Origin of the sequence: Ramlibacter sp. PS4R-6, assembly GCF_037572775.1 — a bacterium.
GTDB lineage: Bacteria > Pseudomonadota > Gammaproteobacteria > Burkholderiales > Burkholderiaceae_C > Ramlibacter.
Genome location: NZ_JBBHKA010000001.1, coordinates 1277576 through 1505202, shown reverse-complemented (window position 1 = coordinate 1505202; position 227627 = coordinate 1277576). Strand labels below are relative to the sequence as shown.

Genomic DNA, 227627 nt, shown 5'->3' with positions numbered 1-227627 from the left:
TTGCGGCGGATGGCTCTGTCATGTGCGCTGCAAATGTTCCGGAAGGCACCATCGTGCACTTCATGAAGACCAGCAACGCCTCGGCCGTCCAGGCTGCGAGGCACGCAACGCAGGCTGCCATCGATGCGCTCGCCGGCGAGACTCCGGCCGCCGCGCTTGTCTTCGACTGCGTTGCCACGCGCCTGCGCATGGGCCGCGAGTTCGAGGACGAATTGCAGGCGTGCGCGAACCTGCTTGCCCCGGCGGGATTCGTGGGTTGCAACACCTATGGCCAGATCGCCCGCGCCGAAGGCCAGTTCAGCGGCTTTCACAATTGCACTGCGGTGGTCTGCGTACTGCCTTCGTGATCGATGCGCCGCCGCTCCAATCGCTGATTGCCGCCCTTGCCGAACCGGGCACTCGCGGCGAGGCGGCGCGCGCACTCGCGCACGCCGCCGGCGCAATGGAGCTGCTGCTGTTCGTCAAGGATCCCGAGCTCGATGTCTTCCTGCCTGCCCCGGGCATGCCGCAGACGCTGCCCTGCGCGAGCCAATGGCAGGCGGCCCTGCGTGACCGATGCTCCGATAGCGTCCACGCGAAGATCGAAGCCGGCGGCCAGGTGCTGGATGCAACTGTCGTGGTCGTCGGCCTGGCGGCCTTCGCGCTGCTGGGCAACCGGCGCTGCGAGTTTCCGTCCGCCCTGCTCGATTCCTTCCCCCTGCTGGCGAGCGCGCTGCGCGCGCAGCAGGACTTGCGCCTGGAAATCGCGTCGGCAGCCGAAGCCCGCGAAGCGGCGACGCAAGCGCGCGAACTTGCGCGGGCCCTCGATGCGGCACGCGCGGGTGCCGCGGAAGCCAATCGGCAACTGCAAGCGGAGCACGAGCACAAGGACCAGTTCCTCGCCATGTTGGCCCACGAGTTGCGCAACCCCCTGGCGCCGATCATGAGTGCGCTGGAAGTCCTCAGGCGGCTGGCGCCGGCAGGCGAAGCGCGCGCTGCGCGGTGCATGGAAATCATCGGCCGCCAGCTCCAGCAATTGACCCACCTGGTGGACGACCTCCTGGATGTGTCGCGGGTGAGCCGGGGCCTGATCGAGTTGCGCCGTGAGCCGATGACGTTGCATCGGGTCCTCGCTGCCGCGGTTGACTCGAGCCGGCCCGTCATCGAAAGCCGCCGCCATGCGTTCACGTTCGGGTCCGTGCCCGGGGGCGTGCGCGTCGACGCCGACGAGGTTCGTCTGACGCAGGTGTTCGCCAACCTCCTCAACAATGCCGCCAAGTACACGCCACCGGGTGGCGCGATCCGCCTCGAGGCCTTCGACCGCGGCGCGCATGTCGAGGTCCGCGTGTCGGATACCGGGGTCGGGATCCCGCGCGAGATGCTCACCAGCATCTTCGACCTGTTCAAGCAGGTCCCCGGCTCCCTCGACCGCGCGCCCGGTGGACTCGGCATCGGCCTGACGCTGGTGCGCACGCTCGTCGAACTCCATGGCGGAACGGTGCGGGCGGAAAGCGGCGGGCCCGGCATGGGCAGCACGTTCGTGGTGGTCCTTCCCGTCGCGCGCACGGCCGAGCGCGAAACAAGTCCCACCTCGGTCGCACCGGCCGGTCTGTCGCCGAGCCATGTGCTGATCGTCGACGACAACGAGGATGCGGCGCAGACACTGGCCGAAGCGCTGCGGCTTCAGGGCATGCAGGTGGCGGTGGCGCACAACGGGGCCGAAGCTTTGGACTGCATGTCATCGGGCGCGCTGCCCGACGTGGTGCTGCTCGACATCGGATTGCCGGACATGGATGGCTTTGAAGTCGCGCGCGAATGGCGCAGGCGTTTCGGCTCGGCGGCGCGCCTGATTGCGCTCACCGGCTATGGCTCCCCCGAAGATCGCTTGCGCACAGCGAGGGCGGGCTTCGATGCACACCTGGTCAAGCCTGTGGCGTTGGAAGAGCTGAACCGGTTGCTTCGAGCGGCGCACTGAACCGGAAGCCTCCCCATCCCGTTTGCTCAGTGGCGACCCGTGTCCCAGTTCGACAGATAAGTCGCCGCGGAGACCGTCACGCCCATCGCAACCAACCCCAGCGCGATGACAGCGTAAAGCGCCTCGGGTCCTGCGTGCACCACGTGAACCGCGATCCAGCCACCGACTGCGACGACGAGGAGTCGCGACGTGCTGGCCAGCAGCGGCCAGCGCATGCGCCCGGCGCCTTGCGACGCGAAAAACAGCGCCAGCCCCAACCCGAAGAATCCATAGGTTCCACCGACGATGCGCAGGTAGGTGCTGCCTGCGGCCGCTACGGCGGGGTCGGTGGTGAACATGTTCATCCATAGCGACGGCTGCACTGCGGCAACAAGGCCGATGGATCCGGTCACGAGCAAGACCACGCCCGCGCCCGCCCACGTGGCGCTCTTCGCACGTTCCGGCTGATGCGCACCGAGGTTTGTCGCCACCATCGCGGTCAGTGCGCCGCCGATGCCGAAAGCGATGGGCACGAGGATGTATTCGAGCCGGGCGGCAATGCCGTAGGCCGCGATCGTCAAGGTGCCGAACACGCCGACATAGGCAGTGGCTGCGAGGATGGCACCGTTGCTCAGGATGGGCCCGAGCGCCGAAGGCAGTGCCACACCGAGCACGCTGCGGAACGCGGCGCGGTGAATCTGCCACGAACCTCCGACGAGTCGAACTTGCGCATCGCGGCGCGACAGCCAAGCGAATAGCGCGATCGCCGTGACGGCATTGACAGTCACCGTGCTGGTGGCAGCGCCCGCAACCCCCAGCGCCGGGATGGGTCCGGCGCCGAACACGAGCACCGGGCAGAGCACCAGGTGCATCGCCGTCGTCGCCACCAACGCGACAGCGGCTGCCACCATGCCCCCTGTCCCGCGCACGATCCCCGTCAGCACGTTGACCGACCAGACCGCCGATGCGCCGGCAAAGAGCACCGCCGCGTACGACGATGCCTGGGCAAGGACGCCGTCCCGCGCGCCCATCGCCACGTACACCGCCGGGCCCGATGCCACCAGCGTGAAGAGCAACGACGCCGCGAGGCCGAGCAGCAAGGCATGCTGCGCCAGCCGGGTCGCATGCCGTGCATCACCCGCGCCTAGCGCCCTGGCCACCACGGCGGTCGTGCTGCCACCCAGCGCGCCAGCGGACATCTGCAGCATGAGCATCGCCAGCGGCAGCACGAGCGCAACGCCCGCCAGCGCGTCGGAACCCAGACGGCCGACGATGTACCCGTCGAAGCCGATCACGATCGTGTTGGCGAACAGGCCCAGGACATTGGGCGTCGCCAGGCGCAGTAGTGTCGGCAGCACGGGGCCATGCAACATGCGCTGTTTGGGCGTGGGCGTGGGCATCTTCGGGGCGGTGCCGGTGTTCGCGACGGCAGCGGGCGCGACGGCGCTCATGCGGCCGCCAGGTAAGCCGGGGTGGGCGTGGACAGCGACAGCTTCACGCCGCGCGTGCCGTCATCGGCCAACACTTCGTCCTGGCCCGCTTCGAGGCCGTCGAGCGCGATCCTCACGATTTCGTCGGGCGTGGCCTTCGGCATGTCGATGCCCTTGGTGAGGTCGGTGTCGACGAATCCCATGTGCAGCGCCGTGACCTGCGTGCCTTGTGCACGCAGCTCGTGGCGCAGGCCGTTCGTCAGCGCCCATGCCGCGGACTTGGTTGCGCCGTACGTGCCCAGCAGCGGACGGTTGATCCAGCTGGCGATGGACAGGACGTTCAGCATCGCGCCGCCCCCATGCGCGGCCAGCACGGGCGCGAAGGCCTGCGCCATGCGCTGCATGCCGAAGAAGTTCACCTCGAACTGCCGGCGGGTTGCATCGAGCGACGCATCCTGAAGGAAGCAGCCGAGTTCGGCGACGCCGGCATTGTTGATAACGATCTCCACGTCGCCGCAATCGCGCGCCGCGCGAGCCACCTGGCCGGCATCGGTGACGTCCAGCTGGATGGGCACCACACCCGCGAGCTTCACGGTCGACGGGTCGCGCGCGGCGGCGTACACGCGCTTCGCGCCGCGTGCCAGGGCTTCACGGGCGAAGGCGAGGCCGATGCCCCGGTTGGCGCCGGTGACGAGGACGGTGGCATTGGCGATGTTCATGGAGCGCTCCTTCTGAATATGATGATCGTCATATTGACGGCCGAAAAAAAAGCCTCAGCGGCCGCGCCGCTGGGGCGAATCGAACTGTTCGACGACGAACTGCCGCGACCGCGCCAGGTGGCGCCGGCCGGCGGCGTTGTCGCCCAGGGCGCGGGCGACCTGCAGCGCGCCGACGAGCTGCGCGGCCACGATGGCGGCGTCTTCCTTCGAGCGGCCTGCGGGCAGGACGGATTCAACTCCTGCGACGAGCGCCTGCACGCGGGTGGACGCCTGTTCGCGAACGGCCGGCGCCTGCCGGGGCATTTCGGAAGACAGTGCGGCCACGGGGCAGCCGGTTTCGGGTGACTTCAGGTGCGAATCCGCCAGGTACGTCTCCACCATGGCGCGAAAGGGGCTGACCCCCTTGGCGTGCGCGGCCTCGATGGACTGGCGCAGGCGCGTGCGGCTGTCCTCGCCGGCGCGCTGCAGCGCTTCGGCGAGCAAGGCGTCGCGCGACTCGAAGTGCGCATAGAACCCGCCGTGCGTGAGCCCCGCGCGTTTCATGATGTCCGCGACGCCCACACCGGCGAAACCCGTTTCGCGAAGCACACGGGCCGCGGTGTCCACGATGCGGTCGTGCGTCAGCTGCTTGCGGGAGCCGGTGGCTGGGGATTGCCGATGTTCCATGGCCGGGAAGATACCAAAATATGATGACCATCATATTAGCAGGGCCATGCGACGAGGGGGACGGATCAAGGACGTGGCACGGTGGGAAGCGCGTACTCGCGTATCAGGGCCCCGGTCCTTGCGGCGGCCTCGCGCGACTCCTGCGCGGTCAGCGCGACGACAACCAGCTGGAGACGGGGGACGACCGCGATGAACTGTCCGCCAAAGCCCACTGCGGCAAACAGCGGACGGCGCTCGCCGGGCGTTGTTTCCGAAGTCCACCACAGGTAGCCGTAGCCGCGGCGCGTGCCATCGCTGTTGTTGTCGAGTGCGATCTTCGGCGATGTCGATTCCTGCACCCAGGCTGCCGGCACCACCTGCCGCCCTTCCCAAAGGCCGCCCGCCAGCATCATCCGGCCGATCCTCATCATCTCGGCCGGCGTGAGCATGAGGTCGGAGGCGCCATTGGGCACGCCGTCATGGCCGGCGAGCCACTGGGAGCCGTCGATCCCCAAGGGGCCGAACAGCGCTGCGCTGGCAAATTCCTTCAACGGCCCGTCGATCCGGCGCGCGATGGCGCAGGCGACGAGGTGGGCGTCGAGGTCGCTGTAGCGGAACTTCGCTCCGGGTGCCTGGACCAGTTTGCGGGACAGGGCGTGCGCCAGCAGGCCGGGTGCGAACAGCCGTGTGACGAAGCCGAAGTAATCGCTGTCCTCGGTGGTCCGCCCGGGGTCGAAACCGGCCGTCATGCCCATGACGTGACCCAGTTTCACGCGCGCGAGCGTTGCCCCCTGCGCGCCCTTCGCGTGCTCGGGAAAGATCGACGCCAACGATTCGTCGGCGCCGCTGAAAGCCCCGCGCTCGATCGCGATGCCCGCGAGCAGGCTCACGATCGACTTCGTCACGGAGGCCACGGGTGTGCGGCTCGACGCGGCGACACCTGGTTGGAAGTACGCGAACGGCTCCGCGCCGTCGGCTTCCATCATGAAAGCGCGAATGCGCGAGTTGCTGCGCAATTGCTCGTTCAATGCGTCAAGCCGGTCGGGCACCCAGCCCGATTGCGCTTTCACGTCCCGGGCAAGCGCAGCACCGGCCAGCCAGCCCAGCATTGCGCGGCGGGGCAAGTCGGATGTCATGAGGCCGCCTCGGCTTCCATGGCCGGCACGATACTCCGTCTGGGCCTCAAATCAACGGCCAGCAAAAAGGCCCGACGCTACAGATTGAATAGCATCGAGCCTACGTGACTGGCGGAGCAGGAGGGATTCGAACCCTCGATACGGTATAACCGTATACCGGATTTCGAGTCCGGCGCATTCGACCACTCTGCCACCGCTCCTGAATTCGGTTCGCGTGGTGCGAAGCCTGCGATTCTAAACGATTGCCGGCGGCCCACTTTGCAACAAAGGCGGGCACCGCCCTTGCATTCACCCCGGATGGTTCAACCTACGCTCGACGGGCTGCTGTTTGCCCGCACCTACACCATCCATCCATGAACGCAGAATTCCAGCGCCTGATGCAGGACGCGACCCGCCTGACCCAATCGGGCGACCTCGCGGCGGCCACCGCGGCCATCCAGGCGGCGCTTGCGCGCGAGCCCGACGGCAGCGCCGGCGATGCAGCGGGCGACGTCATCGATGTCGAGGCCCGCGAGGTGCCCGACGAGCTTCTCGCCATCGCATCCGATGTTCCCGTGCCCGTTGTTGCTCCTGATGAGCAACCGGTCCCGCACCGTGATGAGGCGTTCGTCGCGGGCAGCTTCGGCACCGGCGCCATCGCGCGCGACTACAAGCTCTACGTTCCGCCGGCTTCGGGCACGCAGCCGCTGCCGCTCATCGTGATGCTGCACGGCTGCACGCAAAACCCCGACGACTTCGCCGCGGGCACGGCCATGAACGAAGCCGCGCGCGATGCCGGCTTCTTCGTGCTGTACCCGGCGCAGTCGCAAAAGGCCAACCCGCAGCGCTGCTGGAACTGGTTCAAGCACAACCACCAGGTGCGCGGCCGCGGCGAGCCCGCGATCCTCGCGTCACTCACGCTCGAAGTGATCGCGCGTTACGGCATCGACCCCGCGCGCGTGTACGTGGCAGGCCTGTCGGCCGGCGGCGCGATGGCGGCGATCCTGGCGCAGGCCTATCCGGACATCTTCGCCGCGGCCGGCGTGCACTCGGGCTTGCCGCATGGCGCGGCGCGCGACCTGCCTTCGGCCCTGCAGGCGATGAAGAACGGGCGTGGGGCGGCAGCTTCTTCCGGCGCCACGCCCATCATCGTCTTCCACGGCGACGCCGACCCCACCGTTCACCCGCGCAATGGCGAGACCGTCTTCGCGATGGCCGGCGGCGGCGGCACGACGGTTCGCACCGAGACCGGTGGCGTACCTGGCGGGCGCGCGTGGACGCGGCACGTCAAGACCGCTGCCGACGGCACGGTGCGCGCTGAGCACTGGCAGGTGCACGGCGCCGCGCACGCGTGGTGTGGTGGCAGCGCACGCGGCTCGTACACCGACCCGCAGGGGCCGGACGCGACCAGGGAAATGATCCGCTTCTTCCGCAGCCACACGCTGCGCCGCTGATCAGGCGCGCAGCGTGTCGGTGCCGCCCATGTAGGGGCGCAGCACTTCCGGAACGGTGACGGAGCCGTCGGCGTTCTGGTAGTTCTCCAGCACGGCGACGAGCGTGCGGCCCACCGCCAGGCCGGAGCCGTTGAGCGTGTGCACCAGCTCGTTCTTGCCCTGCGCGTTCTTGAAGCGCGCCTGCATGCGGCGGGCCTGGTAGGCCTCGCAGTTTGAGACCGAGCTGATCTCGCGGTACGTGTCCTGCGCGGGCAGCCACACCTCGAGGTCGTGCGTCTTGGTGGCGCCCGCGCCCATGTCGCCCGTGCACAGCAGCAGCACGCGGTACGGCAGCTTCAGCTTCTGCAGGATGTTCTCGGCGTGGCGCGTCATCTCCTCGTGCGCCTCGTAACTCTTGTCCGGGTGGGCGATCTGCACCATCTCCACCTTGTCGAACTGGTGCTGGCGGATCATGCCGCGCGTGTCCTTGCCGGCGCTGCCCGCCTCGGAGCGGAAGCACGGCGTGTGCGCGGTGAGCTTCAGCGGCAGCTGCGCCTCCTGCAGGATCTCGTCGCGCACGAAGTTGGTCAGCGACACCTCACTGGTGGGGATCAGGTACAGCGCCTGCCGCTCGCCGTCGCCCAGGCCTTCCTGGCCGCCCTTGGAGACGGCGAAGAGGTCTTCCTCGAACTTGGGCAATTGCCCCGTGCCGCGCAGCGTGGCCGCGTTGACGATGTAGGGCGTGTAGCACTCGGTGTAGCCGTGCTCGCGCGTGTGCGTGTCCAGCATGAACTGCGCAAGCGCGCGGTGCAGTTGCGCGATCGGCCCACGCATCGCAGTGAAGCGCGCGCCCGCGAGCTTCACGCCGGTGGCGAAGTCCAGCCCCAGCTTCTCGCCGATGTCCACGTGGTCCTTCTCCGCGAAGTCGAACTTGCGCGGCTGGCCCCAGCGGCGCAGCTCCACGTTGTCCTTCTCGTCGACGCCCACGGGCACGTCGGGGTGCGGCAGGTTGGGCAGGCCCAGCAGCAGCTCCTCGATCTCGGGCTGGATCGCCTCCAGGCGCGCGGCCGACTGCTCCAGCTCGGCCTTGATCTGCGCCACCTGCGCCATCACGGCGTCGGCACTCTCGCCCTTGGATTTGAGCTGGCCGATCTGCTTGGACAGCTGGTTGCGCTGCGCCTGCAGCTCCTCCGTGCGCACCTGGATCTGCTTGCGTTCGGCCTCCAGCGCGGAGAACGCCGCGACGTCGAGGTATTTCTGGGGCTTCTGGCGCGTTTCCAGGCGCGCAACGACCGAAGCGAGGTCCTTGCGAAGGAGGGCGATATCGAGCATCGCCCGATTTTAAGTGCCCGGCACGATCAGCCCGGTATCGTCAGCTGCGTCTGGGTGACCACGGCACAGAGCTTGCCGTCCTCGCGGCGGATGGTCGTCTGCCACACCTGGGTGGTGCGGCCCAGGTGCAGCGCCACGCATTCGCCGGTGACGGTGGAGCCTTCCTTGGCGCCGGAAATGAACTTGGTGCTGGAGTCGGTCGTCGTCGTGCGCGCGTTGGGCGGCAGCGAAACGAAGGTGCCCACCGCGCCCAGCGTGTCGGCGAAAGCCATGTACGCGCCGCCGTGCATGATGCCGCCGGTGGTGCACAGGTCGGGGCGCACCTTCAGTTCGGCCACCACCTTGTCGGGCGCGGCCGAAACGAGCTTCACGCCCAGCAGGCCGGGCAGCAGCGGGTCGAGGATGGCTTGCAGCGCTTTCAGGTCGATGGCGGGCATGGTCTAGAGCTTCGCGAGCATGTGGTGGAAGGTGTTGCGCAGGCCGATCTTGCGGAAGCCGCAGCGCTCGTACACGCGGATGGCCGGGTTCTGCGGGTGCACGGTCAGCGCCACCTGCTGGTAGCCGTGTTCGCGCGCACGCTCCAGCGCGGCCTGCATCAGCGGCGTGCCGAAGCCGCGGTGCTGGTACGGCGGGTCCAGCGCGATGCCCAGCTGCGGCGTGTGCGCATCGACGTACGCAAGGCCCACGCCTTCGGGCAGCAGGCGCATCCAGCAGGCGCCGGCATCGTTGCCCTCCACCTGCGCCACCACGCCCACGTCCGTGGGCTTGCCCCAGGTCTCGGCGTAGATGCGCACCTGCGGCAGCTGCAGCACTTCGGCGGGGCGGTAGGGTGCGGGCGGCGGGTCCCACAGCGAGACGTGCAGCCAGTGCCAGAGCGTGTCCTGGTCGGCGGGGGTGAGGGTGCGAAACGTGAGCATCAGTCCTGCGGCAGCATCTGCGGGTTCCACGCGACTTCCCACAGGTGGCCGTCGGGGTCGGCGAAGTAGCCGGCGTAGCCGCCCCAGAAGGTCTCCTGCGCGGGCTTGACGATGCGCGCACCGGCCTTCTTTGCCAGCGCCATCACCGCATCGGCTTCATCGCGCGAGGCCACATTGTGCGCAAGCGCAATGTCCGTCGCACTGCGCGGGTCTTGGGGCACGCCCGCGTCCTGGGCCAGGCTCGCGCGCGGCCACAGCGCCATTCGCAGGCCGTGCGCCAGGTCGAAGAAAGCGACGGCGCCGTTTTCGAACTCGGTGCCCACGATGCCTTGCGTGGGCCAGCCCAGGCCGTCGCGGTAGAAGCGCACGGCGCGCTCGAGGTCGTCGACGCCGACGGTGATGAGGGTGATGCGGGGCTTCATGTCTGCGGGCCTAGCCTTTACAGGTAGCGTCCCGCTCGAGCGGCAGCAGGGGAAGGATGCGATCCCAAAGGCCACGCCACGTGGGCCAGTCGTGGCCGCCCCCCGTGTCCACCACGTGCGACGGCGGCATGGCCGCCCCGAGCGTGCGGTGGTTGAAGACATACAGATCCGAATTGCCGTAGCCCAGATAGAGCTCCGGCACGGTGGGCCGCGGCGCTGCGTCCGCATCGCCAGCGTGTTGTTTCAGCCATCGCCACATCACCTGGTCACCGTCGCCGCGATCGAAGGGTATGGCCGGCTCCCATTGCCGCAGGCCGCCCTTGCTGCGGATCTGTTGGGCGATGCTGCGGCCACCGAGATAGGGCGCGAGCAGCACGATCCCTTCCGCCGCCCGGGGAACACGCTCGACCGTGAGGATGGCGGCGGCGCCGCCGTTGGAGATGCCCACGAGCCAGATCTTCGCGTAGCCGTAGGCACGCGCGGGCTGCAGGACGTCCTCGGACAGTCGCTCCACGATCGAGCGGTTCTCGAAATAGCCGACGTGGGCATCGACGAGCAGGATGTCCGCTGCAATGCGCTCGCGACGCACCGCGGCCACAAAGCCTTCGGACTCGAACCGCTCGGGCGCCGTGTATGCGCCGGGCAGCATGATGAGCAGCGTTGCCGCGGGCCGGGAGCACTTGGCCAGGTCTGCCACCGCGCGCATGCGGCCTGGGACGGAAGGGGGCGAAGAGCATGCGGCCGTTAGCAAGGCGAGTGCGACTATGGCCGCAGCGGCCATACCTCCAGAACGCGATGCGCTCTTCACCTGTTCTTATCCCTTCGCGCTGCCAAGCGCTCGCGGGCCGGAACTATCTCTGCGGGGCAGCGCTGACGGAACAACCAATACGGGCCGGCGCAAACGAGGACCACTAGGAGGAGAACCAGAGCGATCCACATACGGCATAGTTAACCCGGAAGCTCAGGCACCAGGTACTTGCCGTTTGGTCCAGGGGGACGTGCGATAAGCCTATTCTTCTTAAGTAAGGAAAGCATTCTGCTAAGTCGACATGCGGAACCGCGCAAAGTTCGCTGAATCTGCTGTTCTGACTGAGGGCCACTATCACGAATGGACTGAAGAATTCTGAGCCCGTATTGCTGATACTTCTCCGCGGCGTTCGTATTTTCGCAATCGACCCAGAACTCCCGCGTGCCTTCGGCAAATGGAATCTGGGTGAGCTGATCGCGCATGAAGGACTCGAGTTGCATCATGCTGATGTACTCGTGCCTGTTGAGATGACCGATGTCAGAGAGTAGCCACGCAGGCGCGCGTCCTTTCGTCTTGCGCTTACGGAATGTGATGAAAATTTGATCTTCGGCCTTGATGGAGAGAGCGTACCCCAGCTCAAGAACGACGTTTGGACGAAACCCAGTTAGATCGAAGAAGCAGGCCGCCGACTCCTCGATGTGCTTCTTGATGTCCTGCCACAAATCGCGGGCTGGCTTTTTGCTTCTTTTGTCGATCACTATGCACGACAGCGGGGTATCTGCTTCGATCCGCTTCTTTAAGTTATCGAACTGACCCTTGATCTTCTTGTCGTTGTAGTTACACCCAAGAAATACGATATTCGCTCTTGCCACCGCGACCTCCTCCCAGTTTCCGATTCTGAACAGATCTGCGTTTATGCCGGCTAACGTAGACGTAACCGGCGACCTCGGAGAGCAGCGACCGACGGGAGCGGACGCCCGCGGGCGTCTGTGTTGACGGCCTTGTTAGCCCGGTCCAAGTTATCTTGACTCAGTTGTCCCATCTTTGCGCGTAACGATTAGGGTGGCTGGGTGCCCCGTGAGCTCGATGTGCCCAGGAGGAACACTCATGATGATGTCACGCAGCTTCTTCTCTCTCGCTGCGTCGTAACGGTAGAAGGTCATGTTGAACCCGGGAGGCGTCGATGCTTCGTCGAGCGCCACTACTTGGATACCGCTGAAATCGCCCACGCGTACCGCACCTAGCTGATGCCCGCTCTTTCCAAAGTAGATGCCCGATACCGGCGTCCCAAGATATTCGCGAAGGCGCTCGACCTTCCAGGCGAACTCCGCCACAGCACCCTGTTTCACCGCGCTCTCGTGCCGCTTGCATTCGGCGACTACGGCACTCCCATCAGGTGCTCGCAGGGCGACATCAAAGGTCCAGTCCGTATCTTCGAGTTTGAAGAGTACGTCGACCCCATCACCTGACCAAGGGAACAGTGTCCCGTCGCGAAAAGTCAGTACATCTCGGCAGTCAAGCTGATACTGCCTGTCCACGCCGGTAGCGGATCCTTTCGGCATCGAGCCTCCTAAGGTCTAGCGTGAAGATGACCGGCACTCACCTGCGCGCCGAAGACGTAGCAGGTGTGTGTCCGAGTCGATTGACCTGTTAGCCATCACCCACGTCACCTTTGCATCAAGTTCGCCTTGCGCGGCAAGGAGTACGGCAGCTCGTGAAGCCCGCCCTCTGTGTGGGCTAACCTGAGAACCGTTCCCAATTGATACTCCTCAATGCGCTTGCTTGTGGGATCGAACAGGAAAACACTTGTCGAACTCCGCAGCAATAGGTAGCTTTCCAGAATGCGCGGCGGCTTGTTTTCGTTTTCTATCACCTCCACTGTAACTTTTACTCCGCCGCCAAAACCTGTCATTCGGAGCAGCCTACCGTAGCCATCAGCTGGGAGCACATTCGCGCCGATCCATGCGTAATAGATAGCCACGAGTCCTAAGGTCGCGAGCCATACCAAAGCAGGTCGCCACAGCATGATTAGGATGAAAAATCCGACAGCAAAAGAGATCGCAAACCACTCAGGGCCCCGAAATTCCTCGTGAGTGCAAAGAAGCAGCGGCCAAGCGCAAGTGGCATCAAGTTGAGCAAAGCGCGGGAGAACCGCGGTCTCCGTCAAAACGAGAAGGACGTTCAACGGCAGCAGAACTGCCATGGCCGGCCAAAAGCGTAGCCCCCGCAACCAGGGGATCGGACTCCACGTCTGCGGCTGAAACCGCTGTGTTCTGGCCTCCAACCAGTCAATGAAGTTGAGCAAGAAGTACTTCCCTGCCACCGTCACAACCAGCGAGACAAGTGCCGCAATCACGAGCAATGAGACACTAGAAAATGTGACGAGTGCGCTCAGGTATGGGATGCCCTCCACCGCGGGGCGAAAGCCGAATGTCAAGGAGAAGTTATAGGCTGCGTTTTGAAGCAGGAATGCCAGAACTCCTCCTCCTGCGAATGCACTTACAGATGCGCCAACCGCGAACTTGACCGGCCAGCTCCACGCAGCCAAGCGGTCTATGAGTGCGGTGATTCGATCGAGCATATGGCGCTAACGTAGAGTTGACCGCGACCAAGGAACTCGGAGCGCCGCAGGCGCGGACGCCCTTGGGCGCCCGTGTCGAATGCCTTGTTAGAGCGCATAGTCCTAATCTAGAAATCTGGCTAGCAGTCGCCCGAAGAAGCTGGCGTCCTTGACCTCTGGATACTTCAATCGGTCAGATCGAAAGTAATTGCGCACCGCAAAGAAAGCACAAATCAATGCGAGAGCGATTGCGACGTATTGCGACCAGTGTATGCGCCTCCCGAGCATTGCTTCAATTGCCGGGCGCAGGGCGGAATTCCCCGCCATCTCAATTCGACTGTTGATCCACCACGGCAGCAGCCAATAGAACAGCGCAAACGAGAACACGCCGAACAAGGCGGCGCCCCACCACGGGAGCTTGTTCGCGATGAACGCCGTGTCTTCGGCGACCTGGGCGGCGTCTGATCTTCTGCGGCGTGCCATGCGCTCTAACGTGATAGAGCCCGCAAACCAGTCGGATAACAAATCTCACTGCGGCTCATCGCGCCTCCCCTTTTCTCTCGCAAGTGCCTGATTTATATCAGCGAGCCGCGCTACGCGGCACTGCGGCTCTACACGAAATTGGGGGCAAAGGCGACTTGGGCGTCGGGTTTGACCGCGTCGAGTCGTCTAACTTGGCGGCTCAGCGCTCGCCAGGGGCGCGCCACCATTGGCTTTTTTTTCCAAATTCAGGCGGATAACAACTTCCTAACGGCCGGCAAAGGCGACTCCTCCGCCCTCTTTTCCGCCCGTCACCCCGCCACGATCGCCCACCGCTCGTGATCACACCACCGCCCGCCAATCTTCAAATACTTCGGCGAAAACCCTTCCTTGCGAAACCCACACGCGCGCGCCAGCGCAAGCGAAGCCGCATTCCCAGGCTGGATGTTGGCCTCCAGCCGATGCAACTTCATCTTCGTGAACGCATGCCGCACCACGGCGCGCATGCCTTCGGCCATCAGCCCCTGACGCTCGTGGCCGGCGAAGGCGTAGTAGCCCAGGTAGGCGCTGCGGAAGTTGCCGCGCACGATCTCCGACATGTTGATCACGCCGGCGAGCGCGCCGTCGTCCTTGCGGCAGACGAGGAAAGCCTGCTTGCGCGGCGTCGACACGCTCTTGAACCACTCGCGGAACTTCTGCGGCGTGGCCGGCGCCGCCACCCACGGCCGGTGCAGCTTGGCACTCGCCTTCGCCGCGGCGACGAAGGCGGGCAGGTCGGCGGGCACCGGCGCGCGGATGACGACCCGCGCCTTCACCGCGTGAGGATCTGCCAGGCGATGACCACGCAGGACAGCCAGCCGGCAGTGAACGCGAGGGTGCGCACCCACGGCCACGCGGCGGTGTAGGCCACGGCGTGCACCACGCGCGCCCAGAAATACACCATGGCGGCGGTGGCGATGGCGCCGCCGGTGATGCCCATTGCGTTGGCCACCAGCACCAGCGGCGCGAAGATCACCAGGTTTTCCACGGCGTTGGCGTGCGCGCGTTTCAGGCGCTCGGCCCAGGCGTCCAGGGGTTTGGGGTTGGCCGGATAGCCCACGGTGTCGGTAAGGCCCCACACTTTCGTGCGGTCCAATACGTAGGGAAACCACAGGAGGCCCGTGAACGCGGTGACGAGGGCCAGGTACCACAGCTCGGTCTTCATTGTTTGTCTCCGTCTGTCTTGCATGGAGGCGGTGGACTGCATGCGCCGGGGCCCGCCCTCCTCCCGGCTGCGCGGACTATAGGCGTAAGCGCGATTTGGCGCATCTCGCGTTAGCATCGGGCGATGGCGCACATCGGATTGTTGTTGTTGTTGCTCCTGAGCGCCGTGGCGCTGGGCTGGGTGGCACGCCGCTTCAAGTTCCCCTACCCGATCGCCCTCGTGGCGGGCGGCGTGGTCATCGGGCTCATCCCGAACATGCCGCGCCCCGAGTTCGACCCCGAATTCGTGCTGGTCACGGTGCTGCCGCCCATCCTGTACCAGGCGGCCCTGCTCACCTCGTGGACGGACTTCAAGGCGCACCTGAAGCCCATTGGCCTGCTCGCGATCGGCCTCGTGGCGGCCACCACGCTCGCCGTCGGCTGCACGCTCAAGCTGCTGGTGCCCGACGTGCCGTGGGCGGCGGCTTTCGCGCTGGGCGCGATCGTGTCGCCCCCCGATGCCGTGGCGGCCACCGCGATCCTCTCGCGCCTGAGCATCCCGCGCCGCATCGTCACCATCCTCGAAGGCGAAAGCCTGGTCAACGACGCATCGGGCCTGGTGCTGTACAAGTTCGCGACGGCCGCCGTCCTCACGGGCACTTTCTCCTGGGCCGACGCGACGGTGCAGTTCGTCGGCGTGTCGGCCGGCGGCGTCGCCATCGGCATGGCCCTGGCCTTCATCTACATCGAAGTGCACAAGCGCCTGGGCGACCCTTTCATCGAGGTGCTCACCGTGCTGACCATTCCCTACGCGGCGTACCTCGCCGCCGAGGCGGTGCACACCTCGGGCGTGCTCGCCGTCGTCGCGGCGGGGCTGGTGCGCGGCCGCTACGCGCCGATGATCGTGTCGGCGGAGACGCGCATCATGGCGCGGTCGGTCTGGAACATCCTCGTGTTCCTGATGAACACCCTGGTGTTCATGCTGATCGGCCTGCAGATCCACGGCGTGGTCCAGAGCCTGGACCGCTACCCGCCCTTCCTGCTGGCCGCGATCGCGTTTTCGGTCACGGGGGTTTCCGTGGCGGTGCGTTTCGCGTGGATCTACTTCATCGGCTGGCTGCCGGGCGTCTTCCAGGACCGCGGCCTGGGCAGCAAGGGCCGCCCGAAGACGAGCCAGCTCACCATCATGGGCTGGTGCGGCATGCGCGGCATCGTGTCGCTGGCGGCGGCGCTGGCGTTGCCGCTCATGCTGCCCAGCTGGCACCCCTTCCCGTACCGCGACCTGATCATCTTCACGACCTTCGTGGTGGTCGTGTCCACACTTGTGGGCCAGGGCCTGACGCTCCCGCCCGTGATCCGGCGGCTGAAGGTGGGTTCGCGCTGGAGCCTGCACGACGAGCAGGTGCGCGTGCGGGCGGCGATGAGCACCGTGGCGCTCGCCGCCATCGACCGCAAGATCGTCGCCGACGGCGTGCCGCCGCAGTGGGCCGACGGCCTGAAGGCCGAAATGGGCGAGCGCATTTCGCTGGTGGCCACGAGCGATTCGGACCTCACGCCCAAGCTCGAATGGGTGACGCGCGTGCGCCACGACGTGATCCAGGCCGAAAGGCTGGAGCTGCTGCGCCTGTGGCGCGAGAACCTCATCAGCGACGAGGTGATGCACCACCTGATGGAGACGCTGGACTACGAGCAGGCCAAGCTGCCCGCCGCGAATTCGCCCGTGCGCGTGGCCGCCCGCGAGATCGGCGAACAGACGATGGGCTAGGGCTATAGCCCGATCACGTCGGTGAACTTCTCGGCTTCGTCGCTCGACTGCTGCTGCAGCGACCACATCTCGGCGTAGCGGCCGCCCTTGGCCAGCAGCTGCTGGTGCGTGCCGCGCTCGACGATGCGGCCGGCGTCCATCACCAGGATCTCGTGCGCGTCGACGATGGTGGACAGGCGGTGCGCGATGACCAGCGCCGTCTTGTTCTGCGCCACGCCTTTCAGTTCGGCCTGAATGGCGCGTTCGTTGGCCGAGTCCAGCGCCGAGGTGGCCTCGTCGAAGATCATCACCGGCGGGTTCTTCAGCAGCGTGCGCGCGATGGCCACGCGCTGCTTCTCGCCGCCCGACAGCTTCAGGCCGCGCTCGCCGACCATCGTGGCGTAGCCCTTGGGCGTGGAGGCGACGAAATCGTGGATGCGGGCCTGGCGGGCGGCTTCCTCCACCTCCTCGCGCGAGGCGCCGGTGCGGCCGTAGGCGATGTTGTATTCCACGGTGTCGTTGAACAGCACCGTGTCCTGCGGCACGATGCCGATCGAGCGGCGCAGGCTGAACTGCGTCACCTCGCGGATGTCGTGGCCGGCGATGGTGATGCGCCCGCCCTTCACGTCGTAGAAGCGGTACAGCAGGCGCGCGAGTGTCGACTTGCCCGAGCCCGAGGGCCCGACCACCGCCACCGTCTTGCCGGCGGGGATCTCGAACGACACGTCGTGCAGGATGGGCCGCGCCGGCTCGTACGCGAAGTCCACGTGCTCGAAGCGCACCGTCCAGTCGCCCTGGTCCGCCACCAGCGGCTGCGCGCCCGGCTTGTCGGCCACCTCGCGCTCGCGGTCCATCAGCACGAACATCTTGTCCAGGTCGGTCATGCTCTGCTTGATCTCGCGGTACAGCACGCCCAGGAAGTTGAGCGGGATGTACAGCTGGATCATGAAAGCGTTGACCATCACCAGGTCGCCCAGCGTCATGTGCCCGGCGACCACGCCTTCGGTGGCGCGCCACAGCATCAGCACCAGGCCCGTGGCGATGATCACCTGCTGCCCGGTGTTCAAGAGCGACAGCGTCGTCTGGCTTTTCAGGCGCGCCTTGCGCAGCTGTTGCAGGCTCTGGTCGTAGCGGTTCGATTCGAACCCTTCGTTGTTGAAGTACTTGACCGTCTCGTAGTTGAGGAGCGAGTCCACCGCCTTGGTGTGCGCGGCCGAATCGAACTCGTTGGCCTCGCGGCGGAACTGCGTGCGCCATTCGGTGACGGACACGGTGAAGGTCACGTACACCACCAGCGCCGCGATGGTGATCCAGGCGAACCACGCGTCGAAGCGCACGGCCAGGATCGTCAGCACCAGCGCCACCTCGATGATCGTGGGCACGATGCTGTAGAGCGAATAGGAGATCAGCGACTCGATGCCGCGCACGCCGCGCTCGATGTCGCGCGTCATGCCGCCGGTCTGGCGCTCCAGGTGGAAGCGCAGCGACAGCGCATGCAGGTGCTCGAACGTCTGCAGCGCGATCTTGCGCGCCGCGCCCTGCGTGGCCTTGGAGAACACCAGCTCGCGCAGTTCGGTGAAGAGCGTGGTGGACAGGCGCAGCAGGCCATAGGCCAGCAGCAGCCCGATGGGCACCACCAGCACGGCCGTTGCGTCGCCCGGCTTGAGGCTCATCGCATCGACCAGCTGCTTGAGCAGCAGCGGCACCCCCACGTTGGCCAGCTTCGCGCCGATCATGAAGAGCAGCGCGGCCACCACGCGCACCTTGTATTCCCACAGGTAGGGCGCCAGGCGCCCCAGCGTGGCCCAGTCCGAGTGGCCCGGCACGCGCACCGCTTCCGCGGCGGTGGCCATTACCCGGGGGGACATTTCTCGTTGGGCTCGCATGCAACAATCCTTCTTGAGGAGATTGTGCCCATGTCGACGAACTCAAGTGCCCCGGTGCCGCTGCCCAAGGACAAGGAGCTGGTGCTCAAGGTGATCCCGCTGCCCGCGGACACCAACGGCAACGGCGACATCTTCGGCGGCTGGGTCATGGCCCAGGTCGACTTGGCCGGCTCCGTGCTGCCCGCGCGCTACACCAAGGGCCGCATGGCCACGGTGGCCGTGAACGAATTCATCTTCAAGCAGCCGGTGCGCGTGGGCGACATCCTGTCGTTCTTTTCCGAGGTGACGCGCGTGGGCCGCACGTCGGTGTCGGTGAAGGTGGAGGTGTACGCCGAACGCCACCTGGCGCAAGGCCAGTACGTGAAGGTGACGGAGGCCAACCTCACCTACGTCGCCATCGACGACATGGGCCGGCCGCGCGAGATCCCGAAGCCCTAGAACTTGCCGTGCCGGCCTTCGCCCGAGGCGAAGCGGCCCGCGCCCTCGATGCCGTCGGCGATGCGCTGCTTGCTGCGCTCCCATTCGGCGTGCAGTGCTTCAGGTAGCAACTTGCCCCACTGCTCGTAGGCGTTCATGCGGTCGGCGAGCATCGTCGCCTGCGGGAATTTCGCCAGCTGCTGCGCCAGTTCGATCGCTGCTTCGCGTGACTTGCCCTTCGGCACCACGCGGTTGGCCAGCCCCATCTGCAGCGCTTCCGCCGCTTCCACCTTGCGCCCCGTGAGGATCAGGTCCATCGCATGGCCCATGCCGACCAGGCGTGGCAGGCGCACGGTGCCGCCGTCGATCAGCGGCACGCCGAAGCGGCGGCAGTAGACGCCGAAGTACGCGTCCTCTTCCATCACGCGCATGTCGCACCACAGCGCGAGCTCCATGCCGCCCGCCACGGCCGCACCGCTGACGGCGGCGATCACCGGCTTGGACAGCAGCAGGCGCGAAGGGCCCATCGGGCCCAGCGCTTTCGCATCGGCGGGATCGAAGTCGAGGTGATCGAAGACGGCGCCGCCGAGCTTCGCGCCGGCCTGCAGGTCCCAGCCCGCGCAGAAGTGGCCGTGCTCGCCGTGGAACACCGCCACGCGCGCGGAATCGTCGGCGTCGAACGCGAGAAAGGCTTCGTGAAGCGCGCGCGCCGTCGCATCGTCGACGGCGTTGCGCACCTCACGGCGATCGAGCGCGACGACCGTGACCGGGCCGTCGCGCTCGACGTGGATGGGTGCTGCCATGCGCGGATTACACAGCATCCGCGCCGGCGGCGCATCAGGACTTCGTCGCGGGCTTCTTGCCGTTGGTGGTGGACTTCGTCGCGGTCGCCGCGGCGGGCGGCGCCTTGGCTTGCATCGCGGCTTCCGTGCCGAAGTAGTCGGACACGACCTTCCAGCGGCCGTCGGTGATCTGCGACAGGCGCGACGCGTCGCTGCCCAGGCGGCGGCCGGGGGCGAAGTACATCTTGGGCGAGCCGAAGCTGTCGCTCGGGAAGGACGTGAGGTCCATGGCCTTGAGGAACCCCTCGGTGGTCAGCTGCGGGCCGGTCTTGCGCGCGCCCTTGATGAACATGTCGACGATGGTGTAGCCGTACACCGAGAAGATCGTCGGGTCCTCGTTGAAACGCGTCTTGTACTTGTTGGCCCAGAAGCGGATCGCCAGGTCGGTCTCGTCCGTGTAAGGCATCTGCGAGGTCATGGTGGCGTACATGCCGTCCACCGCCTTGCCGCCCAGCTTGTGGATCAGGTCGCTGTAGGCGGCCACGGTGCCCAGGAAGGTGGGGTTGAAGCCGTTCTTGCGCGATTCGGCGATGGTGCCCACCGTCTCGCGGATGATGGTGCCCAGCACCACGAAGTCGCAGCCGGCGGACTTCATCTTCTGCACCTGCGAGGAGAAGTCGGTGGCGCCGCGCTTGAAGGTGGTCTTCTCCACCAGGTCCTTGCCCATGGACTTGAGGCCCGCCTCGGCGCCCTTGAGCACCTCGTTCCCGAAGTCGTCGTCCTGGTAGATGATGCAGACCTTCTCGGCCTTCTTCTCCGCCACCAGCTTGGGCAGGGCCAGGCGCATCTGCTCGTAGTAGGGCGACAGCAGCGCGTACTTCAGCTTGTGGGGCGGGTTCTCGTACATCTCGCGCGCGCCCGTCAGCGGCAGGAAGTTGATGACGCCCTTGTCGAACAGCACCGGCATGGCGGCGATGTTGGGCGCCGTGCCGATGTGGCCCAGCAGCGCGAAGATCTTCTCCTGCTCGACCAGCTTCTGCGCGGCCAGCACGGCCTTCTTGGGGTCGTAGCCCGAGTCCTCGACGGCCAGCTTCAGCTTGCGCTCGTACACGCCGCCCTGCTCGTTGGCTTCGTCGATGCGCAGCTGCATGCCGTTGCGCGCCTGCTTGCCGTAGGCGGCCAGCGGGCCGGACAGGTCCTGGATCGTGCCGAGCACGATCTCGTTCTTGCTCACGCCCTGCGACTGAGCGCAGGCCATGGAGGCCGCGAGCGCGATGACGGCGGCGGTGAGGACGGTGCGGATGGCCATGGATGTCTCCTGAGTTGGGGTGGCGCGATGGTGGTGCGTGGCGCACGCGCGTCCAACTCGTGTCGGGCCCGCGACAACGACCGTCGCCGTGACGACAGGACTTAGTGGAGAACCCGCTAACGGGCACACTGCCCCCAAGCTATAACGAAATCGCCCCTTTCGCGAGGGGCCCCAACGACGGAGACCCAATTGCAGATCGTCCAACTCGTGGTCAGCGGCATTGCGCAGGGGTGCATCTACGGCCTCATCGCGCTGGGCTTCGTGCTGATCTACAAGGCCACCGAAACCGTGAGCTTCGTGCAGGGCGACCTGATGATGCTGGGCGCGTTCGGCGGGCTTGCCGCGCTCACGCTCATGGGCGTGCCCTTCTGGGCCGCCGTGCCCGCGGCCATCGCCGGCATGGCGCTGTTCGGGCTGCTGCTCGAGCGCATCGTGATCCGGCCCATCCTCGGCCAGCCGGCGTTCTCCATCGTCATGCTCACCATCGGCATCGGCTACGTGGCGCGCGGGCTCATCACCATGATCCCCGGCATCGGCACCGATACGCATTCGCTGCCGGTGCCCTACAAGGACGGCATCATCAACGCCGGCACGCTGGTGCTCAATGTGGAGCAGCTGGTGGTGATCGGCGCCACGGCCACGCTGTGCCTGGTGCTGTTCGCCGTCTTCAAGTACAGCAAGATCGGCATCGCCATGCAGGCGTCGTCGCAGAACCAGCTGGCGGCCTACTACATGGGCATCCCGGTCAAGACGCTCAACGGGCTGGTCTGGGCGCTGGCCGCGGCGGTCGCCGCCATCGCGGGCCTGCTGCTCGCGCCCATCACCTTCGTCCATTCCAACATGGGCTTCGTCGGCCTGAAGGCCTTCCCGGCCGCGGTGGTCGGCGGCTTCGGCAGCCTGCCCGGCGCCATCGTGGGCGGCCTCGTCATCGGCGTCGTCGAATCGCTCGCGGGCTTCTACCTGCCCGACGGCTTCAAGGACACCGCCCCCTACATCGTCGTGCTGCTCATGCTGATGATCAAGCCCAACGGGCTGTTCGGCGAGAAGCTGCGCAAGAAAGTCTGAGATGAGATTCCTGTTCAAGACCGACTACGCGCAGGACATCGCGCTGGCCAAGCACGGCGGCCATGTGTTCTGGTACGGGCTGCTGCTGGCGTTCCTCTTCGGCGCGCCGTGGATCGTGCCGGACTACTGGCTGGCGCAGCTGACCTTCACGCTGATCTACGGCATCGTCGGCGTGGGCCTGATGCTGCTGGCGGGTTTCACCGGCCTGTTCTCCATCGGCCACGCGGCTTTCCTGGGCGTGGGCGCGTACACCGAGGCCTACCTCGTCAACCACGGCGTGCCCTTCCCGCTGGCGCTGGTCACCTCGGCGGCGCTGTCGGCGGCCGTGGGTGTCATCGTCGGCCTGCCGGCGCTGCGCGTGAAAGGCATCTACCTGGGCATCGCCACCATCGCCATGGCCTTCATCGTCGAGGAAGTGCTGGCCCGCTGGGAGCACGTGACCGGCGGCAACGCGGGCCTGGCGGTGAAGAAGCCGGCCATCGGCGACTGGGCCATCGACACGCCCACCAGCTTCTACTTCCTGTGCCTGGTGGTCACCATCATCACGACGCTGGCCATCCTGAACCTGCTGCGCTCGCCCACCGGCCGCGCCTTCGTCGCCATCCGCGACTCGGAGGTGTCGGCGCAGAGCATGGGCATCCACCTGGCGCGCTACAAGACGCTGTCGTTCGCGATCTCCGCGGCGCTGGCGGGCCTGGGCGGCGCGTTGTACGCGCACAAGCTCACGTTCATCTCGCCGGACCAGTTCAACATCCTCGAGTCGATCAACCTGCTGCTGATCGTGGTGATCGGCGGGCTGGGTTCGGTGCACGGGGCGTTCCTGGGCGCGATCTTCTTCATCTCCATGCCGCAGCTGATCGCACTGGGCAAGGACTGGCTGCCCGCCGCCATCGGCCAGGCGCCGGGCCTGCAGGGCGTGGTGTACGGCGCCGTGCTGATCGCCTTCGTGCTGTTCGAGCCGCTGGGCCTGTACGGCCGCTGGCTGAAGGTGCGCACGTACCTGCAGCTCTTCCCCTTCTACCGCCAGGGCCTGTTCAAGCGGCAGAAGAGCTTCCAGAAATCCGACCGCCTGCGCTGAAACGACCGACATGAGCAACGACTTCCTCCTCTCGGCCAAGAACATCAGCGTGCGCTTCGGCGGCGTGCTGGCCGTCAACAACGTCAGCTTCGACGTGCGGCGCGGCGAGGTGTTCACCTTGATTGGCCCCAACGGCGCCGGCAAGACCACCGTGTTCAACCTGATCAGCCGCATCTACAACCCGACCGAAGGCTCCATCCTGTTCGAGGGCCGGGAGCTCACGCGGCTGCCGCCCCACAGCGTCGCCTCGCTGGGCATCGCGCGCACCTTCCAGAACATCGAGCTCTTCGAGCACGCCACCGTGCTGCAGAACCTGCTGATCGGCCGCCACACGCACCGCAGCACCGGCTTCTGGAGCGACATGTTCTTCACGCCGGCCGCGCGCCGTGGCGAGATCGAGGCGCGCGAAAGGGTCGAGCGCGTGATCGACCTGCTGGACCTGCAGCACCACCGCGAGTCCATGGTGGCCGGCCTGCCCTACGGCGTGCGCAAGGTGGTGGAGCTGGCGCGCGCGCTGTGCACGGAGCCCAAACTGCTGCTGCTCGACGAACCCTCGTCGGGCCTGAACGTGGAAGAGACGGAGGACATGGCCTTCTGGATCCAGGACATCCAGCACGAGCTGGGCATCACCGTGCTGATGGTGGAGCACGACATGACGCTGGTCTCGCGCGTGTCCGACCGCGTGCTGGCCATGAACCAGGGCGAGGTGCTGGCCATGGGCAGCCCGCGCGAAGTGCAGACGCATCCCGGTGTGATCGAGGCCTACCTCGGCACCATCGACGAAGTGGCCGACCTGCGGAGGGCCGCGGCATGAGCATGAACCCACCCGCCGTCAGCGACCTGCCGGTCCTGAAGCTGCTGAACGTCGAATCGGCGTACGGGCCCATCAAGGCCATCCGCGGCGTGAGCCTGCAGGTGCGCCGCGGCGAGATCGCCACCGTGCTCGGCTCCAACGGCGCCGGCAAGACCACCATCCTCAAGACCATCTCGGGGATCATCGACCCGCGCAAGGGCTCGATCGAGTTCAAGGGCGAGGACATCACCGCGAAGGACCCCGCGCACATCGTGCAGGAAGGCCTGTCGCACGTGCCCGAGGGCCGCGAGGTGTTCCCGCTGCTGTCGGTGCACGACAACCTGGTGATGGGCGCCTACACGCGCAAGGACAAGGACGGGATCGCGCGCGACATGGAAGCCGTGTACGGCTACTTCCCGATCCTCAAGGAGCGTTCGGCGCAGGACGCCGGCCTGCTCTCCGGCGGCCAGCAGCAGATGCTGGCCATCTCGCGCGCCATCATGGCGTCGCCCGACCTCATCCTGCTGGACGAGCCGAGCCTGGGCCTGTCGCCCAAGCTCACCAAGGAGATCTTCGAGATCGTCGTGCGCATCAACCGCGAGCGCGGCACGACCATCCTTCTCGTGGAGCAGAACGCCAACATGGCCCTGAACGCGTCCGACTACGGCTACGTGCTGGAGAACGGCCGCATCGTGATGGAGGACTCCTGCGCCAAGCTGCGCGAGAAGGACGACATCAAGGAGTTCTACCTGGGCATGAAGGAAGCCGGCGTGCGCGGCGAGCGGCGCTGGAAGAAGAAGAAGACGTGGAGATGATGCGATGAACCTGTGGGAAGCAGCGACGGTCGAGACGGCCAGGGATTTCCTCGAGGGACCGACCATCCCCGTGATGTTCTGGCAGGGTGTGCAGGCGCGCGCCACGCGCACCTGCATGCGCCAGAAGGAGCTGGGCATCTGGCAGCCGTGGACCTGGGCGCAGGTGGGCGACATCGTGCGAGAGGTGGCCGGCGGGCTGATGGCGCTGGGCTTCCAGCCGCGCGAGACGGCGTCGATCCTGTCCAACACGCGCGCCGAGTGGACGTGGGCGGATCTGGCGATCCTCTCGTGCAACGGCGTGGCCAACGGCATCTACCCCACCGACGCCGCCTCGCAGGTGGAATACCTGTGCGCCGACTCGGGCACCAGCCTGCTCTTCGTCGAGGACGAGGAGCAACTGGACAAGGTGCTGGAGACGCGCCCTCAGCTGCCGAAGCTGCGCATGATCATCGTCTTCGACATGAAGGGCCTGCGCGAGCTGAAGGACCCCAACGTGATCAGCATGGACGCGCTGCGCGAGCTGGGGCGGCAGTACAACGCCCAGCACCCGGATGAACTGATGGCGCGCGTGAACGCGACCAAGCCGGAAGAACTGGCGCTGCTGGTCTATACGTCCGGCACCACGGGCAAGCCCAAGGGCGCGATGCACAGCCACGGCGCGCTGGTGTACCAGCTGCACTCCTATCCCGAGCTGATCCCGGCCGAGGAGAACGGCGAGCGCATGTGCTTCCTGCCCCTGTGCCACATCGCCGAGCGCATCTTCGGCGAGTTCCTGCCGCTGTACGTGGGCGTGGTGATCAACTTCGTCGAGAACCCCGAGACCGTGCCCGAGAACGTGCGCGAGATCCAGCCCACGGTTCTGTTCGCGGTGCCGCGCGTGTGGGAGAAGTTCTACTCGGGCGTGATGATCGGCCTGAAGGAAGCCACGAAGTCGCAGCAGGCCGCCTACCGCTGGTCCATCGGCGTGGGCATGCAGATCGCGGAGCTGGTGCTCGCGGGCCAGCCGGTGCCCGAGGGGCTGAAGGTCAAGTTCCGCGTCGCGCGCATCCTGGCGCTGGACAACGTGCGCAAGCTGATCGGCATCCACCGCGCCAAGCTGCTCCTGACGGGCGCGGCGCCGATCTCGCCCGAGCTGGTCAAGTGGTACATGGCGCTGGGCGTGCCCATGCTGGAAGCCTGGGGCATGACCGAAACCTGCGGCGCATCCACCTGCATTCCGCTGAGCCGCCTGAAGACCGGCAGCATCGGCCCGGCCGGCAAGCACAACCAGATGCGGCTGGATCCCGAGACGGGCGAGATCCAGGTGAAGGGCCCCAACATCTTCATGGGCTACCTGAACCAGCCGGAGAAGACGCGCGAGACCTTCACCGACGACGGGTGGCTGAAAACCGGCGACGTCGGCGTGGTCGACGAGGACGGCTTCTACAAGATCACCGACCGCATGAAGGACATCATCATCACCGCGGGCGGCAAGAACATCACGCCCAGCGAGTTCGAGAACGAGCTGAAGTTCTCGCCCTACATCACCGACGCGGTGGTGATCGGCGACCGCCGCCCGTTCCTCACGGTGATCATCATGATCGACCAGGAGAACGTGGAGAAGTACGCGCAGGACAACGACGTGCCCTTCTCCAACTACGCCAGCCTCACGCGCGCGCCGGAGGTGCAGGCGCTGATCCAGGCCGAGATCGACCGCGCCAACAAGAAGTTCGCGCGCGTCGAGCAGGTCAAGAAGTTCTTCCTGCTGGACACGCAGCTGTCGGCCGAGGACGAGGAGCTGACGCCGACGATGAAGCTGAAGCGCGCGCTGGTGCAGAAGAAGTATTCGCCGCAGATCGAGGCGATGTACGGCTAGCGCCCACGCGGCCGCCTTCCGCAGGCGCCGAAGTCCCTACTTCCGGGAGATGGGCCCGTGCGCCGCGGTGCGGACGTAAGCCATCGCCACCTCGAGCGCTGAATTTGCCCGGTCGCGCAGCCTCTCCACCTGCTGCCGCTCCGACTCGGGGGGTTCGGCGCCTTCGCCGTTCAGGAAGGCGTGGAACTTCTCGTTGAGCGCGCGCTGGGCGTCGTTGGCCTCGCGCTCGAGACCCTTCCACTCCGCCAGGAGCGAGCGAAACCTGTCGCTCATGACCGTGCTTCGCGGGGAGCAGTAGCGGACTTCAATGCCGGTGGCCCGGGCTTGCCGTCGACTCCGCGGGCCGGCGCAGGGCCAGCTTGCTCAGGTACGTGACGGGATCGACGTAGTACGGGTTCGTGTGCACCTTGCCGTTGATGATCACGTGCGAGTGCGTGGCCAGCACGTCGGCGATCACGCGGCCGCTGAACCGGTTGACGTCGTAGGCGCACAGCAGCGTGCAGTCGTGGTGGGACGCCAGCAGATTGACCCGCGCCTCGTACATCATGAGCTCGTCCGTGCCCGGCAGGTTCTTCAGGGCCCACTCCATGTCGCCCATCGTCCGCACGGACCCGTACGGTCCGTTCGTGGCATTGCACAGGACCTCCTCGAGCATGGCGTACATCCGGTCCGCGACGAAGACCTTGTCCTTGATGTACGACGCTTCCGAGGCCACCACCTTCAGCTGCCCCGACTCGAGGCCCTTGCCGACATGCACGCCGCCCTGGGACATCCGGCGCACGTGTTCCTCGTGGAAGGCGGACTCCACGATGGTCACGACTTCGTCGCCGGTTTCCAGGCCCTCGCTGAAATAGGGGTTGAGCACTTCGTACTGCTCCTCGCGGGAGTCGAAGAACGCGCAGACGTGCTGGAGGCCCTGGAGCGACTCGCCGCACAGGTTGATGTTCCGGGTCCGGTCGCGCATGGTGCTCACCTCGTGCAGTTAACACGGACGTTTATGGCTCAACGGTTCGCGCTCGTCTGTAGGACGGGGCCTTGCCCCGGCGGGGTAATCCAGCTTGACACCCCGGGGACCGTGGCAAGAATCGTGGCAAACCAACGTAACCGAGGAGACCAGGCATGAAGATGAAATTCGCCGCGGCGGCCGCGCTCGCGCTCGCCGCTTCGTGGGCGGGCGCCCAGCAGGGCGTGAGCAAGAACGAGATCCTGATCGGCACCATCCAGGACCTGTCGGGCCCGCTCGCCGGCTTCGGCAAGCAGGCGCGCAACGGCATGCAGCTGCGCGTCGATGAGATCAATGAGCAGGGCGGCATCCATGGCCGCAAGCTGAAGCTGCTGGTCGAGGACGACGGCTACGACCCCAAGAAGGCCGTCCTCGCCGCGCAGAAGCTGGTCAACCAGGACAAGATCTTCATCATGGCCGGCCACCTGGGCACGGCGCAGAACATGGCCGCGATGCCGGTGCAGTTCGAGAAGAACGTCGTCAACTTCATGCCGATCACGGCGGCGCGCGAGATGTACGAGCCGCTGCACAAGCTGAAGTACTCGTTCGCCGCCACCTACTACGACCAGATGCGCATCACCCTGCCCAAGCTGGTGAAGGAAAAGGGCGCCAAGAAGGTCTGCATCAACTACCAGGACGACGACTTCGGCCTGGAGGTGCTGCGCGGCGCCGAGGCGGGCCTGAAGTCCATGAACATGGAGCTGGCCGAGAAGACCAGCTACAAGCGCGGCGCCACCGACTTCAGCTCGCAGGTCGCGCGCATGAAGGCGGCCAACTGCGACCTGGTGGTGCTGGGCACCATCATCCGCGAGACCATCGGCACGATCGGCGAGGCGCGCAAGACCGGCTTCAACCCGATCTTCCTCGGCTCCAGCGCGGTGTACACGGACCTCATCCACAAGCTGGGCGGCAAGGCGATGGACGGCCTGTACGGCACGCACACGGTGCAGAACCCGTACCTGGACGAAGCCTCGCAGCCGATCCGCTTCTGGGCCAACAAGTACAAGACCAAGTTCAACGAGGACCCGACGGTGTTCTCGGTGTACGGCTACTCGATCATCGACCAGTTCGCGACCGCGGCGCAGAAGGCGGGCCCGAACCTCACGACCGACAGCTTCGTGAAGACCATGGACTCGATCAAGTTCGACACCGACATCTTCGGCGCGCCGCCCAGCAGCTACTCCGCGAGCAAGCGCCTGGGCAACGACCTGTCGCGCCTGTCGCAGATCCAGGACGGCAAGTGGAAGGTCGTGTCGGACTACGTCAAGCCCTGAGCGCCCATAATCGGCCGCTAGACATGGCGGCCGATCCCCTCAACTCCCCCTCCCTCCAAGGCAAGGCCCTCCTGGGCCTTGTCCTCGTCGTCACCGTCCTCTTCGCGGTCGTGCTGTCGCCGATGAGCGGCGCGATCTCGTGGGCCCTGTTCATGGCGATCGTGTTCTCGTCGCTGCAGGAGCGCTCGGTGCGTGCGCTCAACGGCAGGCGCGGCTGGGCCGCCCTCGCCACGCTGCTCGTGATCGTCGTGAGCGTGCTGCTGCCGCTGGCGCTGCTCGCGGTCTCGGTCACCAACGAGGCATCGGCCTTCTACCAGCGCTTCAAGTCCGGCGACATCCAGCTGGCCGAATACTTCCAGCGCATGGTGGGCGCGCTGCCCGAGTGGCTGCGCGGCTGGCTGGTGCGCTTCGGCGTGGACGACCTGCCGGCCGTGCAGCACAAGCTGGCCGACGCGCTGGGGCGCAGCAGCGACGCCGTGACGCAGCGCGTGTTCCAGATCGGCCAGGGCACTCTGGACTTCGTGGTGAGCTTCTTCGTGATGCTCTACCTGCTGTATTTCTTCCTGCGCGACGGGCCGGCGCTCGCGCGCGAGACCGCCAAGGCGATGCCGCTGGCCCCCGAGCACACGCGCCGCATCCTGCAGCAGTTCGCCACCGTCGTGCGCGCCACCGTCAAGGGCAACGTCGTCGTCGCGCTGGTGCAAGGCGCGCTCGGCTGGCTGGCCTTCTGGTTCCTCGACATCACGGGCGCGCTGCTGTGGGGCGCCGTGATGGCGATCCTCTCGCTGCTGCCCGCCGTGGGCGCGGCGCTGGTGTGGGGGCCGGTGGCGCTGTACCTGCTGACGACCGGGTCGCTGTTCGGCGGCTTCGGGCTGGTGGCCTGGGGTGTGCTGGTCATCGGCCTGGTGGACAACGTGCTGCGGCCCATCCTGGTCGGCAAGGACACGCGCCTTCCCGACTGGCTGGTGCTGATCGCCACGCTCGGTGGCCTGGCGGTGTTCGGCCTGAACGGCTTCGTCATCGGCCCGGCCATCGCGGCCGTGTTCATCGTGACGTGGGAGATCTTCTCCGAGGCCCGGCAGGAAGAGAAAGCGCCGCCTTCTAGGAAATGATGTAGGCGCCGGCGCCGGTGGCGAGCAGCTTGCCGTCGGAGCCCAGGAACTCCATGCGCGCGGACGCCACGCGCGACCCCAGCCGCAGCACCTCGGCTTTCATCCCGAACCACTCGCCGATGGCGGGCCGCAGGTAGTCGATGCGCAGGTCGATGGTGCCCAGCTTCATGAAGCGGTGCAGCCTTTGCATCGGCTCCTCGTCCATGTGGCGAGCGCCGATCGCGGCCATCACCGCCAGCCCGCCCATCGCGTCCAGCGTGGCGCTGATCACGCCGCCGTGCAGGCGCTGGTGCGCGAAGTGCCCGATCAGCTCCGGCTTCATCGCGATGCGGCCTTCGACGAACTCGGGCTTGAGCTGCGTGATCTGCAGGCCCAGCACCGTGTTGAAGACGACGCGCTTTTCGAACAGCTCGCGCAGGGCCGCGACGAACTGCGGCTCGAATTCCAGCGGCGGCGGGTTCTTCATAGCTGCCATTGTCGCGCGGCCAGGTCCTTCATGATCTCCTCCGCCCCGCCGCCGATCATCATCACCTTCACCTCGCGGTAGATGCGCTCGCACTTCGTCCCGCGCATGAAGCCCATGCCGCCGAGGATCTGCACGGCGGCATCGGCGCAGAACTGCATGGCCTGCGTCGCGTGGTTCTTCAGCACGCACACCTGCGCCACGCAATCGGGGTCGGATTCCAATTTCCCCGCGTCCGCCATTTCCGTGACGGCGTCCAGCCAGGCCTTCGTCGATTCGATGCGCATGCGCATGTCGACCAGCTTGTGGCGGATGGCCTGCTTCTCCACCAGCGCCGAGCCGAAGGCCTGGCGCTGGCGCGCCCAGTCCAGCGCCTCGTCGTAGCAGGCCTGCGCGAAGCCCAGCGCCATCGCCGACATCGCCAGCCGCTCGCCGTTGAAGTTGCTCATGATCATCTTGAAGCCCGCGCCCTCGTCGCCCACGAGATAGCGCGCCGGCACGCGCACGCCCTCCAGCCGCAGGTGCCCGGTGTCGGAGCACAGCCAGCCCATCTTGTCGAGCGCGGAACGTTGCAGGCCCTTCGCCTTGCCCGGCACCAGGATCATCGAGATGCCCGAGGGGCCCTTGGCTTCGCCGGTGCGCACGGCCATCGTGATCCAGTCGGCACGCACGCCCGAGGTGATGAAGGTCTTTTCGCCCTCGATGACGTATTCGTCGCCCTGCCGGTGCGCCCGCGTGCGGATCGCGGCCACGTCGGAACCGCCGCCGGGCTCGGTGATCGCCAGCGCCGCGATGGCGTCGCCACGCAGCACCGCCGGGACCACCAGCTTCTGCAGCTCGCGCGAACCGTGGCGCAGGATCGGCGGCAGGCCGATGTTGTGCGAGAACAGCGCCGCCATCGCGCCGCCGCTCGCGCCGTAGCGCGCCATCGCCACCGACATGGCATTGCGCAACGCGAAGGGCGCAGGCGTGCCGCCGTAGTCCTCCGGGTAGCCCAGGCCGAGCAGCCCCAGCGCCGCCGCCTCGCGGTACAGCTCACGCGGGACCATGCCCGCCTTGTCCCACGCATCGACATGGGGGGCGATGCGCTCCAGCGCGAAGCGGCGCACGGAGTCCGTCAGCGCTTCGACGTCGGCGCGAAGTTCGGCGTTCATGTGGCGGCCTCGAAGGTCACGAGCACCTGGGACGTGGCGGCCTGCTGGCCCGGCTGCACATGGATGGTCTTGATCACGGCATCGCGCGTGGCGGCCAGCGCGTGTTCCAGCTTCATCGATTCGATCACCAGGAGCGTGTCGCCGCGCGCGACCTTGGCGCCGGGTTGCGCCTTCACCGCGATCACCTTGCCGTTGAAGGGGGCGCGCAGCTCGCCCGCATGGGCCGCGTCGCCGCCGCGGGTGGCAGGCTCGAAGGACAGGTCGTCGACGAAGCAATCGATGGCGCCGGCTTGCAGGTGCCAGGTGGTGCCGGCGACGGGGACGCACTCGATGTTCATGGCAGCGCCTTTACCCATGGTGACGACAGCGTCGCGGTGCCGGATGCGCAACGGGCGATCGAACGGGCAGGCCAGCGCGGTTGCGTGCGGTGCGAACGCCTGGCGGACCGCCGCTGCAACGACCCTGCTCTCCTCGTCGGCCAGTTGCTCGCGAATCGCCTGCGCGTGTTCCGCCAGGAACGGGATCAAGGCCTGGCCCTCGCGGAACAGCGGGTGACGCAGGCACGCGGCGAGGAAACGGCGGTTGGTCGGCAGGCCGAGCACGGTGGTCGCATCCAGCGCCGCCGCCAGCCGGTCGATGGCCCCGCCGCGCGTGGGTGCGTGCACGACCAGCTTGCCCAGCATGGAGTCGTAGTACGGCGGGACCCGCAGCCCTTCGTAGATCGCATGGTCGAAGCGCACACCGGCGGGTTCGGCGAAGCGCCGCACAGTGCCCGCATGCGGCGCGAAGTTCTCGTCTTCCGCGCACAACCGCACCTCGATGGCATGGCCGTCGAAGCGCACCTGCTCCTGCGCCAGCGGCAAGGGCTCACCCTGCGCGACGCGCAACTGCCACTCGACGAGGTCAAGCCCCGTGACGGCCTCCGTCACCGGGTGTTCCACCTGCAGCCGCGTGTTCATCTCCATCAGGAAGAAGGCGTCGCCCTCGACCAGGAACTCGACGGTGCCGGCACCGACGTAGCCCGCCGCCTTCGCGAGCTCCACTGCGCACGCGCCCATGCGCTCGCGCAGCGCGGCGCCCACGGCCGGGCTCGGCGTTTCCTCGACGAGCTTCTGGTGGCGGCGCTGCACCGAGCAGTCGCGCTCGCCCAGGTGGATGCAGTGGCCGTGCGAATCGGCAAACACCTGCACCTCGACGTGGCGCGGCGCGATGAGCGCGCGCTCCAGGAGCAGTTCGCCGGACCCGAAGGACGATTGCGCCTCGGACCGCGCGCTTTGCACGGCCGCTCGCAACTGCGAGGCCTCGGTGACCAGCCGCATGCCGCGCCCGCCGCCACCGGCCGCGGCCTTCACCATCACCGGGAAGCCGATGCGCTGCGCCTCGCGCGCCAGGCGTTCGTCCGTCTGGTCCTCACCGAAGTAACCGGGCAGGCACGGCACGCCGCGCTGCTGCGCGATCGCCTTTGCCGAGGACTTGCTGCCCAGCGCGCGAATCGCCGCGGCAGGAGGCCCGACCCACACCAGGCCCGCACCCGCCACCGCCTGCGCGAAATCGGCGTTCTCGCTGAGGAAGCCGTAGCCGGGATGGATCGCGTCGGCCTGCGTCGCGCGCGCCGCTTCCAGCAGGCGCTCGATGCGCAGGTACGACTCGGCCGACGTGTTGCCGCCGAGCGCGAACGACAGCGTGGCCTCGCGCACGTGCAGCGCATTGCGGTCGGCATCGGAATACACCGCCACCGTCTCGATCCCGAGCCGCTTGCAGGTGCGGATCACCCGGCGCGCGATCTCGCCGCGGTTCGCGATGAGCAGCCGGCGAAGGGTCATGCGGCGTTGGGCTTCTTGGCGATGCCCATGATCTTCGACAGGATCTGCAGCATCACTTCGTCCGCGCCGCCGCCAATGGACACCAGGCGCCCGTCGCGGTACATGCGCGAAACCTTGTTCTCCCAGGTGAAGCCCATGCCGCCCCAGAACTGCAGGCAGGTGTCGGGAACGATGCGATTCAGGCGGCCCGCCTTGAGCTTGGCCATCGATGCCAGCTCCAGCACGTCCTGGCCCTGCACGTAGAGCTCGCAGGCGCGGTAGGTCAACGCGCGCAGCGCCTCCACCTCGGTCTTCAGCTCCGCCAGCTTGAACTGCACCCACTGCTGGTCGGCGAGCGTCGCGCCAAAGAGCTTGCGCTCCTGCGCCCACTCGATCGTCCACCCGATGCAGTTGGACAGCGACACCAAGCAGCTTGCCGCGCCCCACAGGCGCTCTTCCTGGAACTGCTGCATCTGGTAGACGAAGCCCGCGCCCTCGTTGCCGATGCGAAAGCGCTGCGGCACGCGCACCTCGTCGAAGTAGATCAGGCCCGTGTCGGACGAGTTCATCCCGATCTTCCTGATCTTCTGCGCGACCTCGATGCCCTTGGTGAGCTTGCCGTTGGACCCGTCGCGCATGGGCACGATCACCAGCGACTTGTTCTTGTGCACCGGGCCCTCGCCGGTGTTGACCAGCATGCACATCCAGTCGGCCTGCAGGCTGTTGGTGATCCACATCTTCTGGCCGGTGATGACGTAGTCGTCGCCGTCCTTCACCGCGCGGCTCTTGATGTTGGCGACGTCGCTGCCCGCGCCGGGTTCGGAGACGCCGATGCACGCCACCATGTCGCCCGCGATCGCCGGCGCGAGGAACTGGCTCCGCAGCTCGTCGCTGCCGTAGCGCGCCAGGGCCGGCGTGGCCATGTCGGTCTGCACGCCGATGGCCATGGGCACGCCGCCGCACTCGATCCAGCCGAGCGCTTCGGTCATCGCCATCGAGTAGGAATAGTCCAGCGCCGCGCCGCCGTATGCCTCGGGCTTGGTCAGCCCCAGCAAGCCCAGCTGCCCCAGCCGCTTGAACACCTGGTGCGCCGGGAACATCTCGGCGGCTTCCCATTCGTCGACGTGCGGGTTGATCTCCTCGTCAATGAAGCGCTTGAGCGTCTTCTGGATCTCGAGGTGTTCGTGCGTGTATTGCATAGTGTCCCCTACATGCGCGCCACGCCGAATTGCATGGGGCGCGGATGGCGTTGATCGGCTTCGCGGATCGTGTCCAGGCAGAAGGCCAGCACGTCGCGGGTGTCGCGCGGGTCGATCACGCCGTCGTCCAGCATCAGGCCCGAGGTGTAGAACGCATCGGCCTGGGCCTCGAACATGCCGACGATGCGGTCGAACTGCTTCTGCGACTCCGCGGGGTCGGGCGTGATGCCTTTGCGCGCCAGCGCGGCCTCGGTGACGATCTGCATGGTGCGCGCCGCCTGCTCGCCGCCCATCACCGCGGTCTTGGCGCTGGGCCACGAGAACAGGAAGCGCGGCGCATAGGCACGGCCGCACATGCCGTAGTTGCCGGCGCCGAACGACGCGCCGCACTGGATCGTGATCTGCGGCACGGTGGCGTTGGTCACGGCCTGGATCATCTTGCTGCCGTGCTTGATCATCCCGTCCTGCTCGCTTTGCTTGCCGACGATGTAGCCGGTGGTGTTCTGCAGGTAGATGATCGGGTGGCCCAGCTGGCACATCCACTGGATGAAGTGCGTCGCCTTGTTGGCGCCGGCCACGTCGATGGGGCCGTTGTTGGTGATGAAGCCCACCGCATGGCCGCCGATGCGGCCTTGCGCGCAGACGGTCGCGGCGCCGTAGAGCGGCTTGAATTCGAGAACCTCGCCGCCGTCGACGAGGCGGACGATGACTTCGCGCATATCGAGGGGTTCGCGCAGGCTGGTGGGGATCAGCGTCAAGATGTCATCCCGGCGGAGGCCGGGATCCAGTGTCTTTGTGGCGCCGTCGAAGCCACTGGATTCCGGCCTGCGCCGGAATGACAGGTTGGCGACCACCTCGCGGCAGATGCCCAGCGCATGACGGTCGTCTTCGGCCAGGTACTCCCCCAGCCCCGACACCGCCGTGTGCATCTCCGCACCGCCGAGTTCTTCCTCGGTCGCGATCTCGCCGGTAGCAGCTTTGAGCAGCGGCGGCCCGGCAAGGAAAGCGCGCGAACGCCCCCGCACCATGATCACGATGTCCGACAGCCCCGGCATGTAGGCGCCGCCCGCCGTGCCGGAGCCATGTTGCACGGTGATCACCGGCAGGCCCGCCGCCGACAGCTGCGCCAGGTTGCGGAACAGCGCGCCGCCGTGCACGAAACCTTCGACGCGGTACTTCATCAGGTTGGCGCCGGCGCTCTCGACCAGGTGCAGGAAGGGCAATTTGTTCTGCAGCGCGATCTCCTGCGCCCGCAGCACCTTGTCCAGCCCCATTGCCTGGATCGCGCCGGCGTCGATGCCCGAGTCGCTCGCCACGATCATGCAGCGCGTGCCCGAGACGAAACCGATTCCCGCGATGACGCCGCCGCCGGGCACCGACTCGGCCGCATCCTTCGTGTCCTGCAGGAAGCCGGCGATGGACGACAGCGGCAGGTAGGGCGCGCCCGCATCGAGCAACAACGCCACGCGCTCGCGCGGCAAGAGCTGCCCGCGCTTGTCGAACACGGGTTTCGATTTCGCCGATGCAGCGGCCGAGCGCCCTTCCAGCGCCCGCAGCTGCGCGATGCGCTCCAGCATCGCCGCGCGCCGCGCCTGCGCGACCTCGCCTTCCACGTTCCAGCCCGATTCGAAGCGGCTCATGGCATCAGCACCGGATGAACAGGGCGAGCGCCGCATCGGTCAGCTCGTCCAGCGACGCACCCTTGCGCCGGTCGTACCACTGCGCCGACCAGTTCAGCGCGCCGAAGATCAGCAGCCGCGCCAGCTTGACGTCGCCCTTGAGCTTGCCCACCGTCACCAGCTGCTGCAGGACCGGGACCCAAGCGGCCTCGTACTCGCTTTGCAGGTCGGTGATGACGCGCCGTTGCTTGGGCGTGAGCGAACGCGCCTCGTACAGCATCACCGGGATGAAGTCGCTGCCGGGGCCGAGCAACACGTCGAAGTGGTTGCGCACCAGCACGCGCAGCCGCTGCGACGCCGGGATGCGGTCGCCGGCCGCCTCGAGCGCGGTGCGCTGGCGCTCGATCGCCGTGCGCATGCCCTCCTCCATCACCGCCGCCAGCAGCGCCCCCTTGCTCTCGAAGTGGTAGAAGGGCGAGCCGCTGTGCATGCCCACGGCCGCCGCGATGTCGCGCGTGGTCGTCGCATCGAAACCCTTGCGGCGGAACAGCCGGGCGGCCGAGTTGAGCAGGTCGCGGCGGCGGTTGCCGTCGTCGATCTCCGCGTGCGTCTTGCGCGGGCGTCCGCGCGGGCGTTTCGGCGCGGCCAGGGGCAGGGCGGGCATGTCCATGGCGGGCAATCATGGCAGAGCCGGCTATTTTCAGCAAGCGCGTGCTTGGTATAAATCGACCTCCTCTGCCGGGTACGCATAACCCACCACGAGCACGCGGGGCCCGCTTGGCCGAAAATAGCCCCTTCCCCTCCCCGCTTCCACAGGACAGCCATGACTTACCCCAACACCCAGCTCTTCATCAACGGCGAATGGCAGGACGCCCAGGACGGCAAGTCGCTGGCCGTCTTCAACCCGGCCACCGGCAAGGAGATCGGCCGCGTGGCGCATGCGTCCATCCCCGACCTCGACCGCGCGCTGGCCGCCGTCCAGAAGGGCTTCGAGGTGTGGCGCGACATGGCGCCCATCGAGCGCAACAAGATCATGCGCAAGGCCGCCGCGCTCATGCGTGAGCGCGCCGCCGAGATCGGCGCCGTGCTGACGCAGGAACAAGGCAAGCCGCTGGTGGAAGCCAAGGGCGAGGCGATGGCCGCCGGCGACATCATCGAGTGGTTCGCCGACGAAGGCCTGCGCGTGTACGGCCGCATCGTGCCCTCGCGCTTTGCGCTGACCACGCGCCAGATGGTGCTGAAGGACCCGGTGGGCCCGGTGGCGGCCTTCACGCCGTGGAACTTCCCGATCAACCAGGTGGTGCGCAAGCTCGGCGCCGCGCTGGCGAGCGGCTGCTCGATGATCATCAAGGCCCCGGAAGAAACGCCGGCGGCGCCCGCCGCGCTGGTGCGCGCCTTCCAGGACGCGGGCATCCCGCCCGGCGTGCTGAACCTCGTCTACGGCAACCCGGCGCAGATCTCCGAATACCTGATTCCGCACCCGGTGATCCGCAAGATCACGTTCACGGGCTCCACGCCGATCGGCAAGCAGCTGGCGGCCATCGCGGGCAAGCACATGAAGCGCGTGACGATGGAACTCGGCGGCCACGCGCCGGTGATCGTGTGCGAGGACGCCGACATCGCGCTGGCGGTGAAGGCCTCGGGCGCGGCCAAGTTCCGCAACGCCGGCCAGGTGTGCATCTCGCCGACGCGCTTCCTGGTGCACGAGAGCGTGAAGAAGGAATTCGCGGACCTGATGGTCAAGACCGCCGCGGCGCTGAAGGTCGGCGATGGCCTGGCCGAAGGCACGACGATGGGCCCGCTCGCGAACCCGCGCCGCCTCACGGCGATGGCCGAGTTCACGAAGGACGCCGTGGAGCGCGGCGCCACGGTGCTGGCCGGCGGCGAGCGCATCGGCGACGCGGGCAACTTCTTCCAGCCCACCATCCTGGCCGACGTGCCCACCGAAGCCAAGGTGTTCAACGACGAGCCCTTTGGCCCGATGGCCGCGATCCGCGGCTTCAAGACGCTCGACGAGGCGATCGCGGAAGCGAACCGCCTGTCGTTCGGCCTGGCGGGCTACGGCTTCACGAAGTCGCTGAAGAACGCCGACCTGCTGGCGCGCCGCGTCGAAGTCGGCATGATGTGGATCAACATGCCCGCGCTGCCCTCGGCCGAGATGCCGTTCGGCGGCGTGAAGGATTCGGGCTACGGCTCCGAAGGCGGGCCCGAGGCGATGGAGGCTTACCTCAACTCGCGCTCGGTCGCGATCGCCAACGTCTGACGGCCCTTGCTCCGGCGAAACGGCCCCTGCGGGGGCCGTTTCCCTTTATGTGCGTTGGGTTGCAATTGATGTGCAGGTCCGGGCACGGTAGAGTCGGCGCCTCCATGACCAGCCAGAACAACAAGAACGAGCCCGAACAGCCCCGTCCCGAGCCCCTGCCGTCGACGGGGGAAGGCGCCGACAGCGCGCTCGACGTGCTGAAGAAAAAGCGCGGGGAGATTCCGCCGGCGGACCCGGCCCTGCCGGGCAGCCCGCCGGGCCAGGACCCGTCCTAGGCGGCAGCCGCCGCCACGCGGCGCGAACGCAGGCGCATCAGGCCGCGGTAAGCCGCCCGCACGCCCAGCAGCGTCAGCACCGCTTCGACGAACGTCAGGCCGAACGCGATCGCGGCGTTGCGCTCGCCCTGGCGGCGACGGAACTTCGCGAGCATGCGGTCGTGCGACACCTCGATGCTGTCGTAGAACGACGGCACCACGAGCAGCGTGAGCACCGTCGACGTGATCGTGCCGCCGATGATGGAGATCGCGAGCGGCCGGTAGAAGTCGCCACCCTCGCCGATGCCGATGGCCACCGGCAGCATGCCGGCGATCAGCGCGAAGGTCGTCATCAGGATGGGGCGCAGGCGCGCGCGGCCCGCGGCCATCAGCGCCTCTTCGCGGTCCACGCCGTCCGACTCGAGCTTGCGCGCCGCGTCGAGCAGCAGGATGGCGTTCTTCGCCACCAGGCCCATCAGCATGATGATGCCGATGAAGCTCATGAGGTTGAGCGTCGCGCGCGTGAGCAGGAGCGCCACCACCACGCCGATCAGCGACAGCGGCAGCGAGATCATCACCGCCAGCGGCGCGGTGAACGAGCCGAACTGCATCACCAGGATCAGGTACATCAGGCCCACGCCCATGATCAGCGCCGTGAACATGGCCGAGAAGACCTCCTGCTGGTCCTTGCCCGCGCCGCCGATCTCCACGCCGTAGCCGACGGGGTAGTCGAGCGACTGCGCGAGCTTGAGCGCGTCCTTGGTGACGTCGCCCGATGCGCGGCCTTCCGCGTTGGCCGAGACGGCGATCATGCGGCGGCCGTTCAGGTGCTGGATCTGCGCCGGGCCCACGCCCATGGTCACGGTGGCGATCTGGTTCAGCGGCACGACCATGTTGGTGCCGGCCACCGCGATCGGCAGGCGCTCGATGTTCTCGGCGTCGACGCGGTCGGCCGGGTCGAGGCGCACGGCGACGTCGCGCGCCTGGCCCGACGGGTCGATCCAGTCGCCGACTTCCACGCCCGCGAACGCGACGCGCAAGGCCTGCGCGGCGTCGTTCACCGAAATGCCCAGCGCATTGGCCAGGCCGCGGTTCATCTCGATGCGCAGTTCGTCCTTCGGGCTCAGCTCCGACAGGCCCACGTCCACCGCGCCCGGGATCTTGCGCATGCGCTCCATGTAGGCATTGGTGATGTCCAGCAGCGTGCGCGTGTCCTGGCCGTAGAAGCGGATCTCCACCGGCTTGCGCGCGCCGTTGTTCAGGTCGTCGAGCACGACGTATTCCGCACCCACCAGCTGCGCCATGAGCTTGCGCATCTCCACGGCGATCTCCTGGGCCGTGCGCTTGCGCTGCGTGGTCTTGCCGATGTCCACGTACACGCGGCCGCCGCCGATGTTCACGCGGCTGTTGGTCGCCACGGTTTCGGGCAGCGTGCGTGCGAGCTCCGCCGCCTTCTCGATCTTGAGCTTGGTGTATTCCAGGCTCGCCGACGACGGCGTGCGGACCTCGATCGCGATCATGGGGCTGTCGGCCACCGGCAGGAAGCTCGAGCCGCCCAGCCACGCGTGCAGCGCGATGGCGCCCACGAAGCTGCCGACCGCCGCCGCGGCCATCCACTTGCGGTGGTGCAGCGCCCACGCGATCACGTTGCCGTAGCGGTCGGCCTGGTGGTCGAACCACGCATTGAACTTCTTGAGCCACACCGACACCTTGCTGCGCGGCGCATCGTGCTGGTAGCCCGGGGGGTCGCCCCAGTAGGCGGACAGCATCGGGTCGAGCGTGAAGGAGATCAGCAAGCTGACCATCACCGAGAAGGCCACGGTGAGCGCGAAGGGTCGGAACCACTCGCCGGCCACGCCCGGCATGAAGGCCACGGGGATGAAGATCGCGATGATCGAGAACGTGGTGGCCGCCACCGCCATGCCGATCTCGGCCGTGCCCAGGCGTGCGGCGGTCATCCGGTCGGCGCCGCGCTCCATGTGGCGCACGATGTTTTCGCGCACGACGATCGCGTCGTCGATCAGCACGCCGATGGCCAGCGACAGGCCCAGCAGCGTCATGAAGTTCAGCGTGAAGCCGCAGGCCCACACGGCGATGAACGCGGCCAGCGCCGACGTCGGCAGGCTGGTGGCCGTGATCAGCGTCGAGCGCCATGAGTTCAGGAACAGGTACACGACGAACACGGTGAGCCCCGCGCCAAGCATGAGCGCGTGGATCACGTTGTTCAGGTTGTCCTGCGCGCCTTCGCCGCCGTCGTAGGTCACGTCGATGCGCGTGCCCTCGGGCAGGTCCTTGTTGATCTTCGCGATCTCCTTCTTGACGCGGTTGGCCACCGTCACCGTGCTGCCGTCGCGCGCACGGGTGATGTACATGCTCACGTTCGGGTGGGCGCTGCGCAGGCTGAAGCTGTCGCGCTCGGCGAAGCCGTCCACCGTGCTCGCCACCTGCCCCAGGCGCACGATCTCGTCGCCGCGGCGCTTGACGATGATCTGCGCGAACTCGGCGGGCGATTCGATGCGGCCGATCAGGCGGATGCTCTGGTCCTTCAGCGGGCCGATGATGCGGCCCACCGGCGCGTTGGTGTTGGCGCCCTGCAGCGAGGCGATCACCTCGGCCACCGACACGTTGTATTCGCGCAGGCGGTCGGCCTTCAATAGCACCGACAGCTCGCGCTTGAGCGACCCGTTGATCTCCACCGTGGCCACGCCGTCGACGCCACGCAGGCGGTCGGCGACGGTGTCTTCGGCCAGGCGCGAAATCTCGGCCTGCGTCTGCTTCGTGGACGACAGCGACAGGTTCAGGATCGGCTGCGCGCTGGGGTCGATGCGCACCAGCACGGGTTCGCGCATCTCGATCGGCAGCTTGTAGCGGACGGTGGCGATGGCGTTGCGCACCTCGTCGCTCGCCTCGATCATGTTCTTGTTGAAGTTGAACACCATCACCAGCTGCGCGCTGCTGTCCTTGGCGGTGGAGCGCACCTCGTACACGCCCGTCACGCTCTGCAGCGACTTCTCGATGCGGTTGATGATCTCGCGCTCGACCGTCTCGGGCGAAGCGCCGGGGTAGGCGATGTTCACGACCAGCACCGGCTGCTGCACGTCGGGAATCTCGTTGACGCGCAGCTTGGACAGCGCCAGCGCGCCCATGGCCATCAGGGCGATGATGAGGACCACCGTCGCCACCGGGCGGCGGATGGAAAAGTCGGACAGGAACATGGCGCCTCCTTAAGGCGTCTTGGGCGCTTCGGCCGTGGCGGGCGCCGACGGGGCGGCCACCGCGGACGCGGTGTCCTTGACGGCCTGGCCGTCCTTCAGCGTGGCCACCGGGTGGCGCAGCAGCCTGTCGCCGTCCGCCAGCCCCGACTTCACGACGCGGTCGCCGCGGCGCGTGTCGCGGTCGCCCACGGTGACGGCCACCTTGTGCAGCGCGTTGTCCTTGATGCGCCAGGCGAAGGCGCGTTCGCCGTCGCGCACGATCGCCGACTCGGGGATCATCAGCGCCATCGAGGACGATGCTTCGATGCGGCCTTCGGCATACAGGCCCGCCAGGCGCGCGGGCGCGTCGCCGGCGATCTCAACGATCACCTCGACCTGCCGCGTCATCGGGTTGGCGGTGGGGCTGACGAACTTGACCTTGCCGCCGAACTCCTGCTTGCCGTAGCCGTTCACGCGGAAGGCGACGGCCTGGCCGACCTTGACCGACTGGATCGCGTCCGAGGACACGAGCCCGTCGAAGCGCAGGCTGCGCGGGTCGATGACCTTGAGCAGTTCCTTGCCGACCTGCGCCGTGTCGCCGGCGGAGACCTTCTTCTCGGCGACGATGCCGTCGAAGGGCGCGCGCACCTCGGTGCGCTGCAGCTGCTGGCGCGCGGCCACCAGGCGCGTGCGCGCGGCCGACAGGTCGCTCTGCGTGGTGTTGCGGCGGATCTCGGCGTCCTCGAGCTGCTGCGCCGAGGCCATGCCCTGCTCGCGCAGCGTCTTCATGCGCTGCGACTGGCGCTGGGCCTGGTCGAAGGCCTGCGAGGCGGCGCGCTCGGCTTCCTGTGCGGAAACGAGGCCGTCGCGGATGGAGGTGTCGTCCAGGCGCACGAGCAGGTCGCCCTTCTGCACGCTCTGGCCGTTTTCCTTGTGCACGGCCATGACGACGGCGGGCACTTCGGCGCGCAGGTCGGCCTTGCGCTCGGGCTGGATGCTGCCGGTCACCAGCGGGCCGGCGGCCAGCGCGGACGGCTTGACGGTGAACACGTCTTCGGGGGCGACGAGCACCGCGGGCGCGGCGGCGGCTTGCGACTTGGCATCGGCGCCCCGGTTGCACGCGGATAGCGTGGACGCCAGGCCGATGACCAGCAAGGTCAGGGTAAAACGCATGAATCTCCTCCGGGAAGCGGGGCTTGTGGCCCCGCGAAGACCTCAAGCATAGTTCGCCGCGCGAAAGGCTCCCACCCACGATGCGACGAAACGCCGTATGGCGCGATGAAATGCAGGATGACGGCGGCTTTCCGCCCCCGCCGACGCAGGCCGGCGCAGGCCGCCGACAGGCCGCGGCCCGCGGCGATTCCATAGTGCGGGCATGGACGAGCCGACGCACGCCAACGAGAGCCGCTTCTGGGACGATGTCGCAGACTGGCTGCTGGATTCGCGCGAGTACGACGCGGCCGACCTGACCGACGCCGGCATCGAGGCCCTGCTGCCCGACGACGACTTCGACTCCCACTGAACGCCGCCCGGAATCCCCCTTCTGCCGCCGCTGGCTGGCGAATGGGAATGATTTGCATTAAGATCGTGCAAATCCTCAACCGGAGCCCGATCCATGACATCCCGCCGCCTTTTCGGCCTGGCCCTTGCCGGCTGCCTTCTCGCCACGGGCGCACTCGCAGCCGACCCGGAAGTCCTGCTCGTCATCAAGAACCACCGCTTCGAACCCGCCGAGGTCAAGGTCAAGGCCGGCCAGAAGATCAAGCTGGTCGTCCATAACCAGGACAGCACGCCGGAAGAGTTCGAGAGCCACAGCCTCAAGCGCGAGAAGGTGATCCCCGGCGGGCAGAAGGCCACCATCCTCATCGGCCCGCTCAAGCCCGGCCGCTACACCTTCTTCGGCGAGTTCCACGAGAAAACGGCGCAAGGCGTCGTGATCGCGGAATAAGAAAGCCATGTTCGCCGCCGCCCTCATCGTCTTTCGCGAATCGCTGGAAGCGGCGCTGTTCATCGGCATCGTCGCCGCCGCCACCCGCGGCCTGCCCGGCCGCGGCGGCTGGCTGGGCGCCGGCGTGGCTATCGGCGTGGTGGGCGCGCTGATCCTCGCGGCCCTTGCGCCGTACGTGAGCGAGATGGCGGGCGGCATGGGCCAGGACATGGTCAACATCGTCGTGCTGTCGGTGGCGCTGGCCATGCTGCTGTGGCATTGCATCTGGGTCACGACGCACACGCGCGAGATGGCGCTGGAGGCGCAGCGCCTGGGCGCGTCGGTGCAAGGCGGCGAACGCAAGCCCTGGGCGCTGCTCGTGGCCGTCGCATTGGCGGTGCTGCGCGAAGGCGCGGAGACGGTGCTGTTCATCGCGGGCTCCGCCACCGGCGGCAGCACGTCGTTCACCGACATCGTCCTCGCGGTAATCATCGGCGTGAGCCTGGGCGGCGGCATCGGCGCGGTGATCTACGCGGGCCTGGCCCGCGTGCCCACGCGCCACATCTTCACGGTCACGAACGTGCTGATCGCGATCCTGGCCGGCTCCATCGCCAGCCAGCTGGTGAAGTCGCTGGCGCAGGCCGGTTTCCTGGAGGCCTGGACCTCGCCGGTGTGGGACACGTCCGAACTGCTCGCGCCCGATTCGGCGCTGGGCACCTTCCTGAAGGCCCTCATGGGCTATGACGCGACGCCGTCGGGCGCGCAGCTGCTTTCCTACGCCGCGGTGCTCGCGTTCATCTACGCCGGCACGAAGTTCATGCGGCGGCACACGCACACCCCGGCGCGCTAGCCCGCGCCGCCCCCAAGGCGCGAAATACTGGGCATTCACGGCGTTGTCCTTGCGGCCACGCGACGGCGTCCTACATGGCTGAGCCAGCGCGGCTCTTAGATTGGCCCGGTGCGTGTGACCGAAACCTTGCAGCGGGGGTGGAGCGCCATCCGCCGCCATCCGTGGTGGCTGCTGGCGGCGCTCGCGGCCGTCCCGCTGGCGGGCGTCGCGTACGTCGCGGCAATGATTCCTGACGCGCCGAGCAAGGCCGACATCCAGGGCCGGCGCTCGCAGTCGCCGAGCGTGCTCGTGACGGCCGACGGCCAGGAGCTCGCCGCGTTCAAGCGCACCAACCGCGAATGGATCAAGCTGGCCGACGTGTCGCCGCACGTGCGCGACGCGCTCCTGGCCACCGAGGACCACCGCTTCTTCGAGCACGGCGGCCTGGACCTGCGCCGCACGCTGGCGGCGGCGTGGCGCACGATGCGCGGCGACCTGCAGGGCGGCTCGACGCTGTCGCAGCAGCTCGCGCGCAACATGTTCCCCGAGGAGATCGGCCGCGCACCGACGCTGGAGCGCAAGGTGAAGGAAGCCGTCACCGCGCTGCGCCTGGAGTCGCTGTACGGCAAGGACGAGATCCTCGAGATCTACCTGAACACCGTGCCGTTCCTCTACAACGCGTACGGCATCGAGATGGCCGCGCGCACCTATTTCGACAAGTCGGCGCGCGAGCTGGACGTGCTGGAGTCGGCGACGCTGATCGGCATGCTCAAGGGCACGACCTACTACAACCCGGTGCTCAACCCCGAGCGCGCCGCGCAGCGCCGCAACATCGTGCTGGCGCAGCTGGTCAAGCACGGCAAGCTCTTGGCCGAGGAATGCGCGCGCCTGAAGAAGCAGCCGCTGGCGCTGGACTTCGAACGCCAGGAGGAAGACCTGGGCGCGTCGCCGCACCTCGCGCAGCAGCTCAAGCGCTGGTTGATCGCGTGGGCCGACAAGCGCGGCTACAACATCTATGCCGACGGGCTGGTCGTGCGCACCACCATCGACTCGCGGCTGCAGCAGATGGCGGTGACCGCGCTGACCGCGGAGGCCGACAAGCTCCAGGCCATCGCCGACAAGGCGTACGCGAAACCCACGCGCAACAAGCCGCTGCTCGATGCGCTGGTGCGCGACACCGCGCAATTCCGCGCCGAAGTGGAGGCCGGCACGCCCGATGCCCAGGCGCTGAAGAAGCTGGAAGGCGACAGCGCTTTCCTGCAGGCCCTGTGGAAGGACAAGACGCACCTGCAGGCGGCCTTCCTGGCGCAGGACCCCGCCAACGGCCACGTGAAAGCGTGGGTGGGCAGCCGCGACTTCCGCCAGGACCAGTTCGACCACGTGCAGCAGGCGCGGCGCCAGCCCGGCTCCACCTTCAAGCCCTTCGTGTACGGCGCGGCCTTCGAGATGGGCCTGAGCCCCAACGAACTGTTCATCGACCAGCCGGTGGAGATCCGCATCGACGCGAAGACGGTGTGGAAGCCCACCGACGTGCACGAATCGACCAACGAGCCGACGACGCTGCGCGACGGCCTCGTGTTCTCGAAGAACACCATCACCGCGCAGCTGGTGCAGCGCGTCGGCGCGCAGCGCGTCGCGAGCACCGCCAAGGCCATGGGCGTGCGCCAGAGCAAGCTGGAGGAGGTGCCTTCGCTCGCGCTGGGCACCAGCCCCGTCACGCTCAAGGAGATGGTGTCGGCGTACAGCACCATCGCCGCGTCGGGCCGCTACGTCGAGCCCGTGCTGGTGCTGCGCATCGAGAAGCGCAACGGCGAGGTGATCGAGGACTTCCATCCGCGCGCGGCCGAGCAGGCGCTGCCCGAAGTGGCGGCGAACACCCTGCTCGACGTGATGCGCGGCGTGGTCGACCGCGGCACCGGCGCCGGCATCCGCAGCCGCTACGGGCTGCAGGGCGACCTGGCCGGCAAGACCGGTACCACGCAGGACAACACCGACGGCTGGTTCATGCTGATGCATCCGAAGCTGGTCGCCGGCGCGTGGGTGGGATTCAACGACGCGCGCATCACCATGGGCGACGCCTGGGGCCAAGGCGCGCGCAACGCGCTGCTGGTGGTGGGCAACTTCTTCCAGCAGGCCTCCAAGGCGAAACTGGTCGACGCCAAGGCGAAGTTCAATGCGCCGCGCGACACCAGCCAGCCCGATGCCGACGCGATCGAGCGCATGAAGGAGTGGTGGGCCAGCACGAACCAGGCGGCGCAGGAGCAGCAGCAGCTTCCGACCGTCGTCGCCGCGCCGCAACGCGCGCCGGTCATCGTGCCGGTCTCGCCGCCGCCGGAAGCGCCGGCCGTCGTGGGCCGCACGCCCGACTTCACGTGGACGCCGAAGAGCCAGCGCAGCACGGAATTCCAGGACTCGCCCGGCTTTTCCGGCGGGCCGCCGCCGCGCAGCGGCACCGCCGAACTGGGCGGCCCGCCGTACCGCCCTTCCCTCGAGCCACGCGACGAGCGTCCCTACCTGCCGCCGCCCCCTGCGCCACCGGCGGCGAACGCGCAAGGCGGCATCCCGATCCTGCGCTCCTACTAGCGCTGCGGATATAACGTAGTCTGGGCGGGACGGAAGTTTCCCGCTGGACACCCTTCATGAGCAGACACCTCAGGATCGCGGCCGCGCAGCTCGGGCCGCTGCACCGCTCCGACACACGCGTCGACGCCACCCAGCGCCTCGTCAACCTGCTGCGCGAAGCGCACACGGCGGGTGCGAAGTTCGTGGTGTTTCCCGAGCTCGCGTTCACCACGTTCTTCCCGCGCTGGTGGATCGAGGACCAGGCCGAAGTCGACCGGCTGTACTTCGAGGAGACCATGCCGTCGGCGCAGACGCAGCCGCTCTTCGACGAGGCGAAGAAGCTGGGCATCGGCTTCTACATCGGCTACGCCGAGAAGACGCTGGAGGCCGGCCAGGTGCGCCGCTTCAACACCGCGATCCTCGTCGGCCCCGACGGCAGCATCGTCGGCAAGTACCGCAAGATCCACCTGCCCGGCCACTCGGACCACAAGCCGCAGGCCGCCTTCCAGCACCTGGAGAAGAAGTACTTCGAGGTGGGTGACCTGGGCTTTCGCGTGTGGAAGTACATGAACACCATCGCCGGCATGCTGATCTGCAACGACCGGCGCTGGCCCGAGGCCTTCCGCGTGCTGGCGCTGCAGGGCGCCGAGCTGGTGGCGCTGGGCTTCAACACGCCGAGCGAGAACCTGCACTACCCCGAGCCGCCCGCGCTGCGCGTGCACCACCACCTGATCATGGCGCAGGCCATGGCGTTCCAGAACGCGACCTGGCTGGTGGAGACGGCCAAGTGCGGCTTCGAGGACGGCTTCCGCATGTTCGGCAACTCGCTGATCGTCGCGCCCACGGGCGAGATCGTGGCGAAGAGCGTCACCGAGCAGGACGAGGTGATCGCGTTCAATTGCGACCTGGACCTGGCCGCGGACCTCAAGCGCACGATGTTCGATTTCGCGCGCCACCGCCGGCCCGAGCACTACAAGCTGATCGTCGAGCGGACCGGGGCGGAAGTGACGCCCGCCAATGGCTGACTTCGACCTGGTGGTGCGCGGCGGCACGGTGGTGACCGCCGAGCGCACGCTGCAAGCCGACGTCGGCGTGCGGGGCGGCAAGGTCGCGGAAGTGCGTGCGGGTCTTCCCGCCGGTGCGACGGAAATCGACGCGCGCGGCAAGCTCGTGATGCCCGGCGGCATCGACAGCCATTGCCACGTGGAGCAGCGCTCCTCCTCGGGCGTGATGTGCGCGGACGACTTCTACAGCGCCAGCGTCGCCGCTGCGTTCGGCGGCACGACCACCATCATGCCCTTCGCCGCGCAGCACCGCGGCGACTCGATCCCCGCAGTCGTCGACGACTATGCGAAGCGCGCCGCGGAGAAGGCGGTGGTCGACTACGCCTTCCACCTGATCGTCTCGGACCCGACGCCCCAGGCGCTGCAAGAGGACTTGCCGGCGATGGTGAAGCGCGGCATCACCTCGCTGAAGATCTACACCACGTACGAGCTGCTGCGCCTGAAGGACGACGAGGTGCTGGACGTGCTGCTCGCCGCCGACCGCGAGCGGGCGCTGGTCATGGTGCACGCCGAGAACCACGAGGTGATCCAGTGGATCGCGCGGCGGCTGCTCGAGCGCGGCCACAAGGCGCCGAAGTTCCACGCCACCAGCCACCACCCGATCGCCGAAGCCGAGGCCACGCACCGCGTCATCTCGCTCACGCGCCTGCTCGACGTGCCGGCGCTGATCGTTCACGTGTCGGGGATCGAGGCCATCGAGGCGATCCGCGCGGGACAGAAGCTGGGCGCATCCATCCACGCCGAAAGCTGCCCGCAGTATCTGTTCCTCACCGCCGACGACGCCGACAAGCCCGGGCTGGAAGGCGCCAAGTGGTGCTGCAGCCCGCCGCCGCGCGACGCACGCTCGCAGGAAGCGGTGTGGCAGGCGTTGAAGGACGGCACCATCGGCATCTATTCGTCCGACCACGCGCCCTACCGCTTCGACGCGACCGGCAAGCTGCCCCACGGCGAGGCGACCACCTTCAAGGAAATGGCCAACGGCGTGCCCGGCATCCAGGCACGCATGCCGCTCCTGTTCTCCGAGGGCGTCGGCAAGGGCCGCATCACGCCCAACGAATTCGTGGCGCTCACGGCCACCAACCATGCGCGCATGTACGGCATCGCGCCGCGCAAGGGCACGCTCGATCCCGGCGCCGACGCCGACATCGCGGTCTGGGACCCGCAGCGCGAGGTGACGCTGTCCGCCTCGATGATGAAGGACAACGCCGGCTACACCCCCTACGAAGGCCGCACGGTCAAGGGCTGGCCGGTGCAGGTGCTGGTGCGCGGCCAGCTCGTGGTGGACGACGGCCGCCTGCTGGCGGCGCGGGGCAGCGGCCGCTTCATCCCCTGCGGAACACCCGCGCCCGTCGCAAGGGCAGGCGAAAGGCGGGACAATGCGGCTGGCGCCTTCCGCCGGCTCATCGATTCGTAACGACCATGGCCCAGCCCCGCATCCTCGTCATCAACCCGAATTCCACCGAGGCGGTGACGCGCGCCGTGGACGAGGCGCTGTCCTGCTACGCCGACGACGCGCAGATCCGCTGCGTCACGCTCAAGGAAGGCCCGCCCGGCATCGAGCTGCAGCAGCACGCCGACAGCGTGATCGTGCCGCTCGGCCAGCTGCTCAAGCGCGAGGAAGGCAACCACGACGCCTTCGTGCTGGCCTGCTACTCCGACCCGGGCCTGCACTCGCTGCGGGAGCAGACGAAAAAGCCGGTGCTGGGCATCGGCGAATGCGGCCTGCTCACCGCGATGACCATGGGCCACCGCGTCGGCGTCATCGCCATCCTGCGCAAGTCCATCCCGCGCCACCTGCGCTACATCGGCGCCATGGGCATCGGCTCGCGGCTGGCCGGCGAACGCGCGCTGGAGATCGGCGTGGTGGGATTGCAGGATGCGCAGCGCACCGCGCAGCGCATGGTGGAAATCGGCCGGCAACTGCGCGACGACGACGGCGCGGACGTGGTGGTGCTGGGTTGCGCCGGCATGGCCGCCTACCGCGAAGGCCTGCAGCAGGAACTCGGCGTGCCCGTGGTCGACCCGACGCAGGCCGCCGTCGGCATGGCGATCGCGCGCGTGCGCCTCGGCTGGTAAAGCCGCCTAGTGCTGGCGGCCCATGGCGGCCGCGCGCTCCAGCAGAAGCTCGCGTTCGCGCTCGTTGGCCGCGAGCATGGCGGCGCGCTCGAACTCCTCTTTCGCCTCGTCCTTGCGACCCAGCTTGGACAGCAGGTCGCCACGCACGCTGGGGAGCCACTGGTAGTTGCGCAGCTGCTTGTCGCCGGCGATGCGGTCGACGATGGCCAGGCCCGCAGCGGGCCCTTCGGCCATGCCCACCGCCACCGCGCGATTGAGCTCGATCACGGGCGAAGGCGCGGCCTTCGCGAGCCGGCCGTACACGGCGGCGATGCGCTGCCAGTCCGTCGCATCGGAAGTCGCGGCGCGCGCGTGGCACGCAGCGATCTCGGCCTGCAACTGGTACGGCCCCGCGTCGCCCCCGGCCGCGTGCGCGCGCTCCAGTGCGGCGAGCCCGCGCCGGATCAGGAGGCGGTCCCAGCGCATGCGGTCCTGCTCCAGCAGCAGCACGGGCTTGCCCTTTGCATCGACACGCGCCGCGGCGCGCGACGATTGCAGTTCCATCAGCGCGACAAGGCCATGCACCTCGGGCTCGGCCGGTGCGAGTTCCGCCAGCATGCGGCCCAGGCGCAGCGCCTCGTCGCACAGTGCGGGCCGCAGCCAGTCCTCGCCCGAGGTGGCCGTGTAGCCCTCGTTGTAGATCAGGTAGATGGCCTCCAGCACCGACGCGAGCCGCGCGCCGAGCGCTGGCGCCGGCGGCAGCTCGAACGGCACCTTCGCTTCCGCGAGCGTCTTCTTGGCGCGCACGATGCGCTGCGCGATGGTCGGCTCGGGCACCAGGTAGGCGCGCGCGATCTCGTGCGTCGTCAGTCCCGCCAGCAGCTTGAGCGTGAGCGCCACGCGTGCTTCGGTCGGCAGCACCGGGTGGCACGCGGTGAACACCAGGCGCAGCATGTCGTCGCCGATCGGGTCTTCCTGCGCGGCGGCCAGGGCGTCGACGAAGTCCGGCACGATCAGCGCCTCCTGCGCTTCGAGGTCGTGGCCGATCTCCTCGTGCTTCTGCGCGGCGAGCCTGGCGTGGCGCAGGTGGTCGAGCGCGCGGTTCTTCGCCGCGGCCATGAGCCAGGCGGCGGGCTTGTCCGGCACGCCGTCGGCGGGCCAGCGTTCGAGCGCGGCGACGAGCGCATCCTGCGAGAGCTCCTCGGCGACGCCCACGTCGCGCACCATGCGCGCCACGACGGCGACGATCTTCGCGGACTCCATCCGCCAGACCGCCGCGATCGTGCCGTGGGTCGCCGAATGCATCAGGCCTGCGGCGGCGCGGCGTTGGGGTCCATGTACACCAGCTCCCACACGTGGCCGTCGGGATCGACGAAACCGTGGCCGTACATGAAACCGTGGTCCTGCGGCTTGCGGTGCGCGCGGCCGCCCGCGGCCACCGCCTTCTTCACCAGCTCGTCGATTTCCGCGCGGCTGGCGCACGACAGGCACGTGAGCACCTCGGTCGTCTTCGTCGCATCGGCGATGTCGGTGTCGATGAAGGTCTGGAAGAAGGGCTTGACGAGCAGCATCGCGTGGATGCTGCCTTCGGCGATCACCATGCAGGCGCCCTGCTCGTTGGTGAACTGCGGGTTGAACGTGAAGCCCAGCGCCTCGAAGAAGGCGCGGCTGCGCTTCATGTCGGCGATGGGCAGGTTGACGAAGATCTGGCGCGCCATGTCCATCCCCTTCACTCGAAGCCGATCTTCTTGAAGCGCTCCTCGGTCTCGCTGCTCAGGAGCCCTTCGAAGTCCTCGAACTCGTACAGCTGCCGCACCTCGATCTCCGCCGGCTGGTTCGGGCCGACCGGGTTGGGGAAGCGGCGCGACCACTCCAGCGCCTCTTCGCGGCTGCGGCACTGGATGAGCGTGTAGCCGGCGATCAGCTCCTTCGTTTCCGCGAAAGGGCCGTCGATGACGCGGCGCTTGTCGCCGGCCTCGTAGCGGATGCGCCAGCCCTTGCTGCTCGGCTGCAGGCCCGAGCCATCCAGCAACACGCCGGCCTTGGCCAGGTCCTCGTGGTAGGCCGCCATCTGCTGAAACAGCTGGTCGGAATCGGGCGGGAAGCGGCCGGCCTCGGAGTCGGGCGTGGCCTTCACGATGATCATGAATTTCATGGGTGCTCCTGGTGGTTACATCCCCACGACGATCCGCGCCGCGCCCTTTCGACAGGCGCGGCTACCTAGGCGTCTACGTATAGCAGGGGCCCGTCTCGCGCACCTCCACCGTGGCCCACTCGGCCGCCGGGCATTCGCGCGCGATGGCCACCGCCTGTTCGCGCGTGGGCACGTCGATCAGGAAGAAGCCGCCCACCATCTCCTTGGTTTCGGCGAACGGGCCGTCGACCACGTGCGCCTTGCCGCTGCGCACCTGCAGGCGCGACGCGCCGTCCAGCGAGGTGAGCGACTCGACGCCGCGCAGGATGCCGCGCGACTTGAGCGAATCGGCGAACTGCAGCATGCGGCCGTACACCGCTTCGCCTTCGGCCGGCGTGCGCTGCTGGCGCTGGCCGACCGGTTCGTGGATGAGGAGCATGTAGGGCATCCGGGCCTCCTTGTGCCGCGATGATACGGACGGCTCAGTCCGGCTGCTTCAGCCAGTCGCGTGCCTCGCCCATGTCGGTGAAGGTGCGGATCTGCAGCCCCGACTTCTGCGCGGCACGCTCGCTGTTGCCGCTGCGCATCTGCTCGGGGACCACTGAGGCCATCTTGGTGAGGAAGTGCAGGCGCTCGGCGAGGTACACGCCCAGCTGCAGGTGCTCGGTGAAGGTGAGCTGTTGCTGGACGTCCAGCAGGTCCACCAGCACGTGCGTGAGCTGCTCTTCGCGGCAGACGGTGGCCATCATGTCCGCGAAGCCCTTGAGGTCGGCGAGGTTCGCCGGCCCGCTGCCCTTCACGGCGAGGACCGGCCCCTGGCGGGCTAGGGAGACTTGCAGCGACATGCCGTCAATCTAGCGCAAGTGCTGCCTCGGCGGTACGCGTGCCGATGAGGAACACCTCCATCGACCCCTTGCCGCGCACCTCCACCCGGCCGCGCGATTCCAGGGCCACGCCGTCGAGCAGCCGCGCCGTCGAGGCGCTGCACTGGATGCGGCCGGGCTCGCCGCACGACTCCATGCGGCTCGCGGTGTTCACCGTGTCGCCCCACAGGTCGAAGATGAACTTGCTGCGCCCGATGACGCCGGCGACCACGGGGCCGGAGCTCAGCCCGATGCGCATCTGCAGCGGCTCGCCGGTCTCGCGTGCGATGCGCTCGCATTCGGCGAGCATCTCGCGGGCCATCGCGAGCGCGGCCTGCGCATGGTCCTCGCGCGCTTTGGGCAGGCCCGCGGCCGCCATGTAGCAGTCGCCGATCGTCTTGATCTTTTCCAGCCCGTGCCGCGCGGCGAGCGCGTCGAACGCGGTGAACACGCGGTCCAGCATCTGCACCACGCTGGCGGCATTGCGCGTGGCGCACCAGGTCGTGAACCCCGCGATGTCGGCGAACAGCACGGTGACCGACGGGTGCGCTTCGGCAATCGTTCCGGGAGAGTTCTTGAGCCTTTCGGCGATCGGCGCCGGCAGGATGTTCAGCAGCAGGGCCTCCGAACGGGCGCGCTCGTGCTCGACCGCGCGCCGCCCGAGGAACGCGCGCCGCGTCGCGGCCTCGAGCTGCCAGCCGGCGAGCATGCCCACGAGGTTCACGAGCACCAGTGCGAGGACCTGGCGCGCGAGCGCGGGGCCCGCGAGGCCGTGCACGACATGCGCGATGGCTGCGTAGCCGGCGAGCATGGCCCAGCCAAGCGCCACGGCGAGCGGGAACCGCAGCCCGACGAGCGCATAGATGCAGAACGTCTGTACCGCCGGCAGGAAGAAGCCGGATGCGAGGAACCTCTCCGTCGGGTACTGCACGGCCATGTTCAAGGTGGCCAGGACGGCCAGCGTGATGACGCTGCCGACCACGGCCTGCTGCCGCGCGATGAAGACGGGATGCCAGGTGACCGCCAGCGAGGCTGCCGAGAGCACGAGCGAAGGCAGGAGCGTGCGGTTCAGGAGCGCTGTCGACTCGGGTGCGATCACCGTGATCGCAACACCGACGAGCAACGACAGCGCCGCGAGGATGGCCACGACCCAACGGAACGGGCGGACCAGCCGCAGCGCCCTTTCCGCAGCGAAGGCGGCTTCCGCCTGCCGGTCGTGGAAGCGCAGGGTCAGGAGCCGGTAGGGATACGCGGCCTCCATCGCGCGCCGTCAGTCGACGAAGAAATCCGGGATGAACTTCCTGGTACCGGGCTTGACCGAGTACTGCTCCAGGTCGGTCACGCCGTGCTTCGCGAGCAGTTCGTCGTCGATGAAGAAGTTGCCCGTGGTCGTCTTCGCGTCGCTCGTGAGGATGAAGTACGCGGCGTCGGCCAGGATCTCCGGCTTGCGGCACAGGTTGAGATCCACACCGGGGATCATCTGCAGCGCCGCGGTGGCGATCGCCGTGCGCGGCCACAGGCTGTTCACCGCGATGCCGTACTTCGCGAATTCGCCCGAGTGGCCCAGCGTGCACATGCTCATGCCGTACTTGGCCATGGTGTAGGCGGTGTGCGGCGCGAACCAGTGCTGCTTCATGGACAGCGGCGGCGACATGTTCAGCACGTGCGCGTTGCGCCCCGCCCCGGCTGCCTTCTGCAGCTGCGGCAGGCAGGCCTGCGTGCACAAGTAGGTGCCGCGCGCGTTGATCCCGTTCATCAGGTCGTAGCGCTTCATCGGCGTGTGCTCGGTGTCCGTCAGGCTGATCGCGCTGGCGTTGTTCACCAGCACGTCGATGCCGCCGAACTCCTGCACGGCCTTCGCCACGGCGGCGAGCACGCCCTCCTCGTCGCGGATGTCCACCGCCAGCGGCAAGGCCTGCCCGCCCGCGGCGCGGATCTCCTCGGCCGCCGAGTAGATGGTGCCGGGCAGCTTCGGGTTGGGGTCGGTGGTCTTGGCGGCGATGACGATGTTGGCGCCGTCGGCCGCCGCGCGCTTGCCGATCGCCAGGCCGATGCCGCGCGACGCGCCGGTGATGAAGAGCGTGCGGCCCTTGAGCGTCATCGCGTCAATGGCCTTCGAGCGTGAGGCTGGACGACTGCAGCTTGCTCAGCGACTCGGTCGTGCGCATCAGGCGCTGCAGCAGCAGCTCGATGAAGGCCTTGTCGAAGCAGATCTGCAGCTCTTCCGACGCCCGGTGCAGGGCCTCGTTCTTGATCTCGAGCACCAGCACCGCGGTGTCCGCCTTGACGGTGGCCGTGCGCTTGGGCTCATCGCGCCGCAGGTAGGCCATCTCGCCCAGGGTGACGCCCGGGTCCAGCGTGGCGACCTTGTTGTTGTCGCGCATGACGGCGGCCGTGCCTTGCAACAGCAGCAGGAAGGACTCGCCCATCGAGCCCTCTTCCATCAGCACCGTGTCGGCCGGGCGCAGCGACAGCGTGCCCAGGCGCAGCGCCTCCCACAGCACCGCGTCGGGGAAGCCCTGGAAGAACGGCAGGTCGCGCATGCGCGCGAAGGCGTCGCCCTCGCGGTGGCGCGCGGTCTTGGCCGACATGCCGCGGTTGATCTGCAGCAGCGAGTCGGCGAAGTCCATCCACTGCTTGAACCGCGCCTCGGGGTGCTTGGCCAGGGCGCGCATCAGAACCTTGTCCACCTGCTCGGGCAGCCCGGGCCGCAGGGTGCTGGGCTGGGTGGGCTCCTCGTTGGTGATCTTGTAGATGGTGGTGAAGTCCGATTCGCTCTCGAAGGGCCGGCGGCCCGTGAGCATCTCGTAGCAGACCACGCCGAGGGACCACATGTCGCTGCGCCAGGTGCAGCCCTCTTCGCGCACGTGCTCGGGCGACATGTACTGGGGCGAGCCGACGAAGCCGCTGATCTGCGTGATCTCGCCGCCGGTGGCCAGTGCCGTGCCGAAGTCCATCACCTTCACGTCGCCGCTGGTCTGCAGCATCAGGTTGGCCGGCTTGATGTCGCGGTGCACGAGGCCGCGCGTGTGCGCGTAGTCCAGGGCGCTACAAACCTTGTAGCAGATGTCCAGCACCTGCTCCACGGGCAGCAGGCGGTCGGGGCGCGTGAACCGGGACAGCGCAGCGCCCTCCACGTATTCGAGCACCAGGTAGGGCGGGTTGGCCTCGCCGTCGGCGTCGTGGACGGTGACGATGTGCGGGTGCTTCAGCTGGCCGGCCAGGAGCGCCTCGTTGCGCAGCGCCTTGCGGTAGCGCGCGGCCTGGCGTTCGTCCGTGAGCAGGTGCGCATGGATGCGCTTGACCGCCACCTTGCGCGCGTGGAACGGGTCCTCCGCGAGGTAGACGGTGCTGCTGGCCCCCCGCCCGAGTTCGCGAAGGACGTTGTACTTGCCGATGAAGGTCGGCGTATCGGTCGCGGCCATGGAAACGCGATGGTCGCTCATCCCCGCCCCCGGCACAAGGGGCCCGCCGGGGCCCTTACAGGTTCGAGAAATCGGGCTTGCGCTTGGCCATGAAGGCGCCGAAAGCCTCCTTCGCGGCCGGCTCGCCCAGCATCTTCGAGAAGAGGGCGCCTTCCTCTTCCATCTGCGCCAGGACCGCATCCTGGCGGCCCTTCTTCATCAGCCGCTTGGTGGCGACCAGCGACGACAGCGGCTTGGCCGCCAGCTTGCGCGCCACCTGCTGCGCGTACTGGTTGGCCTCGGTGGGCGGCAGCACGCGGTTGACCAGCCCCACTTCGAGCGCCGCTTCGGCCATGAAGGGCTCGCCCAGCATCAGCGCTTCGGCGGCGCGGTGGTAGCCCAGCATCTGCGGCACCAGCAGGCTCGACGCGGCTTCGGGCACCAGCCCCAGGTTCACGAACGGCATGGAGAACGCCGCGTTGTCGCCGGCATAGACCAGGTCGCAATGGAACAGCATCGTGGTGCCCACGCCGACGGCGGGCCCGCACACCGCCGCCACGAGCGGCTTGCTGAAGGTGGCGATGCCGCGCAGGAAGCGGAAGACGGGCGAGTCGCGCCCGGCCGGCGGCTTGTTCAGGAAGTCGCCGATGTCGTTGCCCGCGGAGAACACGGTTTCGTGCCCCTGGATGACGACCACACGCGTGGCGGCGTCGGCTTCGGCCGTGGCCAGCGCATCGGCGATGGCGCCGTACATGTCGGCGGTGATGGAGTTCTTGCGGTCCAGGCGGTTGAGCGTGATGGTGGTGACGCCGCCTTCGGCGTTGACGAGGATCTCTTGCATGGTCATGCCTTCTTGAGTGCTTCTTCGACGAAATCGAGCCGGTCCTGGCCCCAGTACATGGCGCCGTCGACGAAGAAGGTGGGCGCGCCGAACACGCCGCGCTCCACCGCTTCGGCCGTGACGGCCTTGAGTTTTTCCTTCACCTGCGGGTCGGCCGTGAGCGCCAGCACCGCCTGCGGCTCGAAGCCCGCGGCGTCGAGCACGCCGGCGACGACGCCCGGGTCGTTCATGTTCAGCCCTTCGGCCCAGATCGCGCGGTACACCGTGTCGACGTACGGCACGAACCGCCCGGGATCGCGCATCTGCAGGCCGAGGGCACCGCGCATCAGCACCAGCGTGTTGATCGGGAAATGCGGGTTGTGGCGGTAGGGCGTGCCGTCGCGCGCGGCGAAGCGCTCGAGGTCGCCCTGCATCCACTTGCCCTTGGCCGCGACCATCATCGGCGACTGGTTGCCGGTGGACTGGAAGACGCCGCCGAGCAGCATGGGGCGGTAGTCGATCGTGGCGCCGGCCTCCTGCGCGACGCGCGGCAGGCGGTGCCACGCCAAGTACGACGCCGGGCTGCCGACGTCGAACCAGAACTCCACGCGCTTGCCCATGCCGCTACTCCTTGAAGTAATAGACCTGGCTGGTCGTGGCCAGCAGCGTACCCGCTTCGTTCCACAGCTGCGCGCTGTGGTCGAAGTAGCCCGCGCCGAAGCCCTGGCCTTGCGTCTGGCCCAGCAGGTAGCCGGTGCCCGTTTCCGCGAGCTGCGCCTGCGTCGCGTGGAAATGGGTCGTCATCGTGATCGTGCCCAGCGGCGTGAAGGTCGCGCGGCGCAGCCAGATGCGCGGGAAGAACACGTCGCTCATCGCCGTGAGCGAGAGCCAGTCCAGCGGCCGCGGCGGGTTGTCGCGCACCCACAGGCGCGTGCGGCTCGCGCCGGTGTCGCCGCCGTCCCACGCGCCGGGAAAGCCGCCTTCGATGAAGCGCAGCTCGTAGCGCTTGACCCACTCGACGCGCGTGGGCCCTTCGGGCAGCGGCACGTCGGAGGGACGCGGCACCTGCGGCACGGGCGCTTCCTTCGCGCCCCAGGTGTCGCGGCGGATCGCCGTGAGCGCGGTGGCCGTCGCGACCACCTCGCCCTTTTGCTGCAGCGTCACGATCCAGTGCTGCGTCGAGCGGTTGGTGCGCGCCGGGGTGGCGATGGCGTCGAACTCGCCATCCTCGATGGCGGCGGCGAAGTTCACGGTGAGAGAAACGGGATCACCGAGCCGCTGGCGGTGCAGCAGCACGGCATTCATGGCCTGCGCGGCGATCAACCCACCGAACGGGCCGATGAAGTTCTTCCACTCGGGCCGCGTGCGGCCGCGCAGGACGTCGCCCGCCGGCTCGAGTGCGACGCCCGCGTCGAACAGGTGGGGGCCGCTCATGCGGTGCGCGCCGTCCCCAGGCCGGCGAGCCATTCGCCGATGCGCGGCCACAGGCGCTGCTCGTTCTCGGGGCGGAAGGCGCCGAAGTGGCCCAGGCGCCGCGCGCCGATGTCGGCGGGCGCGAGCTTGCGCACCTCGCGCGGCGCGTTCTCGTACAGGTCGATGAGGCTGTGCGTGCCCTTCCAGGTCATGAGCTCGTCGTCGGTGATGGACAGCGCGTGCACCGGGAATCGGGCGTTGGCGTAGCTGGCCCGCACGGCCTCGCCTTCGGCGCTGACGCTGTAGCGCGGCGACAGGCACCACTTGCGCCATTGCAGCACCACGCCGGCGGGCAGGTCGCCGACCTTGCGCAGCTTGCGGCCCGGGAAGTAGCCGAAGAGGCGCGTGGCGATCGGCACCAGCACGAACCAGAAGTAGGGAACGATGCGCTTGAGTTGCGGCGCGTTCTCGCGCCAGTAGCCGCTGCCGGCGGCGACGCTGAGCAGGCCGCTCACCTTGTGCTGGTTGGTGAACAGGCCCGGCAACTGCGCGCCGAGGCTGTGCCCGAGGAGGTACAGCGGCTGGCCCGGCAACGCGGCATGCGCTGCATCGACGACCGCTTCGTAGTCGCGCGTCCAGTCGAACAGGTCGGCGCGGAAGCCGCGCAACGACGCCGGCGCGGAGTCGCCGCTGCCGCGGTAGTCGAAGGTGGTCACGCGCCAGCCCTGCTGCGCGGCCCATTGCGCGAACGGCTGGTAGTAGTCCTGGCGCACGCCCATGGCGCCGCCGATGACGACGCTGCCGCGTGCGGGGCCCGGTGTCTCGAACACCCGGGCTGCGATCTTCGTTCCGTCCTTCGACTCGATGACTTCAGCCCTCATGCCCGTTCTCCTAGACCCGTTCGAAGATGCCCGCTGCGCCTTGTCCCATGCCCACGCACATGGTGACCATGCCGTACTTCAGATTCTTGCGGCGAAGCGCGTGCACGACTGTCGCCGAGCGGATAGCCCCGGTGGCCCCCAGGGGATGACCCAGAGCGATGGCGCCGCCCATCGGGTTGACCTTCTTCGCGTCCAGCCCGATCGTGTTGATCACGGCCAGCGACTGCGCGGCGAAGGCTTCGTTCAATTCGATCCAGTCGATGGCGTCCTGCTTCAGGCCCGCGGCCTTCAGCGCCGCCGGGATCGCCTCGATCGGCCCGATGCCCATGATGTGCGGCGGCACGCCGCGGCTCGCGTAGCTGACGAAGCGCGCCAGCGGCGTCAGGCCGAAGCGCTTGACCGCCGCTTCGCTGGCGAGGATCAGCGCGCCGGCGCCATCGGAGGTCTGCGAGCTGTTGCCCGCCGTCACGCTGCCGCGCGCTGCGAACACCGTCCGCAGCTTCGACAGGCCTTCGACCGTCGTGTCGGGTCGCGCGCCTTCGTCCAGGCTGACCTTGCGCTTGCTCACGCTCACTTCCGCTGAGGCGAGGTCGACGCTGCGCTCCTCGACCTCGACTTCCGTCATCTCGTTGGCGAATTCGCCGGCCTTCATCGCCGCCAGCGCCTTCATGTGCGACTGGTAGGCGAACTCGTCCTGCGCCTCGCGCGAGACCTTCCATTGCTGCGCGACCTTCTCGGCGGTCAGGCCCATGCCGTACGCGATGCCGTAGCTCTCGATGTCGTCGGGGTTGGAGAAGATGGTGGGCGACAGCGAGGGCGAATTGCCCATCATCGGCACCATCGACATGCTCTCCGTGCCGGCGGCGATCATCACGTCGGCCTCGCCGACGCGGATGCGGTCCGCGGCCATCTGCACCGCCGACAGGCCGGAGGCGCAGAAGCGGTTCACCGTGATGCCGCCCACGCTCTTGGGCAGGCCGGCCAGCACGGCGCCGATGCGCGCGACGTTCAGGCCCTGCTGCGCCTCGGGAATCGCGCAGCCGCACACCACGTCCTCGATGGCCTTCGGGTCGAGCCCGGGCACTTGCGACAGGGCCGACCGCAGCGCGATCGCCAGCAGGTCGTCGGGGCGCGTGTTGCGGAAGTAGCCGCGGTGCGAGCGGCCGATGGGCGTGCGCGTGGCGGCGACGATGTAGGCGTCTTGAACTTGTCTGCTCATGGTCAGTTCCTCACCGGCTTGCCGGTGTTCAGCATGCCGAGGATGCGTTCATGGGTCTTGGGGTTCTGCACGAGTTCGCAGAAGGCCTGGCGCTCCAGCGTCATCAGGTATTCCTCGCTGACGAGCGTGCCGGTCTCCACGTCGCCGCCGGTCACCACGTTGGCGATCAGCGAGGCGATGCGGAAGTCGTGCGCGCTGATGAAGCCGCCGTCGCGCATGTTCACGAGCTGGCCCGTGATGGTCGCCTTGCCGCTGCGCCCCGCCACCGGGAACAAGCGCTTGTGCGGCGGCCGGTAGCCGGTGTCGAACATGGCCTTGGCTTCGCGGATCGCGACGTACAGCAGTTCGTCCCTGTTCGGCACGACGATGTCGTCCTCGAGCAGGTAGCCGAGCTGGCGCGACTCCAGCGCGCTGGTGCCGACCTTGGCCATCGCCGCGGCCGTGAAGCCGTCGGTGAGGAAGGGCAGGATGTCCTTGTGCGTGGACTTCGCCTGGTTCTCGGCGGCGCGGCGCGCAATGTACGTGAGGCCGCCGGCGCCGGGCACGAGGCCCACGCCGACTTCGACGAGGCCGATGTAGCTTTCCATCGCGGCCACGCGCTTGCTCGAATACACCGCCAGCTCGCAGCCGCCGCCCAGCGCCATGCCGCGGATCGCGGAGATGACGGGCACGGTGGCGTAGCGCAGCTTGAGCATCGTCTGCTGCATGTAGCCCTCGGCGTCGTCGACGGCGGAAACGCCCACGGCCATGAATGCAGGCATCAGCCCCTGCAGGTCGGCGCCGACGGAGAACGGTTCGTCGCCGGACCAGACCACGAGGCCCTGGTAGGACTTCTCGGCGAGTTCGACGGCTTGCGTCAGGCCTTCGCAGACGTCGGGGCTGATCGCATGCATCTTGGTCTTGATGCTGGCGATGAGCACCTCGTCGTCCAGCGTCCACAGGCGCACCGCATCGGTCTCTTCGATCGTCTTGCCGGCCGTCTCGAAACCGGGCGCCTTGCTGCCAAGGACCGTTTCGGGGAACAGCTGGCGCGAGTACACGGGCAGCACGCGCTTGGGCTGGAACTTCTTCGCCGTCGGGTTCCACGAGCCCTCGGGCGTGTGCACGCCACCCGCGTCGGCCACGGGGCCCTTGAACACCCACTCCGGCAGCGGCGCCTTCGACAGCGCCTTGCCCGCAGCGATGTCTTCCTGGATCCACTTCGCCACCTGCGACCAGCCGGCTTCCTGCCACAGCTCGAAGGGGCCTTGCTTCAGGCCGAAGCCCCAGCGCATGGCCAGGTCGACGTCGCGCGCGGTTTCCGCAATCGTCGCGAGGTGCACGGCGGCGTAGTGGAAGCCATTGCGCAGGATCGACCACAGGAACTGGCCTTGCGGGCCTTCGGACTCGCGCAACAGCTTCAGGCGCTCGCCCGCGGGCTTCTTGAGCATGCGCGCGTAGACCTCGTCGGACTTCTCGCCGCCGGGCACATAGTCCTTCTTCTCCAGGTCGAAGCGCAGGATGTCGCGGCCGACCTTCTTGTAGAAGCCCGCCTTGGCCTTCTGGCCGAGGTTGCCCATCTCGAGCAGCGTCGCCAGCACCTTCGGCGTCGCGAAGCTGTCGTAGAAGGGGTCGGTGTCGGCGTTCAGGTTGTCCTGCAGCGTCTTGATGACGTGCGCCATCGTGTCCAGGCCGACCACGTCCGCGGTGCGGAAGGTGCCGGAGCTCGCGCGCCCCAGCTTCTTGCCGGTGAGGTCGTCGACCACGTCGTAGCTCAGGCCGAACTTCTCGACCTCCTTCATCGTCGCCAGCATGCCGGCGATGCCGACGCGGTTGGCGATGAAGTTGGGCGTGTCCTTGGCGCGCACCACGCCTTTGCCGAGGGCGGTCGTCACGAAAGTCTCGAGGTCGTCGAGGATTTTCGGCTGCGTCGTCGGCGTCGAGATCAGCTCGACGAGGTACATGTAGCGCGGCGGGTTGAAGAAGTGGATGCCGCAGAAGCGCGGCTTGATCTCTGCCGGCAGCGCTTCGGACAGCTTCGTGATCGAGAGGCCCGAGGTGTTGGACGCGACGATCGCGTGCTCCGCCACGAAGGGCGCGATCTTCTTGTACAGGTCCAGCTTCCAGTCCATGCGCTCGGCGATGGCCTCGATGACGAGGTCGCACTCGCGCAGCAGCTCCATGTTCTCTTCGTAGTTGGCCTGCTGGATCAGGTCGGCGTCGGCCGTGACGCCCAGCGGCGACGGCTTGAGTTTCTTCAGCCCGTCGATCGCCTTCGTGACGACGCCGTTCTTCGGGCCTTCCTTGGCCGGCAGGTCGAACAGGACCACCGGCACCTTGACGTTGACCAGGTGCGCCGCGATCTGCGCGCCCATCACGCCCGCGCCGAGCACGGCGACTTTCTTCACGTTGAATCGGTTCATCTTGTTCTCCCGGTCACTGGGCACGCACCCAGACCTGGTTTCTGTAGAAGGGGCCGAGGTAGCCGCGCACTTCGAGCTTGCGGCCCTCTTCCAGCGGCGTCAGGCGCAGGCGGTACTCGCTGCCGTTCTCGGGGTCGAGGATCTTGTTGCCGCGAATGATCTCGAGGCCCACCATCGGCTTGTCCTTGCGGTCGTCCTCGCACTTGTCGCACTTGGCGTCCGGCTTCGACGTCCTGGACAGCACCTTCTCGATGCGGCCGGAAACGACGCCGTTCGATTCGGCGATGCGAATCTCCGCCTTTACCTCGCCGGTCTTGTCGTCGACGTTGCGCCACAGGCCGACGGGCGTCGGCTGCGCGAACACCGGCAGGGCGGCGAGCGCCGCGCACACGATCAGCGAACGCCTCATGCCAGCGCGAGGTCCGTGTCCATCAGCGGCTTCAGGCCCGCGCGCGCGGTGCGCATCAGCGTCGCCGTCTCGGGGAACAGCTTGGCGAAGTAGAAGCGCGCCGTCTGCAGCTTGGCCTGGTAGAACGGGTCGGTGTTGCCGGCCGCGATCTCGCGCAGCGCCACCTGCGCCATGCGCGCCCAGAAGTAGCCGAACACGAGGTGGCCGGCCACGCGCAGGTAGTCGACCGCGGCGGCGCCCACTTCATCGGGGTTCTGGAAAGCCTTGAAGCCGATCTCGGTGGTGAACTTGGTCATCTGGTCGCCCAGGTAGGCGATCGGGTTGATGAACTCGGCCATCTTCTCGTTGACGCCCTCTTCCTCGACCAGCTGCGCCACCATCTTGCCGAACTTCTTCAGCGTTGCGCCGTTGTTGCCCAGCACCTTGCGGCCGAGCAGGTCCAGCGACTGCACGGTGTTCGTGCCTTCGTAGATCATGTTGATGCGGGCGTCGCGCACGAACTGCTCCATGCCCGACTCCTTGATGTAGCCGTGGCCGCCGAACACCTGCATGCAGGCCGACGTGGCGATCCAGCCGTTGTCGGTGATGAAGGCCTTGACGATCGGCGTGAGCAGCGCGACGAGTTCCTCGGCTTCCTTGCGGACCTTCTCGTCGGGGTGGTGCAGTTCCTTGTCGATCAGGAACGCGCAGTACAGCGACAGCGCGCGGCCGCCCTCGGCATAGGCCTTCGCGGTCAGCAGCATCTTGCGCACGTCGGGGTGCACGATGATCGGGTCGGCCGGCTTGTCCTTGGCCTTCGGGCCCGACAGCGAGCGCATCTGGATGCGGTCCTTCGCATAGGCCAGCGCGTTCTGGAAGGCGACTTCGGTCAGCCCCAGCGACTGCATGCCGACGCCGATGCGCGCGGCGTTCATCATCACGAACATGGCCTGCAGGCCCTTGTTGGGCTCGCCCACCAGCGTGCCCACCGCGTCTTCGAGCTGCAGCTGCGCGGTCGAATTGCCGTGGATGCCCATCTTGTGCTCCAGGCCCGTGCAGTAGATGCCGTTGCGCGAGCCGAGCGAGCCGTCCTTGTTCACGTTGAACTTGGGCACGATGAAGAGCGAAATGCCCTTGCTGCCCTTCGGTGCGTCCGGCAGGCGCGCGAGCACGAGGTGGATGATGTTGGACACCATGTCGTGCTCGCCGGCGCTGATGAAGATCTTGTTGCCGGTGATCTTGTAGGTGCCGTCGGGCTGCGGCTCGGCCTTCGTGCGCAGCATGCCCAGGTCGGTGCCGCAGTGCGGCTCGGTCAGGCACATCGTGCCCGTCCACTCGCCGCTCGTGAGCTTGGGCAGGTAGGTTTTCTTCTGCTCGTCGGTGCCATGCGCATGCAGCGCTTCATAGGCGCCGTGCGTCAGGCCCGGATACATCGTCCACGCCTGGTTGGCGGAGTTGAGCATCTCATAGAAGCACTGGTTCACCACGATCGGCAGGCCCTGGCCGCCGTACTCGGGGTCGCACGACAGCGCCGGCCAGCCGCCTTCGACGTACTTGTGGTACGCCTCCTTGAAGCCGGTGGGGGTCTTCACTTCGTGCGTCTTCTGGTCGAGCTTGCAGCCCTCCTCGTCGCCCGTGCGGTTCAGCGGGAAGGTCACTTCGCTGGCGAACTTGCCGCCTTCCTCGAGGATGGCATTGATGGTGTCCACGTCCGTTTCGGCGTGGCGCGGCATCGCCTTGTATTCGTCGGCGACCTTGAACACTTCGTGCATGACGAACTGCATGTCGCGGATGGGCGGGGTGTAGGCGGGCATGGTGTTACTCCTTCGGAGACTTCGTGGGTTTCTTGCTGGCGCGCGCGGGCGGCGCTTCCTTGCCCGCGCCGTAGCGGCGCAGGATGTTCTCGAAGCCGCGGTTGGCGCGCGCGTACGCGCCGGCGTCCTTGAGGAAGCGCGCTTCGTAGTGCAGCGCGAGGATGAGGCCGTGGATCTCGAAGAGCATCTGCTCTTCCTCCACGTCGGTGTCGAGGTGCCCTTCGGCCATGGCCGACTGGATGGCGCGCTTCATGGCCGAGTGCCAGGTGCGCACCGAGCTGGCGAGCGCGTCGCGCACCGGGCCCGGCCGGTCGTCGAACTCGACGGCGCCGGAGATGTAGATGCAGCCCGAGTCGATCTCCACCGAGGTGCGCTTCATCCAGTTGGCGAAGAGCTGGCGCAGGCGGGGCAGGCCGCGGCCCTCGCGCATGGCCGGGTAGAACACCTCTTCCTCGAAGCGGCGGTGGTACTCGCGGATGACGGAGATCTGCAGCTCTTCGCGCGAGCCGAAGTGGGCGAACACGCCCGACTTGCTCATTTGCGTGACCTCGGCCAGCGCGCCGATGGACAGGCCCTCCAGGCCGATCTGGGTGGCCAGGCCGAGCGCCGCGTCGACGATCGCCGCCTTGGTCTGCTGGCCTTTCTGCAAGGCCCGGCCCTCGCGCTGGGCGCGGCCGCGGGCCGGCAATTCGGTGACGGACATGGTTGTCAAATAAAACGAACGGTCGTTCTATTTTGCATGAATCCGTGAATTGCGTGCGTCTTTGTGGCGCTCTAGAGGGGCGTTCCTAGGCTGGTGTCGGGGAAACCCTGATGGCTCAGCCGTATCCCGCCTGCACGCCGGTCGGAGCCGTCCTATGCACGCAGGCTGTGCGCCCACGTCACGAATCGCTACAGACCGAGACCCGGCGTGGTCGTCCGCTTATGGGGAAGGCGCGTTGGAACAACCATAGTGAAGGCGTTACTTAGGAAGGCATGAGGCCCGCAATGAACCAACCGTGCAACGATTTCCAGCTGCGCTTCCAGTCGCTGTTCGATCCTGGCCGCGGTTTCGCCTTCCCGTGCGACGAGCAGGGCCACGTGGACCTCGACGCGCTGAGCGAGAAGGCGCGCAACAACTACCTGTACGCGCGCGCCATGATCGGCCGCGAAGTCGCGACGCCGGCCGTGTGCCCGGCGCTGCACTGATCGTTCAGGCCTGCGGCGGATCCCAGGAACCCACGACGGTCACCACGACGTCCTGGTAAGTCACCCCACCGAATGCATCGCGGATCGCGACGGTGATCGTGTCGGTCGCCGTCTCGCCTTCGTCCAGCGCCGCTGCGCGCTGGCTGTCCACGGTGTACGTCCAGTAGCCGTACTGCGGCGACATCAGCTTGAAATCCCCGTAAGCGCCTTCGTTCACCGCGGTGAACTGCAACGGCTGCCAGCCGCCGCCGAAAGGGTCGGGGTCGTGCGCTTCGATGATGCCGGTGACGGTCTGCTCGATCCCCACGCCGAAGGTCGCGTCCAGCTGCCCGTCCGCCGTGTACCGAGCGGCAGCCGGGTCCCACCCATACGTCGATTCGCTGGTGGCGCCCGCGAGCAGGATGGTGCCGTCGGCGCCCAGCGTCAGTTGCATCACGAAGTCGTCGCGGCCCGCGCCCGAAATGTCGGTGACGGTGGCGCCATTGGTGCCGAAAGACGTGTCGACGCTGCCGTCCGCCAGGTAGCGGGCCACCATGAAGTCGTTGGTGTTGCCCAGGTAGCCGGCCGGCTGGCCGGCGACCAGGATGCGGCCCTGCGCGTCGAGCTGCACGGCCTGCAGGCCCGGCCACACCTGCGTATGCAAGGTGCCGCCGGCGCCGAACGACTCGTCGAGGCTGCCGTCCGCGTTCAGCGCGGTGAGCATGGCGTGCGCGTGCTGCAGGCCATCGCCGGGCACGGTCGACGACAGGATGATCCGGCCGTCGCTGCCCACCGTGAGGCTGGTGCCCCAGATGGAAGAAGCCGGGAGCGCGACGTCGGCGGCCCCGGCGTCGCCGAACGAGGCGTCGGCCGTGCCGTCCGAAAGGAAGCGCTGCACGTGCAGTTCGTAAGCGTACGTCCCTTCATTCCACTGCGCGGCCGACAGGTAGATGCGGCCATTGACGTCGACCGAGACCTGCTGTTCGAAGGAACCGCGCGGCACCTGAAGGACCCCGCCCGTGCCGAACGACGTGTCGAGGCTGCCGTTCTCGTTCAGCCGCGCGACCACGGGCGCCATGTCGGAACCGCCGCCCGACAGCGTCACCAGCAGCTTGCCGTCGGCCGCGAAGTACGCCCTGTACCCGTAGTCGTACGAACCGCCGAAGTCCAGTGCGACCACGCCACCCGTGCCGAACGAGTTGTCGAGGCTGCCGTCCGCCAGCACGCGCATCACGGCTGCGTCGGTGCGTGCATTGCCGTAGTCGGTGAGGGTGTAACCCACGGCCACCGCCCGCCCCTGCGCGTCGACCTGCAGGGAGCTGGCCGAGATCGGGGAGTTGAAGATGGCCTGCCCGCCCTGCCCGTAGTCGGTGTCCAGGCTGCCATCCGGGTTGAAGTGGGACAGCGTGCGGATCGTGTAGCCGGGGAACTGCTCCACGTCGCTGAGCACGACCAGGCCGCCTGCCGGATCGGCAGCGATCAGGCCGGCGTAGCCGCTGCCGTCGCTGCGGTCGATGACGAGCGTGCCGTTGGGCGCGGGCAGTTCGTGCACCGTCGCCGTCAGCGTGCTCGACGGGTCGATCACCGGCGTCTCGTTGCCGCCGTACACGGTGATGGCAATGGCCTGCGTCGCGCTGCCGCCATGGCCGTCCGACACGGTGGCGTACACGGTGTCGACGGCGCTCTGGCCCATCGCCAGCGGGTCGGACTTGACCGCGTCCACCACGTAGGTCCAGTGGCCCGTGGCGTCGACCGTGAAGCTGCCGTACTGGCCGTCGCCCTGCGACGACCACGTCAGGGTGTCGCCGTTGTCCTTGTCCCAGGCCATCAGCGAGCCCGTGGCCGTCGTGGGAGGCGGCGGCATCTCCGGCGGGAACCCGCCGGGCTCGATCACCTGGCCGGTCGTGTCGCCCATCGCGATGATGGGGTCGTCGTTGCGGCCCGCGACCACGACCTGCAGCAGCGAGAACGTGCCGTCGGTGGTGAAGGCGCCGAACATGTCCGTGAGCGTCTGCCCTTCGGCTAGCGATTCGATCGTCCAGGGGTTGGCCTGTGACGACCACGTCCAGTGGCCCGCGGCGTCCACGTTGAACTGGCCGAATTGGCCGCTGCCGGTCCCGCTGTTGGGCTGCACGGCGTTCTCGCCGGCATCGGCGTCGTGCAGGCCCATGTCCGCATCGAGCACGAGGTGGCCGGCGGCGTCGAAGCTGTCTTCGTCGGCGATGAGCGTGGTGGTGCCGGTGAACTGCGCGGCGTCGTTGACGCCATGCAAGGTGACGGACAGCACCTGCTCGGCGGTGCCGTCGATGCTGGTGACCGTGAGCGTGTCCACCAGGGTGTCGCCTTCGCCCAGCGACTGCACCACGGCGGCGGCGTTGTCGATCGCATACGACCACGTGCCATCCGCCGCGACGTCGAACACGCCGCCCGCGGAACCGGCCGCGCCGCTGCGCGCCACCAGCTGCGACTGGCCGGCGTCGGGGTCGCTCACCGTGAGCACGCCGCCCGCATGCAGCGTCGCGCCCATGTCTTCCAGCACGTGGCCTTCGGACGCGCCGCCGATGACGGCGGCATCGTTGGTGCCTTGCACGTCGAAGGACAAGGTGCGCGTACCGCTCGCGCCGTGCGAATCCCGCACTTGCACCGTGAAGGTGTCGCCGACACGCTGGCCTTGCGTGAGCGGGTCGGTGCGGCCGTCGTCCAGGTCGTAGTGCCAGTTGCCCGCCGCGTCGAGCGTCAGCGCGCCCCACTGCCCTTGCTGCGTGCCCGCGACCCACGTCAGCGCGTCGCCTTCCGGGTCGCTCGCCGAAGCCGCGACGCTGCCCGCGCTGGTGCGCACGCCAGCGACGCCCGCGCCCGCTTCGACCAGCGGCGCCAACGCCACCTGCGAGCCGGAGACGACCGGCGCGTCGTTCGCGCCCCAGATCATCACGCGCACCTGGTGCGGCGTGACAGCGCCTTGCGGGTCGCGCACGTCCACCGCGATCGTGTCCTGCAGCGAGCCGAAATCGCCCAGCGCCTGAACCGCGGCGTTGGCGTTGTCCAGGACGTAGGTCCAGTGGCCGTCGCTCGTGAGCTGCAGCGAGCCGTACGTTCCCTGGCCGGCGAGCGAGAACGTCACCGCTTCCCCGTCGACGTCGAAGGCGGCGATGGTGTCCGCGAAGACGGCCGTGCCCGCCCCCGCCGCGCCCGCCTCGGTGACGATGCCGAAGGGGCTGACCGCGATCGGCGCATCGTTGGCGCCTTGGACCGTCACCGTCACCGTGCGGTTGACCGCGTGGCCCGCCGCGTCGGTCACCGTGTACTTGAATGTGTCCTGCGCGGAGGCGCCGGCCTTCAGCATCTCGAAACGCCCCGTGGGGTCGTAGCGGAAGGAAGCGCCCTCCAGCGTGACGTTGCCGCGGGTTCCCGCGGCGTCGATCGCGTACGTCAGCGTGTCGCCCGGTGTGGGGTCCGTCGCGTTGGCAGCGATGAGCACTGAGGGACCGTCTTCGGACACCGTGGCCTGCAGGTTCGACGCGACCGGTTCGTTGTTTACGTCGCGCACGGTGACCGCCAGCACCTGGTCCGTCGCGCCGCCGTTGCCGTCGCTCGCGCGCACGCGCACGCTGTAGCTGGGCGCATGCGCGCCTTCGAAATCCGGCGCGGTGACGAAGCGCAGTGCGCCCGTCGCCGCATCGATGCTGAAGAGCGCGTTGTCCGCGCTCCCCGCGCCGCTCACGAGGCTGTAGGTGATGCCCTGCGGGGCACCGGCTTCGCGGTCGGGATCGTAGGCCGCGACGGTGCCCACCGCCGCCTGGTCTTCGTCGATGGCGAAGGCGGCCGGGCTGGTGATCACCGGCGCGTCGGCTTCGCCTTCGATGTGGATCGACGTCACGCGCTGCGCCGATTCGCCCGTGGGATCGGTGATGCGCAGCGTGACGAGCCGGTTGTCGGTGGGGCTGTCGTCCGTGTTGGTCACCTGCAGGTTGTCGATCAGCTTGTCGACCACCGCCTGCGTGGCGTTGGCGTTGAACGTGACTTTCAGGTCCGTGCCATTGCCGTCGAGGGCGGCGTCGAGGGTGCCGATGGTCGTCGCCACGCCGGCGGTGAACGCGTACTTCACCTCGCGCGTGGCGGCGTTGTAGCTGAATTGGCCGAGGCCCGTACCCGCGAAACGGATCGCGAGCAGGTCGTGGCCGTCGCCGCCGTAAACGGTGGAGGTGCTGTCCTGCAGCAGCAGCGAGCCGCCGCCGTAGTTGCCCTTGTCGGCATCGCTGAAAGTGAGCCCGCCGAAGACGCCGATCGGACCGGCGCCTTCCGTGGCGAGGACCGACAGGGAAGTGCCCGACAGCACGGGCGCGCTCGCCTTCTTCGAGTCGGCCGCGGCTACTGAGCCCGTGATCGGGCTGTAGACCGTGCCTTCCGGGCCGGTCCCCGCCACGCGGTAGGCGCGGCCGACGGCATTGGCCGGGATGGTGAACGTGGCGCTGCCAGCCGCGCCCACGTTGGTCCAGACCCCATTTGCCAGGACCTGCCACTGCAGCCCCGTGACGCCGCCCACTGCCCATGCCTGCAGGGTCGCGCCCGCGACCAGGCGCCCGTCGATGCTCAAGCCAACACCAGCCATTGTTTTCTCCTCCCCTTGGGAGGACCGATTCTGTTAAACGAATGGTTTCAAGTCAATGACAATGTATAGGCCTAAACAGCCAACGGTTGTATCCGTCACGAATGCACCTTAAGCCGATCCCCTAGGGGCCCGGCGCGGATTCCCTAGGGGTGGCGCGGGACGCGAACTTACCTTTGCGCCATGCGAATCAAGAACCTCACCGTCGGCGCCCAGCTCGCCCTGGGCTTCGGGATCATCGTGGCGCTGGTGGTGGCGAGCAGCGCGGTGCTGTGGCTGGAGGGCTCGCGCTTCGAACGCCGGGCCCTCGACGTGCACCAGAACCTGCTGGGCTCCGTCGCGATTGCCGAGGCCGAGAGCGCGCTGTGGGAGCTTCGCTACGGCTTTCCGCAATACATGGTCGGCGATGCGCAGGTGCGCGAGAAGATCGTGGCGGACGACCGGCGGTTGCGGGCCCTGATCGCGCAGAAACTGGACGAATTCGAGCGCACGGCGTCGACGCAGGAAGAGCGCGAGGCGCTGGGCGCACTGCGGGGCGTGTACGCCCAATACGTCGCGGCGCGGCCGCGCTGGTTCGAACTGCAGTCGCAGGGCCGTACCGAAGAAGCGCGCGAATGGCGTGCCGCGACGACCTTGCCGCTGGGCGCCCGCGCGGTGGACGCCTTGCTGCACCTGGCACGGGTGCAGAAGGCCATGAGCGTGCGCGAACACGAAGCCGCCATGCGCGAGCTGCACGTCATCCAGAACACGATGGCGGCGCTGGCGCTGGTGGCCGTCCTCGCCGGGATCGCGATCGCCCTCGCCATCGTGCGCAACCTGCACCGCCAGCTCGGCGGCGAGCCCGGTTACGCGAAGTCGGTCGCGCGCCGCATCGCGGGCGGCGACCTCACGACCGACGTGAACACACGCCCCGGCGACGACAGCAGCCTGCTCGCCGAGATGAAGACCATGCGCGACGGCTTGCGCCGCGTGGCCGAACTGGAGCGCGCGAAGGCGGTCGCCGAAGCGGCGACGGAAGCCAAGACGCGCTTTCTCTCGAACATGAGCCACGAGATCCGCACGCCGATGAACGCCATCATCGGCCTGTCGCACCTGGCGCTGAAGGGCGAGCTGGCGCCGCGGCAGCGCGACTACATCCAGAAGGTGCACAGCGCCGGCTCGCACCTGCTGGGCATCGTGAACGACATCCTGGACTTCTCGAAGGTGGAAGCCGGCGCGCTGGAACTCGTCGACGCCGACTTCGACCTGGCCGAACTCGTCGCCTCGACCACCGACCTGCTCAACGCCGAGTGCGAGCGCAAGCAGCTGGACCTGGAGGTCGACGTGGGCCCGAGCCTGCCCACGCGCTACTTCGGCGATTCGCTGCGCCTGGCGCAGGTGCTCCTGAATTTCGCGAACAACGCGGTGAAGTTCACCGAGCGCGGCAGCGTCGTCATCGGCGTGCGCGGGCGCGAGCTGGCCACGGGCGACTGGCAGCTGGAGTTCCGCGTGCGCGACAGCGGCATCGGCCTGTCGCCCGAGCAGGTCGGGCGCCTGTTCCAGAGCTTCTCGCAGGCCGACAGCTCGACGACGCGCAAGTACGGCGGCACCGGCCTGGGCCTGGCGATCAGCAAGAAGCTGGTGGAGCTGATGGGCGGCGAAGTCGGCGTGGAAAGCAGCGCGGGCGCGGGCAGCACGTTCTGGTTCAAGGTCACGCTGCCGGTGGCGAAGACGCGCGCGGACACACGCGACGAAGCCTTCGCCGACCTGCCCGACCTGTCGGCCCAGCGCGGCGCGCGCGTGCTGCTGGTGGAAGACAACGACATCAACCAGATCGTCGCGCGCGAACTGCTGGAGGAAGCCGGCATGCGCGTGGAAGTCGCCGACAACGGCCAGCTGGCGCTCGAAGCGCTCGAACGCGGCCGCTTCGACCTGGTGTTCATGGACATGCAGATGCCGGTGATGGACGGCCTGGCCGCCACGCGCGCCATCCGCAAGATCGCGCGCCATGCCGCGCTGCCCATCGTGGCCATGACGGCCAACGCGATGGGTGCCGACCGCGCCGCCTGCCTCGCAGCGGGGATGGACGACGTGGTCACCAAGCCCATCGACCCGCACGTGCTGTGGGACGCGCTGGGCCGCTGGATCGAGGCGCGCCCGGCCGCCACGCGCTCGACGCGCCCGGCGTCGCTCACCAGCATCTGATCAGGGGCCCCAGCGCTTCAGCGCTTCCTCGAAGGCCGGCAGGTCCGAGCCGACGTGGTCGGCCGAGAACGACACGAACTGCAGGTCGAGCCCCGCGTAGTGGTGGCCGGCCATCTGGGTGTAGAGCGAATTCACGAATGCGCCGTTGGTGTTGGTGCCCGGCGTGGCCGCGGCCAGGAACAGCACCAGCGGCACGTTGGCGCCTTGCACCTGCGCCGCCAGCGCGGCCTCCGCCGGCGCGAGTGCGCCATCGGGGCCATTGGCCTCCGTCGACCAGAACTGCTTGAACGTCGCGTTGCCCGTCGCCTCGTAGGTGAAGCAAAGGAAGGTGATCGTGCCGCCGTACGACAGCCCGTTGAGGATGCGATTGCCCGCCTGTGTGCGGTACTGCGAATCGATGCGCGGCACGAGCTCCTTCGTGAGGAACTCGTGGTACGCCACCGAGCCCGGCGGCAGGAAGTCGGTGTTGCGGCGCGCGGTGCCGCCGATGCCGACGAGGATGGCCGCGGTGCCGCGCCGCTGCAGCACCTCCTTGAGCGCCGTGAAGCGCGTGACGCTGGGGTTGCTCGCGGCGAGGTAGCCGAAGCGCGCGTCGCCGTCGACCGCGTAGATCACCGGCAGCCGCGCCGAGGCACTGGCGTCGTACTGCGGCGGCACGTAGACGTCGATCGGGTAGAGCGCGCCGGTGTTCGACGACGTGATGTTGAACGACTCGAGGCGGCCCACCTGCGGCACGCCCTCGCCGCCGCTGCCGCTTCCTCCCCCGCCGCAAGCCGCGAGTGCGAGGCCTGCGGCGATGAGGAGGATGCGGCGCAGCGCGTTCACGCCTTGAAGGCGACCACCTGCTGGCGCTGCTCGCCCAGCCCCTCGATCCCGAGCGTCATCACGTCGCCGCGCTTCAGGTAGGTCGGCGGCTTCATGCCCAGGCCCACGCCGGGCGGCGTGCCGGTGGTGATCACGTCGCCGGGCATCAGCGTCATGAAGTGGCTGACGTAGCTCACGAGCTTGGCCACGTCGAAGATCATGGTGCGCGTGTTGCCCTTCTGCATGCGCTTGCCGTTGACGTCCAGCCACATGTCCAGGCGCTGCACGTTTTCGATCTCGTCGGGCGTGACCAGCCACGGGCCGATGGGGCCGAAGGTGTCGCAGCCCTTGCCCTTGTCCCACTGCGGGCCGCGCTCGAGCTGGTACTCGCGCTCGCTCACGTCGTTCACCACGCAATAGCCGGCGACGTATGCCAGCGCGTCCTTCTTGGCGACGTAGCGTGCGCGCGCGCCGATGACGACGCCCAGCTCCACTTCCCAGTCGGTTTTGACCGAACCGCGCGGCAGCATCACGGCGTCGTTGGGGCCCTGGATGCAGCTCGTGGCCTTCATGAATACCACCGGCTCCTTCGGGATCGGCACGCCCGACTCGGCGGCATGGTCCGCGTAGTTGAGGCCGATGGCGATGAACTTGCCCACGCCGTTCACGCACGCGCCGATGCGCGGGTTGCCGCGCACCAGCGGCAGCTTGGCCGGGTTGGCCTTGCGCAGCTTGGCCATCGCCACCGCGCCCAGTTGCGCGGGCCCGATGTCGGGCACGATGCCCGAGAGGTCACGGATCTTGCCCTCGGCGTCGAGCAGGCCCGGCTTTTCCTTGCCGGGGGCGCCATAGCGAAGCAGCTTCATTTCTTCTTTCCTTCTTGGGGGTTCAGTAGGTGGCGCGGCCGCCGGACAGGTCGAACGTCGCGCCCGTGGAGAACGAGCAATCCTCGGTGCACAGCCACGCCACCATCGCGGCGATCTCCTCGGGCGTGCCGAAGCGGCCCATCGGGATCTTCGACAGCATGAACTGAATGTGCTGCTCGGTCATCTGGTCGAAGATCGCGGTCTTCACCGCCGCGGGCGTCACGCAGTTCACGCGGATCTGCGTGTCGGCCAGCTCCTTGCCGAGCGACTTCGTCAGGCCGATCACCGCCGCCTTGCTCGCGCTGTACGCGCTGGCGTTGGGGTTGCCGTCCTTGCCCGCAACCGAAGCGATGTTGACGATGCGGCCGTAGCCGGCGTCGCGCATCACCGGCACGATTTCGCGGCAGCACATGAACAGGCCCGTGAGGTTCACGTCCATCACCTGCCGCCACGCATCGACCGGGTACTCCCACAATTTGGTGTTGGGCCCCGTGATGCCCGCGCTGTTCACCAATGCGTCGATGCGGGGCGAGACCTTCAGCGTCGCTTTCACCGCGCCTTGCACCGAAGCGTGGTCCGCCACGTCCACGAGCGCAAAGGAAGCGCCCTTCCCCAGTCGCGCGGTAGCCTCCGATGCGCCCTTCTCGTCGCGATCCCACACGGTGACGGTACCGCCCGAAGCGAGCAGCCGCTGCGCAATCGCAAACCCGAGGCCGGTGGCCCCGCCCGTGACGACCGCATGCCGTCCCTTGAAATCCAGCTGGTTCATATCGTGATGCCTCCATCGATGGCGTAGGTCTGTCCCGTGACGAAGGTCGATTCGTCGCTGGCGAGGAAGACCACCAGCGGCGCGATCTCCTCGGCCTTGGCGAGCCGCCCCATCGGCTGGCGCGCGATGAAGGCCTTGCGCGCCGCCTCGGGGTCGGGGTTCGCGTTGATGCGCTCGCCGAGCGACGGCGTATCCACCGTGCCGGGGCAGATCGCATTGCAGCGGATGCCGTCGGCGACGTAGTCGGCCGCCACGCTCTTCGTCAGGCCGATCACCGCCGCCTTGGTCGTGCCGTAGATGAAGCGGTTGGGCAGGCCCTTGATGCTGGAGCACACGCTGGCCATGTTGATGATGCTGCCGCGGCCGGCGGCGACCATGCGCGGCAGCGCCGACTGGATCGCCCAGAACTGCGCGCGCACGTTCAGGTTGAGCGCGAAATTCCATTCATCGTCGGTGGCCTGCAGCGCGGTGCCGCTGTGCACGAAGCCCGCGCAGTTGAAGAGCACGTCCAGCGCCGGCATCGACGTCACAGCCTTTGCGATGGCCGCCTTGTCCAGGACGTCGAGCTTCAGCGTGCGCACGCGCTGCACGCCTTCGTACGAGGCCAGCAACTGCTCGTTGATGTCGGTGGCCAGCACCGTGGCGCCTTCGGCGGCGAGCGCCAGCACGCTGGCTCTGCCGATACCTTGGCCCGCGGCCGTGACGAGGATGTGTTTTCCTTGCAATCGCATGGAGCGCCTTCGGGTTTTGCCGGATGCCCGGCCCTGGGTTTGGCTCGATATTAATTGGTCTGACCACTTGGCCAATCAGCATAAGCCCGTAGCTTTCCCGTACGCGCCTTCCAGCATGCCCCTCCAGACCCTCGAGCCCCAGCGCCTGTACCGGCAAATCGCCGAGCAGTTGCGCGCACTGATGACGCAGGGCGAATTCAAGCCCGGCGCGCGGCTGCCGGCCGAACGCGACCTGGCCAAGCAGATGGGCGTGAGCCGCCCTTCCGTGCGCGAGGCGCTGATCGCGCTGGAAGTCGAAGGCTGGGTCGAGGTGCGCACCGGCTCGGGCGTGTTCGTGCTCGACCGCGCGCAGCAGAAGATCGAAACGCGCAAGGTCGCCGACGACGAATGGGGGCCGCTGGAGATCATCCGCGCGCGGCGCTTGATCGAAGGCGAGATCGCCGCGCTGGCCGCCGCGCATGCGAAACGCAAGGACATCCAGGCCATCCGCGAAGCGATCGACCTGATGCACGAGGACACCGAGCGCGGCATCGCGCCGACGGCCGGCGACCGCGCCTTCCACACCGCCATCGCCGAGGCCGCGGGCAACGCCGTGCTTGTGGACACCGTGCGCACCTTCTGGGACGCGCGCCGCGGCCCGCTGTTCGAGCGCCTGGGCGACTACTTCGAGAACGTGCCGTCGTGGCGCACGGCCATCGGCGAGCACGAGGCGATCCTCGAGGCGATCCGCGCGCACGACGCCGAAGCCGCGCGCGAGGCGATGCACGCCCACATGGACAAGTCGCACGCCCGCTTCTCGGCGAGTTGGTCCAAGGCCAACCCGCACTGATTCCTTCCCCCCAAGCAAGACACCCTAGGAGACAGACGATGGACAAGCGTTCCACTTTGAAACTGGCGGCCTGTGCCGTCGCGATCGCCGCCGCCTTCGGCATGCCCACGCTGGCGCAGGCGCAGACCAAGCTGAAGTTCGCGCACGTGTACGAGACGTCCGAGGCGTACCACAAGTACGCGCTGTGGGCGGCCGACGAGATCAAGAAGCGCACCAACGGCCGCTACGAGATGCAGGTGTTCCCGGCCTCCACGCTGGGCAAGGAATCGGACATCAACCAGGGCCTGACGCTGGGCACGGTGGACGTGATCCTCACCGGCGCCAGCTTCGCGGCGCGCAGCTACACGCCGCTGGCGATCAGCTACTTCCCCTTCATCTTCCGCGACGCCGAGCACCAGTTGAAGTACGCCTCGAGCGACACCTTCAAGGAACTCGCCGCCGGCTACGACAAGGTCAGCGGCAACCACATCGTTGCGCTCACGTACTACGGCGCGCGCCACGTCACCTCGAACAAGCCGGTGTCCAAGCCCGAGGACATGAAGGGCCTGAAGATCCGCGTGCCGGACGCGCCGGCCTACCTGGCGTTCCCGAAGGCCCTGGGCGCGAACCCGACGCCGATCGCCTTCGCCGAGGTCTACCTCGCGCTGCAGAACGGCACCGTGGATGCACAGGAGAACCCGCTGCCCACCATCGAGGCCAAGAAGTTCTACGAAGTGCAGAAGAACATCTCGCTGACGGGCCACATCGTCGATTCGCTGCTGACGGTGGTGTCGGGCTCCACTTGGGCCAAGTTGTCGGACGCCGACAAGAAGATCTTCGCCGACACGCTGCATGAGGCGGCCGAGAAGTGCAGCCGCGAGATCGCCGCGACCGAGGCGAAGCTGGCCGACGACTTCAAGAAGCGCGGCATCAACGTGATCAGCGTGGACAAGAACGCGTTCCGCGACGCCGTGCTCAAGACCACCAAGCCCGCCGACCTGGGCTACCGCCAGGCGGACTACGACAAGATCGTCAATCTCAAGTGAGCGCTGCCGTCCCCGAGCGCAGCGTGATCGACGACCTCCCCCGGGTGATGGGGGAGGACGGCGAGTTCCACGCCACCGACGAAGCCGTCGACTTCTCCGGCGTGCCGAGGGAGGCGTGGGTGGCCCTGGGCTTCTTCTGGATCCTGGGGCTGACGGTCTTCTACCAGTTCTTCACGCGCTACGTGATGAACGACTCCGCGTCGTGGACGGAGGAGATCGCGCGCTACCTGCTCATCGCCACGGTGTTCACGGGCGCCGTGATCGGCGTGGCCAAGAACAACCACATCCAGGTGGACTTCTTCTACCGCCACATGCCGCGCGCGATGGGTTTCTGGCTGTCGCGCCTGGTCGACGCGCTTCGCATCCTGTTCTTCGCCACCGCGGTGGTGCTCACCATCCAGATGATGATGCGCCTGGGTTCGACGACGCGCATGACCATCGTCGACCTTCCGATGAACCTGGTCTACGGCGTGTGCCTGTTCGGCTTCGCGCTGATGCTGGTTCGCTCCGTCTGGGTCGCGCGCGTGCATTGGAAGCGTGGCTACAGCGTGCTCGAACGCGTCGAATCCACGATGGAAGACCGCTAAGGACCCCATGCTCAAGATCGTCTTCCTGTTCCTGATGTCGGGCGGACTGCCGGTGGCGATTGCCATGGCCGGCGCGTCGCTGATCTACCTGTTCTGGGCGCAGACCACGCCGCCTTTCGTGGTGATCCACCGCATGGTGAGCGGCATCGACAGCTTCCCGCTGCTGGCGGTGCCCTTCTTCATCCTGGCCGGCAACCTGATGAACAACGCCGGCATCACCAACCGCATCTACAACTTCGCGCTGGCGCTGGTGGGCTGGCTCAAGGGCGGCCTCGGTCACGTCAACGTGCTGGGCTCGGTGATCTTCGCCGGCATGAGCGGCACGGCGATCGCCGACGCCGCGGGCCTGGGCACGATCGAAATCAAGGCGATGAAGGACCACGGCTACGACACGGAGTTCGCCGTGGGCGTCACGGCCGCATCGGCCACGCTGGGCCCGATCATCCCGCCGTCGCTGCCCTTCGTGATCTACGGGATGATGGCCAACGTCAGCGTGGGCGCCCTGTTCCTCGCCGGCATCCTGCCGGGCATCCTGATGGCCGTGCTGATGATGATCACGGTGGCGTACTACGCGCACAAGAACGGCTGGGGCGCGGACGTCAAGTTCGACTGGCATCGCCTGGGCAAGGCGCTGGGCGAAACCGCGGTGGTCATCGTCTGGCCGCTGGCGCTGTGGCTGCTGATCGTGAAGGTGGGCCTGCCCGCGCAGCCCACGGTGCTCACGGGCATCGTGCTGCTGTTCGCTGCGGACAAGGCGTTCAAGTTCCAGGCGGTGCTGCCCATCATGACGCCGGTGCTGCTGATCGGCGGCATGACCACGGGCGTGTTCACACCGACCGAGGGCGCGATCGCCGCCTGCGTGTGGGCGATGGCGCTGGGCCTGTTCTGGTACCGCACGCTCACGTGGAAGATGTTCGTGAAGGTATGCCTCGACACGGTCGAGACGACGTCCACGGTGCTCTTCATCGTCGCCGCCGCCAGCATCTTCGGCTGGATGCTCACGGCCACCGGTGTGACGACCGCGATCTCGCAGTGGGTGCTGGGCTTCACCAAGGAAGCCTGGGTGTTCCTGCTGCTGGCCAACCTGCTGATGCTGTTCGTCGGCTGCTTCCTGGAGCCGACGGCGGCCATCACGATCCTGGTGCCCATCCTCGCGCCCATCTGCCAGCAGCTGGGCATCGACCTCGTGCACTTCGGCCTGGTGATGGTGCTGAACCTGATGATCGGCCTACTGCACCCGCCGATGGGCATGGTGCTGTTCGTGCTGGCCCGCGTGGCCAAGCTGTCGGTGGAGCGCACGACCATGGCGATCCTGCCGTGGCTGGTGCCGCTGCTCGGCTCGCTGGTGATCATCACGTACTTCCCGAAGCTGGTGCTCTGGCTGCCCAAGCAATTCTTCTGAACATCATGACCCCCTTCATCCGCCTGCATCCCGACGACGACGTCATCATCGCGCGCAGCCAGCTCGTGGGCGGCGCCACCGTGGAGAACGTCGCCGTCAAGGGCCTCATCCCGCCCGGCCACAAGGTCGCGATGCGCGACATCGCCACCGGCCAGCCGGTGCGCCGCTACAACCAGATCATCGGCTTCGCCAGCAAGCCGATCGCCGCCGGCGAGCACGTGCACACGCACAACCTCGTGATGGGCGAGTTCACGCGCGACTACGCCTTTGGCGCGGACGTGAAGCCCGAGCCGCCGCGCAAGCAGGCGACCTTCCTGGGCATCAAGCGCGCCGACGGCCGCGTGGCCACGCGCAACTACATCGGCATCCTGTCCAGCGTGAACTGCTCGGCGACGGCGGCGCGCGCCATCGCCGACCACTTCTCGCGCTTGACGAACCCCGAGGCGATGGCGGCGTACCCGAACGTCGACGGCGTGGTCGCGTTGACGCACGGCACCGGCTGCGGCATGGACACCGAAGGCTTCGGCATGAAGATCCTCGAGCGCGTGCTCGCGGGCTATGCGACACACGCCAACTTCTGGGGCGTGCTGGTCGTGGGCCTGGGGTGCGAGGCCAACCAGATCAACGCCTGGCTGGCCCATTCGTCCTTGCGCGAAGGCGAGACGCTGAAGGTCTTCAACATCCAGGATACGGGCGGCACGCGCAAGACGGTGGAGCGCGGCATCGCCCTGATCGAGGAGATGCTGCCGCAGGCCAACCGCGTGCGGCGCGAGCCCTGCTCGGCCGAGCACATCACCATCGGCCTGCAGTGCGGCGGCAGCGACGGCTATTCGGGCATCAGCGCCAACCCGGCGCTGGGCGCGGCGGTGGACCTGCTGGTGGCGCACGGCGGCACGGCCATCCTGTCGGAGACGCCGGAGATCTATGGCGCGGAACACCTGCTGACCAAGCGCGCCGTGTCGCGCGAAGTGGGCGAGAAGCTGATCGAGCGCATCCACTGGTGGGAGCACTACACCAAGGTGAACGAAGGCGAGATGAACAACAACCCCTCGCCGGGCAACAAGGCGGGCGGCCTCACGACCATCCTCGAGAAGTCGCTGGGCGCCGTCGCCAAGGGCGGCACGACCAACCTCAAGGCGGTGTACGAGTACGCGGAGCCCGTCACCGCGCACGGCTTCGTCTACATGGACACGCCCGGCTACGACCCCGTGAGCGCCACGGGCCAGGTGGCCGGCGGCGCCAACATGATCTGCTTCACCACCGGCCGCGGCTCCGCCTACGGCTGCGCGCCTTCGCCTTCGCTCAAGCTCGCCACCAACACCACGCTGTGGCAGCGGCAGGAGGAGGACATGGACATCAACTGCGGCGAGATCATCGACGGCAAGGCGTCCATCCAGGAGATGGGCGAGCGCATCTTCCGCCTGGTGCTGGCCACCGCGTCGGGCGAGCGCAGCAAGAGCGAGGTGCACGGCTACGGGCAGAACGAGTTCGTGCCCTGGCAGGTCGGCGCGGTGATGTGAGATGACGAAGGTCGTATCGGCAGAGGCGCTCACCGCCGACTGCACGAAGATCCTGCGGGCCGCCGGCAGCCACGAAGACGAGGCGCGGCGTGTCGCCGAGAACCTGGTCCTCGCCAACCTGAGCGGGCACGACTCGCACGGCGTGGGCATGCTTCCGCGCTACGTCGACTCGATCCTGGAAGGCGGGCTGCAACCCAACGCGCACGCGAAGGTGAACGTCGACGCCGCGAGCCTGATCGCCATGGACGGCCAGCGCGGCTACGGGCAGATCGTCGGCGAAGAGGCGATGGTGCTGGGCATGCAGCGCGCCAAGCAGACGGGCAGCTGCATCCTGACGCTGGCCAACGCGCACCACCTGGGGCGCATCGGCCACTTCGCCGAGATGGCGGTGGCGCAGGGCTTCGTCTCCATCCATTTCGTCAACGTGCTGTCGCGGCCGGTGGTGGCCGCGTGGAACGGCGCGGATGGGCGCTACGGCACCAACCCGTGCTGCATCGGTATCCCGCTCAAAGGCCGCGATCCCTTCGTGCTGGACTTCGCGACCAGCCGCGTGGCGCAAGGCAAGATGCGCGTGGCGCACAACGAGGGGCGCAAGGTGGATGCGGGACTGCTGATCGACGAGCATGGGCGGCCGACCATCGACCCGGGTGTCGTCGTCGTGCCGCAGACGAACGGGCTGTTCGGCGCGCTGATGCCGTTCGGCGAGCACAAGGGCTTCGGGCTGGCGGTGGCCTGTGAATTGCTCGGCGGGGCGCTGACAGGTGGCGGCACGTGGCACGTGCCTGCGAACACGAAACGCGCGGTCTTCAACGGCATGCTCACGATCCTCATCGACCCGCAGAAGCTGGGCACGCGCGAGAAGTTCGAGAGCGATGCGCTCGCCTTCGTCGACTGGCTCCGGCAAAGCCCGCCGGCGCCGGGGACGGAAGGCGTGATGGTTGCGGGTGAGCCGGAGCGCATTGCGCGCGAGGAGCGCAGGCGTTCGGGGATTGCGGTGGACGACACGACCTGGGGCGAGATCGCGGCGTCGGCACGCAAGGTCGGCATCCAGCAGCTAGCTGCGCCGCATTGATTCAGACGCCTACTCGAGACGGTGCCGTTGGCTTTCCAGCCACTGCCGGACATCCGGCCTGAGTGACGGAACAGCTTCGTGGAACTTCCGGAGCGTCGCTTCACTCCATGACGGGCGTGCTTCGGCAAACCGCGGATCAGCGTCGTGGTACTCGGCGCCTAGCGTCGTGCGCAGCCACTCGTTTTCGTCGTGCAGCATCGGCAGCAAGGGCGCGGCTTCATCTCTGGTGAGTGCAAACTTGGGGCCCGGCAAAGCCCGCAGCGCGCGCATCCCGGCGTCTTGCCGGTGTTCTCGCAATTCGCGCGGCGATGCATGGCTTCGCCCGAACCGCTCGAAAATCAATGAAAGCGTCCGAGTAGCGGCGTCGCTTGCTCCTTCGTTCGCGCGTACGGTCCGTACGGATGCTGCGCCCGGGAAGCCGATGGCTTCGAGAAAGAAGGCCGCCGGGCCGGCGCCATGCCGCACTGCGCGCTCGTGGCTGTAGAACTCCACACCCGGAAAGACGCGCCGGATGACTTCGATCCTGGGCCGCACGATCCCACCGACGTCGACGAACTCCTGGACCGCTTGTGCGATGGTCATCATCATCTGACCGGCGACGCGCTGTGCGACCATGGATTGCAGCCATGTGGAAATGTGGCGAACGTGGCACATCACCCGCAAGGAGCAACCTTGCGATGCGAACCAGTCACTCATGGTGCGAAGCTCGTCTTCGGCGAAGACAGAAACACTCTCGGCGACGAACAGCACCGACCGCGTGTCCCGCGCCAGCGCTGCGGCAAATTCCTTTCGTTGCCGCTCCTGAACTTCGGGCGAGAACTCGCCATCCAGCGCAAACTGCCCTGCCAATCCGAGACGGCCCGGATCGGCGCGAAACAGCTCCTTGAGAAAGAGCGAGTGGTTGCTGTCCCGTCGTGTTTTCATGTTCACGACGGGATACTCGAACCCGGCCGCGCGCAGCGCTTCGCGGTTTGCGAAGCAAGTCTCCTGGATGGACGTTGTCGCGGTCTTGTGGAGCCCGGCAAGGAGGATGACCGCCTTTGTCATGGCTCCATTTTGCTGAGTCCAGCTACCATCCAGCAAGCACGCGATGTTGACATGCCCCGAGGATGAGCCACCCATCACTCTGACAAGCACGCGGGGACTGCTGGAATACGAAAATCGATCAACTCCAGTTTGCGGCAATCGCCTGCGCCACACTTTCGTAGCCCGGTGGCAGCGTAGTCTGGCCCCCCGCAGGCGGATTGAAACCAGCCATTGCATTTACCAGGTTTTGCACTTGGCTATCAAGCAGCATCTTGCTATCGCCGGTGCGGAATTGCTCGACATGGAATTGGTTGCCCCCGTACCAGTTCGTGATGAGGAACCGGTCGTTGGTCCCAATGACCATAACTTCGAGATCCATGTTCCTCTGACGGAACCACAACTGACTGCTGGCGATGTCAGGACCGAAAACAGCGACATCGGTATTCCCCGCGGTCGAGTCGTTCTCGATGATGTTGTCATTCCCGTATCCCCGAGCCATGACGTAAGTGTCATTGCCCGTTCCCCCCGTCAGATCGTCGCTCCCCGCACCTCCGTTGAGCGTGTCGTTCCCGGCGAGTCCGCTGAATTTGTTGTTCTGGGACGATCCTGTCAACGCATTGTCGGAGGCGTTGCCCGTTCCATTGGCGCCGGAACTGCTTTCCAGGATCAACAGGTTTTCGACATTTGCCGCAAGCGTGAAGGTGAACTTGGTTTGGACCGAGTCCACTCCCTCGTCCGCATTCTCGGTGATGGTATCCGTCGTCGTATCGACAAGGTAGACGTCGTTGCCCGTGCCCCCCGCGAGAGTGTCCACTCCACCTTCACCGTCGAGAGTATCGTCCCCTCCGGCTCCTTGAAGAGTGTCATTGCCGGAGTGTCCACTGAGCAGATTGTTCAATTGGTTCCCGCCCACCCATGCGCCCGATCCAGATCGGGAGTCCAGGTTTTCGAGGTTCGCACCCAACGTGTAGTTGATGTAGCTGGTAACCGTGTCGATACCTTCCCCAGCGAATTCGGTCACCACATCCGTTGCGTCTTTCACCTCGTAGGTGTCGTCGCCCTGGCCGCCGAGCATTGCATCGCTGCCCGCTTCACCGCGCAAGTCGTCGTTCCCTGCCCCGCCGTAGAGAGTGTCGTCGCCATCACCCCCTTTCAAGACGTTCGCCCCGGCATTGCCCGTAATCACATTGACGAGGGCATTGCCGGTGCCATCGACATCGCCGGTTCCCGTCAACAGCAGGTTCTCGAAATTCAGGCCTAGGCTCCAGGAGTTGAAGCTCGCCACCGTGTCTACACCCTCGCCTGCTTGCTCGGTTATTGTCCCCGCCCCACCGTAGACGTAGTAGAGATCATCGCCCGCACCGCCTTTGAGCGTATCCGCGCCTCCCCCGCCGTCCAGCGTGTCGTTGCCCGCGCCCCCTTGAAGCGAGTTTCCGCCCGAGTTGCCGATGAGAACGTTGTTCAACTCGTTCCCGGTTCCGTTGCGATTGTTCGAACCCGTCAACACGAGTTTCTCGACGTTCGCACCGAGCACATAGGTCAGGGATGTATTGACGGTGTCGAAGCCTTCGTTCGCGTTTTCCGTAACGACATCGCCGGCATTGTCGACGTAATACGTGTCGTCACCCGCTCCACCACGCATGGTGTCGGCCCCCGCCATGCCGTCGAGTGTGTCGTTGCCTCCTGCGCCTACCAGGCTATCGTTGCCGGCCGTCCCGACGAGGTTCTGGCTTGTGTCAACGTGGAGCTGCAATGCCTGCGACGCTGAAAGACCGCTCTTGTCGGTTGCCGTGATCTTCAGACCGAAATCGCCGCCGTCACCCAAGCCAGGTGTACCGGTGAACGTGCGAGTGGCGGCGTTGAATGTGATCCATGACGGAATAGGCGATCCGTCTGTCCTCGTCGCCGTATAGGTAAGAGAGTCGCCCACGTCGACATCCTTGAAAGCCGTGGCAGCGAACATGTAGCTTGCGGAGCTTCCGGCGAGTGCCGACCAGTTGGCGAGAGTGCCCACCGCAGTGGGCGCGTCGTTGACGTTGTTCACCGTGACGGAGAAAACCGTGCTCGCGGACCCTCCCCTGCCGTCGTCGGCGGTAACTTTCAGGGACAAGGGTCCGACATAGGCATTTGTAGGCGTACCGACCAACTTGTGCTCGTTCGACACGAACGTCAACCATCCGGGCAACGACGCACCCGACTCCTGCTTGACCGTGTAGCTCAACTGGCTGCCTTGGTCCACGTCCTTGAAGGCAGGGATGTAGAACGTCCACGGCGAATCCTCGTCGACGGACTGTGGCAGGATGGTCACCGCCTCGGGTGCATCGTTCGTGTTCTCGACGGTGATGTTGAAGCTGGTATGGGTGCTGGCCCCGGCCAAGTCGGTAGCCGTCACCTTGATACCCACGACTCCGACGTCATCGTTAACCGGCGTGCCGCTGAACGTGCGACTCGCGGCATTGAAGGACAGCCAACTGGGCAGGGCGCTCCCATCGGAACGCTTCGCACTGTAAGAAAGCACGTCGTTCGGGTCCGGATCTGTGAAGGCACCTGCCGCAAAGGTGTAGTTGAACGCCTGATCTTCCTTCGTGTTCACGCTCGAAATGCCTTGCAAGGGGTGCGGCGCGTCATTGGTGTTTTGGACAGCCACCGTGAAGGTCGCGGCGGCCCACGCCCCGCTCGTGTCGTAGGCCCGCACCGTGACCGTGAGGTCGCCCACATCAGCCTGCGCGGGAGTCCCACTGAAAGTCCGCGTTTGTGGATCGAACGAGAGCCACGAGGGCAGGAACAGCCCCGCGCCTGTTCCGCGCGATGCTCCGTAAACCAATGTGTCACCCGGATCGACGTCGGAGAAAGTCGACGCCGGAACGGTGAAAGTCCACAAGGCGTCTTCGTAGGCGGTCTGCGTTGAAATGCCAGCCGACACGGGTGCGTCGTTGACGTTGCGCACCGTCAGGTCGAAGCTGGTGCCGACGCTCTCCCCAGCGGTATCTGTCGCTGTCACGGTGATACCCAGAGTGCCAACGTTTTCGTTGGCGGGTGTACCGCTGAACGTATGAGTGGCCACGTTGAACGCCAGCCATGAAGGCAGCGCGGAACCGTCCACCATCGTTGCTACATACGTCAGCGTGTCACCGACATCCGCATCGCTGAAAGTCGAAGACGGCACGGCGAATGTCCATGCGCCATCCTCGTCGATCTGGACGTCGTCGATGGTGTTGGCCACCACGGGCGCCACATTGAGCAATGTGACCGACAAGTCGAAAGTTGTCGCTGCCACGGCGCCGGCCGAATCCGTTGCCTTGACGGTGATCGTTCGGGGGCCGCCTTGCACATGGCCCGGCGTACCGCTGAACGTGCGTGTCGTGGGGTCGAACGACAGCCAGGACGCATCCTCCGCGGGGATCACGGCCGAGTACGTCAGCACGTCGTTCGCGTCCACATCAGCAAACGCTGAAGCATCCACTGAATACGTCCAGGCTTGCCCTTCGGTTGCCGCCTGCGCCTCGATCGAGCCGACGGCAAAAGGCGCATCGTTCACATTGCGAACCGTGACCGCAAAAGTCGTGCTCACGCTCGCGCCCACTGCATCGGTGGCCGTAATGCGCACCGAAAGGCTTCCGACGTCGCCATTGGCCGGCACACCGCTGAACGTACGCGTGCTGGCATTGAACGACAACCAAGAGGGCAGCGCCTGGCCGTCCGCGAGCGAAGCGGACAGGGTGAGCGTGTCGCCGGCATCGACATCGCCGAAGGTCGATGCGGGAACTGCGAAGGTCCAGTTGCTGTCCTCGTCCACGGTCTTGTCGCCGATGGTCGCGACGACGGTAGGTGCGTCGTTCACATCGGCCACGGTAAGCAAGAAGTCGATTGCTGCGACCGCACCGGCCGCATCGGTCGCCATGACGGTGACGCTCTGCGCCCCGACCTGTGCGTTGGCAGGCGTCCCACTGAACGTGCGTGTGGCCGCGTCGAAGGCCAACCAGCCAGGCAGGGCCGAACCATTGGCCAGCCGCGCGGAGTACGTCAGCGAGTCACCAACATCCACGTCGGCGAACGCACCCGCTGCGACCGTGTACGTCCATGGCTGGTCCTCGGTTGCGGACTGCGCCGGAATGGACTGGATGACCGTGGGCGCGTCGTTCGTATTCGACACGAGCAGGTTGAATGTCGTGCTGACGCTCGCTCCTGCCGCATCCGTTGCCGCTACCTTGATCACAAGGCTTCCGACGTCGCCATTGCCAGGCGTACCGGAAAGCACACCCGTGGACGCGTTGAACGACAGCCAGGACGGAAGCGCAGAACCGTCCTGCAGCGTCGCGGCGAACGTCAGAGAGTCACCGGTATCGACGTCGCTGAACGCACCGGCGGTCGGGAACGTCCACAGCGAGTCTTCCGCCGCGCCTTGGTCGGGGATCGGCTGGACAAGCACAGGCGCGTCGTTCGTGTTCTGGACCACGAGCGCGAACGTGGTGCTCGCTGAGGCTCCAGCCGCATCCGTGCCAGTCAACCGCACATTGAGCGCGCCCACATTACCGTTCACGGGAGTTCCGGAGAACGTGCGGGCGGCGGCGTCGAAAGTGAGCCACGATGGAAGGGCGGTACCGTCCGCAAGCAAGGCGCCGAAGACGAGCGTCTCGCCGTCTGCATCCGAGAAAGTGGAGGCCGGGACGACCAGGCTCCACGCCGAATCCTCGGTCGCCATTTGGGCGCCGATGGGCTGCGTCACGACAGGTGCGTGGTTGACGTGGTTGACCGACAGCGTGAACGCGGTGCTTACCGCCGCTCCCGCTGCGTCGGTCGCCGTCACCTTGATGCTGAGCGAACCGATGTCGCCAGCGCCGGGCGTGCCGCTGAAAGTGCGAGAGGTGCTATCGAAAGAAATCCACGACGGCAAGGCGCTGCCATCCGCCAGGCTTGCGCCATAGGTCAGCACATCACTGGCGTCGACATCGTTGAACGTGCCGGTGGGAACCGCAAAACTCCAGGTCGAGTCTTCCGTTGCGCTTTGAATGGCTATTGCCTGGGCCACCGTCGGAGCGTCGTTCGCGTTGGGAACGGCAAGCGAGAAGGTCGTGCTACCGCTTGCGCCCACACTGTCTGTCGCGATGAGTTTGACGCTCAGCGTGCCGACATCGCCATTGGCGGGTGTGCCGCTAAAGGTGCATGTGGCGGCGTCGAAGGACAGCCAGGCGGGCAAGGGCACGCCGTTGGCAAGCTGCGCGGAATACGTCATCGTGTCGCCCGTGTCGACATCGGTGAATGTGTCCGCGGCAACGGCGAACGTCCACGGTTGGTCTTCCGTAGCGTTCTGGGCCTGGATCGTTTGCGCCGCGACGGGTGCGCTGTTGCCATCGGTGATCGCGAGCACGAAGACATCGCTCGCGGTCTGGTTGGCACCGTTCGTGACGGAAACCTTGATCGCCAGATTGTCATGGCTTCCCGTCGGCGGCGTACCGCTGAACGTGTGCGAGCGCGCGTCGAATGTCAGCCAACCCGGCAAGGCGCTGCCATTGGCGAGCGTGGCCGTGTAGACGAACATGTCGCCTGGATCCGCTTCGAAGAACGTATCGGCCGATACGGTGTACGACCAGTTTGCCCTTTCGTGGGCGGCCTGGTCCGCGATTGGGGCGGCAACCGATACTGCATGCGACTGGTTGGTGTAGTTGGTGACCGTGCCGTCGGCCGCCACCCGGGTGCCGGAAATCGTGCCGTCGGCATTGAAGGTCGTGGTGCCGTGCGAGCCATCCGCGCGCACCCAGCTGTCGCCCGTGGCCACGCCGCTCGCGTTGAGGGAGGTTGTCGTTCGGTCACCCAGGCCGTCGTCGATGTAGCGGGTGCCCGTGCCGTCATTGCCGTTCGTCGCCGTGCCGGAGCTCGATCCATCTGCGTAGAACACGTCAGTGCCCGACGTCGCGCCGTCCTGCCACGTGGCGGATAGCTTGGCGCCGTCGGCGGCGAACTGCGTGCGGGCCCATCTGCCTTCGCCAGCGCTGAAGAAATAGGTCTCGTAGGAGCCGTCGGCGCGGAACGTCGTTTCGGTGCTCGACGTTGCCGTCCACGACTTGGTTCCGTGGGTGCCATCCGACTTTTCCCAGGCTTCGCTGTGCTCGTCGCCCGAGTATTTACGCCAGTAATCCGGCCCGTGGTCCTCGCCGTAATACGAGCCGTCGGGGTTGTACACGTCGAACCACCAATAGCCGTCGCTGTCGGAATAGGTGTCGCCGGTCATGAAGCCGGTGCTGTCGAACGTTCCTTCCCAGCGCCACCAGCTGCCGTCGGGGCCCTGGTATTCGTCGAGCGTGTTGTCGCCCGCGGCGCTGTACTTGTAAGTCCTGAAGTCGCCAGGCCCGTAATACGTGATGTCCGTGTACGACCCATCGAGGAAGTGCCCCTCACCCGAGCCCGAGCCGTCGGCGTTGAAGGTGTCGCTGCCATAACTGCCGTCGGATAGCGTCCACGTGTCGCTCACCACATGGCCCGATGCATCAATTTCGCTCGTCGTTACCTTCTGCAGATTGCCTTCAGTCGTCGTGGCGATCCCTGTGCGGCCGCCGTCGGGGTGGTAGGTGTCGGAACCGAAGCTGCCATCCGTGTTCGTCCATGAACCGGTTTGCTTCCGGCCCGCAGCGTCGTAGGAGGTCGTGACTGTGTTCCCGCGACGTTCGTTGCTGACCGTATAGGAGCCGTCGGGGGCGTGCTCTTCAGTGACGATGTCGTCAGCGTTGGTCCAGTTGGTGAAGCCCCACGAACCGTCGTTAGCCCACCATCGGTCGCTTAGCAACTTGCCGGCTGCGTCGTAGCGCGCGGTCTCGGTGCGGTCCGTGAGTTTGAACGTGGTGCCCGTGCCCACGATGTCGCCGTCCGCATCACGATAAGTGGCGGTTTGCTTCCCCGTAGTGTCAGTGGCAAACGTTCCGGTCGAGCCGTCGGCATAAGTTGCTTCGCCGGTTGCGGAACCATCGAGGGCAAAGGTATCGCTGCCATGGGAACCGTCAGTCCGTGTCCAGGAGTCGGACCTTTTGACGCCCAGGTCAGAAAACTGCGTTGTGATCGTGTTGCCTTGCGCGTCGACAGCCGCAACGCTCCAGCTCCCATCGACAGCCCACGTCGTCGCGGAATTCGAGCCGTCGCCCGTGAACTCCGTAAGGACTTGCGTCCCATCGGCGATGTGCCGATCTTCGCGAAGCTTGATTCCCTGACCATCAAACGTCGTAAGGATAATCGTGCGTTGCGCATCCGTATGAAGCGTCACGTAGTCGACGATCTTTCCTGTCGCGTCGTAGTTGACGGTCTCGATGTCGCCGTCCTCACGCGGCGTGGCGACGACCGAACCCTTCAGGTGCCCTTGGGCGTCGTACATGTCGGTCTGGACGACCCCATCCGCATCACTCGACGTGATGTTCGTGCCCATGACGGAGCCAACGGCGTCGTATGTGGTGGCCGTGATAACGCGCCCACTTTGCGAAACGACCGTCGCGGTGTAGCCGAGAAGGCTGTCCTCCGCGTCGTAACGGGTGCCCATCGCATTGCCGTCGCCGTCGCCAATCGACTCGTCATAGCCGCTGTAGCGCCCCGCTGCATCGAAGTGGTCGACCCGTCTCGAGCCGGCGGCACGGGTGTCGTAGCCCAAAAGAGCTCCGCTGGCGGAGTAACGACTTGTCGTGATGCCGCCATCGACGGTAGTCAACACCACTTCGCGCTGGCTGATGTGCCCTTGCGCATCCAGCTGGAGCGTGGTGACCGTGCCTTGACCATCGTCTGTGAATCGGCTTGTCACGCGCCCCCGCACGTCGTAGGCGGAGCCAACGCGCGTGCTGCCCACATTTACACTCACCTCGTAACCTGGGTCGGTGTGAATCTTGGTCCTGGAGAGAATGGTCCCGTCGCTGTTGTACAGGATGTGCTCCTGGTCGCACGGATTTTCCGTAGGCCGATGCGTGATTTCGAAGTACCAATCATCGGGGGTGTAGGTATGGCTGGTGTGCTGCGCAGTGCCACCGGAAGGAACGAGACCCGGGACCGGGGCGGGGGGAGCGGGCGGGAGCGCGACTGGTGGCGGTTTGTAGGTTTCTACGACCAAGTGGCCCGTGGCATCCGGGTAGTTCGCTACCGTCAGGACACCTTGCGCATTTCGTGAGAATTTGACGTAGTGCCCCTCCGGGTTGGCGCTAACGCCGGTCATGCTGCCATCGGCATTGTAGGTGTCGCTGCCATAGCTTCCATCGTTGTGGAACCACACATCGGCTATCTTCGTTTTGACGGCGTTGTAGGTGACGAGGCGCATGTTGCCCGCGCCGTCGTCTTCGAAGACGTCGTAGTTCCCCGAGCCATTGAAAGCGGAGATGAGCCTGCTATACGCGGTCGACGCGCCACCGACAATCGTGAGCCGGCCGGGATCGTATTGAGTTCCGACGCGTCTTATGTCGATGTCTTTTTGCCCCGAACTACGGAGTGTCACGGTGATAGAAGCATCAAGGTAGTAGTCACGAATGTAGTAGTCGCCAACCTCCGGGGAAGAGCCATCACGCTCCGACGGAGCGTCCCAGTACGAGAGCACGTAGTACTGAGTATCGAAAAAGGACGCCGTCTTTCCAGCCCAGAGTTGCCACCAAGCATTCAGCAATGCACCCTGTACTCCGTTGTCCATCGTGTGAAATTCACCGTCGTAGTCACCCATGCCGAGCTGACCACTCGGAACGTAGTTGATGAACCATGACGTGGCGATGAATTCGCGCTCGTGTTCTTCGCGGAGACCGGCGCTGCCGTCTGCGGCGTCCCAAGCCTGGTAGTAAGGCAGATTTCTTGCTTCCGTCGCCTCGAGGTAGTTAACGACACCGTTAAAGTCTTCGGGGTCGACGGTAAGGCTGCCCGTCCCTCCGCCGGGATGCGCCCACTCCTGATTCACCGTGCTGCCATCCGGACCGTAGAAGGTCGTAATCCGGTTGAGGCCATCGGTCTGCTGCACGCTACTGCCGAGCACCTCACCGGCGCTGCCGAATTGGATGACGCGAAGCTTGCCGACGCCGTTGTTCTCGCGCATTTCGTAGCTTCCGTCGGCGCGCCAGGCGGTGGTCGTGCTCGAACCGTCTAGCAAGTAGGTTTCGCTGCCGTGCGTGCCATCAGCCTTCGACCAGCTCACGCTGGTTTTCTTCCCGTCGGTTCCGTAGATCGTCGAAGTCATCTCGCCCGGCGCGTTCCACATCACCACGCGGTGGCCGCCGTCCGGATAGTCGGTCTCTTCCGTACTTGGATACGTACGCCCGTCAATCTCCGTGCCGAGAAGCTTTCCGTGGGAATCGAAGGAGAGCACGGTGACGTGCCCGCGCCCGTCATCCGTGTAGGTCTCGTACGTCTCGTTGGCGTGATACGTGACGCCGGTACTCGATCCGTCCAAAGAAAACCTGTCGTTGCCACGCGATCCGTCCGCATGGTTCCAGGTGACAGTCGTCTTGAAGCCGCCGGCATCAAACGTTTCGTCCGTCCTGTCGCCCTGGCCGCTATCCGTGTAAGACGTATGCGTGCCGTCCAGGTTGTACGCGATGCCCGAGCTGGATCCGTCGGTGTTGTAGGTGTTGCTGCCGTGGCCACCGGCAGCAGTCGTCCACGTGTCGCTGAGCTTCGCGCCGGTGCCGTTGGGTCCCGAGAAGATCGTGGTGGTCGTTTGCGTGGGCGTGGCCACTGTCACTGACGACCCCGCGGGATTCCCGTTGGAGTCCGTCAGGTTGGTCGTGGTGGTGGTCGTGCCACTCGGCGGCGGAGCCGGCGCGGGCGGCGGCGGCGCAGGCGGATGGGCCTGGAGATACGCGGCCATCGCCGCAGCGCTCATCGTGGAGTTGTCCGCAAACTGGAACGCCCCCACGTTCGCGCCTACCGTCACCGTCTGCCCGGTGCCAACCTGGATTTGCATCGTGTCGCCTTCGACGACGCCGGTGATGGAGCCGGCCACGATGCCGTCCTGGAACACCACCGCATCCAGCTCGCTCTCGCTTTCGATGGTGATGTTGCCTGCTGCCTTCTTGTCGATCACGAAGACGTTCGCGCCGTCCCCGCCAATCAGCGTGTCGCTCCCGCCGCCGGCTTGCAAGGTGTCGTCGCCATCGCCGCCTTCGATCCAGTCGTCGCCCTCGTCGCCTTGCAGCACATCGTTGCCGACACCCCCGATGACCGTGTCGTTACCGCCGCCGGCTGCGATCTGGTCGTCGCCGCCCTCGCCGTCCAGATAATCGCTGCCCTCGCGGCTTCCCGTCGCACCGTTGGCATCGCCGAAAATCGTGTCGTTGCCGGCACCGCCGTACACCGTGTCGGCCGAGCCGCCGGCAACCACATAGTCTTCACCGTCTTCGGCGTCGATGTAATCGGCACCATAAAACTGCGCCGCGAAGTCTGCTTGGCCAGACGTGCCGCCGTCCCCAGACAACCGGTCGTTGCCCGCACCGCCATAGATCGTGTCGGCACCGCCGCCGCCAACCACCGTATCCGCACCGTCTTCGGCATCGATGTAGTCCGCACCGTGGAATTTGGCCTCGAGCGCGTTGTCGTCGCCTCGCATCAGGTCGTTGCCTGCGCCGCCATACAGCGTGTCTGCCGCACCGCCGCCAAAGAGCGTGTCATCGCCGTCCTCGCCGTCCATCAAGTCGTTGCCTTGCTTGTCGCCGGGCACGCGCGCGGTCGAGTTGTCGTCGCCTTGCAGCATGTCGTTGCCAATGCCGCCATAGAGGGTGTCGGCGCCACCTTGGCCGATCAGGCTGTCGTCACCGTCTTCGCCGTCGAGATAGTCGTTGCCGTGGAACGCAGCATCGAGGTACTCCCAGTCCGAACTCATGAACGACCCACTGTCACCCCACAGCTGGTCGCTGCCCACGCCGCCATACAGGACATCGTTGTTGCCCTGACCCACCAAGGTGTCGTCACCTTCGCCGCCATCAAGGAAATCCTGGCCATGCTGCGCAGCCGGCGCGTAGTCGACAGAGATATTCGCGCGCTTCGACTGACCGTCCCCAAAAAGGTAGTCGTTGCCTTCCTGGCCCAACACCAAGTCGTTGCCAATCGATCCGTAGACGATGTCCTTCCCATCGCCCGCCTCGACCCGGTCGTCCGCAACGCCGGCGTAGACGTGATCGTTGCCCGCCCCGGACTCGATGACGTTGCCCACGTCGTCGAACTGCTCGTCGCGGGCGACCGTGTTCTCCAACCGGCCACTTGGCTCACCCGTCAGATTCGTGGAACCGTTAGTCGTTAGGCTCCAGCCGAAGCCCGCCCACAAGAGCGACTCACCCGATGGCACGTACGGTGCCTCGCGTCCAGGCGTGTCGGTAGTCCACAGCCATCCGGTGGACGAGCCGTAGATGATGTCGTTGCCCTCGCCGCCAATGAGGGTGTCTGCGCCCAGACCGCCTTGCAGGATGTCGTTGCCGTCACCGCCGTCTATCGAGTCGGCACCGCCTCGCCCGAGCAGAGCGTCATTGCCACCGAGGCCGAGAATCTTCTCGGCTTCGTCGAACCCGCTGATGAGGTCTGCTGCGTTCGGTGAGTTAGGGTTGTCTTCGTCGACAGCATAGTTGTATTGGCCTTCGGCTGGCTGCTCGGGCTGGAAGACGAATTTGTTGTTGACGATCTTCTTGGTGAAGTCGCCGGTGATTATGCTGGCGGGATCGGGAGCATCATGAAGCGACAGGCCCCACGAATTGCTGGTTGCGAGCTTGCCACCTGCGCCCATGTAGTCGACACTGAGGGAACCAACCACATCTGCATCGAGGCCACCATCTTGAATCAACGCGAATGAGACCTGCGTCTGGCCTTCGGCTAGTGCGATGGTCGCGCCGTCCGCATCGATTACACGGTCGCCGACGACTACTTTGACGCTTTTGTCTTCCAGCCCGAAGAGGTGAAACACAAATGACTCGGCGGCCTTCGCGGCAGTCTTGAGATTCAGCATGAAGGTGGTCGCGGCACCTTCGATAATGTCCGTGGCCCGACCTACCAGCGCCTGGAGATTTGCATTCACGTCGCCCCAGAAACTCGGACCTGAGCCTTGCACAAGGGCGACTTTAGGGGTGTCATCCAGGTGGATGCCCAGATACGTTCCGCTCTTAGCCGCGGCGAAGTCGAAGTTGTTGATCGTGATGCTGTTCGCAGCATCGCCTTGGACGGTGATCTGCAGTTGCTTGCCGGTGGTCGACGCCTTTGATTCAAGCAGGAGATAACGCACCTTCTGATCGTCCGGCAACTCTTCTTGCCATTCGGCACCGGGGGCACCTATGCCAGTGCCACCAATTAGCCTCCAGCCATTGAGCATGATCCGGCCTGAGCCATCGGAGTCAATGAGGCTGTCTTTACCCCACGAGCCTGACATGACGTAGGTGTCATTGTCGGCCCCGCCCATGAGCGAGTCGTCGTTCTCGCCGCCTTCGAGCGAGTCGTCGCCAGCTCCACCCGCCATGGTGTCGTTGCCGACGCCGCCAAGCAATGAGTCATTGCCTCCGTCGCCCTGCAAATAGTCTCCCCCCATCTGACCGGACAGGTGATCGTTGCCTTCGCCACCGTACAGGTGGTCGTCGAGCGACTCGCCCAAGAGCGGGTCGTTGCCGGAGCCGCCGAATTTAACAAATCGAGAAGGAAGACTGCCGTTGCTCGTTTCGGTCAGAGTACGACCTGTGGTGAGATCAATGTATATGTTCTTCGCAGTCTGCGTAGCGCCGCCGGCGCTGATCAGGTTACCTGTGGCGTCGGCGACGTTGTATCGCATCAACGCCGTCAGCATCGCAGCGCGATCAGCAATCCATTCGTCCGTGAAACGCGCGGGCGTGCCACCCCTTTCTGCAAGCCACGTTGTATAGTCAACGGTCCGTGATGATTGCCAAAAGTCGTTGATATCCAATTCGAGCGCGGGGTTCTTAGCCGCGATCACAATTGGAGATAGGTCTTGCAGCGCTACGAGCGCGCCGAAGTCATTATGGGCTCGCGTACGCAAGCCCTGACTCGCGACCCCAATGGTCACCTTTCCAATGAGCGCCTGGAAGGCGCTGCCCTTCAAGAGCATTTCGATGTTCGCATGAAAATTGACGCGCGCATCCGGCTGCCCGAAGTTGGAACCATTCGCATCGCCCATTTGCGACAATTCAGTTCCCCGGCCCAGCAGAGCCATTCGAAGTCCGTCGAGCACGCCTTCATATGACGCGATCATCCGATTGCTGCCGGCCCGCACGATGGCGGACAACCTTTCAAAATCCAACGTAGGGTCCAACTGTGCGAGTACGTTGCCCAGCGAAAGAAGGTCCGTGAGCTTGTACATGTAGTGGTTGTTGATGACCTCCGACGTTAAGTCTTCTTGGAACAAGCCGACACGGACGCCGTACTGTTGGAAACCTACCGGGTCCCACGTGTTTGTAGTGACGTTAATCCCGTTCAGTGCAAAGTAGTTATTTTGCGAATGCGAGAATGTCTCCAGACTGAACTCTGGACCGATCGCCGATGCGATACGCGAAAATGCAAGATCAATATTTGACGTCGCGAGCTTGCTAAACCCTGCGCTGTTGAAGGTGTTGACAGTCTCAATGGGCCACTTGGCGCCGAATATCCGTGCGAAGGAGGTGGCGAGGTAGCCTCCTAAGCTGTGACCGTTGACGGATTTAGCCGAGGTAAGACCAGCCAAACTTCCGGCTGCCGGAACAAGATCCCCCAAAACAAAATCATTGTCTGTGGTCAACTTCACCTGTCTAACGAATACTGGATCGCCATCGGGATATCGCGCTGGAGTCGTTTCGCGGAGCCACCAATTCACCATGTCCGCCAACTGCCGATGAGCAAGTCCCGAGCTGGCCAAGTCGGGATCGGCATCCGTAAAATCGGGCCCTTCTTGAGTCCCTCGAAAAGAAATGAATGTCTGCCCCGCAAAAGAAGTCCCAACGTTCCCGCGCCAAACAACGGCTTCGAAGCTTGAAGACAGTCCGGCCGCAACGTCAAGGACCGTAAAGTTAGAGCCAATGTACCGTGCAAGCGCCGGCGTCATGCGCCCCGAAATCTGGTTGGCAAGCAGTGCCCCTGTCATGTCGATCGCTAACCCGTCGACATAGCTCGCGTCTGCGAGAAGGGCATTTATGTAAGCGTCATTGAGTGTTGCCGTCATTCACATCCTCCGCGCAGGCGGCTCCACGTAGTTGATCCCAAGTGACTTGAACGATGAAATCGATTTGGGAGGATTGGCGGGCCCACAATACCCCTTGAAAAGCAATGGGACGCGCCCCTCAGAAAGTCCGAGATGGCGCGCGAGCCAGCCTCCTTCGGCGAACAACTCGTCGTAGGTAACGACAGGTTTGCCGCTGGTCAGCTCCACAAATCTGAACGGCCTGCGCATGACGCGAATCCACGTTCCTTGGATCTGGATATTCGGTTGACTCGCGAAATACACTGACTTTCCAGCTGCAGATGAGATGTCGATATGAATCTGGGAATACTGAGAACACAGCTCTTGGAACTGCTCTCGTCCGACGATTTCATCAATGAAGGGAAGTGTGAGCGCAGCTGCGAATGATGGTGCTCCTACGAGAATTCGGAGGAAAAGAAGGTCGAGTTTCTTTGTGAGTAAGACGGTAAGCCAGGCGACGAGAGCGGCCCACAGTAAGATCACGAGCAGAAGGTAGATGCCTGTCATTTAGAAAATCCCCATCTGACCGCAGTAAGGACGCATATATATAGCCAATATTTCATACATAGGTTTCCTTCACCTCTCCCTCAAACTCTCCCGACCAGCCGCCTGAATCGGACCCAGCAAGAACTCAATCACCCTTCGCTCCCCTGTCCTGATCTCCGCCGTCAAGTTCATTCCCGGCGTCAGCCGTACAGCCTTCCCATCCACATCGATCTGCGCGCTCTGCAGCGCCAGCGTCACCGGGAACAGCGCCCCGCGCTTCTCGTCGTTCACCGCATCTGCGCTCACTCGCGCCACAGTTGCAGCAACCGTGCCATAGCGCGTGTACGGGAACGTCTCCAGCTTGATCTCCCCCGTCTGTCCCACGTTCACAAAGCCGACGTCCTTGTTCTCCAGCATCACTTCAGCCGTCACCTGCGCTTCGTCCGGCACGATAACCATGAGCGCCTGCGCTTCTGTCACCACGCCGCCGTTGGTGTGCACGGCCAGCTGCTGCACAACGCCGTCCACTGGCGCGCGCAGGGCAGTGAGCCGCTCGCGCTGAACGGCCTTGGTTTCGTCTTGCTTCGCCTGTTGGAATTTGAGTTCGGCTTGTGCTTCGCGTTCGCTCAAGGTACGGCGCGTCTCGGCGATGTACGCGAATCGCGCGCTTTCGCTTTCGCGCAGCGACGCGGCCGCCTCGGACAACCTGGCGCGCTGCGTCGCGAGGTCGCGTTCCGTCTCGATCCGTTCGCGCGCCTTGTCCTGCGCCGTGTGGCTAGGCGCGAAGCCGTCGCGGGCAAGGCCTGCCAGGTCCACCTCGCGCTGCTTGGCCAGAGGCAAGGTGGCTTCAAGCTTCGCGATCATCTCTCGCGTGGTGGCGATCTCCGCCTGCCGCCGGCCGATCTCGGCCCCGAACTTGGCTAGCTTGGCCGAGATGTCGCTCCAGTTCGCGTCAAGCTGCGCCTGCGCCGCGCTGATCTCGGCCGCCGGCCACTCGGCCGGGAACACGGTGCGTGGCCGGCCTTGGCCGGATACCATGGCGTTTAGGATGGCGCGCGCGCGAATCGCATCGGACTTCGCGGCCTTCACCAGCTCCTGCACAGCGGCCTTGTCCGCATTGGCGACCGTCGGGTCCAGCTCGATCAACGTTTGGCCGGCCCTCACGCGATCGCCGTCGTTCACCAACACGCGCTTCACCACGCTGCGCTCCAGCGGCTGCACGACCTTCGTCCGGTCGCTCACCACGACCCGGCCGCTCGCGACGGCGACGATATCGACCTTGCCGAAAATCGCCCACAGCAGCGCGATTACGAACAGCGCCATTACCACGTACGCCGCGCGGCGCGGCGCGGGATGCACAGGCGATTCCTGCAGGCTCAACGCCGCGGGCAGGAAGGCCGCTTCTTCAGCGAGCCGCGCGGGGCCAGCGAGCTGGTGACGCGCGGCCCATGCCGCACCGAAGACGGCGCGGTAACGGGCCAGCAAGTCGGCGACGGGATGGCGCACGGGTGCGGTCGAATTCATGCGGTCGCTCCTTCTGCCGGGCAGGTGCCGTCCTGCATCCGCCACAGGTACGCGTACAGGCCGCGCGGCTTGACCACCAGTTCCTGGTGCGAGCCCGTCTCCACGATCTTTCCCTTCTCCAGCACGATGATCCGGTCGGTGTGACGCACAGCCGACAGCCGATGCGCGATGACGAACACGGTGCGCCCATTGCAGATCTGCGCCATGTTCCGCTGGATGACGGCTTCGCTCTCGTAGTCGAGTGCGCTGGTTGCTTCGTCAAAAATCAGGATGCGCGGGTTGGTGAACAGGGCCCGCGCAATCGCGATGCGTTGGCGCTGCCCTCCCGAGAGCGAACAGCCCTGTTCACCGACGATTGTTTCGTAACCTTCCGGCAGCTCGCCGATGAAGTCGTGCGCGCCTGCAAGTTGGGCGACGCGGATCACGGATTGGAGCGGCGCCGCGGGGTCCGCGATGGCGATGTTCTCGCGCACGCTACGGTTGAACAGCAGGTTCTCCTGCAGCACCACGCCCACCTGCCGTCGCAATTGCGCCGCGTCGATCAGGCTGATGTCGATGCCGTCGACCAGGATGCGTCCGGCTTCGGGCACATACAGGCGTTGCACGAGTTTGGTGAGCGTGCTCTTACCCGACCCCGAGCGGCCCACGATGCCGATCACCTCGCCGGGTTTCACGTCGAGCGAGATTCCTTCGAGCACAGGCGCCGCTTCGGGGCGGTAACGGAACGAGACACCGTCAAGCGTGACGCGGCCCTTCACCGGCGGCAACTGCGCGGCGTTTGTGGGCGGAATCTCCGTGCGCGTGTTGAGGATGTCCCCCAGCCGCGCCATCGAGATCCCCGTCTGCTGGAAGTCCGTCCACAACTGCGCCATGCGCATGATGGGATTGGCAACGCGCTGCGCGAACATGGTGAAGGCCACGAACTGCCCCACCGTCAGGTCGTTCGACATCACAAGATGCGCGCCCCACCAGAGCATGGCGGCATTCACGAGCTTGCCAATCAGGTTCACGCCCTCGTGCGCCCAGCTCGCTAGGTTCTGCGTGCGGAAGCTCGCGCTGACGTAGGCGGCCAACTGGTTGTCCCAGCGGCGTGCGAAGCTGGGTTCCAGCGCGCTAGCCTTCACGGTCTGGATGCCGGTCACTGTCTCGACCAGCATGGCCTGATTCTCGGCGCCGCGCGCGAATTTCACGTCGAGCCGCCGACGCAGGATGGGCACCACCATCAGGCTGAGCCCAAAATACAGCGGCAGGCTCACCATCACGATCAGCGTGAGCGACACGCTGTAGAACAGCATCACGCCTATGAAGAGGACGGAGAAGATCACGTCCAGCACCACCGTGAGCGCCTGCCCGGTAAGGAAGCTTCGGATGTTCTCCAGCTCGCGTACGCGCGCCACGGAGTCCCCGACGCGCCGTGCCTGGAAGTAAGCCAGCGGCAGTTGCACCAGATGCCGGAAAAGCCTCGCGCCCAGTTCCACGTCGATGCGGCTCGTGGTGTGGCTGAAGACGTATGAGCGCAAGGCGCTCAGCACGCTCTCAAAGATCACGACCGCGACGAGCCCGATCACGAGCACATCGAGAGTGGTCAATCCCTTGTGCACCAGCACCTTGTCCATCACTACCTGGAAGAACAAGGGGCTGACCAGCGCGAAGAGCTGCAAGAAGAGCGAAATGAGCAGCACTTCGCCCAGCAGTCGGCGGTACTTGACGATCGCGGGGATGAACCACGAGAAGTCGAACTTCGCCAAGTCGCCGACCAGGCTCGCGCGGCTCGTGATCAGGATCAGGTCACCCGTCCACTTCGCGGCGAACGCTTCCAGCGGCTCGATCATGGGGCGCGGTGTTTGCGAGCCCGGGTCCTGGACCAGCACGCGTTGGCCATCGCATTGGGCAAGGATGACCGCGCCGACTTGATCGTCAGCCCTCGAAACCAGCGCCAACGCCGGCAAGGGGTTCAGGGGCAGCCGCTCCAGAGTCGTCGCGGAGCGCTTGGCCTTCAGGCCAAGATGCTTGGCAGCACGCAGGATGTCGTCGACTGCGACGCGATCGCTCGGACGAATCCCCAGTTGGTGCGCCAGTGCCGCTGGATCCGCTGCAACCTGGTGAAAGCGCGCGATGGCGCACAGCGCATAGAGGCCCGACCAGCCCCCCCCCTGACGACGCATCGCGCACTTCTTCAACCGGCTCTGCGGCCGGCTGGACCTCCCCCACCATGTCTTGCCCCTCTTCGCTTTGCGCGAAAGAATAATTCTAGGGGCCGACATGAAACTTACGTCCTATATCTTGACTACGAGAGACGTTGCTTCGATCAAGAAAAATCGATGCAATGGGTGCCTGCGGAATGGCTCGTACGAGTTTCGTCGCGAAGGGAAAGCCCGTGCATCGGTAGGCTAGTGAGCCCGCTTTGTCGCAAATTCTGGGTGCGCCCTCCTGCGATTGTCGCGTTCTGTCATTGGCCGCCTCACGTTTGTCGCAAAAGTTGATTGTTCGAAGATTTCACGACATACTCACGGCTTGTGAGTACAATTGACGACAGTCGGTCAACCAACGATGGACAAATCGCGACAAGAGATCTTCATCAACGCTGAGCTCAGTGCGGCGAAAATTCGCGATGTCCAGCGCCGCGTGGCTCGTGGTGAACTCAAACGGGTCGCCCGAGGCATCGCCTCACCACTGGCCGAGGATCAGTGGCCGTCGCTCTTGCGCCGGCACAAGCTGCGGGTTGCAGCAGCACTGTTTCCCAATGCAGTCGTCACCTTCAAGTCCGCGTTCGATGGAGGAGTGTCCGACCCTCTCGTTCTTGCCTACACACATTCAAGACGAGTGGAGCTGCCCGGCCTGAACATCGTCTCCTTTACAGCGGCCGGGCCTGCGCCGGGGGATCAGCGCTGGGGGAAGACAGATCTGTTTTGGGCAAGCCAGGCGCGAGTGTTCCTGGACAACCTCAGCCGAAACGAATCCCACCGAAATGCCCCCTTGGCAGAAGTCGAGCAACGTCTTGCCGAAATCTGTGATGTGGCGGGCGAGGACCGGCTGAAGCGGCTTCGCAAGGAAGCAGAAGCGATCGCGCCGCAAATTTCCCGCGAGCGTGAACTGGCAAGCCTCTCCGGAAAAATCGGGGCCATCCTGGGGACGCGTGAGGCTACCGCCCTCAAGACTGGCGCGGTCGCGGCCGCGCTCGACGAAGAGCGCTTGCACCGCTTCGACCAACTCATTCGCGCACTCAAGACTCACACCTTGCCTGTCGTGAAAGACCCCGCTCGAGCAGGAGACGCCTTGGCCAACTTCGGGTTCCTGGAGTCCTACTTCAGCAACTTCATCGAAGGGACGGAGTTTGAGATCGAAGAGGCGGCCGACATTGCGCTCCATGGCAAGATCGTCGAGAAGCGCCCGAAAGATTCGCACGACATCTTGGGGGTGTTCCGTCAGATCGTCGCGCCGGCGTGGCGCCTGCAGACGATGCTCACGACGCCGGCCGTGGTCCAGCAGCTGTGCGAGCGTCACAAGGACATGATGAGCGCTCGCCCCGAAGTCAGTCCTGGCGAAATCAAGGTTCTTCCGAACAGGGCGGGCAACACGACGTTTGTGGCGCCACGCCTCGTGAGGGCAACACTTGCAGCAGGAGCGGCGCGATTGCACGAATTGGAACCGGGCCTGCCCCGGGCGCTCTACGCGATGTTTGTCGTCTCGGAAGTGCACCCCTTCAACGACGGCAACGGCAGATTGGCCAGACTTGTCATGAACGCAGAACTGTCTGCCGCCGAACAATGTCGAATCATCGTGCCCACTTTGTATCGAGAGACCTATCTGGACAACCTCAAGGCCTTGACGCGCGAGGGCCAGACGGACGGGTATATCAAAGCGATGTGCGACATCCAGAGGTGGTCTTCTGAATTCGACTATGACGAAGTTCAAGCGCTTATCGAGCAGGTCAAACGCACCAACGCACTCGAGCGATCGCTGACGGATTTCAGGCTGCTGTTTCCAGGCGACCTTGCGGCCTTGCCGAACGATCCGGGGAAAATCGAAGCTCGTCCAGGAAACTGAATCCGGACACGGTTGTGTCCTTAGCTCACGCAATCGGCAATTGCGGAATCGCCCGCACCACATCCTCCGCCACCGGAAAGATCCGATCCCCCGCCCGCGGCTCGATGCGATGCATCCCCGTGAAGCTGCCGAACGCGGGTAGCACACCGACTGCATTGTCCGGCAGCGCCCCCGAATCATCCCCAAACCAGAAACACGGCAGCCGCAGCCGCTCGAACGCGCGCCCGCCGACGCTGATGCACGGATGCCAGTGCCCCGCCATCACGTACGCGCCCTCGCGCGGTTTCGGGTGATGGCACAGGGCGAACGGCCCCAGCGCCAGCGGCTCGTCGACGACGCGGATGCCCAGCTCCGCCGGCGGGTCGCCGGCGCGGTCGTCGTGGTTGCCGCGCACCAGCGTGATCTCCAGCCGCATGTTGCGCTCGCGCCATTCGGTGATGGTCGCGAGCGTGCCCTTCGCATGCGAGCGCCGCGAATGCAGGAAGTCGCCCAGGAACACGATGCGCTCCGCGCCCGTGTCCGCCAGCGCCTTGTCGAGCGTTGCGAGCGTCTCGCTCGTCGTCCCGCTGGGCACGGGCACGCCCAGCTTGCGAAAGCTCACCGCCTTGCCGAAATGCGCGTCGGCGATGAGCAGGGTCTTGTGGGTGGCCAGCAGCGCGGCGCCGCTGGGATGCAGGACGACGTCGTCGCCTGCGACTGCGATGCGGAGCATCCTTCTAGAGCATGCGCGACAGGCAGGCGTCCAGGTGCTCGGACGGCGGGCGCTTGAAGCCCGACCGCGCAAAGCGCTGCAGCCGGCCGACGACGAAGGCGGTGAGCAGCGACGCGCGCACCTGCGCGTCGGCGCTGGGCGTGGCCGAGCCTTCGCCGCCTTCGCGCAGGCTTTGCTTCAGCGACGACTCGACCTTGTCGAAGAAGAGGTTCATGCGCTGCTGCAGGCGCTCGTTCTCGAAGACCAGGGCGTCGCCCACCATCACGCGCGTCATGCCGGGGTTCTTCTCGGCGAACTGCAGCAGCATCGCCACCGTCTTGGCGGCCTGGCCGGCGCCTGCGGGCTCGCGCTCGCCGATCTGGTTGATCAGCGAGAACACGCTCTGCTCGATGAACTCGATGAGGCCCTCGAACATCTGGGCCTTGCTCGCGAAGTGGCGGTACAGGGCCGCTTCGCTCACGTCCAGCCGCGCGGCCAGCGCGGCGGTGGTGATGCGCTCTGCGCCGGGCTGCTCCAGCATGGTGGCCAGGGCCTCGAGGATCTGCACGCGCCGCTCGCCCGGCTTGGGGCGTTTGCGGGCCGGTGCGGCGTCGGGGCTGGCGGGGGAATCGGGGCTGTCGAATTGCGCGTCGGGCATAGATGCGTTCGGGCGTTCGGCGGTCACTGTTGAGCCATTCTCGCACAGCCCCAAGTCAGGGTTTTCGCCAGCAGACGCGCATGCTTGCATGCATACACGCCAAGTGCGCGCTTACCCCGGCAGGGCCAGCGTGGCCTTCAGGCCGCGCCCGCCGTTGCCGCTTTCCAGCGTGAGGTGGCCGTGGTGCACGCGCGCGATTTCGTCGGCGATGGCCAGGCCCAGTCCATTGCCCTCGCCCGGCGTGCCCTTCACGCGGTAGAAGCGCTCCAGCACGCGCGAGCGTTCGGCCGGCGCGATGCCGGGGCCGTCGTCTTCCACCGATAGAAACGGCACGCCGCCGCGCAGGCCGCAGTGGATGGTGACCGTGCCGCCCGGCGGCGTGTACTTCACCGCGTTGTCGACCAGGTTCTCCAGGGCCTCGCGCAGCAGCCACTCGTGCGCATGGGCCGACGCCGGTTGCGCGTCCAGGCCCAGGTCGATGTGCTTGGCCGTGGCGTCGTCCAGGTGGTGCTGCAGGATGTCCTCGCACAGCGCCTTCAGGTCGACGCGCTGCATGGGCTGGGCGTGCATGGTGCGGGCATCGGCGCGCGACAGCGCCAGCAGCTGGCTCGCGAGCTGCGAGGTGCGCCGCGTCGCGTCGCGCAGCTTGGCCACCTCGTGCGCGGGCAGGCGCACCATCGCGTCGGCGGCCGGCGTGGCGTGCGCCCACGCTTCCACCTGCGCCTGCAGGCCCGCCAGAGGCGTGCGCAGCTGGTGCGCCGCATCGGCGATGAAGCGGCGCTGGCTTTCGGCCTGCGCGTTGACCAGCTCGAACAGGCGGTTGAGCGAGTGCACGAGCGGGCGCACCTCCTCGGGCGAGGCGCTCTCGTCCAGCGACGACAGGTCGCGCGGCGAGCGCGATTCCACCGCCACGCGCAGGTCCAGCAGCGGCTTCAGCGCGCGCGCCACCGCCCAGCGCACCGCGAAGGCAGCGAGCGTGAGCAACACCAGGTTGGGCAGCAGCACCTTGAACAGGATGGCGCGCGCCCATTGCTGGCGCGGGTCCGAGCCGTCGGCCAGCACCACGACCACCTCCCCCAGCACCGACTGCTGGCGCTGGCGCACGATGCGCCACGTGGTGCCCTCGTATTCCTCGCTGTGGAACTCGGCCTCGCGCGAGGTCGGCGCCAGGTCGCACATCCAGGCTTCGCCGCGCAGGGCCTTGCCGTCGGGGTCGCACAGCGAATAGGCCGATGCGGGCGACGAGAGGAATTCGTCCACGGCCGGCGCCAGCAGCAGCACCGGCGGGTCCCCGGGCTTCTGGCCCTCGGCGATGATCGAATCGGCCAGCAGCGGCAGCAACGCCGCGAGGCGCTGGTCCTGCTGGCCCGCGACGTTGCTGGCCGAGCGGTAATCGAACCACGCGTTGATCAGCGCTAGCAGCAGCAGGGGCACCAGCAGCAGCACCAGCAGCCGCCGGCGCAGGCCGGAGGTCATGCCCAGCGCCGCGCTCGCGCGCCGCCGCTTCGGCATGAAGGGCAGGTTCACGCCTGGGCCGTGAGCTCGAGGCGGTAGCCGAAGCCGCGGATAGACCGCAACCCCACGCCGTGCGGCTCCAGCTTGCCGCGCAGGCGCGAGATGTAGACCTCCACCGCGTTGGGCGTGATCTCGCGGTCCCAGCCGGTCAGCACCTGCAGCAGTTTTTCCTTGCTGGCGGGCTTGGGCGCGTTGATCAGGAGGTACTCCAGCACCGTCCATTCGCGCGGGCCCAGTTCGAGCGGCGTCTCCTGCCCGTCGTGCCGGGCCGACGCGCGGCGGTTGGCCGTGTCCAGCTCGATCGGCCCGAAGGCCAGCACCGCGCTGGTGGCCGCCTGCGAGCGCCGCAGCAGTGCGCGCAGCCGCGCCAGCAGCTCGGGCAGCTCGTAGGGCTTGATCATGTAGTCGTCGGCGCCCAGGTCCAGGCCATGCACGCGGTCGTGCAGTGCGTCGCGCGCGGTGAGGATCAGCACCGGCATCGCATGGCTGGCCATCTCGGGGCGGCGCAGGCGCTTGGTCAGCTCCAGCCCGTCCATGCGCGGCAGGCCGATGTCGATGATCGCGGCGTCGAACACCTCGGTGCGCAGGACCTCCTCGGCGCGCTCGCCGCTGCCGACCCAGTCCACCGTGTAGCCGGCGTCGGTCAGCCCCAGCTTGATGCCGCTGGCGACCATCACATCGTCTTCGACGAGGAGCAGGCGCATGGAAGAAGTTTCAGTGGGATCGGATCATGGTGCCGTAGGCCTGGTCGGTCAGGACTTCCAGCAGCATGGCGTGGGGCACGCGCCCGTCGATGATGTGCACGGTGTTGACGCCGCTGCGCGCGGCGTCGAGCGCGCCGCTGATCTTGGGCAGCATGCCGCCGGAGATGGTGCCGTCGGCGAAGAGCTCGTCGATCTCGCGCGCCGACAGGTTGGTGAGCAGCTTGCCCTGCTTGTCCAGCACGCCGGGCGTGTTGGTCAGCAGCATGAGCTTCTCGGCCTGCAGCACGGTGGCGAGCTTGGCCGCGACGACGTCGGCGTTGATGTTGTAGCTCTCGTTCTCCTCGCCGAAGCCGATGGGCGAGATGACGGGAATGAACTGGTCGTCCTGCAGCGCCTTCACCACCGAAGGGTCGACGGCGGTGATGTCGCCCACCTGGCCCACGTCGTGTTCCTTGTTCGGGTCCTTGTTGTCGACCATCTTGAGCTTGCGCGCGCGGATCAGGCCGCCGTCGCGGCCCGTCAGGCCCACGGCCTTGCCGCCGGCCTGGTTGATCAGGCCCACGATGTCCTGCTGCACCTCGCCGGCCAGCACCCACTCGACCACTTCCATGGTCTCGGCGTCGGTCACGCGCATGCCCTGGATGAACTCGCCCTTCTTGCCCAGGCGGTTCAGCGCCTGCTCGATCTGCGGGCCGCCGCCGTGCACCACCACCGGGTTCATGCCCACCAGCTTGAGCAGCACGATGTCCTCGGCGAAGTCGGCCTGCAGCTCCGGGTCGGTCATGGCGTTGCCGCCGTACTTGATGACGATGGTCTTGCCGTGGAAGCGGCGGATGTACGGCAGCGCCTGCGCAAGGATCTCGGCCTTCTCGCGGGGCGAAATGTGTTTCAGGTCGGTCATGGGCGGCGGCGGGGGATTCCCCTGATTTTGCCAGCCTCAGCGCCTGAGCCAGTTGGGCACCTTGAAGCGCACGATGCTCACGTAGGCCCACACGTAACTCACCACGAACAGGGCCGTGAAGAACATGAGCACCGGCGTGTTGCCCCAGAACAGCACGGCGGGGATGACGGTGAGCACCGTGAAGCCCCACAGGTAGGGCGACGTGCGGTTGTTGCGCAGGAGCATGGCGCGCGCCTCGTCGTCGTCGAACACGTGGCGCACGATGCGGCGGTAGATCAACTGGTGGAAGTGCAGCGCGTCGGCCACGCCGGGCGACTGCCCGCGCATCACCTTGCGCCAGATCGAGAACACCGTCTCCCACACCGGGTAGATCAAGAGCAGCACCGGGAACCAGGGCGAGACGTCCGGATAGCGCTGCACGAGCTGGATGCTGGCGATGGCGATGACCACGCCCCACAGGTAGGCGCCGCCGTCGCCGGCGAAGAGCAGGCCGCGCGGGTAGTTCCATACCAGGAAGCCGGCGGTGGCCCCGGCGAGCGCGAGCACGACGCCGGCCAGCTGGCGGTCGCCGTGGGCGAGGCACACATAGGCGAGCGCGAAGCAGCAGATCACGGCGACGATGCCGGCCAGCCCGTTGTAGCCGTCGATCAGGTTGAATGCGTGCGGCAGGCCGGCGACGGCGAAGATCGCCAGCGCGATGCCGAACCATGGCGTCGCGGCCCACAGGCCCTGCAGCGATTCGACACCCAGCGTGGGGATGGACAGGCCCAGCAGCCAAGTGGCCATCGCGCCGGCCAGCAGCGTGAAGGCGAGTCGCCAGCCCGCGGTGAGGCGGTGCGTCAGGTCCTCGCCGACGCCGCCGGCCACCGCGATGAGCGCCACCGACCACCAGGCCACGCCGATGGGAAACGCCATGCGCAACTGGCTGTGAACCTCGAAGAAGCGTTCGGAGCCGACCATCCACGCCCAGCCGGCCGTGCAGGCGGCCATCATCGCCACGCCGCCCAGGCGCGGGACGTGGCCGGTGTGGAACCGCTGGGGCACCGTCTGGCCATAGCGGCGGCCGTTGGTGCGGCCGATGCGCAGCAGGAGGGCGCAGGCGATGCAGGAAACCGCCCCGCACAGGATCAGGAGAATGAGCATGCCTTCAGGTGCGGACTTTCGGGTGCCGGAAACTCGCGCGGATTGTCTCACCCCCCGTCACATTCAGTACCGGCCGTCACTGATTCGCCAGGCTCAGCCGTGCGAAGATAGCGCCCGGAGTGGAGGGGGAGCGACCACAGGACCCCATGTACGAGATCTCGAACCGCACGGTGCTGCCCTACAGCAGCATCTGCTACCTGCAATGCACGTGGCCCGACGGCGGACCCGCCACGCGAGCCTCCGGCATCGTCGTCGGCCTGAACGACGTGCTCACCGCCGACCACGCGATCTACGACGCGGCGCGCGGCGGCTTCGCCACCAGCATCAAGGTCGTGCCCGGCGCCGACACGTCGCCCGGCCTGCTGTCGCCTTTCGGCAGCTACACCGACGTCGCCGTGATCTTTGCGCGCACGCCCGACTGGGACAACGGCGACGCGCCCGGCCTGCTCACGCCGGACGAATCGCAGTTCGACCTGGCAGTGCTGGGGCTGCGCACGCCGATCGGCAACACCACCGGCTGGACCCCCGTCGCGTCCTACGCCAACGACTTCACCGGCACCATCAACGGCTACCCCGCGCGCGGCTCGGGCCAGATGGAAGAGCAGATCGTCGCGCATGCGTCGGCCACCTGGCAGATCTACGACATCGACGCGAGCCTGGGGCCTGGCGCGTCCGGCGGGCCGCTCTTGCGCACCGAAGGCGGCGTGACGTCGGTGGTCGGCGTGCTCTCCAGCGGCGACGGCGCGCTGACGGAAACCACCTATGCGGCCCTCTACGGCAGCAACTGGCAATGGGTGCAGGACGCCATTCACGCCGACGACGCGGTGATGCAAGGTGCGCAGTTCCCCTTCGCCGGCACCTTCCCCGGCGCGGCCACGGGCATCGTGGCCTACATGGGCAGCACCGCGTCGGAAACGTTCCGCAGCACGTCGCTGGACGAAAGCTTCCTCGGCCGCGGCGGCTCGGACACGGTGCAGTTCTCCGGCGCCCGCACCGACTACCGCCTCTCGCATGCGAGCAGCGACATCGTCGTGAACGACACCGTGGCCGGCCGCGATGGCCGCGACACGCTCGAAGGCCCCACGCACGTGGCGTTCTCGGACTTCACGGTGAACCTGCAGGTCGGCGCCGACTCGCGCGCGATCTCGGCGTGGGACCTGAAGCTGCTGGAGTCGCTGTACGTCGGCTTCTTCAACCGCATCCCCGAGGCCGACGGGCTGGACTTCTGGATCAACCAGGTGCGCGCCGGCAAGAGCATCGTGCAGGTCGCGGACAACTTCTATTCGGCGGCGCTGCAGTACCCGGCGCAGACCGGCTACTCGGCGGCGATGACCAACGCCGACTTCGTCAACCTCGTGTACCGCAACTCGCTGGGGCGCAGCGAAGGCGCGGACCCGGAAGGCCTGACCTACTGGACCGACGCGCTCGCGCACGGCACGAGCCGCGGCTACCTCGTCGACCAGATCCTGCAGTCGGCGCTGTCGTTCAAGGGCAATGCCACCTGGGGCTGGGTGGCGGATTTGCTGGACAACAAGGCGCTGGTCGCGCAGCACTTCGCGGTGGAGATGGGCCTGAGCTACCGGCTGCCCGAGGACTCCATCACGCACGGCATGCAGATGGCAGCGGCGGTCACCCCGACCAGCACGGCCGCTGCCGTTGCGCTGATCGGGGTGTCCGACACCTTCTCTACCCTGGGATGACGCGCGCCCTCAGGGGGCGAGCGTCGAATTGATCTCCGCGATGGCCGTCTCGTCGGCGACGCCGGTGAGCGCCTGCAGGCGCACGCGCGACAGCAGGTACAGGTAGCGCGCCTGCGCCAGGTCGCGCAGCGCGGTCACCCGCTGCTCCTCGGCCGCGAGGATGTCCACCACCGTGCGCACGCCGCCTTCGTAGGAGCGGCGCGTGGAGCGCACCATCACCTCGGCCGACTGCACGGCCTTCTCCAGCGCCGCGACCTTCGCGACGCCTTCGGTCACGCCGCGGAACTCCTGCTCGATGCGCAGCGCGAGGTCGCGGCGCGTGGCTTCGAGCGCCTGCTCGGCGCGCTCGGTGTCCGCCACGGCCTGGCGCGTCTGCGAGGTGACGCCGCCGCCGGCGAAGATCGGGATGTTCAGCTGGATGCCGAAGCTCGTGTTGTCGTAGTTGGAGTTGATCCGCGTGACGTTCTCGCTGTTGCTGATCGAGCGCTGCGCCACGAAGTCCAGCGTCGGCAGATGGCCGGCGCGCGCCTTGTCGATCTCGCGCCGCGAGGCGTCGCGCTGCGCGGACATCGAGCGCAGCTCGGGGCTGGTGAGCTCGGCGCGCTGCTGCCACTCGTCCAGCTGCGCCGGCACCGGCGGGCCCAGCTTCAGGCGGGCCGGGTCCACCGGCGCGAGCGCGGTGACGGGGCGGTTGATCAGGACCTGCAAGACACGGCGCGTGTAATCCACGTTCTGGCGCAGCTGCAGCTCGGTCGCGATCGTGAAATCGAGCTTGGCCTGCGCGTCGTCGATGTCGGTGCGCACGCCGGCGCCGGCCGAGAAGCGCTTCTTCGCCGCATCCAGCTGCGTCGTGTACGTCGACTTCTGCGCCAGGATCAGCGCCAGCTGGTCCTGCGCGAGCAGGCAATCGAGGTAGGCGCTGGTCACGCGCACCGCGAGGTTCTGCGTTTCCTTGTCCAGCTGCGCGTTCGCATCGGCCACCACCGCGCGCGCCTGCGCCAGGTCGGCGATCTGGTAAGGCCGGAAGATCGGCTGGCGCAGCGTCAGCACCTTGCTGCTGCTGCCGTAGCGCGTCTCGTCGACCACCGGGCCGGTGATGCCGGGCGAGGTGCTCTCGAGGTGGTTGTGGTTGCGGCCGTAGCTGGCCGAGATGTTCGGCAGCAGAGCGGCGCGCGCCTGCGGCAGGCGCTCGCGCCGCGCGTCGGCTTGCGCGCGCGCGGCGCGGATCGTCGCGTCCTCGACGAAGGCCAGGCGGTATGCCTCGGCCAGCGTCAGCGCGGGCTCGGTCGCCGGCCTGGCAGCCGGAGTCGCCGCGGGGCTCTGCGCATGGGATGCGAGCGGCGACAGCGCGCACAGCATCGCCACGCAGGCGGCGGACACCGCCCGGGAAGTGAACCGCATCGTCATTGCTCCTTCATCGCCGCCGCAAGGCGCTTGGTCAGCGGGTGCAGCACGTAGGCCAGCATCGAACGCTCGCCGGTCTTGAGCACGACTTCCACCGGCATGCCGGCCTGCAGCACGCGCTTGCCGAGCTTCTTCTGGCCTTCGGGCGTGACGGCCACGCGCGCCAGGTAGTAGGTGGCGCCGCTTTGCTGGTCGGCGAGCAGGTCGCCGGAGATCGACACGACCTTGCCGTCGACGACTAGCACCGGCGAGTTGGAGAACGTGTTGAAGCGGATGTCCACCGGCAGGCCCGCGTGCACCTGGTCGATCAGGTTCGGCGCCACGCGCGTCTCCACGAGCAGCATCTCGTTGTCGGGCACGATGTCCATGATCTTCTGGCCGCCCTGGATGACGCCGCCCACCGTCTGGATGGCGAGGCCGACGACCTGGCCGGTCGCGGGGGAGCGCAGCTCGGTGCGATTGAGGTCGTCGCCCAGCGCCTGGAACTTGGCTTCGTCGGCCTGCACCTGGCGCGTCACGTCGGTCAGCCCGCCTTCGACCTCCTTGCGGTACTCCTGCGTGCGCCCGAGCGACTTCTGGCGCAGCTCGGCGATCGCGTTGTGCGTGCGGGCGATGTTGCCGAGCAGTTCGGCGACCGCGCCGTTCGCGTCGGCCACCATCCGTTCAAGCTCCAGCTGGCGGTTGCGCGGCATGTAGCCTTCGACCACGAGCTCGCGGGTGTTCTTCAGCTCGTCGTTGATGAGCGCGAGCTGGCTGCGCCGGCTGATGAGGATCTCCTGGTAGGAGCGGATCAGCGATTCCTGGCCGCGGATGCTTTCCTGGATCTGCTGCAGGTCGGCCTGCAACGAGGAGCGGCGCGAGGCGAACAGCTGCTGCTGCGTCTGCACCTGGTTGCGGATCAGCGGGTCCTTCGCGGCCGCGGCCTGCAGGTCCGGGTGGATCGTCATCGCGGGCAGGCCGGACTGCTCGGCGAGCAGGCGCCCCTGCATCGCGCGCAGGCCGAAATACTCCTGGCGGATGCTTTCGTAGTTGGCGCGCGTGGCGGCTTCGTCGAGCTTGAGCAGGACCTGGCCTTCGCGCACGCGGTCGCCTTCCTGCACCATCATCTCCTTGATGATGCCGCCGGTGGGGTGCTGCACCGCCTTGCGCTTGGTGTTGATGGAGACGACGCCGGTGGCCGGCACGCCTTCGTCCAGCGGCGCGAACGCAGCCCACAGCAGGAAGCCGACGAAGCCGAGGCCCAGGGCCCACAGGCCGATGCGGCCGGCCCGGATGGAGTCGCCGTGGGTGTGGCCTTCATCGGCCGGTGCGCCCGGTGCGGGCGTGGCCGACGGGGGCTGGAGTTGGTTTTGCGTTTCCATGGCTGGGGACTGTTTCGGTTCGGTGGGAGATCAGGCGGGCTGCGGGTTCGCCAGCCGGGCGGGGGCCTGCGCGGGGCGCAGCGATGCGAGCACCGCGTCGCGCGGGCCGTCGGCGCGGATCGTGCCGTCCTGGACCAGCACGATGCGGTCGGCCAGCGCGATCGCCGAGGGGCGGTGGGTGATGAGGATGACCGCCTTGCCCGCGGCCTTGAGCTGCTGCACGGCGCGGGCCAGTGCGCCCTCGCCGGCTTCGTCGAGGTTGGCATTCGGTTCGTCGAGCACGACCAGCGACGGGTTGCCGTAGACGGCGCGCGCGAGGCCGATGCGCTGGCGCTGGCCGCCCGAGAGCATGCGCCCGGCGGCGCCCACCGGCGTGTCGTAGCCTTGCGGGAAGCGCAGGATCATCTCGTGCAGGCCGGCGATGCGGGCGGCTTCGATGACCTTCTCCGAGTCGAGCTCGCCCATGCGGCTGATGTTCTCGGCGATGCTGCCTTCGAAGAGTTCGATGTCCTGCGGCAGGTAGCCGATGTGCGGCCCGAGCTCGACGCGGTTCCACTGCGCGAGCGGCACGCCGCCCAGCTGCACCTCGCCCGTGACGTGCGGCCAGATGCCGGTGATCACGCGAGCCAGCGTCGACTTGCCCGAGCCCGAGGGACCCATGACCACCACCACCTCGCCCGGGCGGACCGACAGGTCCACGCCCTTGAGGATCGGCTCCTTGCGGCCGGGCGCATCGGCCACCGCGCCGCGCAGGACGACTTCGCCGGTCGGCGCCTCGCCGCGCAGCGGAACCTCGCGCTCCGGGTAGCCGGTCAGCAGCGTCTCCAGGCGCAGGAAGGCGTCGCGCGCATTGGCGAAGCTGCGCCAGGACTGCACCAGCGAGTCGATCGGCGACAGCGCGCGGTTCATCAGCAGGTTACAGGCGATCATGCCGCCGGGCGACAGTTCGCCGTTCGCCACCAGCAGCGCGCCGGCCGCTAGGCCGACGGACTGCTGCACATAGCGCGCGAACTTGCTCAGCGCCGTGGCGCGATGGTTGACCGCCGATGCGTGCCCGTGCTTCACGTTGAACTCGTCCTGCCACGCCTGCCAGCGCTTGCGCAGCGCGCCCAGCATGCCCATCGACTCGATCACCTCGATGTTGCGCAGCTTGCTCTTCAGGTACATCTGCACGCCGGTGGCCGCCTGGGCAGCGTCCTGCGTGGGCTTGACGGTGCGCGCGTGGCCGAACCACGCCACCAGGCCCTGGATGATGGCGAACACGATCGCCACCCACCCGAGCAGCGGGTGCACGAGGTACATCACGGCGATGTAGATGGGCGTCCACGGCACGTCGAACAGCGTGAAGAGCGTCTGCCCCGTGAGCATCTGGCGGATCTGCAGCAGGTCGGTGAACGCGCGCGTCGGGCCGCTGCTGGAGCCTTCGAGGTAGGTCTCGAAGCTGGAATTGAACACGCGCGAGCTCAGGCGTTCGTCGAAGCGGATGCCGGCGTGGATCAGGATCTGCGAGCGCGACCACTCGGCGATCGCCATCAGCACGAAGAAGAACAGCGTGATGAGCGAGATCGCGAGCAGCGTGAGCTCGTTGCGGCTGGCCAGGACGCGGTCGTAGACCTGCATCATGTACAGCGTGGGCGCGAGCATCAGCAGGTTGGCGACGAAGCTGCACAGGCCCACCACCCAGAACTCGCGGCGGAAGTTCCACAGGGAGGCGGCGAGTTCGCTGCGCTGGAAGAAAGCGGGTGTCTTCATGGTCGTCCTCAGGCACGCGCGGGGGTTGCGGGAAGGGCTGCGCCGGCCGCTGCGGCCTCGGCCGCCTTCGCCTTGCCGGCGGCCGCGGCCTTCGCGAGCGCGGCGAGCACCTCGTCGCGCGGACCGAAGGCCTGCGCGACGCCGTCGTGCAGGACCAGCATGCGGTCGGCCACCGCGAGCACGCTGGTGCGGTGGGTCATGATCACGAAGGTCGTGCCGCGCTCCTTCAGGCCGCGGATGGCCGAAGCGAGGGCGGCATCGCCCGATTCGTCCAGGCTCGAATTGGGTTCGTCCAGCACCACCAGCGCCGGGTCGCCGTACAGAGCCCGGGCCAGCGCGACGCGCTGGCGCTGGCCGCCGGAGAGCATCGCGCCGTCGTCGCCGATGGGGCTGTCGTAGCCGCCGGGCAATTGCGTGATCAGGTCGTGCAGCCCGACGGAGCGCGCGGCGGCTTCGACCTTCTCCATGTCCACCGCGCCGAAGCGCGCGATGTTTTCGGCGAGCGTGCCTTCGAACAGCTCGACGTCCTGCGGCAGGTAGCCGACGTACGGGCCGAGTTCGGCCTTGTCCCAGCCGAAGACATCCGCCCCGTCCAGCCGCACCTTGCCGGCGGCCGCGGGCCAGATGCCCACCAGCAGGCGCGCCAGCGTCGTCTTGCCGGATGCGGAGGGCCCGACCACGGCGAGCACCTGCCCCGAGGCGAGGCCGAACGAGACGTTGCGCAGGATGGCGGCCTGCATGCCGGGCGCGCCGGCCGTGACCTGTTCCACCGTCAGCATGCCCTTGGGCGGCGGCAGCGACATCGACGGGCCGCGGGCCGGCTTGGCGTCGAGCAGTTCCGACAGGCGGGTCCATGCGTCGCGCGCGAGCACCACGGTGCGCCACTGCGTGACGATCTGCACCAGCGGCTGCAGCATGCGCGCGCCGAGGATCGAGGAGATCACCAGCATGGCGCCGCCGCCGTTGAGCGAGTCGTGCAGCATCAGCCATGCGGCCAGCCCCAGCAGCGCGGAGCTCAGCGTCATCTGCACGAACTTGGTGATGGCCTGGTACTTGCCGGCGTTGGTCGACGCCACGGCCTGCAGGTCCAGGAACTGGCGCTGCTTCTTCTGCCAGCGCTGGTGCACGTCGGGCAGCATGCCCATCGCCTCGATCACTTCGGCGTTGCGCAGCGTGCCGTCGGCGTACTGCTGCGCGGCCATCGACTCGCGCTGCGATGCGACCAGCGACGGGCGCGTGCTGCGCTCGTTCATCCAGCCGATGCCGGTCTGCAGCACCGCGCCGACGACGGCCACCCAACCCAGCACGGGGCTGATGGCGAAGATCAGCACCAGGTACACGAGCGCGACCGGCGCTTCCATCGACGCCGACGAGACCGGCGAGCTGTAGGCGTCGCGCAGGGTCTTCAGGTCGGCCAGCGGCTGGGCGGTGGGCGAGCCGGGCCGCTGCAGGTTGATCGTGAACATCACGTCGAACACGCGGCGGGCCAGGCTGCGCTCGAAGGCTTCGCCGGCCTCGTGCAGGATCTCGCCGCGCGCCCACTCCACGACCTCGAGCACCGCGTACGCCGCGAGCACCGCGAGCAGCAGCATCCCGAGCGTGAGGATGCTGCGGCTGGTGAGCACGCGGTCGTACACCGACAGCATGTACGCGCTGGAAGACAGCGACAGCAGGCCGGCGGCGACGCTGAACACGCCCGCGCGGCGCAGGTAGGGCCGGGTCGCGTCGAAGGCTTCGCGCAGTTCCTGGGACTTGTTGGGGCTCATGCTGCGCTTTCGACGCGGAGGTAGACGGGAAGCGCCGCGGAAGGCGCCGGGATGGGGGCCGCGACTTCGCCCTCCTGCGAGAAGTGGAACGCCAGCTCGAAGCTGCGTCCCTGGCCGAGCGGGCGCGCGAGCACGATCTCGCGCACCTTCTCGTTGCGGAAGCGCTCCTCGTCCTGTGGCGTGAGCGCCACCTGGAAACGCATCCGGCCGTCCAGCGTGTACATCGAGAGCGTGCCGTCGCGGAGACTGAGCGTATGGCGGTCGAAATACACGGGCGAGGATTTGTCGAACTGCACCAGCGGCAGCGGCTTGTCGCCCAGGCGCTGGAGGTTGAAGGGGCTGTCGGGGTGCTGGTAGACGATGCGGCAGGCGCGCGAGACCGAATAGATCACGTTGCACGCCATCTGCGAGCCGATGTTCGGGAAGGCTTGCCGCAGGCCCCGGTAGGCCAGGTGGTGCAGCGCCACGCGGTTCCACACCCGGCTGGCTTGCACCAGCGGTGCGATGCTGTTGCAGGCCTTGGCGAACGCCTCCTGCAAGGCCTCCAGCCGGGCCGACTGCTCGGGCGCCGGGTTCAGGGTGACACGCAGGACGCTATTCATATAGGAGGCGGATTCTAGCGTCCTATATGAATTCTCCTATATGAACCCCTACAACGGCCTCAGGTAATGGGCGGCAGGGCGAGCCGGGGGTCGCCGGTGGCCAGGAAATTGGGGTTCAGGATGGGCCGGTCCAGCCCGTAGCGCAGGGGCTGGCCCACCGGGTCGTGGACCGCCCCGCCGGCCGCCTCCAGCACCGCCTGCCCGGCCGCCGTGTCCCACTGCGAGGTGGGTCCCATGCGGGGGTAGGCGTCGGCGGCGCCCTCGGCGATGCGCAGGAACTTGAGCGAGCTGCCCGCCGCGAGGAACTGGTGTTCGCGCCCCAGCGCATCGAGCCAGCGCTCCATGGCGTCGCTGCCATGCGAGCGGCTCCCCAGCACCCGCAGGGGCTGCGTGGGTTCGCAAGCGCTCACGTGGATGGCCTGGGGCGCGCCGTTCGTCCGCTTCCACGCACCCACCCCTTTCGCGCCGTAGAACAGCTCGCCGAGCGCCGGCGCCTGCACGACGCCGGCGATGGGCACGCCGTCCCTCACCACCGCGATGTTCACCGTGAACTCGCCGTTGCGCTTGAGGAATTCCTTGGTGCCGTCCAGCGGGTCGACCAGCAGGAACGCCGAAGGCAGCGTCGCGTGCGCCGCCGAGCGCGATTCCTCGGACAGGATGAACACGCCGGGGAACGCGCGCTCTAGGCCCGCGCGGATGACCGCGTCGGCGCGCAGGTCGGCCGCCGTCAGCGGCGACTCGTCGTCCTTGCGCGTCGCGTCGAAGTCGCCCGACTCGTACACCGCCATGATTTCGCGGCCGGCGGCTTCGGCGATGCCGCACAGCACGTCGAGCTCGCGTTGCGTGATCGCATTCACTGCTTCGGCCCCTTGTAGTCGCGGTACCAGCGCGTGAAGCGCGCCAGCCCTTCGTCGAGCGAGGTGCTGGGGCGGAAGCCCACCCAGGCCGCGAGCGCGTCGACGTCGGCGTAGGTGGCCGGCACGTCGCCCGGCTGCATGGGCAGCATGCGCACCTGCGCCTGGCGGCCCAGGTGCCTTTCCAGCGTCGCGATGAATTCCATCAGCGCCACCGGCTCGTGGTGGCCGATGTTGAAGACGTGGTGCAGCGATTCGCCGGCCTTCGCGTCGGGCACGCGGTCCAGCACGCGCACCACGCCTTCGACGATGTCGTCGATGTAGGTGAAGTCGCGCTTCATGTCGCCGTGGTTGAAGACGTCGATGGCGCGGCCCTGCAGGATGGCCTCGGTGAACGAGTAGTACGCCATGTCCGGGCGGCCCCAGGGGCCGTACACGGTGAAGAAGCGCAGCCCCGTCGCGGGAAAGCCGTACAGGTGCGCGTACGCATGCGCCATCAGCTCGTTGGACTTCTTGGTGGCCGCGTACAGGCTCACCGGGTGGTCGACCGGGTCGCTTTCGGAGAACGGCATCTTGGTGTTGCCGCCGTAGACGCTGGAACTGCTGGCGTAGACGAGGTGCGCGATGCGTGCGTGGCGGCAGCCTTCCAGGATGTTCAGGAAGCCGACCAGGTTGGCCTGGGCGTAGGCCTGCGGGTTCTTCAGCGAGTAGCGCACGCCGGCCTGCGCGGCGAGGTGCACGACGCGGTCGAAGCCGCCGGAGGCGAAGAGCGCGGCCATCGCGTGGCGGTCGGCGATGTCGACGGGCAGGAACGTGAAGCCGCGCTGCGGCTGCAGGCGCGCCAGGCGGTCGCGCTTGAGCTGCGGGTCGTAGTAGTCGTTCAGGTTGTCGATGCCGACCACCTCGTCGCCGCGCGCGAGCAGCCTTTCGGCGACGTACATGCCGATGAAGCCCGCCGCGCCGGTGACCAGCACTTTCATGTCAGCGCCCGATGCCGTGGTATTCGAAGCCGCGCGCTCGCACCGCAGCGGGCTCGTACAGGTTGCGGCCGTCGAAGATCACGGGCTGCTTCAGCGCGGACGCGATCGCCTCGAAGTCGGGGCTGCGGAATTCCTTCCATTCGGTGGCGATCACCAGCGCGTCGGCACCCTCAAGCGCGTCCATCGCGCTCTCGGCGAAGGCGATGCCTTTCTGGCCGGCGAAGGCCTTGCGCGCCTCGTCCAGCGCCACCGGGTCGTAGGCGCGCACCTGCGCGCCGGCATCGACCAGTTCCTTGACGATGGTGCGGCTGGGGGCCTCGCGCATGTCGTCGGTGTTGGGCTTGAAGGCCAGGCCCCACAGCGCGAACGTGCGGCCGGCGAGCTTGTCGCCGAAGCGCTGCTTCACCTTGGCGGACAGCACGAGCTTCTGCGCCTCGTTGGCCGCACGCACGGCGGTCATCACCTTCAGCTCGAGGCCTGCGTCGTCGTGCGCCGTGCGCACCAGCGCCTGCACGTCCTTGGGGAAGCACGAGCCGCCGTAGCCGCAGCCGGCGTAGAGGAAGTGGTAGCCGATGCGCGGATCGGAACCGATGCCCTTGCGCACCGCCTCGATGTCGGCACCCACGCGCTCGGCGAGCAGCGCCATCTCGTTCATGAACGAGATGCGCGTGGCCAGCATCGCGTTGGCGGCGTACTTCGTCAGCTCCGCCGAGCGGATGTCCATCTGCACGATGCGGTCGTGGTTGCGCTGGAACGGCGCATACAGCTCGCGCAGCAGCTGCGCGGCGTGATCCGAGTCCGTGCCGATCACGATGCGGTCGGGTTTCATGAAGTCCTCGACCGCCGCGCCTTCCTTCAGGAACTCGGGGTTGGAGGCGACGGCGAATTCGTGCTTCGCGCCGCGCTCGCCGAGAACACGCGCGACTTCGGAACGCACCTTGTCGGCGGTGCCCACGGGGACGGTGGACTTGTCGACGATGAGGCGGAAGCCGTCCATGTGCTGCGCGATCGCGCGCGCTGCGGCGACGACATGGCTCAGGTCGGCCGAGCCGTCCTCGCCGGGTGGTGTGCCCACGGCGATGAACTGCACATCGGCGAAGGCGACGGATTTCACGACGTCGGTGGTGAACGACAGCCGCCCCGCGGCAACGTTGCGGCGGACCATTTCCTCCAGGCCCGGCTCGTGGATCGGGATGCCGCCCGCGTTGAGCATCTCGATCTTGCGCGGGTCGAGGTCCAGGCACAGCACGTCGTTGCCCACTTCGGCCAGGCACGCGCCCGTCACCAGCCCGACGTAACCGGTCCCGACGATGGTGAGCTTCATGGTTCGTTTCCTTGTTCTTCGACGGCCAGCGCGAGCGCGTAGCCGGGCATCGCATCCAGCTGGAGGATACGGTAGTGGCGCTCGCGCCCCGTTTCGTCGCCGATGCGGGCCGTTTCGCCCTGCGCCGCCGCGCGTCCCATGCCGTCGATGCCGACGCCGGCGGCCTTGACCAGCGCCTCCTTGCGCGTCCACAGCGCGAAGAAGGCCTGCGGCTCGCGCGCGGCGGCCAGCCATGCCTGCTCGTCGCGGGTGAAGAAGCGCTGCGCGATGCCGGTGGCGTCGATGGCGGCATCGACGCGTTCCACGTCCACGCCGACCGGGCGCGTCGCGATGGCCACGGCCGCGCAGCCGGCGCGGTAGGAGATGCTGAAGTGCACGCCCGGCGCATCGTCCAGCGCCGGCTTGCCTTTCGGCCCGTTGGTGAAACGCAGCTCGCGCGCGTCGCGGCGCGTGCGTTGCGCCAGCAGGCGGCGCAGCGCCGCATGCGCGCAGACATAGGCCTGCGCCTGGCCCGGGCCGCGCAAGCGCGCGGCGCGTTCGCTTTCCTCGGGGCTCAGGAGCGCGTGGGCTTCCGGCGGCGGCGCGCCATCGAGCACATGGACCTCGACGCCTTCCAGGGGAGCGATGCGGACGGGGGCGGACATGGGGGCGCGGCGGTCCGCCGGCGGCAGGGGCCGCTCAGCGCGCGAGGAACTTCTGGATTTCCGCCTCGTTCTTGGCGAGGTGGTCCTTGACGATGGCACGCTCCTCGTCGCTCAGCTTCTTGCCGGCGGCGATGGTGCCGATGACGCCCGGGTGGTAGAAGCGCAGCGCCGCCGAGAGCACGAACGCTTCGTCGACCAGGTCCGACGTGGTGCTGGGCGACATCGTGTCGGCGAAGTTGTCCGAGCCCATGCGCACGTGCACGCCGGCGGCCAGCATCTCGAGCAGGCGCGGGATCGAGTTGTACGTGGGCGTCATGATCGGCCGGTACTGGCGCATGCCCAGCGCCGCCGACGGGCAGGTGATCACGCCGATGTTCAGGTCGACCATGTCCTTGAGCAGCTTCTCGAAGCGCGCGTCGTCGTAGGTCGAGGGCGAGATGACGTGGATGGCCCACACCATGGGCTCGCCGTCGACCTCGAGGCGGCCGAACTCGCGCACGACGTCGATCAGGCGCTCGGTGCCGCGTTCGCCGGGCTCGTTGCGCTGGTCGGTGTGCACGTGCAGGCTCTTGCCGTTGTCCATGGCCAGCTTCAGCAGGCGGCGGCAGTGTTCCTCGTACCCGATCTTGTGCGGGTAGGTCGACTTCTCGTCGGCCTCGGGCAGCGCCGCCACGAAGTCGGCGTGCTTGACCGCCTCGAGGATCAGGTTCCAGCGGGCGGGGTCGGTGTCGTCGAAACCGAAGGGCGTGTAGGCCGCCAGGCGCAGGTCGATCTCGTGCGCGCGCTTTTTCTTGATGTCCTGCATCCAGCGCATCGCTGTCATGCCCAGGCCGTCGGCCGTGCAATCGACCAGCGTGTCGGCGCGCTTCGTGTTGCAGTCGACCATCTCGTCCAGCGCCGCGTTGATGCGGCGGTAGAAGTCGGCTTCGGTGTAGGCCTCGCCCGAATGCAGGTCGGTGATCAGGCTGTGCTTGCGGTGCAGCGAGACATGCGAGGTGTCGAGGATGCGGTGGCCCACCGCCTGCATGTATTTCTCGTCCAGCGTGTACACGCGATCGAGGTGCAGGTGGGCGTTGTGCATGCCACCGTGGTGCCGGATGGCCGCATCCAGCCTCTGGTACCACAGGTTGTTCACGCGCCGGTCACGCATTCCTCAAGCTCCTCACACCCCCGCCACGGCGGGAACGTCAACAGTGAATTCTAACAAGCACGGTTTGGAGCCGCGCTCCTGGAAACGGGCCACGCCTTCGTCGACCAGATCGATCTCGAGCACCCAGCGGCCGCCCTCGGCCGGCACGGTCACGCCCAGTTCCACGGTGGCCGTCTGGCCGGGACCGAGTTCGCGCACGAGTTCAGCGCGGCCATCCAGCTCGATCGGCTCGCCGCCGTCGGTGCGCAGCCAGCGGTTGGCGACGTGGATGCCGCTGCGGGCCGAAGGCTGCCACGGCACGCTGCTTTCGTTGGTCACTTCCACGCGCACCACGGCGCGCTCGCCGGCGCGCGCCTGCGGGGCCTGCGCGGACACGCGCGCGCGGTAGGCTTCCTCGGGCAGCACCTGGCCGGACGCGATCCTAGGGGGGTCGTCCCGCAATGCTCCAGCTTGGGCCGCCTCGATGGATCTTTTGATGGTGGCCGTGAGAATTTGCACGTTGGGTTCTCGGAAGAACTGGCCGTGCTCGCCCTGGATCTGCGTCATCGCGACCGGGCCGGTGTAGAACTTGTGCCAGCCCATCTCGGGCTTCGCGTACGAGCGGCGCGGGTTGTACACGCTGCGGTCGCCGAAGAGCAGCGCCACCGGCGAGTCGTACGCAAAGGGCGCGAACTTCTCCTGCATCACCAGCAGCGTGATTTCGTGGCCCAGTGCACGCAGCTGGCGCGCCACCTGGAAAGCGATCAGTGCGGCCTGGCAGTTCCCGCCGATGAGGTAAGGCCCCTGCGGCTGCGCCTGCAGGATCTCGCCCACGTAGTGCTTCGCCAGCAGCTCGATGTTGTCCTGCGTCTTGACCATCACGCGGTTGCCCGAGCGCATGCCCCACACGGGCTGCTCGGGGCCGAGGTACTTGGCCAGCTGCTGCAGTTCCTGGTAGCGCTGCAGGCACCAGAAGAGCGCCTGCTTCGGGCCGTCGGTGTTCAGGCCCACCATCACGCCGTCCGGCGACGTGCGCTGGCCTTCCCACGACGCCGTGTGGCTGCGCAAGCCCTGGTAGATGTCGTTGGGCAGCACGGCGGAGCTGCCGCCCTGCGCGTCATCGCCGCTGTCGCCGCGCTCGAGCGCCTCGGCCAGCTGCGCGACCGTATTGAGCGTGGCCAGCGCGCGCGGCGGCACGGGCTTGCCCAGCGCCTTCTCGATCTCCACGACCATCTGCACCGACAGCAGCGAGTGGCCGCCCAGCTCGCGGAAGCTGTCGTGGATGCCGACGTCGAAGTCCAGCCACAGGACCTGCTTCCAGATCGCGGCGAGCGTCCGCTCGAGGTCGCTGCGCGGCTCGGCGTAGGGCGTGGCGATGCTGTCGCGGCCCTTGGCCGGCGGCGGCAGGGCGCTGCGATTCACACTGCCATCCGGCGCGAGCGGCATTTCGTCGACGGGGATGAAGCTGGCCGGCATGCGGTAAGCGGGCAGCAACTTGCGCGCATGCGCGCGCACGACGTCGAGGCTGGGCACGTCGTGCTCGTTCAGGACCAGCCACGCATTCAGCGCGCCGCTGGATGCGTCGCGCTCGATCACGGCCTGGTCGATCTGCGGGTGCTCCGCCAGCATCTTCTCGATGTCGGCCAGCGGACGGCCGAACTGCGGGAAATCCGCGACGCGCAGGTCCGGGTCCGCCGCCGCGCGGGCCAGCACGTCCTGGAAGCGCTGCAGCAGCAGCTTCATGCGCTCGGCCGAGAAGATGTCGGCGTTGAAGTCGAGCACGCCCGTGATGCGGTCGCCTTCGAGCTCCGTGTACACGGCGAAATCGAAGTCGGCGGCGTCCTTGCGCACGCTCATGGGCCGCGCGGCGAGGCCGGGCAGGTCGATCTTGCGGCTGGAGGCATCCTGGAACGAGAACATGCCGCGGGTGAGCGGCGTGCGCGCCAGGTTGGGCAGCTGCGCGACGTGCTGCAGCGGCACGTACTGGTTGTCGAAAGCTTCCAGCGACAGCGTGCGCAGCCGGCCCACGAGTTCGCGGAACGTCGGGTTGCCCTGCAGGTCGCAGCGCATCGCGACGATGTTGTTGAAGTAGCCGACCATGCGCTCGATCTCGGCGCGCTCGCGGCTGGCCATCGGCGCCGCGAGAACCTGGTCCTGCTGGCCGGTGTAGCCGTGCAGCAGCAGGTTCAGGCCCGCGAGCAGCACGACGAAGAGGCTCGCCCTTTCCGCCTGGCCGAAGGCGGCGAGCTGCGCGGTGAGCTCGGGGCGGATGACGAAATTCAGGTTGCCCGCCTTGCCCTTGCCCGGCACGCGGTCCTTCTCGTTCGGCGTGGCCAGCGGCGGCACGGCGCCTGCGAGGCGCTGCTTCCAGTAATCGAGCTGGCGCTGCAGCGTGGCTTCGTCCAGGCGCGCGCGTTGCCACACGGCGTAGTCGGCGAATTGCAGCTCGGGCTCGGCCAGCGGGCTGGGCTTCTCCTCGACCGCCGCGCGGTACTCCTGCGCCAGCTCGTCGAGGAAGATCGCCTTGGACATGCCGTCGAAGACGATGTGGTGCATGGTCAGCACGAGGACGTGCTCGCCGGGCTTGAGCCGCAACAGTCGCGCCCGCCACAGCGGGCCGCGCTCCAGGTCGAAGGGCTTGGCCACCTCCGCGCGCAGCAGGCGGTGCAGCGCGCGCTGCGCCTGCTGCGGCGGCAGCTTGGCGAGGTCGCGGCCGGCGTCCATCACCGGAATCACGACGGGCGCATGCGGCAGCACCTCCTGGTGCGCATCGGCGGCCGACGACCCGGGGAACACCGTGCGCAGGCTCTCGTGGCGGCGCAACACGTTGCCCAGCGCCTGCTCGAGCGCGCGCACCTGCAGCTTGCCCGCCAGCTGGAACACCGTGGGGACGTTGTAGACGCTGCTGCCCGGCTCCAGGCGCGCGAGCGTCCAGATGCGTTCCTGCCCGTGCGTCAGCGGCACGCGCGCATCGGGCGCGCGCTTCTGCAGCGTCGCCGGCGCGGCGGACTGGGCGCCGCGCTCGAGGAATTCGATCAGCTCCTGCTTGCGCGCGGACAGCTCGGACTTGAGCTCGCCGGTCATCGCGCCTTGTGGCGCGTTGACGCGCAGCTTGCCGTCCTCGACCCACAACTTGATGTCGAGGGCCGCGACGGAAGCCAGCAGCTGGTCGATCGGCTTCATCAGAGCTCGATGTCCTCGCGGCCGCGCACGTCGGCCACCGTCTCCGTGTAACCCAGCTTCTTCGCGAGGGCGAGGGTCTGCTCGGACAGGAAGTCCACTTCGTAGGCGCTCTTCCACTGGTCGGCGACCGACGCCTCGATCTTCTTGTGCTTGTGGAACTTCGGGTCGCCGATCATGCGCGAGACGCCTTCGTGGATGCCGTCGGTCATGCGCTGCTTCTGGTCGCCCTGCGGCGCCAGCATGTCCGGCGCGAAATCCAGGCCCAGGCGCGTGCACACGTCGCGCATCGCCGCCTCGGGCTGGTTCACCATGTCCTCGAAGCGCAACTGGAACTTGCGGTTGGCGGGAATCTTGTCCAGGAACTTCACGATGTTCTCGTGCAGGATCAGCCAGATCATCTCGCCCAGCTGCCGGCGCCCGTAAGGGCTCGCATCCGGATGGCCCGCGTCCTGGCCGACCAGGCGCGGGTACCAGAGCTGCTCGAGCTTGGCTTCCTCGAACGAGCGGATCATCCCGTACGGATGGCGCAGCAGGTGGATGTAGATCGTGTCCTCGAACCAGGTCTCGCCGCGCTCCAGCGTCTCCAGGTGCGTCGCGTAGGCCGGCGTCTTGTCGGTGAGCCACTGGTCGCCCAGCCACTGCTGCAGCAGGCCGTAGTACTCCTGCGTCGGGAAGGCCTTGGCTTCGAGGTCGGCGAACCAGGCCTGCACTTCCTCGAGCGGCTGCTGGCGGATCTGCATCAGCGCGCGGATGTTGCCTTCGAGCTGGAAGCGCTGCGAGCCCGAGAACCAGGCCTTGCGGTCGGCCAGCGTGTTGTACGTGAGCAGGTACAGCTCCGGCGGCGAGAAGAGCTTCGGGTGGCCGGCGAGCATCGCGCGCAGCAGCGTCGAGCCCGAGCGCGGCGGGCTCAGCACGAAGATGGCCGGCGGGTTCTTCTTCTTGGGCACCCAGGGCTTGGGCGCGGACTTCGCGATGGCCGTGCGCAGCTCCGTGACCATCTGCGGCGTGATCTTCGGCTCCTGCGCCTTGGGCGCGACCGACTGGCCCAGCATGCGCGCGACCAGCTCCGGGTAGTGCTTCTCGAGGAACTTCGCGTAGCGGCCCAGCGTGGGGGCGTCGAACACCGACGACACATAGATGGTGTCGCCCCAGCGCTGCTGCACGGCGTTGATCAGGCTGGCGGCCTTGAGCGAATCGCCGCCCAGCTCGAAGAAGTCGGAATCCATGCCGACCTCCTCGACTTGCAGGATCTCCGACCACACTTGCGCGAGCTGTTTCGCGACGGGGCCTTCCGGCGCGACGAACGCGGCGCGCTCGGCGGCGGCATCTTCGAGCTTGCCGAACTTCTCGGTCAGAACGGCACGCTGCAGCTTGCCGTTGGCGCCGCGCGGGATCTCGTCGACGAAACGCAGCAAGCGCGGGATCTTGAAGAAGGCGATGCGTTCGCGCAGGTAGGCCTTCAGGTCGTCCGCACTTGCCTTCGCGCCGCTGCGCAACACGACGACCGCGCCGACATCTTCGCCGAGCGTCGGGTGCGGAACGGGGAACGACGCCGCATCGGCCACGGCCGGATGCGAGAGCAGCAGCTGGTCGACCTCGTGCGGCGACACCTTCTCGCCGCCGCGGTTGATCATGTCCTTCACGCGGCCGGTGAGGACCAAGTAACCGTCCTCGTCGAGGAAGCCGAGGTCGCCGGTGCGGAAACCCGCATCCGAGAACAGGCGCGCGTTCTCCTCGGGGTTGTCCTCGTAGCCGGCCATCAGGTTGTCGCCCCGGATGACCACTTCGCCGATCTGCTTCGTGCCCAGCGGTTCGTTGTTGCCGCCGAGGATGCGCACTTCCATGCCGGCGCTTGCGCCGACGCAGCCCGGCTTGCGCTTGCCGGGCGGCAGGCGGTTGCTGGTGATCATGCCGGCGGCTTCGGTCATGCCGAAGATCTCGATGACGGGAATGCCGAAGCGCTTCTCCACAGCTTCCATCAGCGGCACGGGCAGCGGCGCGGACACCGAGCGCAGGAAGCGCAGCTGGTGCCCCGCGAGTTCGCCCTCATGCGCATCGGCGGTGTTCACCAGCTCCTGCTGCATCACGGGCACCGCTTGCGTCCACGTCGGACGCCACGCCTTCAGGTCGCGGTAGAACTCGCCCGAGGCGAAGCTGGGCTGGATGAACGTGCCGCCGCCGGCCATCAGCGGCGCGATGAGCACGTCGACCACGCCGCCGATGTGGAACATCGGCAGGAAGTGCAGGCAGCGGTCGGCGGCCGTGAGCTGAAGCGACGCGATCAGGTTGCGCGCCGACGCGACGAGGTTGCGCTGCGTGAGCGGGACCGTCTTGGGCACCGACGTCGTGCCGGAGGTCTGCAGGATCAGCGCGACGTCATCGGGCTGGGCGAGGCCGCTAGCTGCGGCCTTCGCGCCGGGCGCCGCGGCGAGCTCGAAGAGCCCCGCGGCTTTCGCCGTGTCGACCTTGACGTCCACCACGGGCAGGCCCAGCGCTTTCGCAGCGGCGCGCACCGGATGCTGCCCGCCGGCCAGCGTCAGGACCAGCTTGACCTTCAGGCGCTTCAGGTTCTGCTCGTACTCGGCTTGCTTGAAGTCGGGGTTCACCGGCGTCGCGACGGCGGCAGCGGCCACCGAGAGGACCGCGGTGGCCATCTCCGGGCCGCCGGGCATCACGATGCCCACGCGATCGCCGCGGCCCGCGCCCGCGCGGTTCAGCGCTTCGGCGGTGGCGCGGATGTGCGCGACCAGCTGGCGGTACGCGAGCGGGCTGCGGCCATGCGCGGCGATCGCGATGGCATCGGGCGTCGCCGCCGCCTGGCGTTCGATCTGTTCGAGGACTGTGGACGTCATGGGATGCTTTCCGTGGACGGGCGTCCGGGCCGCACGTCCGGCTTCAGGCCGCGGGCGGCGGCAGGCCCAGGTAGGCGTGGAATTCGCGCCGCAGGCGTTCGTTGAGTTCGCCGCCCTGGCGCTCCAGCGGCGGCGCGGGGATGGTCGGCACGTCCTTGTCGATGCCCAGGTAACGCAGCACCCGGCGCGCCTGGTTCTCGTAGTCGTTCACCAGGTCCTCGTACCAGACTTCCAGGACCTCCAGCTTCGCGGCGGGGATGAGCATCTCCCAGCCCGCGTCGTCGTGCGAGATGACCTGCAGGGTGCGGATGATCTCGAACGGATGGATCTTCACGTCCGGGTTCTTCTGGAAGCGCGTGTCCTCCGAGCTCCACACGTTGGTCTTGATGGCAACGGCCTGCGAGATCGCCTGGCCGATGCGGTCGCGGCGGCGGATCCAGATGAGCTTGCCGGCTTCGCGCAGGAACTTGGCGACGTTCTCGGTCGGCTTCTTCGTGCGGAAGACCCCCAGCAGCTGCGAGTAGTGTGTCTTCAGGCCGAACACGCCGTTGGGCGACGTGCGGCGCTTCTGCATCTCGCGCAGGAACTGGTTGATGGTCAGCTCGGGCTTGTTGTACTGCTTGCGCGCCAGCGCCAGCAACGGCGGGTTGAAGTACTCCTGGGGGTCGCCGGCCTGCTTCGTCTCATGCAGCAGTCGGCCCAGCAGCGTGCTGCCCGAGCGCGGGCTCGAGAGGATCGCGTAGCGCATCGTCACCGGCGTGGGCGTCGGGAAGTCGCGCTCGGGGCTCAGCTCGCGCTTGTGCTTTTCGGAGATCGCAATGGTCATGGGTGCATCTGCAAAGACGCCGCCTTCGCTCGAAGCGAGGCGGCGCCGGGTCTCACCGGATTTTAAGCGGTGGGCCCGGGGTGGCGCCGGGGCTTTGCCGCAAGGGCCGGACAAGGGCTGGGTTCGTGAAGATATCACCGGCGTTCGGTAGAGTCGCGGCATGGGCACCATCATCCTCGTCGCGGGGCTGCACAAGACAGGGACCACCTCGATCCAACGGGTGTGTGCCGCGAACAAGGATGCGCTGCAGGAGGCCGGCTACATCTTCCCGGTGGGGAAAATGGGCACATCGAGAGCCGCACCCGCGAACCATACATCGCTGTTTCATTTTGTGTTCCGGCGCGATCCACACAAATGGGGTCCGGGCGTCCTGGCGCCAGAACCGGATGAAGACTTCGCGGCCACCCAGCTGTCGACCCGAGCAGCCCTGGCTGCCAAGCTGGCCCGCACGCGCCGCAACATCATCTTCGTGGCCGAAGGCGTCTCGGTTTTCGATCGCGAGGAACTGGACCGGATGAAGGACTGGTTCGGCGAAGCCGGATGGACCGTCCAGGCCATTTGCCTGGTCCGCCACCTCAGTTCTTGGCTCCATTCGATGGTTGCGCAACGGGTTTCCGCAGGCCCGCGCCTCCCCCTCGACGTGGTTGTGCAGGAGTTCGTCCAGCAGGGCTCGCTGGTGCGTGGCCGCATTCAGAATCTGCGTGCCACCTTCCCCGATACGCGCTTCCTCAGCTACGAGGCCGCGGCGCGGCATCCACAGGGGCCGGCCGGGCAGTTCCTGGACGTGCTGGGCATCCCTGCGGCCACGGCTAACTTTCCGGCCACCGACGTCGCGGCCAACCAGCGCGCCAGCGACGCTGCCGTACGCTTCCTGTCGCGGCTCAACACACGCACGTTGTCGAAGCGGGGCTATGGCCGCTTGTTGGACGAGCGCACGCTGGCGGCGATCCGCGGGGTCGGGCGAGGCAAGTTCGTCCTGCGCGAGGCGGAAGCCCCACAGCTCAATCCCTTGCTGCAAGCAGAAAACGCGTGGCTGCGCAGCGAATTGGGCGATGCGTTTGCCCAGAACGACCCCCGCCTCGAGCCGGCGCCATTCACGTTCGAACGGCAGGATGTCGAGTCCTTTCTGGCCGTGGCGGAAAGCGCCCCGGCGCACTGGCGCCCGCTGCTGCGTGAAGTCGCCAGCGGCCTGCGCTAGCGCTTGCGCGAGGTCTTCGCCTTCTGTTTCGCTTGCTTCTTGGTCAGGGCCTGCTTCACGGCACCCTTCACATCGGGCGCCGGCGTCGCCGCCTGCTTGGCCGCCGCCCTCGCCTGCCGCGCCATATGCGCCTGCTTCACGAGAGGCTCCACCGCCCGCAGGAAACGGTCCGTGTTGCGCTCGATGTCGTGCAGCTTGCCTTCTTCGCGCACGGTCTCGGTGAGCGCCTGGTAGTACGCCTCGTCGTGCCAGATGCGTTTGATCTCCTCGAGCCACGGGCGCACGACCTCTTCGGTCGCCGCGACGCCGCGGTTTTCGCGCACGGTTTCCGGCAGGTCGAACACCACGCCACCCTTGCCCACGAGTTCGGCGGAGCCGCCGGTGCGGCTGGCCAGCACGGGGATGTCGTTGATCAACGCTTCGGCGATCACGCGCGCGCCGCTCTCATGCCACACCGAAGGCAGCAGCAGCGCCCGCGTCGCGGCGTACACGGGCTTCATGTTCTTCTGGTGCCCGATGATCCGCACGTTCGGGAAATCCTCGGCCTTGAACTTCAGCACCTGAAGCGCGTTGCCCCAGCGGCCCCGGCTCTGGACGACGAGGAACTTGATCTCGGGCGCCTCACGCGCCGCCAGCTTGGCCAGCGGCATGAAGACGTTGACGCCCTTTTCAAAGCTCGGGTTGATGAAGGTGATGTACTCCGGCTTGCGCTCTTTCGCCTTGATCAGTTCGGGGTCGATGAACTTGCCGATGGGCACGCATTCGAAGCCGTGCCGCTCGCGGTAGAGCTGTGCGGTCGCCTCGGTATCGGTCACGATGCGCGAGACGTACTGGAAGGTGTCCTTGTTCGTGTAGCCGGCGTTGACGAGGTAGAAGATCACCGGGATGCCCAGCTGGCGCGCCTCGCGCATCACCGTCATTTCCAGCAGCAGGCCGCCCCAGAGGATGATGAACTCCGGCCGGCGCGTCACCAGTTCCTCGCGGAAGCGCCGCAGGTAGATTTCCTCTTCCATCGACCGCATGTCCGGGCGGCGGACAGCCTGCGTGCGCACGATCAGGTGCTCGACACCGAGGACCTGGGCGCGCAGGATGGCCTTGTCCTTGACCTGCTCACCGGCGGCGACGACATGTTCGGCGCCTTGCGCCGAGTCGAACATCTGCGCCTGCAGGGCGACCACGCGGAAGCCGCGCTTGGCCAGTGACGAGAGCATGGTGCGCATGGACAGCGCAGCGCCGCTGGTGATGTCCAGGATGTTCATCGGGCACGCGTAAAGCACGCCCGGTCGCTTGTCCACGGCCTGCGTGGGAGCCGGGGTGACGATCGGAGCTTCCGGCGCGGGCTCCGGGACGCCCGGCGACTCGGGGACTTCCGCGGTTTCCGTTTCGGGATTGGTCTCGAATTCCTGCGTTGCAGGCTCGTTCGGTTTCGTCATTTCTGGATCGCTCGCTGCTGCGCACGGGCGCAGCTCTTCATCAAATGGAAAACCCCGCCACCGGTGAGGTGGCGGGGTTTCGTAGGGTACCACTTCAGGGCCCGGCCTCGCGGCCGGAACCCGTCAGGTCATCAGGAAACGTTGGCTTGGATCAGCGAGCTGAACGCGGTGTTGGCGTTCACCACACCGACCAGAGACACCGTGTCGAGCGTGCCGTTCGCATCCGAGTCGGTCGCTTCGAAGATGTAGTACGTCGTCGAGGCAGCCGTCGAGGCGGTGATGATGTTCACCGTCGAGCTGTTGTCCGCCGTCACCAGGTTGTACTCGCCGGTCGTGAGCGCCGTTGCCAGGCCCGTTGCCGTCGTGATGTCCTGGCCGCCGGCGATGTCCGTCAGCTTGACCGCTTCGCCGTTGTTGACCACCAGAGCCGTGTTCGTCGTACGGGTGTTGTTGGTCAGGTCCGCAGCGAACTCGATGTCCAGCACGTCCTTGCCCGCACCAGCCGTGAAGCCGAAGATCTGGTCGACAGCCGTCCACGTCGTGTCGAAGTGGACGGTGTCCACGCCGGCGCCGAGGAAGATGTTGTCCGCACCTTCGGTGCCCGTGATGCTCGAGCCGCCCGTGCCGGCCTGCACCGTGGTGCCCACCGTCACAGCCGACAGGTCAGCCGTCAGCATGCCGGCCCACGTCGTCGCCACGATGCCGCCGAAGCTGGGCGTCGTGCCGGTGACGTCAACCGTTGCCGTGCTGGCCGCATCACCGCCCGCGAGGGTCAGCGCAGCAGCGCCGCCGTACGAGTTGGCGATCTCGACGTCCACGTCGGAGCTGGCACCCGTGGTGATCGACACCGGGCCCGAACCGAAGTAGATGTCCTTCACGTCCACGTCGACGTCCGCGTCGAGGCCGGTCGTGATCGACAGGCCGGCGAAGCTGCCGCTGAAGCCGGAGATGTGGAAGCCCAGGTCGCCATGGTCGCCGAAGTCCATCGTGACCACGTCGAGCGACGCGCCGCCTTCACCACCGCTGACGTAGATGTCGCCGGAAGCGCCGTCGCCGGCCGTCCAGGAGATCGAGGTCTCGCCGTCGATGATCACGTACAGGTCCGCTGCCGTGTCGTCGCCCTGGTTGACGGTGATCGGGCCGATGTTGCCACCGTTGCCGTCCGCGCTCTGCGCCGCCAGCTCGTACTCACCGGAGGCACCGTTGCCGTTCAGCGTGAGGTTCACCGTGCCGATGTCGCCGCCGCTTGCCAGCAGGTCGATGTCGTAGCTCGAGTTGTCGCCATTGATGTCCAGCGTCACGTCGCCGATGTTGCCGCCCTTCAGGTAGGTGGAGCTGTCGCCGCCACCCGCCCAGGCCAGGCCGCTTTGCTGGCTGGCTTCGACGGTCAGGCCGCCGGAGATGTCGTCGCCCACACCGGTGATGGTGATGTCGCCGACGTCGCCGCCGGAGGCGTTGATGTCGCCGGAAGCAGTCGACGAGTCACCCAGGTTGATGGTGATGTTGCCGACGTTGCCGCCTTCGAGCGGGGCACCCGAGTACGTCACGAAGTCCGCGCTCACATGGAAGTGCATGTGCGCGTCGCCTTCGACGTTGAAGGTGATGTTGCCGATCGAGCCGCCGGAAGCGGAGGCATACACCGTGCCGCTGGCGCCGTCGCCATTGACGTTGAAGGTGATGTCGCCGATGTTGCCGCCGGCCACCCAGTCGTCGTCGCTCCACTGGTAACCCGCGTGCAGCTGGATGCCCGCGCTCGCGTCGTCGCCGGTGATGCTCACGGTCACGTCGCCGATGCCGCCGCCGCTGGCGTCGAAGCCGCCGGAGAAGCTGGCGCCGTCGCCGTTCACGGTGATGGTGATGTTGCCGATGTTGCCACCTTCGGCGGCGCCGCTGAAGAAGGCGGCGCTGACGTTCATGTCGCCTTCGGCGTTGTCACCCTGGACGTTCACGGTGATGTTGCCGATGTCGCCGCCCGACGTCGCAGCGTAGATCCAGCCGGAGCTGTCTTCGCCGGTCACGCTCAGGTTCAGGTCGCCGATGTTGCCGCCGTCGCTCCACAGCCAGATGCCGCCGCGCTCGTCGGTGCCATTCAGCGTGACCGAGACGTCACCCACGTCACCGCCGCCGCTGGCCGCGATGTACAGGGCGCCGCCGCTGTCGAAGGCATCGCCCGTGCCCGTCATGGACAGGGAGATGTCGCCGATGCCGCCGCCGTTCTGGGCATACATGGCGCCCGAGTAGATCGAGCCCGCGCCCAGCGTGATCGCCACGTTGCCGAGCGAACCGGTGCTGGTGATGTCGGCCGGCAGGAAAACCGAGCCGGCAGCCACGTTGACGTTGGTGTGCGACTGGTCGCCGTTGAGGTCGATCGAGTTCGTCGTGTACTTCAGAGCGCCCAGCGTGTTGATCGTCACGCCCGAGGTGTTCTTCAGCGTCACGGCGTCGAGGTCGAACGCGGTGGCCGTCGCGGACGTGCTGCCGATCGTCAGCGTCAGGTCGCCCTTGGCGGCGGCCGCGTAGCCGAAGGTCACGTCGTTGTCGTTGTCGGCCTGGCTCGACACGGTCAGCTTCGTCACCGTCGCCGGCGCGTTGTTGATCGTCTGGTCGGCCGTGGAGCCCGACAGCGTCAGGGTCGTGAGGCCCGTCGTGCCGCCGAGGTCAAGGATGGCGGCCGCGTCGAAGTCGGCGGTCAGCGTCTCGACACCGGTCATCGTGGGCTTGTTCAGCGTGGCAGCGGTGAAGTTGGTCGTCACCGTGTCGGCGCCCGTGCCGCCCTTGATCGTGTCACCGGCGCCCAGGCTGGTGCCCATCCGGAAGGTGTTCGTGCCGGTGGAAGCGGACGCATCGAGCGTCAGCAGGGCAGCGGTGGCGCTGGCTGCGGACAGGTCGAAGTCGTTCGTGCCATTGCCGGTCACGGTGAGCGTGCCAGCGGCGCTGCCGGCGGCGAGCGTCACGAAGTTCGTGCCCGTCGTGGCAACCGAGACCTTCTCGATCGTGTTCGTGTCGGAAACGTTCACCGTGCTGCGAGCCGTCGTCGACGCGCCGACGCCGGCCAGCGACACGTTGGCGGTGTCGCTCGTGCCGGACGTGCTGGCGAAGTCAACCGTCAGGTTGCCCTTGCCGGCCAGGCCGTAGACGCCACTCGTGGACGCGCCGGTGACCATGGAGGTCAGGCCGGTTTGCGTGCTCAGGAAGTTGATGCCGGGGCCGTTTTCGAACAGCGTCGCGTTGACCGTGGCGCCGAGCGTGTCGGTGACGTTGATGATCTCGACGTTCTTGACGATGACCGCGTCCGAAGCCGTGACGCCGTTGGCGACCAGGTTCAGGGTGTCCTTCGTGCCCGCGCCGAGGTCGATCACGTCGCCGGCGTTGAACGTGGCGGTGGCCGCGGTGCCGAAGACGCCAGTAACGGTGTCGACGACGGGCGTGCCGTTGATCAGGTCGGAACCCGTGGTCAGAGCGACTTCGATGCCGTTCTGGCCCACGATGCCGCCGTCGATCGCGGCCTTGGCAGCGGTGACGGTGGCCGGGTCGGCCGTGACAGTGGCCAGCACGACGGTTGCGTCGTCGATGTTGCCGGCGTGCTCGCCGTAGTACTGGGCGACGGCGACCTTGTTGTTGAAGAGCGCAGCGCTCGTCAGGCCGGCCGGGTCCGAACCGCCGTTGGCAACGTAGTTCGCGACAGCCGAGATCATTTCGTTGATCACGGTGCCGGGCGTCGCGCCAGAGGCGTTGAGCTTCGCCGTCCAGAACGCAAGGCCTTCCGCGTCAGCGGCACGGCCCAGCACGTTCAGGTAGAACGAAGCGATGATTTCCTGATTGGTCAGGAACGAGGGGTAATACGCACGAGCCGGGTCGGTCGCGAACATCTGGTTCGCGATGGAGACCATCGACTCGCCTGCGTTCAGCTTGCTCACCCAGAAACCGAGCCCTTCCGCGTCCGGTGCGCGGCCGAAAAGAGCTACGTACAGCTGGGAGATCTGCGTACGCATTTCGACAGTAATTGCCATGAAAACTCCTGTAGAGAAGGTGGAGGCTGCGCTCCGCTAATAAACGCTCAGCCAGCGCGGAGTATAGGTGGTAAGGATGGGCTTCTTGTGATCGCCGTCACAAAAGGGGCTGCGTTTTTCGCCAGCTGTGGTTCGTGGCCCACGCGCCACACTTCCCCTGTCCTACTCACCAATTTTTTTGCAGGCTCAGCTGGATAACCTCGCCCCGCAGTCGGAATAGCTCGAGGTTGGACTGCTGGCGGAAAGCCTGGAGCGTCCCGGTGGCGAGCCAGCCGCCGCCCAGCACGGGCAGGACTCCGAGGGGGTGACTGTACGACAAGGCGCCTGTCCAGCGGCTGACCCGGCGGGCAGCGTTGGAGGCCAGGAGAGGGCTGTAGCCCTGGGTGTCCTCGGCCCGCGCCCACTGCACCTGGGCCTCGACCCGGTGGTTGCCTTGGCGCCCCTCCCAGCCCCAGCGCTGCAAAAGGGTGGCTTCGTAGTGGCGGGTATCGTCGCCCGGCCGCCCCGCGGGCGTTGCGAAATTGCCACGACCCGATTCGTAGCCAACCCGGACCTGCGCCGTCGTGCGCGCGCCGGGGCCCGCCCAGGGGCTGTCGCAGGTGGCGCTGCCCGTGAGCCAGACGAGGTGGCTGTCGAGGTTGCTGGCCACCGGGAAGTGCCGCACGCTCAGCTCGATGCCGCCCTGCGGCGTGCAGCGCAAGGACGGCCAGGCATGCACGGCAGAAAACGATGCGCTATCCAGCAGCGTCGAATTGCCCAGCCAAAGGCGCTGGAGCGTCGCGGCGACGCGCCAAGGGCCGGCGACAAAGGGCACCCGCCCGTCGAATGCCGGTCCGCCGCCCGCGTAGGCAAGCGCGGTCTGGAAGTCGATCGTGTCGTACGCGTGCAGGTGCGCATTGGCGCGCGAACGCAGGCTGGCGGCCACCTCGTACTGGCCGCTTTCCGAGGGGCGCTGGCCCTCGACGAGCATGCTGGAGGCGAAGTAGCCGTCGTGGCGCGGCCGCTGGGTGTCCGCGATCGGCAGCACGACCGAGCCGCCGGGGAAGGTGAGCGTGAGGTCCGACTGCGCGAGGCCGGCATTGGCGTTGGTGTCGAAGCCGGTCCCGGCCTGGAGCATGGCCGACCACACCCAGGCGCGCGCCTCGATGTTCCGGCGCCGCTGGATCACGCTGCGCAACTCCGACACGCGCTGCGCGATCACGGGGGGGACGGCGAAGCGCGCCTCCAGGATCGCCAGGAATTCCTCGGCTTCGACGGGATCGCCGTCCGCGTTCGCGGCGATGGCCAGGTCGAGCCACGCACCGGCGAAGGTCGGGTCGGCTTGGACCGCTTGCTGCAGCAGCGTGCGTGCTTCGGAAAAACGGCGGGCCTCGAGGGCCTGCAGTCCCTGGGTGTACCAGCGCAGGGCTTCGTCGTTCTGGGCCAGCGCCTTCCCGCCGCCGAGGATGCTGGCTAGGACCGGAAGTGCAGTGACAAGCCCGCGAGCCGCCTTAGCGAACCCAGCGAACCACACCCAGGAGGCTCCCGCTGGCCAACAGCTTGTCGAACAGGTAGGCCGCCTGCGTGCCGTCGCCGGACACCGCGCCTGCGAGGTTCATGTTCGAGCGCGCGGGATCGGCGACGAACAAGCCCTGGAACTGCACGTTGCCCTTGGCACTGAGCTGTTCCGTGCCCTGGGCATGCTGCACGGAAAGGGTGGTTTCGAAGGTGCGCTTGCTGAAGTCCAGGCCGAACGTGCCCGAATTGACCTGCGCGGGCGTGGCCACGCCCTGCGACACCGAATAGGCCTCGCCGCCGGCCAGCTGGAAGGCGAACGCGCCCTGCGAGGGGATGTCCCGGGGGATCGGGTCGTTGCGCAGCAGGCCGAACACCTCGTTCGAATAGACGATCTCGCGCTTGCCGTCCAGCAGCGCGGTGATGGCCGGGGAGCCTTCGCCCTTGGCGTAGGTGGACCAGCGGCCCCACACGAACTGCGCGGGCGGCGGCGGCGGCGGCGGCGTCACCACCTCGGGGGGCGTGGACAGCGCCAGGGCGATCTTGTCGGCTGCGACCTGCGAGGCGGCGTCCTTTGACTTCAGGTCCTGGCGGTTGTCGGCGCGCGGCTCTTCCGGGCGCCCTTGCGGGTTCTGGTTGCTGCCGCCCTGCGGATCCTGCTCGGGCTTCACCAGCACCGGCACGCGGTTCTGGGCGCTGACCTCGAGATAGGCGTGCTGCGTGCTCGCGCTCAGTTCGCGCGTGTTGCCGGTTGCGCACGGGCCCAGCGCGTCGGCCTGGCAGCCGCCGCCCAGCGGCGTGACGGCGACCGCCCCGCGCGCGACCGACACCCGCGTGGCGCTGTCCGAGGAGAGCACGGTGTAGTCGGTGCCGCGCAGGCCGATCGCGGCCATGGGCGTGTTGAAACGGTAGTTGTGCTTGGCGGCCTCGCCGCCCTTGCCCGAGACGGTGCGGGCATTGCCTTCGAACAGCTGCAGCTTGATGCGGCTGGCCGACGGGTTGGTGGCATCGTATTCGTACGTCTCGACGGCCAGCCGGGACTGGGGCCGCACCGCCACGAAGGCGTTGTCGATCATGCGCACGTGCGCATAACCGTCCGCGCCGGTGGCGACCTGCTCGCCCGCGCGGATCGCGGCGCCGGCCTGGACAACCTTGCGCGAGCCATCGGCGCTGACCAGCTCGACGGGGCCGGAGACGAAAACGACCGTGCCGGCCGGCGCCTGCTGCGCCACGGCGGCACCGCCGAAGCACAAGGCAGCCAGCATGCCGGCAGCAATCACCGTCGCTCTCAATTTCCCTTTTGTCATGTCCGATCGTTCTCCTGGCCCGGTTGGAGTACTCCTACTTGGAGTATTGCAGCGGGGCGGGTTCGGTATTGTGACTCAGGTCACACTTGTGCCATCGGTGCGGGCCCGCAGGCGCCGGCGCCAGGCCAGCACCGGCCGCTCGAGCGCCCTTTGCGTCGCCCAGGACAGCGCGAAGCTGCACACGGCCAGCGCGGCCAGCTGCGCCGCCCCGAGCCCGGACGCGGGGAACAGCAGCCAGATCAGCAGGAAGTGGTTGAGGAACATGCCGTACGAGACATCGCCGGCCAGCCGGTCGAACTTGCCGCTGCGCCGCCGCCCCAACAACCAGACGAGCGGGATGCCGGCGCCCCACCCGATCAGCACTTCCGTGTTGTAGGTGAGCCCATCGAGGTGCCGTGCGCGCAGGTAGAGCCAGGCCGCGGCCGCCAGCACCGGCGCCAGCACGGCGAGGATCGCCCCCGCGCGGGGCTTGAGGTGGAACATCAGCATGCCGGCCGCGAAGAACCACAGCACGCCGGCGAGCAGCCGGTAGCCGTACCAGTCGGTGTTCAGGACACCGTGCATGGCCATTACCTGCACCCCCACGGAAATGGCGGCAAGGACCAACCCGATGCGCGGCCACAGCAGCATCACCGGCGCCAGCAGGTAGAACTGCAGTTCCGCGCCGAGCGACCAGGCCGGCGGCACCAGCGAGTAGCCGTCCGCGCCATTGAACATGAAGAAGTTCAGCGGGATGACGGTGAAGTTGTTGAACAGGTCTTGCGCGGTGGGCGTGCGCGTCAGGAACAGCGTCTGGGTGCCCGTCGCCAGGTGCCAGGCCAGCGCCGCCAGCATGTAGAACAGGTACTGCGGGAAGATGCGCAACGCCCGGTCCGCGTAGAAGCCCGGGATGCCACCCGGCGAGTCGTAATGCTTGTGGATCAGGCCGGCCATGACGTAGCCCGAGATCAGGTAGAAGACCACGACCGCGACGACACCCGGGTTCAGTCCGTGCAGGCGCACGCCGGCGTGGCTCAGCAGCACGAGGGTCGCGAGGACGAGGCGCAGGCTGCCCATGTCACGCCCCCGCGCAGCGCGTGTCGAACAGCACGTCGGAAGGCCCCACTCGCAGGCGCCGCATGCCGGCGGGCAGGGCCTTGTCCAGGCTCTCCAGCGTCACCGCGGCGGGCAGCGGCGGCGCCAGCAGGTAGATCGTGTCGCGGCGCCACAAACCGCCTTGGAACAGGGCCTCCACGTGCGCGACCCGCTCGCGCTCCAGCTGCTGCGAATAGCGTACGGTCGGCGCGGGCGTGAAAAGCGCGCCCGACTCGCCCGCGGCAATGGCCGGGCCGGCCCAGCCTTCGCCCGGATGTTTCGCCGACACCATCTCCACGCGCGGGCATTTCGCCAGCAGCGCGCGCCAGGCCGCCGCGTACTCGGCCACGGCTGGCTCGGCCGACGGCTGGCGAAAGCGCTTGCGGAACTCGTGGGCCTTGCCCGACAAGTCCGCGCACTGAACGATCACGGCAAGCACCAGCAGCGCCACGCCGCCACGCAGCGAGGCCACGCGCGCGACCGCCCACGCCATGACCAGGAAGGTCAGCGGCCACACGAAGCGGCCGCCGGCGCGGAAGGCGCCGAGCTTGCCTTCGAGTTCCGGCGGCAGCGGCAGGTGCAACAGCGTCGCGCCGCCGAACGTCACGCGCGTGGAGACCGCCAGCAGCACCATCGCCACGCAGGCTGCGACCACCCATCGCACATTGGCAAGGACGGGTTCGTTGCGCTTGCGCAGCGCGGCGACGATCGCGAGCGCAGCCAGGCCCAGCATCCCGGCACCGAGGTAGGCGAAGCCTTCGTACTGCCCCACCGTCGCCTGCTGCTGCGCGGGCAGGAAGCGCGACCACTCGCGCGCGTACGGCACCTCGCGGCCCCAGAAGCGGTTGAAGCCCGCCCAGTCCATCGGGTCGACCCACGTCAGCAGGTTGGCCGAGAAGTGCCCGTAGCCCAGGGCCACGAAGTCGCCGGCGCCCACGAGGTACCCCGCCGGCCAGGCGACCGCGGCCATCACCACCAGCGCGACGACGCCCTCCAGCGCCAGCTTGCCCACGCGTTCCGTGCCGTTCACCCATGCGGCAACGGCGGCCGCCGCCCCCAGCACGAGGACCATGGTCGCCAGGTACGCATGCACCACCAACGCAACGACGGCCAGCAGCAGCCAGCCGCGCGCGCGCCACTGCGGCCGCAGCGCGCGCTCCAGCGCCGCGATCACGAGGAACTGCCCCATCAGCGACTCGTGCCCGTAGGCGCGCAGCAGGATCGTCGGCGAGATGACGAAGAACAGCGCGCCGATCGACGCGGCCGCGTTGCCGCAGCCGAAGCGCTGCAGCAGCCGCGCGCCGAACCAGCCCGCGAGCGCGTGGCACGCGACGATCCACAAGCCGAAGTACTGCCAGCGGCCCGCGAGCCCCAGCGCCTTGGCGGGGAACGCCAGCAGCGGGATCGAGTCGGTGAAGACGACCGAGGTCGGGTCGCCGAACTGCAGGATCAGCCCCGGCGGCCAGTGCCACGGCTGGTTGAGGAAGTAGACGAACCCGATGTAGTGCTGCGCCGAGTCCCCGCCCAGCAGCAGCCAGCCCGACGAGCGCGGGTCGATCACCGCGGCGCCGTAGAGCCAGGCCGCGAACAGGATCCCGGCGGCAGCGGCGAAGGCCGCGGGAAAGCCGCTGCGGCGCTGGAGCGTCACTGGCTCCGGGACAGGAGGAAGATGCCGAGCAGCACGCACAGCATCCCCGCGATGCGCAGCGCGTTGAGGCTCTCGCCGAAAAAGACCACCGCGGCCGTGCTGATCAGCACGAAGATCGCGCCGGCCATCAGCGGCGAGATCAGCGACAACGGCATGCGCGAGTACACGACGGGCGTGATCGCAAAGCTCACCACGTACAGCGACGCGGCGCCGAACAGGCTCCACGTGACCCACTGGTGCCAGTCGCCGGCATTGGTGACACCACCGCGTTTCATCAGGATCTGCGCCGAGGCATTGCACAGGACCGCGACAAGGACGAGCAGCCAGGTGGTCCAGGAAGTGGGAGAGGCGTTCATGGTTGCCCGGGACTATAAACGTCGCCCGGCATCGCGACGCGGTGGATCGCCGCGCTGGTGTCGCGCCACGCGGTGGGCTGGTACTCGCGCGCGATGCGCTCGTTGCGCGCCTGCACTTCCTGCGGGTGGGTCATGAAATACGACAGCCGCTCGACCCAGCGCGGCAGGTCCCACGGGTCGATGTATTCCACCCAGTCGCCGCCGGCCTCGGGCAGCGACGCTGCGCTGGAGGCCACGCAGAACTTGCCCCAGCCCAGGCTTTCGACCACCGGCAGGCCCCAGCCTTCGTAGAGCGAGGGAAACACGGTGAAGGCCGCGTGGTGATACAGCCAGGCCAGCGCCGGGTCGCCCACGCGGTCCAGCACGACGATGTCGTCGTGCACGCGCGGGTCCAGCCGCAGGTCGTTCATCAGGTCGTTCACGCCCCAGCCGCGCATGCCGACGAACACCAGGCGGTGCGGCACGATGCCGTTGTCGCGCATGCGCGCCCAGGCGCGGTAGAGCACCTCGTGGTTCTTGCGCCGCTCGATGGTGGAGACGTACAGCACGAACGGCCGGCCGTCGACGTCGAAACCGGCCGGCGGCGCCTCGGATTTCGGCTCGCGGATCTCGTCGCCCAGGCGGATCACGTGCGTGGGCGGCACGGGCGCGCCCATCTCGCGCATCACGCGCTCGAAGTCGCGGCGTGTGCACTCCGAGATGCACAGCACGTGGTCGGCGCACCAGGCGAGCTCGGCGAGGTAGCTGCCGAAGCGCTCGCGCGAGAGCACGTCCACGAACAGTTGCGGCAGCACGACCGGGATCGCGTCGTAGCAGATGAGCGTGACCTGCAGCCCCACGTCATGCTTGATGCGGTACAGCGCTTCCTGGTCCAGGTATTCCCAGTCGGCGCCCAACGACACCCATTGATCGCCCCGCGCGAAATTCGCCGCCGGTGCGTCCGCGGCCGCGCGTCCCTGCAGCAGGCGCGCGAGGCGGCGGCGCCAGCGCTCGCGTGCGACGAGCAGGTGGTGGTAGCCCGTGCGGGCACGCAGCACCATGCGGTCGCGCCACTGCGGGGGCAGCATCGGGCGCACCGCGTACCAGGCGTTCTTGATGGCGCGCTTCCACCCGGCCAGTTCGCCACGCGGCGCGGCGGGCGGCGCCAACTCGCGGTTCACGGCAAGGCGCTCCTCGACCTGTGCGCGCGGCACTTCCACGAAGCGCTCCGCCGCGCGGTCGTACACGCAGAAGCGCACGTCGTGGGCCTGCGACGCATGCTCGAGCAGCCACAGCGCGTACTCGCGCTCGACCCGCACGATGCCCACCGGCGGCCGGTCCCAGTTCATGAGCGTCGACACGTGCAGCCACAGGCTCATGGCGCCACCACCCCTTCGGCCGCCTCGCCCAGTGCGCGCAGCGTGTGTTGCCAGGTGAGCGAATCGCGCTGCTCGCGCGCGTCGCGTTCCACAGGCCGCGCGGGCGCCTCCAGCACGTCGGCCACTGCGGCCGCGAATGCGTGCCCCGGCGCCTCGACGCGCAAGCCCGGCAAGCCGGCGAAGCCCTCGAAACCGCGCATCGCGAGCGGCGACGCCACGACGTGCTTGCCCGAATACAGCGCTTCGGCGGTCTTCAGGTTGGAGCCGCCGCCCGCGGTGACGGGCAAGAGGAACGCATGCGCCAGGTCGCGTACCGCCGAGAGGTCCTCCTGCGACAGCACACCGACCGCGACCGTGCGCCGCTCGTTCAGCGACTTCCACTCCTTGAACCAGGGCGTGCGCAGGATGAACTCCGACACATGCCCGGCGATGACGACGCGGTGGATCGGCGACAGCGCCGCCAGGCTCGCGCCGAAGCAATCGCAGAAGCCCTGCACGTTCGGCGGGTGGGCGCTGCCCACGTACAGCGCGAACGGTGCGGGCCCGATGCGTTGCGACCAGCGCTGGCGCCGCGCCGGATCGCTCGTCCACGGCGCGATGCCGTTCGGCGCAAGCACGATGGGCGCGCGCGTCCAGCCGGCCAGCACCGCAGCGTCTTCGGCCGTCACCGCCGCCACCAGCGCGGCCTGTTCGGCGCAGCGGCGCTCCAGCGCCTGCACGGCGCCGGCGATGTCCTCTTCTTCGTGGACACGGTTCTGCCGCAGGATCGCGCGCTTGAGTTCGTGTTCGATGTTCTGCGAACCGTACACGAGCCGGAACGCGCCGATGCGCCCGCGCTCGCGCAACCTTTCGACGAGCGGCAGCAGCCAGGGCTGTTCGAGGTGGACCACGTCGGCCTGCACGGCGTAGCGCTCCAGCGCCTCGACGCGCGCGGGCGTGGCCGCCGCGACCTCGCCCGAGGCGAGGTCCTCGACCCACTCGCTGGGTTCGCCGCGCCACAGCCGCAGCGATTGCACGGGCAGCGGGACGTCGGCAGGGCCCATGCGGCTGTCCGTGTAGAACGCATGCGCGGGAAAGAAGCTCGCCTGCTTCACGTCGAAGCCGCGCGCCGCGTACGCCTGCGCCACCTGCGACAGGCGCACCTGCCCGCCGTGGCGGGGATTCACCGCCGGGTAGGAGCCCAGCACCAGGACGCGCCGCCCGCTCACTGCGCGGCCGCCTTGTTCGCGATCAGCGCGTAGTCGCGCCCCGGCCCGCCGCCGGGCGGCGGGTGCAGGCGCAGCACCGTGGGCTTGCCGAAGCCGCAGTAGCGCAGCGCCAGCTCCAGCAGCTCGACCGGCAGCGGGCGCTGGTGCGTCGGGTCGAGCCAGAAGCTGCGCGTCGCGACGTCCACGTTCTCGGGGTTGGGTGTCTCCAGGACCAGCGAGCCGCCCGGGGCCAGCACGCGGTGCGCCTCCATCAGCAGGCGCAGCAGCACGCCGAAAGGCAGGTGCTCGACGAGGTGGAACGCCGTCACGCCCGCGAAGGAAGCTTCGGGCTGGCCCTGCAGCCAGCGCACGGCATCCGCCTCCTCGACCTGCAGGCCCTTTGCGCGCAACTCCGCGGCGACCACGGCGTTGGAATCCACGCCGACGCCGCCGCGGCCCCACTGCGCGAGCAGCGCCAGCCACTCGCCGCGGCCGCAGCCGAGGTCCGCGACGCGCCCCGGCGGCATGGCGTCGACCCACTCGCGGTAGGCCGCGAGGCGCTGGCCCACGTCGCCTTCGGAGCCACGGAAATACGACTCGAGCAAGGGATAGAAACCTTCTTCGAGGCCCGCGGCGCTCGGAGAAACAGCGGCGGGACGGTCCTGCGAGGGCGCCGACACGCGGTCGAGCGCGGCGGCGAAACCACCCACCTGCCCTCGCAACGCGGCGGCATCGCGGCGCGCGTCCTCCGCCGTTTCGGCCAGACGCCGTTCGGCTTGCGCCAGTTGTTCGAGCAGGCGGTCGATGCGCAGGTTGGCGTCCGTGAGCTGCTGCTGCAGGCTGTCGTTCGCGCGCTGCTGTCCGGACCAGCGCACCTGGTCGTCCTGCGCGACGCCCTCGAGCGATTGCACCCGCTGCTCGACGCCGGTGACGCGCGTGGGGCCGTAGCGAGCGAAGCGCAGCATGTCGAGGAGCTTGCGAACGATGCCCATCACGCCGTCCCCCACGACACGCTCACGTCGAACGAGCACGGGCCGATGGCCACGGGGCCGCCGCGCGGCAACACCTGGAACGTGAGGCAGCGGTCCCACCAGTCGTAGCTGCCGGCGGGGTGCTGCGCGCCGGCATGCGCGGCCACGGTGAGGCTGTAGTAACCGGGACCGAGGTGGAAGCCGGGCATCTGCCACACCACGTCGTACACGCCGGGCTCGCGCGGCAGTTCCACGCCCTGGTGGTGCGTGTTGGTGCCGAAGAGGTCGTTGCCGAGCCGGTCGCGCACGAGGATGCCCACCGTCAGGTCCTGCAGCGGCTGCGCCACGCGCACGCGCAGCGCCAGCTCCGCCGGCACCTCGCTCACCAGCACCTGGCGCGGCTGGCCTTCCTGGCGCCACTGCACCGACTCAATGTGCGCCTCGCCGGTGCCGCCGCGGCGCCCCTGGCCCTGCGCGTCCGCGGGCAGCGCCGCGTACTGGCGGCTCATCTGCGGCGCGAGGAGCATGTTGTAGGTCTCCAGCACCGAGGACGGCGCGCCGTCCTCGACCACGCGCCCGTCTTCCAGCAGCAGCGCGCGCGAACACAGGTTGCGCACGGGGGCGGGATCGTGCGAGACCAGCACGATCGCCGCGCCCGCTTCGCGCATGCCGCGCAGGCGCTCGTAGCACTTGTGCTGGAAGTAGGCGTCGCCCACGGCCAGCGCCTCGTCGACGATGAGCACGTCCGGCTGCATGGCGGTGGCGGCGCTGAAGGCCACGCGCATCTGCATGCCCGACGAATACGTGTGCACCGGCTCGTCGAAATACTCGCCCACTTCAGCGAACGCCTCGACCTGCGGCAACAGAGCGGGCACGCGGTCCTCGCGCACGCCTTGCAGCAGCAGTTGCTGGCGCGCGTTCTCGCGGCCGGTGAAATCGGGGTGGAAGCCCACGCCCAGTTCGAGGATCGCGGCGATGGAGCCGCGCCGCTCGATCGCGCCGGTGGTCGGCACCTGCACGCCCGTCAGCAGCTTCAGCAGCGTGCTCTTGCCCGCGCCGTTGCGGCCGACCAGGCCCACGGCTTCGCCGCCGGCGATGTCGAACGACAGCTCGCGCAGCACCCAGTGCGGCTCGTGCGTCGCGCGGCCGGTGACGATCTCGCGCAGCTGCGCCCAGCGGCTCGGGTAGCGCCGAAAGCACTTGCCGAGACCGCGCACGGACAACATGGGGGCGACTGCCTGCGTCATGCCTACAGCTCGTCGCGGATGGGGCCCTGGTTGCGCCGGAGCAGGCGCAACGACAGGAGCACGAGCAGCACCGCGAAGGCGCCGACGATGCCGATGCGCGGCCACGACGCCGCGATGTCCGGCGCCAGCACGATGTGCTGGTAGCCGGCCGCGATGGGCTGCAGGGGATTCCACTGCACGAAGGACTGGAAGGCCTCGGGCACCGCGGCCAGCGGGTACACGATGGGCGTGAGCCAGAACCACAACTGCAGCACCAACGGCAACGCCAGGGCGACGTCGCGGAAGAACACCTGCAGCACCGCAATGCCCAACCCGAGGCCCACGGCCAGCAGCGCCTGGCACAAGACCAGCGGAACGAAGGCCAGCACGCGCGATCCCGGCCACAGGTCGACGGCGACGAGCACCAGCGCGAACAAGAGCGACTGCACCACCAGGCCGAAGCTCGTCACCAGCACGTCGACGGCCAGGAGCGCGTACCACGGCACGATGGTCTTCTTGAGCAGGGTCGCGTGGTTGGTGAACAGGCCCGCCACGCGCGACAGCAGTTCGGAGAACCATTGCCAGGTGATGAGGCCCGCGCACAGGTAGATGCTGTAGGTGAACGGGCCGCGGTCGGGCAGCGCGCCGGCGCCGCGCATCAACTGGCTGAAGACCAGCGCGTAGATCGCGATGAGCACCAGCGGCGGCAGCACCAGCCAGACCCAGCCGAGCAGCGAGCGGGCGTAGCGCGATCGCAGTTCGCGCGCGGCGCTGGCGAGGATGAAGTCGCTCCAGGCGTACAGGCGCAAGGCGGCCGGGGGACGGGGGGATGCTGGAACCATGGAAGTGCGCTGCGGGCCGCTGCTCCAGCGGGGCGAGGCAGTATAACGTCGGCTCCTGGAGCGACATTCGCATGCAGCCACAGACCGCGCCGCCTTCGCCCACGCCGCAGCCCCTGCGCGCGGTGCTGCGCCGCGCGCTGGCGGCGGGCGCCGTCGCCCTGGCCGTCGCCGCATGCTTCTGGCTATTGCCGCCGCTGCAGGTGCTCGAGGAGCGCAGCCGCGATGCGCTCACGCCACGCCCCGCCGCCGACTACACCGTGCCCGGCGTCGTGGTCGTGGACATCAGCGAGGAGTCGCTCAAGAAGATGGGCATGTGGCCGTGGAGCCGCGCGCGCATGGCCGACCTGATCGAGGAACTGCTCGGCCCATTGCGCGCGAAAGGCGTGGCGCTGGACATGGTGCTGCCCGAGCCCGCCGACGCCGCGGGCGACGCGCGCCTGGCTTCGCTGGCGCAGCATGCGCCGCTGGCGCTCGCGCAGGTTCTGGACTTCGTGCAGCGCGGCTCGGGCATCGCCATCGGCACGCCGGCGGGAGGCACGCGCGCGCCCGCCCATCCGCACCTCATGCCGCAGGCCACGGGCTACGTGGCGAACCACGCCGGCCTGCGCCAGGCGCGCTGCGTCGGGCACATCTCGGTGCGACCCGACGCCGACGGCGTGGTGCGCCGCGTGTTCCTGCATGCGGCCGTCCACGAGCGCGCATACCCGACGCTGTCGGTCGCTCTCATGGAGTGCGTCGATGCGAAGGCCGCGCAGCGCGCGCTCGACGGCTTGGGGCCGCACCGTGGCGAAGGCTGGCGCATCCCGTTCAGGCGCGACGTGCACTCCTTCTTCACCCTGCCCGCCGAAGCGGTGCTGCAGGGGCAGGTGGACCCGGAGCTCGTGCGCGGCAAGTACGTGGTGATCGGCTCGTCCGCCGTCGGGCTGAGCGATTACGTCGCCACGCCGGTGGAGCCGGTCACGGCCGGGGTGCTGGTGCACGCGCAGGTCCTGTCCGAACTGCTGAACGCGCTCGAACGCCCGCATCCCGGCGCCTGGCTCGTCGACCCGCAGGTGCTGTCGGCGCTGGGGCTGCTCGCGGGCCTCGCCGTGCTGGCGGCCGCGTTCGCGTGGCGCACCTCGGCGGGCGTGGCGCTGCTTGCACTGCTGGGTGCGGCGTGGCTGGCGCTGTGCGCCGCGGCCTTCGGCGCGGGCTCCGCGCCCGCGGTGTTGCCGGCCGTCGGCGGCTTCGTCTCGTTCGCTGCCGCGTGGCTCGCGCTGGACCTGGCCGAGGCACGCCGCACCTCGCGCCGCATCCTCAACACGCTCGCGCACTACGTGGCCGAGCCCGTGCTGCGCCTGCTTGTGCGGCAGGGCCTGGAGAACACGCTGACGCCCGCGCGCAAGCAGATCACGGTGCTGGTCGCCGACATGGCGGGCTACACGCGCCTGACGGCGGAGTCGGGGCTGGAACACTCCGCGACGCTCACCACCGAATTCCTCGAAGCCATCACGCAGCCGGTGCTGCGCAGTGGCGGCACGCTGGACCGCTACACCGGCGACGGCTTGATCGCCTTCTGGGGCGCGCCGCTGGACCGCGCGGACCATGCGGCCGGTGCGTTCCAGGCGGCGCTGGAAATGCTGGATGCGCTCGCCGCGCTCAACGTGCGGCGCACGGCGCGCCGCGAAAAGGCCATCGGCATGCGCATCGGCATCGAAGCGGGCGAAGCGCTGGTGGGTGACCTCGGCAGTTCCGCGCGCAGCGTCTACACCGCGGTGGGCACGTGCATCAACCTGGCCTCACGGCTGCAGGAACTGGCGCGCGACATGGAGGAGACGCTCATCGTGGGGCCGCAGGCGCGCGTGGGCATCGCTGCCCCCTTGCGTCCGCTGGGCGGCGTCCAGTTGCGCGGCTTGCCGCAGCCGATCGAGGTGTTCGGCCTGCCGCGCCTCACCGAAGCGCCGGCCGTCGAACCGGTCACGACGGCGCGGACCAGCGCCTGAGCCAGCGGCCGCCGAGCACCACGTCTTCGAGCGAGCGGGCGCTGTCCTGCCAGCTGCGCGGCGACACGCCTTCGGGGCGCGGATGGTCGCCGCGTTCGTGCAGCGCCAGCCAGCGCTCGATGGCCGCCGCCAGGTCGCCGGCGGCCATCCCCTCGAAATAGAAGGCATGCTCGCCCGCGACTTCGCGGAAGACCGGCAAGTCGCGCGCGATGATGGGCAGGCCCTGCCGCGCCGCCTCCGCCAGCGGCAGGCCGAAGCCTTCGCCGAGCGACGGCGCGAGCAGCGCGGAGCACGACGCGTACAGGCGTCCCAACAGCGCGTCCGACGCCTGCCCGAACCAGAACAGCCGGTGATTGCGCTGCGGGTGGCGACGCAGCCGCTCCACGAGGTCGTCCGTCATCCAGCCGGCCTTGCCGACGAGGACGAGGTTCACGTCCACGCCCCGCGCCCACAACTGCTCCATCGCGAGGAGTGCTTGCACGTGGCCCTTGCGCGGCTCGATCGTGCCCACCATGAGCAATGCCCTTCGTGCGGTCGCCGACTCCAGCTCCCGCGCCTCTGATCCTGGCAGTGCTTCGTTCGCATCGCCCGGCAGGTCCGCGCCGAGGGCGAAGCACCCGATGTCCAGCGGCCGCGTGCGCTGCGGCGGATGTTCGTCCAGCCACGCGGCGAAGTCTTCGGCCGTCGCGCGAGAGATCGCGACGACGCCGTCCGCGACGTTCGCGACGGTAGCCAGCCAGCGCGTGAAGTCGGCCTGCATCCCCGGCGGGAACGACGAGGGCATGCGTGCCGGCAGCAGGTCGTAGAGCGCGAAGACGACCTTCACCCCGTCGTCGCGCATGCGGCGCAGCAGCGCTTCGTTCTCCACCGTGACGGCGATGTGCAGGTCCAGCGCAAGGAAGACGTCGCCGGCGCGCGGCTCGATCACGGTTTCCTCCATGCGCAGGCGCGGCACACCGGCCAGCTGCGCGGCGAAGCGGCGGGCATGCCGCCACGGCTGCCCGGCGCCGGCGCTGTGCACGGGCTCCACGCGCCAGCCTTGCGGCGGCGCATCGAACCATTGCCGCAGGACCTCGCGCACCACGCGCTGGATGCCCGTGCCCAGGTCGGTGCGGGCCAGCGCGGAGACGTCCACGAAGAGCTGCCGAAGCCCCGCAGGCGGCAAGGCGGCGGCGATTGCGCCTGCCGCGACGGCGAAGTCCGCGTCGGGCCGGCCGGCGAGTGCCGCGGCGGCCGTGTGCAACTGGCGCGTGTAGCCAGCGAGCGGCGACCGCGCGCTCGCCTCGATGCTGGCGAGGTAGCCGGCAACCACGCGCGATGCGCCGTGCTGTTCGCGGACCGCCGTGGCGGCCGCCGCCAGCCGCGCGCGCAGCCCGGCGTCACCGCGCAAGCGTTCGATGGAATGCGCCAGCTCCGCGGTCGTGAATGCATCGGGCAGCTTGAGCGCGACAGAAGCATCGAGGTCCGCCGCGCTGCCGTGGTCGTTGACGACGGTCGCCACCCCGTTCACCAGGCAATCGAGCACCGCTGCCGACGTTTCGCCGCGCGACTGGCGGCGCAGTTGCACCGCCATGTCGGTGGCGGCGAGCCACAGCGCGTAGTCCGCGGGCTCGACGAATCCCGTTACGGCGATGCTCGCCGCCGCGCCATGCGACGCGACCGCGCGCCCGATCTGCGCGCCGTAGGCGTTGGGGACGTTCTCGCCGACGAACACGAGCCGGCACGCTCGGTCCTGCGCCAGCGTCGAGGCCAGGAATCCGTCCAGCAGTTCCTGGTTGCACTTGGTCGGGCCCAGCATGCCGAAGCTGCATACGACGAATTCGCCCGGCGCGATGCCCAGCCGGCCGCGCGCCTCGTCGCGCGGCACCGCCGCGACGGGTTCGCGCAGCAGCGGCACGACGTCGCAGCGCTGCGCCAGCGCGTCGCCCCACCAGCGGTGGATCTCCGCCCGCGCATGCTGCGAGTGAACGATGACACGCGTCGCACGCGCCAGCAGCGCGCCGCTCGCGGGGTAGCGCCATCCCGCCGCGTCGCGCCCTTCGCGCCCAAGGAAGGCCAGCGTCGGCCAGCCGTGCGAGTCGTACAGCGCGCGCACGAAGGCGTGCGGCCGCGCGCCGCTGCGCTCGAGTTCGTCGAGCAGGGCCTTCAGGTAGACGTCGTGCAGCACCACGATGCCGGGGCATTGCTCCAGCAGCTCGGCGACGAAGCGGTGGGCCCTCGAATTGCCCACCTGGTAGATGACCGCGTCGAACCCCTCCGCTCGCCCCGCGAACGATGCGGCGGATTCCGGCGAGACGGTTTCGAGGTCAACTCGCTCGCCCAGGCGCTGCGCGAGTTCAGCGGCATGCGCCGCGATGCCGGTTCGTTGCGGCGGCAAGGGCGAGACCAGCGCGACGCGCAGCCGTCCGGCGCGCGGAGCGTTGGCGAATGCACCGCCCCGCGCGGCTACGCGCCGCAGGTCGGCCAGCACGCGCCGCGCGTTTTCGCCGAGCTCGGCGGACTGCGCATCGCCCGGCGCAACCAGGTCGCCTTCGGGTGCTTCGCGGCGCCCGAGCCCGACGAGCCGGTCCACCGCCATCGCGAGCGACGGGAAGCGGCGCAGCAGCGGGAACACCGAGGCGCGCACCCAGCCCGTGCGCGCGACGCGCGCCAGGACGCGGCGCGCGAGGCGCTTCATGCGGCGCGGCCCAGCGCGAGCCGGTAGGACTGCACCGTCGCCTGCGCCGAGGCTTGCCAGGTGAACTTCCGCGCCCGGTCCAGCGCGCTCCGGCCCAGCGTCTCGCGCAGCTGCGCATCGCCGGCCAGCGACGCCATGGCCCGCGTCATCGCGGCAGCATCGTCGGGATCGACCATCAGACCGGCGTCGCCCACCACTTCGGGCAAGGACGACGCATTGCCGGTGATGGGCGGCACGCCGCAAGCCATGGCTTCCAGCGGCGGCAGCCCGAATCCCTCGTAGCGCGAGGGATAGACGAGGGCCAGCGCGCCGGCGGTGAGGCCCGCGAGCTCTTCGCGCTCGACGTAGCCCAGCAGCTGCGCCTGCGACGCTGGCACCACCGCATCGCCCCAACCGGCCATCCCGGCGACCACCAAGGGAAACTTCGCGCGCAGCGCGGCCGGCAGGCTTGCGTGGCCTTGCAGCGCGAGCCGGAGGTTCTTGCGCGGCTCGAGCGTGCCCACGCACAGGAAATAGCCGCCATGGCGCAGGCCGTGACGATCCAGCACCGCGCGCGTCTCCTCGGCCGTGCGCGGCCGGAACACGGGATCGATCCCGTGCGGGATGACATCGATGCGGTCCGCGGGATAGCTGAATTCGCGCGCGATCTCGGCTTTCACGGAGGCGGACCCCGTGATCACGCGTGCGGCGCGGGCCAGCCCCGGCGCGAACACGCGCTCGAGCTCGCGCACGCGCGCCGCGGGATGGGTCTCCGGATGCCTGATCCAGGACAGGTCGTGCACGGTCAGCACGGTCGGCCCGTCGAAGCGCAGGGCCACGGTGGCCGGCTCGTGGTAGAGGTCGTGGCCCGCGCGGCCCGCATCGAAGCGCCGCTGCAGCAGCCAGCGCCGGATCGCGTACGCGGCCGGCACCGCCGCCCGCGCACGCGCGTAGACGCGTGCACGGCGCGCCGACGCATCCACGTGGAGCTCGCGCGAGAAATCACGGCCGTCGAAGAAATCGAGGTCGACGGTGCGCAGGGCCTGCAGCGCTTGCGCCAGCCGCAGCGTGTACTGCCCGACCCCTGCCAGCGGGACCCGCAACGCGGTCGCGTTGAAGACCACCCGCATGGCCGCCGTCAGCCGCTACCCCGCGGCGACGCGACGCATGTCGGCATCGACCATCATCGTGATCAGCTGCTCCAGGCTGGTCGTGGCCTTCCAGCCCAGCTTGGCCTCGGCCTTGGCCGGGTTGCCCAGCAGCACGTCGACTTCCGCCGGCCGGAAGAACTGCGGGTCGATCACCACGTGGTCCTCGTACTTCAGGCCCACGTGGGAAAAAGCGATGCGGCACATGTCGCGCACGGTGGTCGTGCGGCCGGTGGCCACGACGTAATCGTCGCCCTGCTCCTGCTGCATCATCCGCCACATGGCGTCGACGTAATCGCCGGCGAAGCCCCAGTCGCGCTTGGCGTCGATGTTGCCCAGGTGCAGCTTCTCCTGCTTGCCCTGCTTGATGCGCGCGACCGCATCCGTCACCTTGCGCGTGACGAACTCGATGCCGCGCAGCGGCGACTCGTGGTTGAACAGGATGCCGGTGCTCGCGTGGATGCCGAAGCTCTCGCGGTAGTTGATCGTCATCCAGTGCGCATAAAGCTTGGCGACGCCGTAGGGGCTGCGCGGGTAGAAGGGCGTCTTCTCGTCCTGGCGCTCGGCCTGGATCAGGCCGAAGAGTTCGCTGGTCGACGCCTGGTAGAAGCGCATGCCCTTGCCCACCAGGCGCACGGCCTCCAGCACGTTGGCCGCGCCCAGGCCGGTGACCTGGCCCGTGAGCAGGGGCTGCTTCCACGAGGTGCCGACGAAGCTCTGAGCGGCGAGGTTGTACACCTCGGTCGGCTTTGTTTCGTCGATGGCGCGCAGGATGGACGCGAGGTCACACACGTCGGCTTCCACCAGCTTCACGTCGCCCTCGACGCCGAGCTCGCGCAGGCGCCACAGGTTGTCGCTGGAGCGCCGCGGCGACACGCCGGCCACGGCATAGCCCTTGCCCAGCAGGAGTTGCGCGAGGTAGGCGCCGTCCTGGCCGGTGATGCCGGTGATCAAAGCAGAGCGCGTCATTCTTCCAATTCCAAGATCCAGTGATTGAGCAGGCGGGCGAGCGTGTCGCGCAAGGGGGTGGCGGGCTGCCAGCCGGTGGCCTGCGCGAGCTTGTCGTAGCTGCCGACCATGCGCCTCTGCTCGGCGGGCCGCAGCAAGGCCGGATCGGTCGCCACTTCGGCCTTCACGCCCGCGATCTCCAGCAACTGGCCCACCGCGTCGCGCAGCAGCACCTCGCGCCCGGAGCACACATTGTATGTTTCGCCGCCCGCACCCGATCGCAGCAGGCGCACGTAGGCGTCGACCACGTCGTCGACGTCGAGGAAGTCGCGCGTGACCTCCAGGTCGCCGGCCTGGATCAGGGGGCCCTGGCGGCCGGTGCGGATCGCGGCGATCTCCTTCGCGAAGCGGGGTAGCGCGAACTCCTCCCGCTGGCCCGGGCCCGTGTGGTTGAAAGGCCGCGCGATCACCACGTCCAGCGGGCGCGCGCGCGCCCACTGGCGGCACAGCACTTCGGACGCGACCTTGCTGCTCGCATAGGGGCTGCGCGGCGCGGGTTCGCGCGATTCATCGACGGGCAGCTGGTCATCGGGCACGGCGCCGTAGACGTCGGCGCTGCTCACGTACAGCAGGCGCCCCCGGAAGCCGGCGTCATCCAGCGCGCCCAGCAGGTTGGCCGTGCCGCCGGCATTGGTCTGCAGGGTGCCGGCGGGGTCGCTCCACGAGGCCTGCACGTGGCTGTGCGCGGCGAGGTGCACCACCCAGTCCGGCTGGTGCTCGCGGACCATCGCCAGCAGGTCGGCGCGGTCGCGGACGTCGTGCTCGCGCGCCGGTTCGCACCAGTCCACGCCCAGGGCGGGCCGGGACGTGACGAACTCGCGCATGGCCCTCCCGACGAAGCCCAGGTGCCCCGTCGCCAGCAATTTCATTTGCCGCACCAATGTATTCTTTGTGGGATAAACGCAGGAGTTTAACCATGGAGCCTGCGCGACCCCGAGCATGAAACGTCCCGAAAGCAGTGTCGAAGCCGTCCGTGCGCTGGCCCGCCTGCCCTTCTTCGAAGGCGTCGACACGGCCGCGCTGGCGGAGATTGCGGCCGTCACCACCTGGCGCGAGATGAAGAAGCGCCAGCAAGTGCTCTCCAAAGGCGCCGTGGGCGACCACCTGCTCTTCCTCGTCGCCGGGCGCCTGCAGGTGCTGGACGTCACCGAGAGCGGGCGCGAGATCGGGCTGAACCTGCTGATGCCCGGGGACTACTTCGGCGAGCTGTCGGTCATCGACGGCCAGCCGCGCTCCGCTTCGGTGGTGGCGATGGAGACCTCGCTGGTCGCCCTCGTGCCGAAGGCGCATGCGTGGGAACTCTTCCGCCACAACCCGCTGGTGGCCGAGCGCGTGCTGCTGGGCCTGGCCGCGCGCCTGCGCAACGCCTCCGTGTACCAGACCATCCTGTGCCTGCCGAATGCGTCGCAGCGGGTGTTCGCCCTGCTGCTGCGCCTGTGCAAGGTGGCGCCCGGGGGGCTCGTGGTCATCGACAACCCGCCCAAGCAGCAGGCCCTGGCGATCATGGCGAACACCAGCCGCGAGAGCGTGTCGCGCGCCATCACCGTGTTGATCGACGAGGGTGTCGTCGAGAAGGACCACCACCGGCTGATCGTGCGCGACCGCAAGGCGCTGGAGCGCCACGCGGCGCAGGACGCGCCTTAGGCCGTCACGCGCCCGTAGATGTCCGAGAAGCGGACGATGTCGTCCTCGCCGAGGTAGTCGCCGCTTTGCACCTCGATCATCACGAGGTCGCGCTCGCCGGGGTTCTCGACGCGGTGCTTCTTGCCCGCGGGGATGTAGGTGGACTGGTTCGTCAGCACGAGGAACTCGCGCTCGTCGCACTGCACCTTGGCCGTTCCGCTCACCACCACCCAGTGCTCGCTGCGGTGGCGGTGCATCTGCAGCGACAGCGCGCCGCCGGGACGCACGTCGATGCGCTTGATCTTGTAGCCGGGGCCGCCTTCGAGCACGGTGTAAGTGCCCCAGGGGCGCGTCACGGTGCGGTGCAAACGGTAGCTTTCGTGGCCGCGCTTCTTCAGGTGCGCCACCACGTCCTTCACGCGCTGCGCACTGCCGGCGTCGGCCACCAGCAGGGCATCGGGCGTGTCCACCACCAGCACGCCCCGCAGCCCCACGGCCGCGACCATGCGGTCCTCCGAACTGATGAAGCAGTCCTCGCAGTCGAGCACGACCGCATCGCCGTGGACGCGGTTGCCGTCGGCGCCGGGGGCCACCAGGCCCGCGATCGCGCTCCACGAGCCGATGTCGTTCCAGCCGAAATGCACCGGCAGCACCACCAGGCGCTTGCTCGGCTCCATCACCGCGTAGTCGATGGAGATGCTCTCGACGGCCGAGAACGGCTCCGAGGCGAGTTCGGTGAAAGGCGCGCCGCGCTGGGCGCCGGTTTCCTTCCAGCAGTGCGCCACCGCCTGGGCGAGCTGGGGGCGGTGCAAGGCCAGTTCCTCCAGCAGCACGCTGGCGCGCATGCAGAACATGCCGCTGTTCCACAGGAAATTGCCGCTGGCGACGTACGCCTTCGCGGTCTCGGTGTCGGGCTTCTCGACGAAGCGCACCACCTCGCGCGCGGCGCCGCCGCGCATCGCGCCGCCGGCCTCGATGTAGCCGTAGCCGGTTTCCGGCGAGCGCGGCTGGATGCCGAAGGTCACGAGCTTGCCCTGCGCGGCCAGCGCCGCCGCGTCGCGCGTGGCGCGCACGAAGTCCTCGACCGGCTCGATCAGGTGGTCGGCGGGCAGCACCAGCATGACGGCTTGCGGGCCGAATTCCTCGGTGATGGCATGGGCCGCCGCCGCGATGGCCGCGGCCGTGTTGCGGCCCACGGGCTCCAGCAGGTAGCTGGCCTTGTTCGCATCGGCGCCGAGCGTCGCGCCCACTTCGTCCTTGGAGACGAAGTAGTAGTCGCGGTTGGTCACCAGCATCAGGCGCCCCGCCGTTCCCGCGGCCATGGCGCGCTCCACCGTCCGCCCCAGCAGCGTGTGCCCGTCGGGCAGCTTCATGAAGGGCTTGGGATGCCCTTCGCGGGACACCGGCCACAGGCGCGTGCCGGCGCCGCCGGACAGGATGACGGGAACGATGGGGACGGGTACTTCGGCGGCCAAGAGGAGCTCTTTCTTCGGGGAAGGCCCGATTCTAGGGCTGAGCTCTGACCCTCTCGTAAAGCTGCCGGTAGGCCCGCGCCATGTGGCCGGCCGTGAAGAGCTCCTCGAAGCGCCGGCGCGCGGCCTGCCCCATGCGAACGGCCTGGGCCGGGTCGTCCAGCAGGCGCTGCATCGCGGCGCGCAAGGCGTCCGGGTCCTGCGCGGGCACCGTGGCGCCCGTGACGCCGGCTTCGTTCACCAGGCTCGTGCCCGTGCCGATCTCGCAGCACACCAGCGGCAATGCGCTCATCGCGGCCTCGACCAGCGACATGCCGAAGGCCTCGGCGCGCAGGTGCGAGGGAAAGACGAAGGCGCGGGCCAGGCGCAGCAGCGCCATCTTGTCCTCGTCGCTCACGCGGCCCACGAAGCTCACGTTGGCGAGGCCCTCGCGCGCGGCGTAATCCTGCAGCTGGTCGGCCTGGGGCCCCGTGCCGGCGATGACGATGCGCCCGCCGAAGCCGCGCGCGGCGCGCAGCAGCGTCTCCAGCCCCTTGTAGTAGCGCAGCACGCCCACGAAGAGGAAGAACCCTTCGCCGACCGACTCGCGCCAGGCGGCCAGCGTGTGCGCGCCCGGCGAGGGAAAGCAGGTCTCGTCGATGCCGTTGGGGATCACCTCCACGTCGCGGCCGAGAGCCTGCAGCACCGGGCTGCTGTCACGGTACTGCGGGGAGGTCGCCACCACCGCGTCGACCGACCGCAGGAAGCGCTTCATCAGCGGGTTGTAGGCGTGCATCAGCCACTTCTGGCGCACGACGTCGGACTGGTAGGTGACCACGCTCGGCTTGCCGCGACCGCACGCCAGGTGCAACAGGTCGGCGAAGGGCCAGGGGAACTGGTAGTGCACGACGTCGGCCCACTCCACCTGCCGGCGGAATTCCGCGAAGGCCGACAGCGAGATCGGGTTGGACGCGATCTCCACCCATGCGCGGCGCCGGTGCACCTCGCCCTCGGGGCGGCGCAGCACGCGCGGCTGCGCGTCGGGGCTGAGCGTGAAGATGCGCGACTCGTCGCCGCTGTCGCGCAGCGCCGTGGCGAGCTGCGCGATGACCTGCTCGATGCCGCCGATCGTGTCGGGGTAGTAACTCTTGTAAACGTGCAGGACTCTCAAGGCGCCGGATTCTAATGGGCGCCCTGCCGCGCCCTCAGAAGTGGATGCCCTGCATCATCTGCTGCATGGCGATGGCCTCGGCCGAGAGCTGCGGCTTGGCGCCCTTGTCGCCCTTGGCCGCCGCGGAGTCGGGGAACATGCGGAAGCTGGTGTTCATCACGATCTGCGCGACGCGCGGCAGCAGCGCGTGCATCACCTCGCCGGCGATGCCCAGGCGCGTGGCAATGCGCACCGGGTGGTAGATGCACGCCTCGGCGATCATGTCGGCGGCCTGCTCGGGCGACAGCGTCGGCACGTTGTTGTAGATGTTGGTCGGCGCGATCATCGGCGTGCGCACCAGCGGCATGTTGATGGTGGTGAAGGTGATGCCGCGATCGGCGAATTCGCTGGAGGCGCAGCGCGTCCACGCATCGAGCGCCGCCTTCGACGCGACGTACGCCGAGAAGCGCGGAGCATTCGTCAGCACGCCGATCGAGCTGATGTTGACCACGTGGCCCTTCTTCTTGGCCACCATGCCCGGCAGCAGGCCCATGGTGACGCGCAGGCACCCGAAGTAATTGAGCTGCATGGTGCGCTCGAAGTCGTGGAAGCGGTCGTAGCTCGACTCGATGGCGCGGCGGATGGAGCGGCCCGCGTTGTTGATCAGGAAATCGACCCCGCCGTGGTTCTTCTCGAGCAGCGCGGTGAAGCGGTCGCAATCGGCCATGTCGGCGATGTCCGCCGGGTAGGCGACGAACTGGTAGCCCTTGTCCTTGGCTTCCTTGCAGGCCTCGTCGAGTTTGTCCTGGTCGCGGCCGCAGATGATGGTGACCGCGCCCGCCTCGGCGAACTTGTGCGCGGCGGCCAGGCCGATGCCCGAGGAGCCCCCGGTGACCAGCACCACCTTGCCGCCGACGGTGCCGCGCAGCGTGCGGTCGATGTGCAGGTCGGGGTCGAGGTGGCGCTCCCAGTAGTCCCACAGGCGCCAGGCGTAATCCTTCAGGTTCGGCACCGCGATGCCCGTGCCCTTGAGCATGGCCTGCGCGTCGCGGCTGTCGAAGCGCGTCGGGTAGTTCACGAACGCGAGGATGTCCTCGGGCAGGCCGAGGTCCTTCATCACCGCGTTGCGGATGCGGCGCACCGGCGCCAGCGCCATCAGGCCCTTCTTGACGCTCTTGGGGATGAAGCCGAGCAGCGCCGCATTGACGAACAGGCTGAACTTGGGTGCGTGCGCGGCGCGCGCGAAGATGTCCAGCACGTCCCCGACGCGGTAGCCCACGGGGTCGACCAGGTGGAAGGCGCGGTGGTTGATGCCCTCCTGGTGGCTGATGTGGTCGAGCGCGTCCACCACGTAGTCCACCGGCACGATGTTCACGCGCCCGCCTTCGAGGCCCACGGCGGGCATCCACGGCGGCAGCAGCTGCCGCATGCGCTGGATCACCTTGAAGAAGTAGTACGGGCCGTCGATCTTGTCCATCTCGCCCGACTGCGAGTCGCCGACCACCATCGCCGGGCGGTACACCGTCCACTTGCCCTTGTACTCCTTGCGCACGATCTTCTCGCTCTCGTGCTTGGTCATGAAGTAGGGGTGGTCGTAGTTCTCGGCCTCGTCGAACATGTCCTCGCGGAACACGCCTTCGTACAGGCCCGCCGCCGCGATCGAGGAGACGTGGTGGAAGTGCCCCGCGTCGACGGCCTTGGCGAATTCCACCGTGTGGCGCGTGCCCTCGACGTTCACCGCGACCTGGCTCTCCTCGTCGGCCGACAGGTCGTACACCGCGGCGAGGTGATAGAAGTGGTCGACCTGCCCTTTGAGCGCCTTAGTGTCCTCGGCCGACACACCCAGCTTTTTCTGCGTGAGGTCGCCGAAGACGGGCACGGCGCGCGCGGCGCCGACGCCCCAGTACTCGCGCAGGGCGGGGACCTTGTCCTCGCTTTCCTTGCGGATCAGGAAGTGCACGACCGAGCCCTTGCGCTCGAGCAGCTTCCTGACCAGCCGCTTGCCGATGAAGCCGGTCGCGCCGGTGACGAAATAGTGCATGGAACGCTCCTCGTGATCTCGGTTCTTGTGGACGTTCGGGTCATTCTGCCCGCTCGCGAAGCGCGATCATTCCGCACAAACCCGGCGCTGTCTCGTCCGCGCCGCCTAGCCTTTTAGGAACCGGCCCCTAAACGGCGCCGCCGCGCCGCCGTACATTGCGGCCATCCACGAACAAGGAGTCCCCATGGTCACGAAGACGAAGAAGGCAGCCGGCGGCGAAACCGCGGCGGAAACGAAGTCGGCGGCGCAGCTGGCCGGCACGGTGAAGGAATCGGCCTCGCAGATCTGGCTGGCCGGCCTGGGCGCCTTCTCCAAGGCGCAGGAAGAAGGCGGCAAGGTGTTCGAAGCCCTGGTGAAGGAAGGCATGTCGATCCAGCGCAAGACGCAGGCCGCGGCCGAAGAGAAGATCACCGAGGCCACCAGCCGCATGGCCAGCATGGCCAGCGACATCGGCAACAAGGCCTCCGGCCAGTGGGACAAGCTGGAAAACATCTTCGAAGAGCGCGTCTCGCGCGCGCTGAAGAAGCTGGGCGTGCCCACGGCGCGCGACATCGACGACCTCGTCGCGCGCATCGACGAGCTCAATCGCAACGTGCAGAAGCTGGGCGGCAAGCCCGGCCCGGCGAAGAAGGCCGCCAGCACCAAGCCCACGGCCAAGCGCGCGTCGCGCAAGCCGTCTTGAGCTTCCTGCCATCCCACCGAAGGGGCGCCGTGGCGCCCCTTTTTATTGCCTCGTTGCTGCAATGCACAAGGCGCACGATGCCAAGGTCCCTACACTGCCGCGCATGACCCGAACAAGAAAAACACCCCGCATCGCGCTGGCGCTGGCCGGCGGCGGACCGCTGGGGGCGATCTACGAGATCGGCGCGCTGTGCGCGCTCGACGAGGCTCTGGATGGCGTCGACTTCACCCGCCTGGACCACTACGTCGGCGTGTCGGCCGGCGGTTTCATCGCCGCGGCGCTGGCCAACGGCATGTCGCCGCGCGAAATCTGCGCCTCCTTCATCGAAGGCAAGAGCGACAACGACGTCTTCGACCCGGCCTGGCTGATGGTGCCGGCGTGGGGCGAGTTCGCGCGCCGCGCCATCATGTTCCCGACCCTCGCGACATCGGCCCTGTGGCGCGCGACGCTGGGGCGCCGCCCCTTGTCGCATTCGCTGGAGCAGCTCGGCCGCAGCCTGCCCACGGGCATCTTCTCCAACGAACTCGTCGACACGCGGCTGGCCGACGTGTTTTCGCGCCCGGGCCGGACCAACGACTTCCGCCGGTTGCGCAGCAAGCTCACGCTGGTGGCGACCGACCTGGACACCGGCGAGGCCGCGCCCTTCGGCCGCGCCGGCTGGGACCATGTGCCGATCTCCAAGGCGGTGCAGGCCAGCAGCGCGTTGCCGGGCCTATTTCCTCCCGTGGAGATCGGCGAGCACTCCTACGTCGATGGCGCGCTGAAGAAGACGATGCACGCCTCGGTCGCGCTCGACGAGGGCGTGGACCTGCTGCTGTGCCTGAACCCGCTGGTGCCGTTCAACGCGCGCGGATCGGGCATCCCGCGCATCGCCGACGGCGGCCTGCCCGCCGTGCTGTCGCAGACGTTCCGCTCCATGATCCATTCGCGCATGGCGCTGGGCATGAAGCACTACGAGCGCGCGTATCCAGGCACCGACATCGTGCTGATCGAGCCGGACCAGGACGACAACGAGCTGTACCTGGCCAACACCTTCGGCTATGCCCGCCGCCGCCAGATGGCCGAACATGCCTACCGCCAGACGCGCGCGATGCTGCGCGCGCGCCGCGCGAGCCTGGCGCCCAAGCTCGCGCGCCATGGCGTCGCGATCCGCGGCGAGGTGCTCGCCGACCCGCTGCGCCACCTCGTGGTGCCCACCCGCGCGCCGGGGCGCCTGGGCCGCGCCGTGTCGTCGCTGCACGCGGTGCTGGACGAACTGCAGTTGCAGACCGCCTGACCCATGCCGAAGAAAGCGCCGCGCCGCACCGCCGAGAGGATCCTGGAGGTGTCGCTCGACCTGTTCAACCGCTTCGGCGAGCCGAACGTGTCGACGACGCTGATCTCGGCCGAGCTCAACATCAGCCCTGGCAACCTGTACTACCACTACCCGGCCAAGGACGAATTGATCAACGCGCTGTTCGACCGCTACGAACGCGCGCTCAACGAGATCCTCAACGCCAGCGACGGCGTGCGCAACGTAGAGGACGCCTGGTTCTTCATGCACACGCTGTTCGAGCTGATCTGGCAGTACCGCTTCCTGTACCGCGACCTGAACGACTTGCTGTCGAAGAACCGGCGGCTCGAGACGCATTTCCAGTGGGTGCTGAAGAACAAGACGCGCGCCGTGCGCGCGCTGCTGGACGGCATGAGCCGCGCGGGGGCGGTGAGCATCGACTCGCGCGAGGTCGACGCCACGGCCACCAGCATGGTGGTGGTGCTGACCTACTGGCTGAGCTACGAGTACGTGCGCGACCCGCGCCGGGCGCTGGAGCCGGAGAGCGCGCAGCTCGCGCTGATGCGCGGCGCACACCACGTGCTCAATCTGCTGGTACCCTATCTCGAACAAGGGCAGCGGATGCACCTGCTCAAGCTCGTCTCGGCTTACGACGCAGCACCCGGCACCCGCTAGCCACCCGAGGAAGACAGGCGTGGAGACAACGATGGCCAAGTGGACCGCATTCCCCCATGCGGGCGAGTTCAGCTACGACCCGGCCACGGTGCGCAAGCAGTGGAAGCGCCTGCACGCCGGCGACGCCGAGCCGCTGCCGGAGGATGAAGCGGTGCTCGCCGCCTGGGCGCACTTCCACAACGGCGACTTCCAGCGCGCGGTCGAGGCGGGCCTGAAGGCGGGCGGCGGCGGCATCACCGTGGCCAACAAGGCCACCGCCATCCACGCCAACTACCTGGAGAAGAAGGAAAAGAACAAGCTCGAGCTGCTGATGGAAGTGGCCGAGCGCGCCCGCGCGCAGGTGGCGCAGGACGACCGCAATGCCAACGCCTGGTACTGGCAGGCCTACGCGCTGGGCCGCTACAGCCAGGGCATCAGCGTGGCCAAGGCGCTGGCGCAGGGCCTTGGCACGCGGGTGAAGGACGCGCTGGAAAAGACGATCGCCCTGCAGCCGAAGCACGCCGACGCGCACGTGGCGCTGGGAGCGTTCCATGCGGAGGTGATCGACAAGGTCGGTACGCTGATCGGCGGCATGACCTACGGCGCCAAGAAGGAAACGGGCCTGCGCCTGTACCGGCAGGCACTGGAGATCTTCCCCGCATCGCCCATCGCGATGGTCGAATACGCCAACGGCCTCGTCATGCTCGAAGGCGAGAAGAAGATGAAGGAAGCCACGCGCCTGTACGAGCAGGCGGCGGCAGCCAAGCCCATGGACGCCACCGAGCGGCTGGACATCGAGCTGGCGAAAGCCGAGCTCGACAGTTAAGAGTCTGTTCCCGCCTACACCGGCGAAGCGCGGCAGCCAGCAGACTGCCCCGGATGGACATCTTCGAAGCCCTGAGGCTCTCACACGACACGCAGCGCACGCTAGCCACGCAGATCCTGCAGACGCAAGGCGCGTCGCCCGAGCGCGGCGGGCTGTTCCGGCAGTTCAAGCACGAGCTGGCCGCACACGCCGCGGCGGAGGAACGCTGGTTCTACCGCGTGCTGATCGAGTCGGATTCCAGCATGGCGCAGGCCCGCCACGGGATGGCGGAGCACCACGAGATGGACGAACTGGTGAGCGAGCTCAACAAGATCGAGATGTCGTCATCGGGCTGGATCGCGCAGTTCCAGAAGCTGCGCGACAAGGTGTTCCACCACCTCGAGGACGAGGAACACGCGATCTTCCAGCTGGCCGGCAAGGTGCTCACGGGCAAGCAGAAGACCGAATTGGGACGCGACTACGAAACGGCGTTCGCCGAGTTCCGCCTGGGCGCGATGCCCATGAACTCCGCCGAAGGCTGAATCACTCGCCCCAGGGCAGCATCAGCGTCACCACCGACAGCTTGCCGAACTCGGGCTCGAACTGGTCGATGATCTTCTGCGGGTCGGGGCACAAGGTGGTGTCCGTGATCACGCCGAACTGCACGCCGCCGCCGTAACTGAGGATCGACACGCCCAGGCCGATGTCGCCGGACTGCGGCACCCAGAACAAGGTCTGCTCGATGGTGGAGCCGAGGAACTTCAGCTTCTCGCGCGGGCCCGGCACGTTGGTCATCACGGCCGTGGTCTTGCGGCCGAACATGCTGGTGATCGCGTCCTGCGCGGGCTTGATCAACAGGCCCGACAGCGCCAGGGTGAGGAAGGCCAGCACGGGCTGCGTGCTGCCCTTGAGCGCGTTCATGCGCCGGCGCACCTCGTACACGCGCTCGATCGGGTTCTGGATGCCGATCGGCAGCACCAGCGGCACCAGGCCGAAGCGGTTGCCCAACTTGTAGGCCTGCTCCATCGGGCGCAGGTTCACGGGCACCATCGCCCGGATCTCCTGGCCGTCCACGTCGTCGCCGAGCTCGCGCAGGTATTCGCCGATGGCGCCGGCCACGCACGACAGCAGCACGTCGTTGATCGAGCAGTTCAGCGCCTTGCCGACGGCCTTCACTTCCTCCAGCGGCACGGGCGGGCACCAGGCCACGCGCTTGCTGCGGCCCGGCTTGCCTTTCAGGCGCGTCTTCGAGTCGTCGGGCATCAGCAGCAGCGCCGCCGCGTCGTTGACCAGCTGCAGGCCGACCTTGGCGACGTCGAACGAGCTGCTCAGGCCCTGCTGCGGGTCGCGCAGCATCTCCAGCGACTTCGCCGCGCCCTCGCCCATCTTGCCCAGCGCCTTGACGCTGATGTCGGTGAAAGGCTTGATCAGCGTGTCGGCGATCCATTCCTCGGGGTTGGACGGCGCCTGCTTGCGGCGGCGCTCGGGCGGCGCCGCGCCGCCGTCCACCAGCGACATGGTCACCGAGATCAGCGCGATGCCGTCGGCGATGCAGTGGTGGATGCGCACGATGAGGGCGCTGCCGCCCTCGTAGTCCTCGACCAGGTGGATGCGCCACAAGGGGTGCGCACGGTCCAGCGGTTCCATCGCGAGCTCGCCCACGCGCTTTTGCAGCGCCTGCTGCTGCGTGGCGCCCTTTGCCTTCGGCAGCTTCTCCCGCACCACCTGGTTCGCGATGTCGAACTCGGCGTCCTCGACCCACGTCGCGCCCGCAGCATCCTCGACGACGCGCTGGCGGAAGCGGTTGTACTTGAGCAGGCGCTCCTCGACGCGCTTGCACAGCTCGGCGTACGAGATGCCGGGCTTGAGCGTCCACACGCCCACGATCACCATCAGGTTGCTGGGCGAGTCCATGCGCAGCCAGGCTGTGTCGACCTTGGTCATGCGCTCGCCGGCCAGCCCCAGGATGCCGCTGGCGGCGCGGGTGGCGTGCGACTGCACCGCGCGGGCCGTCTTGCGCGCGCGCGATCCGGCGCGGCGCGCCACTTCGGTTGCGACGATGCGGGTCACCATGGTGTGTCTCCGTTAGAGGCGGCCCCCTGTTGCGGCGCGGGCCCGGGCCTTAAGATACCGCGACCATACCGCAGCGCCCGCGCCGCGGGTAGATCGTCCTCCCCATTCGCCACAGGATCCACCCATGTCCGACCTGCAAGCCAAGTTCGATGCCGCCGTCGCCAACTCCAAGAACCTTTCGGAGCGCCCGGACAACGCCACGCTGCTGAAGATCTACGCGCTGTACAAGCAGGCCACGGCCGGCGACAACGCGGAGAAGAAGCCCGGCTTCGGCGACATGGTCGGCCGCGCCAAGTGGGATGCGTGGAACGGCATGAAGGGCACGTCGCAGGACGATGCCAAGCAGCAGTACATCGCCCTGATCGAATCCCTCAGCTGATCACGCCCCGGGCGCGCAGCTGGCCGATCTGCGAGTCGGTGAGGCCGATCTCGCGCAGCACTTCTTCCGTGTGTTCGCCCAGGGCCGGCGCTTTCGAGCGCTGGCTGCCGGGCGTGGCCGACAGCTTCGGCACGATGCCCGGCACCATCAACGGGCCGTCGTCCATCTCCACCTGCGCCAGCATGCCGCGCTCGCGGTAGTGCGGGTCGGCGGCGATGTCGGCCACCGTGTAGATGCGGCCCGCGGGCACTGACGCCGCATCGAGCGCCGCGAGCACGTCGGCGACCGGGCGCTGCGCGGTCCACGCGCCGATGGCCGCGTCGATCTCCTCGACGCGCTTCACGCGTCCGGTGTTGTTCGCCAGCGCCGGGTCGTTCGCCAGGTCCTCACGCCCGACCACGCCCATCAGGCGCCGGAAGATGCTGTCTCCGTTGCCCGCGACGATGGCGTAGCCGCCGTCAGCGCACAGGTAGGCGTTGGTGGGCGCGATGCCCGGCATCGCACTGCCGGCGGGCCCGCGCACGGCGCCGAACGCGCTGTACTCGGGCAACAGGCTTTCCATGCAATTGAAGACGGCTTCGTACAGGGCCACGTCGACGACCTGCCCGCGCCCGCTGCGGTGGCGCTCGTTCAGCGCCAGCAGGATGCCGATCACGCCGTGCAGCGAGGCCAGCGTGTCGCCGATCGACACGCCCACGCGCACCGGCACGCGGCCGGGCTCGCCCGTGAGGTGGCGCAGGCCGCCCATGGCCTCGGCGACGACGCCGAAGCCGGGCCTGTCCTTGTACGGCCCCGTCTGCCCGTAGCCGCTGATGCGCAGCACGATGAGGCGCGGGTTGAGTTCGAGCAGTTGGTCGGGACCCAGCCCCCAGCCTTCCAGCGCGCCGGGCCGGAAGTTCTCGACCAGCACGTCGGCCTCGCGCGCCAGCTTGCGCACGATCTCCTGCGCGTCGGGGCTCTTGAGGTCCAGCGTGACGGAGCGCTTGTTGCGCGACTGCACCTGCCACCACACCGAGGTGCCGTCCTTGATCATGCGCCAGTGGCGCAGCGGGTCGCCCGTGCCGGGCGGCTCCACCTTGACCACGTCGGCCCCGAAGTCGCCCAGCGTCTTGGCCGCGAACGGGCCGGCGATCAACTGCCCGAGTTCGAGGACCTTCAGGCCGTCGAGCGGACCAGGCATGCGGTCAAGCCCTCTTCTTCGCGGCCGGCTTCTTCTTCGCCGCGGGCTTGTCGTGGTCCGCCAGGCCCTTGTCGAAAGCCTTCAGCGGGTCCTTCTGCGCGAGCAGCTGGTCCAGGTTCTCGACGATGGCGCCTTCGATCTTGTCCTTAAACACGCCCAGCAGCATGCCCAAGCGCGCGTCCAGCACGAACGCGTCCTTGGTGACCTTCAGCTCGCCGTTGCAACCGGGCCGAGTGAACGTCACGAGGTCGGAGGCCTTGCCCTCCTCGTACACGCATTCCATGCCCAGGCGCTCCTCGGCCTCCTCGGCCCAGCGGAACGCGAGCTTGCGCGCGGCAGGCAGGCCCAGCGCGTGCTCGCGCGTGATGTGGATGTCAGGCACCGGCGATCTCCTTCAGTTGTTCGTGCCGCCGCTTCTTCGGAGCGTCGGCCAGCTTTTTCGCCGCATCATAGAACCGCTGGAAATCCCGGCCCTCGCGCTGGAACAGCGCCTCGAAACCCGGCACCAGTTCGTCGTAAGCCGCCTGCGCGCCGAAGGCGGCGTTGTTCGCCTCGGCCACCCAGCGGTCGTACAGGCGGTAGCGCGCGGGGTCGCCCGGCCAGCCGGCGCGCATCGTTGCGTAGTCGGCGCGGAAGTCCTGCATCGCGCGCTGCTTGAGCACGTCGCGCTCCTCGCCGCTGGTCTTCTCGTAAATCTCCTCCAGGCGCTTGCGCGTGCCCGCGGTGAGCGCGCGGAACTGCTGCCGCCGCCCGTCGTACTGCGCGTAGTCGCTGCGCGCCTGCTCGTTGGCGTGCGTCTCGAGCCAGCGCCGCCCGCCGATGCGCTCGACCGCCGTGGCGAACGACTCGTTGAACATCGTGTCGTCCTTCGTATAGACCACCTGGTGCGCGAGCTCGTGGAAGATGGTGCGCGCCAGTTCGCCCTCGGGGTAGTTGATGAAGGTGTTGAGCAGCGGGTCGCCGCCGGCCCAGTTCATCCAGCCCAGGGTCGAGTAGGCGGGAACCGGGTACACGTTCACCTCGAGGTCCTCCCTGGCCAGGCGCGCCGCTTCGGCCCGCGCATCACGCTCGTCGAAGTAGCCGCGGTAGCCCACGCAGCCGGTGACCGGGAAGCAGGACTTCTTCAGCTCCAGCGAGTACTTCGGCGCGGCCACCACGTTCCACACGACGGCCGTACGGCGCAGGTCGGCATAGCGGCTGTAGCTGGGGTTGTCCGGCAGCTTGAGCTCGCCGCTGGCGAACCGGCGGATGCGCTGGCTCAGGGCCAGTCGCTCCTTCAGGCGCTGCGGCGTTTCCGAATCCGCGATCCAGTCGTCGACCGATCGCGACGCACTGAGCATGCTCAGGTGCCCGCTCGCGGACTGCCAGTAATAGCCCAGGCTCGAACAGCCGGCGAGCAGCCCTATCGCCGCCACCACCGCGGCGGCGGCTGCCAGCCAGCGCCAGGTCACGCTCACGCCGTTTCGACTTCGACCAGGCAGTCGTAGAACACCGGTGCGCGGCCGATGTCGGTGAGGTTCTGGCTCGTGAGCTGGTTGACGTTGGTGCCGGCGATGCCGAACTTGCGCCACCACACGCCCAGGCCGTTGACCACGCCGGGCCGCGCGCGCCCGGTGACCACGGCCTTGCAGTGGTACTCGCCGCGGTCGTTGAACACGCGCACGATGCCGCCCGAGGCGATGCCGCGCGCGGCGGCGTCCCGCTCGTGGATCTCCAGCACCGGCTCGCCCTCGCTCTCGCGCAGGCTGGGCACGTTCACGAACGAGGAGTTCAGGAAATTGCGGTGCGGCGGGGAGATCATGGCAAGCGGATAACGATCCGACATGCCCGGCGTCTCGTAGTTCCCCAGGTGGTCGGGCAGGCCGTCCAGGCCCATGCGTGCCAGCCGCTCGCTGAAGAACTCGCACTTGCCCGACGGCGTGGGGAAATTGCCTTCGGCGAAGGGCGCGTCCGGCAGGTGCAGCGTGGCGAAGCCCTTCTCGGTGAGCTCGCCGAAGTCGACCTTGTCGCCGAAGGCCGTGAGGCACAGCTGCGCGTCGTCTTCCTCGAAGCACGGCTCCGTGAACCCCATGCGCCGCGCGAGTTCGCGGAAGAACTGCGTGTTGGGGCGCGCCTCGCCCAGTGGCGCGATCGCCGGGCGGTTGAGCAGCACGTCGGTGTGGCCGTAGGAGCCGTGGATGTCCCAGTGCTCCAGCTGTGTCGTTGCCGGCAGGATGTAGTCGGCGTGGTCGGCGGTGTCGGTGCGGAAATGTTCCAGCACGACGGTGAAGAGGTCCTCGCGCGCGAACCCGGCGACGACCTTGGCCGACTCGGGCGCCACGGCGACGGGGTTGCTGTTGTAGACGACGAGCGCCTCGATCTTCGGCCCGAACGCGGGCGAGCCGTCCTGCAGCAGCGCGTTGCCGATGGTGCTCATGTTGATCGTGCGCGGCGTGCGCCCGCGCAGCAGGTCGGGCCGCTGCAGCGCCGCGCGGTCGACGGGCACGTGACCGGAGCTCGACAACAGCACGCCGCCGGCCGGATGGCGCCATGCGCCGATGAGCGCCGGCAGGCAGGCGATGGCGCGCGCCGCGTTGCCGCCGCCGCGCACGCGCTGCATGCCGTAGTTCAGGCGGATGGCGGCCGGCGCCGTCGTCGCGTAGTCGCGCGCGAGCGAACGGATCTGCGCCGCGTCGAGCCCGCACACGTCCGCGGCGCGCTCGGGCGTCCAGCGCAGCGCGCGCTCGCGCAGGCCTTCCCAGCCCAGCGTGTGGCGCGCGAGGTAGTCGTGGTCGAGCCAGTCGTTGACGATGATCTCGTGCATCAGCGCCAAGGCCAGCGCGGCGTCGGTGCCGGGGCGCAGCTGCAGGTGCTCGTGGCACTTCTCCGCGGTCTCGGTGCGCCGCGGGTCGATGCACACGAGCTTCGCGCCGTCGCGCTTGGCCTGCTGCGCGACACGCCAGAAGTGCAGGTTGCTGGTGATCGAGTTGCTGCCCCAGATCACGATCAGCTTCGACTGCGCGAAGAACTCGACCTTCATGCCGACCTTCGCGCCCAGCGTGTAGATCAGCGCTTCCGCGCCCGCGCTGGAGCAGATGGTGCGGTCGAGGAAGGAAGCGCCCAGCCGGTTCCAGAAGCGCGCCGCCATGCCCTCGCCCTGCACCAGGCCCATCGTGCCCGCGTAGCTGTAGGGAACGATGGCCTCGGGGTCGCGCACAGCAATCGCGGCGAGGCGCCGGGCGATGTCGTCCAGCGCTTCGTCCCAGCCCACGCGCTCGTAGCTGCCCGAACCCTTGGGGCCGGTGCGGCGCAGCGGATGTAACACGCGGTCGGGGTGGTAGGTGCGCTCGGTGTAGCGCGAGACCTTGGTGCACAGGACGCCGTCGGTGTGGCGGTGTTCGGGGTTGCCCTGTACTTTGGTTGCCACACCGTCGTGAACGGTGGTGAGGAGCGAGCACGTATCCGGGCAGTCATGGGGGCAGGCCCCCTTCACAACGGCTGAGCCTTTCAGCACACTGACAGCGGGGATCACTCCGGTGGCGCTCATTGGGTTAACCCTAGGTATTACTGTTTCGGCCCAGTTATTCAATCAAAGGTCGAAGGAGACAAGCATGAAGTACAGCAAGTCGTTGGGCGGCCTCCTGATGGTAGCCGTGTTGGGAATCCTGGGCGCGACGGGTGCGAGCGCCCAGAGCAGCATCGTCATCGGCCAGTCCACCGCGCTCACGGGCCCGGGTTCGGCGTTGGCGAGCGCCTTCCACGAAGGCGCAAAACTCTATTTCGAACGCCTCAATGCCGCGGGCGGCGTCAACGGCAAGAAGATCGAGATGGTCACGCTCGACGACCGCGGCAATTCCAAGAACACCGCCGAGAACACCAAAAAGCTGCTCGACCAGGGCGTCTTCGCGCTCTTCGGCTACTACGGTTCGCCGCAGGTCACGGCCGCCTACCCGCTCATCAAGGACAGCGACATCCTGATGTTCGCGCCGATGGCCGCCGCCGATGAGTTCCGCGGCGCGATGTACCCCAACGTCTATTCGATCCGCCCCGGCTACACCGAGGAAGCGGCCGCCATCGGCAAGCATGCCGAGACACTGGGCATGTTCAAGAAGCTGGCGATCCTGCACGCGAACGACGGCGAATCCACCGCGGCGCTCGATGCCGCCGTGCGCACGATGGGCAGCATGGGCGCCAACGTCGTTTCCAACCAGGGCTACCAGTCCGGCGCCGTCGCCAACGCGGTCGACAAGGTCATCGCCGCCGCGCCGCAGTCGGTGCTGGTGATCGGCGATGCCTCGGGCGCCGCCAGCGCGATCCGCGACCTGCGCGCCAAGAATTTCCGCGGCCCGATCTACGGGTTCTCCAACACGGGCGAGAGCCTGCTGGCCGAGGAACTCGGGCCGGAAGGCGCGGGCGTCGTCGTCGTGCGCGTCGTGCCCAAGAGCGACACCGCCAAGGTGCCCGCCGTGCGCGAGCTGATGGAAGACGCGAAGACCGCCAAGCTCGGCAAGACCAACGTCTACATGCTCGAGGGCTACCTCGCCGCGCGCGCCTTCGCCGAGGCGCTCAAGCGCGCCGGCAACGCGCCCACGCGCGCCAAGTTCAAGCAGTCGCTGGGCAAGATGGAGAACGTCAGCCTGGGCGGCTTCCGCGTGAACTTCGGCGACGAACGCACCGGCTCCAAGCTGGTGGAGCTGAGCCTGATCGACTCGCAGGGCAAGGTGCGCGAGTAGGCGCTAGCCGATCTCGCGGATTTCGGAGAGCCCCCGCAGGAAACGCTCGCAGCGCGCGAGCTGTTCCAGCGTCACGTACTCGTCCGGCTGGTGCGCCTGCTGGATGCTGCCGGGCCCGCACACCACGGTGCGCACGCCGGACTGCTTGAAGATGCCCGCCTCGGTGCCGAAGGCCACCTCGGTCGTGCGTGACTCGCCCGCCAGGCGCAGCGCCAGGCGCGTGATGTCGTCGCTGGCCGAGCCGAGGAAGCTGGGGATCTCGCAGATCGTCTGGAAGTCGAAGCCGGCGTCCTTCGCGACGCCCTTCATCGCGGGCTCCAGCGACTTCGCGTAGTCGACGATCTCGCGCTGCAGCGCCATCACGTCCGCCGTGGGCAGGTCGCGAAATTCATAGCGGAACTCGGCGTCGCGCGGCACCACGTTGTCGGCGATGCCGCCGTGGAACTGGCCCACGCTGGCGGTGGAGAACGGCACGTCGAAGCCCTCGTAGCGCGGCTCGCTGCGCTCCAGGCGCTCGGCCACCTCGCGCACCTTCGTCACCACGCGCGCGGCCATCTCGATCGCGTTGACGGAATTCGGCGTGAGCGAGGAATGCGCCTCCTTGCCGCGCACGCAGCAGCGCCAGCGGTACACGCCCTTGTGCGCGATGGCGGGCACCATGTTCGTCGGCTCGCCGACGATGCAGGCGAGCGGCTGGATGCCGGCGTCGCGCATGTCGGCGATGAGGTGCCGCACGCCGAAGCAGCCCACTTCCTCGTCGAAGCTGAGTGCGAGGTGGATCGCGAACGGCGCCTTGCTGGCCAGGAAGGTCTCGGCGTGCGCGACGGCCAGCGCGATGAAGCTTTTCATGTCGGCCGAGCCGCGGCCGTACAGGCGCCCGCCCTCCACCTCGCCGCCGAGCGGGTCGAAGGTCCAGTCCTGCCCATCCCAGGGCACGGTGTCGGTGTGGCCGGAAAGGATGATGCCCGCAGGCTTGCCCTCGCCGAGCGTCGCGAAAAGGTTAGCTTTGGTTCGCTCTTCGTTGAAGGTCAGGCGGCTTTCCACGCCGTGGCGCGCCAGCTCGGCCCGCACGAGGTCGATGAGGTCGAGGTTGGAGTTGGCGCTGACCGTGTTGATGCGCACCAGCGCCTGGGCGAACTCGAGGCCCTGCGGCGAAACTGTGGACTGCATCACGCCATTGTCGTGGAGTTTCCGCCGTGGCAGGAAGGGTGCGCCGGGGCTAGACTGCGGTGTTCCGACTCGAGCCAGCCGTACCATGAACATCCTCGATTCCCTCGCCACGCAGGCGGCGTCGATCACCGCGATCCGCCGCGACATCCACGCCCATCCCGAGCTCTGCTTCGAAGAGAAGCGCACCGCCGACGTCATCGCGGCCAAGCTCACCGAATGGGGCATCCCCATCCACCGCGGCCTGGGCACGACCGGCGTCGTCGGCGTCGTGAAGAACGGCACGAGCAACCGCGCCGTGGGCCTGCGCGCCGACATGGATGCGCTGCCCATGCAGGAGTTCAACACCTTCAAGCACGCGAGCACGCACAAGGGCAAGATGCACGCCTGCGGCCACGACGGCCACGTCGCGATGCTGCTCGCGGCCGCGCAGCACTTCGCCAGGAACCGCAATTTCGACGGCACCGTGTACCTCATCTTCCAGCCGGCCGAGGAAGGCGGCGGCGGGGCGCGCGAGATGATCAAGGACGGCCTGTTCGACAAGTTCCCGATGGAAGCCGTCTTCGGCATGCACAACTGGCCGGGCGCGCCCGTGGGCACGTTCGCGGTGAGCGCCGGCCCCGTGATGGCGTCGAGCAACGAGTTCAAGATCACCATCCGCGGCAAGGGCGCGCACGCCGCCATGCCGCAAAACGGCATCGACCCCGTGCCCATCGCCTGCGAGATCGTGCAGGCCTGCCAGCTGATCGTCAGCCGCAACAAGAAGCCGATCGACGCCGGCGTGATCTCCGTGACGATGATCCATACCGGCGAGGCGACCAACGTCGTGCCCGACAGCGCCGAGCTGCAGGGCACCGTGCGCACCTTCACGGTGGAAGTGCTGGACATGATCGAGCGCCGCATGAAGCAGGTGGCCGAACACGTCTGCGCCGCGCACGATGCCACCTGCGAGTTCGAGTTCCACCGCAACTACCCGCCCACGATCAACTCCGAGAAGGAAGCCGCGTTCTCGCGGGAGGTGCTGGCTTCCATCGTCGGCGCGGACAACGTGCTGCGCCAGGAGCCGACCATGGGCGCCGAGGACTTCGCGTACATGCTGCAGGCCAGGCCGGGCGCGTACTGCTTCATCTCCAACGGCGACGGCGGCCACCGCGAGATGGGCCATGGCGAGGGGCCGTGCATGCTGCACAACCCCAGCTACGACTTCAACGACGAGCTGATCCCGCTGGGCGCGACGTACTGGGTGAAACTGGCCGAGAGCTGGCTCGCAAAGGGCCGCGCGTGACGGTCCAGGGGGAGGAGTGCTTCGCGGCAACGTACCGCGAGGCCCGCGAAAAGTTCATCGAGGCGGCGCAGGCGGCAGGCCTCGTCGTGGAGAGCAGGACCCATCCCGAACGCGGCCGGGACGGCGAGGAACTCGCCATGGACGTCGTGCGCGACGGCCATCCCAACGCGCCCGCGGTGCTGCTGCTCACGAGCGCGTGCCACGGCATCGAGGGCTATTGCGGCAGCGGCGCCCAGGTGGCGGCGCTGCGCGACGCGAGCTGGCGCGCCCGCGCGCGCGACCGCGGCGTGGCCGTCGTGTACATCCACGCGCTCAACCCCTGGGGCTTCTCGCACGGCAGCCGCACCACGCACGAGAACGTCGACCTCAACCGCAATTTCCACGACTTCGGCAGCCCCCTGCCGGAGAACCCCGGGTACCGCGAACTGCACCCGCTGCTCGTGCCGGCCGAGTGGCCGCCCGGCGGGCAGAACCAGATGGCCGTCGGCCGCTACGTTGCCCAGCACAAGCTCGAAGGCCTGCAGGCGGTGGTGAGCCGCGGGCAGCACGAGTTCCCGGAGGGCCTGTTCTTCGGCGGGCGCGCGGCGAGCTGGAGCAACCTCGCGCTGCGCGACGTGCTGCGGGCGCACGGCCGTCGCGCAGCGCGGCTCGCGTGGATCGACTTCCACACCGGCCTGGGCCCGCCGGGCGTGGGCGAGCGCATCTTCGCCGGCCGTGGCGACGACGCTGTCGCGCTCGCGCGCGCGAAGGCGTGGTGGGACGGCGGCGGCGACACGCCCGTCACTTCGATCTACGACGGCACGTCCACCTCCGCCTACCTCACCGGCCTGATGCCCAATGCCGCCTACGAGGAATGCCCGCAGGCGGAGTTCACCGGCATCGCGCTGGAGTACGGCACGGTGCCCGTGCTGGAAACCTTCGAGGCGCTGCGCGGCGACGCGTGGCTGCGTGTGCATCCCGAGGCGCCGCCGGAGCTCGCGGCAGCGATCCGGCAGCGCATGCGCGACGCGTTCTACATGGACACGCCGGAGTGGAAGCAGAAGGTGCTGGCGCAGGCGCGCCAGGCGATGCGCCAGGCCGTGGACGGCCTCGCGGGCTAGGCTTTCGCGCGCTCCTCGGCGATCACGAGGAGGCCATCGAAGATCAGGCTCTCGACCAGCTCGAACGGTATCGACATCGCGGGTGCCATCTTCCAGCCGGCGCCGCCCGTCATGTAGCGCACGGGCTCCTCGCCGCAATGCTCGCGCACGTGCTGCACCATGCGTTCGATCGCGCCGGCGATCGCGAAGGTGCCGCCGCTGGTGAGCGCGTCGGAAGTGTTGGTCGGGAACTCGCGCACCTCGCCGGTGGGCACGTGCAGGCCGGCGGTGCCGGACTCCAGCGCGCGCAGCATGATGCCGTGCCCGGGCAGGATGAACCCGCCGAGGAAGGCGCCGCCCTTGTCCACCGCCTCCACCGTCACGGCCGTGCCGATCATCACCACGACCATGGGCCGCGCCGGCCCCGCGGCCAGCATGCGGTGGCGCGCGCCGATCATCGCCACCCATCGGTCAGCGCCCAGGCGCGTCGGATGGTCGTAGCCGTTGGCGATGCCGGCCTCCGCCGCGCTGGCCACCACCCAGTGAGCGGGGATGGTCCACAGTTCTTCCATCTGCTCCTCGACGCGGCGCTTGATCGCGTCGGCCGCCACGGCGCAGCCCAGCATGCGCGTGGGCGCGGGCAGCGTGGCCCACGGGCCCTCTGCGAGCTTGTCGATGTTCTCCAGGAATTCGGCGCCGTGCGCCAGCACCGTGGCGCCGGCGCGCGGCTGGTCGTACAGCGACCACTTCAGGCGCGTGTTGCCGACGTCGACGGCGAGGAAGGGCATGCGTGGATGATGCCGCCCGCGCTCAGCCGGCGGCCTGCAGGTGCGGGCCCAGTGCCTCCAGGCTCTCGGCCAGCGCCTTCTCGTGTTCCTGCATCTGCGCGCAATCGGCGGCGGCCTGCTTGATGCACAGCTGCAGGTCGCGGTGGCAGTCCATCGGGCCTTCGAGGGCCAGGCCCGGGGCCTCGCCTTCGCGCGCCGCGCTGGCCAATGGCGCGACGCGCGCACGCCATTCCTTCACCCGCGCCGACACCTGCGCCTGCAGGCCTTGCACCAGCCCGGCGCGGCGCGTCGCGGTGGCCTGGGCCTGCTCGTAGCACTGGTGCGCGGCCGTGCTCAGCGCGCGCAGCATCTTCAGGCGGCCGACCAGGAGCTCGCAGCGCTGCGCGTCTTCCTTGATCTGGCGCATGGCTTCGTCGTCGCCGCCCTTGGCCTCGCGCTCCTTGAGCTGGGCGCGCATGTCCTGCAGCCAGCGCGCGCCCTGGTCGATGATCTTCTCGAGCGCGCGGAACTCGACCTCGAACTCCAGCAGGCTCATGTCGTTGCGCGTGGCCTGGTCGCCCTGCTTGCCCTGCAGCGCCTTGGCCTGCGTGGCGTGCTGCTCCAGCGCCTCCTCGATATGGTCGTACTGGGACGCGAATTCGGCGATGGCGGTCTTGTTCTTGCCCGACAGGCGCGCGAGGAAACCGGCCTTCTGCTGCAGCAGGCCGAAGTCGAGCCGGGGCAGGGCCTCGGCCACCTCGGCCAGCCCGGCGGCGAGCGGCGCGAAGTCGCGCTTGGTGCCTTGCAGCTGCAGGTCGGCGCGCAGTTCGGCGAGGCGGCGGATGTGCTGGTGGCCGGCTTCGGTGGCCATCTTGTCCAGCCACGCCGCGGGAGACACCGGTACCTTCGGTTTGCTGGCCATCTGCGCCAGCTTGGCGGGCGACATCAGTGATGCTGTTCGGTCTTCGTCTGCCATGGGGGCCCCGGTGAAGCTGGGCGCAATATAAACCTTTCGGCGGATTGCCGATACGCGACACGCCCCTACAGGGCCCCGAACCAGCAGGCGCGCTGGATCGCGGCCATCTTGTTGTCCACCTTGAGCTTGGCCATCGCGTTGGCCAGGTGGTAGTTCACCGTGCGGTCGCTGCACTTGAGGATCTGCGCGGTCTCGCGCGCGGTCAGCCCCTGGAAGGCCAGCGACAGGCATTCGCGCTCGCGCGGGCTGAGCGTGGAGCGCGCCGCGGCGATGCCGCGCTTGACCAGCGGCCAGATGTTCAGTGCCGACCAGGCGAGCGAGGCGGCCTCGCCGCGGTCGGTCAGTTCGCGCGGGCTGAACATGAAGCACTCGAAGGCGCGCCCCGCCGGCAGCTGGAACTCCACGCGCACCACGGTCTGGAAGCCGTGCGCGAGCCACAGCATGCGCCAGCGGCTGGACTGGAGCTGGTCCGATTTCGCGATGTGCTGCCACGCGACCAGCGGCGCGTCGGAATCGCGCCAGGGCGCGCCGAAGTCGCGGCTCTCGGCCAGCGCCTGCGCGGCATCCGCGACGATGGGCGGATGCACGGCGACGACCTCGCGGTCCTCGCTGCCGCCGAAGGGGTTGGGGCCGAGCACCGCCACCGCCTCGACGGAGAATTCGCGCAGCGCGCCGACCCAGTCGCTGAGCAGACCATCGAGGCTCACACTGTCAAAGTTAACAGGCAGCTGCATCGACGTGTTCTGGAAGAACCGGGACAATAGCATGCACCTTCCCGCCACAACGAGGACTTCGCCGCTGGACCGAGCCCGCGATTCGCGCATCCCTGTCGGCGCCGCCGCCGCACCCCACCGTCCCGCGCTTTCGCACCTTGCGATGCGCTGGCTGAAGGAGGAGGTCGTCACCGCGCCGCTGGTGCCGGTGCTGCATCCGTCGCCGCTGCGCATGAAGGGGCTGGGCCTGTTCACGCTGGTCGGCCATCCGCTCTTCTGGTTCGTCTGGGCCGTGTGGCTGCCGCAGCCTTACGAGAACCTGCCGCTGCGCATCTTCACGGCGCTGCTCGGCCTGCTGCTGGTCAGCGACCGCGTGTCGAAGGACCCGACCAGCCGCCTGTCCGGCCAGGTCTTCACCGCTGTCTTCTGGTTCGAGCTGCCCTTCCTGTTCTCGTGGATGTTCTGGTGCAACGGCGGCAACCACGCGTGGCTGGCCAGCATGGCCGCGATGATCCTCACCTACTACTTCGCGACCGACTGGCGCATCGCCACCGTCGGCATCGCGGCCGGCGCCTTCCTCTCGCGGCTGCTGTTCGACGCCATCGGCCCCGCCGTGCCGCCGATGTCCGCCGAGCTGTTCTGGACCAACACCATGGTGCTGGCCTTCTGCGTGAGCATGGGGATGCTGCTCGGCGTCTCCTCGGCCAACCTGCGGCGCGAACACCTCGCCCACACGCTCGCGACCATGGGGATCATGGCCCACGAGCTGCGCACGCCCCTGGCCACCATGGCCCTGATCGGCGATGCGGTGCGCGGCTCGGCCGGCGAGTGCAGCGCAGAGAGCGGCGCGAAGCTCGAACAGCTGGCGATGCGCCTGCACACGCTGGTGCGCAACATGAACCACCAGATCGACATGCAGATCACCAACGCACGCCTCACGCGCCTGCCGGCGCGCACCGAGACCGTATCGGCCGAGGACCTGGTGCGCAGCGCCGTGGCGAACTACCCCTTCCGCAGCTCGCGCGAGAAGGAGTGCGTGCGGCTGAACGTGCAGCACGACTTCCAGTTCCGCGGCTCGCAGGCGCTCTTCCTGCAGGTGATCGACAACCTGATGAAGAACGCGCTGCGTTCGCTGGCCGCGAGCAGCTCCGCCCTGCAGTCCGGCGACCTGGCGATCGAGGTCGGCGTGCAGCAGGACCGCGGGCGCATCGTGGTGGCCGACCGCGGCGTGGGCATCGCGCCCGATTCGCAGCCGCGCATCTTCGAGCCCTTCTTCTCCACCAACCGCGGCACGGGCCATGGCCTGGGTCTCGCGTTCTGCCACCAGGTCGTGCACGCCGCCCGCGGCAGCATCCGCGTGCGGTCGGCGCCGGGGCACGGCGCGGTGTTCACCATCGAATTGCCCGTGTCGCGGCGGGCCTGACACAATGCAGGCCTTCCCATGAGTTTCCCGCTCTTCCACCGCCCCGGGACCGTCGTGTTCCTGGACGACGACCCCGACTACCTCGAGATGCTGGCGCTGGTGCTGCCGCGCCAGTGGCACGTCAAGCTGTTCCTGCGCCCGCACGAGTGCATCAACTACCTGCAGCAGGAGCCGCCGTTCTGGGAAGCCGACGCGTGGAACCAGCAGCAGCTGGTGGACCAGTGGCGCGCCGGCAAGCCGCTCATCCCGCAGGTGCTGGGCTACTGGTCCAAGTACACCGAGCGCTACGCGCTCACGCGCGTGTGCGTGTTCGACTACTCGATGCCCGCGATGGACGGACTCACCGCGCTGGGTGAACTCGTCGACTGGCCCGGCTCGCGCGTGCTGCTCACCGGCCAGGCCGACGAGCAGGTGGCGGTGCGCGCCTTCAACCGCGGCCTCATCGACCAGTTCATCGCCAAGCAGACGCCCGACATCTCGCGCCGCCTGATCGAGGCGGTGGACCACCTGCTGTCCACGCCCAACGCGCGCCACGCCCAGATCTGGCGCGCCACGCTGAGCCCCGAGCAGAACGCGCTGCTGCGCATCCCCTCCGTCGGCCGCGAGCTCGCGGCCTTCGCCAGCAAGCGCTGGGTCGAGCACGTCGCCATCGGCGACCCGTTCGGCGTGATCGGCATGGACGCGCGCGGCCACGTCAGCTGGCTGCAGCTGGAAACGCGCGACGGCCTGAAGGCGCTGTCGGAGCTGGCCGAGATCGAAGGCGTCGCCGCCGGCGACATCGACGACCTGCGCCACGGCCGCAAGCTCGCCAACCTCGAACTGCGCCAGGCCTTCGGCCGCGGCGACCCGGTGCAGCTGAACGCGGCCTTCACGCTCGGCGAGGAGGCCAACCTGCTCGCCGCGGTGTTCGACGTGAACGCGTCGCATGGCCCCGATCCGGCCAACAGCTACCAGAACTGGCTGGCGCGCCAGGACAAGCGCGCCGTGCAGGGCTGACGGCTCACGCCCCGGCCTTCGCGCGCTGGCGCCGCGCGATCGGCCAGTCCCACGGTTGCAGGAGCGAAGCCGCTTCGCGTGCCACCTGTTCCACGTGGTCCAGTTCGCTGCCGGTCAGGCCCGCGTTCAGCGTCAGGCGCAGCATCGCGCGGTTGCGGCTGGTGGCGGGCGCGCAGAAGATCGCGCCGATCACGCCGCGCTCCTCGAACACGTCGCGCAGGTGCATGGCCGCGGGTTCGCTGCCGGCTTCCAGCGCGATGATCTGTTCGCTGCCGTGCGCGATGGGGTAGCCGGCGTCGGCCAGCGCCTCGCGCACGCGCCGCGTGTGCGCGTGCAGGCGCCCGCGTTCCGCATCGGCGGCGCGGACCACGTCCAGCGTGGCGGCCAGGCCCGCGATCTCGTGCGGCAGCAGCGACGAGCTGAAGATGTTCGGGTAGGCCGAGATCTGGATGTAGTGCCGCATCGAGGCCGGCGCGGTGAACAGCCCCGCACGCCCCGCGAACGCTTTTGCCAGGCTCGCGGTGATGAAGTGCACGCGATGCGTGAGCCCCAGTTGCGCGCACAGGCCTGCGCCTGCGGGGCCGTGCGTGCCCATCGAGTGCGATTCGTCCACCACCACCATGCTGCCGGTGCGTTCCACGATCTCCACGATCTCGCGCAAGGGGCACAGCGCGCCGGTCGTGCTGTAGACCGAATCGACCACGACCACGCCGGGGCCATGCGTGGCGATCATCCTTTCGAGGTGCACCGGGTCGTTGTGGCGGAAGGCATGCGCCGGCGCCTTCGCTGCGCGCGCGCCTTCCCACAACGACATGTGCGCGAGCGAGTCGAGGTACACCGGGGTCGTCTCGTCCGCGATGATCTGCAGCAGCCCGAGGTTCGCGGCGTAGCCCGACTGGCACAGGAACGCGTCCTCCTTCCCGAGCCACGCCGCCATCGCCTTCTCGAACGCCCGCGCCGGGTGGTGGTCCAGCAGGAACACGCCCGACTGCACCACCGATTCGGTGTCGGCGCGCAGCGCCCGGATCTGTGCGTTCACGATCGCCGGATGCCCGGTGACGGCGAGGTAGTCGTTGCCATCGAGGCGCACCGCACCGGCCCGCGGCGGCTGCCCGTGCAGGATGAACCTGCCGCCCCACTGGTCGCGCCAGCGCGCGGCGAACTCGCGCTCGATGCGGCGCGCGAGCGCGGGTGGCAAGGATGGTTCGGCGGGGGGCGCTGCGCGGGGAATCTCGACGACGTTCATGGGACACACCTGTGGTTTGAAAAGGAAAGTTCGGTGTCCCATTGAAGAGGTTATCCAAGGCCCACGCGGCTGCGCCCCTGTCAACATTGACAGGTCGCGGTTCCGAACCGTGCATATATCTGCTATCACGTCCAGGCCCGTAATAAGAAAGGCCCACCGGGGTGGGCCTTTGCAGGGGGCGGGCAACGAAGCGCGCGTCAGGCGAGCTTGCCGTGGCAGTGCTTGTACTTCTTGCCGCTCCCGCACGGGCAGGGATCGTTGCGGCCCACGCGCGCGTTGTCGGTCATGACCACGCGGTCCTCGCCACGCGCGGTGCTTTCGTCGACCAGCGTTTCCACTTCGCCGGTTTCCGTCGGTGCGGTGTAGGTGACGTTGGCGATGCGCTCGGCGCGGTCTTCCATCTCGTCGGCGGCCTGCTCGAGCTGCTCGCCCGATTGCACCTGCACGGTCATGAGGACCTTGGTCACCTCGTTCTTCACCGAGTCGAGCAGCTGCCCGAACAGCTCGAAGGCTTCGCGCTTGTATTCCTGCTTGGGCTGCTTCTGCGCATAGCCGCGCAGGTGGATGCCCTGGCGCAGGTAGTCCAGCGCGGCCAGGTGCTCGCGCCAGTGCGTGTCGATGCTTTGCAGCAGCACGATGCGCTCGAACTGGGTGAAGTTGCCGGCCCCGACCTGCCGCACCTTCTCCTCGAAGGCCTCGTCGGCGGCCTTGTTCACCTTCTCGACGATGTCGTCGTCGGTGATGGTGCTGGCGCCCTGCACTTCCCTGGCCAGGTCGATGCGCACGCCGTACTCCTCCAGCGCCTTTTCCAGCCCGGGCAGGTCCCACTGCTCCTCGACCGACTCCACCGGGACGTACTGGCGCACGATGTCGGTGAAGCAGCCTTCGCGCAGGCTGGCGATCTGCGCCGACAGGTCGCCCGCGTCGATGATGTCGTTGCGCTGCTGGTAGATCACCTTGCGCTGGTCGTTCGACACGTCGTCGTACTCGAGCAGCTGCTTGCGCACGTCGAAGTTGCGCGCCTCGACCTTGCGCTGGGCGCTCTCGATCGAGCGCGTGACGATGCCGGCTTCGATGGCCTCGCCGTCGGGCATCTTCAGGCGCTCCATGATCGCCTTGACGCGGTCGCCGGCGAAGATGCGCATCAGCGGGTCGTCCAGCGACAGGTAGAAGCGCGAGGAGCCCGGGTCGCCCTGGCGGCCGGAGCGGCCGCGCAGCTGGTTGTCGATGCGGCGCGACTCGTGGCGCTCGGTCGCGATGATGCGCAGCCCCCCCTGCGCGACCACGGCTTCGTGGTCCGCCTGCCATTGCGAGCGCAGTTGCGCGACGCGCGACTGCCTGGTGCCGGCGTCGAGCGTTTCGTCGGCCTCGATCGCCTCGACCGCCTTCTCCACGTTGCCGCCCAGCACGATGTCGGTGCCGCGGCCCGCCATGTTGGTGGCGATCGTGATCATCTTCGAGCGGCCGGCCTGCGCGACGATGTCGGCTTCGCGCGCGTGCTGCTTGGCGTTGAGCACCTGGTGTTCCAGGCCGACCTTCTTGAGCAGCTCGGAGATCACCTCCGAGTTCTCGATCGACGTGGTGCCCACCAGCACCGGCTGGCCGCGCTTGTGGCAGTCCTGGATGTCCTTGATCGCCGCCTCGTACTTCTCGCGCGTCGTCTTGTAGACGCGGTCGAGCTGGTCGTCGCGGTGGCTCGGGCGGTTCGGCGGAATGACCACCGTCTCCAGGCCGTAGATTTCCTGGAATTCGTAGGCTTCCGTGTCGGCTGTCCCCGTCATGCCGGACAGCTTGCCGTACAGGCGGAAGTAGTTCTGGAAGGTGATCGAGGCGAGCGTCTGGTTCTCGGCCTGGATATCCACGCCTTCCTTGGCTTCCACGGCCTGGTGCAGGCCGTCGCTCCAGCGGCGGCCCTGCATCAGGCGGCCGGTGAACTCGTCGACGATGGTCACCTCGCCGTTCTGCACCACGTAGTGCTGGTCGCGGTGGTACAGGTGCTGGGCACGCAGGGCCGCGTTCAGGTGGTGCATCAGCGTGATGTTCGCGGGGTCGTACAGCGACGCGCCCTCGGGGATCAGGCCCAGGTTGTAGAGGATGCGCTCGGCGTTCTCGTGGCCCTGCTCGGTCATGTAGACCTGGTGCGACTTCTCGTCCACCGTGAAGTCGCCGGCTTCGATCACGCCTTCGCCGGTGCGCGGGTCCGCTTCGCCCACCTGCTTCTTCAGCAGCGGCACGACGCGGTTCATCGCGATGTAGAGCTGGGTGTGGTCCTCGGCCTGGCCGCTGATGATCAGCGGCGTGCGGGCCTCGTCGATCAGGATCGAGTCGACCTCGTCGACGATCGCGTAGTTCAGGCCGCGCTGCACGCGGTCGGCGGCCTCGTACACCATGTTGTCGCGCAGGTAGTCGAAGCCGAACTCGTTGTTCGTGCCGTAGGTGATGTCGCTGCGGTAGGCGACCTGCTTTTCCTCGCGCGGCATGTTGGGCAGGTTCACGCCCACGCTCATACCCAGGAAGTTGTAGATCTTGCCCATCCACTGGGCATCGCGGTTGGCGAGGTAATCGTTCACCGTCACGAGGTGCACGCCCTTGCCCGTCAGCGCATTGAGGTAGATGGGCAGCGTGGCCGTGAGCGTCTTGCCCTCGCCGGTGCGCATCTCGGCGATCTTGCCCTGGTGCAGCGCCATGCCGCCCATGAGCTGCACGTCGAAATGGCGCATGCGCATGACGCGCTTGGAGGCCTCGCGCACGACCGCGAATGCCTCGGGCAGCAGGTCGTCGAGCGCTTCGCCCTTGCCGACGCGTTCCCTGAACTCATCCGTCTTGGCGCGCAGCTGGATGTCGGACAGCTTCTCCAGCTGCGGCTCCAGAGCATTGATGCGGTCGACGACCTTGCGGTACTGCTTGAGCAGGCGGTCGTTGCGGGACCCGAAGATCTGGGTGAGGATGTTCTTGGCCATGGAGGTGGGACGCGGCCGGTGCCGCGCCCGGCGGTGGGCGGTTTTTCGCTCTCTGGAAGAGATGGGGCCGCGGCGGGCCAAAGCAAGCCCGCGGCGGCAAAGTGCCGGATTTTACCTGCGGGCGGTGCGCGCCGCGGCCACGCTGCTGCCGGCGGCCAGGAACTTGTGCGGATCCTGCGGGACGCCCTCGACCAGCACCTCGAAGTGCAGGTGCGGGCCGGTCGAGCGGCCGGTGGTGCCCACGGCGGCGATCTTCTGCCCGCGCTTGACCACGTCGCCCTTCTTCACAAAGACCTGCGAGGCATGCGCGTAGCGCGTGATGAGGCTGTTGCCGTGGTCGATCTCGACCATGTTGCCGTAGGCGGCGTGCACTTCCTGCGTCACGACGACGCCGCCCGCGGCCGCGAGGATGGAGGTGCCGGGCTCGGCCTGGAAGTCCAGGCCGGTGTGCAGCGCCGAGCGGCCCGTGAAGGGATCGAGGCGCCAGCCGAAATGCGAACCCAGGTGCGCCGCGGACACGGGCAGCTGCGTGGGCAGCATCATGTCGCGCACCTTCTGGTCGAAGAGGCGCGACTCCAGCACCGTGAGCAGGTCGACCTGCTTGCCGGTGGCCTGCTCGAGTTCGGCCATCGTGGCCTGCAGCTCCTGCATGGTGAGCGGGCGGCCTTCGACCAGCATGCCGCCCTGGCCCGCGGCCACGCGGAACTCCGCCATGTTCACGCCGGCCAGGCCCGAGACACGCTCGCCGAGCGCTTCGATCTGCACCAGCTTGGCCTGCATCTCGCCGACGCGGCGCGCCATGGCATCGAGGTTCTCGCGCAGGAAGCGGTCGCGCTGCTCGGCTTCGTCCTTGGTGACGAGCTTGACCAGCGAGCCGATGACGGGCCAGCCTTCGCGCGCGCCCTTGAGGAACACCCAGTGGTACAGGCCCGCGGCGCACAGCGTCACCGCGAGTGCCGCGGTCACCAGCGCCGCGGCGAGCTTCAGGCCGCTCAGGTGCAAGGCCCTGCTTCGTGCGACCGACGCATCCGTGATAATCAAATGCACTGCGCTTCGTCCCCTCGTGCCACCGCCTTCCCCACCCCGCCGTTTCGTCGACATCCTGCAGGCTTGCGAGGACGCGCCGACGCTGGCGAGGCTCGCGCAGCTCGCGCACGAATCGCGCGAACGGCTCGAGGCGGTTCAGTTCCTGATCCCTGGCCCGCTGCGGTCCGCCGTGAAAGCCGGGCCCATCGACGGGGCCGGCTGGTGCCTGTTGGTGGACAACAGCGCCGCGGCGGCGAAGCTGAGGCAGGTCTTGCCTGCTCTGACTGCTGAGCTACAACGCCGGGGGTGGCAGGTTACCTCAATTCGCCTGAAGGTCCAAATAGGCGGAAAGTAAGCTTCCGTTACATGCCGCCCATCTGGCCGGTGCCGGGGGTGTGGAAGCCGGGGGCTTCGTCCGTGCCCCCTTCGCGCAGCACCTTCTCGACCGGGCGCAGGTCGTCCCCCACCTTCACGAGCTGGCGCATGTATGCAATGCGCTGCACGCGGTCCGGCTCCGTGGCGAGCTTGGCGCGGATGGCGTCGCCGCGGGCGCGCAGGGCGCCCGCCTTGGCCTGCAGGGCCCGGTTTTCGTCGGGGGACAGCGGGTACGCGGCCCGGCGCTGCTCGCCGATGTGGTCGAGCCACGAGCCGTAGCCGGCTTGCTGCAGGGCACCGCAGCCGGCGAGGGCCAGGGTGGCGAAGGCGAGGGGAAGGGATTTCATCGCGGGCGCTTCGAGGTTGGTGCCGATTGTCGGATTCGAACTGACGACCTACCGCTTACAAGGCGGTTGCTCTACCCCTGAGCTAAATCGGCGGGGCTTGCGCTGGCGATTCTAGGCGCGCGTGCCTGAGCGGAGGATGACCCGCGTCACTTCACGCGCTTGAGCGCGGGGCGCGGGCCGCTGGGCGGCCGGGGCGGCTCGCCTTCGGGTGTGCCCTCGCCGTTCTCGGGGTTCACGAGCTGGACGACCTTGCCGTCCTCGTCGCCCCCGCCCGCCGCGGGCACGCTGCTCAGTGGCGACTTGCCTGCGGGCTCCTGCGCCGCGCCGCCGGGCACCGGCACGGGAAAGGCCATGCCCTGGCCGTTCTCGCGCGCGTAGATCGCGATCACGCGGTTGACCGGCACCATGATGTCGCGGGCGGTGCCCGCGAAGCGCGCCTTGAACTCGATGAAGTCGTTGCCCAGCTTGAGCGACGACGTCGCGTCGAACGAGATGTTCAGGACGATCTCGCCGTTCTTCACGTACTCGCGCGGCACCTGCACCGTGTCGTCGACCAGCACCGCCACGTAGGGCGTGAGGCCGTTGTCCGTGCACCAGTCGTAGAGGGCTCGGATCAGGTACGGCCGGGTCGACGTCGATTCCAGGGCGTTCATCGATCTCGCAAGCTTACTTGCGCATCACCTTTTCGGAAGGCGTGAGCGCCTCGATGTAGGCGGGACGAGAGAAGATGCGCTCGGCGTACTTGAGCAGCGGCGCCGCGTTCTTCGAGAGCTCGATGCCATAGTAGTCCAGGCGCCACAGCAGCGGCGCGATGGCGACGTCGAGCATCGAGAAATTCTCGCCGAGCATGTACTTGTTCTTGAGGAACACCGGGGCCAGCTGCGTGAGGCGGTCGCGGATGTGCGTGCGGGCCTTCTCCAGCGCCTTCTCGTTCGCCTTGGCGGCGCGCGACTCGAGCGTGCTCACGTGGACGAACAGCTCCTTCTCGAAGTTGAGGAGGAACAGGCGCACGCGCGCGCGGTCCACCGGATCGCCCGGCATGAGCTGCGGATGCGGGAAGCGCTCGTCGATGTACTCGTTGATGATGTTCGACTCGTACAGGATCAGGTCACGCTCGACCAGGATCGGCACCTGCCCGTAGGGGTTCATCACGTTGATGTCCTCGGGCTTGTTGTACAGGTCGACGTCGCGGATCTCGAAGTCCATGCCCTTCTCGAACAGGACGAAGCGGCAGCGGTGCGAAAACGGGCAGGTGGTACCGGAGTACAGGACCATCATGGTGTTGGTTCCTTCACAAATGGAAAACGCGGCCCGGGCAGGCCCGGGCGCGCGCGCTCCTGGAGTTGGGGTCTATTTGACGGTTTTCCAGTAGGAGGCGTTCAGCAGCCAGGCCATGACCGTGAAGACCACGAGAAACAGCAGCACCCACACGCCGACGCGGACGCGCGAGTTCTGGGCCGGCTCGGCCATCCATTGCAGGTAGTTCACGAGGTCGCCGACGGCCTGGTCGTACTCGGTCGAGGTCATCGAACCGGGCGCGACCTGCTTCCAGCTCGTGAAGACACGGGCCTTGTGGCCGTGGATCTCGCGCTCCTCGAACTGGGGCTCGCGCTCGCCCTGCAGCTGCCACATCACGTGGGGCATGCCCACGTTGGGGAAGAGCAGGTTGTTCCAGCCCGTCGGCCGCGACGGGTCGCGGTAGAAGGTGCGCATGTAGGTGTACAGGTAATCGGCGCCCGTGCCGCCGTGGCCGGCGCGCGAGCGGGCCACCAGCGTCAGGTCGGGCGGCACGCCACCGAACCAGTCCTTGGCCTGCTTGGGGTCGATGGCGGCCTTCATGGTGTCGCCGACCTTGGCGCTGCCGAAGAGCAGGTTGTCCTTGATCTGCTGCTCCGTCAGGCCGATGTCCTTCAGGCGGTTGTAGCGCATGTAGGCGGCCGAGTGGCAGTTCAGGCAGTAGTTGACGAACAGCTTGGCGCCGTTCTGCAGCGACGTCAGGTCGTTCTGGCTGTTGGGCGCCTTGTCCCAGGCATGGTCGCCGCCTTCGCTGGCGAGCGCGGTGCCCGCCAGGGCCAGCGATGCGAGGAGCGCGAGGAGGATCTTCTTCATTTGGTCTGTTCTCCCGCTCAGTGCGCCACGAAGTTGATGCGCTCGGGCACGGGCTTGAATTCGCCCAGCTTCGTCCACCACGGCATCAGCAGGAAGAAGCCGAAGTAGAACAGCGTGCCGATCTGCGAGATGAGCTGCCCCATGGGCGACGGCGGCTGGGTGCCGAGGTAGCCGAGGATGAGGAAGACCACGACGAACACGCCGTAGGCCCACTTGTGCCAGCCCGGACGGTAGCGGATCGACTTGGCGGGGCTCGCGTCGAGCCACGGCAGGAAGAACAGGATGATGACGGCGCCGCCCATCACGACCACGCCCCAGAACTTGGGGTCGATGCCCGACAGCCACTGCACGCCGGTGAAGGCGAAGGCGCCGAACAGCCACAGCACGACCAGCGTGATGCCGGCCAGCACCATCTTCACGAACGACGGCGCGCGGCCCTTGACGAACACCCAGGCCACCGAGACGACGACGATGGCCGACAGCACGTACATCATCTGCGTCGTGATCGCGCGCAGCATGGAGTAGTACGGCGTGAAGTACCAGACCGGCGCGATGTGCGCGGGCGTCTTCAGCGGGTCGGCCGGGATGAAGTTGTTGTACTCCAGGAAGTAGCCGCCGCCCTCGGGCGCGAAGAAGATGATGGCCGTGAAGACCATCAGGAACACCGCGACGCCGAGCGTGTCGTGCACCGTGTAGTACGGGTGGAAGGGGATGCCGTCCACCGGCTTGCCGTTGGCGTCCTTCGGGCCGGCCTTGATCTCCACGCCGTCCGGGTTGTTGGAGCCGACGTCGTGCAGCGCCAGGATGTGCGCGGCCACCAGGCCGAGCAGCACCAGCGGCACCGCGATCACGTGGAAGCTGAAGAAGCGGTTGAGCGTGGCGTCGCCCACCACGTAGTCGCCGCGGATCCAGGTGGACAGGTCGGGGCCGATGAACGGGATGGCGGAGAACAGGTTGATGATGACCTGCGCGCCCCAGTAGGACATCTGGCCCCAGGGCAGCAGGTAGCCCATGAAGGCTTCGGCCATCAGCGTCAGGAAGATCGCGCAGCCGAAGATCCACACCAGCTCGCGCGGCTTGCGGAAGCTGCCGTAGATGAGGCCGCGGTACATGTGCAGGTACACGACGATGAAGAACGCCGAGGCGCCCGTCGAGTGCATGTAGCGAATGAGCCAGCCCCACGGCACGTCGCGCATGATGTACTCGACCGACTCGAAGGCCTTGGCGGCGTCGGGCTTGTAGTGCATCACCAGGAAGATGCCGGTGACGATCTGGATGACCAGCACCAGCATCGCCAGCGAGCCGAAGAAGTACCAGAAGTTGAAGTTCTTCGGCGCGTAGTACTCCGACATGTGGTCGCGGTACATCGTGTACGCGAACGGGAACCGGTTCTCGAACCAGTTGTTCACCTTCGCGACGGCGGAGGCGTTGGGGGAGATTTCCTTGAATTCGGCCATGTCCGTCCCCTTACGCCTTCTTGTCTTCGCCGATCAGCAGGCGGGTTTCGGACAGGTAGGTGTGCGGCGGCACTTCGAGGTTGTCCGGGGCGGGCTTGTTCTTGAACACGCGGCCGGCCATGTCGAAGGTCGAGCCGTGGCAGGGGCACAGGAACCCGCCGGGCCAGTCGTCCGGCAGCGAGGGCTGCGCGCCGGCCTTGAAGCGGTCGGTGGGCGAGCAGCCCAGGTGCGAGCAGATGCCCACCACCACCAGCAGGTCGGGCTTGATCGAGCGGCCCTCGTTGCGGGCGTACACCGGGGTCAGGTCATCGGGGCTGCGCTTGGACTGGGGGTCGGCCAGCTCGCCGTCGTGCTTGGCCAGCGTGGCGACCTGCTCCTGGGTGCGCTTGACGATCCACACGGGCTTGCCGCGCCATTCCACGGTCATCTTCTCGCCCGGCTGCAGCGCCGAGATGTCCACTTCCACGGGAGCGCCGGCGGCTTTCGCGCGCTCCGACGGCTCGAAGCTGCTCACGAACGGGACGGCCGTGAAGGCCGCGCCGACGGCACCGACGCAGCTGGACGCGATCAGCCAGGTCCGCTTGCTGGCGTCCATGGGGGTGTCACTCATGGGAATCCTCGGGGATTGTGCTTATTGGGGTCAACCCGCGATTGTAGCGGAGCGTATTCGGCGAATTCAACGCTTGAGCAGGGTAAAAACGCCGCGTCGCGCCAGCAGCGCGCACCCATCCACCCAGGAGCTTTCAGCATGGCACTTCTCAAGGAGTTCCGCGAGTTCGCGATCAAGGGCAACGTCGTGGACCTGGCGGTCGGCGTGATCATCGGCGCGGCGTTCGGGAAGATCGTCGATTCGCTCGTGGGCGACGTCATCATGCCGCTGGTGGGGCGCGTGTTCGGCTCGCTCGACTACTCCAGCATGTTCGTGGTGCTCGGCCAGGTCCCGGCGGGCGTCGCGATGAACCTGGCCGACCTGAAGAAGGCGGGCGTGCCCGTCCTAGCCTACGGCAACTTCCTCACCATCATCGTCAACTTCCTCATCCTCGCCTTCATCATCTTCATGATGGTGCGGGCGATCAACCGGATGCGCCGCGAGAGCGAAGCGGACAACAAGGCGGGCACCGCGCCACCGGTGGAGCCGCCGGAGGACGTGAAGCTGCTGCGGGAGATCCGCGACTCGCTCAGGTCGCGGTCAGGCTCCTAGCCACCCGGATCGCTTCCACGAGGCTGGACTCGTCGGCGCGCCCCGTGCCGGCGATGTCGAAGGCGGTGCCGTGGTCGGGGCTGGTGCGCACCAGCGGCAGCCCCAGCGTCACGTTGACGCCTTTCTCGACGCCGAGGTACTTCACCGGGATCAGGCCCTGGTCGTGGTACATGGCGACGACGACGTCGAACTCGCCCTGGCGTGCGCGCATGAAGACGGTGTCGGGTGCGAACGGGCCGCTCGCATCGAGGCCTTCCGCCCGCGCGACGGCGATGGCCGGTGCGATGGCCTCCAGCTCCTCCCGTCCGAAGAGGCCCGCCTCGCCCGCATGCGGGTTCAGGCCCGCGACCGCGATGCGCGGCGCGCCACCCAGCGCCCGGTGCGCGATGCGGATGGTCTCCAGCACGTTGCCGATGGTGACCGCCTCGATCGCGTCGCGCAGCGACATGTGGATGCTCACCAGCACCGTGCGCAGCTCCTCGTTGGCCAGCATCATGCGCACCGGCATGCCGCCGGCTTCGGCCTGCAGCAGCTCGGTATGGCCCGGGAAAGGAACGCCCGCCGCGGCCAGCGCCTCCTTGTGCAGGGGCGCCGTCACCAGCGCGGCGATCTCGCCTTTCAGCGCGGCGCGCGCGGCCCAGGTCACCGCGTCGGCGGCTGCGCGTCCAGCAACAGCGCTCACGGCGCCATAGGGCGGCAGCGAGTCGAGCTCGACGACCGGCAGCACGGGAATGCATCGCGGCGGAACGGCGAAAGCGTCCTCGGCATGCTCGATCAGCGCAACGGGAATAGCGACGCCTCCAGCGACGGCCTGCGCGCCCCGGCGGATTGCCGCCAGGGCGCCCACGACGAAACAGCCGCGCGTGGCGTCCGGGTGGTCGCGGAACGCCTTCGCGATGATCTCGGGCCCGATGCCCGCCGCGTCGCCCATGGTGACCGCGATCGGTTTCATGCGCACATCATAGGGTTCGCCCGTAGAAGGCGCCGCTTGGCGGGCTTCGCATAATGGCCCGGCCACCGCCTCGGGGAGGAGCGATGAGTGCGCAGGAGCTGATCATCTGGAGCATGGCCCTGGGCGCGATCGCCGCGGTCTCGATCGCGCGCTTCGCCGACCTCCTGGCCCGTCCCAGCCTCTCGCAGGTGCAGGGCGTGGCCTACCACCTCGTCGTGCTGCTGTTCGTGCTGGTCGAGTGCGGCATCGCGCAGCAGGTCACCGTGCCGAACCCGCGCCTCGTCGTGCCGGCGCAGGTCCTTGCCGGCCCCGTGTGCGTCGGCCTGTCCAACTTCTGGATCCGCGGCTGGCTCAGTGCCGCGCAACGCGATCGCCTCATGTCCGGCGTACTGCGTGCGAGCGCGTTGCTGCTGCCGCTGGTCGGCCTGGCCTGCCTCGCGCTGCCGGAGGACGAACAGCTGCCCGCCGCCGCGGCCGCTTCGCTGGTGGGCGCCGTCGTCACGCTGTGGCTGACATCGCGGGCGTGGCTGCTGGGCGACCGCCTGGCGCCCGTGATGGCCGTGGGCTGCGCGCTGACGTTGCCCGCCATCGCCGGCCTCTACGCCGTGGCCATGAACCTGCCGATCGGCGACGGCGTGCAGGCCCTGCTGGCGCTGTGCACGGCCCTGTGCAACGGCTTCACCGGCTTCGCGCTGTGGCAGCGCGACCGCCACGAATGGAAGAACTGGCGCAAGGACGCCGGCGCGTCCGAGTTCGATCCCGTGACCAAGCTGTACAGCGGCATCACGCTGGTGCAGAAACTCATCAAGGCGCAGCGCCGGCGCCGCCACAGCCGGCGCGAAGGCGCGGTGGTCGCGGTGGTGGTGTTCGACGTCGAGCGCATCGCCCGGCAGGTGGGCAACGCGGGCGTGAACGAGGTGTTCATCGCCGTGGCCACCCGCATCCAGCGCCAGGTGGGCGTGGTGAACCCGGTGGGCCGCTACTGGGACCGCTGTTTCGTCTCGCTGGTGGAGACGATCCACTCGCCGGCCTGGCTGCGCACGCTGGGCCTGCGCGTGGCCACCAGCCTGCGGCGCCCCATCACCGTCACCGGCGCGGAGGGGCGACGCGCCGACGTGCAGCTGGACATCGGCGTGGGCGTCGTGCACATCGAGTCGTCGCAGGACGCGGTGGAGGACATCCTGCACGACGCGCAGCGCCTGGCCGAAGCGGCCCGCGGCATGCGCTCGCGCGCGGCCATCATGGACCCGCACTCCGGCGAGGTCGTCCCGGTCGAGCAGGCCAACCTGGGCCCGCGCCGCCATGGCCACCCGGGCCTCGTGCCGCACGCCTGACGCTTACACTGGCGGGGACTTCCCATCCCGCCCGCACCATGCGTCGCTTCTGGCTGCTCTTTTCCCAATCGGTCACGGTCCTGCTGGCCGCGTACTTCGTCGTCGCGACGCTCAAGCCCGAATGGATCGGCCGTGGCGCGCAGGTGGCGGGCCGCAGCGTGTCCTTCGTCGAGGCGCCCACGGTGCCCACCACGCCGACCGGCCCGCCGCCGCCCGGCAGCCTGCGCCAGGCGGCGCAGCGCGCATCGGCCGCGGTGGTCAGCATCAACACGATGAAGGCGCCGGACCGCAACGCGCACGCCAACGACCCGTGGTTCCGCTTCTTCTTCGGCGAACAGGGCGGCGAACCGGTCGCGGGCCTGGGCAGCGGCGTCATCATCACGCCCGACGGCTACATCCTCACCAACAACCACGTCGTCGAAGGCGCGGACGAGATCGAGGTGGTGCTCAACGACAGCCGCAAGACGCGCGGCAAGGTGATAGGCACCGATCCCGACACCGACCTCGCCATCCTCAAGATCACGCTGGACCGCCTGCCGGTCATCACGCTGGGCAACTCGGACGGCCTGCAGGTCGGCGACCAGGTGCTGGCCATCGGCAACCCGTTCGGCGTCGGGCAGACGGTGACGGCCGGCATCGTCAGCGCGCTGGGGCGCAACCAGCTGGGCATCAACACCTTCGAGAACTTCATCCAGACCGACGCCGCCATCAACCCCGGCAACTCGGGCGGCGCGCTGGTGGACACCAACGGCCACCTGATGGGCATCAACACGGCGATCTACTCACGCTCGGGCGGCAGCATGGGCATCGGCTTCGCCATCCCGGCCAACACCGCGCGCCAGGTGCTCGAAGGCATCGCGAAGGAAGGCGTGGTCAAGCGCGGCTGGATCGGCGTCGAGCCCGCGGACCTCTCGCCGGAGCTGATGGCGACCTTCGGCGTGCGCGCCAAGTCGGGCGTGCTGATCACGGGCGTGCTGCAGAACGGCCCGGCGGCGCAAGCGGGCATCAAGCCCGGCGACGTGATCACGCAGGTCGGCGAAAAGGGCATCGCCAACGTGTCGGAGCTGCTCACATACGTGGCCGCGCTCAAGCCGGGCCAGCCGGCGAAGTTCCACGTGCAGCGCCGCGACGACGGCATGGACCTGACGGTGACGCCCGGCCTGCGGCCGCGCGCGCGGCCGGCCCAGCGGCGCTGATCAGCCCTTTTCCGCGGCGGCGGAAGAATCCTCGGGTGGCGCCTGCGTCGTGCGGATGAAGATGCGCGCCGCCCACAGGCCCACCTCGTACAGCAGGCACATCGGGATCGCCAGCGCCAGCTGCGACACCACGTCCGGCGGCGTGATGATGGCGGAGATCACGAACGCCAGCACGATGAAGTAGCCGCGCCACTCGCGCATCTTCTCGACGCTGACCACGCCCATGCGTGCCAGCACGACCACCACCACAGGCACCTCGAACGCCGCGCCGAAGGCCAGGAACATGGTCATGACGAAGCTGAGGTAGGCCTCGATGTCCGGCGCGGCGGTGACGCTCTTGGGCGCGAACTGCTGGATGAAATGGAAGACGCGGCCGAAGACGAAGTAGTAGCAGAACGCGACGCCCAGGAAGAAGAGGACGGTGCTGGAGACCACCAGCGGCAGCACCAGCTTCTTCTCGTGCGAATAGAGGCCTGGCGCGACGAACGCCCATGCCTGGTAGAGCACGACGGGCAGCGCCACCAGGAAGGCCGACAGCAGCAGCACCTTCAGCGGCACGAGGAAAGGCGAAATGGGCGACGTGGCGATCAGCCGTGAGCCCTCGGGGAGGCTGGCGATGAGCGGCGCCGCCAGAAAGTCGTACAGCCGCGTGGCGCCCGGATAGATCGCCAGCACGACGCCGACGACGGCGACCGCGATCAAGGCCTTGATCAGCCGGTCACGCAGCTCGATGAGGTGCGCGACGAAGGGCTGCTCGGTCCCTGCGAGCTCGTCTTCCGGTTCGGCCATGGTGTGCTAGTTGAACTTTTGCGGCCGGTAGCGGGCCACGCGCGCCGCGCCCGAGAGCGCCCGGGTGCGAATGCCGTTGCGCGCCTTGTACCACTGCGGCGTCGCGCCCTGTTTCAGGCGCCACTTCTTCTTGGGGTTGCGGTATTCGGGAAAGGCCGGCGGCGGCTCGGCGAGCGGCGCATCCAGCGCCGCGAGCGAGCCCTCGGCGCCCTGCTTGGCCTCCTGCAGGTCGCGCTCGATGTCGCGCACGCCCGAATGGATGGAGCTCTCGACGTCGCGCGCGGCCGTCTCCACCTCGGTCTTCATCTTCTTGAGCTCGTCGAGCTCGATCGAGCGGTTGACCTCGGCCTTGACGTCGGCGACGTAGCGCTGCGCCTTGCCGAGCAGCGTGCCGACGGTGCGCGCCACCCTCGGGAGCTTCTCCGGCCCGATCACGATCAGCGCCACGGCGCCGATCACCATCATCTTCTCGATGCCGAGGTCGATCATTCGTCAGGGCGCGCGCGAGGGCGCGCCAGTTGGCGTCAGCCCTTGTTCTTGGCTTCGACGTCGATCGGCCGGTCGGCGGAAGGCTGCTGCGAGGCGGTGACCTGCTGCTGGCTTTGCGGCGGCACGGGCGTCTCCGGCGCCGCGCCGTCGCGAATGCCGTCCTTGAAGCCCTTCACGGCGCCGCCGAGGTCGGAGCCGAGGTTGCGCAGCTTCTTCGTGCCGAACACCAGCAGGACGATGACGAGGACGATCAGCCAATGCCAGATGGAAAACGAACCCATGGAAATCTCCTGACGTGTTGGGAGCAATTCTAGTCGTCGGGGGCGACACGCCCCGTCGGACGACAGCCCAACCTCAGCTTCGGCTCAGCCCCGCTTCCAGGGCCGCGGGCCGCCGTAGACGTGGATGTGCAGGTGGTGGACCTCCTGGCCGCCATCGTCGCCGGTGTTGATGACGATGCGGAAGCCCCCTTCCGGGTAGGGCCGGCAGCCTTCGCGCATTGCCAGCTTCGGCGCCAGGGCGAGCATGCGGCCCAGCAGCGGCGCATGGCGCTCCTCGACCTGCGCCATCGACGGGATGTGCTCCTTGGGCACCATCAGGAAGTGCACCGGCGCCCACGGGTTGATGTCGTGGAAGGCGAGCATCCCGTCGTCCTCGTGGACTTTCTTCGAGGGAATCTTGCCGGCGGCGATCTTGCAGAAGATGCAATCGGGGTCGGTGTGCATGGCGCTCCTCAGTACGCGGCCCGGTTGTCGTTGAAGCGCAGCCAGCCGCGGATGCAGCGGTACAGGTACCACAAGCCGATGATCGTGTACGCGATGGCACCCGGCAACACCAGCAGGATCCACAGCGGCGCGGTCACGACGAGCCACAGCACCGTCCACCAGAAGGTGGCGATCATCCAGCTGTGGTGGCTCAGGTACACGGGGTCCTGTTCGTCCGAGCGCTTGATGTAGTTGGCGATCAGCGCGATGACCGCGAGCGTGCCCATGCTGGCCCACGCGATGGTGTGCATCGCGTACAGCACGTGCATCACCGTGCGGTCGCCGGCCGTCTTGGCCTCGAACTCGGCGAAATCGGTCTCTGCCATCTCACACCCCTCCTTGTTCGCGCTGGCGCACCTTGCGCAGCGCCTTCTCCTCGATGCCGCTGGTCCCGGCGCGGCGCTCCAGCTCGCGCACGACGTCGGCGGGCGACAGGCCGAAGTGCGCGAGCGCGACCATGCAGTGGAACCACAGGTCCGCCACCTCGCCGACGATCTTCGCGCGGTCGCCGCCGTGCTGCGCATCCTTGGCCGCCATGACGACCTCGGTCGCTTCCTCGCCGACCTTCTTGAGGATGGCGTCGGGCCCGCGGCTGAGCAGCCGCGCGACGTAGCTCGCGTCGGGGTCGCCGCCCTTGCGGCTTTCGATCACGGCCGCGAGCTGCGCCAGCACGTCTTCGTTGTTCGTCTTCACTTGTCGTAGATGGTTGTCGGGTCCTTGAGGACCGGTTCCACCGCGTGCCACGCGCCGTCCTTGTACAGCTGGAAGAAGCAGCTGTGGCGGCCCGTGTGGCAGGCGATCGAGGGGTCGTGGCCGTGCTGCGTCACCTTCAGCAGCACGACGTCGTTGTCGCAGTCCAGGCGGATCTCGTGCACCTGCTGCACGTGGCCCGATTCCTCCCCCTTGAACCACAGCTTGCCGCGCGAGCGGCTGTGGAACACGGCGCGCCCGGTCTCGGCCGTGAGGCGCAGCGCCTCGCGGTCCATCCACGCGAGCATGAGCACGTCGCCGGTGGACGCTTCCTGCGCCACCGCCGGCACCAGCCCCTGCGCGTCCCAGCGCACCTCGTCGAGCCACTCCATGCGGCTATTGTGAAGGATCAGGAGCGAACCGGGATGCCCCGGGCGGCCATGAGTGCTTTGGCCTGCCCCACCGTGTACTCGCCGTAATGGAAGATGCTGGCGGCCAGCACCGCGTCGGCGCCGCCTTTCTGGATGCCGTCGGCCAGGTGGTCCAGGTTGCCGACGCCGCCCGAGGCGATCACTGGCACCGACACGGCGTCGCTCACGGCGCGCGTCAGTTCCAGGTCGAAGCCCGACTTCGTGCCGTCGCGGTCCATGCTGGTGAGCAGGATCTCGCCGGCGCCGCGCCGTGCCATCTCGGTGGCCCATTGCACGGCGTCCAGGCCCGTGTTCTTGCGGCCGCCATGGCTGTACACGTCCCAGCCGCCGCCCTCGCGCCGCTTGGCGTCGATGGCCACGACGATGCATTGCGCGCCGTATTTCTGCGACGCAGCGTCGATCACGTCGGGGTTGGCGATGGCCGCCGAGTTGAAGCTGGTCTTGTCGGCGCCGGCGTTGAGCAGGCGCCGCACGTCGTCCACCGTGCGCACGCCGCCGCCCACGGTGAGCGGGATGAACACCTGCGCCGCCACGGCCTCGATGATCGGCAGGATCAGGTCGCGCCCGTCGCTGGTGGCGGTGATGTCCAGGAAGGTGAGCTCGTCGGCGCCCTGCTCGTTGTAGCGCGCCGCGATCTCCACGGGGTCGCCGGCGTCGCGCAGTTCGACGAAGTTGACGCCCTTGACGACGCGGCCGCCCGTGACGTCCAGGCACGGGATGATGCGCTTGGCCAGCATGCTCAGGAGCCCAGTTCGTCGGCGCGCGCCTGGGCTTTGACGAAGTCGAGGTCGCCCGTATAGATCGCGCGGCCGCAGATCACGCCCTCGATGCCTTCGCCTTCGACGGCGCACAGCTTCTCGATGTCGGGAATGCCGGCGAGCCCGCCCGAGGCGATCACCGGGATGGTGAGCGACTGCGCGAGCTTGACGGTCGCGTCGACGTTGATGCCCGTGAGCATGCCGTCGCGGCCGATGTCGGTGTACACGATGGCTTCGACGCCCCAGTCCTCGAACTTGCGCGCGAGGTCGATGACTTCATGCCCGGTGAGCTTGCTCCAGCCGTCGGTGGCGACCTTGCCGTCCTTGGCGTCCAGGCCCACGATGACGTGGCCGCCGAAAGCGGTGCAGGCGTCCTTCAGGAAACCGGGGTTCTTCACGGCGGCGGTGCCGATGATCACGTAACGCAGGCCGCCGTCGATGTACTTCTCGATTGTGTCCAGGTCGCGGATGCCGCCGCCCAGCTGCACCGGGATGTCGTCGCCCACCGCCTTGAGGATCGCCTTGACCGCCGCCCAGTTCTGCGGCTTGCCGGCGAAGGCGCCGTTCAGGTCCACCAGGTGCAGGCGGCGCGCGCCCTTTTCCACCCAGTGGCGCGCCATGGCGGCCGGGTCCTCGCTGAAGGTGGTCGCCTGCGACATGTCGCCTTGTTTCAGGCGCACGCAATGTCCGTCTTTGAGGTCGATGGCGGGGATCAGCAGCATGGGGGGGTGGGCGCGACATTCAACCGGGCAGGCCGGTGCGCTCAGGGATTCCAGTGGAGGAAGTTTCTGTAGAGGGCGAGGCCTTGGTCCGCGCTTTTCTCGGGATGGAACTGGGTCGCGAAAATGTTATCGCGACCGATGGCGGCGGTAAAGCGCACGCCGTACTCGGCTTCCCCGAGGCTGTGGCGCGCATCCGACGGGCGTGCGTAGAAGCTGTGCACGAAGTAGAAGTAGCTGCCGTCGGCGACGCCCGCCCAGACCGGGTGCGCGTGCATCTGGAAGACGCGGTTCCAGCCCATTTGCGGCACCTTGAAGCGGCTGCCATCGGGCTGCATCCGGCCCGCGAGGTCGAATTTCAGCACCGTGCCGCCGATCAGCCCGAGGCCGGCGGTCGGGCCTTCCGCGCTGCGATCGAGCAGCATCTGCATGCCGACGCACACGCCCATCAGCGGCTTGGCGGCGGCGCCTTCCAGCACCGATTCCATCAGCCCCGACTCGCGGAACTCGCGCATGCAATCGGGCATGGCGCCCTGGCCGGGCAGCACGATGCGCTCGGCCGCGCGCACATCCTCGGGTCGGGAGGTGACGACCACCTCCCAGCCCGAGCCCTGGGCGGCATGGCGCACCGCGTTCGAGACCGAACGCAGGTTGCCCATCCCGTAGTCGACGACCGCGACGCTGCGCATGAAAGGCGCCTAGAGCGACCCCTTCGTGGACGGGACGGTGCCGGCGCTGCGCGGGTCCAGCTCCACCGCCGCGCGCAGGGCGCGGGCGAAGGCCTTGAAGACCGTCTCGCACTGGTGGTGCGCGTTCTCGCCGCGCAGGTTGTCGATGTGCAGCGTGACGAAGGCGTGGTTCACGAAGCCCTGGAAGAACTCGTGCGCCAGCTGGCTGTCGAAGGTGCCGATCATGCCGCTCTTGAACGGCACGTTCATCACCAGGCCGGGGCGGCCGGAGAAGTCGATGACCACGCGCGACAGCGCCTCGTCGAGCGGCACGTAGGCGTGGCCGTAGCGGCGGATGCCCTTCTTGTCGCCGATGGCCTTGGCCACCGCCTGGCCGATGGCGATGCCCACGTCCTCCACCGTGTGGTGGCCGTCGATGTGCAGGTCGCCCTTGGCCTGGACGTCCAAGTCCAGCAGGCCGTGGCGCGCGATCTGGTCCAGCATGTGGTCGAAGAAGCCGATGCCGGTGGCGAGGCTTGCCTTGCCGGTGCCGTCCAGGTTCACGCGCGCCGTGATCTGCGTCTCGGCGGTGTTGCGGGTGACTTCGGCGATGCGTGCGGTGGTCATAGGGATGCGGCCAGTGCCTGCAGCATGCGCGTGTTCTCGTCGTGCGTCCCGACGGTCAGGCGCAGGCAGTTGGCCAGCAATGGGTGCATTTTAGAAACGTTCTTCACCAGGACGCCATGCGATTTCAGGCCGTCGAACGCCTTTGGGGCGTCGGGCACACGCACCAGGATCATGTTGGCGTCGCTGGGCCAGGCCTTCACGCCCGGCATTTCGCGCAGGGCGAACTGCAGGCGCTCGCGCTCGGCGCGCAGCTCCCTGGCCTGCTGCGCAAAGACTTCGGCGTGCTCCAGCGCGAACAGCGCGCACTCGCAGTTGAGCACGCTGATGTTGTAGGGCGGGCGCACCTTGTCGATCTCGGCCACGAGCTCCTTGCGGCCGATCAGGTAGCCGATGCGCACGCCGGCCAGGCCGAACTTGCTCATGGTGCGCATCAGAAGGACGTGCGGGTACTTCCCGAGGCGGCCGGCCCAGGTGCGGCTGGAGAAGGGCTGGTAGGCCTCGTCCATCACGACCAGGCCGGGCGCCGCCTCGAAGATCTGCTCGATCACGCGGTCGTCCCACAGGTTGGCCGTCGGGTTGTTCGGGTAGGCGAGGTAGACGATGGTCGGCTGGTGCTCGCGGATGGCCGCCAGCATCGCGGGGCCATCCAGCTCGAAGTCCGGCGTGAGCGGCACCTCGATGAACTTCAGCCCCTGCAGCTGCGCGCTCATGCCGTACATCACAAAGCCGGGCAGCGGCGCCAGGATGGACGCGCCCGGGATGTCGCAGGCCATGGCGATCAGCGAGATGATCTCGTCCGAGCCGTTGCCCAGCATGAGGTCGCAGCCCTCCGGCATGTTGGCGTGCTGCGCCAGCGCGCGGCGCAGGTCGTTCACGCGTTCGCCGGGGTAGCGGTTCAGCGCCACTGCGCCGAGGCGGCGTCCCAACTCCTCCTGCAGCGCGGGGGACAGCCGGTGCGGGTTCTCCATCGCGTCGAGCTTCAGCAGGCCGGCGGACGGCTGGATGGCATAGGCGTGCATGGATTGCACGTCCTGGCGGAACACCTTCTTCGCGCGGTCCAGTGCGCTCATCGTTTCTTCATCCTCATTTCGGCAGCGCGCGCATGCGCCTGCAGCCCCTCGCCGTAGGCGAGCTCCGCTGCGATGGCGCCGAGTTTCTGCGCACCCGCCTCGCTCACCTCGATCAGGCTGCTGCGCTTCTGGAAGTCGTACACGCCCAGCGGGCTGGAGAAGCGCGCCGTGCTGCTTGTGGGCAGCACGTGGTTGGGGCCCGCACAGTAGTCGCCCAGCGACTCGCTGGTGAAGGCGCCGAGGAAGATCGCACCGGCGTGCTTGAGCAGCGGCTCCCAGTACTCGGGCTTGCGGCTGGCGATCTCGAGGTGCTCCGGCGCGATGCGGTTGCTGATCGCACAGGCCTCTTCCATCGTGCGCGTGTGGATCAGCGCACCGCGGCCGTTCATCGACTTGGCGATGATGTCCTTGCGCGGCAGCTCGGGCAGCAGGCGGTCGATCTCGGCCTGCACGCGGTCGATGTAGGCGGCGTCCGGGCACAGCAGGATGGACTGCGCGAGCTCGTCGTGCTCGGCCTGCGAAAAGAGGTCCATCGCCACCCAGTCGGGCGGCGTGGTGCCGTCGGCGAGCACGAGAATCTCGCTCGGGCCCGCGATCATGTCGATGCCGACCTGGCCGAAGACGCGGCGCTTGGCGCTGGCGACGTAGGCGTTGCCGGGCCCGGTGATCTTGTCGACACGCGGAACCGTGGCCGTCCCGTATGCCAATGCGGCGACGGCCTGCGCGCCGCCGATGGTGAAGGCGCGGTGCACGCCGCCCACATACCCTGCGGCCAGCAGCAGCGCATTCTGCGCACCGGGGTGCGGCACGACCATGATGATCTCGGACACGCCGGCGACGTGCGCCGGGATCACGTTCATGAGCAGGCTGGACGGATACGCGGCCTTGCCGCCCGGCACATAGGTGCCGACGCGATCGAGCGGCGTGACCTTCTGCCCCAGCAGCGTGCCGTCCTCGTCGCGGTAGGACCAGCTTTCGCCACCAGCCTTCTTCTGCGCCTCGTGGTAGCTGCGAATCCTCCGGGCAGCCGCTTCGAGTGCGTCGCGCTGCGCGGCGGGCAAGCCGTCGAACGCCGCCTTGAGCTGCCCCTGGCCGAGCTCCAGCGCGCCCATCGACGTCGCGCCGAGCTTGTCGAACCGGTTGGTGTATTCCAGGACCGCCGCGTCGCCGCGGGCGCGCACGTCCGCAATGATCTTCTCGACCGCCTGCTCGACGCCCGCGTCCGTCTCGGCGGACCAGTGCAGGCGCTCGGCGAAGCGCTGCTCGAAACCGGCGTCGGTCGTCGCGAGTCGCAGCGGCCGGGCGGTCGGGCTCATGCCTGTTTCCCGATGGCGGCGCCCACCGCGTCGATGACGCGCCGCATCGCTTCCTGCTTCAGCTTCAGCGCCGCCTGGTTCACGACCAGCCGCGAGCTGATGTCCATGATGCGCTCGACCTCGACCAAGTTGTTGGCCTTGAGCGTGCCGCCGGTGGACACGAGGTCGACGATGGCGTCGGCCAGGCCCGTCAGGGGCGCCAGTTCCATGCTGCCGTACAGCTTGATCAGGTCCACGTGCACGCCCTTGGCGGCGAAGAACTCGCGCGCGATGTTCACGTACTTGGTCGCGACCTTCAGGCGCGAGCCCTGCTTGACCGCGCTGGCGTAGTCGAAATCGGAGCGCACGGCCACGCTCACGCGGCACTTGGCGATCTGCAGGTCCAGCGGCTGGTACAGGCCGGTGCCGCTGCCCCAGGAGGCGTTGTGCTCGATCAGCGTGTCCAGCCCCGTCACGCCCAGGTCGGCGCCACCGTACTGGACGTAGGTCGGCACGTCGCTGGCGCGCACGATCACCACCCGCACGTCGGGGCGCGAGGTCGCCAGGATCAGTTTGCGCGATTTCTCGGGGTCGTCCAGCACCTCGATCCCGGCCGCCTTGAGCAGGGGCAGGGTCTCGTCGAAGATGCGGCCTTTCGAAAGCGCGAGCGTGAGCACGATTTACTTGATCCGTTCGATGTCGGCGCCGATGCCGCGCAGTTTGAGTTCCATCTGGTCGTAGCCGCGGTCCAGGTGGTAGATGCGGTCGACCAGCGTCTCGCCTTCGGCGACGAGGCCGGCGATCACCAGCGACGCGGAGGCGCGCAGGTCGGTGGCCATCACGGTCGCGCCGGAGAGGCGCTCCACCCCCTCGACGATGGCGAACTTGCCGTCGACCTGGATACGCGCGCCCAGCCGCACCAGCTCGTTCACGTGCATGAAGCGGTTCTCGAAGATCGTTTCCGTGGTCTTCGACGAGCCTTCGGCGATCGCGTTGAGCGCCATGAACTGCGCTTGCATGTCCGTCGGGAAACCCGGGTATTCCGTCGTGCGGAAGCTTTGCGCCTGCAGCCGCCCCTTCGAGCGCACGCGGATGCCTTCGGGAACGGCTTCGACCGTCGCGCCGGCGTCGCGCAGCTTGTCGATCACGGCCTCGAGGTGGTCGGCGCGCCCGCCGCGCAGCAGCACGTCACCGCCCGTGGCCGCCACCGCGCACAGGAAGGTGCCGGTCTCGATGCGGTCCGGCACGACGCTGTGCGTGCAGCCATGCAGCCTGGCGACGCCTTCGATCGTGATGCGCGGCGTGCCGTGGCCCTTCACCTTCGCGCCCATGGCGTTGAGCATCTCGCCCAGGTCGGTGATCTCGGGCTCCTGCGCCGGGTTCTCCAGCACGGTCTCGCCTTCGGCCAGCGCCGCGGCCATCATGAAGTTCTCGGTGCCCGTCACGGTGATCATGTCGGTGCGGATGCTCGCGCCCCTCAGGCGGTCGCGGCCCTTGGGCAGCTTGGCGATCATGTAGCCGTGCTCGACCACGATGTCGGCGCCCATCTGCTGCAGGCCCTTGATGTGCTGGTCGACCGGGCGCGAGCCGATGGCGCAGCCGCCCGGCAGCGACACGGTGGCCTCGCCGAAGCGCGCAAGCAGCGGGCCCAGCGCGAGCACCGAAGCGCGCATCGTCTTCACCAGCTCGTACGGCGCCTCCGGGAAGTGCAGGTCCTTCGCGTCGATGCGCACGCGGCTTTCGTCGCGTTCCACCGCCACGCCCATGTTCTTGATGAGCTTGGCCATGGTGGCGACGTCCTGCAGGCGCGGGACGTTCTCGAGCACCACCGGCTCGTCGGTGAGCAGGGCGGCGCACAGCTCCGGCAGTGCCGCATTCTTCGCGCCGGAAATCCGGACTTCGCCGTGGAGCTCGCGCCCCCCGCGGATCAACAACTTGTCCATGTGTTCAATGCTGGCTGGTGGACGCCCATTCGGCGGGCGTCAGGGCCTTGATCGAGAGCGCGTGCACCTCGTCAGTCCGCATTCTCTCACCCAGCGTGGCGTAGACCCGCTGGTGGCGCTGGATCAGCCGGCGGCCCTCGAACTCCGGGGACACCACGACCGCCTCCCAGTGGCGGCCGTCCCCGGTCACCTCCAGGTGGTCGCAGGCGAGGCCCGCGCTGATGATGGCGTGCAGTTCGGCGGCGGTCATGCCCGGATTTTGTAGCCTGTGCGCAGCAGATTCACGGCAACGCCGCCCACCACCAGCAGGGCGGCCGCGACGACCGCGAAGCTCAGCCAGGGCGAGACGTCGCTGACGCCGAAGAAGCCGTAGCGGAAGCCGTCGATCATGTAGAAGAACGGGTTGAGGTGGCTCACGCGCTGCCAGAAGTCCGGCAGCGAGTGGATCGAATAGAACACGCCCGACAGGAACGTCATCGGCATGATGATGAAGTTCTGGAAGGCCGCCATCTGGTCGAACTTCTCGGCCCACAGGCCCGCGATCAGGCCCAGCGCGCCCATCATGGCCGAGCCGAGCAACGCGAACACCAGGATCCACAGCGGCTGGGCGAAGCCGGGCTGGCCGAAGATCGCCGTGACGACGAACACCCCGAGGCCGACCATCAGGCCGCGCGCCACGGAAGCGCCGACGTAGGCGACGAACCAGCTCCAGTGCGACAGCGGCGTGAGCATCAGGAACACGAGGTTGCCCGTGATCTTGCTTTGCACCAGCGACGAGGAGCTGTTGGCGAAGGCGTTTTGCAGCACGCTCATCATCACGAGGCCGGGCACCAGGAACGCGGTGTAGCTCACGCTGCCGTAGACCTTCACATGGTCCGACAGCACGTGGCCGAAGATCAGCATGTACAGGACGGCGGTGAGCACGGGCGCCGCCACGGTCTGGAAGCTCACCTTCCAGAAGCGCAGCACCTCCTTGTAGAAGAGCGTCTCCCACCCTTTCATGCCGCCGCCTTCTCCGACATCACGTCGAGGAAGACGTCCTCGAGGTCGGCCTTGCGGATCTCGACGTCCTCCACGCGCAGCCCGGCCTGGCGGATCGCCGCGAGGTACTGCTCGATCTCGTGCGCGTCGTGCGCCGGCAGCTGCACGATGCGCCCCGTCACGCGCGCCTTGGCGGCGAACCCTTCCGGTAGCGCCCCGTCCATCTTGAAGCGCAGCACGTTGCTCGATGCCGCCTTGAGCAATTCGCTGGTGCGCGCCAACGCCACCACGCGGCCCGCCTTGAGCATGGCGATGCGGTTGCACAGCGCCTCGGCCTCCTCGAGGTAGTGCGTGGTGAGCAGGACCGTGTGGCCTTCCTTGTTCAGGCGCGCGATGAAGTGCCACAGGGTCTGCCGCAGTTCCACGTCCACGCCCGCCGTCGGCTCGTCCAGCACGATCACCGGCGGCTTGTGCACCAGCGCCTGCGCCACCAGCACGCGCCGCTTCATGCCGCCGGAGAGCTGGCGCATGTTGGCGTTGGCCTTGTCGGCCAGCCCCAGGCTGGCGAGCAGTTCGTCGATCCAGGCGTCGTTGCCCTTCACGCCGAAGTAGCCGGACTGGATCTTCAGCGTCTCGCGCACCGAGAAGAAGGGGTCGAAGACGAGCTCCTGCGGCACGACGCCCAGCTGGCGGCGCGTCTGCGCGTACTCCGTGACCACGTCGTGGCCGTGCACGGTCACGCGGCCGCCGGTGGCGCGGGCGAGCCCGGCGAGGATGCTAATCAAGGTGGTCTTGCCGGCGCCGTTGGGGCCCAGCAGGCCGAAGAACTCGCCCTCCTCGATGTCGAAGGAGACGTCGTCCAGCGCCTTGAAGGTGCCGCCGCCGCGCGAGGGAAAGGTCTTGGTGACCGACTGGAAGGAGATCGCGGGCATGGGAGCCCGTGATTTTACGGGGCGGGGTGCCCTCCCTGCCCAAGCAAGGTCAAGGCGCCGCGGGCAGGAGCTGGGCCACGCCGTAGACGGTGGCCAGTTCGCGCAGGCGCTGCGGCATGCGCGCAACCGAAAAGGTCTTGCCGATGGCCAGCGCCTCGCGCCGGCACTCCAGCAGCACCGCCAGCGCCGACGAATCGAAGCGCTCCAGCGCCGCCGCATCGGCGACGACCGCCGTCTCCGGCTGGCGCCGCAGCGCCTCGGCCAGCATGCGGCAGCAGGCCGTCGCCTGGTCGTGCGTCAGTTCGGCGGGCAGGACGAGCATCAGCCCTTCTTCGCCGCGTTCTGCTTGTTGCGCTCGGCGAGCGCGGCGATCAGGCCTTCCACGCCCTTGCTGCTGGTGACCTCGGCGAACTGGGTGCGGTAGGTTTCCACCAGCCACACGCCCAGCACGTTGAGGTTGTAGATCTTCCAGCCCGCGCCCTGGCCCGGCGTTTTCTCCAGCCGGTAGTCGAGCTGGATCGGGTCGCCGCGGCCGCGGATTTCGGTGCGCACGACGACCTCGCTGTCCTCCGGCGCGCTGCGCATCGGCTTGACGCTGACCGTCTGCTCGTTGACCTGCGCCAGCGCGCCGGCATACGTGCGCAGCAGGAGGGTCTTGAATTCCTCCTGCAGGCGGGACTTCTGCTCGGGCGTGGCCTGGCGCCATGCCGGGCCCACGGTGGCCGCCGTCATGCGCGCGAAGTTGACGTTGGGCAGGATTTTCGTGTCGACCAGGGCCTGGATGCGGGAGACATCGCCCGCGCGGATCTTCTCGTCGCCCTTGATCTGGCCCAGCACCTCGTCGGACAGGCGCTTGATGAAGGCATCGGGTGCCTCGTCCGCAGCGAACGCGAACGTCGGCAGGCCGAGCGCGGCCACGGCGGCGAGGCAGGCACCCCACTGGTTGAAAGTGCGTCTTTTCATTCGTTTCCCTTTCGGTTCGGATGTTGCCGGTTGGAACCCGGCCGTGCCCGGCGGTTCCGGCCGCGGGCCCATCCTTGCAACTTGCTGCAATTCAACGCGCGGGGGCCGGCGCCGGTTGTCCGGCCGGCTTGGCGGGGGCGGCGTCGGGCTCGGGCGGCTCGGCACCATCGTTGTCCTTGCCGTCCTTCGGGTCCGAGTCTTTCCCGATGCCGATGCCCAGCTTGCTGCCGAGAGCCCCACCGCCGTTGCTGTTCCTGAAATCCATCACGTCGGCGCGGCGGCGCTGCAGGTAGGCCTCGCGCGTGAAGCTGTACTTGTCGAGCGACGCCTGGTCCAGCACGTCGCTGGCCCGCAGCAGGTTGGCGCGACGGTCCACCGCGCGCAGCCCCGACAGCAGGCTGCGCTCGTCGCCGCGCGGCATGTGCCACACCAGGTCGCCGTACAGCTCGATGGGGAACACGGCGGCGTCGCGCAAGGTGGACGGCCCGAGCACGGGCAACACGATGAACGGCCCCGCAGGCACGCCCCAGCGCCCCAGCGTCTGGCCGAAGTCTTCCTTGTGCTTGTCGATGTTCAGCAGGCTCGCGGCGTCGTAGATGCCGAAGAAGCCGACCGTGGAATTGATCTGGAAGCGCGCCCAGCTCTCGCCCGCGTCCTGCAGCCGCAGCTGCAGCACGCTGTTCACGGCCGACCAGGCGTCCTGCAGGTTGCCGAAGAAGTTCGACACCGCGGTGCGGCCCGCGGGCGGCACGCCGTTGCGGTACGCCGTGGCCACCGGCTTGAGCACGATCGAGTCGACGTGCTCGTTGAACTCGGCCATCTTGCGGTTGAAAGGCTCGAGCGGATCGCGCGGGTTGGGTCCCATCATGCTCGCGCAGCCGGTCAGCAGCGCGAACACCACGCCGGCTGCCGCCAGGCGCAGGATGCGAAAGGCACTTGCTCTGTCGTCGTTCATTTTTTCGGTGCCGCCCCTGGTGCCGCCGTATTGCCGCCGCCTTCGGCCGCCTTGTTGTAGAGGAACTGGCCGATCAGGTTTTCCAGCACCACCGCGGACTGCGTGTTGGTGATCGTATCGCCGGCGGCGAGGTTCTTGTCGTCGGCGCCGGCTTCCACGCCAATGTATTGCTCGCCCAACAGCCCGCTTGTCAGGATCTTGACCGAACTGTCCTTGGGAAATGTGTAACGTTGTTCCACGGCCATGGCCACGCGCGCCTGGAAGCTCTTGCCATCGAGCTCGATCGATTCGACCCGGCCGACCACCACGCCGGCGCTCTTGACCGCCGCCTGGCGCTTGAGCCCGCCGATGTTGTCGAACTTCGCGAAGACCCGGTAGGTCGGCTGGAAGCTCAGCGACAGCAGGTTGGCGGACTGCAGCGCGAGGAACAGGATCGCGGCCGCGCCCAGCAGCACGAAGAGGCCGACCCACACATCGCTTTTGGAGCGTTCCATTTCGTCTTTCTTCCCTAGATACTGAACATCATCGCGGTGAGCACGAAGTCGAGGCCCAGCACCGCGAGCGAGGCGACGACCACGGTGCGCGTCGTCGCGCGCGACACGCCTTCGGGAGTGGGCTGCGCCTCGAAGCCCTGCAGCAGCGCGACGAAGGTCACCGTGAAGCCGAACACGAGGCTCTTGACCACGCCGTTGCCCACGTCCTTCCACACATCGACGCCGCCTTGCATCTGGCCCCAGAAGGCGCCGGCGTCCACGCCGATCAGCAGCACGCCGACCATCCAGCCGCCGATGATGCCGACCGCGCTGAAGACCGCGGCGAGCATGGGCATGGCGATCACTCCGCCCCAGAACCGCGGCGCGAGGATGCGCTGCACGGGGTTGACGGCCATCATTTCCATGGCCGAGAGCTGCTCGCCCGCTTTCATCAAGCCGATCTCGGCGGTGAGCGACGTGCCGGCGCGCCCTGCGAACAGGAGCGCGCTGACGACCGGCCCGAGCTCGCGCACCAGGCTCAGCGCCACGAGCAGCCCCAGCGCTTCGGCCGAGCCGTAGCGCTGCAGCGTGTAGTAGCCCTGCAGCGCGAGCACGAAGCCGACGAACAGCCCCGACACGGCGATGATCGCCAGCGAGTAGTTGCCCAGGAAGTGCACCTGGTCGCGCACGAGGCCGAAGCGGCGCATCGCGACGCCGAAGGACGCGACGAGGCGCGCGAACAATCGCGCGCCGTAGCCGATGTCGGCCAGCTTGCCGCGCGTGGCATAGCCGACGTTCGAGGGATTGAGCCAGCGGATCATCGGGCGAGCCCCCGGTCGAAGTCCTGCGCCACCGTCGGCCCCGGGTAGTGGAAGGGCACCGGCCCGTCCTCGCGCGCGTGCACGAACTGGTCCACCAGCGGGTCCCTGGATGCCATCACTTCCTGTGGCGTGCCCTGCGCGGCCACCTTGCCGTTCGCGAGGATGATCACCTGGTCGGCGATGAGGAAGGTTTCCTCCAGGTCGTGCGACACCACGATGCTGGTGATGCCCAGCGTGTCGTTGAGCCGCCGGATCAGTTGCGCGGCGGTGCCCAGCGAGATCGGGTCCAGCCCGGCGAAGGGTTCGTCGTACATGACCAGTTCCGGATCCAGCGCAATGGCGCGCGCCAGCGCCACGCGCCGCGCCATGCCGCCGGAGACCTCGCGCGGCATCAGGTCGCGGGCGCCGCGCAAGCCCACGGCGTTGAGCTTCATCAGCACGATGTCGCGCAGCAGGTCCTCGGGCAGCTTCGTGTGTTCGCGCAAGGGGAAGGCCACGTTCTCGAACACCGACAGGTCGGTGAAGAGCGCGCCGAACTGGAACAGCATGCCCATGCGCCGGCGCACGGCGTACAGCGTCCCGGCATCCATCTTCGCGACGTCATGCCCGTCGAACAGCACCTCGCCGCCCTGGGGCTTGACCTGCCCGCCGATCAGGCGCAGCACCGTGGTCTTGCCGCCGCCGGACGCGCCCATGAGGGCCGTCACCTTGCCGCGGGGCACGGTGAAGGACAGGTCGTCCAAGACGCGGCGCTCCCCGTAGCCAAAGCTCAGGTGCCGGCATTCGACGAGGGCCGTCGGGTCCGTGGTGCTCATCCAGGGGAAGTTCGGTGGAAACCCTGAATGATAAATGTCGCTCGCGAAGCGTGCTTAGGACGGAATTAGCGCGGAAGGTCGCTAGCCCCTTGCAGGAACTCGTCGACCGCCCGGGCCGCCTGCCGGCCTTCGCGGATCGCCCACACCACCAGCGACTGGCCCCGGCGCATGTCGCCTGCCGCGAACACCTTGGGCGCGCTGGTCGCGTAGCCGCCGGTGAAGTCGGTGGTCGCCTTGGCGTTGCCGCGGGCGTCCTTGTCGATGCCGAAGCCTTCGAGGATGGTCTGCACGGGGCTGATGAAGCCCATGGCAAGCAGCACGAGGTCGGCCTTGTATTCCTTCTCGGTGCCGGGGATCTCGTTGAACTTCCCGTCCTTGAATTCCACGTGCACGGTCTTCAGGCCCGTGACCTTGCCCTTGTCGCCGATGAATTCCTTGGTGGCGATGGCGAACTCGCGCTCGCAGCCTTCCTCGTGCGAGGAGGAGGAACGCAGCTTGTACGGCCAGTACGGCCAGGTGAGCTCCTTGTTCTCCTGCTCCGGCGGCATGGGCATCAGCTCGAACTGCGTCACGCTCTTCGCGCCATGGCGGTTGCTGGTGCCCACGCAGTCGCTGCCGGTGTCGCCACCGCCGATCACGATGACGTGCTTGCCGTCGGCTCGGATCTGGCCCTTGACCTTGTCGCCCGCGTTCACGCGATTCTGCTGCGGCAGGAACTCCATCGCGAAATGCACGCCGTCGAGGTCGCGGCCGGGCACCGGCAGGTCGCGCGACTGCTCGGCGCCGCCCGTGAGCAGCACGGCGTCGAAGTCCTTGAGCATCTGCTTCGGGTCGACCTGCTCCTTGGCAAGGTTGGTGACCTTGGAGCCTTCGGGCAGCTTGCCGACCATCACGCCGGGGCGGAAGGTGACGCCCTCGCCCTTCATCTGCTCGACGCGGCGGTCGATCAGGTGCTTCTCCATCTTGAAGTCGGGGATGCCGTAGCGCAGCAGGCCGCCGATGCGGTCGTTCTTCTCGAAGAGCGTCACGTCGTGGCCGGCGCGCGCGAGCTGCTGCGCCGCGGCCATGCCGGCGGGGCCGGAGCCGACCACGGCGACCTTCTTGCCCGTCTTGGCCTTGGGCGCGCGCGGCTTGGCCCAGCCCTGCTCCCACGCGCGGTCGGCGATCGCATGCTCGATGGACTTGATGCCCACCGCGTCGTCGTTGATGTTCAGCGTGCACGCCGCCTCGCAAGGCGCGGGGCAGATGCGGCCGGTGAACTCCGGGAAGTTGTTCGTCGAGTCGAGCACCTGGAAGGCGTTGAACCAGTCCTGGCGGTACACGAGGTCGTTGAAGTCCGGGATGATGTTGTTGACCGGGCAGCCCGAGTTGCAGAAAGGCGTGCCGCAGTCCATGCAGCGCGCGCCCTGCACCTTGGCCTGCTCGTCGCTCAGCGCCAGGACGAATTCCTTGTAATGCTTCACGCGCTCGGGGACGGGCCGGTAGCCCTCCTCGAGGCGTTCGAATTCCATGAAGCCCGTGATCTTGCCCATTTCTTCTTGCTCCTCAGGTCCTTACTTGGCTGCCACGGTTTCGTGCTTCATCGCCACGCTGGCGTTGGCGCCGGCGCTGGCGGCTTCGACCTCGCGGTCGTACATCTCGATCAGCGCGCGCTTGTATTCGTTCGGGAACACCTTCACGAACTTCTGGCGGGCGGTGGCCCAGTCGTCGAGCAGGTCGCGGGCGCGGCGGCTGCCGGTCCAGCGGTTGTGCTCCTCGAGCAGCTTCTTGAGCAGTTGCTCGTCGGTCTGGTCCTTGTGCAGGCGCGTGCGGCTGGTGGCCGCCTGCTCGGTCGACGAGAACACGCGCTCCAGCGACACCATCGAGGTGTTGCAGCGGCTCGCGAACTGGCCGTCCTCGTCGTACACGTAGGCGATGCCGCCCGACATGCCGGCGGCGAAATTGCGGCCGGTCTTGCCCAGCACCACCACCGTGCCGCCCGTCATGTACTCGCAGCCGTGGTCGCCGGTGCCTTCGACAACCGCCGTCGCACCGGACAGGCGCACGGCGAAGCGCTCGCCCGCGACGCCGCTGAAGAAGGCCTCGCCGCTCGTCGCGCCGTACAGCGCCGTGTTGCCGATGATGATGTTCTGCGTGGCGACGCCGCGGAAATCGATCGAGGGACGCACGACGACGCGGCCGCCCGACAGGCCCTTGCCCGTGTAGTCGTTGGCATCGCCGATCAGGTACAGCGTGACGCCGCGGCACAGGAACGCGCCGAACGACTGCCCGCCCGTGCCTTCCATCTGGATGAACACCGTGTGATCGGGCAGGCCTTCGGGGTGGACCTTGGTGATCGCGCCCGACAGCATGGCGCCGACGGAGCGGTTCACGTTGCGTGCCACTTCGATGAACTGCACCTTCTCGCCGCGCTCGATGGCCGCGCGCGACTTCTCGATGAGGACGTTGTCCAGGCTCTTCTTCAGGCCGTGGTCCTGCTCCTCGACCTGGAAGCGCGCGACATCGGCCGGCACGTTGGGCCGCGCGAACAGGCGCGTGAAGTCCAGGCCCCGGGCCTTCCAGTGCTCGATGCCCTTCTTCATGTCGAGCAAGTCGGTGCGGCCGATCAGCTCGTCGAAGGTGCGGATGCCCAGCTGCGCCATGATCTGGCGCACTTCCTCGGCAACGAAGAAGAAGTAGTTGACGACGTGCTCGGGCTTGCCCGCGAACTTCTTGCGCAGCACCGGGTCCTGCGTGGCCACGCCCACCGGGCAGGTGTTCAGGTGGCACTTGCGCATCATGATGCAGCCCTCGACCACCAGCGGCGCAGTGGCGAAGCCGAATTCGTCGGCGCCCAGGATCGCGCCGATGGCGACGTCCCGGCCGGTCTTCATCTGGCCGTCGGCCTGCACCCGGATGCGGCCGCGCAGGCGGTTGAGCACCAGCGTCTGCTGCGTTTCGGCCAGGCCGATCTCCCACGGCGAGCCCGCGTGCTTGATCGACGACCACGGCGAGGCGCCCGTGCCGCCGTCATGGCCCGCGATCACCACGTGGTCGGCCTTGCACTTGGCAACGCCCGCGGCAATCGTGCCCACGCCCACTTCGGACACCAGCTTGACGCTGATCGACGCGTGCGCGGCGACGTTCTTCAGGTCGTGAATGAGCTGCGCCAGGTCTTCGATCGAATAGATGTCGTGGTGCGGCGGCGGCGAGATGAGGCCCACGCCGGGCACCGAGTAGCGCAGCTTGCCGATGTACTTGGACACCTTGCCGCCGGGAAGCTGGCCGCCTTCGCCGGGCTTGGCGCCCTGCGCCATCTTGATCTGCACCTGGTCGGCGGACGTGAGGTATTCCGCGGTCACGCCGAAGCGGCCGGAAGCGACCTGCTTGATCTTCGAGCGCATCGAATCGCCCGCGTTCAGCGCGTAGTCGACTTCGACGATGTCGTGGCCCAGGATCTCGCCGATGGTCTGGCCCTGCTTGATCGGGATGCCCTTGAGTTCCTGGCGGTAGCGCACCGGGTCTTCGCCACCTTCGCCCGTGTTGCTCTTGCCGCCGATGCGGTTCATGGCGACGGCCAGGGTGGCATGCGCCTCGGTGGAGATGGAGCCGAGCGACATCGCGCCGGTGGCGAAGCGCTTGACGATCTCCTTCGCGGGCTCGACCTCGTCGACCGGGATCGCCTTGGAGGGATCGATCCTGAACTCGAACAGGCCGCGCAGCGTCATGTGGCGCTTGCTCTGGTCGTTGATCAGCTGGGCGTACTCCTTGTACGTGTTCCAGTTGTTGGCGCGTGCGGCATGCTGCAGCTTGGCGATCGCGTCCGGCGACCACATGTGCTCCTCGCCGCGCACGCGCCAGGCGTACTCGCCGCCGGCGTCGAGCATGTTGGCCAGCACCGGGTCGTCACCGAAAGCCGCCTTGTGCATGCGGACCGTTTCCTGCGCGATCTCGAACACGCCGATGCCCTCGATGCGGCTCGAAGTGCCGGTGAAGTACTTGTCGATCGTGTCGCTGTTGATGCCGATGGCCTCGAACAGCTGCGCGCCGCAGTAGGACATGTAGGTCGACACGCCCATCTTGGACATGATCTTGGACAGGCCCTTGCCGACCGCCTTGACGTAGTTGTAGATGGCCTTGTCGGGGTTCAGCTCGCCCGGCAGGTCCTTGTGGATGGAGACCAGCGTCTCCATCGCGAGGTAGGGGTGCACGGCCTCGGCGCCGTAGCCGGCCAGCACGCCGAAGTGATGCACTTCGCGCGCGGAGCCCGTCTCCACCACGAGGCCGGCCGTCGTGCGCAGGCCTTCGCGGATCAGGTGCTGGTGGATGGACGACAGCGCCAGCAGCGCGGGGATCGCCACCTGCGTCGGCGACACGCCGCGGTCGCTGATGATCAGGATGTTCGCGCCGCCCTTGATCGCATCGACCGCCTCGGCGTTGATCGAGGCGAGCTTGGCCTCGACGCCTTCGCTTCCCCATGCGACCGGGTAGGTGATGTCCAGCGTGTAGCTGCGGAACTTGCCGTGCGTGATCTTGTCGATGTCGCGCAGCTTGGCCATGTCGGCGAAGTCGAGGATCGGCTGCGACACCTCCAGGCGCATCGGCGGGTTGACCTGGTTGATGTCCAGCAGGTTCGGCTTCGGGCCGATGAACGAGACGAGCGACATCACGATCGCTTCGCGGATCGGGTCGATCGGCGGGTTCGTCACCTGCGCGAACAGCTGCTTGAAGTAGTTGTAGAGCGGCTTGTCCTTGCTGGACAGAACGGCCAGCGGGCTGTCGTTGCCCATCGAGCCGATGCCTTCTTCGCCGGCCTGCGCCATCGGCGAGATCAGGAACTTGATGTCTTCCTGCGTGTAGCCGAAGGCCTGCTGGCGGTCGAGCAGCTCGACGTCGCTGGGCGGGATCGTGCCCGACGTATCCGTCAGGTCATCGAGCTTGATGCGCAGGTTCTCGATCCACTGCTTGTAAGGCTTGCTATTCGCGAGCGAGGCCTTGAGCTCCTCGTCGTCGATCATCCGGCCCTGCTCCAGGTCGATCAGGAACATCTTGCCGGGCTGCAGGCGCCACTTGCGCACGATCTTGTTTTCCGGCACCGGCAGCACGCCGGATTCCGAAGCCATGATCACGAGGTCGTCGTCGGTGACGCAATAGCGCGAGGGACGCAGGCCGTTGCGGTCCAGCGTGGCGCCGATCTGGCGGCCGTCGGTGAACACGATGGAAGCGGGGCCGTCCCACGGCTCCAGCATCGCGGCGTGGTATTCGTAGAACGCCTTGCGGCGCTCGTCCATCAGCGTGTGCTGCTCCCACGGCTCGGGGATCATCATCATCACCGCCTGCGCCAGCGGGTAGCCCGCCATCGTCAGCAGCTCGAGGCAGTTGTCGAACGTGGCCGTGTCGGACTGCGTCGGGAAGGAGATGGGGTAGAGCTTCTTCAGGTCGGCGGCGAGCACCGGCGAAGACATCACGCCTTCGCGCGCGCGCATCCAGTTGTAGTTGCCCTTGACCGTGTTGATTTCGCCGTTGTGCGCGACATAGCGGTAGGGGTGCGCGAGCGGCCACTCGGGGAATGTGTTCGTCGAGAAGCGCTGGTGCACGAGCGCCAATGCGGAAATGCAGCGCGGGTCGCGCAGGTCCGAGTAGTACTGGCCGACCTGGTCAGCCAGCAGCAGGCCCTTGTAGATCACCGTGCGGCTGGACATCGAGGGGACGTAGTACTCCTTCGAGTGCTTCAGCTTCAGGTTCTGGATCGCGGCGCTGGCGGTCTTGCGGATCACGTACAGCTTGCGCTCCAGCGCGTCCTGCACGATCACGTCGTGCCCGCGGCCGATGAAGATCTGCCGCAGGATCGGCTCCTTGGCCTTCACTGTGGGCGACATCGGCATGGCGTGGTCGACCGGCACGTCGCGCCAGCCGAGCAGCACCTGGCCTTCGACCTTCACCGCGCGCTCGAGCTCCTGCTCGCAGGCCAGGCGCGATGCGTGTTCCTTCGGCAGGAAGATCATGCCGACGCCGTACTCGCCGACCGGCGGCAGCTCGACGCCCTGCTTGGCCATCTCGTCCCGATAGAGCGTGTCGGGCAGTTGCAGCAGGATGCCGGCCCCGTCGCCCATCAGCTTGTCGGCGCCGACGGCACCGCGGTGGTCCAGGTTCTCCAGGATCTTCAGGCCCTGCTGGACGATCGCATGGCTCTTCTCGCCCTTGATGTGGGCAACGAAGCCGACCCCGCAGGCATCGTGTTCGTGGGCGGCCGAATACAGGCCTTCGTGTTGGAGGTGTTCGATCTCGGCGGCCGTCGTCATGGCGCCCTCCTCGTGTTGCTGCGGGTTCGACATAGGGGAAACGAGCATACTGCGCCGCAACACCCTTGGCCAGCAAAATAATTGGGGTCAGATTCTAATTAATTGACTACTTGACGCTGGGAGATGAAATAGGGGACAGATCAATCCCGGACATGGTCTTGCCGCTCGCCTTCTGGGCGCCGTCAACGCGCGATGCGGGGACGGCCGGCCTTGGCCTTGCTCACGCGCCGCTCCGTGCGCCGCTGCAGGTCGGCGACGTAGTCCGGCTCGCCCAAGGCCCAGCCCCGGAAGGTTGCTTCAGTGAGCGCTTGCTGCTGCTTGGAGCCAATCCCGGCAGACACCAAGTCGGCATATGCCTGCTCGCGGGCGAACGGGGTGTTGCCCAGCTCCCAGTACAGGGGATGGGGTGTGATGAGCTTGTCGGCGCGCCTGCCCGTGTAGTGCAGGTAGCTGCACCAGAGGTAGTCGGCCGGATTCGCGACGAGCCCGGCCCGCACCGGGTTGAGGTCGATATAGACCATGCACGCCAGCAGGTAGCGCTCGGCCTGGATCAGCGTCGACTTGTAGCGCCCTTCCCAGAGCGTGCCGGTGCGGCCCTGGCGCTTGTTGAAGCCGCGCACGTAGCTGCGTCCCACCGCCTGCAGCAACTGCGGCACGCCGTCTTCGGTCTGCGGCGTCGCCAGCAGGTGGAAGTGGTTGCTCATCAGCACGTAGCCGTGCACCGCCACCTCGAACTTCTTCGCGTACTCCTCCAGCAGTTCCAGCAAGGCTTCGTAGTCGCTGCGGTCGGAAAAGATCGCCTGACGATTGTTGCCCCGCTGGATGATGTGGTGCGGGTAGCCGGGGAGCGTGAGGCGGGGAAGGCGGGCCATGCGATCGGGGGGTCGCCCGATCATAAATTGGAATCTGACCCCAATTAACCAATTAAAGGCCGGGGAAGCGGGGGGACTCGAGAGACGAGAGGCCGAACTCGGCGAGGATCGCGCGCAGGCGCTCGGCGGACGCGCGGCGGCGCTGGCCGGTGTGGCTGGCCAGGATCAATTCATTCTTCAGGCTGTGCTCCCAGCCCACCAGCTCGGTCACGGTGACCTGGTAGCCCATGGCCTCGAGGTACAGGCAGCGCAGGACGTTCGTCAGCTGGCTGCCCATCTCGCGCGTGTGCAAGGGGTGCCGCCACAGCTCCGCCAGCGGCGTGCGCGCCAGCGACAGCGCCTTGCTTTGCCGCAGGCAGGCCGCCACTTCGGCCTGGCAGCACGGCACCAGCACCATGTGCCGTGCGTGCTTGCGCAGCCCGAAGGCGATCGCGTCGTCGGTCGCCGTGTCGCACGCATGCAGCGCAGTCACCACGTCGATGCGATCCGGCAGGGCCGCGTCGGTCGCCGCGTCGGCCGCCGCGATGTTCAGGAACGACATGCGGTCGAAGCCGAGCACACGCGCCAGCTCGCGCGACTTCTGCACGAGCTCAGGGCGCGTCTCGATGCCGTAGATGTGCCCGCGCCCCAGCGGCTTGAAGAACAGGTCGTACAGCACGAAGCCCAGGTAGGACTTGCCCGCGCCGTGGTCGGCCAGCGTCGGCCCGCCCTCCTCGACCGGCACCTGCTGCAGCACCTTCTCGATGAACTGCACCAGGTGGTTCACCTGCTTGAGCTTGCGCCGCGAGTCCTGGTTGATGCGCCCGTCGCGGGTGACGATGTGCAGCTCCTTCAGCAGCTCGACCGACTGCCCGGGCTTCAGCTCCAGCTGCTGCGCCACGTCCTTCATTGCGTCGGCCCCACGCCCAGCGCCGCCCAGCCGTCGGCGCCCATGCGCTGCAGCGTCTCGATGTTGGCCTCGTAGATCGCCGCGGGATCCGGGAAGGCTTCGACGGCGCGCGTGATGCTCTCTTCGCGCAGCAGGTGCAGCGTCGGCCACGGCGAGCGGTTCGTGCAGTTCGCGACGTCGTCCTCGCCCGCGCCTTCGAAGCGGTAGTGCGGGTGGAAACTCGCCACCTGGATCACTCCCTCGAGACCGCGTTTGCGCACCAGGCGATCGGCCCGCGACAGGAAGTCGTTGAACTCGAGGAAGTCGTGCAGCGCGTGCGGAACGACGAGCAAGGTGGTTTCACGCACCGCCGCGTCGGCAGCCACGAGCGCATCGAGTTCGTTCGCGAAATCCTCGAGGACCCCGTGGCCATCGGTCGCCGCGCTGACGGCGCAGTGCACCAGCCCCTTCACGTGCACGGCCCTCGCGAAGGGACACAGGTTCAGCCCGATCACCGCACGCTCGAGCCAGCGCAGCGTGTCGCGGGCATGAACATCGTCGGCGGTTGGCATGGACCAAATTCTAGTGAGCACGTGCGGGTTGCCGGGCGATGAGCGCCGCGATGCACAGCCCGGCCGTGGCAAAGGCCGCGGTGACGGCGCCGCTCCATTGCCAGCCGCCAACGGCGGACGCGACGGCCGCCACGATGGGCGGCCCTGCGAACTGGCCGAAGGCCGACCACTGCTGCATCCAGCCGACTGTCGTCGACACGGTTTCCTCGCCGGGCGCGAGCCGCACGCCCAGGGAGAACAAGGTGCCCGGGATCAGGCCGCCAAGCATCGAGAACAACAGCGCGCCGGCATAGCGCAAGGGTGCCGCGACTTCGGCGAAGGCGAAGACCGCGCCGACCGCCATCGCGACGAACCCCGCCGCGAGCAGGCGTTGCGGCTTCGCGCCCCGTTGCAGCCAACGCCCGGCCACGACGTTGCCTGCCATGTTCACCACTGCGACGAGCGCAGTGGCCGCACCGGCCCACGTGGCCGCGACCCCGGCCTGGGCATAGACCGTCGGCAGGAAGCCGATCAGCGACAGCCACTGCGCCGAATACACGCCGAAGCACAGGGCAACGAGCCAGGGCCCGGGCGCACGCAAGGTGGTGCGCAGGCGCGCGGCCCACGGCCTTGCTGCTACAGCGCCTTCGTTTGCGGAAGCCGGCAGCGCCCATGCCACCACGGCCGACATCGCACCGGCAACGACGGCGAGCACGGCCCACCAGCCGCGCCAGTCGATGGCCGCCATGACGAGCGGGCCCGCCACCAGCGCGAGCGCCGTGCCGAGCGGCATGTACGCGCCCCACCAGCCAAGCGCCGCATTGACGCGGCGCGGCTCGACGAGCCGCCGGATCAGGCTGGGCGCGGGCATCGAAGCCAGCAGGAAACCCAGGCCCTCGACGGCGCGCAGCGCCATCAGCGTCGCCGCGTCCTGCGCGAGCGCACCGAGCGCGCTCGCGGCCGCGAGCAGCGCGAGCCCTTGCGCCATCGTGCGCCGCAGGCCCAGCGCGTCCGCCGCGAGGCCGACGGCCAGCCCGAGCACCATGCCCGCGAACTGGACCAGCGACAGCAGGAAGCCCGCCTGCACCAGCGTGATGTGCAGCGCGTCGCGCAGCACCGGGATCGCCGTGGGCAGCTTGCCGACGTGCAGCGCCGCGGCGACGCCGCCGGCGACCACGACCAGCGCGGGGTCCAGGCGGTGCGCGGTCACGCCAGCAGCTTGCGCCCGGTCAGGCGCTCGTGTTCGCGTGAGGCGAAGCGATCCGTCATGCCGGCGATGTAGTCCGCGACCGAACGCGCCGAGTCGGGCCGCGCGGCGAAATCCGCCTGCATCTGCGCCGGGTCCGCCACGTACACATCGAACAGCTCGCGCACGATCTGCTTCGCGTGGCCGGTCACCGCCATCACCTGCGGATGGCGGTACAGGTTGTGCAGCAGGAAGCGCTTGAGCGCGGCCGACTCCTGCTGCATGCCGGCACTGAACCCGACGAGGGGGGCAGCGCGGCGTGCCGCGTCCGCATCCTCCGGCCGCACGCGCGCCAACGCATCGCTGGTGGTTGCGATCACGTCGTACACCTGCGTGCTGAGCATGCGCCGGATCGCTTCGTAGAGCACGCGGCGCCCGCGCAGCTGCGGGTGGTCGCGCAGGGTTTCGGTGCGAAAGCGCTCGAACAGCGGCACCGCTTCGAGCTGCTCCACCGTCACCAGGCCCGAGCGCACGCCGTCGTCGATGTCATGGGCGTTGTAGGCAATCTCGTCGGCCAGGTTGCACAGCTGGGCCTCCAGGCTTGGCTGGGTGCGCTCGATGAAGCGCCGGCCCACGCCGCCCGGCTCCTGTTCCTCCAGCTTGCGCGCGTTCGCCGGCGAGCAATGCTTCAGGATGCCTTCGCGCGTCTCGAAGGTGAGGTTCAGCCCGTCGAAAGCGGGATAGCGTTCCTCGAGCTTGTCGACCACGCGCAGGCTCTGCAGGTTGTGCTCGAAGCCGCCGTGATCGCGCATGCACTCGTGCAGCGCGTCCTGCCCGGCGTGGCCGAAAGGCGTGTGGCCCAGGTCGTGCGCGAGGGCGATCGCCTCGACCAGGTCCTCGTTCAGCCCCAGCGGCCGCGCGATCGATCGTGCGAGCTGTGCGACCTCCAGCGAATGCGTCAGGCGCGTGCGGAACAGGTCGCCTTCGTGGTTGAGGAACACCTGCGTCTTGTAGACGAGGCGCCGGAAGGCGGTGGAATGGACGATGCGGTCGCGGTCGCGCTGGAACTCGGTGCGCGTCGGCGCCGGTGCTTCGGCGCGGCGCCTGCCGCGCGACTGCGCGGGGTCGCAGGCATACGGCGCGAGGTCCATCGCCTCAGGCCGTCGCCGTGCAGCGCTCGATCACGTCACGCACCAATGCATCGGGCGCGGGCCGCATGGACGCGCTGCCCGGCTTGTCGATGACGACGAAGCGGATTTCGCCCGCCTCCGCCTTCTTGTCGACGCGCATGAGTTCGATGAATCGGTCCGCGCCCAGGGCCGGCGCGCGCACCGGCAGCCCCGCGTCGCGCAGGATGCGCGTCAGCCGCTCGACGAAGGCGGCGTCGACCAGGCCGAGGCCCTGCGAGAGATGCGCCGCCATCACCATGCCGCAGCCCACGGCTTCGCCATGCAGCCACTCGCCATAGCCCAGGCCGGCCTCGATCGCATGGCCGAAGGTGTGCCCGAAATTGAGGATCGCGCGCAGCCCCGACTCCCGCTCGTCCTGGCCGACGACGGCGGCCTTGATCTCGCAGCTGCGGCGCACGGCGTGCGCGAGCAGCGCGGGCTCGCGCGCCATCAGGCCCGCGAGGTTCGTTTCGATCCAGTCGAGGAAGGCCATGTCGGCGATCGGGCCGTACTTGATCACTTCCGCGAGCCCCGCGCTGAACTCACGCGCCGGCAGCGTGGCCAGCGTGTCCAGGTCGCAGACGACCAGGCGCGGCTGGTAGAACGCGCCGATCATGTTCTTGCCCAGCGGGTGGTTGACGGCGGTCTTGCCGCCGACCGAGGAGTCCACCTGCGCCAGCAAGGTGGTGGGCACCTGCACGAAGGGCACGCCCCGCATGTACGACGCAGCCGCAAAGCCCGCCATGTCGCCGACGACGCCGCCGCCCAGCGCATAGACCACCGTCTTGCGGTCGCAGCCGTGGGCCAGCAAGGCGTCGAAGATGCGGTTGAGCACCTGCCAGTTCTTGTGCTCCTCGCCGTCGGGCAGTTCGACGATGTGCACCTTGGGGTGCCGCGCGGCGATGACGCGCGCGAGGCGCTGCGCATACAGCGGCGCGACCGTGGTGTTCGTGACGACGAGCGCTTGCGACGACGCCGGCGCGTCGGCCCACGCGCCGGCGTCGGCCAGCAGGCCGGGGCCGACCAGGATGCGATAGCTGCGCTCGCCCAGCGCGATCTCGATGGGGGACATGCCCGCCAGTTTAATTGCGCGCGGGGATCGCCCCCGCCAGCTCCAGCTGCATCAGGACCATGTTGACCAGCGTCGGCACCGAGGGACGTCCGGTCTCGATCACGAAATGCGCGGTCTCGCGGTACAGCGGGTCGCGCTGGGCATGCAGGTCGCGCAGTCGCTGGAGCGGGTCGTCGACCTGCAGCAGGGGCCGGGCCTTGTCGTGGCGCACGCGGCGGAACACCTCTTCGGGCGTGCTGTTCAGGTAGATCACGTGGCCGGCCGCATGCAAGGTGGCGCGGTTGGACTCACGGAGCACGGCGCCGCCGCCGGTGGCGATCACGCCGTCGTCCTGGGCGCACAGCTCTCGGATCACCTGCTCCTCGACGTCGCGGAACGCGACCTCGCCCTCGCGCTCGAAAAACGAACGGATCGAGCAGCCGATGCGCTGCTCGATCGCGTGGTCGACGTCCGTGAAGGTAAGGCCGAGGCGGCGCGCCAGCTGCCGCCCGACCGTGGATTTCCCGGAGCCGGGCAGGCCGACGAGGATCAGCCGCACGCCCGGCCGCTCAAGGCATCGTTGCCGTGCCCAGCAGGTTCTGCAGGCCCTTCGGCGACGTGGCCTTCACCGCCACCTTGGCGCCGGAGCACGTCGCCGCCGCGCCGCTCGCCTGGAGCAGGATCACGTGCGTCGTCGGGTTCGGCGTGCTGCCCACCGTGGACGGGAAGATCTGGTCGAGGCCGCAGCCCGTGCCGCCGGTGACCGTCGCGCTGATGGTCGTGCCCTTCGGCATGGCGTTGCCGTTGATGTCCGCGAGCGTGAAGCTCACCGTCATGCCGCTGGCCGTGAGGGTCGTCGCACCGGCGTGCTCGGACGAGAAGGCGATGACGGCCTGCTGGCGCACGCGGATGGGGCCCCAGACGCCGTCGCAGGTGTTGGCGACGTTCGCGATCAGGAAGCTGTTGGCCGTGCACGCCTGCGTGCCGATGCCGGAACCGGGCACCGAAGGATCGCCGATCTTCTGTTCGGTCGCCTGGCGGGTGCCGTCCTCGTTGATGTCGAGGAAGGGCTGGCCCATGTCGTAGAAGGTCTCGCCGGCGTCGTACTTGTTGTTGCCGTTCGCGTCCACGAACACTTCTTCGCCTTCCGCGTAAGCCAGGACCGTGACGCGGCCCACGCCCAGTGACGGGTCGGTGGGGCGGAATTCCTGGCTGATCAGCGACACCGTGCAACCCGACTTGCCGGCCGAGTCGATGGTCACCTGGCACGATGCGGTCACTTGCCCGCCTTCGGTCACGAAGCTGACAGGCGTGCCGGCGGGCACCGGCTGGCCGAGGCGGTCGGCCAGCAGCACCGTGAGCGTCGTCGACTCGCCGTCGTACTCCCAGCCCGAGATGTTCTGGCTGCTGAGCGAGAGCGAGAAGAACGCCTGGCTCGGGCGGCCGGAGTTCACCGACAGGCCGGCCGACGAGGCCGTGATGACGGGGTTGCTCACCAGCACCGCGGTGAGGGCCAGCGGCGTCGGGACTGCGCCGGCCGCGACGATCACGGAGACCTCGCCGTTGGTGTCCGTCGAAACCGTCTTCGGCGCCGTCGAGTTGGTATCGCCGAAGGTGACGCCCGCGGCGATGGCGGAAGTGGACAGCGACACGCGCACGTCGGTCGGCGTCGTGATCGCGGCGCCGCTCGCGTCGACGACCTTGAACTTCACGGTGGATTGCTTCACGCCGAAGGCGGCGACGGACGTGAAGATGGTCGACGGCGTGGCCGACACGAACAGCAGGTTCGTCGCGGTCGGCGTCTGCACGGTGACCGTGGTCTGCGCCGCGGTCGCCCCCACGGCCGTCGCCGTGAGCGTGGCGGTGCCGCCCGAGCAGCCGGTCGGCTGGTAGGTGGAGACGGCCTTGCTGCTGGAGTTCGAGTTCGTCGTCGCCGGGCTGAAGGTGCCGCAGCTGGCGCTGAACGTGACGGAGACCGGCGTGCCGGTCGCGGCCTGGCCGTTCACGGCCACGTCGACCGTGACGCCGGTGGACTGGAATGCCGTGAGCGATGTCTGCGCTGCCACCATGTTGCTCAGGGTGACGTTGGCCGGGGTCGTCTGGATGTCCATGGACGCCGTCAGCGCCGTGCCGTCGACGGTGGTGCCGACGGAGAGCGATTCGGCGCCCGTGGTCGTCAGGGACGCGGGCGCCACCTGCACGCGCGCAACGCCGGTCGAGTCGGTCAGCACCTGGCCCGAGGAAGGCGAGAAGACGACCAGGCCCGAGCCCGAGGAAAAGGAAACCAGCTTGTTCGCCACGACGGCGCCGGTCTTGTCGGTCACCGTCGCCTTGGCGAAGGTGGCCACGCCCGAGGTGACGGTGTGGCTGGTGATCGCCGTGTCCGAGGCGTCGACGAGGGCGAAGGTGAGGGTCGGGGTGCCGGTGGGGGTTCCGCCCGTGCCGCCCGTGCCGCCGCCGTTGCCACCGCTGCCGGACGTGGCTCCGGGGCTGCCGCCGCCTCCACCGCACGCGGCAACGGCCACGGCAAACAGCACCGTGGCAATGCGTTGGGTCAACTTCTTCATGTGCATTTCCTGGGTTTCGACTTTCAGTTGGCGTCTAACGGGCCGCTGCGCGGTCCGTGATCATCTTCGGCGTGATGAACACGAGCATTTCCTGCTTGTTCGTGCTGCGCGAACGCGCCTTGAACAGGTTGCCCGCGAACGGGATGTCGCCGAGCAGCGGCACCTTGGTCTCGGACTCGCTCTCCGTCAGCTCGAAGATGCCGCCGATCACCACCGTGCCGCCGTTTTCCACCAGCACCTGCGTCTTGATGTGCTTCGTGTTGATGGCGATGCCTGCAGCCGTGGTCTCGCCGCGGCTGTCCTTGTTGATGTCCAGGTCCAGCAGGATGTTGCCCTCGGGCGTGATCTGCGGCGTCACCTCGAGCTTGAGCGTGGCGCGGCGGAACGACACCGAGGTCGCGCCGCTGGACGTGGCCTGCTGGTACGGGAATTCCGTGCCCTGCTCGATCAGCGCCTTCTGGTTGTGCGCCGTGACGATGCGCGGGCTGGACACGAGCTTGCCCTTGCCGTCCGCCTCCAGCGCCGTGAGCTCCAGGTTCAGGAAGCGGTTCGCGGCAGCCGAGAAGAGCGAGATGGCGAATGCCGAGGGCGTGTAGCCGCCCTGGCCCGTCGCCGGCAGGTTGACGAAGCTGGTGTTCAGCGTGCTCGGCACCGCGGCCGACTCGCCAGTCTGGCCGGTCACGGCGTCGTAGCTGCCGCCGATGGAGAAGCGCGTGTTGCTGTTGCCGATCTGGTAGCCGGGGTCGCCGCCGCGAATGCCGCGCAGGTCGCTGCCGCCCAGGCGCACGCCCAGCGAACGGCCGAACGAATCGGAAGCCTC

The 227627-nt window shown here is 67.8% G+C and carries 195 protein-coding genes, 2 tRNA genes and 2 pseudogenes (2 of these 199 running past the window's edge); 49 read left to right on the top strand and 150 right to left on the bottom strand.

What is annotated here, in order from left to right; translation table 11 throughout:
• Both WG903_RS07290 and WG903_RS07285 read left to right on the top strand, forming a co-directional pair.
• Positions 1–347, top strand: partial view of an FIST signal transduction protein gene (locus WG903_RS07290; RefSeq protein WP_340073764.1) — the 3' end only. The gene continues 820 nt to the left of window position 1, outside the view; only the last 347 of its 1167 coding nucleotides appear in the window; its start codon lies beyond the left edge, outside the window; its stop codon occupies positions 345–347.
• A complete protein-coding gene (locus WG903_RS07285; RefSeq protein WP_340073761.1) occupies positions 344–1954 on the top strand; it encodes a hybrid sensor histidine kinase/response regulator in 1611 nt (536 codons plus the stop codon). Before WG903_RS07290 ends, WG903_RS07285 begins: the two co-directional genes overlap by 4 nt.
• Before the next feature lie 26 nt (positions 1955–1980).
• Here the strand turns inward: WG903_RS07285 and WG903_RS07280 are convergent, their stop codons facing one another.
• The 5 genes from WG903_RS07280 to WG903_RS07260 form a co-directional block, all read right to left on the bottom strand.
• Positions 1981–3384, bottom strand: coding sequence for an MATE family efflux transporter (locus tag WG903_RS07280; protein WP_340073758.1), 1404 nt, complete (start codon positions 3382–3384; stop codon positions 1981–1983).
• Positions 3381–4082: an SDR family oxidoreductase gene (locus WG903_RS07275; RefSeq protein WP_340073756.1), complete on the bottom strand. Its 702-nt coding sequence runs from the start codon at positions 4080–4082 to the stop codon at positions 3381–3383. The genes WG903_RS07280 and WG903_RS07275 overlap by 4 nt, the downstream gene beginning before the upstream one ends.
• A 54-nt stretch (positions 4083–4136) precedes the next feature.
• On the bottom strand, positions 4137–4748 hold the full coding sequence (locus WG903_RS07270) for a TetR/AcrR family transcriptional regulator (protein WP_340073754.1): 612 nt from the start codon (positions 4746–4748) through the stop codon (positions 4137–4139).
• 65 nt (positions 4749–4813) lie between these two features.
• On the bottom strand, positions 4814–5863 hold the full coding sequence (locus WG903_RS07265) for a serine hydrolase domain-containing protein (RefSeq protein ID WP_340073752.1): 1050 nt from the start codon (positions 5861–5863) through the stop codon (positions 4814–4816).
• A gap of 109 nt (positions 5864–5972) precedes the next feature.
• Positions 5973–6063: transfer RNA gene (locus WG903_RS07260), tRNA-Ser, on the bottom strand.
• Positions 6064–6216: 153 nt separating this feature from the next.
• Here WG903_RS07260 and WG903_RS07255 point away from each other — a divergent pair.
• The gene (locus WG903_RS07255) at positions 6217–7296 is read left to right on the top strand and encodes an extracellular catalytic domain type 1 short-chain-length polyhydroxyalkanoate depolymerase (RefSeq protein ID WP_340073750.1); all 1080 of its coding nucleotides are present in this window, start codon (positions 6217–6219) and stop codon (positions 7294–7296) included.
• Here the strand turns inward: WG903_RS07255 and serS are convergent, their stop codons facing one another.
• The 11 genes from serS to WG903_RS07200 all read right to left on the bottom strand — a co-directional run bounded on the left by serS (position 7297) and on the right by WG903_RS07200 (position 14938).
• Positions 7297–8607 (bottom strand): serine--tRNA ligase, encoded by a 1311-nt coding sequence (gene serS / locus WG903_RS07250; protein ID WP_340073748.1) that lies wholly within the window; start codon positions 8605–8607, stop codon positions 7297–7299.
• Between the two features lie 26 nt (positions 8608–8633).
• The gene (locus WG903_RS07245) at positions 8634–9044 is read right to left on the bottom strand and encodes a PaaI family thioesterase (protein WP_340073746.1); all 411 of its coding nucleotides are present in this window, start codon (positions 9042–9044) and stop codon (positions 8634–8636) included.
• A 3-nt stretch (positions 9045–9047) separates the two neighbouring features.
• Positions 9048–9524: a GNAT family N-acetyltransferase gene (locus WG903_RS07240; protein WP_340073744.1), complete on the bottom strand. Its 477-nt coding sequence runs from the start codon at positions 9522–9524 to the stop codon at positions 9048–9050.
• The gene (locus WG903_RS07235) at positions 9524–9946 is read right to left on the bottom strand and encodes a VOC family protein (RefSeq protein WP_340073742.1); all 423 of its coding nucleotides are present in this window, start codon (positions 9944–9946) and stop codon (positions 9524–9526) included. The genes WG903_RS07240 and WG903_RS07235 overlap by 1 nt, the downstream gene beginning before the upstream one ends.
• Before the next feature lie 10 nt (positions 9947–9956).
• Positions 9957–10643 (bottom strand): alpha/beta hydrolase, encoded by a 687-nt coding sequence (locus WG903_RS07230; RefSeq protein ID WP_340073739.1) that lies wholly within the window; start codon positions 10641–10643, stop codon positions 9957–9959.
• A gap of 251 nt (positions 10644–10894) precedes the next feature.
• Complete coding sequence (locus tag WG903_RS07225; protein ID WP_340073737.1) at positions 10895–11566, bottom strand: hypothetical protein; 672 nt, start codon at positions 11564–11566, stop codon at positions 10895–10897.
• Between the two features lie 147 nt (positions 11567–11713).
• Complete coding sequence (locus tag WG903_RS07220; RefSeq protein ID WP_340073735.1) at positions 11714–12256, bottom strand: hypothetical protein; 543 nt, start codon at positions 12254–12256, stop codon at positions 11714–11716.
• A gap of 104 nt (positions 12257–12360) precedes the next feature.
• Complete coding sequence (locus WG903_RS07215; protein ID WP_340073733.1) at positions 12361–13275, bottom strand: hypothetical protein; 915 nt, start codon at positions 13273–13275, stop codon at positions 12361–12363.
• Positions 13276–13377: 102 nt separating this feature from the next.
• Positions 13378–13737 carry a hypothetical protein gene (locus WG903_RS07210; protein WP_340073731.1) on the bottom strand — a complete coding sequence of 120 codons (360 nt, stop codon included), beginning with the start codon at positions 13735–13737 and terminating at the stop codon, positions 13378–13380.
• Positions 13738–14045: 308 nt separating this feature from the next.
• The gene (locus WG903_RS07205; RefSeq protein ID WP_340073729.1) at positions 14046–14549 is read right to left on the bottom strand and encodes a GNAT family N-acetyltransferase; all 504 of its coding nucleotides are present in this window, start codon (positions 14547–14549) and stop codon (positions 14046–14048) included.
• Positions 14546–14938, bottom strand: a complete 393-nt coding sequence (locus tag WG903_RS07200) for an MAPEG family protein (RefSeq protein WP_340073727.1) — start codon at positions 14936–14938, stop codon at positions 14546–14548. The genes WG903_RS07205 and WG903_RS07200 overlap by 4 nt, the downstream gene beginning before the upstream one ends.
• A gap of 123 nt (positions 14939–15061) precedes the next feature.
• Here WG903_RS07200 and WG903_RS07195 point away from each other — a divergent pair, with 123 nt between their 5' ends.
• A complete protein-coding gene (locus WG903_RS07195) occupies positions 15062–16681 on the top strand; it encodes a Na+/H+ antiporter (RefSeq protein ID WP_340073725.1) in 1620 nt (539 codons plus the stop codon).
• A 2-nt stretch (positions 16682–16683) separates the two neighbouring features.
• On the opposite strand, the gene WG903_RS07190 is transcribed toward WG903_RS07195, so the two are convergent.
• Positions 16684–18513 carry an ABCB family ABC transporter ATP-binding protein/permease gene (locus WG903_RS07190; protein WP_340073722.1) on the bottom strand — a complete coding sequence of 610 codons (1830 nt, stop codon included), beginning with the start codon at positions 18511–18513 and terminating at the stop codon, positions 16684–16686.
• 63 nt (positions 18514–18576) lie between these two features.
• Here WG903_RS07190 and WG903_RS07185 point away from each other — a divergent pair, with 63 nt between their 5' ends.
• Positions 18577–18984, top strand: coding sequence for an acyl-CoA thioesterase (locus WG903_RS07185; protein ID WP_340073720.1), 408 nt, complete (start codon positions 18577–18579; stop codon positions 18982–18984).
• On the opposite strand, the gene WG903_RS07180 is transcribed toward WG903_RS07185, so the two are convergent.
• Together WG903_RS07180 and WG903_RS07175 are read right to left on the bottom strand one after the other, a co-directional pair.
• Positions 18981–19766: a crotonase/enoyl-CoA hydratase family protein gene (locus WG903_RS07180; RefSeq protein WP_340073717.1), complete on the bottom strand. Its 786-nt coding sequence runs from the start codon at positions 19764–19766 to the stop codon at positions 18981–18983. The two genes, WG903_RS07185 and WG903_RS07180, sit on opposite strands and share 4 nt — an antisense overlap.
• A 34-nt stretch (positions 19767–19800) precedes the next feature.
• Complete coding sequence (locus tag WG903_RS07175; RefSeq protein WP_340073715.1) at positions 19801–21054, bottom strand: ABC transporter substrate-binding protein; 1254 nt, start codon at positions 21052–21054, stop codon at positions 19801–19803.
• 189 nt (positions 21055–21243) lie between these two features.
• Here WG903_RS07175 and WG903_RS07170 point away from each other — a divergent pair, with 189 nt between their 5' ends.
• From WG903_RS07170 to WG903_RS07150, 5 genes are read left to right on the top strand one after another with little or no spacing between them, the layout of a single operon-like run.
• Positions 21244–22119 carry a branched-chain amino acid ABC transporter permease gene (locus WG903_RS07170; protein ID WP_340073712.1) on the top strand — a complete coding sequence of 292 codons (876 nt, stop codon included), beginning with the start codon at positions 21244–21246 and terminating at the stop codon, positions 22117–22119.
• A 1-nt stretch (position 22120) separates the two neighbouring features.
• On the top strand, positions 22121–23197 hold the full coding sequence (locus WG903_RS07165; RefSeq protein ID WP_340073708.1) for a branched-chain amino acid ABC transporter permease: 1077 nt from the start codon (positions 22121–22123) through the stop codon (positions 23195–23197).
• 10 nt (positions 23198–23207) lie between these two features.
• Positions 23208–24011 carry an ABC transporter ATP-binding protein gene (locus tag WG903_RS07160; protein WP_340073706.1) on the top strand — a complete coding sequence of 268 codons (804 nt, stop codon included), beginning with the start codon at positions 23208–23210 and terminating at the stop codon, positions 24009–24011.
• Positions 24008–24805 (top strand): ABC transporter ATP-binding protein, encoded by a 798-nt coding sequence (locus WG903_RS07155; RefSeq protein ID WP_340073704.1) that lies wholly within the window; start codon positions 24008–24010, stop codon positions 24803–24805. Before WG903_RS07160 ends, WG903_RS07155 begins: the two co-directional genes overlap by 4 nt.
• Before the next feature lie 4 nt (positions 24806–24809).
• Positions 24810–26660, top strand: coding sequence for an AMP-dependent synthetase/ligase (locus WG903_RS07150; RefSeq protein WP_340073702.1), 1851 nt, complete (start codon positions 24810–24812; stop codon positions 26658–26660).
• Positions 26661–26696: 36 nt separating this feature from the next.
• On the opposite strand, the gene WG903_RS07145 is transcribed toward WG903_RS07150, so the two are convergent.
• Positions 26697–26933, bottom strand: a complete 237-nt coding sequence (locus tag WG903_RS07145; RefSeq protein WP_340073700.1) for a hypothetical protein — start codon at positions 26931–26933, stop codon at positions 26697–26699.
• 31 nt (positions 26934–26964) lie between these two features.
• Positions 26965–27624 (bottom strand): MEDS domain-containing protein, encoded by a 660-nt coding sequence (locus WG903_RS07140; RefSeq protein WP_340073698.1) that lies wholly within the window; start codon positions 27622–27624, stop codon positions 26965–26967.
• Positions 27625–27785: 161 nt separating this feature from the next.
• On the opposite strand from WG903_RS07140, the gene WG903_RS07135 reads away from it, so the two are divergent.
• Both WG903_RS07135 and WG903_RS07130 read left to right on the top strand, forming a co-directional pair.
• Positions 27786–28937 (top strand): ABC transporter substrate-binding protein, encoded by a 1152-nt coding sequence (locus WG903_RS07135; protein ID WP_445263625.1) that lies wholly within the window; start codon positions 27786–27788, stop codon positions 28935–28937.
• Between the two features lie 23 nt (positions 28938–28960).
• Positions 28961–30049, top strand: a complete 1089-nt coding sequence (locus WG903_RS07130; protein WP_340073694.1) for an AI-2E family transporter — start codon at positions 28961–28963, stop codon at positions 30047–30049.
• Here the strand turns inward: WG903_RS07130 and WG903_RS07125 are convergent.
• The 6 genes from WG903_RS07125 to WG903_RS07100 are packed head-to-tail and all read right to left on the bottom strand — an operon-like array spanning position 30039 to position 36956.
• Positions 30039–30524 carry a thioesterase family protein gene (locus WG903_RS07125; RefSeq protein ID WP_340073692.1) on the bottom strand — a complete coding sequence of 162 codons (486 nt, stop codon included), beginning with the start codon at positions 30522–30524 and terminating at the stop codon, positions 30039–30041. The genes WG903_RS07130 and WG903_RS07125 overlap by 11 nt on opposite strands.
• Positions 30512–31666 (bottom strand): acyl-CoA dehydrogenase family protein, encoded by a 1155-nt coding sequence (locus WG903_RS07120; RefSeq protein WP_340073690.1) that lies wholly within the window; start codon positions 31664–31666, stop codon positions 30512–30514. Before WG903_RS07120 ends, WG903_RS07125 begins: the two co-directional genes overlap by 13 nt.
• Positions 31663–33489 (bottom strand): acetyl/propionyl/methylcrotonyl-CoA carboxylase subunit alpha, encoded by a 1827-nt coding sequence (locus WG903_RS07115; RefSeq protein WP_340073688.1) that lies wholly within the window; start codon positions 33487–33489, stop codon positions 31663–31665. The genes WG903_RS07120 and WG903_RS07115 overlap by 4 nt, the downstream gene beginning before the upstream one ends.
• A complete protein-coding gene (locus WG903_RS07110) occupies positions 33486–34667 on the bottom strand; it encodes an acyl-CoA dehydrogenase family protein (protein ID WP_340073685.1) in 1182 nt (393 codons plus the stop codon). Before WG903_RS07110 ends, WG903_RS07115 begins: the two co-directional genes overlap by 4 nt.
• An 8-nt stretch (positions 34668–34675) precedes the next feature.
• The gene (locus WG903_RS07105; protein WP_340073681.1) at positions 34676–36307 is read right to left on the bottom strand and encodes an acyl-CoA carboxylase subunit beta; all 1632 of its coding nucleotides are present in this window, start codon (positions 36305–36307) and stop codon (positions 34676–34678) included.
• A gap of 4 nt (positions 36308–36311) precedes the next feature.
• Positions 36312–36956, bottom strand: coding sequence for a TetR/AcrR family transcriptional regulator (locus WG903_RS07100; protein WP_445263581.1), 645 nt, complete (start codon positions 36954–36956; stop codon positions 36312–36314).
• A 153-nt stretch (positions 36957–37109) separates the two neighbouring features.
• Here WG903_RS07100 and WG903_RS07095 point away from each other — a divergent pair, with 153 nt between their 5' ends.
• On the top strand, positions 37110–38549 hold the full coding sequence (locus WG903_RS07095; RefSeq protein ID WP_340073678.1) for an NAD-dependent succinate-semialdehyde dehydrogenase: 1440 nt from the start codon (positions 37110–37112) through the stop codon (positions 38547–38549).
• Between the two features lie 104 nt (positions 38550–38653).
• Positions 38654–38824, top strand: a complete 171-nt coding sequence (locus WG903_RS07090; protein WP_340073676.1) for a hypothetical protein — start codon at positions 38654–38656, stop codon at positions 38822–38824.
• Here the strand turns inward: WG903_RS07090 and WG903_RS07085 are convergent.
• Positions 38821–42018: an efflux RND transporter permease subunit gene (locus WG903_RS07085; protein WP_340073674.1), complete on the bottom strand. Its 3198-nt coding sequence runs from the start codon at positions 42016–42018 to the stop codon at positions 38821–38823. The genes WG903_RS07090 and WG903_RS07085 overlap by 4 nt on opposite strands.
• Before the next feature lie 9 nt (positions 42019–42027).
• The gene (locus WG903_RS07080; protein WP_340073672.1) at positions 42028–43170 is read right to left on the bottom strand and encodes an efflux RND transporter periplasmic adaptor subunit; all 1143 of its coding nucleotides are present in this window, start codon (positions 43168–43170) and stop codon (positions 42028–42030) included.
• Between the two features lie 202 nt (positions 43171–43372).
• Here WG903_RS07080 and WG903_RS07075 point away from each other — a divergent pair, with 202 nt between their 5' ends.
• From WG903_RS07075 to WG903_RS07045, 7 genes are all read left to right on the top strand, one after another.
• On the top strand, positions 43373–43519 hold the full coding sequence (locus tag WG903_RS07075; protein WP_340073670.1) for a hypothetical protein: 147 nt from the start codon (positions 43373–43375) through the stop codon (positions 43517–43519).
• Between the two features lie 93 nt (positions 43520–43612).
• Positions 43613–43945 carry a cupredoxin domain-containing protein gene (locus WG903_RS07070; RefSeq protein ID WP_340073668.1) on the top strand — a complete coding sequence of 111 codons (333 nt, stop codon included), beginning with the start codon at positions 43613–43615 and terminating at the stop codon, positions 43943–43945.
• 7 nt (positions 43946–43952) lie between these two features.
• Positions 43953–44774, top strand: coding sequence for an FTR1 family iron permease (locus tag WG903_RS07065; protein WP_340073666.1), 822 nt, complete (start codon positions 43953–43955; stop codon positions 44772–44774).
• A gap of 222 nt (positions 44775–44996) precedes the next feature.
• On the top strand, positions 44997–47336 hold the full coding sequence (locus tag WG903_RS07060; protein WP_445263624.1) for a penicillin-binding protein 1A: 2340 nt from the start codon (positions 44997–44999) through the stop codon (positions 47334–47336).
• A 56-nt stretch (positions 47337–47392) separates the two neighbouring features.
• A complete protein-coding gene (locus tag WG903_RS07055) occupies positions 47393–48340 on the top strand; it encodes an N-carbamoyl-D-amino-acid hydrolase (protein ID WP_340073662.1) in 948 nt (315 codons plus the stop codon).
• Positions 48333–49793, top strand: a complete 1461-nt coding sequence (hydA, locus tag WG903_RS07050) for a dihydropyrimidinase (RefSeq protein ID WP_340073660.1) — start codon at positions 48333–48335, stop codon at positions 49791–49793. Before WG903_RS07055 ends, hydA begins: the two co-directional genes overlap by 8 nt.
• A 5-nt stretch (positions 49794–49798) precedes the next feature.
• Complete coding sequence (locus WG903_RS07045; protein WP_340073658.1) at positions 49799–50455, top strand: aspartate/glutamate racemase family protein; 657 nt, start codon at positions 49799–49801, stop codon at positions 50453–50455.
• A gap of 6 nt (positions 50456–50461) precedes the next feature.
• Here the strand turns inward: WG903_RS07045 and WG903_RS07040 are convergent, their stop codons facing one another.
• The 17 genes from WG903_RS07040 to WG903_RS06960 form a co-directional block, all read right to left on the bottom strand.
• Positions 50462–51739 carry an RNA polymerase sigma factor gene (locus WG903_RS07040; RefSeq protein ID WP_340073656.1) on the bottom strand — a complete coding sequence of 426 codons (1278 nt, stop codon included), beginning with the start codon at positions 51737–51739 and terminating at the stop codon, positions 50462–50464.
• Positions 51739–52152 (bottom strand): VOC family protein, encoded by a 414-nt coding sequence (locus tag WG903_RS07035; RefSeq protein WP_340073654.1) that lies wholly within the window; start codon positions 52150–52152, stop codon positions 51739–51741. The genes WG903_RS07040 and WG903_RS07035 overlap by 1 nt, the downstream gene beginning before the upstream one ends.
• Positions 52153–52163: 11 nt before the next feature.
• Positions 52164–52589 carry a YciI family protein gene (locus WG903_RS07030; RefSeq protein ID WP_340073652.1) on the bottom strand — a complete coding sequence of 142 codons (426 nt, stop codon included), beginning with the start codon at positions 52587–52589 and terminating at the stop codon, positions 52164–52166.
• Between the two features lie 73 nt (positions 52590–52662).
• The gene (locus WG903_RS07025) at positions 52663–53016 is read right to left on the bottom strand and encodes a YciI family protein (protein ID WP_340073650.1); all 354 of its coding nucleotides are present in this window, start codon (positions 53014–53016) and stop codon (positions 52663–52665) included.
• Between the two features lie 34 nt (positions 53017–53050).
• Positions 53051–53413, bottom strand: coding sequence for an STAS/SEC14 domain-containing protein (locus WG903_RS07020; protein WP_340073648.1), 363 nt, complete (start codon positions 53411–53413; stop codon positions 53051–53053).
• 4 nt (positions 53414–53417) lie between these two features.
• Positions 53418–54692, bottom strand: coding sequence for an adenylate/guanylate cyclase domain-containing protein (locus WG903_RS07015; protein WP_340073646.1), 1275 nt, complete (start codon positions 54690–54692; stop codon positions 53418–53420).
• A gap of 9 nt (positions 54693–54701) precedes the next feature.
• Positions 54702–55532: an SDR family oxidoreductase gene (locus WG903_RS07010; RefSeq protein ID WP_340073644.1), complete on the bottom strand. Its 831-nt coding sequence runs from the start codon at positions 55530–55532 to the stop codon at positions 54702–54704.
• Positions 55533–55536: 4 nt separating this feature from the next.
• Positions 55537–56856, bottom strand: a complete 1320-nt coding sequence (locus WG903_RS07005) for a protein kinase domain-containing protein (RefSeq protein ID WP_340073642.1) — start codon at positions 56854–56856, stop codon at positions 55537–55539.
• A 55-nt stretch (positions 56857–56911) separates the two neighbouring features.
• Entirely contained in the window at positions 56912–57676 is a 765-nt protein-coding gene (locus WG903_RS07000) for an enoyl-CoA hydratase (protein ID WP_340073640.1), read from the bottom strand.
• Between the two features lie 2 nt (positions 57677–57678).
• Positions 57679–58275, bottom strand: a complete 597-nt coding sequence (locus WG903_RS06995) for a 2-hydroxychromene-2-carboxylate isomerase (RefSeq protein WP_340073638.1) — start codon at positions 58273–58275, stop codon at positions 57679–57681.
• 4 nt (positions 58276–58279) lie between these two features.
• Positions 58280–59089, bottom strand: coding sequence for an acyl-CoA thioesterase (locus tag WG903_RS06990; RefSeq protein WP_340073636.1), 810 nt, complete (start codon positions 59087–59089; stop codon positions 58280–58282).
• Positions 59086–59949, bottom strand: coding sequence for an alpha/beta hydrolase family protein (locus WG903_RS06985; RefSeq protein WP_340073634.1), 864 nt, complete (start codon positions 59947–59949; stop codon positions 59086–59088). Before WG903_RS06985 ends, WG903_RS06990 begins: the two co-directional genes overlap by 4 nt.
• Before the next feature lie 10 nt (positions 59950–59959).
• Complete coding sequence (locus WG903_RS06980; RefSeq protein ID WP_340073632.1) at positions 59960–61168, bottom strand: acetyl-CoA C-acyltransferase; 1209 nt, start codon at positions 61166–61168, stop codon at positions 59960–59962.
• A gap of 2 nt (positions 61169–61170) precedes the next feature.
• Positions 61171–63570 carry a 3-hydroxyacyl-CoA dehydrogenase/enoyl-CoA hydratase family protein gene (locus WG903_RS06975; protein ID WP_340073630.1) on the bottom strand — a complete coding sequence of 800 codons (2400 nt, stop codon included), beginning with the start codon at positions 63568–63570 and terminating at the stop codon, positions 61171–61173.
• 13 nt (positions 63571–63583) lie between these two features.
• Positions 63584–63979 carry a DUF2147 domain-containing protein gene (locus WG903_RS06970; RefSeq protein ID WP_340073628.1) on the bottom strand — a complete coding sequence of 132 codons (396 nt, stop codon included), beginning with the start codon at positions 63977–63979 and terminating at the stop codon, positions 63584–63586.
• Positions 63976–65772, bottom strand: coding sequence for an acyl-CoA dehydrogenase C-terminal domain-containing protein (locus WG903_RS06965; RefSeq protein WP_340073626.1), 1797 nt, complete (start codon positions 65770–65772; stop codon positions 63976–63978). Before WG903_RS06965 ends, WG903_RS06970 begins: the two co-directional genes overlap by 4 nt.
• Before the next feature lie 4 nt (positions 65773–65776).
• On the bottom strand, positions 65777–66475 hold the full coding sequence (locus WG903_RS06960; protein WP_340073623.1) for a TetR/AcrR family transcriptional regulator: 699 nt from the start codon (positions 66473–66475) through the stop codon (positions 65777–65779).
• 284 nt (positions 66476–66759) lie between these two features.
• On the opposite strand from WG903_RS06960, the gene WG903_RS06955 reads away from it, so the two are divergent.
• Positions 66760–66960 (top strand): hypothetical protein, encoded by a 201-nt coding sequence (locus tag WG903_RS06955; RefSeq protein WP_340073620.1) that lies wholly within the window; start codon positions 66760–66762, stop codon positions 66958–66960.
• Between the two features lie 4 nt (positions 66961–66964).
• Here WG903_RS06955 and WG903_RS06950 read toward each other — a convergent pair whose 3' ends face one another.
• Positions 66965–71533: a VCBS domain-containing protein gene (locus tag WG903_RS06950; RefSeq protein WP_340073617.1), complete on the bottom strand. Its 4569-nt coding sequence runs from the start codon at positions 71531–71533 to the stop codon at positions 66965–66967.
• A gap of 195 nt (positions 71534–71728) precedes the next feature.
• On the opposite strand from WG903_RS06950, the gene WG903_RS06945 reads away from it, so the two are divergent.
• Positions 71729–73729 (top strand): hybrid sensor histidine kinase/response regulator, encoded by a 2001-nt coding sequence (locus tag WG903_RS06945; RefSeq protein WP_340073614.1) that lies wholly within the window; start codon positions 71729–71731, stop codon positions 73727–73729.
• On the opposite strand, the gene WG903_RS06940 is transcribed toward WG903_RS06945, so the two are convergent.
• Genes WG903_RS06940 through WG903_RS06925 form a run of 4 tightly spaced genes read right to left on the bottom strand, consistent with a single transcriptional unit; the run spans position 73730 to position 76899 of the window.
• Positions 73730–74554 carry an alpha/beta hydrolase gene (locus WG903_RS06940; RefSeq protein WP_340073612.1) on the bottom strand — a complete coding sequence of 275 codons (825 nt, stop codon included), beginning with the start codon at positions 74552–74554 and terminating at the stop codon, positions 73730–73732.
• Positions 74551–75399, bottom strand: coding sequence for a fumarylacetoacetate hydrolase family protein (locus WG903_RS06935; RefSeq protein WP_340073609.1), 849 nt, complete (start codon positions 75397–75399; stop codon positions 74551–74553). The genes WG903_RS06940 and WG903_RS06935 overlap by 4 nt, the downstream gene beginning before the upstream one ends.
• Positions 75400–75421: 22 nt before the next feature.
• Positions 75422–76168 carry an SDR family NAD(P)-dependent oxidoreductase gene (locus WG903_RS06930; protein WP_340073607.1) on the bottom strand — a complete coding sequence of 249 codons (747 nt, stop codon included), beginning with the start codon at positions 76166–76168 and terminating at the stop codon, positions 75422–75424.
• The gene (locus WG903_RS06925) at positions 76165–76899 is read right to left on the bottom strand and encodes an SDR family oxidoreductase (protein WP_340073605.1); all 735 of its coding nucleotides are present in this window, start codon (positions 76897–76899) and stop codon (positions 76165–76167) included. The genes WG903_RS06930 and WG903_RS06925 overlap by 4 nt, the downstream gene beginning before the upstream one ends.
• Positions 76900–77014: 115 nt before the next feature.
• Here WG903_RS06925 and WG903_RS06920 point away from each other — a divergent pair, with 115 nt between their 5' ends.
• Genes WG903_RS06920 through WG903_RS06895 form a run of 6 tightly spaced genes read left to right on the top strand, consistent with a single transcriptional unit; the run spans position 77015 to position 83334 of the window.
• A complete protein-coding gene (locus tag WG903_RS06920) occupies positions 77015–77728 on the top strand; it encodes a FadR/GntR family transcriptional regulator (protein WP_340073601.1) in 714 nt (237 codons plus the stop codon).
• Between the two features lie 38 nt (positions 77729–77766).
• Positions 77767–78753, top strand: a complete 987-nt coding sequence (locus WG903_RS06915; protein WP_340073599.1) for a sialic acid TRAP transporter substrate-binding protein SiaP — start codon at positions 77767–77769, stop codon at positions 78751–78753.
• 47 nt (positions 78754–78800) lie between these two features.
• Positions 78801–79340: a TRAP transporter small permease gene (locus WG903_RS06910; protein ID WP_340078207.1), complete on the top strand. Its 540-nt coding sequence runs from the start codon at positions 78801–78803 to the stop codon at positions 79338–79340.
• A 7-nt stretch (positions 79341–79347) separates the two neighbouring features.
• Positions 79348–80742: a TRAP transporter large permease gene (locus WG903_RS06905; RefSeq protein WP_340073596.1), complete on the top strand. Its 1395-nt coding sequence runs from the start codon at positions 79348–79350 to the stop codon at positions 80740–80742.
• Between the two features lie 5 nt (positions 80743–80747).
• The gene (locus tag WG903_RS06900) at positions 80748–82262 is read left to right on the top strand and encodes a UxaA family hydrolase (RefSeq protein ID WP_340073593.1); all 1515 of its coding nucleotides are present in this window, start codon (positions 80748–80750) and stop codon (positions 82260–82262) included.
• A gap of 1 nt (position 82263) precedes the next feature.
• Positions 82264–83334, top strand: a complete 1071-nt coding sequence (locus WG903_RS06895; RefSeq protein WP_340073591.1) for a malate/lactate/ureidoglycolate dehydrogenase — start codon at positions 82264–82266, stop codon at positions 83332–83334.
• 9 nt (positions 83335–83343) lie between these two features.
• Here the strand turns inward: WG903_RS06895 and WG903_RS06890 are convergent, their stop codons facing one another.
• The 5 genes from WG903_RS06890 to WG903_RS06870 all read right to left on the bottom strand — a co-directional run bounded on the left by WG903_RS06890 (position 83344) and on the right by WG903_RS06870 (position 102678).
• On the bottom strand, positions 83344–84381 hold the full coding sequence (locus WG903_RS06890) for a hypothetical protein (protein WP_340073588.1): 1038 nt from the start codon (positions 84379–84381) through the stop codon (positions 83344–83346).
• Positions 84382–84499: 118 nt separating this feature from the next.
• Entirely contained in the window at positions 84500–98485 is a 13986-nt protein-coding gene (locus WG903_RS06885; RefSeq protein ID WP_340073585.1) for a putative Ig domain-containing protein, read from the bottom strand.
• Positions 98486–99010 carry a hypothetical protein gene (locus WG903_RS06880; RefSeq protein ID WP_340073583.1) on the bottom strand — a complete coding sequence of 175 codons (525 nt, stop codon included), beginning with the start codon at positions 99008–99010 and terminating at the stop codon, positions 98486–98488.
• Positions 99011–99079: 69 nt separating this feature from the next.
• Entirely contained in the window at positions 99080–100513 is a 1434-nt protein-coding gene (locus WG903_RS06875; RefSeq protein WP_340073580.1) for an HlyD family type I secretion periplasmic adaptor subunit, read from the bottom strand.
• On the bottom strand, positions 100510–102678 hold the full coding sequence (locus WG903_RS06870) for a type I secretion system permease/ATPase (protein WP_340073577.1): 2169 nt from the start codon (positions 102676–102678) through the stop codon (positions 100510–100512). Before WG903_RS06870 ends, WG903_RS06875 begins: the two co-directional genes overlap by 4 nt.
• 385 nt (positions 102679–103063) lie before the next feature.
• Here WG903_RS06870 and WG903_RS06865 point away from each other — a divergent pair, with 385 nt between their 5' ends.
• A complete protein-coding gene (locus WG903_RS06865) occupies positions 103064–104560 on the top strand; it encodes a Fic family protein (RefSeq protein ID WP_340073573.1) in 1497 nt (498 codons plus the stop codon).
• Between the two features lie 25 nt (positions 104561–104585).
• Here the strand turns inward: WG903_RS06865 and pdeM are convergent, their stop codons facing one another.
• The 6 genes from pdeM to WG903_RS06835 all read right to left on the bottom strand — a co-directional run bounded on the left by pdeM (position 104586) and on the right by WG903_RS06835 (position 110172).
• Entirely contained in the window at positions 104586–105272 is a 687-nt protein-coding gene (gene pdeM, locus WG903_RS06860; protein ID WP_340073571.1) for a ligase-associated DNA damage response endonuclease PdeM, read from the bottom strand.
• A gap of 4 nt (positions 105273–105276) precedes the next feature.
• Positions 105277–105909 carry a nucleoid occlusion factor SlmA gene (gene slmA / locus WG903_RS06855; protein ID WP_340078206.1) on the bottom strand — a complete coding sequence of 211 codons (633 nt, stop codon included), beginning with the start codon at positions 105907–105909 and terminating at the stop codon, positions 105277–105279.
• A 111-nt stretch (positions 105910–106020) separates the two neighbouring features.
• Positions 106021–107385 carry a sensor histidine kinase gene (locus WG903_RS06850; protein ID WP_340078205.1) on the bottom strand — a complete coding sequence of 455 codons (1365 nt, stop codon included), beginning with the start codon at positions 107383–107385 and terminating at the stop codon, positions 106021–106023.
• A 47-nt stretch (positions 107386–107432) separates the two neighbouring features.
• Complete coding sequence (locus WG903_RS06845) at positions 107433–108128, bottom strand: response regulator transcription factor (RefSeq protein WP_340073569.1); 696 nt, start codon at positions 108126–108128, stop codon at positions 107433–107435.
• A 10-nt stretch (positions 108129–108138) separates the two neighbouring features.
• Positions 108139–109029 carry an acetylglutamate kinase gene (gene argB, locus WG903_RS06840; protein WP_340073566.1) on the bottom strand — a complete coding sequence of 297 codons (891 nt, stop codon included), beginning with the start codon at positions 109027–109029 and terminating at the stop codon, positions 108139–108141.
• A gap of 36 nt (positions 109030–109065) precedes the next feature.
• Positions 109066–110172, bottom strand: coding sequence for a glycosyltransferase family 4 protein (locus tag WG903_RS06835; RefSeq protein ID WP_340073564.1), 1107 nt, complete (start codon positions 110170–110172; stop codon positions 109066–109068).
• Between the two features lie 146 nt (positions 110173–110318).
• On the opposite strand from WG903_RS06835, the gene WG903_RS06830 reads away from it, so the two are divergent.
• Positions 110319–111872 carry a DUF4214 domain-containing protein gene (locus WG903_RS06830; protein ID WP_340073562.1) on the top strand — a complete coding sequence of 518 codons (1554 nt, stop codon included), beginning with the start codon at positions 110319–110321 and terminating at the stop codon, positions 111870–111872.
• Positions 111873–111881: 9 nt separating this feature from the next.
• Here the strand turns inward: WG903_RS06830 and WG903_RS06825 are convergent, their stop codons facing one another.
• From WG903_RS06825 to WG903_RS06765, 13 genes are read right to left on the bottom strand one after another with little or no spacing between them, the layout of a single operon-like run.
• Positions 111882–113273, bottom strand: a complete 1392-nt coding sequence (locus WG903_RS06825) for a TolC family outer membrane protein (protein WP_340073560.1) — start codon at positions 113271–113273, stop codon at positions 111882–111884.
• A gap of 2 nt (positions 113274–113275) precedes the next feature.
• Positions 113276–114637, bottom strand: a complete 1362-nt coding sequence (locus tag WG903_RS06820) for an HlyD family type I secretion periplasmic adaptor subunit (RefSeq protein ID WP_340073557.1) — start codon at positions 114635–114637, stop codon at positions 113276–113278.
• Positions 114638–114667: 30 nt separating this feature from the next.
• Entirely contained in the window at positions 114668–116389 is a 1722-nt protein-coding gene (locus tag WG903_RS06815) for a type I secretion system permease/ATPase (RefSeq protein ID WP_340073555.1), read from the bottom strand.
• Between the two features lie 8 nt (positions 116390–116397).
• On the bottom strand, positions 116398–118155 hold the full coding sequence (locus WG903_RS06810) for a type I secretion system permease/ATPase (RefSeq protein ID WP_340073553.1): 1758 nt from the start codon (positions 118153–118155) through the stop codon (positions 116398–116400).
• Positions 118152–118757, bottom strand: coding sequence for a hypothetical protein (locus WG903_RS06805; protein WP_340073551.1), 606 nt, complete (start codon positions 118755–118757; stop codon positions 118152–118154). The genes WG903_RS06810 and WG903_RS06805 overlap by 4 nt, the downstream gene beginning before the upstream one ends.
• A gap of 59 nt (positions 118758–118816) precedes the next feature.
• Complete coding sequence (gene cysQ, locus WG903_RS06800) at positions 118817–119614, bottom strand: 3'(2'),5'-bisphosphate nucleotidase CysQ (RefSeq protein ID WP_340073549.1); 798 nt, start codon at positions 119612–119614, stop codon at positions 118817–118819.
• Positions 119611–120591 (bottom strand): NAD-dependent epimerase, encoded by a 981-nt coding sequence (locus WG903_RS06795; RefSeq protein WP_340073547.1) that lies wholly within the window; start codon positions 120589–120591, stop codon positions 119611–119613. Before WG903_RS06795 ends, cysQ begins: the two co-directional genes overlap by 4 nt.
• 1 nt (position 120592) lies before the next feature.
• Positions 120593–121915, bottom strand: a complete 1323-nt coding sequence (locus tag WG903_RS06790) for a UDP-glucose dehydrogenase family protein (RefSeq protein WP_340073545.1) — start codon at positions 121913–121915, stop codon at positions 120593–120595.
• Complete coding sequence (locus tag WG903_RS06785) at positions 121912–122559, bottom strand: 4'-phosphopantetheinyl transferase family protein (protein ID WP_340073543.1); 648 nt, start codon at positions 122557–122559, stop codon at positions 121912–121914. The genes WG903_RS06790 and WG903_RS06785 overlap by 4 nt, the downstream gene beginning before the upstream one ends.
• 34 nt (positions 122560–122593) lie before the next feature.
• Positions 122594–123709: a hypothetical protein gene (locus WG903_RS06780; protein ID WP_340073541.1), complete on the bottom strand. Its 1116-nt coding sequence runs from the start codon at positions 123707–123709 to the stop codon at positions 122594–122596.
• 12 nt (positions 123710–123721) lie between these two features.
• Positions 123722–126871: a condensation domain-containing protein gene (locus WG903_RS06775; RefSeq protein ID WP_340073538.1), complete on the bottom strand. Its 3150-nt coding sequence runs from the start codon at positions 126869–126871 to the stop codon at positions 123722–123724.
• Positions 126871–129723, bottom strand: a complete 2853-nt coding sequence (locus WG903_RS06770; RefSeq protein WP_340073535.1) for an AMP-binding protein — start codon at positions 129721–129723, stop codon at positions 126871–126873. Before WG903_RS06770 ends, WG903_RS06775 begins: the two co-directional genes overlap by 1 nt.
• Before the next feature lie 43 nt (positions 129724–129766).
• On the bottom strand, positions 129767–130549 hold the full coding sequence (locus tag WG903_RS06765) for a Stf0 family sulfotransferase (protein ID WP_340073533.1): 783 nt from the start codon (positions 130547–130549) through the stop codon (positions 129767–129769).
• A 160-nt stretch (positions 130550–130709) separates the two neighbouring features.
• On the opposite strand from WG903_RS06765, the gene WG903_RS06760 reads away from it, so the two are divergent.
• Positions 130710–131747 carry a hypothetical protein gene (locus tag WG903_RS06760; protein WP_340073530.1) on the top strand — a complete coding sequence of 346 codons (1038 nt, stop codon included), beginning with the start codon at positions 130710–130712 and terminating at the stop codon, positions 131745–131747.
• On the opposite strand, the gene WG903_RS06755 is transcribed toward WG903_RS06760, so the two are convergent.
• From WG903_RS06755 to WG903_RS06700, 12 genes are all read right to left on the bottom strand, one after another.
• Positions 131744–133180 carry a glycosyltransferase gene (locus tag WG903_RS06755; RefSeq protein ID WP_340073528.1) on the bottom strand — a complete coding sequence of 479 codons (1437 nt, stop codon included), beginning with the start codon at positions 133178–133180 and terminating at the stop codon, positions 131744–131746. The genes WG903_RS06760 and WG903_RS06755 overlap by 4 nt on opposite strands.
• Positions 133181–133311: 131 nt before the next feature.
• On the bottom strand, positions 133312–137172 hold the full coding sequence (locus WG903_RS06750; RefSeq protein WP_340073526.1) for a DUF4214 domain-containing protein: 3861 nt from the start codon (positions 137170–137172) through the stop codon (positions 133312–133314).
• 184 nt (positions 137173–137356) lie between these two features.
• The gene (locus tag WG903_RS06745) at positions 137357–138703 is read right to left on the bottom strand and encodes a tetratricopeptide repeat protein (protein ID WP_340073524.1); all 1347 of its coding nucleotides are present in this window, start codon (positions 138701–138703) and stop codon (positions 137357–137359) included.
• Entirely contained in the window at positions 138681–139991 is a 1311-nt protein-coding gene (locus tag WG903_RS06740) for a FecR family protein (protein WP_340073522.1), read from the bottom strand. Before WG903_RS06740 ends, WG903_RS06745 begins: the two co-directional genes overlap by 23 nt.
• Positions 139992–140066: 75 nt before the next feature.
• Entirely contained in the window at positions 140067–141047 is a 981-nt protein-coding gene (locus tag WG903_RS06735) for an acyltransferase family protein (RefSeq protein ID WP_340073520.1), read from the bottom strand.
• A 1-nt stretch (position 141048) separates the two neighbouring features.
• Complete coding sequence (locus WG903_RS06730; RefSeq protein ID WP_340073518.1) at positions 141049–142713, bottom strand: DUF6311 domain-containing protein; 1665 nt, start codon at positions 142711–142713, stop codon at positions 141049–141051.
• Positions 142710–143069 (bottom strand): hypothetical protein, encoded by a 360-nt coding sequence (locus WG903_RS06725; protein ID WP_340073516.1) that lies wholly within the window; start codon positions 143067–143069, stop codon positions 142710–142712. The genes WG903_RS06730 and WG903_RS06725 overlap by 4 nt, the downstream gene beginning before the upstream one ends.
• On the bottom strand, positions 143066–144427 hold the full coding sequence (locus tag WG903_RS06720) for a glycosyltransferase family 4 protein (protein ID WP_340073514.1): 1362 nt from the start codon (positions 144425–144427) through the stop codon (positions 143066–143068). The genes WG903_RS06725 and WG903_RS06720 overlap by 4 nt, the downstream gene beginning before the upstream one ends.
• Positions 144424–145635, bottom strand: a complete 1212-nt coding sequence (locus tag WG903_RS06715) for a glycosyltransferase (protein ID WP_340073512.1) — start codon at positions 145633–145635, stop codon at positions 144424–144426. Before WG903_RS06715 ends, WG903_RS06720 begins: the two co-directional genes overlap by 4 nt.
• Positions 145632–146606 (bottom strand): class I SAM-dependent methyltransferase, encoded by a 975-nt coding sequence (locus WG903_RS06710; RefSeq protein WP_340073509.1) that lies wholly within the window; start codon positions 146604–146606, stop codon positions 145632–145634. Before WG903_RS06710 ends, WG903_RS06715 begins: the two co-directional genes overlap by 4 nt.
• Entirely contained in the window at positions 146606–147832 is a 1227-nt protein-coding gene (locus WG903_RS06705; RefSeq protein WP_340073507.1) for an ABC transporter ATP-binding protein, read from the bottom strand. Before WG903_RS06705 ends, WG903_RS06710 begins: the two co-directional genes overlap by 1 nt.
• A gap of 2 nt (positions 147833–147834) precedes the next feature.
• Positions 147835–148653: an ABC transporter permease gene (locus WG903_RS06700; protein WP_340073504.1), complete on the bottom strand. Its 819-nt coding sequence runs from the start codon at positions 148651–148653 to the stop codon at positions 147835–147837.
• A 71-nt stretch (positions 148654–148724) separates the two neighbouring features.
• Between WG903_RS06700 and WG903_RS06695 the strand changes: the two genes are divergently transcribed.
• Positions 148725–150635, top strand: coding sequence for a CHASE2 domain-containing protein (locus tag WG903_RS06695; RefSeq protein WP_340073501.1), 1911 nt, complete (start codon positions 148725–148727; stop codon positions 150633–150635).
• Here WG903_RS06695 and WG903_RS06690 read toward each other — a convergent pair.
• The 4 genes from WG903_RS06690 to WG903_RS06675 are packed head-to-tail and all read right to left on the bottom strand — an operon-like array spanning position 150610 to position 156316.
• Complete coding sequence (locus tag WG903_RS06690) at positions 150610–153312, bottom strand: glycosyltransferase (RefSeq protein ID WP_340073499.1); 2703 nt, start codon at positions 153310–153312, stop codon at positions 150610–150612. The genes WG903_RS06695 and WG903_RS06690 overlap by 26 nt on opposite strands.
• Positions 153309–154421, bottom strand: coding sequence for a glycosyltransferase family 4 protein (locus WG903_RS06685; RefSeq protein ID WP_340073495.1), 1113 nt, complete (start codon positions 154419–154421; stop codon positions 153309–153311). Before WG903_RS06685 ends, WG903_RS06690 begins: the two co-directional genes overlap by 4 nt.
• A 15-nt stretch (positions 154422–154436) precedes the next feature.
• Positions 154437–155408, bottom strand: a complete 972-nt coding sequence (locus WG903_RS06680) for a GDP-mannose 4,6-dehydratase (RefSeq protein ID WP_340073493.1) — start codon at positions 155406–155408, stop codon at positions 154437–154439.
• Positions 155405–156316, bottom strand: a complete 912-nt coding sequence (locus WG903_RS06675) for a GDP-mannose 4,6-dehydratase (protein WP_340073491.1) — start codon at positions 156314–156316, stop codon at positions 155405–155407. Before WG903_RS06675 ends, WG903_RS06680 begins: the two co-directional genes overlap by 4 nt.
• Before the next feature lie 70 nt (positions 156317–156386).
• Here WG903_RS06675 and WG903_RS06670 point away from each other — a divergent pair, with 70 nt between their 5' ends.
• On the top strand, positions 156387–157091 hold the full coding sequence (locus WG903_RS06670; RefSeq protein ID WP_340073489.1) for a Crp/Fnr family transcriptional regulator: 705 nt from the start codon (positions 156387–156389) through the stop codon (positions 157089–157091).
• Here WG903_RS06670 and WG903_RS06665 read toward each other — a convergent pair.
• From WG903_RS06665 to WG903_RS06655, 3 genes are read right to left on the bottom strand one after another with little or no spacing between them, the layout of a single operon-like run.
• Positions 157088–158545 carry a mannose-1-phosphate guanylyltransferase/mannose-6-phosphate isomerase gene (locus tag WG903_RS06665; RefSeq protein WP_340073486.1) on the bottom strand — a complete coding sequence of 486 codons (1458 nt, stop codon included), beginning with the start codon at positions 158543–158545 and terminating at the stop codon, positions 157088–157090. The genes WG903_RS06670 and WG903_RS06665 overlap by 4 nt on opposite strands.
• A gap of 31 nt (positions 158546–158576) precedes the next feature.
• On the bottom strand, positions 158577–159692 hold the full coding sequence (locus tag WG903_RS06660; RefSeq protein WP_340073483.1) for a glycosyltransferase: 1116 nt from the start codon (positions 159690–159692) through the stop codon (positions 158577–158579).
• A gap of 34 nt (positions 159693–159726) precedes the next feature.
• Complete coding sequence (locus tag WG903_RS06655; RefSeq protein WP_340073481.1) at positions 159727–161712, bottom strand: SDR family oxidoreductase; 1986 nt, start codon at positions 161710–161712, stop codon at positions 159727–159729.
• A gap of 184 nt (positions 161713–161896) precedes the next feature.
• On the opposite strand from WG903_RS06655, the gene WG903_RS06650 reads away from it, so the two are divergent.
• The 5 genes from WG903_RS06650 (at position 161897) to WG903_RS06630 (ending at position 165668) form a co-directional block, all read left to right on the top strand.
• Positions 161897–162394 (top strand): phasin family protein, encoded by a 498-nt coding sequence (locus tag WG903_RS06650; protein ID WP_340073479.1) that lies wholly within the window; start codon positions 161897–161899, stop codon positions 162392–162394.
• A gap of 103 nt (positions 162395–162497) precedes the next feature.
• A complete protein-coding gene (locus WG903_RS06645) occupies positions 162498–163670 on the top strand; it encodes a patatin-like phospholipase family protein (RefSeq protein WP_340073477.1) in 1173 nt (390 codons plus the stop codon).
• A 3-nt stretch (positions 163671–163673) separates the two neighbouring features.
• The gene (locus WG903_RS06640; RefSeq protein ID WP_340073475.1) at positions 163674–164342 is read left to right on the top strand and encodes a TetR/AcrR family transcriptional regulator; all 669 of its coding nucleotides are present in this window, start codon (positions 163674–163676) and stop codon (positions 164340–164342) included.
• A gap of 31 nt (positions 164343–164373) precedes the next feature.
• The gene (locus WG903_RS06635) at positions 164374–165147 is read left to right on the top strand and encodes a hypothetical protein (protein WP_340073473.1); all 774 of its coding nucleotides are present in this window, start codon (positions 164374–164376) and stop codon (positions 165145–165147) included.
• 53 nt (positions 165148–165200) lie between these two features.
• Positions 165201–165668: a hemerythrin domain-containing protein gene (locus WG903_RS06630; RefSeq protein WP_340073470.1), complete on the top strand. Its 468-nt coding sequence runs from the start codon at positions 165201–165203 to the stop codon at positions 165666–165668.
• Between the two features lies 1 nt (position 165669).
• Here WG903_RS06630 and WG903_RS06625 read toward each other — a convergent pair whose 3' ends face one another.
• On the bottom strand, positions 165670–167199 hold the full coding sequence (locus WG903_RS06625) for a wax ester/triacylglycerol synthase family O-acyltransferase (protein ID WP_340073467.1): 1530 nt from the start codon (positions 167197–167199) through the stop codon (positions 165670–165672).
• Positions 167200–167323: 124 nt separating this feature from the next.
• Here WG903_RS06625 and WG903_RS06620 point away from each other — a divergent pair, with 124 nt between their 5' ends.
• Positions 167324–167578 (top strand): acyl-CoA-binding protein, encoded by a 255-nt coding sequence (locus WG903_RS06620; RefSeq protein ID WP_340073465.1) that lies wholly within the window; start codon positions 167324–167326, stop codon positions 167576–167578.
• Here WG903_RS06620 and WG903_RS06615 read toward each other — a convergent pair.
• The 4 genes from WG903_RS06615 to WG903_RS06600 are packed head-to-tail and all read right to left on the bottom strand — an operon-like array spanning position 167571 to position 172284.
• The gene (locus WG903_RS06615; RefSeq protein WP_340073463.1) at positions 167571–168758 is read right to left on the bottom strand and encodes a CaiB/BaiF CoA transferase family protein; all 1188 of its coding nucleotides are present in this window, start codon (positions 168756–168758) and stop codon (positions 167571–167573) included. The genes WG903_RS06620 and WG903_RS06615 overlap by 8 nt on opposite strands.
• Positions 168759–168762: 4 nt before the next feature.
• The gene (locus tag WG903_RS06610) at positions 168763–169140 is read right to left on the bottom strand and encodes a polyhydroxyalkanoic acid system family protein (protein WP_340073461.1); all 378 of its coding nucleotides are present in this window, start codon (positions 169138–169140) and stop codon (positions 168763–168765) included.
• On the bottom strand, positions 169133–170215 hold the full coding sequence (locus WG903_RS06605; protein WP_340073460.1) for an aminopeptidase: 1083 nt from the start codon (positions 170213–170215) through the stop codon (positions 169133–169135). The genes WG903_RS06610 and WG903_RS06605 overlap by 8 nt, the downstream gene beginning before the upstream one ends.
• Positions 170212–172284 carry a molybdopterin-containing oxidoreductase family protein gene (locus tag WG903_RS06600; RefSeq protein WP_340073459.1) on the bottom strand — a complete coding sequence of 691 codons (2073 nt, stop codon included), beginning with the start codon at positions 172282–172284 and terminating at the stop codon, positions 170212–170214. Before WG903_RS06600 ends, WG903_RS06605 begins: the two co-directional genes overlap by 4 nt.
• Before the next feature lie 64 nt (positions 172285–172348).
• Here WG903_RS06600 and WG903_RS06595 point away from each other — a divergent pair, with 64 nt between their 5' ends.
• The gene (locus tag WG903_RS06595; protein WP_340073458.1) at positions 172349–173470 is read left to right on the top strand and encodes an ABC transporter substrate-binding protein; all 1122 of its coding nucleotides are present in this window, start codon (positions 172349–172351) and stop codon (positions 173468–173470) included.
• 3 nt (positions 173471–173473) lie between these two features.
• Here the strand turns inward: WG903_RS06595 and argE are convergent, their stop codons facing one another.
• Positions 173474–174640 (bottom strand): acetylornithine deacetylase, encoded by a 1167-nt coding sequence (argE, locus tag WG903_RS06590; protein ID WP_340073457.1) that lies wholly within the window; start codon positions 174638–174640, stop codon positions 173474–173476.
• Positions 174641–174725: 85 nt separating this feature from the next.
• On the opposite strand from argE, the gene WG903_RS06585 reads away from it, so the two are divergent.
• Together WG903_RS06585 and WG903_RS06580 are read left to right on the top strand one after the other, a co-directional pair.
• Positions 174726–175922, top strand: a complete 1197-nt coding sequence (locus tag WG903_RS06585) for a M20 aminoacylase family protein (RefSeq protein ID WP_340073456.1) — start codon at positions 174726–174728, stop codon at positions 175920–175922.
• Entirely contained in the window at positions 175919–177022 is a 1104-nt protein-coding gene (locus tag WG903_RS06580; RefSeq protein ID WP_340073455.1) for a M14 family metallopeptidase, read from the top strand. Before WG903_RS06585 ends, WG903_RS06580 begins: the two co-directional genes overlap by 4 nt.
• Here the strand turns inward: WG903_RS06580 and WG903_RS06575 are convergent.
• The 3 genes from WG903_RS06575 to WG903_RS06565 all read right to left on the bottom strand — a co-directional run bounded on the left by WG903_RS06575 (position 177019) and on the right by WG903_RS06565 (position 179451).
• Positions 177019–177789 carry a type III pantothenate kinase gene (locus tag WG903_RS06575; protein ID WP_340073454.1) on the bottom strand — a complete coding sequence of 257 codons (771 nt, stop codon included), beginning with the start codon at positions 177787–177789 and terminating at the stop codon, positions 177019–177021. The two genes, WG903_RS06580 and WG903_RS06575, sit on opposite strands and share 4 nt — an antisense overlap.
• 22 nt (positions 177790–177811) lie before the next feature.
• Positions 177812–178714 (bottom strand): toxic anion resistance protein, encoded by a 903-nt coding sequence (locus WG903_RS06570; RefSeq protein WP_340073453.1) that lies wholly within the window; start codon positions 178712–178714, stop codon positions 177812–177814.
• Between the two features lie 95 nt (positions 178715–178809).
• Positions 178810–179451: a helix-turn-helix transcriptional regulator gene (locus WG903_RS06565; protein ID WP_340073452.1), complete on the bottom strand. Its 642-nt coding sequence runs from the start codon at positions 179449–179451 to the stop codon at positions 178810–178812.
• A gap of 169 nt (positions 179452–179620) precedes the next feature.
• Between WG903_RS06565 and WG903_RS06560 the strand changes: the two genes are divergently transcribed.
• On the top strand, positions 179621–180880 hold the full coding sequence (locus tag WG903_RS06560) for a sensor histidine kinase (protein WP_340073451.1): 1260 nt from the start codon (positions 179621–179623) through the stop codon (positions 180878–180880).
• 18 nt (positions 180881–180898) lie between these two features.
• Entirely contained in the window at positions 180899–181876 is a 978-nt protein-coding gene (locus WG903_RS06555) for a response regulator (RefSeq protein ID WP_340073450.1), read from the top strand.
• 4 nt (positions 181877–181880) lie between these two features.
• On the opposite strand, the gene cqsA is transcribed toward WG903_RS06555, so the two are convergent.
• The 3 genes from cqsA to WG903_RS06540 all read right to left on the bottom strand — a co-directional run bounded on the left by cqsA (position 181881) and on the right by WG903_RS06540 (position 187129).
• A complete protein-coding gene (gene cqsA, locus WG903_RS06550) occupies positions 181881–183122 on the bottom strand; it encodes an alpha-hydroxyketone-type quorum-sensing autoinducer synthase (RefSeq protein ID WP_340073449.1) in 1242 nt (413 codons plus the stop codon).
• A gap of 197 nt (positions 183123–183319) precedes the next feature.
• On the bottom strand, positions 183320–186082 hold the full coding sequence (gene secA / locus WG903_RS06545) for a preprotein translocase subunit SecA (protein ID WP_340073448.1): 2763 nt from the start codon (positions 186080–186082) through the stop codon (positions 183320–183322).
• Positions 186083–186193: 111 nt separating this feature from the next.
• On the bottom strand, positions 186194–187129 hold the full coding sequence (locus tag WG903_RS06540; protein ID WP_340073447.1) for a M23 family metallopeptidase: 936 nt from the start codon (positions 187127–187129) through the stop codon (positions 186194–186196).
• 16 nt (positions 187130–187145) lie between these two features.
• On the opposite strand from WG903_RS06540, the gene WG903_RS06535 reads away from it, so the two are divergent.
• Complete coding sequence (locus WG903_RS06535; RefSeq protein ID WP_340073445.1) at positions 187146–187463, top strand: hypothetical protein; 318 nt, start codon at positions 187146–187148, stop codon at positions 187461–187463.
• Between the two features lie 7 nt (positions 187464–187470).
• On the opposite strand, the gene WG903_RS06530 is transcribed toward WG903_RS06535, so the two are convergent.
• The 7 genes from WG903_RS06530 to petA all read right to left on the bottom strand — a co-directional run bounded on the left by WG903_RS06530 (position 187471) and on the right by petA (position 192006).
• Complete coding sequence (locus tag WG903_RS06530; protein ID WP_340073444.1) at positions 187471–187830, bottom strand: hypothetical protein; 360 nt, start codon at positions 187828–187830, stop codon at positions 187471–187473.
• 17 nt (positions 187831–187847) lie between these two features.
• A tRNA-Thr gene (locus WG903_RS06525) sits at positions 187848–187922 on the bottom strand.
• A 54-nt stretch (positions 187923–187976) separates the two neighbouring features.
• A complete protein-coding gene (locus tag WG903_RS06520; protein ID WP_340073443.1) occupies positions 187977–188483 on the bottom strand; it encodes a ClpXP protease specificity-enhancing factor in 507 nt (168 codons plus the stop codon).
• Positions 188484–188496: 13 nt separating this feature from the next.
• The gene (locus WG903_RS06515; protein WP_340073442.1) at positions 188497–189108 is read right to left on the bottom strand and encodes a glutathione S-transferase N-terminal domain-containing protein; all 612 of its coding nucleotides are present in this window, start codon (positions 189106–189108) and stop codon (positions 188497–188499) included.
• Positions 189109–189180: 72 nt separating this feature from the next.
• Positions 189181–189939 carry a cytochrome c1 gene (locus WG903_RS06510; RefSeq protein ID WP_340073441.1) on the bottom strand — a complete coding sequence of 253 codons (759 nt, stop codon included), beginning with the start codon at positions 189937–189939 and terminating at the stop codon, positions 189181–189183.
• A gap of 17 nt (positions 189940–189956) precedes the next feature.
• A complete protein-coding gene (locus tag WG903_RS06505) occupies positions 189957–191396 on the bottom strand; it encodes a cytochrome b (protein WP_340073440.1) in 1440 nt (479 codons plus the stop codon).
• A 10-nt stretch (positions 191397–191406) separates the two neighbouring features.
• A complete protein-coding gene (gene petA, locus WG903_RS06500; RefSeq protein WP_340073439.1) occupies positions 191407–192006 on the bottom strand; it encodes a ubiquinol-cytochrome c reductase iron-sulfur subunit in 600 nt (199 codons plus the stop codon).
• Positions 192007–192144: 138 nt separating this feature from the next.
• On the opposite strand from petA, the gene mscL reads away from it, so the two are divergent.
• Positions 192145–192597, top strand: a complete 453-nt coding sequence (gene mscL / locus WG903_RS06495; RefSeq protein ID WP_340073438.1) for a large conductance mechanosensitive channel protein MscL — start codon at positions 192145–192147, stop codon at positions 192595–192597.
• Here the strand turns inward: mscL and pdxA are convergent.
• Positions 192575–193549, bottom strand: coding sequence for a 4-hydroxythreonine-4-phosphate dehydrogenase PdxA (pdxA, locus tag WG903_RS06490; RefSeq protein WP_340073437.1), 975 nt, complete (start codon positions 193547–193549; stop codon positions 192575–192577). The genes mscL and pdxA overlap by 23 nt on opposite strands.
• An 83-nt stretch (positions 193550–193632) precedes the next feature.
• On the opposite strand from pdxA, the gene WG903_RS06485 reads away from it, so the two are divergent.
• Both WG903_RS06485 and WG903_RS06480 read left to right on the top strand, forming a co-directional pair.
• Positions 193633–194883, top strand: a complete 1251-nt coding sequence (locus tag WG903_RS06485) for a diguanylate cyclase domain-containing protein (RefSeq protein WP_340073436.1) — start codon at positions 193633–193635, stop codon at positions 194881–194883.
• A 38-nt stretch (positions 194884–194921) separates the two neighbouring features.
• Complete coding sequence (locus WG903_RS06480; protein ID WP_340073435.1) at positions 194922–196079, top strand: S1C family serine protease; 1158 nt, start codon at positions 194922–194924, stop codon at positions 196077–196079.
• Here the strand turns inward: WG903_RS06480 and tatC are convergent, their stop codons facing one another.
• From tatC to pilQ, 36 genes and pseudogenes are all read right to left on the bottom strand, one after another.
• Positions 196080–196868, bottom strand: a complete 789-nt coding sequence (gene tatC, locus WG903_RS06475) for a twin-arginine translocase subunit TatC (RefSeq protein ID WP_340073434.1) — start codon at positions 196866–196868, stop codon at positions 196080–196082.
• Between the two features lie 6 nt (positions 196869–196874).
• Positions 196875–197006 (bottom strand): annotated as a pseudogene (tatB, locus tag WG903_RS19165) (Sec-independent protein translocase protein TatB); the annotation flags it as partial.
• 116 nt (positions 197007–197122) lie between these two features.
• Positions 197123–197357, bottom strand: a pseudogene (tatB, locus tag WG903_RS19160) (Sec-independent protein translocase protein TatB); the annotation flags it as partial.
• Between the two features lie 35 nt (positions 197358–197392).
• Positions 197393–197638 carry a Sec-independent protein translocase subunit TatA gene (gene tatA / locus WG903_RS06465; RefSeq protein ID WP_340073432.1) on the bottom strand — a complete coding sequence of 82 codons (246 nt, stop codon included), beginning with the start codon at positions 197636–197638 and terminating at the stop codon, positions 197393–197395.
• A gap of 84 nt (positions 197639–197722) precedes the next feature.
• Positions 197723–198082, bottom strand: a complete 360-nt coding sequence (locus tag WG903_RS06460; RefSeq protein ID WP_340073431.1) for a histidine triad nucleotide-binding protein — start codon at positions 198080–198082, stop codon at positions 197723–197725.
• A gap of 8 nt (positions 198083–198090) precedes the next feature.
• Positions 198091–198447, bottom strand: a complete 357-nt coding sequence (locus tag WG903_RS06455) for a DUF4870 family protein (RefSeq protein ID WP_340073429.1) — start codon at positions 198445–198447, stop codon at positions 198091–198093.
• A 1-nt stretch (position 198448) separates the two neighbouring features.
• Positions 198449–198814: a phosphoribosyl-ATP diphosphatase gene (locus tag WG903_RS06450; protein ID WP_340073427.1), complete on the bottom strand. Its 366-nt coding sequence runs from the start codon at positions 198812–198814 to the stop codon at positions 198449–198451.
• A complete protein-coding gene (gene hisI, locus WG903_RS06445; RefSeq protein ID WP_340073426.1) occupies positions 198811–199203 on the bottom strand; it encodes a phosphoribosyl-AMP cyclohydrolase in 393 nt (130 codons plus the stop codon). The genes WG903_RS06450 and hisI overlap by 4 nt, the downstream gene beginning before the upstream one ends.
• Positions 199204–199220: 17 nt before the next feature.
• Complete coding sequence (hisF, locus tag WG903_RS06440) at positions 199221–199979, bottom strand: imidazole glycerol phosphate synthase subunit HisF (RefSeq protein WP_340073425.1); 759 nt, start codon at positions 199977–199979, stop codon at positions 199221–199223.
• A gap of 2 nt (positions 199980–199981) precedes the next feature.
• The gene (hisA, locus tag WG903_RS06435) at positions 199982–200722 is read right to left on the bottom strand and encodes a 1-(5-phosphoribosyl)-5-[(5-phosphoribosylamino)methylideneamino]imidazole-4-carboxamide isomerase (protein WP_340073423.1); all 741 of its coding nucleotides are present in this window, start codon (positions 200720–200722) and stop codon (positions 199982–199984) included.
• Positions 200723–200763: 41 nt separating this feature from the next.
• Positions 200764–201408: an imidazole glycerol phosphate synthase subunit HisH gene (gene hisH / locus WG903_RS06430; RefSeq protein WP_340073422.1), complete on the bottom strand. Its 645-nt coding sequence runs from the start codon at positions 201406–201408 to the stop codon at positions 200764–200766.
• Between the two features lie 9 nt (positions 201409–201417).
• Entirely contained in the window at positions 201418–202014 is a 597-nt protein-coding gene (hisB, locus tag WG903_RS06425; RefSeq protein ID WP_340073420.1) for an imidazoleglycerol-phosphate dehydratase HisB, read from the bottom strand.
• Positions 202011–203084 carry a histidinol-phosphate transaminase gene (gene hisC, locus WG903_RS06420; RefSeq protein WP_340073419.1) on the bottom strand — a complete coding sequence of 358 codons (1074 nt, stop codon included), beginning with the start codon at positions 203082–203084 and terminating at the stop codon, positions 202011–202013. The genes hisB and hisC overlap by 4 nt, the downstream gene beginning before the upstream one ends.
• A complete protein-coding gene (hisD, locus tag WG903_RS06415) occupies positions 203081–204400 on the bottom strand; it encodes a histidinol dehydrogenase (RefSeq protein WP_340073418.1) in 1320 nt (439 codons plus the stop codon). Before hisD ends, hisC begins: the two co-directional genes overlap by 4 nt.
• Positions 204397–205056 carry an ATP phosphoribosyltransferase gene (gene hisG, locus WG903_RS06410; protein WP_340073417.1) on the bottom strand — a complete coding sequence of 220 codons (660 nt, stop codon included), beginning with the start codon at positions 205054–205056 and terminating at the stop codon, positions 204397–204399. The genes hisD and hisG overlap by 4 nt, the downstream gene beginning before the upstream one ends.
• 3 nt (positions 205057–205059) lie before the next feature.
• Positions 205060–206322: a UDP-N-acetylglucosamine 1-carboxyvinyltransferase gene (gene murA, locus WG903_RS06405; RefSeq protein ID WP_340073416.1), complete on the bottom strand. Its 1263-nt coding sequence runs from the start codon at positions 206320–206322 to the stop codon at positions 205060–205062.
• 4 nt (positions 206323–206326) lie between these two features.
• Positions 206327–206572, bottom strand: a complete 246-nt coding sequence (locus tag WG903_RS06400; protein WP_340073415.1) for a BolA family protein — start codon at positions 206570–206572, stop codon at positions 206327–206329.
• Positions 206569–207324 carry an ABC transporter permease gene (locus WG903_RS06395; protein ID WP_340073413.1) on the bottom strand — a complete coding sequence of 252 codons (756 nt, stop codon included), beginning with the start codon at positions 207322–207324 and terminating at the stop codon, positions 206569–206571. Before WG903_RS06395 ends, WG903_RS06400 begins: the two co-directional genes overlap by 4 nt.
• A complete protein-coding gene (locus tag WG903_RS06390; protein WP_340073411.1) occupies positions 207321–208235 on the bottom strand; it encodes an ABC transporter ATP-binding protein in 915 nt (304 codons plus the stop codon). The genes WG903_RS06395 and WG903_RS06390 overlap by 4 nt, the downstream gene beginning before the upstream one ends.
• A 49-nt stretch (positions 208236–208284) precedes the next feature.
• Entirely contained in the window at positions 208285–208557 is a 273-nt protein-coding gene (locus tag WG903_RS06385) for an STAS domain-containing protein (RefSeq protein WP_340073410.1), read from the bottom strand.
• Complete coding sequence (locus WG903_RS06380) at positions 208557–209198, bottom strand: MlaC/ttg2D family ABC transporter substrate-binding protein (RefSeq protein ID WP_340073409.1); 642 nt, start codon at positions 209196–209198, stop codon at positions 208557–208559. Before WG903_RS06380 ends, WG903_RS06385 begins: the two co-directional genes overlap by 1 nt.
• Positions 209199–209289: 91 nt before the next feature.
• A complete protein-coding gene (locus WG903_RS06375; RefSeq protein ID WP_340073408.1) occupies positions 209290–210153 on the bottom strand; it encodes an MlaA family lipoprotein in 864 nt (287 codons plus the stop codon).
• A complete protein-coding gene (mlaD, locus tag WG903_RS06370; protein ID WP_340073407.1) occupies positions 210150–210647 on the bottom strand; it encodes an outer membrane lipid asymmetry maintenance protein MlaD in 498 nt (165 codons plus the stop codon). The genes WG903_RS06375 and mlaD overlap by 4 nt, the downstream gene beginning before the upstream one ends.
• 14 nt (positions 210648–210661) lie before the next feature.
• Positions 210662–211447: a lipid asymmetry maintenance ABC transporter permease subunit MlaE gene (mlaE, locus tag WG903_RS06365; RefSeq protein WP_445263580.1), complete on the bottom strand. Its 786-nt coding sequence runs from the start codon at positions 211445–211447 to the stop codon at positions 210662–210664.
• Positions 211444–212262: an ABC transporter ATP-binding protein gene (locus tag WG903_RS06360; protein ID WP_340073406.1), complete on the bottom strand. Its 819-nt coding sequence runs from the start codon at positions 212260–212262 to the stop codon at positions 211444–211446. Before WG903_RS06360 ends, mlaE begins: the two co-directional genes overlap by 4 nt.
• 65 nt (positions 212263–212327) lie before the next feature.
• A complete protein-coding gene (locus tag WG903_RS06355) occupies positions 212328–213794 on the bottom strand; it encodes a glutamate synthase subunit beta (protein ID WP_340073405.1) in 1467 nt (488 codons plus the stop codon).
• Positions 213795–213815: 21 nt separating this feature from the next.
• On the bottom strand, positions 213816–218543 hold the full coding sequence (locus WG903_RS06350; RefSeq protein WP_340073403.1) for a glutamate synthase-related protein: 4728 nt from the start codon (positions 218541–218543) through the stop codon (positions 213816–213818).
• 182 nt (positions 218544–218725) lie between these two features.
• Positions 218726–219415, bottom strand: a complete 690-nt coding sequence (locus WG903_RS06345; RefSeq protein WP_340073402.1) for a transposase — start codon at positions 219413–219415, stop codon at positions 218726–218728.
• 52 nt (positions 219416–219467) lie between these two features.
• A complete protein-coding gene (locus WG903_RS06340; RefSeq protein ID WP_340073400.1) occupies positions 219468–220304 on the bottom strand; it encodes a class I SAM-dependent methyltransferase in 837 nt (278 codons plus the stop codon).
• Positions 220301–220855, bottom strand: a complete 555-nt coding sequence (locus WG903_RS06335) for a DUF1415 domain-containing protein (RefSeq protein ID WP_340073398.1) — start codon at positions 220853–220855, stop codon at positions 220301–220303. Before WG903_RS06335 ends, WG903_RS06340 begins: the two co-directional genes overlap by 4 nt.
• Before the next feature lie 10 nt (positions 220856–220865).
• A complete protein-coding gene (locus WG903_RS06330; protein ID WP_340073397.1) occupies positions 220866–222044 on the bottom strand; it encodes an MFS transporter in 1179 nt (392 codons plus the stop codon).
• Positions 222041–223171: a deoxyguanosinetriphosphate triphosphohydrolase gene (locus tag WG903_RS06325; RefSeq protein WP_340073395.1), complete on the bottom strand. Its 1131-nt coding sequence runs from the start codon at positions 223169–223171 to the stop codon at positions 222041–222043. The genes WG903_RS06330 and WG903_RS06325 overlap by 4 nt, the downstream gene beginning before the upstream one ends.
• A 4-nt stretch (positions 223172–223175) precedes the next feature.
• Positions 223176–224261 carry a 3-dehydroquinate synthase gene (gene aroB / locus WG903_RS06320; RefSeq protein ID WP_340073393.1) on the bottom strand — a complete coding sequence of 362 codons (1086 nt, stop codon included), beginning with the start codon at positions 224259–224261 and terminating at the stop codon, positions 223176–223178.
• A 10-nt stretch (positions 224262–224271) separates the two neighbouring features.
• Positions 224272–224799 carry a shikimate kinase gene (locus WG903_RS06315; protein WP_340073392.1) on the bottom strand — a complete coding sequence of 176 codons (528 nt, stop codon included), beginning with the start codon at positions 224797–224799 and terminating at the stop codon, positions 224272–224274.
• A 10-nt stretch (positions 224800–224809) separates the two neighbouring features.
• Positions 224810–226807 (bottom strand): hypothetical protein, encoded by a 1998-nt coding sequence (locus WG903_RS06310; RefSeq protein ID WP_340073391.1) that lies wholly within the window; start codon positions 226805–226807, stop codon positions 224810–224812.
• A gap of 34 nt (positions 226808–226841) precedes the next feature.
• Positions 226842–227627, bottom strand: partial view of a type IV pilus secretin PilQ gene (gene pilQ / locus WG903_RS06305; RefSeq protein ID WP_340073390.1) — the end only. The gene runs 1341 nt beyond the window's last position; only the last 786 of its 2127 coding nucleotides appear in the window; its start codon lies beyond the right edge, outside the window; the stop codon is at positions 226842–226844.

What these genes read in the sequence shown, in the direction of transcription:
- WG903_RS07280 (WP_340073758.1), bottom strand. Translation starts at nt 3,384, where the DNA reads ATGAGCGCCGTCGCGCCCGCTGCCGTCGCGAACACCGGCACCGCCCCG.
- WG903_RS07275 (WP_340073756.1), bottom strand. Translation starts at nt 4,082, where the DNA reads ATGAACATCGCCAATGCCACCGTCCTCGTCACCGGCGCCAACCGGGGC.
- WG903_RS07270 (WP_340073754.1), bottom strand. Translation starts at nt 4,748, where the DNA reads ATGGAACATCGGCAATCCCCAGCCACCGGCTCCCGCAAGCAGCTGACG.
- WG903_RS07265 (WP_340073752.1), bottom strand. Translation starts at nt 5,863, where the DNA reads ATGACATCCGACTTGCCCCGCCGCGCAATGCTGGGCTGGCTGGCCGGT.
- WG903_RS07255 (WP_340073750.1), top strand. Translation starts at nt 6,217, where the DNA reads ATGAACGCAGAATTCCAGCGCCTGATGCAGGACGCGACCCGCCTGACC.
- serS (WP_340073748.1), bottom strand. Translation starts at nt 8,607, where the DNA reads ATGCTCGATATCGCCCTCCTTCGCAAGGACCTCGCTTCGGTCGTTGCG.
- WG903_RS07245 (WP_340073746.1), bottom strand. Translation starts at nt 9,044, where the DNA reads ATGCCCGCCATCGACCTGAAAGCGCTGCAAGCCATCCTCGACCCGCTG.
- WG903_RS07240 (WP_340073744.1), bottom strand. Translation starts at nt 9,524, where the DNA reads ATGCTCACGTTTCGCACCCTCACCCCCGCCGACCAGGACACGCTCTGG.
- WG903_RS07235 (WP_340073742.1), bottom strand. Translation starts at nt 9,946, where the DNA reads ATGAAGCCCCGCATCACCCTCATCACCGTCGGCGTCGACGACCTCGAG.
- WG903_RS07220 (WP_340073735.1), bottom strand. Translation starts at nt 12,256, where the DNA reads ATGCCGAAAGGATCCGCTACCGGCGTGGACAGGCAGTATCAGCTTGAC.
- WG903_RS07215 (WP_340073733.1), bottom strand. Translation starts at nt 13,275, where the DNA reads ATGCTCGATCGAATCACCGCACTCATAGACCGCTTGGCTGCGTGGAGC.
- WG903_RS07210 (WP_340073731.1), bottom strand. Translation starts at nt 13,737, where the DNA reads ATGGCACGCCGCAGAAGATCAGACGCCGCCCAGGTCGCCGAAGACACG.
- WG903_RS07200 (WP_340073727.1), bottom strand. Translation starts at nt 14,938, where the DNA reads ATGAAGACCGAGCTGTGGTACCTGGCCCTCGTCACCGCGTTCACGGGC.
- WG903_RS07195 (WP_340073725.1), top strand. Translation starts at nt 15,062, where the DNA reads ATGGCGCACATCGGATTGTTGTTGTTGTTGCTCCTGAGCGCCGTGGCG.
- WG903_RS07190 (WP_340073722.1), bottom strand. Translation starts at nt 18,513, where the DNA reads ATGGCCACCGCCGCGGAAGCGGTGCGCGTGCCGGGCCACTCGGACTGG.
- WG903_RS07185 (WP_340073720.1), top strand. Translation starts at nt 18,577, where the DNA reads ATGTCGACGAACTCAAGTGCCCCGGTGCCGCTGCCCAAGGACAAGGAG.
- WG903_RS07180 (WP_340073717.1), bottom strand. Translation starts at nt 19,766, where the DNA reads ATGGCAGCACCCATCCACGTCGAGCGCGACGGCCCGGTCACGGTCGTC.
- WG903_RS07175 (WP_340073715.1), bottom strand. Translation starts at nt 21,054, where the DNA reads ATGGCCATCCGCACCGTCCTCACCGCCGCCGTCATCGCGCTCGCGGCC.
- WG903_RS07165 (WP_340073708.1), top strand. Translation starts at nt 22,121, where the DNA reads ATGAGATTCCTGTTCAAGACCGACTACGCGCAGGACATCGCGCTGGCC.
- WG903_RS07160 (WP_340073706.1), top strand. Translation starts at nt 23,208, where the DNA reads ATGAGCAACGACTTCCTCCTCTCGGCCAAGAACATCAGCGTGCGCTTC.
- WG903_RS07155 (WP_340073704.1), top strand. Translation starts at nt 24,008, where the DNA reads ATGAGCATGAACCCACCCGCCGTCAGCGACCTGCCGGTCCTGAAGCTG.
- WG903_RS07150 (WP_340073702.1), top strand. Translation starts at nt 24,810, where the DNA reads ATGAACCTGTGGGAAGCAGCGACGGTCGAGACGGCCAGGGATTTCCTC.
- WG903_RS07145 (WP_340073700.1), bottom strand. Translation starts at nt 26,933, where the DNA reads ATGAGCGACAGGTTTCGCTCGCTCCTGGCGGAGTGGAAGGGTCTCGAG.
- WG903_RS07140 (WP_340073698.1), bottom strand. Translation starts at nt 27,624, where the DNA reads ATGCGCGACCGGACCCGGAACATCAACCTGTGCGGCGAGTCGCTCCAG.
- WG903_RS07135 (WP_445263625.1), top strand. Translation starts at nt 27,786, where the DNA reads ATGAAATTCGCCGCGGCGGCCGCGCTCGCGCTCGCCGCTTCGTGGGCG.
- WG903_RS07130 (WP_340073694.1), top strand. Translation starts at nt 28,961, where the DNA reads ATGGCGGCCGATCCCCTCAACTCCCCCTCCCTCCAAGGCAAGGCCCTC.
- WG903_RS07125 (WP_340073692.1), bottom strand. Translation starts at nt 30,524, where the DNA reads ATGGCAGCTATGAAGAACCCGCCGCCGCTGGAATTCGAGCCGCAGTTC.
- WG903_RS07120 (WP_340073690.1), bottom strand. Translation starts at nt 31,666, where the DNA reads ATGAACGCCGAACTTCGCGCCGACGTCGAAGCGCTGACGGACTCCGTG.
- WG903_RS07115 (WP_340073688.1), bottom strand. Translation starts at nt 33,489, where the DNA reads ATGACCCTTCGCCGGCTGCTCATCGCGAACCGCGGCGAGATCGCGCGC.
- WG903_RS07110 (WP_340073685.1), bottom strand. Translation starts at nt 34,667, where the DNA reads ATGCAATACACGCACGAACACCTCGAGATCCAGAAGACGCTCAAGCGC.
- WG903_RS07105 (WP_340073681.1), bottom strand. Translation starts at nt 36,307, where the DNA reads ATGAGCCGCTTCGAATCGGGCTGGAACGTGGAAGGCGAGGTCGCGCAG.
- WG903_RS07100 (WP_445263581.1), bottom strand. Translation starts at nt 36,956, where the DNA reads ATGGACATGCCCGCCCTGCCCCTGGCCGCGCCGAAACGCCCGCGCGGA.
- WG903_RS07095 (WP_340073678.1), top strand. Translation starts at nt 37,110, where the DNA reads ATGACTTACCCCAACACCCAGCTCTTCATCAACGGCGAATGGCAGGAC.
- WG903_RS07090 (WP_340073676.1), top strand. Translation starts at nt 38,654, where the DNA reads ATGACCAGCCAGAACAACAAGAACGAGCCCGAACAGCCCCGTCCCGAG.
- WG903_RS07085 (WP_340073674.1), bottom strand. Translation starts at nt 42,018, where the DNA reads ATGTTCCTGTCCGACTTTTCCATCCGCCGCCCGGTGGCGACGGTGGTC.
- WG903_RS07080 (WP_340073672.1), bottom strand. Translation starts at nt 43,170, where the DNA reads ATGCGTTTTACCCTGACCTTGCTGGTCATCGGCCTGGCGTCCACGCTA.
- WG903_RS07075 (WP_340073670.1), top strand. Translation starts at nt 43,373, where the DNA reads ATGGACGAGCCGACGCACGCCAACGAGAGCCGCTTCTGGGACGATGTC.
- WG903_RS07070 (WP_340073668.1), top strand. Translation starts at nt 43,613, where the DNA reads ATGACATCCCGCCGCCTTTTCGGCCTGGCCCTTGCCGGCTGCCTTCTC.
- WG903_RS07065 (WP_340073666.1), top strand. Translation starts at nt 43,953, where the DNA reads ATGTTCGCCGCCGCCCTCATCGTCTTTCGCGAATCGCTGGAAGCGGCG.
- WG903_RS07060 (WP_445263624.1), top strand. Translation starts at nt 44,997, where the DNA reads ATGATTCCTGACGCGCCGAGCAAGGCCGACATCCAGGGCCGGCGCTCG.
- WG903_RS07055 (WP_340073662.1), top strand. Translation starts at nt 47,393, where the DNA reads ATGAGCAGACACCTCAGGATCGCGGCCGCGCAGCTCGGGCCGCTGCAC.
- hydA (WP_340073660.1), top strand. Translation starts at nt 48,333, where the DNA reads ATGGCTGACTTCGACCTGGTGGTGCGCGGCGGCACGGTGGTGACCGCC.
- WG903_RS07045 (WP_340073658.1), top strand. Translation starts at nt 49,799, where the DNA reads ATGGCCCAGCCCCGCATCCTCGTCATCAACCCGAATTCCACCGAGGCG.
- WG903_RS07040 (WP_340073656.1), bottom strand. Translation starts at nt 51,739, where the DNA reads ATGCATTCGGCGACCCACGGCACGATCGCGGCGGTCTGGCGGATGGAG.
- WG903_RS07035 (WP_340073654.1), bottom strand. Translation starts at nt 52,152, where the DNA reads ATGGCGCGCCAGATCTTCGTCAACCTGCCCATCGCCGACATGAAGCGC.
- WG903_RS07030 (WP_340073652.1), bottom strand. Translation starts at nt 52,589, where the DNA reads ATGAAATTCATGATCATCGTGAAGGCCACGCCCGACTCCGAGGCCGGC.
- WG903_RS07025 (WP_340073650.1), bottom strand. Translation starts at nt 53,016, where the DNA reads ATGCCCTACATGCTCCTCATCCACGAACCGGTCGGCCAGCGCCAGCAG.
- WG903_RS07020 (WP_340073648.1), bottom strand. Translation starts at nt 53,413, where the DNA reads ATGTCGCTGCAAGTCTCCCTAGCCCGCCAGGGGCCGGTCCTCGCCGTG.
- WG903_RS07015 (WP_340073646.1), bottom strand. Translation starts at nt 54,692, where the DNA reads ATGGAGGCCGCGTATCCCTACCGGCTCCTGACCCTGCGCTTCCACGAC.
- WG903_RS07010 (WP_340073644.1), bottom strand. Translation starts at nt 55,532, where the DNA reads ATGACGCTCAAGGGCCGCACGCTCTTCATCACCGGCGCGTCGCGCGGC.
- WG903_RS07005 (WP_340073642.1), bottom strand. Translation starts at nt 56,856, where the DNA reads ATGGCCGCGACCGATACGCCGACCTTCATCGGCAAGTACAACGTCCTT.
- WG903_RS07000 (WP_340073640.1), bottom strand. Translation starts at nt 57,676, where the DNA reads ATGCAAGAGATCCTCGTCAACGCCGAAGGCGGCGTCACCACCATCACG.
- WG903_RS06995 (WP_340073638.1), bottom strand. Translation starts at nt 58,275, where the DNA reads ATGGGCAAGCGCGTGGAGTTCTGGTTCGACGTCGGCAGCCCGGCGTCG.
- WG903_RS06990 (WP_340073636.1), bottom strand. Translation starts at nt 59,089, where the DNA reads ATGAGCGGCCCCCACCTGTTCGACGCGGGCGTCGCACTCGAGCCGGCG.
- WG903_RS06985 (WP_340073634.1), bottom strand. Translation starts at nt 59,949, where the DNA reads ATGAGGGCTGAAGTCATCGAGTCGAAGGACGGAACGAAGATCGCAGCC.
- WG903_RS06980 (WP_340073632.1), bottom strand. Translation starts at nt 61,168, where the DNA reads ATGAGCAGACAAGTTCAAGACGCCTACATCGTCGCCGCCACGCGCACG.
- WG903_RS06975 (WP_340073630.1), bottom strand. Translation starts at nt 63,570, where the DNA reads ATGAACCGATTCAACGTGAAGAAAGTCGCCGTGCTCGGCGCGGGCGTG.
- WG903_RS06970 (WP_340073628.1), bottom strand. Translation starts at nt 63,979, where the DNA reads ATGAGGCGTTCGCTGATCGTGTGCGCGGCGCTCGCCGCCCTGCCGGTG.
- WG903_RS06965 (WP_340073626.1), bottom strand. Translation starts at nt 65,772, where the DNA reads ATGCCCGCCTACACCCCGCCCATCCGCGACATGCAGTTCGTCATGCAC.
- WG903_RS06960 (WP_340073623.1), bottom strand. Translation starts at nt 66,475, where the DNA reads ATGTCCGTCACCGAATTGCCGGCCCGCGGCCGCGCCCAGCGCGAGGGC.
- WG903_RS06955 (WP_340073620.1), top strand. Translation starts at nt 66,760, where the DNA reads ATGAACCAACCGTGCAACGATTTCCAGCTGCGCTTCCAGTCGCTGTTC.
- WG903_RS06945 (WP_340073614.1), top strand. Translation starts at nt 71,729, where the DNA reads ATGCGAATCAAGAACCTCACCGTCGGCGCCCAGCTCGCCCTGGGCTTC.
- WG903_RS06935 (WP_340073609.1), bottom strand. Translation starts at nt 75,399, where the DNA reads ATGAAGCTGCTTCGCTATGGCGCCCCCGGCAAGGAAAAGCCGGGCCTG.
- WG903_RS06930 (WP_340073607.1), bottom strand. Translation starts at nt 76,168, where the DNA reads ATGAACCAGCTGGATTTCAAGGGACGGCATGCGGTCGTCACGGGCGGG.
- WG903_RS06925 (WP_340073605.1), bottom strand. Translation starts at nt 76,899, where the DNA reads ATGCGATTGCAAGGAAAACACATCCTCGTCACGGCCGCGGGCCAAGGT.
- WG903_RS06920 (WP_340073601.1), top strand. Translation starts at nt 77,015, where the DNA reads ATGCCCCTCCAGACCCTCGAGCCCCAGCGCCTGTACCGGCAAATCGCC.
- WG903_RS06915 (WP_340073599.1), top strand. Translation starts at nt 77,767, where the DNA reads ATGGACAAGCGTTCCACTTTGAAACTGGCGGCCTGTGCCGTCGCGATC.
- WG903_RS06910 (WP_340078207.1), top strand. Translation starts at nt 78,801, where the DNA reads ATGGGGGAGGACGGCGAGTTCCACGCCACCGACGAAGCCGTCGACTTC.
- WG903_RS06905 (WP_340073596.1), top strand. Translation starts at nt 79,348, where the DNA reads ATGCTCAAGATCGTCTTCCTGTTCCTGATGTCGGGCGGACTGCCGGTG.
- WG903_RS06900 (WP_340073593.1), top strand. Translation starts at nt 80,748, where the DNA reads ATGACCCCCTTCATCCGCCTGCATCCCGACGACGACGTCATCATCGCG.
- WG903_RS06895 (WP_340073591.1), top strand. Translation starts at nt 82,264, where the DNA reads ATGACGAAGGTCGTATCGGCAGAGGCGCTCACCGCCGACTGCACGAAG.
- WG903_RS06890 (WP_340073588.1), bottom strand. Translation starts at nt 84,381, where the DNA reads ATGACAAAGGCGGTCATCCTCCTTGCCGGGCTCCACAAGACCGCGACA.
- WG903_RS06885 (WP_340073585.1), bottom strand. Translation starts at nt 98,485, where the DNA reads ATGACGGCAACACTCAATGACGCTTACATAAATGCCCTTCTCGCAGAC.
- WG903_RS06880 (WP_340073583.1), bottom strand. Translation starts at nt 99,010, where the DNA reads ATGACAGGCATCTACCTTCTGCTCGTGATCTTACTGTGGGCCGCTCTC.
- WG903_RS06875 (WP_340073580.1), bottom strand. Translation starts at nt 100,513, where the DNA reads ATGAATTCGACCGCACCCGTGCGCCATCCCGTCGCCGACTTGCTGGCC.
- WG903_RS06870 (WP_340073577.1), bottom strand. Translation starts at nt 102,678, where the DNA reads ATGCGTCGTCAGGGGGGGGGCTGGTCGGGCCTCTATGCGCTGTGCGCC.
- WG903_RS06865 (WP_340073573.1), top strand. Translation starts at nt 103,064, where the DNA reads ATGGACAAATCGCGACAAGAGATCTTCATCAACGCTGAGCTCAGTGCG.
- pdeM (WP_340073571.1), bottom strand. Translation starts at nt 105,272, where the DNA reads ATGCTCCGCATCGCAGTCGCAGGCGACGACGTCGTCCTGCATCCCAGC.
- slmA (WP_340078206.1), bottom strand. Translation starts at nt 105,909, where the DNA reads ATGCCCGACGCGCAATTCGACAGCCCCGATTCCCCCGCCAGCCCCGAC.
- WG903_RS06850 (WP_340078205.1), bottom strand. Translation starts at nt 107,385, where the DNA reads ATGACCTCCGGCCTGCGCCGGCGGCTGCTGGTGCTGCTGCTGGTGCCC.
- WG903_RS06845 (WP_340073569.1), bottom strand. Translation starts at nt 108,128, where the DNA reads ATGCGCCTGCTCCTCGTCGAAGACGATGTGATGGTCGCCAGCGGCATC.
- argB (WP_340073566.1), bottom strand. Translation starts at nt 109,029, where the DNA reads ATGACCGACCTGAAACACATTTCGCCCCGCGAGAAGGCCGAGATCCTT.
- WG903_RS06835 (WP_340073564.1), bottom strand. Translation starts at nt 110,172, where the DNA reads ATGCTCATTCTCCTGATCCTGTGCGGGGCGGTTTCCTGCATCGCCTGC.
- WG903_RS06830 (WP_340073562.1), top strand. Translation starts at nt 110,319, where the DNA reads ATGTACGAGATCTCGAACCGCACGGTGCTGCCCTACAGCAGCATCTGC.
- WG903_RS06825 (WP_340073560.1), bottom strand. Translation starts at nt 113,273, where the DNA reads ATGCGGTTCACTTCCCGGGCGGTGTCCGCCGCCTGCGTGGCGATGCTG.
- WG903_RS06820 (WP_340073557.1), bottom strand. Translation starts at nt 114,637, where the DNA reads ATGGAAACGCAAAACCAACTCCAGCCCCCGTCGGCCACGCCCGCACCG.
- WG903_RS06815 (WP_340073555.1), bottom strand. Translation starts at nt 116,389, where the DNA reads ATGAAGACACCCGCTTTCTTCCAGCGCAGCGAACTCGCCGCCTCCCTG.
- WG903_RS06810 (WP_340073553.1), bottom strand. Translation starts at nt 118,155, where the DNA reads ATGAGCCCCAACAAGTCCCAGGAACTGCGCGAAGCCTTCGACGCGACC.
- WG903_RS06805 (WP_340073551.1), bottom strand. Translation starts at nt 118,757, where the DNA reads ATGAATAGCGTCCTGCGTGTCACCCTGAACCCGGCGCCCGAGCAGTCG.
- WG903_RS06795 (WP_340073547.1), bottom strand. Translation starts at nt 120,591, where the DNA reads ATGAAAGTGCTGGTCACCGGCGCGGCGGGCTTCATCGGCATGTACGTC.
- WG903_RS06790 (WP_340073545.1), bottom strand. Translation starts at nt 121,915, where the DNA reads ATGAAGCTCACCATCGTCGGGACCGGTTACGTCGGGCTGGTGACGGGC.
- WG903_RS06785 (WP_340073543.1), bottom strand. Translation starts at nt 122,559, where the DNA reads ATGTCCGCCCCCGTCCGCATCGCTCCCCTGGAAGGCGTCGAGGTCCAT.
- WG903_RS06780 (WP_340073541.1), bottom strand. Translation starts at nt 123,709, where the DNA reads ATGCGTGACCGGCGCGTGAACAACCTGTGGTACCAGAGGCTGGATGCG.
- WG903_RS06775 (WP_340073538.1), bottom strand. Translation starts at nt 126,871, where the DNA reads ATGAAGCCGATCGACCAGCTGCTGGCTTCCGTCGCGGCCCTCGACATC.
- WG903_RS06770 (WP_340073535.1), bottom strand. Translation starts at nt 129,723, where the DNA reads ATGACGTCCACAGTCCTCGAACAGATCGAACGCCAGGCGGCGGCGACG.
- WG903_RS06765 (WP_340073533.1), bottom strand. Translation starts at nt 130,549, where the DNA reads ATGACCATTGCGATCTCCGAAAAGCACAAGCGCGAGCTGAGCCCCGAG.
- WG903_RS06760 (WP_340073530.1), top strand. Translation starts at nt 130,710, where the DNA reads ATGGGCACCATCATCCTCGTCGCGGGGCTGCACAAGACAGGGACCACC.
- WG903_RS06755 (WP_340073528.1), bottom strand. Translation starts at nt 133,180, where the DNA reads ATGACGAAACCGAACGAGCCTGCAACGCAGGAATTCGAGACCAATCCC.
- WG903_RS06750 (WP_340073526.1), bottom strand. Translation starts at nt 137,172, where the DNA reads ATGCGTACGCAGATCTCCCAGCTGTACGTAGCTCTTTTCGGCCGCGCA.
- WG903_RS06740 (WP_340073522.1), bottom strand. Translation starts at nt 139,991, where the DNA reads ATGACAAAAGGGAAATTGAGAGCGACGGTGATTGCTGCCGGCATGCTG.
- WG903_RS06735 (WP_340073520.1), bottom strand. Translation starts at nt 141,047, where the DNA reads ATGGGCAGCCTGCGCCTCGTCCTCGCGACCCTCGTGCTGCTGAGCCAC.
- WG903_RS06725 (WP_340073516.1), bottom strand. Translation starts at nt 143,069, where the DNA reads ATGAACGCCTCTCCCACTTCCTGGACCACCTGGCTGCTCGTCCTTGTC.
- WG903_RS06720 (WP_340073514.1), bottom strand. Translation starts at nt 144,427, where the DNA reads ATGAGCCTGTGGCTGCACGTGTCGACGCTCATGAACTGGGACCGGCCG.
- WG903_RS06710 (WP_340073509.1), bottom strand. Translation starts at nt 146,606, where the DNA reads ATGGGCATCGTTCGCAAGCTCCTCGACATGCTGCGCTTCGCTCGCTAC.
- WG903_RS06705 (WP_340073507.1), bottom strand. Translation starts at nt 147,832, where the DNA reads ATGACGCAGGCAGTCGCCCCCATGTTGTCCGTGCGCGGTCTCGGCAAG.
- WG903_RS06700 (WP_340073504.1), bottom strand. Translation starts at nt 148,653, where the DNA reads ATGGTTCCAGCATCCCCCCGTCCCCCGGCCGCCTTGCGCCTGTACGCC.
- WG903_RS06695 (WP_340073501.1), top strand. Translation starts at nt 148,725, where the DNA reads ATGCAGCCACAGACCGCGCCGCCTTCGCCCACGCCGCAGCCCCTGCGC.
- WG903_RS06690 (WP_340073499.1), bottom strand. Translation starts at nt 153,312, where the DNA reads ATGAAGCGCCTCGCGCGCCGCGTCCTGGCGCGCGTCGCGCGCACGGGC.
- WG903_RS06685 (WP_340073495.1), bottom strand. Translation starts at nt 154,421, where the DNA reads ATGCGGGTGGTCTTCAACGCGACCGCGTTGCGGGTCCCGCTGGCAGGG.
- WG903_RS06680 (WP_340073493.1), bottom strand. Translation starts at nt 155,408, where the DNA reads ATGACGCGCTCTGCTTTGATCACCGGCATCACCGGCCAGGACGGCGCC.
- WG903_RS06675 (WP_340073491.1), bottom strand. Translation starts at nt 156,316, where the DNA reads ATGAAATTGCTGGCGACGGGGCACCTGGGCTTCGTCGGGAGGGCCATG.
- WG903_RS06670 (WP_340073489.1), top strand. Translation starts at nt 156,387, where the DNA reads ATGAAACGTCCCGAAAGCAGTGTCGAAGCCGTCCGTGCGCTGGCCCGC.
- WG903_RS06655 (WP_340073481.1), bottom strand. Translation starts at nt 161,712, where the DNA reads ATGCACTATTTCGTCACCGGCGCGACCGGCTTCATCGGCAAGCGGCTG.
- WG903_RS06650 (WP_340073479.1), top strand. Translation starts at nt 161,897, where the DNA reads ATGGTCACGAAGACGAAGAAGGCAGCCGGCGGCGAAACCGCGGCGGAA.
- WG903_RS06645 (WP_340073477.1), top strand. Translation starts at nt 162,498, where the DNA reads ATGACCCGAACAAGAAAAACACCCCGCATCGCGCTGGCGCTGGCCGGC.
- WG903_RS06640 (WP_340073475.1), top strand. Translation starts at nt 163,674, where the DNA reads ATGCCGAAGAAAGCGCCGCGCCGCACCGCCGAGAGGATCCTGGAGGTG.
- WG903_RS06635 (WP_340073473.1), top strand. Translation starts at nt 164,374, where the DNA reads ATGGCCAAGTGGACCGCATTCCCCCATGCGGGCGAGTTCAGCTACGAC.
- WG903_RS06630 (WP_340073470.1), top strand. Translation starts at nt 165,201, where the DNA reads ATGGACATCTTCGAAGCCCTGAGGCTCTCACACGACACGCAGCGCACG.
- WG903_RS06625 (WP_340073467.1), bottom strand. Translation starts at nt 167,199, where the DNA reads ATGGTGACCCGCATCGTCGCAACCGAAGTGGCGCGCCGCGCCGGATCG.
- WG903_RS06620 (WP_340073465.1), top strand. Translation starts at nt 167,324, where the DNA reads ATGTCCGACCTGCAAGCCAAGTTCGATGCCGCCGTCGCCAACTCCAAG.
- WG903_RS06615 (WP_340073463.1), bottom strand. Translation starts at nt 168,758, where the DNA reads ATGCCTGGTCCGCTCGACGGCCTGAAGGTCCTCGAACTCGGGCAGTTG.
- WG903_RS06600 (WP_340073459.1), bottom strand. Translation starts at nt 172,284, where the DNA reads ATGAGCGCCACCGGAGTGATCCCCGCTGTCAGTGTGCTGAAAGGCTCA.
- WG903_RS06595 (WP_340073458.1), top strand. Translation starts at nt 172,349, where the DNA reads ATGAAGTACAGCAAGTCGTTGGGCGGCCTCCTGATGGTAGCCGTGTTG.
- argE (WP_340073457.1), bottom strand. Translation starts at nt 174,640, where the DNA reads ATGCAGTCCACAGTTTCGCCGCAGGGCCTCGAGTTCGCCCAGGCGCTG.
- WG903_RS06585 (WP_340073456.1), top strand. Translation starts at nt 174,726, where the DNA reads ATGAACATCCTCGATTCCCTCGCCACGCAGGCGGCGTCGATCACCGCG.
- WG903_RS06575 (WP_340073454.1), bottom strand. Translation starts at nt 177,789, where the DNA reads ATGCCCTTCCTCGCCGTCGACGTCGGCAACACGCGCCTGAAGTGGTCG.
- WG903_RS06570 (WP_340073453.1), bottom strand. Translation starts at nt 178,714, where the DNA reads ATGTCGCCCGCCAAGCTGGCGCAGATGGCCAGCAAACCGAAGGTACCG.
- WG903_RS06560 (WP_340073451.1), top strand. Translation starts at nt 179,621, where the DNA reads ATGCGCTGGCTGAAGGAGGAGGTCGTCACCGCGCCGCTGGTGCCGGTG.
- WG903_RS06555 (WP_340073450.1), top strand. Translation starts at nt 180,899, where the DNA reads ATGAGTTTCCCGCTCTTCCACCGCCCCGGGACCGTCGTGTTCCTGGAC.
- cqsA (WP_340073449.1), bottom strand. Translation starts at nt 183,122, where the DNA reads ATGAACGTCGTCGAGATTCCCCGCGCAGCGCCCCCCGCCGAACCATCC.
- secA (WP_340073448.1), bottom strand. Translation starts at nt 186,082, where the DNA reads ATGGCCAAGAACATCCTCACCCAGATCTTCGGGTCCCGCAACGACCGC.
- WG903_RS06530 (WP_340073444.1), bottom strand. Translation starts at nt 187,830, where the DNA reads ATGAAATCCCTTCCCCTCGCCTTCGCCACCCTGGCCCTCGCCGGCTGC.
- WG903_RS06520 (WP_340073443.1), bottom strand. Translation starts at nt 188,483, where the DNA reads ATGAACGCCCTGGAATCGACGTCGACCCGGCCGTACCTGATCCGAGCC.
- WG903_RS06515 (WP_340073442.1), bottom strand. Translation starts at nt 189,108, where the DNA reads ATGATGGTCCTGTACTCCGGTACCACCTGCCCGTTTTCGCACCGCTGC.
- WG903_RS06510 (WP_340073441.1), bottom strand. Translation starts at nt 189,939, where the DNA reads ATGAAGAAGATCCTCCTCGCGCTCCTCGCATCGCTGGCCCTGGCGGGC.
- WG903_RS06505 (WP_340073440.1), bottom strand. Translation starts at nt 191,396, where the DNA reads ATGGCCGAATTCAAGGAAATCTCCCCCAACGCCTCCGCCGTCGCGAAG.
- petA (WP_340073439.1), bottom strand. Translation starts at nt 192,006, where the DNA reads ATGAGTGACACCCCCATGGACGCCAGCAAGCGGACCTGGCTGATCGCG.
- mscL (WP_340073438.1), top strand. Translation starts at nt 192,145, where the DNA reads ATGGCACTTCTCAAGGAGTTCCGCGAGTTCGCGATCAAGGGCAACGTC.
- pdxA (WP_340073437.1), bottom strand. Translation starts at nt 193,549, where the DNA reads ATGAAACCGATCGCGGTCACCATGGGCGACGCGGCGGGCATCGGGCCC.
- WG903_RS06485 (WP_340073436.1), top strand. Translation starts at nt 193,633, where the DNA reads ATGAGTGCGCAGGAGCTGATCATCTGGAGCATGGCCCTGGGCGCGATC.
- WG903_RS06480 (WP_340073435.1), top strand. Translation starts at nt 194,922, where the DNA reads ATGCGTCGCTTCTGGCTGCTCTTTTCCCAATCGGTCACGGTCCTGCTG.
- tatC (WP_340073434.1), bottom strand. Translation starts at nt 196,868, where the DNA reads ATGGCCGAACCGGAAGACGAGCTCGCAGGGACCGAGCAGCCCTTCGTC.
- tatA (WP_340073432.1), bottom strand. Translation starts at nt 197,638, where the DNA reads ATGGGTTCGTTTTCCATCTGGCATTGGCTGATCGTCCTCGTCATCGTC.
- WG903_RS06460 (WP_340073431.1), bottom strand. Translation starts at nt 198,082, where the DNA reads ATGCACACCGACCCCGATTGCATCTTCTGCAAGATCGCCGCCGGCAAG.
- WG903_RS06455 (WP_340073429.1), bottom strand. Translation starts at nt 198,447, where the DNA reads ATGGCAGAGACCGATTTCGCCGAGTTCGAGGCCAAGACGGCCGGCGAC.
- hisI (WP_340073426.1), bottom strand. Translation starts at nt 199,203, where the DNA reads ATGGAGTGGCTCGACGAGGTGCGCTGGGACGCGCAGGGGCTGGTGCCG.
- hisF (WP_340073425.1), bottom strand. Translation starts at nt 199,979, where the DNA reads ATGCTGGCCAAGCGCATCATCCCGTGCCTGGACGTCACGGGCGGCCGC.
- hisA (WP_340073423.1), bottom strand. Translation starts at nt 200,722, where the DNA reads ATGCTGCTGATCCCCGCCATCGACCTCAAAGACGGACATTGCGTGCGC.
- hisH (WP_340073422.1), bottom strand. Translation starts at nt 201,408, where the DNA reads ATGCGCAGCGTCGCGGTCGTCGACTACGGGATGGGCAACCTGCGTTCG.
- hisB (WP_340073420.1), bottom strand. Translation starts at nt 202,014, where the DNA reads ATGACCACCGCACGCATCGCCGAAGTCACCCGCAACACCGCCGAGACG.
- hisC (WP_340073419.1), bottom strand. Translation starts at nt 203,084, where the DNA reads ATGAGCGCACTGGACCGCGCGAAGAAGGTGTTCCGCCAGGACGTGCAA.
- hisD (WP_340073418.1), bottom strand. Translation starts at nt 204,400, where the DNA reads ATGAGCCCGACCGCCCGGCCGCTGCGACTCGCGACGACCGACGCCGGT.
- murA (WP_340073416.1), bottom strand. Translation starts at nt 206,322, where the DNA reads ATGGACAAGTTGTTGATCCGCGGGGGGCGCGAGCTCCACGGCGAAGTC.
- WG903_RS06400 (WP_340073415.1), bottom strand. Translation starts at nt 206,572, where the DNA reads ATGACCGCCGCCGAACTGCACGCCATCATCAGCGCGGGCCTCGCCTGC.
- WG903_RS06395 (WP_340073413.1), bottom strand. Translation starts at nt 207,324, where the DNA reads ATGAAAGGGTGGGAGACGCTCTTCTACAAGGAGGTGCTGCGCTTCTGG.
- WG903_RS06390 (WP_340073411.1), bottom strand. Translation starts at nt 208,235, where the DNA reads ATGCCCGCGATCTCCTTCCAGTCGGTCACCAAGACCTTTCCCTCGCGC.
- WG903_RS06385 (WP_340073410.1), bottom strand. Translation starts at nt 208,557, where the DNA reads ATGCTCGTCCTGCCCGCCGAACTGACGCACGACCAGGCGACGGCCTGC.
- WG903_RS06380 (WP_340073409.1), bottom strand. Translation starts at nt 209,198, where the DNA reads ATGAAAAGACGCACTTTCAACCAGTGGGGTGCCTGCCTCGCCGCCGTG.
- WG903_RS06375 (WP_340073408.1), bottom strand. Translation starts at nt 210,153, where the DNA reads ATGAACGACGACAGAGCAAGTGCCTTTCGCATCCTGCGCCTGGCGGCA.
- mlaD (WP_340073407.1), bottom strand. Translation starts at nt 210,647, where the DNA reads ATGGAACGCTCCAAAAGCGATGTGTGGGTCGGCCTCTTCGTGCTGCTG.
- mlaE (WP_445263580.1), bottom strand. Translation starts at nt 211,447, where the DNA reads ATGATCCGCTGGCTCAATCCCTCGAACGTCGGCTATGCCACGCGCGGC.
- WG903_RS06360 (WP_340073406.1), bottom strand. Translation starts at nt 212,262, where the DNA reads ATGAGCACCACGGACCCGACGGCCCTCGTCGAATGCCGGCACCTGAGC.
- WG903_RS06355 (WP_340073405.1), bottom strand. Translation starts at nt 213,794, where the DNA reads ATGGGCAAGATCACGGGCTTCATGGAATTCGAACGCCTCGAGGAGGGC.
- WG903_RS06350 (WP_340073403.1), bottom strand. Translation starts at nt 218,543, where the DNA reads ATGACGACGGCCGCCGAGATCGAACACCTCCAACACGAAGGCCTGTAT.
- WG903_RS06345 (WP_340073402.1), bottom strand. Translation starts at nt 219,415, where the DNA reads ATGGCCCGCCTTCCCCGCCTCACGCTCCCCGGCTACCCGCACCACATC.
- WG903_RS06340 (WP_340073400.1), bottom strand. Translation starts at nt 220,304, where the DNA reads ATGAAGGACGTGGCGCAGCAGCTGGAGCTGAAGCCCGGGCAGTCGGTC.
- WG903_RS06335 (WP_340073398.1), bottom strand. Translation starts at nt 220,855, where the DNA reads ATGCCAACCGCCGACGATGTTCATGCCCGCGACACGCTGCGCTGGCTC.
- WG903_RS06325 (WP_340073395.1), bottom strand. Translation starts at nt 223,171, where the DNA reads ATGGACCTCGCGCCGTATGCCTGCGACCCCGCGCAGTCGCGCGGCAGG.
- aroB (WP_340073393.1), bottom strand. Translation starts at nt 224,261, where the DNA reads ATGTCCCCCATCGAGATCGCGCTGGGCGAGCGCAGCTATCGCATCCTG.
- WG903_RS06310 (WP_340073391.1), bottom strand. Translation starts at nt 226,807, where the DNA reads ATGAAGAAGTTGACCCAACGCATTGCCACGGTGCTGTTTGCCGTGGCC.